General features: G+C 67.8%; 197 protein-coding genes, 3 tRNA genes and 1 pseudogene (2 of these 201 running past the window's edge). 100 read left to right on the top strand and 101 right to left on the bottom strand.

The annotated features are described in order from the left end of the window. Positions 1-368 carry the final stretch of a small ribosomal subunit Rsm22 family protein gene (locus MNI96_RS10815; RefSeq protein WP_249692923.1) on the top strand. 451 nt of this gene lie to the left of the window's left edge, so only the last 368 of its 819 coding nucleotides appear in the window; the start codon falls outside the window, past its left edge; the stop codon is at positions 366-368. Positions 369-370: 2 nt separating this feature from the next. On the opposite strand, the gene MNI96_RS10810 is transcribed toward MNI96_RS10815, so the two are convergent. Both MNI96_RS10810 and pcaF read right to left on the bottom strand, forming a co-directional pair. Continuing rightward, positions 371-661, bottom strand: coding sequence for a PilZ domain-containing protein (locus MNI96_RS10810; RefSeq protein WP_249692922.1), 291 nt, complete (start codon positions 659-661; stop codon positions 371-373). Positions 662-831: 170 nt separating this feature from the next. After that, positions 832-2,037: a 3-oxoadipyl-CoA thiolase gene (pcaF, locus tag MNI96_RS10805; protein ID WP_249692920.1), complete on the bottom strand. Its 1,206-nt coding sequence runs from the start codon at positions 2,035-2,037 to the stop codon at positions 832-834. Between the two features lie 385 nt (positions 2,038-2,422). Here pcaF and MNI96_RS10800 point away from each other — a divergent pair, with 385 nt between their 5' ends. From MNI96_RS10800 to MNI96_RS10780, 5 genes are read left to right on the top strand one after another with little or no spacing between them, the layout of a single operon-like run. After that, positions 2,423-2,680, top strand: coding sequence for an acyl carrier protein (locus tag MNI96_RS10800; protein WP_283776423.1), 258 nt, complete (start codon positions 2,423-2,425; stop codon positions 2,678-2,680). Then, positions 2,680-3,861, top strand: a complete 1,182-nt coding sequence (locus MNI96_RS10795) for an acyl-CoA dehydrogenase family protein (protein WP_249692918.1) — start codon at positions 2,680-2,682, stop codon at positions 3,859-3,861. The genes MNI96_RS10800 and MNI96_RS10795 overlap by 1 nt, the downstream gene beginning before the upstream one ends. Before the next feature lie 13 nt (positions 3,862-3,874). Next, complete coding sequence (locus tag MNI96_RS10790) at positions 3,875-4,786, top strand: amino acid--[acyl-carrier-protein] ligase (RefSeq protein ID WP_249692916.1); 912 nt, start codon at positions 3,875-3,877, stop codon at positions 4,784-4,786. A 2-nt stretch (positions 4,787-4,788) separates the two neighbouring features. After that, a complete protein-coding gene (locus MNI96_RS10785) occupies positions 4,789-5,784 on the top strand; it encodes a DUF1839 family protein (protein WP_249692914.1) in 996 nt (331 codons plus the stop codon). 40 nt (positions 5,785-5,824) lie between these two features. Then, positions 5,825-8,305, top strand: a complete 2,481-nt coding sequence (locus tag MNI96_RS10780) for a glycosyl hydrolase 2 galactose-binding domain-containing protein (RefSeq protein WP_249692912.1) — start codon at positions 5,825-5,827, stop codon at positions 8,303-8,305. On the opposite strand, the gene MNI96_RS10775 is transcribed toward MNI96_RS10780, so the two are convergent. The 4 genes from MNI96_RS10775 to MNI96_RS10760 are packed head-to-tail and all read right to left on the bottom strand — an operon-like array spanning position 8,290 to position 13,727. Continuing rightward, positions 8,290-10,074 carry an alpha/beta hydrolase gene (locus MNI96_RS10775; RefSeq protein WP_249692910.1) on the bottom strand — a complete coding sequence of 595 codons (1,785 nt, stop codon included), beginning with the start codon at positions 10,072-10,074 and terminating at the stop codon, positions 8,290-8,292. The two genes, MNI96_RS10780 and MNI96_RS10775, sit on opposite strands and share 16 nt — an antisense overlap. Beyond that, positions 10,071-11,123: a glycoside hydrolase family 5 protein gene (locus MNI96_RS10770; protein WP_249692908.1), complete on the bottom strand. Its 1,053-nt coding sequence runs from the start codon at positions 11,121-11,123 to the stop codon at positions 10,071-10,073. The genes MNI96_RS10775 and MNI96_RS10770 overlap by 4 nt, the downstream gene beginning before the upstream one ends. After that, positions 11,110-12,498: a lipopolysaccharide biosynthesis protein gene (locus MNI96_RS10765; protein WP_249692907.1), complete on the bottom strand. Its 1,389-nt coding sequence runs from the start codon at positions 12,496-12,498 to the stop codon at positions 11,110-11,112. The genes MNI96_RS10770 and MNI96_RS10765 overlap by 14 nt, the downstream gene beginning before the upstream one ends. After that, positions 12,495-13,727, bottom strand: a complete 1,233-nt coding sequence (locus MNI96_RS10760) for a glycosyltransferase (RefSeq protein WP_249692906.1) — start codon at positions 13,725-13,727, stop codon at positions 12,495-12,497. The genes MNI96_RS10765 and MNI96_RS10760 overlap by 4 nt, the downstream gene beginning before the upstream one ends. Positions 13,728-14,041: 314 nt before the next feature. Between MNI96_RS10760 and MNI96_RS10755 the strand changes: the two genes are divergently transcribed. Next, on the top strand, positions 14,042-15,151 hold the full coding sequence (locus MNI96_RS10755; protein ID WP_249692905.1) for a polysaccharide deacetylase family protein: 1,110 nt from the start codon (positions 14,042-14,044) through the stop codon (positions 15,149-15,151). Beyond that, positions 15,148-16,293 (top strand): glycosyltransferase family 4 protein, encoded by a 1,146-nt coding sequence (locus tag MNI96_RS10750; RefSeq protein WP_249692904.1) that lies wholly within the window; start codon positions 15,148-15,150, stop codon positions 16,291-16,293. The genes MNI96_RS10755 and MNI96_RS10750 overlap by 4 nt, the downstream gene beginning before the upstream one ends. Here MNI96_RS10750 and MNI96_RS10745 read toward each other — a convergent pair. Further along, complete coding sequence (locus MNI96_RS10745) at positions 16,260-17,549, bottom strand: UDP-phosphate alpha N-acetylglucosaminyltransferase (protein ID WP_249692903.1); 1,290 nt, start codon at positions 17,547-17,549, stop codon at positions 16,260-16,262. The genes MNI96_RS10750 and MNI96_RS10745 overlap by 34 nt on opposite strands. Next, positions 17,530-19,542, bottom strand: coding sequence for a GumC family protein (locus MNI96_RS10740; protein WP_249692902.1), 2,013 nt, complete (start codon positions 19,540-19,542; stop codon positions 17,530-17,532). The genes MNI96_RS10745 and MNI96_RS10740 overlap by 20 nt, the downstream gene beginning before the upstream one ends. Positions 19,543-19,794: 252 nt before the next feature. Between MNI96_RS10740 and MNI96_RS10735 the strand changes: the two genes are divergently transcribed. Beyond that, a complete protein-coding gene (locus MNI96_RS10735; RefSeq protein ID WP_249692901.1) occupies positions 19,795-20,568 on the top strand; it encodes a WecB/TagA/CpsF family glycosyltransferase in 774 nt (257 codons plus the stop codon). A 4-nt stretch (positions 20,569-20,572) separates the two neighbouring features. Here the strand turns inward: MNI96_RS10735 and MNI96_RS10730 are convergent, their stop codons facing one another. Next, complete coding sequence (locus tag MNI96_RS10730) at positions 20,573-21,319, bottom strand: cobalt-precorrin-6A reductase (protein WP_249692900.1); 747 nt, start codon at positions 21,317-21,319, stop codon at positions 20,573-20,575. Beyond that, positions 21,316-22,422: a cobalt-precorrin-5B (C(1))-methyltransferase gene (locus tag MNI96_RS10725; protein WP_249692899.1), complete on the bottom strand. Its 1,107-nt coding sequence runs from the start codon at positions 22,420-22,422 to the stop codon at positions 21,316-21,318. Before MNI96_RS10725 ends, MNI96_RS10730 begins: the two co-directional genes overlap by 4 nt. 102 nt (positions 22,423-22,524) lie before the next feature. Here MNI96_RS10725 and cobA point away from each other — a divergent pair, with 102 nt between their 5' ends. Both cobA and MNI96_RS10715 read left to right on the top strand, forming a co-directional pair. Then, entirely contained in the window at positions 22,525-23,463 is a 939-nt protein-coding gene (gene cobA, locus MNI96_RS10720) for a uroporphyrinogen-III C-methyltransferase (RefSeq protein WP_249692897.1), read from the top strand. A gap of 1 nt (position 23,464) precedes the next feature. Beyond that, positions 23,465-24,778, top strand: coding sequence for a cobyrinic acid a,c-diamide synthase CobB (locus tag MNI96_RS10715; RefSeq protein WP_249692895.1), 1,314 nt, complete (start codon positions 23,465-23,467; stop codon positions 24,776-24,778). A gap of 21 nt (positions 24,779-24,799) precedes the next feature. Here the strand turns inward: MNI96_RS10715 and MNI96_RS10710 are convergent, their stop codons facing one another. The 7 genes from MNI96_RS10710 to MNI96_RS10680 all read right to left on the bottom strand — a co-directional run bounded on the left by MNI96_RS10710 (position 24,800) and on the right by MNI96_RS10680 (position 31,843). After that, positions 24,800-25,426, bottom strand: coding sequence for a class I SAM-dependent DNA methyltransferase (locus MNI96_RS10710; RefSeq protein ID WP_249692893.1), 627 nt, complete (start codon positions 25,424-25,426; stop codon positions 24,800-24,802). Positions 25,427-25,510: 84 nt separating this feature from the next. Beyond that, positions 25,511-26,296: a precorrin-4 C(11)-methyltransferase gene (cobM, locus tag MNI96_RS10705; protein ID WP_249692892.1), complete on the bottom strand. Its 786-nt coding sequence runs from the start codon at positions 26,294-26,296 to the stop codon at positions 25,511-25,513. Then, positions 26,293-28,113, bottom strand: coding sequence for a precorrin-3B C(17)-methyltransferase (gene cobJ / locus MNI96_RS10700; RefSeq protein WP_249692891.1), 1,821 nt, complete (start codon positions 28,111-28,113; stop codon positions 26,293-26,295). Before cobJ ends, cobM begins: the two co-directional genes overlap by 4 nt. Next, positions 28,083-28,811 carry a precorrin-2 C(20)-methyltransferase gene (gene cobI, locus MNI96_RS10695; RefSeq protein ID WP_249692890.1) on the bottom strand — a complete coding sequence of 243 codons (729 nt, stop codon included), beginning with the start codon at positions 28,809-28,811 and terminating at the stop codon, positions 28,083-28,085. The genes cobJ and cobI overlap by 31 nt, the downstream gene beginning before the upstream one ends. After that, positions 28,808-30,034 carry a precorrin-6y C5,15-methyltransferase (decarboxylating) subunit CbiE gene (gene cbiE, locus MNI96_RS10690; RefSeq protein WP_249692889.1) on the bottom strand — a complete coding sequence of 409 codons (1,227 nt, stop codon included), beginning with the start codon at positions 30,032-30,034 and terminating at the stop codon, positions 28,808-28,810. The genes cobI and cbiE overlap by 4 nt, the downstream gene beginning before the upstream one ends. After that, the gene (locus MNI96_RS10685; protein ID WP_249692888.1) at positions 30,031-30,693 is read right to left on the bottom strand and encodes a precorrin-8X methylmutase; all 663 of its coding nucleotides are present in this window, start codon (positions 30,691-30,693) and stop codon (positions 30,031-30,033) included. The genes cbiE and MNI96_RS10685 overlap by 4 nt, the downstream gene beginning before the upstream one ends. A 1-nt stretch (position 30,694) precedes the next feature. Then, positions 30,695-31,843, bottom strand: coding sequence for a sirohydrochlorin chelatase (locus MNI96_RS10680; protein ID WP_249692887.1), 1,149 nt, complete (start codon positions 31,841-31,843; stop codon positions 30,695-30,697). A 444-nt stretch (positions 31,844-32,287) separates the two neighbouring features. On the opposite strand from MNI96_RS10680, the gene MNI96_RS10675 reads away from it, so the two are divergent. Both MNI96_RS10675 and MNI96_RS10670 read left to right on the top strand, forming a co-directional pair. Then, positions 32,288-32,812 (top strand): cupin domain-containing protein, encoded by a 525-nt coding sequence (locus MNI96_RS10675; protein ID WP_249692886.1) that lies wholly within the window; start codon positions 32,288-32,290, stop codon positions 32,810-32,812. A gap of 87 nt (positions 32,813-32,899) precedes the next feature. Beyond that, positions 32,900-33,424, top strand: coding sequence for a glycine cleavage system transcriptional repressor (locus tag MNI96_RS10670; protein WP_249692885.1), 525 nt, complete (start codon positions 32,900-32,902; stop codon positions 33,422-33,424). Positions 33,425-33,440: 16 nt separating this feature from the next. Here the strand turns inward: MNI96_RS10670 and MNI96_RS10665 are convergent, their stop codons facing one another. The 11 genes from MNI96_RS10665 to MNI96_RS10615 all read right to left on the bottom strand — a co-directional run bounded on the left by MNI96_RS10665 (position 33,441) and on the right by MNI96_RS10615 (position 46,830). Next, on the bottom strand, positions 33,441-34,583 hold the full coding sequence (locus MNI96_RS10665) for a DUF1513 domain-containing protein (protein ID WP_249692883.1): 1,143 nt from the start codon (positions 34,581-34,583) through the stop codon (positions 33,441-33,443). Beyond that, positions 34,564-35,715, bottom strand: coding sequence for an imelysin family protein (locus MNI96_RS10660; RefSeq protein ID WP_249692881.1), 1,152 nt, complete (start codon positions 35,713-35,715; stop codon positions 34,564-34,566). Before MNI96_RS10660 ends, MNI96_RS10665 begins: the two co-directional genes overlap by 20 nt. 40 nt (positions 35,716-35,755) lie before the next feature. Continuing rightward, positions 35,756-37,258 carry a di-heme oxidoreductase family protein gene (locus MNI96_RS10655; protein WP_249692879.1) on the bottom strand — a complete coding sequence of 501 codons (1,503 nt, stop codon included), beginning with the start codon at positions 37,256-37,258 and terminating at the stop codon, positions 35,756-35,758. A 106-nt stretch (positions 37,259-37,364) separates the two neighbouring features. Continuing rightward, a complete protein-coding gene (locus MNI96_RS10650; protein ID WP_249692877.1) occupies positions 37,365-38,636 on the bottom strand; it encodes an imelysin family protein in 1,272 nt (423 codons plus the stop codon). A 51-nt stretch (positions 38,637-38,687) separates the two neighbouring features. Further along, positions 38,688-39,200 carry a hypothetical protein gene (locus tag MNI96_RS10645; RefSeq protein WP_249692875.1) on the bottom strand — a complete coding sequence of 171 codons (513 nt, stop codon included), beginning with the start codon at positions 39,198-39,200 and terminating at the stop codon, positions 38,688-38,690. Positions 39,201-39,424: 224 nt separating this feature from the next. Then, positions 39,425-41,512, bottom strand: coding sequence for a putative bifunctional diguanylate cyclase/phosphodiesterase (locus MNI96_RS10640; protein WP_249692873.1), 2,088 nt, complete (start codon positions 41,510-41,512; stop codon positions 39,425-39,427). A gap of 153 nt (positions 41,513-41,665) precedes the next feature. Continuing rightward, entirely contained in the window at positions 41,666-42,142 is a 477-nt protein-coding gene (locus MNI96_RS10635) for a MarR family winged helix-turn-helix transcriptional regulator (RefSeq protein WP_249692871.1), read from the bottom strand. A 2-nt stretch (positions 42,143-42,144) separates the two neighbouring features. Continuing rightward, positions 42,145-43,413 (bottom strand): flavin-dependent oxidoreductase, encoded by a 1,269-nt coding sequence (locus MNI96_RS10630; RefSeq protein WP_249692869.1) that lies wholly within the window; start codon positions 43,411-43,413, stop codon positions 42,145-42,147. A 63-nt stretch (positions 43,414-43,476) separates the two neighbouring features. Further along, a complete protein-coding gene (locus MNI96_RS10625; RefSeq protein ID WP_249692867.1) occupies positions 43,477-44,511 on the bottom strand; it encodes a TRAP transporter substrate-binding protein in 1,035 nt (344 codons plus the stop codon). Positions 44,512-44,710: 199 nt separating this feature from the next. Then, positions 44,711-45,457: a histidine utilization transcriptional repressor HutC gene (gene hutC, locus MNI96_RS10620; protein ID WP_249692865.1), complete on the bottom strand. Its 747-nt coding sequence runs from the start codon at positions 45,455-45,457 to the stop codon at positions 44,711-44,713. Further along, entirely contained in the window at positions 45,457-46,830 is a 1,374-nt protein-coding gene (locus MNI96_RS10615; protein WP_249692863.1) for a formimidoylglutamate deiminase, read from the bottom strand. Before MNI96_RS10615 ends, hutC begins: the two co-directional genes overlap by 1 nt. Positions 46,831-46,942: 112 nt before the next feature. On the opposite strand from MNI96_RS10615, the gene hutI reads away from it, so the two are divergent. The 7 genes from hutI to MNI96_RS10580 all read left to right on the top strand — a co-directional run bounded on the left by hutI (position 46,943) and on the right by MNI96_RS10580 (position 55,608). After that, positions 46,943-48,178, top strand: coding sequence for an imidazolonepropionase (hutI, locus tag MNI96_RS10610; RefSeq protein ID WP_249692861.1), 1,236 nt, complete (start codon positions 46,943-46,945; stop codon positions 48,176-48,178). Beyond that, the gene (gene hutH / locus MNI96_RS10605; protein ID WP_249692859.1) at positions 48,175-49,722 is read left to right on the top strand and encodes a histidine ammonia-lyase; all 1,548 of its coding nucleotides are present in this window, start codon (positions 48,175-48,177) and stop codon (positions 49,720-49,722) included. Before hutI ends, hutH begins: the two co-directional genes overlap by 4 nt. Next, complete coding sequence (gene hutG, locus MNI96_RS10600; RefSeq protein WP_249692857.1) at positions 49,719-50,537, top strand: N-formylglutamate deformylase; 819 nt, start codon at positions 49,719-49,721, stop codon at positions 50,535-50,537. The genes hutH and hutG overlap by 4 nt, the downstream gene beginning before the upstream one ends. Then, positions 50,534-52,207, top strand: coding sequence for a urocanate hydratase (gene hutU, locus MNI96_RS10595; protein ID WP_097175863.1), 1,674 nt, complete (start codon positions 50,534-50,536; stop codon positions 52,205-52,207). Before hutG ends, hutU begins: the two co-directional genes overlap by 4 nt. A gap of 82 nt (positions 52,208-52,289) precedes the next feature. Further along, positions 52,290-53,387 (top strand): TRAP transporter substrate-binding protein, encoded by a 1,098-nt coding sequence (locus tag MNI96_RS10590; RefSeq protein WP_249692855.1) that lies wholly within the window; start codon positions 52,290-52,292, stop codon positions 53,385-53,387. Between the two features lie 131 nt (positions 53,388-53,518). Next, a complete protein-coding gene (locus MNI96_RS10585) occupies positions 53,519-54,058 on the top strand; it encodes a TRAP transporter small permease subunit (RefSeq protein WP_249692853.1) in 540 nt (179 codons plus the stop codon). Further along, a complete protein-coding gene (locus tag MNI96_RS10580; protein ID WP_502960323.1) occupies positions 54,058-55,608 on the top strand; it encodes a TRAP transporter large permease in 1,551 nt (516 codons plus the stop codon). Before MNI96_RS10585 ends, MNI96_RS10580 begins: the two co-directional genes overlap by 1 nt. A gap of 19 nt (positions 55,609-55,627) precedes the next feature. Here MNI96_RS10580 and MNI96_RS10575 read toward each other — a convergent pair whose 3' ends face one another. Continuing rightward, positions 55,628-56,119 (bottom strand): ureidoglycolate lyase, encoded by a 492-nt coding sequence (locus MNI96_RS10575; RefSeq protein WP_249692851.1) that lies wholly within the window; start codon positions 56,117-56,119, stop codon positions 55,628-55,630. Positions 56,120-56,460: 341 nt separating this feature from the next. Here MNI96_RS10575 and MNI96_RS22080 point away from each other — a divergent pair. The 6 genes and pseudogenes from MNI96_RS22080 to MNI96_RS10550 form a co-directional block, all read left to right on the top strand. After that, positions 56,461-56,853 (top strand): annotated as a pseudogene (locus MNI96_RS22080) (inverse autotransporter beta domain-containing protein); the annotation flags it as partial. A 1,466-nt stretch (positions 56,854-58,319) separates the two neighbouring features. Next, complete coding sequence (locus MNI96_RS10570) at positions 58,320-69,881, top strand: hypothetical protein (RefSeq protein ID WP_249692849.1); 11,562 nt, start codon at positions 58,320-58,322, stop codon at positions 69,879-69,881. 326 nt (positions 69,882-70,207) lie between these two features. Then, on the top strand, positions 70,208-70,708 hold the full coding sequence (locus MNI96_RS10565) for a phage tail protein (protein ID WP_249692847.1): 501 nt from the start codon (positions 70,208-70,210) through the stop codon (positions 70,706-70,708). Positions 70,709-70,743: 35 nt separating this feature from the next. Next, positions 70,744-71,271, top strand: coding sequence for a phage tail protein (locus MNI96_RS10560; protein ID WP_249692844.1), 528 nt, complete (start codon positions 70,744-70,746; stop codon positions 71,269-71,271). 10 nt (positions 71,272-71,281) lie between these two features. After that, complete coding sequence (locus tag MNI96_RS10555) at positions 71,282-71,812, top strand: phage tail protein (protein WP_249692842.1); 531 nt, start codon at positions 71,282-71,284, stop codon at positions 71,810-71,812. Positions 71,813-71,846: 34 nt separating this feature from the next. Then, a complete protein-coding gene (locus MNI96_RS10550) occupies positions 71,847-72,422 on the top strand; it encodes a GNAT family N-acetyltransferase (protein WP_249692840.1) in 576 nt (191 codons plus the stop codon). Between the two features lie 79 nt (positions 72,423-72,501). On the opposite strand, the gene MNI96_RS10545 is transcribed toward MNI96_RS10550, so the two are convergent. Beyond that, positions 72,502-72,825, bottom strand: coding sequence for a DUF6916 family protein (locus tag MNI96_RS10545; RefSeq protein WP_249692838.1), 324 nt, complete (start codon positions 72,823-72,825; stop codon positions 72,502-72,504). Continuing rightward, positions 72,822-73,235 carry a hypothetical protein gene (locus MNI96_RS10540; RefSeq protein WP_249692836.1) on the bottom strand — a complete coding sequence of 138 codons (414 nt, stop codon included), beginning with the start codon at positions 73,233-73,235 and terminating at the stop codon, positions 72,822-72,824. The genes MNI96_RS10545 and MNI96_RS10540 overlap by 4 nt, the downstream gene beginning before the upstream one ends. 177 nt (positions 73,236-73,412) lie before the next feature. Between MNI96_RS10540 and MNI96_RS10535 the strand changes: the two genes are divergently transcribed. Beyond that, the gene (locus MNI96_RS10535; RefSeq protein ID WP_249692834.1) at positions 73,413-74,183 is read left to right on the top strand and encodes a SapC family protein; all 771 of its coding nucleotides are present in this window, start codon (positions 73,413-73,415) and stop codon (positions 74,181-74,183) included. 83 nt (positions 74,184-74,266) lie between these two features. Here MNI96_RS10535 and MNI96_RS10530 read toward each other — a convergent pair whose 3' ends face one another. Next, positions 74,267-74,743, bottom strand: coding sequence for an invasion associated locus B family protein (locus tag MNI96_RS10530; RefSeq protein WP_249692832.1), 477 nt, complete (start codon positions 74,741-74,743; stop codon positions 74,267-74,269). A 432-nt stretch (positions 74,744-75,175) separates the two neighbouring features. On the opposite strand from MNI96_RS10530, the gene amt reads away from it, so the two are divergent. The 6 genes from amt to MNI96_RS10500 all read left to right on the top strand — a co-directional run bounded on the left by amt (position 75,176) and on the right by MNI96_RS10500 (position 85,245). After that, positions 75,176-78,448: an ammonium transporter gene (gene amt / locus MNI96_RS10525; RefSeq protein WP_249692830.1), complete on the top strand. Its 3,273-nt coding sequence runs from the start codon at positions 75,176-75,178 to the stop codon at positions 78,446-78,448. Positions 78,449-78,555: 107 nt separating this feature from the next. Next, positions 78,556-79,164: a TetR/AcrR family transcriptional regulator gene (locus tag MNI96_RS10520; protein WP_249692828.1), complete on the top strand. Its 609-nt coding sequence runs from the start codon at positions 78,556-78,558 to the stop codon at positions 79,162-79,164. Next, complete coding sequence (locus tag MNI96_RS10515; RefSeq protein ID WP_249692826.1) at positions 79,161-80,327, top strand: efflux RND transporter periplasmic adaptor subunit; 1,167 nt, start codon at positions 79,161-79,163, stop codon at positions 80,325-80,327. Before MNI96_RS10520 ends, MNI96_RS10515 begins: the two co-directional genes overlap by 4 nt. 124 nt (positions 80,328-80,451) lie before the next feature. Further along, positions 80,452-83,637, top strand: a complete 3,186-nt coding sequence (locus MNI96_RS10510) for a multidrug efflux RND transporter permease subunit (protein WP_249692825.1) — start codon at positions 80,452-80,454, stop codon at positions 83,635-83,637. Positions 83,638-84,153: 516 nt separating this feature from the next. Beyond that, positions 84,154-84,786, top strand: a complete 633-nt coding sequence (locus MNI96_RS10505; RefSeq protein ID WP_158194746.1) for a LysE family translocator — start codon at positions 84,154-84,156, stop codon at positions 84,784-84,786. A gap of 243 nt (positions 84,787-85,029) precedes the next feature. Further along, on the top strand, positions 85,030-85,245 hold the full coding sequence (locus MNI96_RS10500) for a hypothetical protein (RefSeq protein ID WP_249692822.1): 216 nt from the start codon (positions 85,030-85,032) through the stop codon (positions 85,243-85,245). Between the two features lie 43 nt (positions 85,246-85,288). Here MNI96_RS10500 and MNI96_RS10495 read toward each other — a convergent pair whose 3' ends face one another. Genes MNI96_RS10495 through MNI96_RS10485 form a run of 3 tightly spaced genes read right to left on the bottom strand, consistent with a single transcriptional unit; the run spans position 85,289 to position 88,100 of the window. Continuing rightward, positions 85,289-85,897, bottom strand: a complete 609-nt coding sequence (locus MNI96_RS10495; RefSeq protein ID WP_249692820.1) for a TetR/AcrR family transcriptional regulator — start codon at positions 85,895-85,897, stop codon at positions 85,289-85,291. Next, positions 85,894-86,922, bottom strand: a complete 1,029-nt coding sequence (locus tag MNI96_RS10490; protein ID WP_249693037.1) for a zinc-dependent alcohol dehydrogenase family protein — start codon at positions 86,920-86,922, stop codon at positions 85,894-85,896. Before MNI96_RS10490 ends, MNI96_RS10495 begins: the two co-directional genes overlap by 4 nt. 5 nt (positions 86,923-86,927) lie before the next feature. Beyond that, the gene (locus tag MNI96_RS10485) at positions 86,928-88,100 is read right to left on the bottom strand and encodes an acyl-CoA dehydrogenase family protein (protein WP_249692819.1); all 1,173 of its coding nucleotides are present in this window, start codon (positions 88,098-88,100) and stop codon (positions 86,928-86,930) included. A 192-nt stretch (positions 88,101-88,292) separates the two neighbouring features. Here MNI96_RS10485 and MNI96_RS10480 point away from each other — a divergent pair, with 192 nt between their 5' ends. Continuing rightward, positions 88,293-89,828 (top strand): acyl-CoA carboxylase subunit beta, encoded by a 1,536-nt coding sequence (locus MNI96_RS10480; protein WP_249693036.1) that lies wholly within the window; start codon positions 88,293-88,295, stop codon positions 89,826-89,828. A gap of 5 nt (positions 89,829-89,833) precedes the next feature. Further along, positions 89,834-91,831: an ATP-binding protein gene (locus tag MNI96_RS10475; protein WP_249692817.1), complete on the top strand. Its 1,998-nt coding sequence runs from the start codon at positions 89,834-89,836 to the stop codon at positions 91,829-91,831. A gap of 3 nt (positions 91,832-91,834) precedes the next feature. Here the strand turns inward: MNI96_RS10475 and soxR are convergent, their stop codons facing one another. Then, the gene (gene soxR / locus MNI96_RS10470; protein WP_249692815.1) at positions 91,835-92,323 is read right to left on the bottom strand and encodes a redox-sensitive transcriptional activator SoxR; all 489 of its coding nucleotides are present in this window, start codon (positions 92,321-92,323) and stop codon (positions 91,835-91,837) included. Positions 92,324-92,433: 110 nt separating this feature from the next. Between soxR and MNI96_RS10465 the strand changes: the two genes are divergently transcribed. The 4 genes from MNI96_RS10465 (at position 92,434) to MNI96_RS10450 (ending at position 95,522) form a co-directional block, all read left to right on the top strand. After that, a complete protein-coding gene (locus tag MNI96_RS10465) occupies positions 92,434-92,811 on the top strand; it encodes a putative quinol monooxygenase (protein ID WP_249692813.1) in 378 nt (125 codons plus the stop codon). 29 nt (positions 92,812-92,840) lie between these two features. After that, a complete protein-coding gene (locus MNI96_RS10460) occupies positions 92,841-93,425 on the top strand; it encodes an NADPH-dependent FMN reductase (RefSeq protein WP_249692811.1) in 585 nt (194 codons plus the stop codon). A gap of 104 nt (positions 93,426-93,529) precedes the next feature. Continuing rightward, positions 93,530-94,189, top strand: a complete 660-nt coding sequence (locus tag MNI96_RS10455) for a hypothetical protein (RefSeq protein WP_249692807.1) — start codon at positions 93,530-93,532, stop codon at positions 94,187-94,189. Between the two features lie 232 nt (positions 94,190-94,421). Further along, on the top strand, positions 94,422-95,522 hold the full coding sequence (locus tag MNI96_RS10450; protein WP_249692805.1) for an NADH:flavin oxidoreductase/NADH oxidase: 1,101 nt from the start codon (positions 94,422-94,424) through the stop codon (positions 95,520-95,522). A gap of 34 nt (positions 95,523-95,556) precedes the next feature. Here MNI96_RS10450 and MNI96_RS10445 read toward each other — a convergent pair whose 3' ends face one another. Continuing rightward, the gene (locus tag MNI96_RS10445; RefSeq protein ID WP_249692803.1) at positions 95,557-97,941 is read right to left on the bottom strand and encodes a bifunctional diguanylate cyclase/phosphodiesterase; all 2,385 of its coding nucleotides are present in this window, start codon (positions 97,939-97,941) and stop codon (positions 95,557-95,559) included. A gap of 251 nt (positions 97,942-98,192) precedes the next feature. Beyond that, entirely contained in the window at positions 98,193-98,993 is an 801-nt protein-coding gene (locus MNI96_RS10440) for a helix-turn-helix transcriptional regulator (protein ID WP_249692801.1), read from the bottom strand. Between the two features lie 97 nt (positions 98,994-99,090). Here MNI96_RS10440 and MNI96_RS10435 point away from each other — a divergent pair, with 97 nt between their 5' ends. Beyond that, positions 99,091-100,551, top strand: a complete 1,461-nt coding sequence (locus MNI96_RS10435) for an MFS transporter (RefSeq protein WP_249692799.1) — start codon at positions 99,091-99,093, stop codon at positions 100,549-100,551. Between the two features lie 259 nt (positions 100,552-100,810). Here MNI96_RS10435 and MNI96_RS10430 read toward each other — a convergent pair. Continuing rightward, positions 100,811-100,900: transfer RNA gene (locus MNI96_RS10430), tRNA-Ser, on the bottom strand. A 551-nt stretch (positions 100,901-101,451) separates the two neighbouring features. On the opposite strand from MNI96_RS10430, the gene MNI96_RS10425 reads away from it, so the two are divergent. The 16 genes from MNI96_RS10425 to MNI96_RS10350 all read left to right on the top strand — a co-directional run bounded on the left by MNI96_RS10425 (position 101,452) and on the right by MNI96_RS10350 (position 115,671). After that, complete coding sequence (locus MNI96_RS10425) at positions 101,452-102,072, top strand: 50S ribosomal protein L21 (RefSeq protein WP_249692797.1); 621 nt, start codon at positions 101,452-101,454, stop codon at positions 102,070-102,072. A gap of 46 nt (positions 102,073-102,118) precedes the next feature. After that, positions 102,119-102,388: a 50S ribosomal protein L27 gene (gene rpmA / locus MNI96_RS10420; protein ID WP_249692794.1), complete on the top strand. Its 270-nt coding sequence runs from the start codon at positions 102,119-102,121 to the stop codon at positions 102,386-102,388. Between the two features lie 136 nt (positions 102,389-102,524). Further along, complete coding sequence (locus MNI96_RS10415; protein ID WP_249692792.1) at positions 102,525-103,145, top strand: GNAT family N-acetyltransferase; 621 nt, start codon at positions 102,525-102,527, stop codon at positions 103,143-103,145. Beyond that, positions 103,127-103,732 (top strand): GNAT family N-acetyltransferase, encoded by a 606-nt coding sequence (locus MNI96_RS10410; RefSeq protein ID WP_249692790.1) that lies wholly within the window; start codon positions 103,127-103,129, stop codon positions 103,730-103,732. The genes MNI96_RS10415 and MNI96_RS10410 overlap by 19 nt, the downstream gene beginning before the upstream one ends. Beyond that, positions 103,729-104,289: a GNAT family N-acetyltransferase gene (locus tag MNI96_RS10405; protein ID WP_249692788.1), complete on the top strand. Its 561-nt coding sequence runs from the start codon at positions 103,729-103,731 to the stop codon at positions 104,287-104,289. The genes MNI96_RS10410 and MNI96_RS10405 overlap by 4 nt, the downstream gene beginning before the upstream one ends. A gap of 36 nt (positions 104,290-104,325) precedes the next feature. Continuing rightward, on the top strand, positions 104,326-105,369 hold the full coding sequence (obgE, locus tag MNI96_RS10400) for a GTPase ObgE (RefSeq protein WP_249692786.1): 1,044 nt from the start codon (positions 104,326-104,328) through the stop codon (positions 105,367-105,369). 178 nt (positions 105,370-105,547) lie between these two features. Continuing rightward, on the top strand, positions 105,548-106,753 hold the full coding sequence (proB, locus tag MNI96_RS10395; protein ID WP_249692784.1) for a glutamate 5-kinase: 1,206 nt from the start codon (positions 105,548-105,550) through the stop codon (positions 106,751-106,753). Then, positions 106,746-108,026, top strand: coding sequence for a glutamate-5-semialdehyde dehydrogenase (locus MNI96_RS10390; protein WP_249692782.1), 1,281 nt, complete (start codon positions 106,746-106,748; stop codon positions 108,024-108,026). Before proB ends, MNI96_RS10390 begins: the two co-directional genes overlap by 8 nt. Next, positions 108,027-108,635 (top strand): nicotinate-nucleotide adenylyltransferase, encoded by a 609-nt coding sequence (locus tag MNI96_RS10385; RefSeq protein WP_249692780.1) that lies wholly within the window; start codon positions 108,027-108,029, stop codon positions 108,633-108,635. A 239-nt stretch (positions 108,636-108,874) separates the two neighbouring features. After that, positions 108,875-109,288, top strand: a complete 414-nt coding sequence (rsfS, locus tag MNI96_RS10380) for a ribosome silencing factor (protein ID WP_249692779.1) — start codon at positions 108,875-108,877, stop codon at positions 109,286-109,288. A 155-nt stretch (positions 109,289-109,443) separates the two neighbouring features. Next, entirely contained in the window at positions 109,444-109,929 is a 486-nt protein-coding gene (gene rlmH / locus MNI96_RS10375; RefSeq protein ID WP_249692770.1) for a 23S rRNA (pseudouridine(1915)-N(3))-methyltransferase RlmH, read from the top strand. Between the two features lie 246 nt (positions 109,930-110,175). After that, positions 110,176-111,558, top strand: a complete 1,383-nt coding sequence (locus tag MNI96_RS10370) for a murein hydrolase activator EnvC family protein (protein WP_249692768.1) — start codon at positions 110,176-110,178, stop codon at positions 111,556-111,558. Then, positions 111,555-112,889, top strand: coding sequence for a S41 family peptidase (locus MNI96_RS10365; protein ID WP_249692766.1), 1,335 nt, complete (start codon positions 111,555-111,557; stop codon positions 112,887-112,889). Before MNI96_RS10370 ends, MNI96_RS10365 begins: the two co-directional genes overlap by 4 nt. 71 nt (positions 112,890-112,960) lie before the next feature. After that, positions 112,961-114,145, top strand: a complete 1,185-nt coding sequence (locus MNI96_RS10360; protein ID WP_249692764.1) for a divergent polysaccharide deacetylase family protein — start codon at positions 112,961-112,963, stop codon at positions 114,143-114,145. Positions 114,146-114,201: 56 nt separating this feature from the next. After that, positions 114,202-114,702 carry an RNA pyrophosphohydrolase gene (locus tag MNI96_RS10355; RefSeq protein ID WP_349629152.1) on the top strand — a complete coding sequence of 167 codons (501 nt, stop codon included), beginning with the start codon at positions 114,202-114,204 and terminating at the stop codon, positions 114,700-114,702. A 204-nt stretch (positions 114,703-114,906) separates the two neighbouring features. Then, positions 114,907-115,671 carry an SDR family NAD(P)-dependent oxidoreductase gene (locus tag MNI96_RS10350; RefSeq protein ID WP_249692763.1) on the top strand — a complete coding sequence of 255 codons (765 nt, stop codon included), beginning with the start codon at positions 114,907-114,909 and terminating at the stop codon, positions 115,669-115,671. Between the two features lie 17 nt (positions 115,672-115,688). On the opposite strand, the gene queG is transcribed toward MNI96_RS10350, so the two are convergent. Both queG and MNI96_RS10340 read right to left on the bottom strand, forming a co-directional pair. Next, positions 115,689-116,870, bottom strand: a complete 1,182-nt coding sequence (gene queG / locus MNI96_RS10345; protein WP_283776439.1) for a tRNA epoxyqueuosine(34) reductase QueG — start codon at positions 116,868-116,870, stop codon at positions 115,689-115,691. After that, on the bottom strand, positions 116,867-117,559 hold the full coding sequence (locus MNI96_RS10340) for a glutathione S-transferase family protein (protein WP_249692761.1): 693 nt from the start codon (positions 117,557-117,559) through the stop codon (positions 116,867-116,869). Before MNI96_RS10340 ends, queG begins: the two co-directional genes overlap by 4 nt. Positions 117,560-117,692: 133 nt before the next feature. Here MNI96_RS10340 and MNI96_RS10335 point away from each other — a divergent pair, with 133 nt between their 5' ends. Then, positions 117,693-118,499: an undecaprenyl-diphosphate phosphatase gene (locus MNI96_RS10335; RefSeq protein ID WP_249692760.1), complete on the top strand. Its 807-nt coding sequence runs from the start codon at positions 117,693-117,695 to the stop codon at positions 118,497-118,499. On the opposite strand, the gene MNI96_RS10330 is transcribed toward MNI96_RS10335, so the two are convergent. Beyond that, a complete protein-coding gene (locus MNI96_RS10330) occupies positions 118,482-119,516 on the bottom strand; it encodes a helix-turn-helix transcriptional regulator (protein ID WP_249692752.1) in 1,035 nt (344 codons plus the stop codon). The genes MNI96_RS10335 and MNI96_RS10330 overlap by 18 nt on opposite strands. 165 nt (positions 119,517-119,681) lie before the next feature. On the opposite strand from MNI96_RS10330, the gene MNI96_RS10325 reads away from it, so the two are divergent. Then, on the top strand, positions 119,682-120,086 hold the full coding sequence (locus tag MNI96_RS10325; protein WP_249692750.1) for a DUF1127 domain-containing protein: 405 nt from the start codon (positions 119,682-119,684) through the stop codon (positions 120,084-120,086). Positions 120,087-120,167: 81 nt separating this feature from the next. Here MNI96_RS10325 and MNI96_RS10320 read toward each other — a convergent pair whose 3' ends face one another. Then, positions 120,168-121,172, bottom strand: coding sequence for a complex I NDUFA9 subunit family protein (locus tag MNI96_RS10320; RefSeq protein ID WP_249692748.1), 1,005 nt, complete (start codon positions 121,170-121,172; stop codon positions 120,168-120,170). Positions 121,173-121,485: 313 nt separating this feature from the next. On the opposite strand from MNI96_RS10320, the gene MNI96_RS10315 reads away from it, so the two are divergent. The 9 genes from MNI96_RS10315 to ptsN all read left to right on the top strand — a co-directional run bounded on the left by MNI96_RS10315 (position 121,486) and on the right by ptsN (position 129,096). Further along, positions 121,486-121,572, top strand: a tRNA-Leu gene (locus tag MNI96_RS10315). Positions 121,573-121,800: 228 nt separating this feature from the next. Continuing rightward, on the top strand, positions 121,801-122,487 hold the full coding sequence (aqpZ, locus tag MNI96_RS10310) for an aquaporin Z (RefSeq protein WP_249692747.1): 687 nt from the start codon (positions 121,801-121,803) through the stop codon (positions 122,485-122,487). A gap of 155 nt (positions 122,488-122,642) precedes the next feature. After that, a complete protein-coding gene (locus tag MNI96_RS10305; RefSeq protein ID WP_249692745.1) occupies positions 122,643-123,278 on the top strand; it encodes a ribonuclease D in 636 nt (211 codons plus the stop codon). Positions 123,279-123,436: 158 nt separating this feature from the next. Next, entirely contained in the window at positions 123,437-124,147 is a 711-nt protein-coding gene (gene lptC, locus MNI96_RS10300) for an LPS export ABC transporter periplasmic protein LptC (RefSeq protein WP_249692744.1), read from the top strand. Beyond that, positions 124,144-124,725 (top strand): lipopolysaccharide transport periplasmic protein LptA, encoded by a 582-nt coding sequence (gene lptA / locus MNI96_RS10295; RefSeq protein ID WP_249692742.1) that lies wholly within the window; start codon positions 124,144-124,146, stop codon positions 124,723-124,725. The genes lptC and lptA overlap by 4 nt, the downstream gene beginning before the upstream one ends. Before the next feature lie 189 nt (positions 124,726-124,914). Further along, positions 124,915-125,703, top strand: coding sequence for an LPS export ABC transporter ATP-binding protein (lptB, locus tag MNI96_RS10290; RefSeq protein WP_502960329.1), 789 nt, complete (start codon positions 124,915-124,917; stop codon positions 125,701-125,703). Between the two features lie 224 nt (positions 125,704-125,927). Then, the gene (gene rpoN / locus MNI96_RS10285; protein ID WP_249692740.1) at positions 125,928-127,511 is read left to right on the top strand and encodes an RNA polymerase factor sigma-54; all 1,584 of its coding nucleotides are present in this window, start codon (positions 125,928-125,930) and stop codon (positions 127,509-127,511) included. A 450-nt stretch (positions 127,512-127,961) separates the two neighbouring features. Beyond that, positions 127,962-128,540 (top strand): ribosome hibernation-promoting factor, HPF/YfiA family, encoded by a 579-nt coding sequence (gene hpf, locus MNI96_RS10280; protein WP_249692737.1) that lies wholly within the window; start codon positions 127,962-127,964, stop codon positions 128,538-128,540. Positions 128,541-128,631: 91 nt separating this feature from the next. Further along, positions 128,632-129,096, top strand: a complete 465-nt coding sequence (ptsN, locus tag MNI96_RS10275) for a PTS IIA-like nitrogen regulatory protein PtsN (RefSeq protein WP_067223557.1) — start codon at positions 128,632-128,634, stop codon at positions 129,094-129,096. A 120-nt stretch (positions 129,097-129,216) separates the two neighbouring features. On the opposite strand, the gene MNI96_RS10270 is transcribed toward ptsN, so the two are convergent. Both MNI96_RS10270 and MNI96_RS10265 read right to left on the bottom strand, forming a co-directional pair. Continuing rightward, complete coding sequence (locus tag MNI96_RS10270) at positions 129,217-129,474, bottom strand: BQ00720 family protein (protein WP_249692735.1); 258 nt, start codon at positions 129,472-129,474, stop codon at positions 129,217-129,219. Between the two features lie 76 nt (positions 129,475-129,550). Further along, positions 129,551-129,979 (bottom strand): Hsp20 family protein, encoded by a 429-nt coding sequence (locus MNI96_RS10265; RefSeq protein ID WP_067223553.1) that lies wholly within the window; start codon positions 129,977-129,979, stop codon positions 129,551-129,553. 466 nt (positions 129,980-130,445) lie between these two features. Here MNI96_RS10265 and MNI96_RS10260 point away from each other — a divergent pair, with 466 nt between their 5' ends. Both MNI96_RS10260 and MNI96_RS10255 read left to right on the top strand, forming a co-directional pair. Continuing rightward, complete coding sequence (locus tag MNI96_RS10260; RefSeq protein WP_249692734.1) at positions 130,446-131,027, top strand: hypothetical protein; 582 nt, start codon at positions 130,446-130,448, stop codon at positions 131,025-131,027. Positions 131,028-131,043: 16 nt separating this feature from the next. Further along, the gene (locus MNI96_RS10255) at positions 131,044-132,729 is read left to right on the top strand and encodes a methyl-accepting chemotaxis protein (RefSeq protein WP_249692733.1); all 1,686 of its coding nucleotides are present in this window, start codon (positions 131,044-131,046) and stop codon (positions 132,727-132,729) included. Between the two features lie 115 nt (positions 132,730-132,844). Here the strand turns inward: MNI96_RS10255 and MNI96_RS10250 are convergent, their stop codons facing one another. The 5 genes from MNI96_RS10250 to MNI96_RS10225 form a co-directional block, all read right to left on the bottom strand. Then, positions 132,845-133,282 (bottom strand): VOC family protein, encoded by a 438-nt coding sequence (locus MNI96_RS10250; RefSeq protein WP_249692732.1) that lies wholly within the window; start codon positions 133,280-133,282, stop codon positions 132,845-132,847. Between the two features lie 19 nt (positions 133,283-133,301). After that, positions 133,302-134,078, bottom strand: coding sequence for an SDR family NAD(P)-dependent oxidoreductase (locus tag MNI96_RS10245; protein WP_249692731.1), 777 nt, complete (start codon positions 134,076-134,078; stop codon positions 133,302-133,304). 1 nt (position 134,079) lies between these two features. After that, complete coding sequence (locus MNI96_RS10240) at positions 134,080-135,357, bottom strand: dihydrolipoamide acetyltransferase family protein (protein WP_249692730.1); 1,278 nt, start codon at positions 135,355-135,357, stop codon at positions 134,080-134,082. A gap of 3 nt (positions 135,358-135,360) precedes the next feature. Then, positions 135,361-137,439: an alpha-ketoacid dehydrogenase subunit alpha/beta gene (locus tag MNI96_RS21860; RefSeq protein ID WP_349629150.1), complete on the bottom strand. Its 2,079-nt coding sequence runs from the start codon at positions 137,437-137,439 to the stop codon at positions 135,361-135,363. A gap of 212 nt (positions 137,440-137,651) precedes the next feature. Next, on the bottom strand, positions 137,652-138,581 hold the full coding sequence (locus tag MNI96_RS10225; RefSeq protein WP_249692729.1) for a LysR family transcriptional regulator: 930 nt from the start codon (positions 138,579-138,581) through the stop codon (positions 137,652-137,654). 288 nt (positions 138,582-138,869) lie between these two features. Between MNI96_RS10225 and MNI96_RS10220 the strand changes: the two genes are divergently transcribed. Genes MNI96_RS10220 through MNI96_RS10195 form a run of 6 tightly spaced genes read left to right on the top strand, consistent with a single transcriptional unit; the run spans position 138,870 to position 144,166 of the window. Beyond that, entirely contained in the window at positions 138,870-140,075 is a 1,206-nt protein-coding gene (locus tag MNI96_RS10220) for an ABC transporter substrate-binding protein (RefSeq protein ID WP_249692728.1), read from the top strand. An 11-nt stretch (positions 140,076-140,086) separates the two neighbouring features. Further along, a complete protein-coding gene (locus MNI96_RS10215; RefSeq protein ID WP_067223537.1) occupies positions 140,087-140,851 on the top strand; it encodes an ABC transporter ATP-binding protein in 765 nt (254 codons plus the stop codon). Then, positions 140,851-141,564, top strand: a complete 714-nt coding sequence (locus MNI96_RS10210; protein ID WP_249692727.1) for an ABC transporter ATP-binding protein — start codon at positions 140,851-140,853, stop codon at positions 141,562-141,564. Before MNI96_RS10215 ends, MNI96_RS10210 begins: the two co-directional genes overlap by 1 nt. Before the next feature lie 2 nt (positions 141,565-141,566). Beyond that, complete coding sequence (locus MNI96_RS10205) at positions 141,567-142,451, top strand: branched-chain amino acid ABC transporter permease (protein WP_249692725.1); 885 nt, start codon at positions 141,567-141,569, stop codon at positions 142,449-142,451. Between the two features lie 9 nt (positions 142,452-142,460). Next, a complete protein-coding gene (locus tag MNI96_RS10200; RefSeq protein WP_249692723.1) occupies positions 142,461-143,432 on the top strand; it encodes a branched-chain amino acid ABC transporter permease in 972 nt (323 codons plus the stop codon). Beyond that, a complete protein-coding gene (locus MNI96_RS10195; RefSeq protein WP_249692721.1) occupies positions 143,429-144,166 on the top strand; it encodes an SDR family NAD(P)-dependent oxidoreductase in 738 nt (245 codons plus the stop codon). The genes MNI96_RS10200 and MNI96_RS10195 overlap by 4 nt, the downstream gene beginning before the upstream one ends. A gap of 98 nt (positions 144,167-144,264) precedes the next feature. Here the strand turns inward: MNI96_RS10195 and prpB are convergent, their stop codons facing one another. Then, positions 144,265-145,170 (bottom strand): methylisocitrate lyase, encoded by a 906-nt coding sequence (prpB, locus tag MNI96_RS10190; protein ID WP_249692719.1) that lies wholly within the window; start codon positions 145,168-145,170, stop codon positions 144,265-144,267. Between the two features lie 168 nt (positions 145,171-145,338). Here prpB and MNI96_RS10185 point away from each other — a divergent pair, with 168 nt between their 5' ends. Next, a complete protein-coding gene (locus MNI96_RS10185) occupies positions 145,339-146,334 on the top strand; it encodes an aminotransferase class IV (RefSeq protein ID WP_249692717.1) in 996 nt (331 codons plus the stop codon). Between the two features lie 175 nt (positions 146,335-146,509). On the opposite strand, the gene MNI96_RS10180 is transcribed toward MNI96_RS10185, so the two are convergent. Both MNI96_RS10180 and MNI96_RS10175 read right to left on the bottom strand, forming a co-directional pair. Beyond that, positions 146,510-146,585: transfer RNA gene (locus MNI96_RS10180), tRNA-Ala, on the bottom strand. Positions 146,586-146,782: 197 nt separating this feature from the next. Beyond that, positions 146,783-147,178 (bottom strand): TIGR02300 family protein, encoded by a 396-nt coding sequence (locus tag MNI96_RS10175; RefSeq protein ID WP_249692715.1) that lies wholly within the window; start codon positions 147,176-147,178, stop codon positions 146,783-146,785. A gap of 241 nt (positions 147,179-147,419) precedes the next feature. Between MNI96_RS10175 and aroA the strand changes: the two genes are divergently transcribed. From aroA to rpsA, 3 genes are all read left to right on the top strand, one after another. After that, entirely contained in the window at positions 147,420-148,775 is a 1,356-nt protein-coding gene (aroA, locus tag MNI96_RS10170) for a 3-phosphoshikimate 1-carboxyvinyltransferase (protein WP_249692714.1), read from the top strand. After that, positions 148,772-149,398 carry a (d)CMP kinase gene (gene cmk, locus MNI96_RS10165; protein ID WP_249692712.1) on the top strand — a complete coding sequence of 209 codons (627 nt, stop codon included), beginning with the start codon at positions 148,772-148,774 and terminating at the stop codon, positions 149,396-149,398. Before aroA ends, cmk begins: the two co-directional genes overlap by 4 nt. A gap of 356 nt (positions 149,399-149,754) precedes the next feature. After that, positions 149,755-151,464 (top strand): 30S ribosomal protein S1, encoded by a 1,710-nt coding sequence (rpsA, locus tag MNI96_RS10160; protein ID WP_249692710.1) that lies wholly within the window; start codon positions 149,755-149,757, stop codon positions 151,462-151,464. A 116-nt stretch (positions 151,465-151,580) separates the two neighbouring features. Here rpsA and MNI96_RS10155 read toward each other — a convergent pair whose 3' ends face one another. Then, positions 151,581-151,967 carry a DUF488 domain-containing protein gene (locus tag MNI96_RS10155; protein WP_249692709.1) on the bottom strand — a complete coding sequence of 129 codons (387 nt, stop codon included), beginning with the start codon at positions 151,965-151,967 and terminating at the stop codon, positions 151,581-151,583. A 94-nt stretch (positions 151,968-152,061) separates the two neighbouring features. Continuing rightward, positions 152,062-152,868: a 3-methyl-2-oxobutanoate hydroxymethyltransferase gene (gene panB, locus MNI96_RS10150; RefSeq protein ID WP_249692708.1), complete on the bottom strand. Its 807-nt coding sequence runs from the start codon at positions 152,866-152,868 to the stop codon at positions 152,062-152,064. 200 nt (positions 152,869-153,068) lie between these two features. Here panB and sppA point away from each other — a divergent pair, with 200 nt between their 5' ends. The 3 genes from sppA (at position 153,069) to MNI96_RS10135 (ending at position 154,838) form a co-directional block, all read left to right on the top strand. Beyond that, positions 153,069-154,076 carry a signal peptide peptidase SppA gene (gene sppA, locus MNI96_RS10145; RefSeq protein ID WP_249692707.1) on the top strand — a complete coding sequence of 336 codons (1,008 nt, stop codon included), beginning with the start codon at positions 153,069-153,071 and terminating at the stop codon, positions 154,074-154,076. Further along, positions 154,073-154,381 (top strand): integration host factor subunit beta, encoded by a 309-nt coding sequence (locus MNI96_RS10140; protein ID WP_249692706.1) that lies wholly within the window; start codon positions 154,073-154,075, stop codon positions 154,379-154,381. Before sppA ends, MNI96_RS10140 begins: the two co-directional genes overlap by 4 nt. 103 nt (positions 154,382-154,484) lie before the next feature. Further along, on the top strand, positions 154,485-154,838 hold the full coding sequence (locus tag MNI96_RS10135; RefSeq protein WP_249692705.1) for a LapA family protein: 354 nt from the start codon (positions 154,485-154,487) through the stop codon (positions 154,836-154,838). 46 nt (positions 154,839-154,884) lie between these two features. Here the strand turns inward: MNI96_RS10135 and MNI96_RS10130 are convergent, their stop codons facing one another. Further along, on the bottom strand, positions 154,885-155,505 hold the full coding sequence (locus tag MNI96_RS10130) for a trimeric intracellular cation channel family protein (RefSeq protein ID WP_249692704.1): 621 nt from the start codon (positions 155,503-155,505) through the stop codon (positions 154,885-154,887). Positions 155,506-155,651: 146 nt separating this feature from the next. Between MNI96_RS10130 and MNI96_RS10125 the strand changes: the two genes are divergently transcribed. Beyond that, positions 155,652-156,074 carry a MarR family winged helix-turn-helix transcriptional regulator gene (locus tag MNI96_RS10125; protein WP_249692703.1) on the top strand — a complete coding sequence of 141 codons (423 nt, stop codon included), beginning with the start codon at positions 155,652-155,654 and terminating at the stop codon, positions 156,072-156,074. Positions 156,075-156,147: 73 nt separating this feature from the next. Beyond that, positions 156,148-157,416 (top strand): beta-ketoacyl-ACP synthase II, encoded by a 1,269-nt coding sequence (gene fabF, locus MNI96_RS10120; protein WP_249692701.1) that lies wholly within the window; start codon positions 156,148-156,150, stop codon positions 157,414-157,416. A gap of 102 nt (positions 157,417-157,518) precedes the next feature. Here the strand turns inward: fabF and grpE are convergent, their stop codons facing one another. From grpE to MNI96_RS10050, 14 genes are all read right to left on the bottom strand, one after another. Next, positions 157,519-158,151, bottom strand: coding sequence for a nucleotide exchange factor GrpE (gene grpE / locus MNI96_RS10115; protein WP_249692696.1), 633 nt, complete (start codon positions 158,149-158,151; stop codon positions 157,519-157,521). Between the two features lie 223 nt (positions 158,152-158,374). Beyond that, positions 158,375-158,695: a thioredoxin gene (gene trxA / locus MNI96_RS10110; protein WP_249692693.1), complete on the bottom strand. Its 321-nt coding sequence runs from the start codon at positions 158,693-158,695 to the stop codon at positions 158,375-158,377. A 119-nt stretch (positions 158,696-158,814) separates the two neighbouring features. After that, the gene (gene addA, locus MNI96_RS10105) at positions 158,815-162,318 is read right to left on the bottom strand and encodes a double-strand break repair helicase AddA (RefSeq protein ID WP_249692692.1); all 3,504 of its coding nucleotides are present in this window, start codon (positions 162,316-162,318) and stop codon (positions 158,815-158,817) included. Beyond that, a complete protein-coding gene (addB, locus tag MNI96_RS10100; protein ID WP_249692691.1) occupies positions 162,315-165,461 on the bottom strand; it encodes a double-strand break repair protein AddB in 3,147 nt (1,048 codons plus the stop codon). The genes addA and addB overlap by 4 nt, the downstream gene beginning before the upstream one ends. Positions 165,462-165,485: 24 nt before the next feature. Next, positions 165,486-166,208: a nucleotidyltransferase family protein gene (locus tag MNI96_RS10095; RefSeq protein ID WP_349629149.1), complete on the bottom strand. Its 723-nt coding sequence runs from the start codon at positions 166,206-166,208 to the stop codon at positions 165,486-165,488. 113 nt (positions 166,209-166,321) lie between these two features. After that, on the bottom strand, positions 166,322-167,884 hold the full coding sequence (tsaE, locus tag MNI96_RS10090) for a tRNA (adenosine(37)-N6)-threonylcarbamoyltransferase complex ATPase subunit type 1 TsaE (protein WP_249692690.1): 1,563 nt from the start codon (positions 167,882-167,884) through the stop codon (positions 166,322-166,324). A gap of 12 nt (positions 167,885-167,896) precedes the next feature. Beyond that, positions 167,897-170,368, bottom strand: coding sequence for a sensor histidine kinase (locus MNI96_RS10085; protein WP_249692689.1), 2,472 nt, complete (start codon positions 170,366-170,368; stop codon positions 167,897-167,899). A gap of 367 nt (positions 170,369-170,735) precedes the next feature. Further along, positions 170,736-172,133 (bottom strand): adenosylhomocysteinase, encoded by a 1,398-nt coding sequence (gene ahcY / locus MNI96_RS10080; protein ID WP_249692688.1) that lies wholly within the window; start codon positions 172,131-172,133, stop codon positions 170,736-170,738. Between the two features lie 773 nt (positions 172,134-172,906). Next, positions 172,907-173,200 (bottom strand): HPr family phosphocarrier protein, encoded by a 294-nt coding sequence (locus tag MNI96_RS10075; RefSeq protein WP_502960322.1) that lies wholly within the window; start codon positions 173,198-173,200, stop codon positions 172,907-172,909. A 24-nt stretch (positions 173,201-173,224) separates the two neighbouring features. Continuing rightward, on the bottom strand, positions 173,225-173,629 hold the full coding sequence (locus MNI96_RS10070) for a PTS sugar transporter subunit IIA (protein ID WP_249692686.1): 405 nt from the start codon (positions 173,627-173,629) through the stop codon (positions 173,225-173,227). A gap of 307 nt (positions 173,630-173,936) precedes the next feature. After that, positions 173,937-174,398 carry an HPr kinase/phosphorylase gene (locus MNI96_RS10065; protein ID WP_249692683.1) on the bottom strand — a complete coding sequence of 154 codons (462 nt, stop codon included), beginning with the start codon at positions 174,396-174,398 and terminating at the stop codon, positions 173,937-173,939. Continuing rightward, positions 174,395-176,236, bottom strand: a complete 1,842-nt coding sequence (locus tag MNI96_RS10060; protein WP_249692682.1) for a sensor histidine kinase — start codon at positions 176,234-176,236, stop codon at positions 174,395-174,397. Before MNI96_RS10060 ends, MNI96_RS10065 begins: the two co-directional genes overlap by 4 nt. Before the next feature lie 92 nt (positions 176,237-176,328). Further along, a complete protein-coding gene (locus MNI96_RS10055) occupies positions 176,329-177,027 on the bottom strand; it encodes a response regulator transcription factor (RefSeq protein ID WP_249692681.1) in 699 nt (232 codons plus the stop codon). Positions 177,028-177,135: 108 nt separating this feature from the next. Then, positions 177,136-178,539 (bottom strand): MATE family efflux transporter, encoded by a 1,404-nt coding sequence (locus MNI96_RS10050; RefSeq protein ID WP_249692680.1) that lies wholly within the window; start codon positions 178,537-178,539, stop codon positions 177,136-177,138. A gap of 569 nt (positions 178,540-179,108) precedes the next feature. Here MNI96_RS10050 and MNI96_RS10045 point away from each other — a divergent pair. The 8 genes from MNI96_RS10045 to MNI96_RS10010 all read left to right on the top strand — a co-directional run bounded on the left by MNI96_RS10045 (position 179,109) and on the right by MNI96_RS10010 (position 187,671). Continuing rightward, positions 179,109-180,722 carry a phosphoenolpyruvate carboxykinase gene (locus tag MNI96_RS10045; RefSeq protein WP_502960321.1) on the top strand — a complete coding sequence of 538 codons (1,614 nt, stop codon included), beginning with the start codon at positions 179,109-179,111 and terminating at the stop codon, positions 180,720-180,722. Between the two features lie 515 nt (positions 180,723-181,237). Next, positions 181,238-181,582 (top strand): XdhC family protein, encoded by a 345-nt coding sequence (locus MNI96_RS10040; RefSeq protein WP_249692675.1) that lies wholly within the window; start codon positions 181,238-181,240, stop codon positions 181,580-181,582. Between the two features lie 84 nt (positions 181,583-181,666). Continuing rightward, positions 181,667-182,380 carry an XdhC family protein gene (locus tag MNI96_RS10035; protein ID WP_249692674.1) on the top strand — a complete coding sequence of 238 codons (714 nt, stop codon included), beginning with the start codon at positions 181,667-181,669 and terminating at the stop codon, positions 182,378-182,380. After that, a complete protein-coding gene (locus MNI96_RS10030) occupies positions 182,377-184,062 on the top strand; it encodes an NTP transferase domain-containing protein (RefSeq protein ID WP_249692672.1) in 1,686 nt (561 codons plus the stop codon). The genes MNI96_RS10035 and MNI96_RS10030 overlap by 4 nt, the downstream gene beginning before the upstream one ends. Positions 184,063-184,178: 116 nt before the next feature. Next, positions 184,179-184,841, top strand: coding sequence for a L,D-transpeptidase (locus MNI96_RS10025; protein WP_249692671.1), 663 nt, complete (start codon positions 184,179-184,181; stop codon positions 184,839-184,841). After that, a complete protein-coding gene (locus MNI96_RS10020) occupies positions 184,838-185,371 on the top strand; it encodes an OmpA family protein (protein WP_249692670.1) in 534 nt (177 codons plus the stop codon). Before MNI96_RS10025 ends, MNI96_RS10020 begins: the two co-directional genes overlap by 4 nt. A gap of 248 nt (positions 185,372-185,619) precedes the next feature. Then, complete coding sequence (locus MNI96_RS10015; protein WP_067223435.1) at positions 185,620-185,832, top strand: hypothetical protein; 213 nt, start codon at positions 185,620-185,622, stop codon at positions 185,830-185,832. Positions 185,833-186,129: 297 nt separating this feature from the next. Then, on the top strand, positions 186,130-187,671 hold the full coding sequence (locus MNI96_RS10010; RefSeq protein ID WP_249692669.1) for a cryptochrome/photolyase family protein: 1,542 nt from the start codon (positions 186,130-186,132) through the stop codon (positions 187,669-187,671). 107 nt (positions 187,672-187,778) lie between these two features. Here MNI96_RS10010 and rpsL read toward each other — a convergent pair whose 3' ends face one another. The 9 genes from rpsL to mutM form a co-directional block, all read right to left on the bottom strand. Further along, positions 187,779-188,150 (bottom strand): 30S ribosomal protein S12, encoded by a 372-nt coding sequence (rpsL, locus tag MNI96_RS10005; protein WP_067223430.1) that lies wholly within the window; start codon positions 188,148-188,150, stop codon positions 187,779-187,781. A 115-nt stretch (positions 188,151-188,265) separates the two neighbouring features. Then, entirely contained in the window at positions 188,266-190,719 is a 2,454-nt protein-coding gene (gyrB, locus tag MNI96_RS10000) for a DNA topoisomerase (ATP-hydrolyzing) subunit B (RefSeq protein ID WP_249692667.1), read from the bottom strand. Positions 190,720-190,933: 214 nt separating this feature from the next. Continuing rightward, on the bottom strand, positions 190,934-191,551 hold the full coding sequence (locus tag MNI96_RS09995) for a LysE family translocator (protein ID WP_249692666.1): 618 nt from the start codon (positions 191,549-191,551) through the stop codon (positions 190,934-190,936). 62 nt (positions 191,552-191,613) lie between these two features. Continuing rightward, positions 191,614-192,753 carry a DNA replication/repair protein RecF gene (gene recF, locus MNI96_RS09990; protein WP_249692658.1) on the bottom strand — a complete coding sequence of 380 codons (1,140 nt, stop codon included), beginning with the start codon at positions 192,751-192,753 and terminating at the stop codon, positions 191,614-191,616. 88 nt (positions 192,754-192,841) lie between these two features. Continuing rightward, positions 192,842-193,960 carry a DNA polymerase III subunit beta gene (gene dnaN, locus MNI96_RS09985; protein ID WP_249692656.1) on the bottom strand — a complete coding sequence of 373 codons (1,119 nt, stop codon included), beginning with the start codon at positions 193,958-193,960 and terminating at the stop codon, positions 192,842-192,844. A 178-nt stretch (positions 193,961-194,138) separates the two neighbouring features. Then, positions 194,139-195,617 carry a chromosomal replication initiator protein DnaA gene (gene dnaA, locus MNI96_RS09980; protein WP_249692653.1) on the bottom strand — a complete coding sequence of 493 codons (1,479 nt, stop codon included), beginning with the start codon at positions 195,615-195,617 and terminating at the stop codon, positions 194,139-194,141. A gap of 1,162 nt (positions 195,618-196,779) precedes the next feature. Continuing rightward, on the bottom strand, positions 196,780-197,046 hold the full coding sequence (gene rpsT / locus MNI96_RS09975) for a 30S ribosomal protein S20 (RefSeq protein WP_067223418.1): 267 nt from the start codon (positions 197,044-197,046) through the stop codon (positions 196,780-196,782). Between the two features lie 195 nt (positions 197,047-197,241). Then, the gene (locus MNI96_RS09970; RefSeq protein ID WP_249692651.1) at positions 197,242-198,015 is read right to left on the bottom strand and encodes an enoyl-CoA hydratase; all 774 of its coding nucleotides are present in this window, start codon (positions 198,013-198,015) and stop codon (positions 197,242-197,244) included. Positions 198,016-198,154: 139 nt separating this feature from the next. After that, on the bottom strand, positions 198,155-199,060 hold the full coding sequence (mutM, locus tag MNI96_RS09965) for a bifunctional DNA-formamidopyrimidine glycosylase/DNA-(apurinic or apyrimidinic site) lyase (protein WP_249692649.1): 906 nt from the start codon (positions 199,058-199,060) through the stop codon (positions 198,155-198,157). Positions 199,061-199,328: 268 nt separating this feature from the next. Between mutM and ubiE the strand changes: the two genes are divergently transcribed. Together ubiE and ubiB are read left to right on the top strand one after the other, a co-directional pair. Then, positions 199,329-200,078: a bifunctional demethylmenaquinone methyltransferase/2-methoxy-6-polyprenyl-1,4-benzoquinol methylase UbiE gene (gene ubiE, locus MNI96_RS09960; RefSeq protein ID WP_249693028.1), complete on the top strand. Its 750-nt coding sequence runs from the start codon at positions 199,329-199,331 to the stop codon at positions 200,076-200,078. Positions 200,079-200,085: 7 nt separating this feature from the next. Beyond that, positions 200,086-201,654, top strand: a complete 1,569-nt coding sequence (ubiB, locus tag MNI96_RS09955) for a 2-polyprenylphenol 6-hydroxylase (protein WP_249692646.1) — start codon at positions 200,086-200,088, stop codon at positions 201,652-201,654. Positions 201,655-201,677: 23 nt separating this feature from the next. On the opposite strand, the gene MNI96_RS09950 is transcribed toward ubiB, so the two are convergent. From MNI96_RS09950 to MNI96_RS09920, 7 genes are all read right to left on the bottom strand, one after another. Further along, the gene (locus tag MNI96_RS09950) at positions 201,678-202,280 is read right to left on the bottom strand and encodes an alpha-ketoglutarate-dependent dioxygenase AlkB family protein (protein ID WP_249692644.1); all 603 of its coding nucleotides are present in this window, start codon (positions 202,278-202,280) and stop codon (positions 201,678-201,680) included. A 202-nt stretch (positions 202,281-202,482) separates the two neighbouring features. Then, positions 202,483-202,890 (bottom strand): F0F1 ATP synthase subunit epsilon, encoded by a 408-nt coding sequence (locus MNI96_RS09945; protein ID WP_249692641.1) that lies wholly within the window; start codon positions 202,888-202,890, stop codon positions 202,483-202,485. A gap of 24 nt (positions 202,891-202,914) precedes the next feature. After that, positions 202,915-204,354, bottom strand: a complete 1,440-nt coding sequence (gene atpD, locus MNI96_RS09940) for a F0F1 ATP synthase subunit beta (RefSeq protein WP_067223405.1) — start codon at positions 204,352-204,354, stop codon at positions 202,915-202,917. A 24-nt stretch (positions 204,355-204,378) separates the two neighbouring features. Then, positions 204,379-205,257 carry a F0F1 ATP synthase subunit gamma gene (locus MNI96_RS09935; RefSeq protein WP_249692639.1) on the bottom strand — a complete coding sequence of 293 codons (879 nt, stop codon included), beginning with the start codon at positions 205,255-205,257 and terminating at the stop codon, positions 204,379-204,381. Between the two features lie 33 nt (positions 205,258-205,290). Further along, positions 205,291-206,820, bottom strand: a complete 1,530-nt coding sequence (gene atpA, locus MNI96_RS09930; RefSeq protein ID WP_158194637.1) for a F0F1 ATP synthase subunit alpha — start codon at positions 206,818-206,820, stop codon at positions 205,291-205,293. Beyond that, positions 206,820-207,380 (bottom strand): F0F1 ATP synthase subunit delta, encoded by a 561-nt coding sequence (locus MNI96_RS09925; RefSeq protein ID WP_249692637.1) that lies wholly within the window; start codon positions 207,378-207,380, stop codon positions 206,820-206,822. The genes atpA and MNI96_RS09925 overlap by 1 nt, the downstream gene beginning before the upstream one ends. A gap of 257 nt (positions 207,381-207,637) precedes the next feature. Continuing rightward, on the bottom strand, positions 207,638-209,863 hold the full coding sequence (locus MNI96_RS09920) for a primosomal protein N' (protein ID WP_249692635.1): 2,226 nt from the start codon (positions 209,861-209,863) through the stop codon (positions 207,638-207,640). Positions 209,864-210,052: 189 nt separating this feature from the next. Here MNI96_RS09920 and fsa point away from each other — a divergent pair, with 189 nt between their 5' ends. The 4 genes from fsa to MNI96_RS09900 all read left to right on the top strand — a co-directional run bounded on the left by fsa (position 210,053) and on the right by MNI96_RS09900 (position 212,611). Further along, positions 210,053-210,706: a fructose-6-phosphate aldolase gene (fsa, locus tag MNI96_RS09915; protein WP_249692633.1), complete on the top strand. Its 654-nt coding sequence runs from the start codon at positions 210,053-210,055 to the stop codon at positions 210,704-210,706. Between the two features lie 76 nt (positions 210,707-210,782). Then, the gene (locus MNI96_RS09910) at positions 210,783-211,742 is read left to right on the top strand and encodes a tyrosine recombinase XerC (RefSeq protein ID WP_249692631.1); all 960 of its coding nucleotides are present in this window, start codon (positions 210,783-210,785) and stop codon (positions 211,740-211,742) included. Between the two features lie 85 nt (positions 211,743-211,827). Then, complete coding sequence (locus MNI96_RS09905; protein ID WP_249692629.1) at positions 211,828-212,241, top strand: hypothetical protein; 414 nt, start codon at positions 211,828-211,830, stop codon at positions 212,239-212,241. A gap of 160 nt (positions 212,242-212,401) precedes the next feature. Then, the gene (locus MNI96_RS09900; protein ID WP_249692627.1) at positions 212,402-212,611 is read left to right on the top strand and encodes a hypothetical protein; all 210 of its coding nucleotides are present in this window, start codon (positions 212,402-212,404) and stop codon (positions 212,609-212,611) included. A gap of 122 nt (positions 212,612-212,733) precedes the next feature. Here MNI96_RS09900 and lpdA read toward each other — a convergent pair whose 3' ends face one another. The 12 genes from lpdA to MNI96_RS09840 form a co-directional block, all read right to left on the bottom strand. Then, on the bottom strand, positions 212,734-214,143 hold the full coding sequence (gene lpdA, locus MNI96_RS09895; RefSeq protein WP_249692625.1) for a dihydrolipoyl dehydrogenase: 1,410 nt from the start codon (positions 214,141-214,143) through the stop codon (positions 212,734-212,736). 54 nt (positions 214,144-214,197) lie between these two features. Further along, positions 214,198-214,968: an SDR family oxidoreductase gene (locus MNI96_RS09890; protein WP_249692622.1), complete on the bottom strand. Its 771-nt coding sequence runs from the start codon at positions 214,966-214,968 to the stop codon at positions 214,198-214,200. A gap of 34 nt (positions 214,969-215,002) precedes the next feature. Beyond that, a complete protein-coding gene (locus MNI96_RS09885; RefSeq protein ID WP_249692613.1) occupies positions 215,003-215,614 on the bottom strand; it encodes a LysE family translocator in 612 nt (203 codons plus the stop codon). A gap of 11 nt (positions 215,615-215,625) precedes the next feature. Then, positions 215,626-216,192 carry an HXXEE domain-containing protein gene (locus tag MNI96_RS09880; RefSeq protein ID WP_249692611.1) on the bottom strand — a complete coding sequence of 189 codons (567 nt, stop codon included), beginning with the start codon at positions 216,190-216,192 and terminating at the stop codon, positions 215,626-215,628. A gap of 147 nt (positions 216,193-216,339) precedes the next feature. Continuing rightward, a complete protein-coding gene (gene odhB / locus MNI96_RS09875; RefSeq protein ID WP_249692609.1) occupies positions 216,340-217,869 on the bottom strand; it encodes a 2-oxoglutarate dehydrogenase complex dihydrolipoyllysine-residue succinyltransferase in 1,530 nt (509 codons plus the stop codon). 137 nt (positions 217,870-218,006) lie between these two features. Next, positions 218,007-220,991 (bottom strand): 2-oxoglutarate dehydrogenase E1 component, encoded by a 2,985-nt coding sequence (locus MNI96_RS09870; RefSeq protein WP_249692607.1) that lies wholly within the window; start codon positions 220,989-220,991, stop codon positions 218,007-218,009. Between the two features lie 204 nt (positions 220,992-221,195). Further along, positions 221,196-222,104: a succinate--CoA ligase subunit alpha gene (gene sucD, locus MNI96_RS09865; RefSeq protein WP_249692605.1), complete on the bottom strand. Its 909-nt coding sequence runs from the start codon at positions 222,102-222,104 to the stop codon at positions 221,196-221,198. Beyond that, positions 222,104-223,303 (bottom strand): ADP-forming succinate--CoA ligase subunit beta, encoded by a 1,200-nt coding sequence (gene sucC, locus MNI96_RS09860; protein ID WP_249692603.1) that lies wholly within the window; start codon positions 223,301-223,303, stop codon positions 222,104-222,106. The genes sucD and sucC overlap by 1 nt, the downstream gene beginning before the upstream one ends. 77 nt (positions 223,304-223,380) lie before the next feature. Next, on the bottom strand, positions 223,381-224,343 hold the full coding sequence (mdh, locus tag MNI96_RS09855) for a malate dehydrogenase (RefSeq protein ID WP_249692601.1): 963 nt from the start codon (positions 224,341-224,343) through the stop codon (positions 223,381-223,383). 143 nt (positions 224,344-224,486) lie between these two features. Beyond that, on the bottom strand, positions 224,487-225,653 hold the full coding sequence (zapE, locus tag MNI96_RS09850; RefSeq protein WP_502960320.1) for a cell division protein ZapE: 1,167 nt from the start codon (positions 225,651-225,653) through the stop codon (positions 224,487-224,489). A 138-nt stretch (positions 225,654-225,791) separates the two neighbouring features. Continuing rightward, positions 225,792-226,193: a carboxymuconolactone decarboxylase family protein gene (locus MNI96_RS09845; RefSeq protein ID WP_249692597.1), complete on the bottom strand. Its 402-nt coding sequence runs from the start codon at positions 226,191-226,193 to the stop codon at positions 225,792-225,794. A 49-nt stretch (positions 226,194-226,242) separates the two neighbouring features. Then, on the bottom strand, positions 226,243-226,815 hold the full coding sequence (locus MNI96_RS09840; protein WP_249692595.1) for an AprI/Inh family metalloprotease inhibitor: 573 nt from the start codon (positions 226,813-226,815) through the stop codon (positions 226,243-226,245). Positions 226,816-227,163: 348 nt separating this feature from the next. On the opposite strand from MNI96_RS09840, the gene MNI96_RS09835 reads away from it, so the two are divergent. Then, on the top strand, positions 227,164-227,736 hold the full coding sequence (locus MNI96_RS09835; protein ID WP_249692593.1) for a GNAT family N-acetyltransferase: 573 nt from the start codon (positions 227,164-227,166) through the stop codon (positions 227,734-227,736). 16 nt (positions 227,737-227,752) lie between these two features. Here the strand turns inward: MNI96_RS09835 and MNI96_RS09830 are convergent, their stop codons facing one another. Together MNI96_RS09830 and MNI96_RS09825 are read right to left on the bottom strand one after the other, a co-directional pair. Further along, positions 227,753-228,202 carry an arsenate-mycothiol transferase ArsC gene (locus tag MNI96_RS09830; RefSeq protein ID WP_158194619.1) on the bottom strand — a complete coding sequence of 150 codons (450 nt, stop codon included), beginning with the start codon at positions 228,200-228,202 and terminating at the stop codon, positions 227,753-227,755. 230 nt (positions 228,203-228,432) lie between these two features. Continuing rightward, complete coding sequence (locus MNI96_RS09825) at positions 228,433-228,774, bottom strand: carboxymuconolactone decarboxylase family protein (RefSeq protein WP_249692590.1); 342 nt, start codon at positions 228,772-228,774, stop codon at positions 228,433-228,435. 153 nt (positions 228,775-228,927) lie between these two features. Between MNI96_RS09825 and MNI96_RS09820 the strand changes: the two genes are divergently transcribed. Further along, the gene (locus MNI96_RS09820; protein WP_249692588.1) at positions 228,928-229,305 is read left to right on the top strand and encodes an MAPEG family protein; all 378 of its coding nucleotides are present in this window, start codon (positions 228,928-228,930) and stop codon (positions 229,303-229,305) included. A 73-nt stretch (positions 229,306-229,378) separates the two neighbouring features. Here MNI96_RS09820 and MNI96_RS09815 read toward each other — a convergent pair whose 3' ends face one another. Further along, on the bottom strand, positions 229,379-229,855 hold the 3' portion of the coding sequence (locus tag MNI96_RS09815) for a succinate dehydrogenase iron-sulfur subunit (protein ID WP_158194617.1). The gene runs 306 nt beyond the window's last position; only the last 477 of its 783 coding nucleotides appear in the window; its start codon lies off the right edge, out of view; its stop codon occupies positions 229,379-229,381.

The following is a 229,855-nucleotide window of genomic DNA, read 5'->3' as shown; positions in this document are numbered from 1 at the left end:
ACGGGCGGCAGTCGCTGGAGCCTGCGCATCCGTTCGACGAGACGGTGCGCGCGGGGATGCTGGCGCATCAGGGCAGCGACAAGGGCTTCGGCCCGGCGCTGGGGCCGAAGGCGCATGCCCATGCGGCAGCGGCCTTCCGCAAGGCGGGCCTGCATGTCGAGGAGGGGGCAGCCGACTGGGAAGCCCTGCCCGGCGAGAGCGCGTTCCAGACGATGCTGGTGGAGGGCTGGGCGCAGGCGGCACGCGAAACCGGCGCGGATGCGGCGGACGTGGAGGCGTGGCTTTCGCTGCGGCTGGAGCAGATCCGCTCAGGCGAGCTGGTGACCCGGGTCGGCCATTTCGACCTTGCCGCCCTGCCCTCGACCTAGGATCAGGTCAGGTTCTTCAGCCAGGTCAGGGGCTCGGAAAACTCCACCCCCATGAGGTTGTCTTCCTGCCAGATAACCTTGACCGGGGTGCGGATGTTCTCGGGAAGGAAGACGAGGTCGACAGCCTCGCTGCGGGTCAGCGGCGTTTCCAGCTTCAGCCGGGCGCCATGGGCGGAAAGATTGACGATCCGGCAGTCGATGCCGAAACCGCCCTTGCCCGCCAGAACGAGCCGCCCCTGCTTGAGAGTCCTGACCCGGCTGCTGCGCCGGGCCTCGTCCTCGCCCTCTGCCATATCGATCTCCACATTCCGGTTGCGGCAAGAGAGCCGCAGTCTGCCCCAGTTCCGGAACCACGCTTCGGTTGTCGGCCCCCGGACCACCGAACGTCAAGAGATCGCAGGAAATTTTTCCCCTGCCATTCCGCTTCTGACATTGCGCCCCTGCACGGAGCGGCGAGGCGGCGTCAGGCGCGCTCGATGGCGCAGGCGATGCCCTGGCCGACGCCGATGCACATGGTGGCAAGCGCGCGGGCCTTGCCGCGCTCGGCCAGCTCCAATGCGGCCGTGCCGACGATGCGCGCGCCCGACATGCCGAGCGGATGTCCGAGCGCGATGGCCCCGCCATTCGGATTGACGTGGGCAGCATCGTCCGCCAGTCCCAGCTCGCGCATCACCGCCAGCCCCTGGGCCGCGAAGGCCTCGTTCAACTCGACGACGTCGAAATCCGCAATGGACAGGCCGAGCAGCGCCATCAGCTTGCGCGTCGCCGGCACCGGGCCGATGCCCATGACGCGCGGCGGCACGCCCGCCGTCGCACCGCCGAGGATGCGGGCGATCGGCGTCAGGCCGTAGGCCTTCACCGCCTCTTCGGAGGCGATCAGCAGCGCGGCGGCGCCGTCATTGACGCCCGACGCGTTGCCGGCGGTCACCGATCCGCCCTGGCGGAACGGCGTCGGCAGCTTGGCGAGCTTTTCGGCCGTGGTGCCGGCACGCGGGTGCTCGTCGCGCTCGACGACGACGGGATCGCCCTTGCGCTGCGGGATGGTGACCGGGACGATTTCGCGGGCGAGACGGCCGTTTTCCTGGGCCGCAACGGCGCGGTCCTGCGAGCGGGCGGCGAAGGCATCCTGGTCGGCACGCGCGATGCTGTAGTCCTCGGCGACGTTTTCCGCCGTCTCCGGCATGGAATCGATGCCGTATTGCGCCTTCATCACGGGATTGACGAAGCGCCAGCCGATGGTGGTGTCGTGGATTTCCGCATGGCGGGAAAAGGCGCTGTCGGCCTTGGGCAGGACGAAGGGCGCACGGGACATGCTCTCGACGCCGCCGGCGATCATCAGATCCGCCTCGCCGGTGCGGATGGCACGGGCGGCCATGATCACCGCATCCATGCCCGAGCCGCACAGGCGGTTGACCGTGGTGCCGGGCACCTCGACCGGCAGGCCGGCAAGAAGCGCTGCCATGCGCGCGACATTGCGGTTGTCCTCGCCCGCCTGGTTGGCGCAGCCGTAGACGACATCGTCGACGCGCGCCCAGTCGACGCCGCCATTGCGCTCGACCAGGGCGCGGATCGGCACGGCACCGAGATCGTCCGCCCGCACCGAAGACAACGCGCCGCCGAAGCGGCCGATCGGCGTGCGGACATAGTCGACGATATAGGCATTGCGCATCAAAGACCTCCCTGGTCCGCCCGGACCGTTATTGCCGGCGTCTTTTTCCCCGCCCCGCAGGCGGGCGTCAACGCCCCTCGTCGGCATATAATAATTGATCGACCGGACGGTCAATTAAAACAGCAGATGCAGGACGAGAGCCCTGCGCAGACACGATCGCCCCGGAGCCGGGCCGGACACGCGGCTGCGTGCGCCGGCCAGCGTCCATTCCGGCAGCCCGAATACGATCCTTCCGGGTAAAAATTCCGCATTAACCTTAAGAAATTTAGGGAACTCGTCTGTATTCACATTTAGATATTTTCAATGAGGACGTGCGACAACACGGGCAACGCCGGAACTCCGGACAAAACATTTCATCTTGCGCGAAATCTACAGGAGCATGACAATGCCGATCATCGAAGACGTGCGACAGATCATCGCCAGCCACGGCAAGCTTCCGGTGGATGTCGCCACGCTGGCCGACGACGCGGATCTTTATGCCGCGGGCCTGTCGTCCTTCGCATCCGTGCAGCTGATGCTGGCGCTGGAAGAGCGGTTCGACATCGAGTTCCCCGAGACCATGCTCAACCGCAAGACCTTCTCCAGTATCGGCGCGATCTCCTCGGCGGTGGCCGAACTCGCACCGGACGAGCAGGTGGCGTGATGACCGTGCTCGGCTCCGCAAAGGCCATGACGCTGTGCGAGCGCATGCGGCGGGTGGCAGCGATCGCCGCCACCCATGCGGATGCGGTCGACACCGCGGCGCGCTTCCCGCGCGAGGCGGTCGATGCGATGCGGCACGAACGGCTGCTGGGATGCCAGATCCCGGTGGAGCTGGGCGGCGACGGCGCGTCGGTCGCGGAGATTTCCGAGCTTTGCGCCATTCTCGGGCAGGCCTGCGCCGCGGCCGCGATGGTCTTCGCCATGCACCAGATCAAGGTCTCGAGCCTGGTCAGCCACGGCGAGGAGGACGACTGGCACCGCGGCTTCATGGTCCGCGTCGCGGCCGAACAGCTGCTGCTCGCCTCGGCAACGACGGAAGGGGGCATCGGCGGCAACCTGCGCAACTCGATCTGCGCGATCGAGGTGGACGGCGACACCTGCCGGCTGCAGAAGGACGCCACCGTCATCTCCTACGGCACCGAGGCCGACGCCATTCTGATCACCTCGCGCGCGCACCCGCAAGCCGCCTCCAGCGACCAGGTGATGACCGTCTTCCTGAAGGACCAGTACACGCTCGAGCGCACCCATGTGTGGGACACGCTGGGCATGCGCGGCACCTGCTCCGACGGCTTCCTGTTCAAGGGCGAGGCGCCGGCGAAGCAGATCCTGCCCCGACCCTTCGCCGAGATCGCCGCGCAATCGATGCTCGCCCATTCGCACATCCTGTGGAGCGCGGTGTGGTACGGCATCGCCGCCGATGCCTTCGCCAAGGCGCAGGCCTTCGTGCGCGCCGCCGCCCGCCGCAGCCCCGACCAGGCGCCGCCCGGCGCGCTGCGCGTCGCCGAGGCCTCGGCCCTGCTGCAGGGCGTCAAGGCCAGCATCGTGGCGGCCATCGAGAAATACGACGCGGCGCGGCTCGACGAGGACAAGCTCTCGGCCATGAGCTTTGCCGTGGCAATGAACAACCTGAAGATCGCCAGTTCGCAGACGATCCTGTCGATCATCAATCACTGCATGCTGATCTGCGGCATCCTCGCCTACAAGAACGGCACGCCCTACAGCCTCGGCCGGCACCTGCGCGATGCGCATTCGGCCCAGCTGATGATCTCCAACGACCGCATTCTCGGCAACACGTCGACCATGCTGCTCGTGCACAAGCAGGACACCAGCCTTTACGGCTGATCGGGAGGGACCCATGGACATGCAGAGCTCGCTGCTCGACCGGCTGCTCGACGCCGGCCTGCTGATCGATACCGGCATCGACGGCCTCTATGGCCGCAGCGGCGCCTTCGAGGACGTGATCGCGCGCTTCGAGAAGCTGATCGACGCCCATGCGCCGGCAGACGCGCGCCCGGAGGTGATCCGCTTCCCGCCGGGCATGAACCGCAAGCATTTCGAAGGCTCCGGCTACATGAAGAGCTTCCCGCAGCTGGCCGGCACGGTGCACAGCTTCTGCGGCTGCGAGCTCGACCACATGAACCTGTTGCAGTGCATCGCCGAGGGCGGCGACTGGACGGAAGGACAGAAGGCCACCGACGTGGTGCTGACGCCGGCCGCCTGCTACCCGCTCTATCCGGTGGTGGCCAAGCGCGGACCGTTGCCGGCCGGCGGCGGGCTGTTCGACCTGCAGTCCTACTGCTTCCGCCACGAGCCCTCGAAGGACCCGGCCCGCATGCAGCTGTTCCGCATGCGCGAGTTCGTGCGCATGGGCACGCCGGACCAGGTGATGGAATTCCGCGAGGACTGGATGGAGCGCGGGCAGAAGCTGATCTCCGCCGTCGGCCTCGATGTCGAGCTGGACACGGCGAACGATCCGTTCTTCGGCCGCGCCGGCAAGATGATGGGCAACAGCCAGCGCGAGCAGAAGCTGAAGTTCGAGTTGCTGATCCCGGTGACCTCGTCGGCCAACAAGACCGCCTGCCTCAGCTTCAACTACCACCAGGACCATTTCGGCACGACCTGGGGCCTCACGACCGCCGACGGCGCGACCGCGCACACGGCCTGCGTCGGCTTCGGCCTGGAGCGGATCACGCTTGCGCTCTTCGCCCGCCATGGGCTGGAGACGGCCGACTGGCCGGCGGACGTGCGCAAGGCGCTGTGGGGCTGACCATGCCCGCATTCGACAGGCTCGCCGCCCTTCGGGCCGACGGCTACCGGCCGCATCCCCTGCATGACGCGGGGCGGATGTGGCCGGAGACCAACTGCTATGTCGATCTGTGGATCGAGGTGCTGCATGCGCTCGGCCTGCCGGTGGAGGCGATGCTCGGCTTCACCGTGACGCAGGATTTCGAGGGCGACCAGTTCACCTTCTTCAAGGTGCCGCTGGAGGATCTCGAGGCACTCTACGGCATCCGTGCGACGGAACTGGCCGTCTACGAGCCGGTCGAGCGGCATGTGGCGACGCAGATCGCCCGCGGCCGGCTCTGCCTCGTCGAGGTGGACAGCTATTTCCTGCCCGACACGCAGGGCGTCAGCTACCGCATCGAGCACGGCAAGACGACGGTGGCGATCACCGCGCTGGACGAAGGCGCCAAGCGTCTGCGCTACTTCCACAATGCCGGCTTCTTCGAACTGGAAGGCGAGGACTTCGACGGCGTGTTCCAGCGCGGCGAACACGCCCAGCCCCTCCCCTTCCTGCCCTATACCGAATTCGCGAAATTCCCCGAGGCTGCACCGGCCGGCGATCCGCGCGAGACCGCCTGGAAGCTGCTTGCCGGGCATCTGGCCCGGCGGCCGAAGGACAATCCCTTTGCCGTCTATGCATCGGGCTTCGCGGCCGAGATCGAGGCCCTGTCGGAGCGTCCCTTCGAGGCCTTCCACAAATACGCGTTCAACACGCTGCGCCAGGCGGGCGCCAATTTCGAGCTGGCGGCGAGCCATCTCGACTGGCTTGCCGAGGACGGCAGCCTTGCGGCGGAGGCCGGCGCGGCACGAGCCATCTCCGAATGCTGCAAGACGCTGCAGTTCCAGCTGGCAAGGGCGCTGGCGCGAAAACGCTTTTCCGGGCTCGACGAGGCCTTGACCCCGGCGGCAGCGGCCTGGGACACGCTGATGACGGGGCTGGAAGAGAAACTTCCCTCCCGCCTGCGCACGCTCGCCGCGTGACGCTGCGGCCGCGCGGGACTGCCCAGTACCGGGGAGCCAGATGATCGACCTTGCCACCCTGCCCGAGGCCGGGAACCGTCTCGCCAACGCCGACTGGCAGCTCTGCGTGACGCCGGAGGGTGCCTGGACGACGCCCGCCGAGATGGACGCGGGCGCCGCCGAGTGGGTTCCGGCCACGGTGCCGGGAACGGCTGCGGCCGCGCTGGAGGCGGCAGGTCGGTTTTCGCGCGAGACGCCGATGCCGCTGCACGACAAGGACGTCTGGTATCGTTGCAGCGTCGCTCCGACCAAGCCCGGGACGCATGTCTTGCGCTGCGACGGACTGGCGACGGTCTGCGAGGCCTGGATCGACGGCGCGCCGCTGCTGTCCTCCGACAGCATGTATCAGCCGCTTCAGGTCGAGTGCGATCTCGAGGGCCCCGCAGAGCTGATGTTCTGTTTTCGCGCGCTCACGCCGCATTTCGCCCGCAAGGGTCCGCGCGCACGCTGGCGCACACGCCTTGTCGACGAGCCGGGACTTCGCATGGTGCGCAGTACCCTGCTCGGCCACATACCGGGCTGGTGCCCGAGCGTGCATGCGGTCGGCCCCTGGCGAGGGATGACGCTCGCCGCGTGCTCCGATGTGCTGCTGCACGATGTGTCGATCCGCTCCGCCTTGCGCGAGGACGGCACCGGGCAGCTCGCCGTTTCGCTGCGGCCCGGCGACGGGTTTGCGGGCCCCGCGCGCATTGCCTGTGCCGGCGTGGAGGCGCCGCTGGAACAGCAAGCGGACGGCAAGCTTGCCGCCACGCTCGACCTCCCCGATATCGAATCCTGGTGGCCGCACACGCACGGAACGCCGCGCCTGCATGAGGTCCGGCTCGTCGGCGAAGGGCGCGAGCTGCTGCTGGCACGCACCGGCTTCCGTCGGATCGAGGTGGACCGGGGGCCGGACGGCAACGGTTTTGGCCTCCTCGTCAACGGCGTGCCGGTGTTCTGCCGCGGTGCGGTGTGGACCAGCGCCGATATCTCCGCCCTGCCCGGCACCCGCGACGCCTATCGTCCCTGGCTGGAACTGGCGCGCGATGCGCATATGAACATGCTGCGCATCGGCGGAACGATGGCGCCGGAAAGCCCCGCCTTCTTCGAGCTGTGCGACGCGCTCGGCATTCTCGTGTGGCAGGACCTGCCCTTCGCCAATTTCGACTATCCGGCGAGCGATCCGGAATTCGCGGCGAAAGTCGCCCGCGAAACATCGGACCTGCTCGGCAGGACAAGTGCCTCCCCGTCGCTGGCCGTCGTGTGCGGCGGCAGCGAGATGCACCAGCAGGGCGCGATGATGGGCCTGCCCGAGGAGCGCTGGCGCGGGGCGCTGACCGAGGAGATCCTGCCCGGCGCAGCGGCAAGCGCACGGCCCGACGTGCCCTATGTGCCGAACTCGCCGAGCGGCGGCGCCATGCCGTTCTCGCCCAATGCAGGGATTGCCCATTACTACGGCGTCGGCGCCTATCGCCGGCCGCTGGAAGATGCCAGGCGGGCGCATGTGCGCTTTGCCGGCGAATGCCTCGCCTTTTCCAACGTGCCGGAGCCGGGGGCCGTCTCGGAGCTCGCGCCCTGCCACCATCCGGACTGGAAGCGCGGCGTGCCGCGCGACCGGGATGTCGGCTGGGACTTCGAGGACGTGCGCGATCACTATGTGCGCGAGCTCTACGGCATCGATCTGCTCGACCTGCGCTACGGCGATCCGGCTTCCTATCTGGACCACGGCCGGGCGGCCGTCGCCGAGGTGATGGAGACGAGTTTCGCCGAATGGCGGCGCAAGGGATCGGGCTGCGGCGGCGCGCTGGTGTGGACCTTCCAGGACCTGATGCCGGGGGCCGGCTGGGGCGTCGTCGCCCATGACGGCACGCCGAAATCCGCCTGGCACGGGTTGCGCCGGGCGTTTGCGCCGCTGCGGCTCACCGTGACCGACGAGGGCACCAACGGGCTCGACATCCACCTGCAGAACGACACACCCGTCGCGCGGGCGATGCGGATCGAGATCGCATGCCTGCGCGAGGGGCATATGCCGGTGGCAAGCGGCTCGGAGGTGGTGGAGATGCCTGCGCATGGCAGCCTCACCCTGCCGGCGACCCGGCTGATCGGCGCCTTCTTCGACACGACTTTCGCCTTCCGCTTCGGCCCGCCCTCGCACGACTGCGTGCATGTGCAGGTGCTCGATCCCGACACCGAAGCGGTGCTGGACGAGGCCTTCCACTTCCCGCTCGGGCGCAAGGCGTCGGCGCGCGGGGCGAAGATCTCCGCCGAGGCGTTCGCGACAGCGGATGGCGGCTGGTGCCTGAGGCTTTCGAGCGACAGGATCGCGCAGAGCGTGTCGATCCGCGACGAGGCGTTCCTGGCGCTCGACAACTGGTTCCACCTGGCGCCGGGGCATGTGAAGATGGTGGCGCTGCGCCGGCGACCGGGTACGCCGGGCGATGCAAGGCCGCAGGGGCAGGTTCTGCCGCTCGGCGGCCAGCCGGTGCCCTACGCGGCGGGCTGAGCGCCCGCGGCTTCGCTCGTGGCCTCGGCCAGGGCCGCGCCGATCACCTGCTCGCGCAGCGCCAGACGCGCCGCGTCCGGCGTGAGATTGTGGTCCGCATCCGGGATCATCGCGACTTCGATATTCGGATAGGCGGCTAGGCGCTTCCAGCCTTCGCCGAAGAACGTGTCGAGCTGCGCAAGCCCCGGATCGCCCTCGCTGAAGACGAGGACGATGGCAACGCCGCGCAGCGCCAGCGCCGCCAGATTGGCATGCACCTGACGATAGAGCCGCGAGAAGGGCGCAAGGCCGAACAACCAGGGCGCCAGGCGCCGCTCGCCCTGCCGCCAGGCCCGCACCGCAAGGCTGCGCAGGATGCCGAGCGGGTCGGACTTTCCAGCCAGCACCCGCTTCCACTTCTCGGCGCTGAACAGCTTGCGGCCGTACTCGCTCGCCGAGCTGTGGCCGAAGCGGAGCACCTCGGCGACATCGTCGCGCGGATCCCACAGGAAGCGCTGGAGATTGACCGCGACGACATGAGCGATGCGCGTGTCCGTCAAGGCGCCGTTGAGCGCCAGATAGGCGCCGCCGCAATTGCCAGCTACCACGACGCGGTCGCCGCCGCCCATCGCCTCGCACAGATCGATGGCCGCCGACAGCTGCGCCGGCAGGCCTGCGTGATAGTGGACCACCGCCGGCCCGTCGGGGAGCGGGCGGCTGTCGCCGATATCGGCGATGTCGAAACGGAAGGAGGCGATGCCGGACGCCGCGAGCGAACGGGCGAGCTCCACCCCGCCGCGCGCCCAGCCGGCACGCGGGTTGCCGCCGGCATTGAGCAGCATCACCGGCAGGGCCTGCGGATCGGACCGGGCGGGCGCGCACCAGACGCCGACCATCGCCTCCTGCGGGCCGAAGAGGCACAACGTCTCCGTGAAGGACGGGCCGGCAAGCCTGGCGGCAGGCGGCGTTGCCGCGCCATTGCCGGCGGGAGCGGCATCGGCCTGCGGCAGCAGGCGCTGCACCCAGGACAGGACACGGGCGAAATCCGCCTCCGGCACGAGCGAGCCGGTCGGATCGGTCATCAGTTCGTCGTAGCCGGACATGATGCCGGCCTCGCTGCCGGTTTCCGCGGCAAGCATCTCGCACAGGGCCCCTTCCGCGGCGCGGCCCTCGCGCGCCAGCGCCAGGACCGGGCAGGCGGGCATGTCGTCTGGCGCGGTCAGGTCGAGCGCGCGCAGCTCGTCCGCCAACGCCTGCGACATGGGCAGGCCGGCGATGCGCAGCGCCTCGCCGGGGCCGGGCGCGGGAGCCGAACCGGTGACCTCGCCGATCATCACCGCGCGGGCCTGCAACTCGCGCAGCCACACGCGACCCTTGGCCGGGGGCGCCAGAAGAACGAGGCCGGCCACGGTTTGCGGATGGGAGACGGCATGGCGCAGGCACAGGGCAGCGCCAAGGCCGAGACCGACCAGCACGAGACGGGTGGCGCGGGTGCCGCTCAGCAGCGTCTCACAGGCAGCGGCGAGCGCGGCGTCGAACGGGGCGAGCCCACCGATATCGGCACCGGCGGCGAGCGCATCGCCGGAACCCGGCTGGTCGTAGCGCAGAACCGGGCAACCCAGCGCCGACAGGCGGTCGGACAGGACCCGCAGGGCGCGGCGGGCGCATTGCGCCTCGTAGCCCCAGGGTTCGCAGATCACCACGCCGACATCGCCGCCGGCCATGTCCAGCAGGCCGGTCGTCCCGGCGAAGGCCACCGGAATGCGCGGGGCGAGGGCAAGACCTGTCATCGGCGGCGCAGCGACTCGCACGAGCGCTCCTCCGGTGTCTTGCGCGCGATGAACGGCTCGATCGCCACCATCTGCGGCCGGTCGAGACCGTCTTCCAGCGGCTGGACCGAAAGCGGGTAGTCGCCCCACCAGTCGCCGGCGGCCCAGATGGTCCAGCCGGTCCAGATGTCGGGGCGCGAGTTCAGCAGGCTGACGACACGGGCAAGGCCGCGGTAGCAATCCGGGCGGGCATGGCCGCCGAACTCGCCGAGGAAGGCGCGGTTGCCGGTTTCCTCCATCCAGGCGGTGACGCGCTCCAGCCCGGCAATCGCCTCGTCCACCTTGTTGCAGGCGGCCTTGGTGCCGGAATAGTCGTCGTCGAGATACTGGTGGATGTCGAAGCCGTAGTGGTTCATCGGGTCGATGACGCCGCGCATCACCTCAGCGTTCGAGCCGCCCTCCTGATCCGCGTACCAGTGGACGGCGGCGGTCCAGATCGTCCCGGGCACGAGGATGAAATTGTCCGCCCCGGCCTTGCGCACCTCGGCGATGGCCGCGTTCGCCGCCGGCAGCCATTGCTGCGCCGTGACGAAGGCCGGCTCGTTCATGATCAGGTAGATGATGTCGTCGCGGCCGGCAAAGAGCGGCGCGAGCCGGCGCCAGAAGTCGGCGAAGGCCTCGACGGGCACATCCTCGCTGCCGATGTTCTTCTGGTAGTACATGGCGAAATTGCTGGGATCGAGCACCACCGTCATGCCGAGGCCGGTGGCGGTGGCGACCGTCTCCTGCAAGCGCTTCAGCTCGACCTCGTCGAACTCGGCGAACTGCTTTTTCTGCAGGCGCTCCCAGCGGAACGGCAGGCGGATGACGTTCATGCCCTTGGAGTGCAGATAGCGCAGGGTCTCGGCCGAGGGATAGATGTAGTGGCGCCCGAACTCGCCGGGCAGGACCTCGCCGAACTCGGCTCCGGCCGCATTTGCTCCGCGCAGGCACTCGGCGGCGGCCGCAGGAAGCGAGCCAAGCAGCAGCGAGACGAGAACGCTGCCGGCAATGGTTCTACGGACGACCATTGTCGCCTGCCTCCAGTGCCCGGTTCCGGACCTTTCCGGCCGCGGCCTGCCTCTCGCGCCACCTCAGCATCAGGAAGGATGTGGCCGCATTGTCGACCTGCCAGTGGCGCAGGACCCAGCGCCGCGAGATCAGGTGCAGGGTCACCAGCTCGAGCACCCCGGCCATGGCAACGCCCTCCGGTCCGAACTGGCTGGCCAGCACGAAGAGCATGCCGAGATAGACCGCAAAGACCACGCTACGCGCCTTGAGCAGATAGGCCTCGCCGCCGCCGATCATCATCAGCCAGGTGCCGGGTCCGAAGAAGGCATGGGCTATCGCCCCGATGGACAGCAGAACCAGGACCGGGAAATGCTCCACGAAGGCCGGATTGAAGAGATGCAGCACGAAGGGGCCGACCACGAACAGCACGACGCCGCCGATGGCGGCCAGGACGAAACTGCCGGCCGACAGCATCGAGACCAGCTTCTGCGCGCCGGCATGGTCCCGTTCCTGGAAGCGGGCCGAGATCAGCGGCACGCCGACCGTGTCAATCGCCAGCACGGGCAGAATCAGCAGGGAGGCGATGCGGGTGGCGACGAAATAGAAGGCCGCCACATCGAGACCGATGGCAATGCCGATCAGGATCGTCTCGAAATAGAGCGCGGCGGAGGAAAAAAAGCCGTTGGCCGAGAAGGTCAGCGTCTCGCGCCGCCATTCGCGCGAGGGAACCTCGGCCCGGGCGCCGGATGCGCGCAGGAAGCCGAGCCCCTCATGGGCGACGAAACGGACGAACTGGTAGCCGACCATCAGCGCGAGCAGGCCTGTGACGATCTCGATGGCAGCCGAGCCCGTATGCAGCAGGCCCGCCCAGGCAAGGCCGGCCAGAGCCAGGCAAGACAGCAGGCGCCAGAGATTTTCGCGCGGCACAAGAGCCAGCACGATGCGCGCATGGACGATGAAATAGCTCTGCATGTACTCGCTGAGCGTGAAGATCGCGCCGAACAGCAAGGCGATGGGCAAGTGGTCGTACGGGTAGGGAAGCCGGTCGGAAAACAGCCAGATGACGAAAGCGGCCAGCAGCTGGCCGCCGCAGCCGATGCCGAGCCACAGCGCATTGTAGTAGAGGAGCGACTGGTTGGTTTCCCCGCGCGCGTGGCTGGCCAATCGAAAGTGCTTCATCAGCAGCACCTGCTGGCCGAAGACCGCAATCAACCCGAGCGAAGAACCGACCGAGAAGAGGAAGATGTAGAGGCCGTACTCGTCCGTATCGAGCACATGGCTCGCCACGAACAGCAGGGCGAAGCTCAGCACCGTGCTGCTGCCTCGGCTGACGAGGGACCAGAAGATCTTCCGAAAGCCCTTGCCGGCGGCGATCGCGCGGATCCGCTCGATCATGAGGCCACCTGCTCCCGCACATCGCCGGCGCGCGCTGCCGCGTGTTCCACTGCTGTCTCCAGAAACTGGGTATAGGCGGCCGCCACACGCGGCCGGTAATAGGGCTCCGCCGAGGCGAGCGCCGCCTGCGACAAACGTTCGAAAAGCGCACCGTCGCCGGCGATCCGCTCGATCAGCGCGGCAAGCGATGCCGCATCGCCGGCCGGGAACAGGAAGCCGTTATGGTCCGGAATGACGGTTTCGGCAATGCCGCCGAGATCGGAACCGAGCACCGGCACGCCATGGGCGAAGGCCTCAATGGCCACGCGGCCGAACGCCTCGCGGCCGATGGAGGGAAAGACCAAGAGGTCGATCTGCGGGAAGAAGGTTGCCGGATCGGCCCAACCGACGAAGCGGGTCCTGTCCGCCGGGAAACCTTTCGTCAGTGCCGCAGCATCGCTGCCGTCTGGCGAAGTGCCGGCGACAACATAGTCCACGGGACGAGAGGCGACAGCCAAGGCGGCCGCCTGCGCCAGAACCTGCAACCCCTTGAAAGGGGTATGGACGCTGAGGAAGCCGACGCGCAGCGGCCTGTCTTGCGGAAAGCGCCGCGCAGTCGCACCGGGCACCGGATCGATCGCACCGGGAATGCGCCGGGTCGCCGCATTGGGGAAATAGCCGGCCGACAGATGCCGCGCGACGACCTCCCGGCTTTCGCCGCAGACCGCGTCGACATAGCGGGTGAAATGCCGCTTGCCGAGCGAGGTGAGCCAGCAGCCGGCGCACTGGCCATCGCAATTGCTCCCGTCGGCCTTCTGCATGACGCCGCGCCAGCACAGCAGGAAGGCGCTGCGCAGCGTGTGGGCGACCGGCACCCCCAGCGAACGGGCGGCCGCCCAGGACGCCACGTTGATGTTCTCGATGCTGTCGGTCAGCAGGACGTCGGGACGGAAGTCGGCGACCTCGCGGCGCATCGCCGCGAAGGCACGCGGATTGCCGTTTTCCAGCAGATGCCAGGCGATCTTCTTCCAGGTCGGGCGCGGCCGGCGGTAGTTCCAGTAGACGCTGGGCGAGCGAATGCGCCGGACTTCGAACCCGTCGGCCTGCTCCAGGGCTTCCTCGTCCGCGACATTGACGACGCGCAGCACATGTCCCTCGCCCGCAAGCATGCGGGCCAGCATCAGGGCTGAAATGGGCCCCCCGCCGTCCATGAAGGGAGGAAAGGCGGCGCAAGCCATCAAGATTCGCATCGGCCTGGGCGTTTCCGTGGGTCTGGTGCCTGCGGGTTCCAACTCACCACCTGACTAGCCGAAACATGTTAATCGGCCGTGTTCGCAGCGATTTCCGGCGCATCTGGGAGAAGCTTCCGGTCAATGGCGTTAACCGGAGCTTGCCGCAATAGGAAAGGCCTGGATCGGCGCCGGTCTTCAATTTTGCTTTACCATGGCAATCGAAACGCGGCACAGGCCGACCGCCTGCAACCCGGCGTTCACGGTCTGCCGCTAGCTTCGAGCAGACGGGACACGAAAACGGAAGACTTCCTGCATGACAGGATGGCCATAAGATGACGGCAAGAACCCACAGCCTGCTGCAAGCCGTACCGACCGTTACGCCGCAGCTGACGACCGGCGAGCGCACGCGCCGGCGGATCAAGACGTTCGGGCTGCGGATGTTGGCGAAGAGCCGCCTCACCCGCCTGATCGGCTATCGTTACGGCGGCTCCGGCATCATCCTGATGTTCCACCACTTCACCCGGAACACCCGCGCGCATCTCGACCAGGGATGCCTGATCGACGATTTCGGCCGCATCCTGGCCGGACTGAAGCAGCGCGGCCGGCAGGTGGTGACGCTCGACGAGGCAACGCGCCGCATCGCCCAGAACGATCCGCGCCCCTTCGCCGTGCTGACCTTCGACGACGGCTATCGCTCCAATATCGACCTCGCCCTGCCGCTCCTTGAGAAATACGCCGCGCCGGCAACGATCTACGTCCCGACCGAGATGATGACCCGCACCATCAATGCCTGGTGGCTGGGCCTGACCGAACTCTTCCGTTCGCGCGAGCGGATCGAGATCGAGCCGATGGGACAGCGCTTCACCTGCCCGGATACCGACAGCAAGATCGCCGGACTGCGGCGGGCCGTCGCCTGGGTCTGGGAGGACTTCCACCGGGCCGAGATGCTCTCGCCGACATTCACGGCGCACGGCATCTGCGTTGCCGACATCGTGGCTCGCTACACGCTGGACGATGCCGGCGTGAAAGCCGCCGACCGGCACCCCCTGATCGAGATCGGCGCCCATACCACGACGCACCGCGCCCTCGCCCTGCTGGACGAAGACCAGCTGCGTGCCGACATCGCCGACAACAAGGCCTATCTGGAAGCATTGCTGGGCCGCGAGGTGCCGCATTTCGCCTACCCTTACGGGCCGCCCTCGCTGTCGGGCGAGCGCGAGCCGAGGGTCGTGCGCGAGGCGGGTTTCCGCACCGCGGTGACCACCACGCCGGGCTGCCTGTTCCCGGCCCATGCCGACCACATGTTCACCCTGCCGCGGCAGAATGCCGAGTTCACGGCGGATTCCGCCTCCTACACCGAATGCGGCATCGACGGACTGTTCCGGGCGCTTGCCACCCGCGGCGGCAATCCGCTGGCCGGGGTGACGGCCCCCGCCGCATGATCCCGCAGGATGGCCAATTGCACCTGGTGCATGTGGTGCGCCAATACAGGCCGAGCGTCGGCGGGCTTGAGGACTTCGTCGCAAGTCTCGCCGCCCGGCAGAAAGACCGCTTCGCCAGCGTCAAGATCGTCACCTGCGACCGCGTCTTTCGCGGCGGCACGGGCGGGCGCCTGCCCGCGCGGGAGATCATCGACGGCATCGAGGTGATCCGCCTGCCCTGGCACGGCTCGACGCGCTATCCCGTCACACCGGGGGTCTTCAAGGCGATTGCCGGCGCAGGGCTCGTGCATGTCCATGCCATCGACTTCTTCTTCGACGCGCTCGCGCTTGCCGCCCCGTTTCACCGCAGGCCGCTCGTTGCCACCACCCATGGCGGATTCTTCCACTCCGGCACGGCAGGCGGGCTGAAGACCGTCTGGTTCAACACCCTGACGCGGCTTTCGGCGACCGCCTATCGCGGCATCGCCTGCTGCAGCCAGAGCGACTACGAGCGCTTCGCCGCCATCGCCCCCAGCAAGGTGCGCTTGATCGAGAACGGCGTCGATCTCTCCAAGCTCGGCGATGCAGGCGCGAAAAATCCGGCGAAGGGCATTGTCAGCATCGGCCGGCTGTCGCACAACAAGCGCATCGACCGGGTGCTCGACGCCTTCGCGGTCCTCGCCCGGCGCGATTCGGACTGGACGCTCGACATCGTCGGCACGCCGTTCGACTGGAGCGGCAAGGACGTGGAGGCGATGATCGGCGAACGCGGGCTCGCTGGCCGGGCGCGGCTGCATGTCGGCCTGGACGATGCAGCGATGCGCGAGATCGTCGGTCGCGCCAGCCTGTTTGCCAGCGCCTCCGTCTATGAGGGGTTCGGCATCGCCCTGATCGAGGCGATGAGCGCAGGTCTCGTGCCGGTCGTGGAGCCGAATGCCGCCTTTTCCGCCTTTGCGCGCAAGCACAGCGAGATCGCGCTGGCGGACTTCGGCGAAGCGGAGCAGGCTGCCGACGCGCTGGCCCGTGCCCACGATCGCCTGGCGCTCGATCCGCAAGGCGCGCGCGCGGCGGCGATTGCGGTGGCGCAGAGCTATTCCTGGGAGAGTACGGTCGAGCGCTACGCGGAATTCTACCGCGAGGCGCTCGGGCCTTCGCCGCGCTGACGGCCAGCTGCAAAGCCGCGCCACACGTCGACGGCACCGGCGCAGAACCACAGAAGCCCGGCGGTCTTGATCGAATAGAACGAGGCCGAGACCACCATCAGCAGGCAGATATAGGTCACGAGCGGGGCGCGGAAGCGCCAGGCATCGGGCGAGCGCACCGGCGCGAAGATGTAGAGCGACCACAGGCCGGCAATGCCGATGAGACCGAGCTGGTGGAGCGAATAGGCATAGCCGTTGTCCTCCAGGAAGCCGCCATAGCTGGAAATGCCGAACACACCCTGGATGTCGAGCTTGAGCAGCAGCCAGGACGCGTGCAGCCAGCGCCCCCCCAGATCGTCCTCCCAGCGCAGCGCATCGGTCGACATGCCGTAGACGGCCATGGCCAGCGTGATGAAGGCCGGCACCAGCACCCAGATCAGCCGAGGCACGAGGCGGTAGACCAGGATCACGGCGATCAGGGCAAAGCAGACCATCATGCCGAAACGCGCATCGCCGAGGACAATGACGACGCAGGCCGCCGCCAGAAGCAGCCAGCGATGGGTCATGTCCTTTCGGAAGACCGCCCACAGCACCAGGAAGGCGCCGTAATTGCCCATCGCCACCGGCTCGAGAAAGACCGACGACACCCGGTGGGTGCCGAGGAACGGCAGCAGGTTGCGGCCCTGCATGCGGGTGCCGCTGATGAACAGCGAGGAATCCTCGACGAGGTTGTCGCCGACCTCCAGCGTGCCGCGGGAGATGTAGTATTTCAGCACGTTGACGTTCGCGACGAACAGGTCGAGCAGGAAGTATTCGAAGAAGCCGATCGCGACGACGATGCCTGCCGACAGCACCACAATGCGATCGACGCTCTCGATATCCCGGACCCGCCGTCCGAGGAAATAGAACGCGATGGGGATCAGTCCGTCGCGGATCGCCTTCAGGTCGAGCTCGGGCCGCAGCGCCAGGATCAGCGCCATATAGGCGAGATAAACGGCCAGCAGCGCATAGAGCCCGGCGCGCCGGTCGGCAGCCAGGATCATGGCACCGGCGATCAGCACGAGCTCCGCCAGCATCACGATATTCTGCGAGACACCCATCACGCGGGTGTTCAGGAACGCCAGGAAGAAGTTGAAGACGATGGTGCCGATGACCAGCAGTCCGGCGGCCCGGATCCACAGGTCGTAGGTGTCCGGCCGGCGGACGGCGGTCGGACGCGCAGCAGGCAGCCTGCTCCAGACGGGCGCGCCCGACGTTTCAGGCCGCCAGCGCGACATTGCCGATCATCCGCTCTTCCCAGGGCTTGAGCAGGGCGAGCGTGCGGTCGAGATCGGACCGGGCCGTGTCGCCGACCCGGGTGACCAGCAGGATCGCATCGCTATAGTCGAGAAGCATCGGGAGATGGGGGTTGGACAGCGCCGACCCGCCGTCGATGATCAGGAACTCGTCCCCCGTCGTGTCGAACGCATCGACGCCCGCCCGGCTGGCACGCCCGTCCAGCCGTTCGACGGTGAAACGCGCGGCCGGCGTCGACGCCGATGCCGCGGTCTCGGCCTGGCGGCGACGGTCGGACAGGCGCGAGCGCCCTCCCGCCTCGGCAACGGCGGTCCCGCTGGCCGGGGCTGCCAGGCGCGCCGTTCCGTCGCCGGGGCGGGCAAGCAGCACGTCCTCGCCCATGTCGTAGAGGCTGGCCGCGATCGCACGGGACAGCGGCGCGATATCGGTCCCGCTGCCCGTTGCGAGCACGAGCACGTGGGCGGGGCGCTCGTTTTCGAACGCATGGCGCAGCGCGAAGGCGATGCGGGTGACCGCAAGCTGGCGTTCGGCCGCGCTGTCGTCGGAGCGTTTGCGCAGGCCGCGACGGCTACCGGGCACCGTCAAGCTGGCGATGAGGGGCACGCCGGTAATGTCCACCAGCTCGCGCTCGGAGCCCAGCTTGCCGTTGAGGATCTCCCAGCCGACAGCGGATCCTGCCGCCATGATGGTGCCGAAGACGCCGGCCGCCAGCAGGACGATCAGGCCGGAGGGGCCCATCGAGCGAAGCGGCGCCACCGCCGGCGAAATGATGCGGGAATTGCTGGTGTCGATGCTGCTCTGCTCGTCGAGTTCCTTTGCCCGGCTCAGGAAGGTCCGGTAGACGGAAGCGAGCGAATCCGCCTCGCTTTCGAGTTGGCGCAGCTGGATCTCTGCCCGGCTCTGGTCGACGCTGGTGGAGGTCACGCCCTGCAGCTGGGTTTCCAGCGCAGCGACATTGGCCTCCGCGCGCTGCAGGTCGGCATTGGCGGAGCGACGCACGCGGCTGAGCTCGTCGTCGATCATCTGGCGGGTGTTGGTCAGCTGGGAGCGCAGCTCGCGCAGCTGCGGATGATTGGTGCCGAGCGTCGTCGCCGCCTGTGCTTCCCGCTCGGCGATGCGGGCGTACTGGACGCGCAGGGAACCGAGGGTCGTTGTCTGCAGCCTGACGGGCAGGGACCCGCTCTCGATGGCATCGGCGGTGAGGCCTGCGAGCAGATCGGCGTTGGCGCGCGCGCCCTCCAGCTCGACCCGCGCCTGGGTCAGCTGGGAGTTCAGCTCCTGCAGCCGCTGGCCCACGACAAGCCCGCGTTCGCTGGTGCGGATCAGACCGTTCTCGGCACGGAAGGCCTCGACCTTCGCCTCGGCCTCCTCGACGCGCTTGCGCATGCCGTCCGCCTGGGCCTGCAGCTCGACGGAGGCGCGCAAGGTGGACTCGGTGCGCCGCGTGCGCTGTTCGTCGAGATAGATGCGGGCGGCCTCGTTGGCGATCTCGGCCGCCCGGAAGCGGTCCGGGTGCTGCATGAAGATGTTGAAGACGAAGGAGTTCTCGATCCGCATCACCTGCAGGCGTTCGCGCAGGTTGCTGATCGCCGCGGCGCGCCGGTCCTGTGCCGACGGCTCCTTGCCGCCGCCCAGCAGCTTCGACAGCAGCCCGCCGGATTTCGGCAGGATCGCCGGATCGTTCTCCAGATCGAGCTTGTCGACGACCTCGTTGAGCGCCGAATTGGAGAGAATCACATAGGTCTGGCTGTCGATGGCGAGGCGCTGGACGCTGTCGCCGCCTTGGCGCGACACGATTTCGTTGCCGACGATCTGGAGAGCCTGCGGCTCGATCAGCATTTCGACTACTGCGCGGTAGTTCGGGGTGCGCACGGTCAGATAGACGAGAGCGAGGGCCATGAAGAGCAAAGGCAGGATGATCAGCCAGATCATGCGCTTCTTCAGAATGCCGGGGATCTGGTAGATGTCGATCATGCTCGGGAAGCCATCGCTGTTCTCACGCGCCGGGAGCCCGGCTCACCGCCACGCCATAGGGCCGGCACACTCGCCAGTCTCTTCCGTCATGGTTAACATTTCCCCAAAGGGCCGCTGCAAACGGCGAACCCGACCTTGCGGTTAACCGGGTGTTCATGCTCGCCGGAAACTTGCGGAGTATCGTTAGGCTGCTGTTGATCGGTACACCCCAAACCTGTGACAGTGCCCGGCACAGGCAACGGACGGAAGCGGATGACGCGCAAGATCGCCACGACAGACCAGGAGAGCGTGCAGATCGGCCCGGTCGCCATCGCGCGCCTCGGCCGCGAGGCGGCCATCCGCCGTCTGCTCGCCGTGCCGGGGTCCGGCAACCGCCTTGCCGTCGCCTTCGCCAATGCCCACGGCCTGCTGCTGGCGATGGACGACCCGGCCTTCGCACAGGCGCTCTCCCGCTTCCTCGTGCTGAACGACGGGATCGGCGCGGAGATCGGCGCGCGGCTGCTCTCCGGCACGGGCTTTGAGGACAATCTCAACGGTACCGACTTCGTGCCTGCGCTGCTGGACGCCGCGCCTGTGGGCACGCGCGTCTATCTTTTCGGTGCCAGGCCCGAAGTGGCGGAGAGAGCCGCCGGCATGTTCGCGGCCCGCCATCCCGCAATCGCCGTCTGCGGCTGGCGCAGCGGCTATTTCGACGAGGCTGAACTCCCGCAGATCGTTGCCGACATCAACGCCGCCCGCCCCGACATCCTGCTCGTGGCGATGGGCAACCCGCGGCAGGAACTCCTCATCGATCGGCTTTGGGCCGATCTCGACGTGCCGCTGGCCCTCGGCGTCGGCGCACTGTTCGACTTCACCGCCGGCGAGGTGACGCGGGCGCCTTCCTTCTTTCGGCGCAACGGGCTGGAATGGGTCTACCGGCTGGGACAGGAGCCCAAGCGGCTCGGCCAGCGCTATACGACCGGCATCCTCCGCTATCTGTGGAAGATCCTGTACCTGAAGCTGTCGGGAAAGTCCGCCCGCGCCTGAGCGGTCAAAGCCGCGCTTCCAGCCAGGCGAGCGCAGCCGGGACGTCCGCAACCACCTCGCCGCCGATAAGCTCCGGCCGGCGCACCATGATGACCGGCAGACCGAGACGGCGGGCGGCGAGCAGCTTCGCCTCACCCCAAGGACCGCCGCTGTTCTTCGTGACCACATGGGTGGCGCCGTGCTGCTCCAGCAAGGCCGCTTCCGCATCGACGTCCCTGGAGGGCCGCGCGAGCACCAGGCGGCCGGGCGGCAGCAGGGTCCCCGGCTCCGGCGGGTCGATCATCCGCGTCAAACAGTCGAGATCGCGGCGATGCGAAAAGCGGGAGATTTCCTTGCGTCCGACCGCGAGGAAAGGACGTGCGCCCTGCGGCAGCCCGGCGGCCGCCTCATCGAGATCCGCGACCTCCTGCCAGTCATCGCCCGGTGCGGCCTGCCAGGCCGGACGCTCCAACCGCACCAGGGGAATGCCGGCAGCCCGCGAGGCGACGACGGCATTGGCGGAAATGCGCGCGGCGAAGGGATGGGTGGCATCGACCAGGGCGGCGATGCCTTCGCCCCGCAGCCACGTGTCCAGCCCTTGCGACCCGCCAAAGCCGCCGATGCGCACGCGAACCGGATAGACCTCGGGACGTTCGACGGCGCCGGCAAGCGATGCGGTGACGTGGAAGCGCGGATCGCCCGCGAGCCGGCCGGCAAGGGCACGCGCCTCGCCGGTGCCGGCGAGCAGCAGGACGGGGAACGGCGCGCTCACGCGGGGCTTTCCGAATCGAACGGACGGTGCGCAACGACGGCGCCGGCCCGGTCGACCACCAGCACCTCGACATCGACCGGCGCATCGCGCAGCACGGCGCGGGCGGCGGCATGGGCGCCGCGCGCCACCTCGGCGGCGACATCGATGCCGGCGGCTTCGGCGCGGTCGAGCACCTCCTTGGCGGTGTTGGCGCCCCTCGCCGCCTCGACGATCTCCGTCGGGGCGCCGGAGCGCTCCAGCAGCAGGGCAAGCGCTGCGAAATCCACCTGGCTGCGCGCCGAATGCAGGTCGAGCGCGCCCTGCGCCAACTTGACGAACTTGGCAAAGCCGCCGGCCAGCGTCAGCTTCGGCACCGGATGCGCACGCAGATACTTGAGCAGGCCGCCGGCGAAATCGCCCATGTCGAGATACGCCATATCGGGAAGATCGTGACGCAGCTTCACCGCATCCTCCGAGGTCGAGCCGGTGGCGCCGACCACATGCGGCAGACCGGCGGCGCGCGCCACATCGACGCCGCGATGGATCGAGGCGATCCACGCCGCGCAGGAAAACGGGCGGACGATGCCCGTGGTGCCGAGCACCGACAATCCGCCGAGGATGCCGAGACGCGGGTTCATGGTGCGCTGCGCCAGCGCTTCGCCGCCGGGGATCGAAATCTCCACCTCGACATCGCCGCTCGCGCCGAAGCGCGCCGCCACCTCGGCAATGGCGCCGCGGATCATCTCGCGCGGCACCGGGTTGATCGCCGGTTCGCCCGGCGGGATCGGCAGGCCTGCGCGCGTCACAGTGCCGACGCCCTCGCCGGCGCGGAACAGAACCCCGGACCCGGCCGGCGCGAGGCGCACGCTGGCGATCACCGTCGCGCCATGGGTCACGTCGGGGTCGTCGCCCGCATCCTTGACGATCCCGGCGCGGGCGAAGCCCTCGCCCAGTTCCTCCAGCGCGAGCGCGAAGGCGGGCCGCTCGCCCTTCGGCAGGGTCACCTCGACCGGATCGGGAAACGTGCCCGTCAGCAAGGCCTGATAGGCCGCCTTGGCTGCGGCGGTCGCACAGGTGCCGGTGGTCCAGCCCCGGCGAAGCGCGGATGTTTCCTTGCGGTTCATGCGCCGGACTATAGGGGCGGGCACGGCAAGGTCGCAATTGCTATGGAAGCCGACGCCAACCGACCTTGGCGCGGCGGACGGAGCGGCGTAGAAACTATCAGGATGTCAAACACGAAACACCCAGATCAGCCAGCCGCACCGGCGGCCTCCGGTTCCTGCGCGACCGTCGGCGAGGCGCTCGACGGGCTGGCCCAGCGCGGCTTTCCGCTGCCGGACTTCTCACCCGGCTGGGTATGGCTGGCCGGCGCGGGACCGGGCGACCCGGGTCTTCTGACACTGCACGTCCTCAACGGCCTCGCACAGGCCGACGTCATCGTGCATGACGCTCTGGTCGATGCCTCGATCCTCGGCCTCGCGCGGCCGGACGCGATCATCGACTATGCCGGCAAGCGCGGCGGCAAGCCCAGCCCGAAGCAGCGCGACATCTCGCTGAAGCTGGTGGACTATGCAAGGGACGGCAAGCGGGTGCTGCGGCTGAAGGGCGGCGACCCGTTCGTCTTCGGTCGCGGCGGCGAGGAAGCGCTGACACTGGTCTCGCACGGCGTGCCGTTCCGCATCATTCCCGGCGTGACGGCCGGTATCGGCGGCCTTGCCTATGCCGGCATTCCCGCGACCCACCGCGACACCAACCAGGCCGTCACCTTCCTGACCGGCCACGACCAGACCGGTCTGACGCCGTCGGCCATCGACTGGAACGCGGTGGCGCGCGGCTCTCCCGTCATCGTCATGTATATGGCGATGAAGCATCTCGACCTGATCGTCTCCAAGCTGCTGGCCGGCGGACGCCGGAGCGAGGAGCCCGTCGCCATCGTTTGCAATGCCTCCCTGCCCGACCAGAAGGTGCTGGAGACGACGCTGGCGCGCGCTTCCGCAGATGCGGAGGCCGCCGGGCTGGAACCGCCGGCCATCGTCGTCGTGGGCGAAGTGGTGCGGCTGCGCGCCGGGCTCGACTGGCTCGGCGCACTAGCCGGGCGGGAGCTCGACCCGGATCCGCTGGACCTGCGCAAGGCGACCACCGCACAGCCGGCGAACGGCGGCTGACATGAACGCCAAATCCGGGGCAGCGAGCGGCCTCGTCATTGCCGCACCAGCGTCGGGCAGCGGCAAGACCACCCTGACGCTCGCCCTGCTTGCCGCCTTCCGCAAGTCAGGGACCCGCGTCGCCAGCGCCAAGACCGGGCCGGACTACATCGATCCGGCCTTCCATACGGCAGCAAGCGGCACGGATTGCGTCAATCTCGATCCCTTCGCCATGCGCGGCGCGGTTATCGACAGGCTGGCCTCGGCTCAGGCTGAGGGCGCCGATCTGCTGCTGGTCGAAGGCGTCATGGGCCTTTTCGACGGTGCCGCCGACGGCAGCGGCTCGACCGCAGACCTCGCCGCACGGCTGGGGCTGCCGGTCGTTCTGGTGGTGGATGCGGGAAAGCAGTCGCAGTCGGTTGCCGCGCTGGTGCAAGGCTTTCGCGACCACCGCGCGGATGTGAATGTCGCCGGCGTGATCCTCAACCGGGTCGGCAGTCCGCGCCATGAGGAGATGCTGCGCGCTGCGCTTGCCGGCATCGGCATGCCTGTGCTGGGTGCGGTGCCGCGCGATGCCGGGCTCGACCTGCCCGAGCGCCATCTCGGACTGGTGCAGGCAGGCGAACACGGCGATCTCGCAGGTTTCCTGGAGCATGCGGCCGCGCGCGCCGCCGGGAGCTGCGACCTGGATGCACTCCGCGCACTGGCATCTCCGCTGGCGCCCAGTGGATCGACCGCGACCGCGACGCTGCCGCCGCCCGGCCAGCGCGTCGCCATCGCCCGCGATACCGCCTTCGCCTTTGCCTATCCGCATCTGCTGTCGGGCTGGCAGGCGCAGGGGGCCGAGCTGTCGTTCTTCTCGCCTCTCGCCGACGAGGCGCCGGATGCGGAGAGCGATGCGATCTACCTGCCCGGCGGCTATCCGGAGCTGCATGCCGGGCGAATCGCGGCGGCAGGCCGGTTCCGGCAGGGTATGCAGGCGGCGGCGACGCGCGGCGCGCTGATCTACGGCGAATGCGGCGGCTACATGGTGCTCGGCGAGCATCTGACGGACGGCGAGGGCACGCGGCACGCGATGCTCGGGCTGCTGCCGCTGGAAACGAGCTTTGCGACCCGCAGGCGACATCTCGGCTACCGACGGCTCAAGGCCCTTCCCGGTGCGCCGTGGCAGGGCGAGCTGACGGGCCACGAATTCCACTACGCGACCATTATGCGCGAGGGGCAGGCGGAGCGATTGTTCCAGGCGGAAGACGCGCTCGGAACGCCGGCAGGCGAGGTCGGACTGCGCGTCGGCCGCGTGTCGGGCTCATTTATCCACCTGATCGACCGGGTGTGACCCCGGCCGACCAGGCAAGGATCAGGCGGCCTCGAGCAGGCAGAGCTTGCAGCGATAGCCTTCCTTTTCGTGATAAGCCGTGTCGCGGATGGCGCGGATGCGGGCGATGCCCCTGTCCTCCATCGTCTTGAGATGCGCCGGATAGCCGTCGCTTTCCCAGACCTTCTCGTGCACGGTCACGACAAGCGGCGCGCCGGGACGCGCCACACGCGCGAGCTCGTCGATGGCCTGCGGGCCAACATGGCCGCTGGTGAAGACGCCGACGCTGACGATGCCGTCATAGGAATTGTCGGGCAGATCCAGCGGACGGGTCAGGTCCGCCTCGGCAAGCCGGCGGTAGACGCCCTTCTCCGAAGCCTGCTCCAGCATGCCGGGGCTGAGATCGACGCCGTCGATCTCAGCCTTCGTACGCCGGCTCAGTTCCAGGCCGACAAGGCCTGTGCCGCACCCGGCATCGAGCACGGCTCCGGCGCTGTCCCCGATCTCGCGCGCCAGCGCCTCGGCGGCGAGCGCCGGGGCGACATAGCCCATGCCGCCGACCGTGTCGTCGTCGTAGCTTTGCGCCCAGTCGGCATAGAGATCGCGGATACGCTCCCTGTCGCCATCCAGGGCGTAGGCACGTTGCAAGAGCGGGTTGTCCGTCTCCATGGCGGGTCTCTCCTTTGGCTGTTGGGATGGCCCAAGCCTAAGGAGAGGCGCCGCGAGATGCAAATGACGGCCCGGTGTGCTGCTTCAGACCCCGGTTTTGGCGGCTTTCTTCTTTTTCGGCCGCAGCACATGGACATGGTCGGCATGGTAGAGCGCGCTGTCGCGGAAATCCTGCTGCGGCTGCAGCGCCCGGCCGACGAAGATGAGCGCCGTGCGGGTGATCTTGGCCTCGCGCACCTTCTCGCGAATGTCGGTCAGCGTGCCGTGGATGAAGCTCTGGTCCGGCCAGCCGACCCGGTAGGCGACGACGACCGGGCAGTCGGCGCCGTAGAGCGGGACGAGCTGGCGCTCGATCTCGCGCAGGTTCCGGATGGAGAGGTGGATCGCCAGCGTCGCGCCGCTCCTGCCGAGCGTCTCCAGGTCCTCGCCCTTCGGCATGTCGGAGGACTTCATCGTCGTGCGGGTGAGAATCACCGTCTGGGCGATCTCCGGCACGGTCAGCTCCTGGCCGAGGGCGGCGGCTGCAGCGGCAAAGGCCGGCACGCCGGGCGTCACGTCGAAGGGAATGTCCTTCTCCTTCAGCCGGCGGATCTGCTCGGCAATCGCGCCGTAGAGGGAAGGATCGCCGGAATGGACGCGCGCCACATCCTCGCCGCGCGCATGCGCCGCCTCGATCTCGGCCATGATCTCGTCGAGGGTCATCGGCGCGGTGTCGATGACGCGCGCGCCGTCGGGCGCGGCGGCGACAATCGCCTCGGGCACCAGCGAGCCGGCGTAAAGACAGACGGGACAAGCCTCGATCAGCTTCAGCCCGCGGACGGTGATGAGGTCGGGATCGCCGGGCCCGGCGCCGATGAAATGGACGGTCACAGCTTTTCCTCGATGCGCTTGGCGTAGCCGCGGGGGGTGTAGACGAAGGGCCGGCCCGAGCCGGTCATGACGGCACGCGACGCGGACGAGCCGACCAGCACGGTGGTCAGCATGTCGACATCGTCGACGCGGAGCTCACCGAGCGTCGTCACGGTCAGCGTCTCGCCCTCGCGGCCGAGATTGTAGCCGAGCACCACCGGTGTATCGGCCGGCCGGCCCTCAAGCAGGATCTCGCGGGCGGCCGCCAGCTGGGTGCGGCGGCGCTTCGACACGGGATTGTAGAAGGCGACGACGAAATCGCCGGCGGCGGCGGCCCTGAGCCGCTGCTCGATCGCCTCCCACGGGGTCAGAAGGTCCGACAGGGAGATCGTGCAGAAATCGTGGCCGAGCACCGCGCCGATGCGTGCGGATGCCGCTTGCAATGCCGAGATGCCGGGAGCGTTGACCACCTCGACACGCTTTGCCGCATCCGAAACGCCGCCTGCGGCGGTGTCACGGTGCAGAAGCTCGTAGACCAGCGCGCCCATGGCGTAGATGCCGGCATCGCCGGAGGAGACCAGCGCCACCGAACGCCCCTCGCCGGCGCGCTCCAGCGCGAAGCGGACGCGCTCCTCCTCCGCGCCGAGCGGGAAGGCGTGGCGCTGCTTGCCCTGGATCAGCGGTGCGACGATGTCGAGATAGAGCGAATAGCCGACGGCCTCGTCCGCATCGGCAAGCAGGCGCGAGGCTTCCGGCGTGCGCCAGTCGTCGCGGCCCGGGCCGATGCCGATCACCGAGAGACGGCCGCGCGGGCGCCCCCCTTCGGCCGGGTCGACCGGTGCGGGCGCAAGGGCGACGGCGACGGTGGCATTGGCGGTCTTGCGCTTTTCGACCAGCAGCGAGCCGTTCGCCCCGGTGGCGGCGAGCGCCGCACCCTCGGAAACGCCGTGGCAACCGACCTCGGCGAAGACGACGTCCGAGGGATTGGCAAGGCGCGGCGTCTCCTGCTCCAGCCGGGCGGCGGGAAAGACGCGCAGCGGCACGCCGAGCTGGCCGGCGAGCGCGTTGACCGCGGCCTCATCCGCCTTGAGATCAAGGGTCGCGACAAGCGCAACCGCTCCTTCGGCAAGGCCGGCGCCGGCAAGCGTCTCGCGCACCAGTGCCGAGAGCTCCTCCGCCGGGCAGCCGCGCGCGCAGCCGACGCCGACGACGAGGCGGCGCGGGTGATAGACGAGCCGGTCGGCGCCTGGCGCGACGGCCTCGACGCTGGCGACGATTTCCATCTTCGCCTTGTCTGCGAGCGGCAGGCGCGAGCGGCTGATCCAGGGGGCATCGCCCTTGAGGCTGGCGGGCTCTCCGGCCAGGAGGCGCGCCATGATGCCCTTGGCGTCCTGCGGATTGGCGAGCCACCAGCCCTTGGGCGGCGAATCGAGCGCAACGCCCAGCGCCGTGTCGCCCTGCGTCGTCACCGCGGCATGACCGTTCAGCGCATCCGCCACCTGGCGGGCGAGCGAATTGGCCCCGCGATGGCCGCCGAGCAGCGGCACGACGCTGGCCCCGTCCTCCGAAACGGCGAGAACCGGCGGCTCCGACCGCTTGTCCTCAATCACGGCCGCGAGCGCGCGGATCAGGATACCGGAGGCGCAGACGCCGACGATGGGCGTGCCGGCCTGATAGAGCGCGCGGATATGGTTCAGCGTCTCGGCGAAGGACACGTCGAGGCCGGGCACCCGGTGGGCGAGCCCGTGCAGCGTGGCACCCGGCAAGGCGGCCGCGATGCGGCGCGCGACAGGCTCCGCCGCCGGCGTCAGGACGAGGATTGCGGCGGTAGCATCCACGCTTCGTCTCCCTTGTAGATCAGGATCATCGAGAAATAGGGGGCGGCGGCTTCCGTCACATCGACGAGAGGCATTGCCTTTTCTGCCCGAAGCGTCGCCCGCTCCACATAGCCTGCATGATCGATAAGGCCCAGCCCCTCGATCAATCGGCGCAGGCGCGGCAGGTGGCGCCCGACCTTCATGATGGCGATGGCGCCCGCCGCCTCGATCCGCGCGGCGATTTCCGCATCCGGCAAAGGACCGGGAATGACGGTCAGGACATCGTTGCGCGCGGTCAGCGGCCGGGCAAGGCGAGCGGCGCAGGCGGTGAGCGAGGTCACGCCCGGCACGATCTCGCAGGGAAAGCGCCCCGACAGCCGCTCGAACAGATACATGAAGGAGCCGTAGAAGAACGGGTCGCCCTCGCAAAGGGTGACCACATCCGTGCCGGACGCAAGGACTGCGCCGATCTCCTCGGCCGCGCGCGTATAGACGGCTTGCGCCGGGAAGCGCTCGACGCGCATCGGCACGACAATCGGGATTTCTCGGGCGGACGGCGGAATGATCGCCGCCGCGATGGAGCGGGCAAAGCTCTCGCCGTCGTCGGGCGCCGGATAGGCGACGACCTGCGCGCCCGAGATCAGCCGGTGCGCCTTCACCGTCATCAGGTCCGGGTCGCCGGGGCCGAGGCCGACGCCGTAAAGGGTTCCAGCAGTCATGGGGCGATCAGGCTCCACTGGGTCACCGGCATCAGCGGACGCCACCCGGTCATGCCACCGACGGCACCGGCCCGCGATACCGCGATGCGCACCAGCTCGCCGCCATGGCGGGCATGGGCGGCAAGAAGGATCGCCTCGCTTTCCAGCGTCACCGCATTGGCGACCAGCCGACCGCCGGGCCGCAGCGCGGCGAGCGCCGTCTCCAGCGTGCCGGGTGCGGTCAGGCCGCCGCCGAGAAAGATCGCGTCGGGCGGTGGCAAGCCTTCAAGGCCATCTGGCGCCGCGTCGGGGCGAAGGTCGAGATGCGGCACGCCGAGGGCCGCCGCGTTCGCCCGCGCCGTGGCGCGGCGGGTGTCGTCCGGCTCCAGCGCGATGGCGCGGCTGCGGGGCGCGGCGCGCAGCCACTCGATGGCGACAGCGCCCGAGCCCGCTCCGATATCCCACAATAGGGCACCGGGCATGGGCATCAGACGCGCGAGCGTGACCGAGCGCACCTCGCGCTTGGTGATCTTGCCGTCATGGCGGAAGGCATCGTCCGGCAGGCCGGGAAGGCGCGGACGCAGTGGCGTGTCGCGCACCGCGACCGCCTCGACAGCCACGACGTTGAGAGCGGCAACCTCGCCGCGCCAGCCTTCGGCGCTGCCCGACAGGATCCGCTCGGCCGGGCCGCCGAGATGCTCCAGCACGGTCAGCCGGCTTGCGCCATAGCCCTCGTCGACCAGAAGGTCGGCGATCTCTTCCGCCGCACGGGCACCGGACGTGAGGCAGAGAACCCTGGCGCCGGGATGAAGAACGGCGCGCAACAGATCGAGCGGGCGGCCATGCAGCGACAGGGTCTCCACCTCCTGCAGCGGCCAGCCGAGCCGTGCGGCGGCGAGCGACAGGGACGAAGGAGCCGGCAGGACAAGCATTTCGTCGTGCGGCACGGAGCGCGCGAGCGTGGAGCCGATGCCGAACCACATGGGATCTCCGCTCGCCAGCACCGCGACGGGTTCGCCGCGCGCGGCAAGCAGCGCTTCCAACCCCTTGTGGAACGGGCTCGGCCAGGTCTCGACCTTGATCCCGAGCGGGGCGACGAGGTCGCCGTGACGGGCGCCGCCGAAGACGCGCCTTGCATCGGCCAGCGCCTGCCGGGCAATCGGGGACAGCCCGTCGACGCCATCCTCGCCGATGCCGATCACGGTGAGCCAGGGGGCGGGTCGTGTCTTGTCGTCAGGGCTCATGCCGGGTCCTCTTCCGGCACTCCAGCGGCCAGCGCGTTGATCGCGGCGGCAGCGATGGCCGAGCCGCCGCGCCGGCCGCGCAGCACCAGACAGGGGATATCCAGCGGGCTCTCCAGCAGCGCCTCCTTCGATTCCGCCGCGCCGACGAAACCGACCGGAAAGCCGAGGATCGCGGCCGGGCGCGGAAAGCCCTCGCCGATCCGCTCCAGCAGATGAAACAGCGCGGTCGGGGCATTGCCGACGACGACGACGGCACCTTCCAACCGGTCGCGCCACAGATCGACGGCCGCGGCCGAACGGGTGGTGCCGAGGCGGCGGGCAAGGCCGGGCACCGGCGGCTCGTTCAGCGTGCAGACGAGGTCGTTGCAGGCCGGCAGACGGCTGCGGATGACGCCTTCGCAGACCATGCGCACATCGGCGAAGACCGGCGCACCGGCGGCAAGGGCGCTGCCGACCGCCGCCGCGACATCGCCGCGCCAGGCCAGGTCCGCCAGCACCTCGGGCATGCCGCAGGCATGAACGATGCGGATCGCCACCGGATGCAGCGCCTCGGGCAGGGCGGAAAGATCCGCCTCCTCGCGCACGATGGCAAAGGAGCGGCGATAGATCTGCGCGGGATCGCGCTCGTAATCGTAGCGCCCGCCGTTCACGTTCCACACCTCATGTGGACCGTTTCTTCATCGACTTCGGCCCCAGCGGGTGGTCGGCATGGGGATAGGGCGGATGGTGATGATCGTGCCCATGATCATGGCTGTGGCCGTGGTGATGGTGCCCGTGGCCATGATCGTGGTCATGAGCATGATGATGGTGACCGTGCGAGTGGCCATGGTCGTGGTGGTGATGGTGCCCCGACGCCTGTTCCTCGCAGGCTCCGGTGCACACATCCTCGCAGAGCTTGCACTCGGCGTCCGCGCCCAGCCCCTCGACATGGTGGTGGTGGCTTTCTTGCGGCCGCCCGACATCCGCCTCGAAGCCCAGCACCTGCTCCCGGTACTTGCACATCTGGCAGTTCATCAGGTTGGCGCCCTGCAGGATCTCGGTGACCCGGTCCGCCATAGTGTCGATCACCTGGGGATGGTCGTTGAGATAACCGGCCTTGACGAACTCGATGTCCGGATGGCGCTCCGCAACCTCGTCCGTGTTGTTGTAGATGCGGCTGACGAGGACGCCGGAGAACAGGAAATACGGGAAGACGACGATGCGGCGATAGCCGAGCCTGGCCGCGTGTTCGAGACCAGGCTCGACCAGCGGGAAGGTGACGCCGGAATAGCACGTTTCGGCCCAGCCGAAGCCGAAGCCTTCCCACAGCATGCGAGTGATCTTGGCAACATTGGAATTTGCGTCGGGATCGGACGCACCGCGCCCCACGACCATCAGCAGGGTCTCGTGCAGCGGCACGTCGCTGCCGGCCTTTTCCAGCGCCTCGCGGATGCGCTCGCCGGCAGCCCGGATCATCCTGGTGTCGACGGCAAGCTCGCGCCCATAGGTGATCGTCAGGCCCTCGTGCTGTGCCTGATAGGTATTGAGCACGGAGGGAATGTCGTTCTTGGCATGGCCGGCCGCAAACAGCATGCCCGGCACGGCGAGGATGCGGGTGCAGCCCTGCTCACGCAGTCGGTCGAGACCATCCTTGATCACCGGATTGGCGAACTCGAGATAGCCGTATTCCACCGGCCAGCCGGGAAAGCGGGTCTTCAGCCGGTCGGCAAGCTGCGCGAACTCGCGCACCGCTCCGCGGTTGCGGCTGCCGTGGCCGCAGATCATCAGGCCCAGCTTTTCGCCCGTCTCAGTCATAACGTCGGCCATCATGCCCCTCCCCGGTCGCGCCGGACGGGACGCTCGGCCAAAACGGCGGCGAAGACAAATTCTGGTTTCATCTCAAAAACTCCCTCTTGGCCACGCGCCCGCGTGAGAAGCCGGACGGGTCCGACGCAGCGCCGCCGGGAGGGAATGAAAGCGGCCGGATACAGGACAGGGTCCCCGCACGACCAGCCGTCGCACCGGACCGAATACCGCTCGGACAGCTCCGGACTGGACCCCCGATTTGGGTCGGTCGCCACCGGACTCGCTTTCAGTCCCTGCAGGGACGCCGTCATTGGCCGGGCACGCTAGTGGAGCCTTGCGCCCCCCGCAAGGGCCAATTGCGGCAGTTGCTGTCGGCAACGCGGCGGGCAAAACGCGCCTGTTCCGGAAACCGGTTCTTCACCGCTTGGTGGTAAAGCAGAGCAAACACAAGAAGGGAGATGACCGAGCATGACCGACACCGCGTCCGCCAGCGCGCTTGGAGCTGCCATGGCCGTGGCCGACCGCACGCCGGCCGGCCTGACGCTCGCGCGTCTTGAGGGGCTCGAACTCCTGCCCGCGCCGATCAATCCGGACTGGGTTCTGGAGGGAGATCCACAGGCACGCGCGGTGCAGCTGGCCAGCGGGCAGGACCGCAATGCCAACATGTCGGTCTGGGACTGCACGGACGGTCGCTTCAACTGGTATTTCGGCTGCGATGAGGCGGTCTACATCCTAGAAGGGTCGGTCACGGTCATCGGGCCGGACGGCGAGGTGCGCAAGCTCACGGCCGGCGACACCGCCTATTTCCCGGCCTTCACCTGGTTCGAGTGGCAGGTCCACGGTTATGTGCGCAAAGTGGCGTTCTGCCACGACGTCGTGCCGCCGCTGGCGCGCCTGCCGCTGCGGATCTATGCCCGCCTGTCGCGAATCAAGGCCCGGCTCTACACGGCCGCCTTCGGCGTTCCCCCGGAGAAACGACGCCGCGCCTCCTGAGCGCAGACGAACGCGAGGACTCGTTCCGGTTTCCATGGCCTGTGCTATGGTCTAGCCTGCCGGAAAATATCCGGGAGGCTCATGTCCATGTCCATGATTTCGCTGGTCCTGACGGCAATCGCCGACGATCGCCCGGGCCTCGTCGAGCGGCTGTCCGACGTGATCGCCGCCCACGAGGGCAACTGGATCGAAAGCTCCATGTCGCGGCTTGCCGGCACCTTTGCCGGTCTCGTCCGGGTCGAGGTGCCGCAGGAGCGTGTCGAAGCGCTGGAGGCCGCGCTGTCGCGGCTGTCGGCCGACGGCATCGCCACCACGCTGAAGCGCAGCGAGACGAGCCACGAGACCCACGGGCAAGCCGCCCGCATGACCGTGATCTGCCAGGACCACCCGGGAATCGTGCATGCTGTGGCCGCCGTGCTGGCGGCCAAGGGCGTCAGCATCACCGAACTGGAGACGGAGGTTTCCGCCGGCTCGATGAGCGGCGAACGGATGTTCCGCGCGCAAGTGGACGTCGTCCTGCCGGTGGACCTTTCCGCCGGCGATCTTTCGACCTCACTCGAGACCCTGGCCGGCGACCTGATGGCCGAGATCGACTTCAGCGACACGGTCTGAATAGACCGCGCATCGCTCAGGCGGGGTCGATCGCCACCATGTGATTGTCCCAGGAAATGCCGGCGCCGGATGCCAGCAACATCGGCGCCCCCCTCCGGTCGCCGCTTTCGCTGAGGGAGCCCTGCCCGTCCGAGATCAAGAAACCGCTCTCGTCGAGCGGTGCGACGCCGCAGGCGTCGGCCCGCTGCTGGCTGGACAGGAAAGTCCCATCCAGGGCAGAAAAATAGAGGATGCGGCCGGCGCGCGGGCAGGACGCAGCGACCACCTCGCCGTCGCGGCTCGTGGTGACGGACCCGACATAGTTGGCCAGCCGCCCGCGCAGCTCGTCCGGTACATCGTGCAGGCGCAGGCGCCCATCGACGGTATCCAGCGATGCCATCAGCGGCGGCGTCTCCTCAAGGCTGCCCTCGTACTGGCCGCCGATCCACACCTTTCCGCCGCCGGTGACCGCCATGTGGCGGAGCGACAGCTTGTGCAGGCCGGGAGGCAGGTCCGCGACGCCGCGCACCGTGCCGGTGTCGCGGTCGATCACGGTCACGTTCGGCTGCATCGTGTCGATGTTGAGCTTCTCGCGCCCCTTGTCCGGATGCGTCTCGATGCCGCCATTGGCAACAACGATGCTGCGCCCGTCGGGCAGCGGCAGGATGTCGTGCGGGCCGATGCCGCCGGACCAGAACTCGCCGACACGCTGCGGCCGCTCGCCGCTGAGATCATAGACGCCGATCACCCCGCGGTTGGCGACGTAGTCGTTCTCCGTCGCATAGGCGAGCCGACCATCGGGCGAGAAGGCGCCGTGCCCGTAGAAGTGCCGACCGGGCACTGCCTCGAATACGACCGGAGGACGGGCGCCGGCTGTATCGAAGCTGACGGCAAAGGTGCCGGGGCGACGGGCGAAGGCGAGACAACGCCCGCTGAGAGGACAGACCGCAACGTCGTGGCCACGGCCGGGGAGCGGGATCACCTGACGGTCGATGCCATCGAGCCCGGTCACCACGATGCTGTGGCTGCCGTCCGGCTCACGCCGGGCGGCGGCAAAGAGCGGATCGTCTGACAGGCTGGCTGCGCTCGCCCGCATCCCGTCCAGGGCGAGTGCCAGCGCCGCCAGGGCAGCGCCGCCTCCGACAAGCAGAGATCGCCGGTCAATCGCCGTCCAGAGCATTGAAGCCTCCGCGGAAATCGAGATAACCGGCAAGCTCTCCGCCCAGCGTCATGCGCAGTCCCGTGAGCACCGTGAGAACATAGCCTAGCCGGCCGCTTGCCTGCTGGTCGGCGAGCGCGGCCTGCAGATCGGCGGGAACCGCCCCCAGCGCCCTCAGCGCGTTGCCGCGTTCGAAGGCCAGCGTATCGCCGATCCATGCTCCATCTTCGGAGCCCTGGGCAAAACCGGCCGCCAGAAAGGCCTGCGACAGCCCGTCGATCGCGCCGGCCAGATAGCCGGTACCGTTGTGCGAGCGGGAGAAGGGCACACGCGCGGCCCGGGAGGCCGCCGGCCCTTCGCCGACCAGCGGCACCAGCATCTGGTCGCGGATCAGTTCGAGCGAGGTCATCAGCGCGTTGAACACGAAGCCCGCCGCTTCCTTGTGGGTCCTGGCAAGACCGTTCTCCGGTCCGGGAGCCAACAGCAGCTCGGTCTGGCCGGTCGGCGCGGCAAAGGCGTCCCGGATCTCCGTGGCGGTCTCGCCGAGACGGGAGGCCAGGGCCGCCGCATAGGCGCAGCGATAGGCGCCCTCCTCGCCGGCGTCCGCGAGCAGGACCTTGCCGTCCTTGTCGAAAGCCGCCCATTCGAGCGCCGTCAGTCCCTGCAAGGCAACGCTCTTGTCGCGCAGCCGGGCCGCATCCAGCGCCGTCTCGTCGCGGTCGGCGATCAGGCGTGTCACCTGCCGGCGAACCACGCCGCGCCCGTCCGGAATGAAGGCGACGCGCTCCAGCCGGTTCTCGTCGGCAAGCGCGCCGGCGCGCAACACGGAAAGGCGCGCGACCGCCTCGACGGCGTCGGAAAAGGCGGCCGAGAACGGCTCGTCCGATCCGCCGGTGCAGGCCGTCTCGATGCCCGAGTCAAGCGCCGGGACCACCTCCACGAGCGCATCGCTGGCTGGCAACGCAAACCCGGAGACGATGGCCGGCCAAAAACGGGAATAGTCCACCTCGGCAGCCGCCGGCTTCGATATCGCCACACTTCCTGCCGCAACGATGAGACCGGTCAGCGCCATCGATGCGGCAAAGTGCGCCAGCCGGCCGGCTGGCGCACGTGCGTCGCTCCCCTGCCGCGCTTCGCGTTGTGCATCCGTCATGGTCGTGCTCCCGTTCTCGGTCTTTTCGCTTTGCCGTTCGTCAGAGCGACTTGAGGAAACGCAGCAGCGCCTCGCGGTCCGCGCGGTCGAGGGCCGCATAACCGTCACGCGCCGCCTGACCTTCGCCGCCGTGCCAGAGGATCGCTTCCTCCAGCGTGCGGGCGCGCCCGTCATGCAGGTAGCTTTCCTGCCCCGACACGAGCTCAGTCAGTCCGATACCCCATAGCGGGGCGGTGCGCCATTCCCGTCCGGAGGCATTCGCCAGCGGCCGATTGTCTGCAAGCCCTTCTCCCATGTCGTGCAGCAACATGTCGGAGTAGGGCCAGATCAGCTGAAAGCGATGCGCCTCCAGCTCCGCCTTGCGCGAGGTGACATATTTCGGGCGATGGCAGCTGGCACAACCCAGCGCATGAAACTGCGCCTTGCCGGCAAGAACCTGTGGATCGTCGACATCGCGGCGGCGCGGCACTGCGAGGTTGCGCGAGTAGAAGTCGACCAGTTCCAGTACCGGATCCGGCCCTTCGGTCGGCCCCAGATTGTCCTGTTCGCCGGTCGGCATGGCGAGGCATTCGGTCTGTGCCGGCATGCAGTCGCCATGGGGATGCGGCTCGTCCGGCGTCGAGATGCCGATGTCGCCGGCGAATGCGCCGGCCGACTGCGCGCGCACCGTCGGCGCCTCGCCCTTCCAGCCGAAACGGCCCAGCACCTTGCCGCCGGTCGCAGGGTCCGGCAACCAGCTCGGACGGCCGGAAATACCGTCCCCGTCGCTGTCGTCCGGGTCGGCGCCTGCAAGGATATCGCCCGGATGGATCGCCTCCAAAAGGCCAAGGCCGATCATCTGCGGAGCGACGCGCGGGGAGGCGAGCACATCCGGAGACATGGGGCCGTAACCGAGATCGGTCATCCGATAGTCCGGCACCCGCAGGCTGACGACCGTGCCGTCGCCCAGCGTCACAGGGGTCTCGCTGTAGCGAACCTCCAGTCGGCCCTCGGATTTCAGACCAGGCACCGCATAGGTCTGGAACTGGGTGCCGTAGGTTGGCTCCGGGCGCAGTATCTTGCCGGCTTCAGGTTCGCCAGGCACCGAAAGGCGCAGGAACAAGGCGACCGGCTCCTCGCCTTCGCGCGGCGGGTGGCCGCGCCCGTCCTTCAGATGGCAGCCCTGGCAGGAGCGGGCATTGAACAGGGGACCGAGCCCGTCGGACGCATTGGTGGAGGATGGTGAGGACACCCACAGCTTGCGGAACAGGCCGTTGCCGAGCGCGAAGCGCTGCTGGTCCTCGAATGAGATGTTGGCGGAGGGGAAAGAGAACGCGTTGACGTTGATGCGCTTGATGTAGGTCGCAGCTCCGCCGGGCATCGCCTCGAAGGCCTCGGCAGCAGAGAAATCGGCCGGGTCGGCGATGACCCTTGCGACTCTTGCGCGGTCGCGCGGGCTGAGGTCGTCCCGATGAGGAAGTGCAGCTTCGCCAGCAGCGGCGGGCAAGGAAAGGCTCGCAGCCACACACAGGCTGGCGGCGGCATTCAGATAGGCTGACGGCATGGAACATTCGCATTGCCTGAGTGCCCGGCGCCCCGGCCGCCGGCACATGGGTGGAAGCCGCGGCGGACCCGTGTCCCCCGCCGCGGCTGGTTCTTCTGCCTCGCGCTTACTGGAAGACTGCGCCCGGATTGTCGAGGCTGTCGGAGCCCTCGAAGGCAATCTCGTCGAGGCCGAGCGTCGCGACGGCGCGCTCGATGGACCGGGTCTGATCGATGAGCGAATCCACGGCGGCCTGCACCACCGCATTGCCCTCCTCGTTGCCCTCGCCGATCATCTGATCGTAGGCCTCGACCGTCTCGGCACGCTTGCGCAGCGCCTCGAAGGCCGCCAGCGTCGCGTCGACCTTGGCCGTGACTTCCTCGGCAACGGCCGCATCCTTGGCAGCGACCAGATCGCGCAGCGAGGCGCCTTCGACCGACTTGCCGGCAAAGCCCTCATAGCGGCCGAACCACACGTTGCGGATGCCCATCACGTCGTCGTAGTGCGACATGTGAGTGTTGTCGGAGAAGCAGTCGTGCTCTTCCTCCGGATCGTGCAGCATGAGGCCGAGCTTCATGCGCTCGCCTGCCAGCTCGCCGTAGGACAACGAGCCCATGCCGGTCAGGATCGTGGCAAGACCACCGGCCTCGCCCTTCTCCGCGAGCTCGGCGCGGGCGGCCCCGCCGTCTTTCCAGGCATCGGCCATTTCCTTGAGATCGGACAGCAGCAGTTCGGTCGCAGCCTTCAGATAGGCGGCGCGACGCTCGCAATTGCCGCCGGTGCAGTTGGCCGTGTCGAAGTCGGTCGCCGGACGGTTGCCCGCGCCCTTGTCCGTGCCGTTCAGGTCCTGTCCCCAGAGCAAAAACTCGACCGCATGGTAGCCGGTCGCCACATTGGCCTCGATCTCGCCGGCTTCCTGCAGCTCTTCCGACAGAAGCGCCGGAGTGATCTCGGTCGCGTCGATCTCGCGGCCGCCCGCGGTGATCTTCGGGTTGGCGATGACATTGGCGGTGTAGAAGGCGTTCTCCGGATTGTCGCTGCCGTAACCGGCGTCGACATAGTCGATGAGACCCTCGTCCAGCGGCCAGGCGTTCACCTTGCCTTCCCAGTCGTCGACGATCGCATTGCCGAAACGATAGACCTCGGTCTGCTGGTAAGGCCGGCGAGCGGCAAGCCACGCCTTGCGGGCGGCGGCCAGCGTCTCGTCGGACGGCTTGGCGATCAGCGCATCGACGGCTGCGGACAGGTCCTCGGCAGTTGCCACGGATTCGGCATAGGCGGCCTCAGCAATGTCACCATAGGTGTCGAGTACGGCGGCGGCGTCCGCCGCCCGTGCCAGGCCAGCCGGCAGCAGGGCAATGCCTGCAAGCATCGTCGCCAGCCACAGGGTTTTCTTCATCTTAGGCGATCCTTCCATTCGAGTTATTTGCGAGCCGACATGCGGCAGAGGTCAGTGCCGCGTCTCGGTTGCCCCGTGCGTTGCCAACGGCACGGGCCCGCGGCAGGCAAGGCAGGCGGGATCCGGCAGGACCAGATCTAGGCGGCGGAGCGTGTCGGCAAAATTCGCTGCCGCCTCCAGGGTGAAAGGCAATCCGCCGGAGATCACCAGCTCCTCGGCGATGTTCGCAGCTGCCTCCCGGTCGCCGCGCTGCCAGGACGCCACCAACGCGACTGCAAGGCATTCGTGGGCGCAGCGATGCGGGCAGTCGTAAGGGAGAAGGGACAGGCCGCACTTGGCCCAGCCGTTGAGCGCCCGGGCGAAACAGGACAATCCGGTGACCGCATGGCGCGCCCGGTTGATGCCCAGCCGCCCCGCATAGAGCGTCCAGGCCATTTCCCAACATTCGATGCTGCCTGTCCGATATCCGGCGAGCCAGCGCCGCAGCCCCTCGACAACAAGCGTCTCGACCTCGTCGCCGGGCGCAGAAGCGGGCGAACGATGGTCTTGCAATCCTCCAGTCACGTCAGCCTCCAATCACCGGGGGTAAAGGCCCCGACATCAAAGGGCCTGGCTGGCCGGGCACGGCTGAACTAACGCTATTATGAGTTTTGCAGTCAAGATAATATTCCAATAAAATCAATATATTAGAAGAGTTCTAAACTAAATCGAGCCGCAGTCTAGCGAGGGCCTGAGCGGATTCTTGCTTGTAAAACAGGAATGTTCGTCCCGCAGAAGAGCGCGCGTACTCAGCCGTTTGCAACCCGAGGCAAACTGGCAGGAGCGACGCGGCGGGCCGCCCCCAGAAGGCCCGGAGCGGGCGGGGCGAGCATCAGGCGCTGCAGATCGCCGGCCGGAACGGGGCGCGAATAGAGAAAGCCCTGGATCGCGCGGCAGCCGGCAGCACGCAGGAACGCAAGCTGCTCGTCCGTCTCCACGCCCTCGGCAAGCACCGGCGTGCCGAGCGACTGGCCCAGCATGAGCACCGAATGCACGATGGCGCGCGCTTCGTCGGATACCGCAAGATCGGAGGTGAAACCGCGGTCCAGCTTGATCCGGTTGAAGGGATAGATCCGCAGGCTGGCGAGAGCCGAATAGCCCGTGCCGAAATCGTCGAGGGCAACCGAGACGCCAAGCGCCTGGATCTCCCGCAGCATCTGCAGGCTGAGATCGAGATCCGCCATGAACGAGGATTCGGTAACCTCGATCTCCAGCCGGGCCGGATCGAGCCCTGTCTCGCGCAGGACCTCGCCGATTCGCTCCGGCAGGCCGCGTTGGCGCAGTTGGATGGCGGAGAGATTGACCGCCACCTTCACCGGCCTGGCCCAGGTCACGGCCTGGCGGCAGGACTGTTCCAGCACCCAGTCGCCAATCGGGATGATCTGCCCGTTTTCCTCAGCGATCGGGATGAACACCGCCGGCGACACCGAGCCGTATTCGGGATGCGTCCAGCGCACCAGGGCCTCGGCACCGGAAAACGCACCGGTCTCCAGATCCATCTGCGGCTGGAAGAAGAGGGAGAACTCGCCCCGCTCGACCGCGCCGCGCAGGGCCACCGAGAGCTCGCGGCGGCGACGTTCGGCCTGGTCCATAACGCTGTCGCAAAAACAGGTGCGCTCGATGGTGTCGATCTTGGCGCGCGCGAGCGCAAGCCCGGCATTGGCCAGCAGATCGGAGGCGGACAGTCCATTGTCGGGATAGATCGCAACGCCCATGCCGGAGGCGCAGGGCAGCACCATGCCGGATGCCTTCAGCGGACGGCGGAACAGGGCGTCCAACCGCTCCAGGAACCCATCGACCTTTTCGGACACAGACAGACGGCGCATCACCGCAAATTCGTCACCGCCGATGCGCATAGCGACTTCACCATCCTTCAGCCCGTTCTGGATGCGGGCGCCGAGTGCCGCCAACAGGGCATCGCCGGCCGTATGGCCGCGCAGGTCGTTGATCGCACGGAAATCGTCGAGATTGACCAGCACCAGGCACAGGCGGCTGTCGTTGCTGTCGGCCCACACGCATTCCTCGTCGAGGCGGCGGGAGAACAGCGACCTGTTGCCCAGACCGGTCAGCGGATCGAAATCGGAAATGCGCTGCAGGTCGGCATCGGCCGTGGTGCGGGTCTTCAGGTCCAGCAGGGCCGTGACGACACCCATGCCGATCACCATGGATCCGACGCCGGCAACCGCAAGGGCAAGCGCCCAAAACTGGTCGACGTTCGGCGCGAAAACCGGGCGCAGCGGCGTCACGCTCATCGCCGTCATGCCGGTGAAATGCAGGAGCACGATGCCAAGGACCAACGCCGTCGTGGCGCCATGCCGACACCAGCGGGTGGTCGGGCGCATGAAGCGGTTGAGTGCCAACGCCCCGAACACGAGGCTCGCGATCACCGAGGCGACCACATAGTCCGGGTTCCAGTTGATGATGCCTTCGACCCGGTATCCGGCCATGCCGAGGTAGTGCATAGAGGCGACCGATGCCCCGATGACGATGCCGCCGGCCTCGGGCGCGAAGCGGAACAGCCCGCTGCACGCCAGAGCGAAACCGAGCGCCGAACCGACAATGGCGAGAAACAGCGAGAGGATCGTCAGCGTCGCGTTGAAGTAGACCTCCGCCTGCGTTTCATAGGCGAGCATCGCGATGAAATGCGTGCACCAGATCGAGGAGCCGGTGGCCATGCCATTGAGAAAGAGCCAACCCGCACGCGTCCAGCCTTCGGTGTCGCGGGCGCGCTGAAACAGGCGAAAGCTGATCCACGCACCGACCACGCACATGCCAGCCGCCAGCGCGACCAGCGCCGGATTGTGATCTATCGTGATGCAGGCGATGACATCGAGCACGAACGGCCCACCATGAAGGACGTGTCGGCCATCCTCCGGCGGATCGCACGCACAATGGAACTGATCCAGACACGAGGCCCCTGCGGCGCCCATACCTGCAACCAGTTGCATTATCCTTGAAAGACCTTAACGGATCCCTATCCGGGTTTTCCCTTACCCGGAAAACCGTCCGGTAATCCGGCGCAAAAATCCTCGCAGGGCCTCCGCTTCGGCGTCATCCAGATCGCCAAGCAGACGCCTCTCCGCCTCGGCGATCCGCGGTCGTACCGCGCGGAACCGCTCCCGCCCTTCGCGGGTCAGGCGGTACGCGACGCGGCGACCGTCACCTGCAACGCGAACCTGTTCCAGCATCCGGGCCGTGACGAGCGGCTTGAGTGCCGTCGTCAGCACCGAAGGTGCGCTGGACATGGCGGCCGCGACATCGCGATGGGTGATGCCCGGATTGCGGTCGACCAGTTCCAGGACCATGAACTGGAGCGGCGTCAAGGCTTCGCCGGCAAAGACATCGCCGAAGACCTGATGACCGCGTAGGAAGGCATGGCGCAGGAGGTGGCCGACCAACTCGTTGAGAAGGCCGTAGTCGAGGGACGCGACCGACGGGTCTTCGCCCGGGCCTGCGCGCGCGCTCATGGTCACGCAGCCGGGACGATCGGCGGGCGTTGGTTCAAGGCCTCCACGTCGAAGCCGGCGATCCGCTTGTAACCGGCCGCCGTTTCCAGCAGCTCTTCGCGCGAAAGCACGTCCTCGATCCGCCCGAACCCGTCCGGGGCTCGCTCCTCGACCACATCGAGCACCTTGTCGGGGCCGTCGGCGCGGTTGGCGAGCACGATGCGCGCCGTGGCCGGACGCCGCTCCTCCTCATAGGCGGCAAGCGCTGCAGGCACCGCGCCATGACGCAGGATCTCGCGGGTCAGCACGCGGGCGTCGAGAATCGCCTGGCTCGCCCCGTTCGAGCCGATGGGATACATCGGATGCGCGGCATCGCCCATCAGCGTCATCGGCCCATGGGTCCAGCGCGGCAGCGGGTCCCGGTCGACCATCGGATATTCGAAGATGTGCTCGGCATTGCGGATGAGCGCGGGGATGTCGAGCCAGTCGAACCGCCAGGTGTCGAACCGCGGCAGGAAGTCGTCCGGATTGCCCGGCCGGTTCCAGTCCTCGCGCCGCCAGATGTGATCCGCCGGCATCCTGAGATCGGCGATCCAGTTGATCACCGCACCGGGCCTGCCGTCGTCGAGCGTGATGTCCTCGATCGGATAGCAGACGAACTTCCGCGGTTTGCAGCCGGTCATCGCCATCGAGCGACGGGTGAGAAAATGCGAGGCGCGGGTGACGCCGCGCCACATGACGATGCCGCCCCATACGGGCAGGCCCTCGTCCGGATAAAGCCCCGCACGGGCTGTCGAGTGAATGCCGTCGGCAGCGATGTAGACGGCGCCCCTGGCGCTGCCCGCCTGCGCGCCGGTCTCCCGGTCGACGAGATCGATCTCGACACCGCCCTCGCTCTCGCGCCATGCGGCAACGGAAACGCCGCAGGTCACCGCGTCGGGGCCCAGCCGCTCGCGCACCGCGTCGAGCAGCATCATCTGCAGACGGCCGCGATGGATGGAAAATTGCGGCCAGTCGTAGCCGGCGGAACGTCCGCGCGGCTCCGACCAGATCGGCTGGCCGTGGCTGGAAAAATAGGCCACTTCCTGCGTCCTGAGCCCGATGGCATCGAGCCGGTCGAGCAGGCCGAGCTCGTCGAGTTCGCGCACCGCATGCGGCTGAAGGTTGATGCCGACGCCGAGCGGGCGGATCTCCCGCACCGCCTCGAAGACACGGACGGGCACGCCGATCCGATGCAGGCTGAGGGCGAGCGTCAGGCCGGCGATGCCAGCGCCGGCAACGAGAACGGTCATGGTGGAAATCCTTGCGCCGAAAAAAAGCCCCGCCGGCCGCGAACGGCCGGCGGGGACAGCCGGTTACTCGCCAGCGTATTGGGTGATCAGCGCACGGGCGTCCTCGACCATTGCAGCGCCGTCATAGCCCTTGCCCGAGACTTCCTCGACCCAGGCAGCGACGACCGGCTCGGCCGCAGCCTTCCAGCGATCGACCTCTTCCGGCGGCAGCTTGCGCATCGTGTTGCCGGCCTTCTCGGCAGCGGCAATGCCCGGCAGGTCGCCCTCGTCCATGACACGGCCGACCCACTTGGACACTTCGCGGCCGCTGTTGGCGTCGATGATCGCCTTCAGGTCCGCCGGCAGGCTGTCATACTTCGCCTTGTTCATGGCGAAGACGAAGGTCGCGGTGTAGAGCCCGCGCGAGCCCTCGAAATCGGTATGGCTGTTGACGAGTTCGGCGACCTTCAGCGGCGTGGTGACTTCCCACGGCACGACGGTGCCGTCGATCACGCCCTTGGACAGCGCTTCGGGCATGGCCGGAACCGGCATGCCGACCGGGGTCGCGCCGAGCGCGCCGAGCAGCGCGTTGGTCTGGCGGGTCGGACCGCGCAGCTTGAGACCGTTCATGTCCTCCAGCTTGGTCACGCCCTCGCCCTTGACATGCAGCAGGCCGGGGCCGTGCACATGCACCGCGATCGGATGAACGTCCTTGAATTCGTCCTTCAGATACTTCTCGTAGAAGTCCCAGAACGCCTGACTGGTCGGCTCGGCCTTGCCGGCCATGAAGGGCAGCTCGAAAGCCTCGGTGCCCGGGAAGCGGCCCGGCGTGTAGCCCGGCAGGGTCCAGACGATGTCGACGACGCCGTCGCGCGCCTGATCGTAGAGCGAAGGCGGCGTGCCACCGAGTTGCATCGCCGGGAAGACCTCGACCTTGATACGGCCGTTGGACTCGGCCATCACCTTCTCGGCCCAGGGCGTGATGAAATTCTTCGGAACCGGCGCCGGAGCCGGCAGGAAATGGTGCACGCGCAGGGTCACGTCCTGCGCCAGCGCCGGAGAAATGCCGGCACAGGCCAGCGCCGTCGCGGCAACGGCGAGCGTTTTCAGTCGAAGCATTCGGTATCCTCCCAGTTTACCTCGCACGGCCCCGGCGCATCGCGCCGACCGTCGTCTGCCCTGCCGGCTGCCGCCGGTCCGGGCCAAGCCCATGCGGACGCGACCACCCCGGCTCCTCCCGGCGGACCGCATCCAGATCGTTTATTATGTAAACGATTATGCCCGTCAACGGGCCGCCGATCAATCGCCGATACGCCTCTCAGAAGCGCGAGACCATCCGGTAGGACTGGGGATGCAGCATGCGCACATGGGTGATCGGCTGGTCGATCAGCCAGGTGGTGCGCTCGAACAAGAAGACCGGCGCGCCGGGTTCGATGGCCAGTAACGTCGCTTCCTCGCGGCTGGCTGCGGCGGCGCTGAGGCCGATCTCCATTTCCGAAAAAGGAGCGAACTTCACCAGCCACTCGTTCGGGCTCATGCGTTCGAACGGCTCGTCGGCGATCTCCGGAACGGCGGCGATGTGGATCCAGCGGTCCTCGTATTGCCACGGCCGGTTGTCGGCGAAATGCAGGCAGCGCACATGCAGCATCGGCGTGCCGGCGGCCAGGTCGAGCCGGGCCCGTATTCCCTCCGGCGCCTCCAGCCGCTCGCGGCTGAGGATCGAGAAGCGATATTGGGCGCCGCGCGCCTCGACCTCGCTGCGCACCACCGGGATCTCCAGCCGCGCCTCGCGCAAGGGATGTTCGGCGATGCGGGTGCCGGCGCGGCGCTTGCGCTCCACCAAGCCTATCTCGGCAAGCTCCCTAAGCGCCCGGTTGACGGTGACGCGGGCGCAGCCGAATTCGCGCGCCAGATCCTCCTCGCCCGGGATCAGCTCGCCGGGCAGCCAGACCCGCTCGCTGATGCGCTTGAGGATTTCCGCCTTGATCGCCCGAAAGGAATTCGGCACCCGGATGCCGGCCGGCACCGGATCGCCGTCCTTAGCAGGCACGACGGGTGGTGACATCACATGCTCCGCTTCAGGGTCTGCATCGCGTTGCGGTAGCCGGCCTCGATCCGCGCGCGGTCGACATGGCTGCCGTCACGCACCATATGGCGCCCGGCTGCCCACACGTCACGCACCAACCTATCGTCGCCGGCGAAAATCCATGCATCGAGCAGCGTGTCGCCGGCGAGCCCTTCAAGATGCAGCGAGGCTGCGTCGAGGGCGACAAGATCGGCCCATGCCCCCGTGCGGATCGCACCGCTGTCGCGACCGAGCGCCCGCGCTCCGCCTTTCAGCGCCTCGTCGTAGAGCCGGCGACCGCAAGAGCGCTCGCTCGTCGCCAACACCGCGCGGTGCCGGTCGCGCAGGCGCTGGGAATATTCCAGCGTGCGCAACTCTTCCGACAGCGCGATGCGGATGTTGGAATCCGAGCCGATGCCCAGCGTCCCGCCTTCGGCCAGATAGCGCGCGCCGTCGAAGATGCCGTCGCCGAGGCTCGATTCGGTGATCGGGCACAGACCCGCGACCGCGCCGCTCGTCGCAATCGCCTTGCGCTCGCCATCGGTCAGATGGGTGCAATGGATCAGGCACCAGCGCTCGTCGACCGCGTGCGTGTCGAACAACCATTCGACCGGGCGACGGCCAAGGGCGGCCAGCACCTCCTCCACCTCGCCGGTCTGCTCGGCAATGTGCATGTGCAGGGGATCGGCGGGGCGCAAACCTGCGACCTTCGCAAGGTCCTCCGCCGGCACCGCGCGCAGCGAATGCGGCGCGATGCCGAGCCGCGCGTCGGCGGAAAGCGCCTTCACCGCATCCTCCACCCCCTCGACGATCCGCGCAAAGCCGTCGAGATCGGAGCCGAAGCGTCGCTGGCCGCCGGCCAGCGGACGGCGGTCGAGCCCGCCGGTCGTGTAATAGACCGGCAGCAGCGTCAAGCCGATGCCGGAGGTCTGCGAGGCGGCCGCGATGCGGCGGGACAGCTCCGCCCGGTCATCATAGGGCGTGCCGTCCGCCTGGTTGTGCACGTAGTGGAACTCGGCGGAGGCGGCATAGCCGGCCTCCAGCATTTCCATCTGTACGAAGGCGGCCACGGCCTCCACCGTCTCCGGCGTGAAGGCGCCGAGGAAGCGGTACATGATCTCGCGCCAGGTCCAGAACGTGTCGTGCTCGGCGGTGCCGCGGAATTCGCTCAGGCCCGCCATCGCCCGCTGGAAAGCGTGGCTGTGCAGGTTGGCCGGTGCCGGCAGCAGGATTCCGACCGCGCGTTCCGCTGCAGCCTCAGATCGTCCAACGCCTTGCAATACCTCGCCGATCCGCCCGTCCGCAGCGATGTCCACCACCACGTCGCGCGTCCACCCCGTGGCCAGCAAGGCCGTCTCCGCAAAGATCCGCATTCCGTCCGCCTCATTTTTGCGATTGACAATTATGTACATACATATCGTAATTAAACAAACACATATTGCGGCCCGCCGGAAGAGCTTTCGACCGGCATCCCTGGGAGGGGTCATGCCAGAAACTGCGCCCGGATCCGCCGCCGGCGAGGTCCTGACCGCCCTGCGTCTTGCGACCATGGTCGCGGGCACCGTCCCCTATGGCCTCGTCGAGAACGGCGCTGTCGCAATCGGTTCCGACGGCCGCATCGCCTGGTGCGGCAGCGCCGCCGATCTGCCCGCAAAATTTGCGTCCTGGTCGTCCCGGTCCTTGGACGGGCGCCTCGTCACTCCCGGCCTCGTCGACTGTCACACCCATATCGTCCATGGCGGCAACCGGGCCCGCGAGTTCGAGCTTCGCCTCGAGGGCGCAAGCTACGAGGAGATCGCCCGCGCCGGCGGCGGCATCGTCTCCACCGTCGCGGCGACGCGTGCAGCGAGCGAGAACGATCTCGTCGCTTCCGCCCTGCCCCGGCTCGACACGCTGATCGGCGAAGGCGTCACCACCATCGAGATCAAGTCGGGCTACGGCCTGACGATTGCCGACGAGATGCGCATGCTCGCAGCCGCCCGGCGCCTGGGGCGGGAACGCGGCGTGCGCGTCGTCACGTCCTGGCTCGCCGCCCATGCGGTGCCGGCCGAATACAAGGGCCGCTCGCAGGCCTATCTCGACGAGGTTGCGCTGCCGGGCCTCAAGGCGGCGCATGCGGCGGGTCTTGTCGACGCCGTCGACGGCTTCTGCGAAGGCATCGCCTTTTCCCCGGCAGAGATGGCGCAGGTCTTCGACCGCGCAAAAGCGCTCGGCCTCCCGATCAAACTGCATGCCGAACAGCTGTCCGATCTGGGCGGAGCCAAGCTCGCCGCACAATACGGCGCCCTGTCGGCTGATCACCTCGAATATCTCGGGCAGGACGGCGTCGATGCGATGGCGACCTCCGGCACCGTCGCCGTGCTGCTGCCCGGCGCCTTCTTCACGCTGCGGGAGACGCAGGCGCCTCCCGTCGCCGCCTTGCGCGCAGCCGGCGTGCCGATCGCCCTTGCCACCGACTGCAATCCCGGGTCCTCGCCGCTGACCTCGCTGCTGCTTGCCATGAACATGGGCGCGACCCTATTCCGCCTCACGCCGGAAGAGTGCCTTGCCGGTACGACCCGCGAGGCGGCACGGGCGCTCGGCCTTGCTGGCGAGATCGGCACCGTCGAGGCCGGCAAGCGTGCCGACCTTGCCGTTTGGGATGTCGCGGAGCCGGCCGAGCTGACCTACCGCATCGGCTTCAACCCGCTGCACGAACGCATTTTCGGAGGCGCACAATGAGCGTCATGACCCTCACGCCGGGCAGCGTCACGCTCGCCCAGCTCGAACGCATCTATCGCGAAGACCTCGCCGCCCGCATCGACCGTGCCGCGCAGCCTGCCATCGAGCGCGCGGCCGAGCGGGTCGCTGCGGCCGCCATGGGCGAGGAAGCCGTCTACGGCGTCAACACCGGCTTCGGCAAGCTCGCCAGCGTCAAGATCGCGAGCAGCGATACGGCGACGCTCCAGCGCAACCTGATCCTCTCCCACTGCTGCGGCGTCGGCGAGTTGCTGGACGGCGCGACCACACGGCTGATGATGGTGCTGAAGCTGCTGTCGCTCGGACGCGGCGCCTCGGGTGTGCGCTTCCAGGTGCTGAAGCTCATCGAGGACTGCCTCGCCGGCGGCATCACCCCTTGCGTTCCCTCGCAAGGGTCGGTCGGCGCCTCCGGCGACCTTGCCCCGCTCGCTCACATGACCGCCGTGCTGATCGGCGAAGGCGAGGCGGAGTATCAGGGCACGCGCATGCCCGGCCGCGCCGCGCTGGACAAGGCGGGGCTCACGCCGGTCGTGCTCGGCCCGAAGGAAGGTCTCGGCCTCATCAACGGCACCCAGTTCTCCACCGCCTGCGCGCTCACGGGCCTGTTCGCAGCCTGGCGGCTGGCGGAAGCGACGCTGCTCACCGCGAGCCTGTCCACCGACGCGATCATGGGCTCGACCGCCCCGCTGCTGCCGGAAATCCACGCGCTTCGCGGCCATCGCGGCCAGATCGAGGTCGCGAGCGCCATGCGCGCCCTGATGGAAGGCTCGCAGATCCGCGAGAGCCACCGCACCGGCGACAGCCGCGTGCAGGACCCCTATTGCATCCGCTGCCAGCCGCAGGTCGCCGGCGCTTGCGTCGACCTTCTGCGCATGGCCGGCCGCACGCTGGAGATCGAGGCGAATGCGGCGACCGACAACCCGCTGGTGCTGATCGACGAGGGGCGCATCGTCTCCGGCGGCAACTTCCACGCCGAGCCGGTCGCCTTCGCCGCCGACCAGATCGCGCTGGCGATTGCCGAACTCGGCGCCATCGCCCAGCGCCGGGTGGCGCTGATGGTCGATCCGACGCTGTCCTTCGACCTGCCGCCCTTCCTTGCCCGCGATCCCGGCCTCAACTCCGGCATGATGATCGCCGAGGTAACGACGGCAGCCTTGATGAGCGAGAACAAGCACCTCGCACATCCCTGCTCCATCGATTCCACCCCGACCAGCGCCAACCAGGAAGACCATGTCTCGATGGCCGCCCATGGCGCACGGCGGCTGGAGCGGATGAACGCCAATCTCGCCGTCATCCTCGGCGTCGAGATGCTATGCGCGGCCGAAGGCATCGAGCACCGTGCCCCGCTCGCCACCAGCGCGCCGCTGGCCGCCGCCGTCGCCCGGCTGCGCCAGTATGTGCCCCCGCTGGAGGCCGACCGCTACATGGCGCCCGACCTTCAGGTCGCAGCCCACCTCGTCGCCAGCCGCGAGGTCGTCGCGGCGGCGAGCGAAACGGCCCTGCTGTCGCTGGGAGAGGCCGCATGACGCCCGTCGAGATCCGCAAAGGTACGAGCCCGATCGTCCTCGGCCTGCCCCACACGGGCACTCATGTGCCGGAGGAGATCTCAGCAAGGCTCAATGCACGCGGGCTGGAGCTCGCCGACACGGACTGGCACATCCACCTGCTCTATGACGGCCTGCTGGACGATGCCACCACGGTCCGCGCGACCTTCCATCGATACGTGGTCGACGCCAACCGGGACCCTGCCGGCGCGAGCCTTTATCCGGGCCAGAACACCACCGGCCTCGTGCCGGAGACGGATTTCGACGGCGTTCCGATCTGGAAGGACGGCGAGGCCCCGACCGAAGCCGACTTGGCTGCCCGGCGCGAGGCCTTCCACGCGCCCTATCACGCAGCGCTTGCGGCCGAGATCCAGCGGGTGAAGGCGATCCACGGCGTCGCCATCCTTTACGACTGCCACTCGATCCGCTCGCACATCCCCTTCCTGTTCGAGGGCACGCTGCCGGACTTCAACATCGGCACGAATGGCGGTGCAACCTGCCACCCCCTGATCGAGCAGGCCGCCGTCGAGGTCTGTGGCGGGGCGCAGGGCTATTCCAGCGTCCTCAACGGCCGTTTCAAGGGCGGCTGGACCACCCGCCACTACGGCCGGCCTGCGGACAATGTCCACGCCATCCAGATGGAGCTCGCCCAGTCGACCCATCTGGCAAGCGAAAGCGCACCCTTCGCCTATGACGAGGCGAAGGCGAGCGCCCTTCGCATCCATCTCAAGACCCTTCTCACCCGTCTGGAACGCCTCGCGCTCGACGGGTCGCTTGTCTCTGGAGGAAACACATGACCAACCCGCGCCACAACACCCGCACCGTGCGGGCGGCCACCGGCACCGAGATCACCGCGAAGTCCTGGCTGACCGAAGCTCCCTTGCGGATGCTCATGAACAATCTCGATCCCGACGTCGCGGAAAAGCCGAACGAGCTCGTCGTCTATGGCGGCATCGGCCGGGCGGCGCGCACCTGGGACGATTTCGACCGTATCGTCGCCACCCTCCGCGACCTCGAGGAAAACGAGACGCTGGTCGTCCAGTCGGGCAAGCCGGTCGGCGTCTTCCGCACCCACAAGGACGCGCCGCGGGTGCTGATCGCCAATTCAAACCTCGTCCCGCACTGGGCCAACTGGGACCACTTCAACAAGCTCGATAAGGCCGGGCTGATGATGTACGGCCAGATGACCGCCGGCTCGTGGATCTATATCGGCAGCCAGGGCATCGTGCAGGGCACCTACGAGACCTTCGTCGAGGCCGGCCGCCAGCACTATGGCGGGTCGCTCAAGGGCAAGTGGATCCTCACCGGCGGCCTCGGCGGCATGGGCGGCGCCCAGCCGCTCGCCGCGGTGATGGCCGGCGCCTGCTGCCTTGCGGTGGAGTGCAATCCGGAATCCATCGATTTCCGCCTGCGCACCCGCTATGTCGACGAGAAGGCGGAAACGCTGGACGAGGCGCTGGAGATGATCGAGCGCTGGACGAAGGCGGGCGAAGCCAAGTCCGTCGGCCTGCTCGGCAATGCGGCGGAGATCTTCCCCGAACTGGTGCGGCGCGGGGTGAAGCCGGACATCGTCACCGACCAGACCTCGGCCCACGATCCGATCAACGGCTACCTGCCGAAGGGCTGGACCATGGCCGAATGGGCGGCCAAGCGCGAGAGCGATCCGAAGGCGGTGGAGAAGGCCGCGCGCGCCTCCATGCGCGAGCATGTCGCTGCCATGGTCGACTTCTGGAACATGGGCGTTCCGACGCTCGACTACGGCAACAACATCCGCCAGGTCGCGCTGGAGGAAGGGCTGGAAAACGCCTTCGCCTTCCCCGGTTTCGTGCCCGCCTATATCCGCCCGCTGTTCTGCCGCGGCGTCGGCCCGTTCCGCTGGGCCGCCCTGTCGGGCGATCCGGAAGACATCTACAAGACCGACGCCAAGGTGCGCGAACTGCTGCCCGACAACACGCATCTGCACCGCTGGCTCGACATGGCGCGCGAGCGCATCTCGTTCCAGGGACTGCCGGCGCGCATCTGCTGGGTGGGCCTGGGCGACCGCCACCGGCTGGGCCTGGCCTTCAACGAGATGGTGCGCAACGGCGAGCTCAAGGCGCCGATCGTCATCGGCCGCGACCATCTCGATTCCGGCTCCGTCGCCTCGCCCAACCGCGAGACGGAGGCCATGCAGGACGGCTCGGACGCCGTGTCGGACTGGCCGCTGCTCAACGCGCTGCTGAATTGCGCAAGCGGGGCGACCTGGGTCAGCCTGCACCATGGCGGCGGCGTCGGCATGGGCTTCTCGCAGCATTCGGGCATGGTGATCTGCTGCGACGGCAGCGAAGATGCCGACCGCCGCATCGAACGGGTGCTGTGGAACGATCCGGCGACCGGCGTGATGCGCCACGCGGATGCCGGCTACGACATCGCGCTCGACTGCGCCAGGGAACACGGCCTGCGCCTGCCCGCCATCCTCGGGAACTGAGGAACGGGTCCGCGGGACGTTCAAAGGGCCGGAAAGGCCTCATGATGCTGTGAAGGAAAACCAACCAGAGGACTGTGCTGCCATGAAGAGACGTGATTTCCTCAAGACCGCCGGTGTCGGCGCCGTCGCCACCGCCGCCACCGGAGCCCTCGCGGCCCCGGCCATCGCCCAGGACGTGAAGCGCTGGAAGATGGTCACCGCCTGGCCGAAGAACCTGCCGGGACCGGGCGTTGCCGCGCAGATGCTCGCCGACCGCATCACCGCCCTGTCGGGCGGCCGCATCGAGGTGCAGCTCTATGCCGCCGGCGAGTTGGTGCCGGGCAATGGCGTATTCGACGCCGTAGCGGAAGGCACCGCCGAGCTTTATCACGCGGTTCCGGCCTACTGGGGTTCCAAGTCCAAGGGCATCCTGCTGTTCGGCTCGCAGCCGTTCGGCCTGCGAGCGGACGAGCAGTTCGGCTGGCTCGCCCATGGCGGCGGCCAGGCGCTCTACGACGAGATCTACGGCCGCTTCGGTCTGAAGCCGTTCCTGTGCGGCAACTCCGGTCCACAGTGGGCCGGCTGGTTCCGCAACGAGATCAACTCCGTTGACGACCTCAAGGGCCTGCGCTTCCGCACCACCGGCCTCGCCTCGGAAATGTGCGCCAAGCTCGGCATGGCCGTGCAGGCGATGGGCGGGCGCGACATGTTCCAGGCGCTGCAGTCGGGCGCGCTCGATGCGGGCGAGTTCATCGGTCCCTGGTCCGATTCCGCCCTCGGCTTCCAGCAGGTCGCCAAGAACTACTACTGGCCGGGCGTCGGCGAGCCGTCCTCGGCCGAGGAATGCGCGGTCAACAAGGCCGCCTATGACGCGCTGCCGGAAGACCTGCAGCAGGCCGTCGCGCTGGCTTGCGAGTCGCTCTACAACCCGGTCTGGACCGAGTACACGACCAAGCATGCGATGGCCCTTCAGCAGCTCGTCGCCGAACAGGGCGTGCAGGTGAAGAAGCTGCCCGACGACGTCATCGTCGCCATGGGCAATGCTGCTGGCGAGGTGATCGGCGAGCTGCGCGAGAACGACGACGAGCTGGTGCGCCGGATCGTCGAGAGCTTCCTCGCCTATCGCGCCTCGGTCGCCGACTACATGGTCTACGCCGACAACGGGCAGATGAACGCCCGCGCGATGGACTACAAGTACTGAGCGGGCCTCGGTAAAACCTGCTAGGGTCCGGGCAGCGGTTCCGGACCCCGGCACCCGCTGTCCCAAAGGTCGCGGGCCGGTCATCGGCTCGCGATCCCCTCCCTGATCGCCCGCACGAGAGGACAAGGCCCGTGCTTGCCCGCCTTGCAGACAGGCTCGACCTGATCAACCGCTCCGTCGGCGCCCTGGTGCGCTGGCTCGCGCTCTTCATGGTGTTGCTGCAGTTCGGCGTGGTGGTGCTGCGCTACGTCTACGGCATCAGCTTCATTTTCCTGAACGAGGGCGTGCTCTACATGCATGCCGCCCTGTTCATGCTCGGCGCGGGCTACACGCTGCTCGTCGACGGCCACGTGCGCGTCGACATCTTCTACGCGAAACTCGGGACGCGCGGCCGCGCAGCCATCGACGCCCTGGGCGCCGTGATCTTCCTGCTGCCCTCGCTGGCGATCCTCCTGTGGTGGTCCTGGCCGTCGGTCCGCAATTCCTGGTCCGTCATGGAAGGCGCCATCTCGGTCGGCGGCATTCCGGCCTCCTTCCTGCTCAAGTCGCTGGTGCCCGCCTTCTGCGTGCTGCTGGCCGTTCAAGGTATCGCCTGCCTGCTGCGTGACATCTCGCGCCTTCTGGCGCCGCAGGATGCCACCGCCGCTTCCGACAATGGGACCCGCGCCTGATGCTGCCGCTCGACCTCCTGATGTTCGCCGCGCTGATCATTGCGATCCTCATCGGCTATCCGGTGTCCTTCATCCTCGCGGGCATCGCAACGCTCTTTGCCATTCTCGGCCATTTCACCGGCCAGTTCGACATGAGCCTGCTCGGCGCGCTCGGCCAACGCGTCTTCGGCGTGATGACCAACGACGTGCTGATCGCCATCCCACTCTTCGTCTTCATGGGCGTGGTGCTGGAAAAAAGCCGCATCGCCGAGGACCTGCTGGAGACCGCCGGCCGGCTGTTCGGCACTTTGCGCGGCGGCCTCGGCATCTCCGTCGTGCTGGTCGGCGCCTTGCTTGCCGCCTCCACCGGCATTGTCGGCGCCACCGTCGTGGCGATGGGCCTCATTGCGCTGCCGACCATGCTGCGCAACGGCTACGACGCGCGGCTGGCATCCGGCATCGTCTGCACCTCCGGCACGCTCGGCCAGATCATTCCGCCCTCCACCCTGCTGATCATTCTCTCCGACGTTATGTCGAACGCCTATCAGCAGGCGCAGTTCCGGCAGGGCAAGTTCACCATCGAGACCATCTCGGTCGGCCAGGTGTTCGCAGCAGCCCTGCTGCCGGGCCTGATGCTGGTCGCGATCTACATCGTCTACCTGCTCGTCAAGGCCTGGTTGTCGCCGGCCTCCGCCCCGGCCATGCAGCATGAGGGCGAGCGCCCCTCGGCGCGGGAGATTTCCGGGGCCATCCTGCCGCCGGTGCTGCTCATCATCGCCGTGCTCGGCTCGATCCTCGGCGGCATCGCGACGCCGGGCGAGGCCGCGGCCGTCGGCGCCATCGGTGCGCTGCTGATGGCCTCCGCCCGCTTCGGCAACGGCAACCGCAAGCTGGTGGTCGCCGGCGCGGCGAGCCTCGCCCTGCTCGCAGTGCTGATCTCGGTCCATCCCGTTCGCCTGCAACGCAGCGACGTCGGCCCGCTCGACTGGGCGGCCGGCGCTCTCGCAACGCTGCTTGTCATCGTCTCGGCCGCCGCGATCCTGCAGGCGCTTGCTCGCACCTTCCGCGCCGACGTGCTGAAGCCGGTGATGAATTCGACCCTGTCCGTGACGACGATGATCTTCGCCACCATCATCACCGCCAGCATCTTCTCTCTCGTCTTCCGCGGGCTCGGCGGCGATCACCGGATCGAGGAATTCCTGACCAACATGCCCGGCGGCCCGGACGCTGCCCTGCTCTTCGTCATGGCGCTGGTCTTCCTGCTCGGCTTCTTCCTCGATTTCGTCGAGATCTCGGTGATCCTGCTGCCGCTGGTGGCGCCGGTGCTGATCCTGATGGGCCACGACCCGGTCTGGCTGTCGATCCTGATCGCGATCAACCTGCAGACCTCGTTCCTGACCCCGCCCTTCGGATTCTCGCTCTTCTACCTGCGCGGTGCGGCTCCTCCGGAAGTGACGACCGGGCAGATCTACCAGGGCGTCATTCCCTTCATCGCGTTGCAGATCGCCGGCATCGGCCTGGTCTGGCTGTTGCCGCAGATCGCGACCACCCTCCCCGGCCTGATCTTCTGATCGCGAGACCCTTGCAGGTTCAGACCGGCGCGATCACCACGCTCTCACCCTCGGGGAAGAACACTTCCTCGAGGTTGACGCCCGGCCCGCTGCGGTCGACGACCAGAAAGTCCTGCATGGGCTGAAGCACCAGCAGCGGGTGATGCCAGACGCCGCGGGCGATCTGGACACCCTGGTCGCCGCGCGCGAGAAAGCAGCGGCAATCGCCGGGGCGCGCCTGGCTTGCGACAACCACCAGCCACGCATGCTGCTGCATCGGAACGAAAGCCTGGCTGCCGAGCGGATGGCGCTCCAGCATCCGTATCGCGATGGGGCTGGGCCACGGCGTGCCCCGAAAGATCGAGAGGATCGGCTTGCCCTCGGGGCCGGGGTCGGCCTCGGCGAGTGCATGGAACCTGCGGGTGCGCCCCTCGTTGATGAGGTGGCTCGCCTCATGGCGGGCTTCGACCACATCGCCGAAGGGAGCAAAGGCCTCCCGGGTCAGCGGTTCAGGCATCAGCACGTGGCTCAAGCTCTTCTCCTGGCAAATTCGGCGAGACGCGACGATTTGGGCTCTGCGCACCCTTGGTAGCAAAGTCCAGGCGATAACGCAGCCGTAACGGCGATGACTGCAAGTGTCACATCGGGGCAACAGGCCTTAACGATTCCTTACAAGACCGCCTCTTTCATGCACGTGGCGATTGCAAGCGGCAGCAGCTTGGTGAAAGTACGTGTCAGCACGCTACCACTTTTGCGCGTGCCGAATTTGTTTGCATATCTTCATGCACACCTTGGGAGGGTGTCATTTCATACCGTTTCCCCCATGGCCGCTTCCGCGCGGTTTCCGGTCGCGAGTTGCTGTCCACGTCCTGCGTGGCGGCTCTCATCGCAGGTACCGGCTCCGCCGCTGCCCAGGATGCAACCTCACAGGTCGAGCGCTACTGGGGAGCATGGGGTGAACTTGGCGCCCAGGCGGGAACGGAAGCCGCTGCCTTCCTCGAAGGGTTCATGCCCGTCGGACAGGACGGCGACAGCTTGGTCTTCCTCGACCTGCGCCTCGACTACGGCGAGAACGCGCGCGGCTCCATGTCGGTCGGTTTCGGCGCGCGCGAGCTGGTGTCCGACAACCTGGTGATCGGCGCCAACGCCTTCGTCGATGTCGTTCGCACCGAAAACAATGAATACCATCTCGGCGCCACCGTCGGTCTCGAGGCCTTCACCTCCATCTTCGATCTGCGCCTGAACGCCCATATCCCGCTGGGCGGCAAAAAGGTGCTCGACAGCCGGACCGTGACCACCGGCGTCAACGTCGTCAACAACCAGCTGGTGGAGCAGCGTGCCCAGATCGAGCGGACCGAAGGCCTCCTCTACGGCTTGACCGGCGAGCTCGGCGCCCTCTTCGATTCCCCCTTCTCCGACAACCAGAAACTGCGCACCTATGTCGGCGGCTATGTCTACGACCGCGGCGGCTACAAGATGGAGACCGGCGCCCGTCTCGGCCTGGAATACCAGATCAACGACGCTCTCGGCCTGTCCGGCTCGCGCCTGACGCTGGGAGCCGAACTCGTCTACGACAAGGACGACGAGCTCGACGCGATCGCGTCCGCGCGCTTCCGCATGCCGCTCTATGCCGGCCAGACCGCGGACGGCGACGAGACCCGCTCGCGTCTGTCGCCGATCCGCGAGCGCATGGCAGAAGGCATTCGCCGCGACAAGGGCATCCGCTCCGCCACGCGGGCCCGCTCGTCTGCGCTGGCCAACATTCCGGTCGTCAACCCGACCACCGGCCGGGTCTATGGCGGCATCTACTACGCCAACCGGACCGGCGGCGGCGGCGGCAGCTTCATCGATCCGACGAGCCTTTCAGCAGCCATCACCAGCGCCGGCACCGACGGCATCGTCGTCGTGCTGGGCGACGACGGCACGGTCACCACGACCGGCGTCACCATGCAGTCCGGCCAGGTCCTGGTCGGCGGCGGCGAGAACATCGCCGTGCGCCTGTCCAGTGGGCTGACCACCAACTTCCTGACATCGGGCACCGCCGGCACCATCGATGGCGACCCGGGCGTCACCACCGTGACCCTGGCCGACGACGTCCTCATCCGCGGGCTCACCCTGCAGGGCGGCGCCACAGTGATCGGCGGCAACAACGTCTCGAACGTGACGCTGTCGAACCTGTCGATCCAGAACGCCACAGACGGCGTCAGCATCACCGGTGCGACCAACGCCTCGCTGAGCAATCTCACCTTCAGCGGCATCACCGGCACGTCGATCTTCCTGAACAACGAAGCCGCAACGCTGTCGGGCATCACCATCGACGGCGGCACCAACGGCATCTCGATCGCCAACAACACCGGCACCACGAATCTCTCGACGATCAACATCTCCAACGTAACCGGGGATGCCCTGTCCTTTGCCAATAATGGCGGGATCATCAATGTCGCGAACCTGACGGCCGCCAACACCGGCGACGACGGCGTCGTCATCGCCGGCGGCGGCACGTTCAACTTCACCGGCACAACCACGATCGACGGTCTCGGCGCGGGCGCATCCAGCGACGGCTTCGATCTTTCCGGCACGACCGGCGCCACCATTACTACGGGCAATGTCGACGTTACCGGCCTTGGCGGCGGCNCACGACCGGCGCCACCATTACTACGGGCAATGTCGACGTTACCGGCCTTGGCGGCGGCACCGGCCTCAACCTTGCCGGCGGCGATGCCACGCTCACCATGGCGAGCCTGGACGTCACCGGCACCGATGTCGCCGGTTCGCGCGGCATCGACATTTCCGGCACCCAGAACGGCCGGACGGTCACCATCACCAATGGCGGCAACATTTCCGGCGTCGATACCGGCATCGTGCTCGGCACCAACGGTGCGGCAGGTGCAGCGGCGGACGCGATCTTCACGTTCGGCGGCGGCACGATCGCCGGCAACGTGTTCGCGCTGGACGGTATCGGCGTCCTGTCGGGCACCGGCAGCTACGGTTTCGGCACCACGGCCTTCACCGGAGCCTTCAACTTTGACATCAGCAGCACGCAGAACTTCTACGTGTCCGCGAGCGGCACGGGCGACGGCTCCTCGACCGGCAATGCCGCCTCGATCGCGACCGCGATCGCGCAGGCGGGCAGCCTCGGCGCCGTCAACTTCATCCTGATCAACGACGGCTCGGCCATCGACACATCGGGCCTCACCTTCACGCTCGCCAACGGCCAGAGCATCGACACGTTCGGCAATGGGCGCACCTTCACCGAGGCCGGCTACCTCATTCCGCTGAACATCACCGGCGACAACTTGCCGACCGGCGGCGTCACCATCACCGATCCGACGGGCCTGGGCGCGGCGACGCTGACCAACTCGTCCGGCGGTGTCGCGACCCTGTCGCTCGCCAACGGCAACGCGGTGCGCAACATCACGGTCGGCAACTCCGCCGGCAACGCCATTTCCGGCTCCGGCATCGCCGGCGTCACCATCAGCGGCGTCAACTCGACCGCCGGCATTTCGCTCGCAAACACGTCCGGCTCCGTCATCCTGACCGATGTCTCGGTGAACAACGGCAGCGGCACCGGCCTCTCCCTGGCGGGCAACACCGGCACGGTCACGGGCACCAATGTCGACATTGCCGGCGTGAACTCGCTCGCGGTGTCCGGCGGCAATGCCGCCATTACCTTCGACGCCGACAGCTCGGTCGCCAATACCGGCGGGACAGCGGTGGAGATCACCGGTCGTATCGGCGGCAGCTTCAGCCATTTCGGCTCGATCTCCTCGAACGGCGGCACCGCGTCCGGCATCACCATTGCCGGCGCCACGGCGGCGAGCAACGTCACCTTCGGCGGCCTGGTCTCACTCGGCGCCACCACCGCACTCGGCGGCGGCAGCGGCCTGAGCCTCGACAACAACGGCCAGTCCTCGGCCATCGCCTTCACCGGCGGGCTCGACATCATCACAGCCGGCTTCGATGCGCTGTCGGCAACCGGCGGCGGCTCCTTGCAGGTCACCGGCGGATCGCTCTCGGCAACCGGCGGAAGCGCGGCCGCGATCGGCGGCATCGCCACCGACGCGACATTCTCCAGCGTCGCCAGCAGCGGGGCGACCGGCGATGCGCTGGCACTGGCGCTCGGTGCGGGCAGCAGCTTCACCGTCACCGGCACCACCACACTGTCCGGAATGGGCGGCGACGGCATCGACCTGTCCGGATCGACCGGCGGCAGCTTCAGTTTCGGCGACGTCGACATCACCGGTCTCGACGCAGGTACCGGCCTCAACCTTGCCGGCGGCGATGCGACGCTCACCATGTCGAGCCTCGACGTCACCGGCACCGGTACCGCCGGTTCGCGCGGCATCGACATTTCCGGCACGCAGAACGGCAGGACGGTCACCATCACCAATGGCGGCACCATCTCCGATGTCGCTACCGGTATCGTGCTCGGCACCAATGGCGCGGCAGGTGCGGCTCCCAGCGCCAACTTCACCTTCGGCGGCGGCAGCATCTCGGGCAGCAACTATGCCCTCGATGGCATCGGCGTGAATGCGGGCGACGGCACCTACGCCTTCGGGTCGACCGCCTTCACCGGCGGCTTCAACTTCGCCGTCAGCCTCTCGAACAACTACTATGTCGCGGCGACGGCAACCGGCACCGGCGACGGCTCTTCGACCGACAACCGCGCCTCGATCGCCACCGCCATCGCGATGGCCTCGACGCTCGGCACGGTCAATTTCGTGCTGATCAACGACGGTTCGGCCATCGATACATCGGGCCTGACCTTCACGCTGGACGACGGCCAGACCATCGACACGTTCGGCGGCGGCCGGACTTTTGCCGAATCCGGCTTCATCATCCCGCTGAACATCACCGGCACCAACCTGCCGGCCGGCGGCATCACCGTCACCGACCCGACGGGACTGGGCGCGGCAACGCTGACCAATTCCGGCGGCGGCGGCGCAACGCTTGCGCTCGCCAACGGCAATGCCATCCGCAACATCATCGTCGGCAGCTCGGCCGGCAATGCCGTGTCCGGTTCCGGCATTGCCGGCGTTACCATCAGCGGCGTCACCTCGACCGCCGGCATCGACCTGACCAGCGCCTCCGGCGCGATCACGCTCACGAACCTGGCGATTTCCAACACGAACGGCGCGGCCCTGTATCTGGAGAACACGTCCGGCACCGTTACCGGAACCGATGTCGACATCGACGGACTAAGTTCCCTGTATATCTTCGGCGGAAACGCCGCGATCAGCTTCGACGCCGACAGTTCGATCAACAATACTGCCGGCGTCGCGGTTCAGCTCCAGAATCGCGCGGGCGGCAACTTCAGCTATTCGGGTGACATCACTTCAATTGGCCCTTCCGCTTACGGTATCTCGATCACGGGCGCGACAGCCGCCAATGACGTGACCTTTGGTGGCCAAGTAACCCTCGGCACCAGTGCGATGTTGACCGTCGGCTCCGACCTCAACATCAACAACAATGGGACAAACTCGACCATCGCCTTCACAGGCGGGCTTGATATCGTGTCCTCTCTTTTCACCGGCATTCGAGCGCAGAACGGCGGCACTCTGCGAATTGACGGCGGGTCGATATCGATCACCGACGCGGCGGCGATCGATATCGCGAACATGGCCGTCGACATCACGCTGGACGAGGTGAATGCCACCAACTCCAACATGTCCTCGGTGGTTCTGCAGAATCTCGACGGATCGTTTGCCGTCAACGGCGGCACGCTCTCCACCGTCGCCAGCGGATCGAGCTTCAACAGCTTCGACGTCATCCAGAACGATGGCACCGCAACCCGCTCGCTGTCGCTTGCTATCGACAATCTGACCATCATCCACGAAGCGTCCGGCGCGACAGTAACCCCCAGCGAGCACGGTCTTGTCGTCACCACCAGCGGCGACGACAGCGCCGTCGTCTCGATTTCCAACTCGACGTTCCAGACAGAAGACAGCGGCGTCCGCCTGATCGGCAACAACGGCCTGATCACCGTCACCGACTTCGCCGACAACACGCTTCTGGGCTCCGCGACGGCCTTCGACCCGAACCTGTTCGCCAACGGCATGATGTTCCAGGGCGTCACGTTCGATGCCGACCTGTCCACCGCAGGCCTGCAGGCCGTCAACGGCGGGACCTTTACCGCCGGCGCGCCGGGCCTTGCCGTCAATCACGGTCTTTTCTTCGACAGCACGGCCAGCGCGAATGTCGGTCGGATCGACTTCACCAACTACAACATCAACGCGGTGAACCAGGCGCTGTCGCTGGGGTCGGGCAATCCCGGCCTGACCGTCGGAATCGCCGATGGCGAGGTCACGGCCGGCCTGATCCGCCTCGGCACAGGCTTCGGCGTCGCAAACGGCGACATCACCTTGTCGAGCCTGACGCTGTCCAGCCAGTTGTCCGCAAACCAGTTCGCCGGCTCGTTCACGGTCACCGGCACCACCACGATCAACGCTCCGGAAGCCTTCATCGACTTCGGCGGAACCTATTCCCGTACCTCAACCACCGGCATCTCGGTGATGGCCTCCTCAGGCGCCTTCAACTTCAACACCCTGACCGTGGCATCGGCACCGGGAGCAACTACCACCACCGGCGGCTCCACGGTCGGCATCAACCTTGCCGACAATAGCGGCGCGTTCACCGTCACGGGCACGACGACTATCTCCGACACGGTAGAGGATGCGATCCGCATCACCGACACGAGCGGAGCGATCTCTTTCGGCCGGACGGTGATCAACAACCCCCACGCCACGCCGATCGTGGCGGGTACGCCCGTCCCGTCGATCGAGGCACGCAGCGCCGCCATCGACATTTCCGGCACGATCACCGGCGATATCTCGTTTTCCGAACTCGAGATCGCGCTGAATTCTGCCGATTCCACCGGCATCGAGATGACCGGCGCCACGTTGAACGCGTCCGTGACAGCCGGTGATTTCGACGTCACCGGCAATTCCTCCGCGGGCACGATTGCGGTCGATCTGCGCGGAGCGCTCGGTGGCGGCACGGTGCAACTCGGCGATGCGGTGGCTGGAGGTGCCGATGCCAGCATCGCCGGCGTCGAGACCGGCATTTTCGTCAATAGCAGCACCGATCTCGATTTCACCTATGGCGACGGCGAGGATGCGTCCGACACCGGCTCGACGATTTCGGCCACCGTCGCCATCGACGCGACCAGCGCGCCGGTCGCCGGCACCTACAATTTCCGGGACGTTGCGTTCGCGACCAGCCCGGGCAACGGATTCAGCGTCGGCCGGATCTACTTCGTGGATGCCGACGGTGCGGTCGGCGGCGGCGACGGCTCCGGTTCAGACGCCTCCAACCCGATGACCCTGGCAGCGGCCGAAGCGGCCATCGCCGCGGGCGACATCATCGTCCTGATCAATAACGGGGACGTGATCACCACGGCCGCCACCAATGCCAACGACACGCTGAACCTGCTCGACGACGTGCAGTTGCTCAGCTTCGGCGACGGCGCCGGCGGCAGCCAGACCGTCGCGGTCAACATCACCGCGCCTCCGACCTTCCTGCTGTCTGCGGCCGGCATCGTCATCAACGATCCGACGGGGAACGGAGCGGCGACGCTGACCACCTCCGCCGGCAACGACGTGATCACGCTGGGCGCCAGCGGCAACCGCATCTCCGGCCTGACGCTGGAAGGCAACGGCACCGCCGGACGCGGCATCAACGACAACGGTGCCGGCGCCACCGGAACCGTAATCGAGACATCCACGATCCGCAACTTCGCCACGCGCGGCATCGAGATCACGCCGTCGACCAACACGACGATCAATGGCGTCACCTTCTCCGGCAATGCCGGCGACGTCCTGCTGAACGCCTCCAACTCCACCCTGCGCAACATCACCTCGACGGGTTCGGGCGCAAACGGCTCGATCACGCTCACCAACGTGACCGGCACGACGACGCTGGAAAACATCTCGATCAGCAGCGCCGCGCGCGGCATCAGCTTCAACAATGCCGCCGGCACCGTCACGGCAACGAATGTCGACATCGCGGGTGGCAACACGCTGGCGATCGACGGCGGCAACGCGGTCTACAATTTCGACGCGACCAGCTCGATCAACAACACGAGCGGTACGGCAGTCAGCCTGCAGAGCCTCGCCGGCGGCAGCCTCACCCATGCCGGCAGCGTCGCCTCGAACGGCGCCGGCGCCAGCGGCATCGCGTCCTCCAACGCAACGGGCGCGCATTCGGTCTCCTTCACCGGCGCGGTCGATCTCGGCACGACCACGGCGATGGGCGGCTCCGGCCTTTTCGTCGACAACAGCGGCCAGGCGGGCACCTTCAGCTTCGCCGACCTCGACATCGTCACCGACGGCGGCTTCGGCGTGGTCTTCCAGAGCGGCGGAACGCTCGGCATCACCGCCGGCACGATCGCCGCCAACGCCGCCCAGGGCATCAACCTTTCCAACACGGCGATCGCCGCCGGCGGCCTCAACCTGACCTCGCTGTCCAACACCAATGTCGCGGGCGCGGCCGGCATCGGATTGAACAACCTCACCGGCGGCGCCTTCACCGTCTCCGGCACGACCACGGTCTCCGGCACCACCGGTTCGGCCGTGTCGCTCGCCAATGTCGCGGCGAATGTCAGTTTCGGCACGGTCAACATCTCCGTCACCAGCGGCGACGGGCTGCTGCTCAACGGCAATTCCGGCACGCTGACCACCGGCGACATGACCATCGCCATGGGCGGGGGCACCGGCAACGGCATCCGCGCCACCAACGCCAACGGCGCGATGACGTTCGGCAATGTCGACATCACCGGCCTTGGCGCGGGCACCGGCGTCAACCTGTCGGGCGGCACGTTCGACGGCGCGATCACCTTCGCCACGCTCGACATCGCCGGCACCAGCCAGACCGGCTCGACCGGCATCGACCTGACCGGCTACGACAACACGCAGAACGTGGTGACGACCGGCTCCGGCACGATCCAGGGTGTCCAGATCGGCGTCGACCTCACCAATGCCGACATCGCCAATGGCGTGCGCTTCCAGTATGGCGACGGGTCCGCTCCGGTCGCCAGCACCATCGACACGTCCGGCATCGCCGGCAATTTCGCCATCGTCACCACCGGCGCGACCGGAACCGGCGAGTACGATTTCGAGGATGTGGGCTTTGCCACCAGCAACGTGTCGAACCTGCAGGGCGTCAGCTATTTCGTCGTCGACACGGCCGGAACATCGGGTGCGGGCACGTTCGACGATCCGGGCACGGCCGCCCAGGCGGAGGCCTCCGGCGCCAGCGTCATCGTGCTGATCGACAGCACCGTCGACGCCGTCCAGGACACGATCGACCTCGTCGCGCAGGGCGACGGCACTCTCAACCTGGCGGCGGGCCAGGCGCTGCTCGGCATGGCCGATGGCGACACGATCGACGCTTCGACACTCGGCATTTCGGCCGGCGGCGCGCCCGCCAGTGTGCAGCTCACCGGCTTCTCCTCGAGCAGCATCATCACCGCGACAAGCGGCGTCACCACGATCGACGACGAGGTGCCGATCCTGACCACCTCGGGCGCCAATGACACCGTGGTGCTCGCCGGCACGGCCACGATCCAGAACGTCGCGATCACCAATACCGGCACCGGCAACGGCGTTTCGGCGAGCTTCGGCGCGGCCTCCAACGCCATCATCCGCTCCAGCACCATCGGCGGCGGCACCGGCGCCTACGGCATCGACCTCGGCACCACGTCGGGCGCCTCGACGGCGGCCTTCTCCGACCTGACGCTGACCAGCGGCCTGCGTCTCAATGGCTCGGGCGGCGGCTCGCTGACGGCGATGGCCACCGGCACCAACACGATCACCAGTTCCCAGACAGCGGCACTGACCCTCGACACCATCGCGGCCGGTGTCGGCGGCCTCGCCTTCGACCAGATCACCTCCACCGGCGACACGGCCGGCATGGCGCTCGACACGATCTCGGGCGCCGGCGGCGTCACCATCCAGAACGCAACGTTCAATCGGTCCGGCACCACCACGACCCACGTCGTCGCCCTGACCGATCTCACCATGACCGGCGCGCTGACGATCGCAAATCTCGATGTGGATTCCACCAACACGCAGAGCATCGCCGGCGTGCGGACGACAGGCACCAGTACCTCGACGATCAATATCGGCACCGGCGCGAACGGCGTGACCATCGACGACACCCAGTTCGGCCTGCTGTTCAACGGATCGCACGGTACGGTGAATGTCGGCACGGCGGGCACGGGCGTGCAGATCTCCAGCCGCGGCGCGGCGATCTCGTTCAACAACAACAGCACCGGCACGTTCCAGGTCGGCCATGCGGGAGCGACATCCACGATTGCCGTCAATGCGGGCAGTTCACAGGCCTACGGCATCGGATACCAGACCTCCGATGCCACGGTCACGGTCACGAACATCGACATCAACGGCATCGGCACGAACACGCTCTCCAACGGCATCCAACTCGTCGACAATGATGCACTCGGCTCGTTCACGCTGGCCGGTACCAACACGATCGATGCGACCGGCGGCAACGGCGTGTTGATCCAGGACGCCAATGCCTCGATCTCCGGGCTCACGCTCGGCGCCTCCGCGACCGGCGCGGGGGACGACATCACCGGCGACGGCATCCGCATCAACCAGACCGGCGCAATCTCGAACACCGTGACGCTGTCCGACATCGTGATGGGCACAGGTGGCAATGGCGATACCGGAGATATCGCCGGCGCCGGCATTCGCATTGCCTCGGGCGGCACCGGCGTCCTGACCCTCAACCTCACCGGCACCAACGTCATCCGCTCGACCGGCCAGGCGCTCGATGTCGACGAACTCGGAGCTGGAACCGCCAACAACCTGCTGCTCTCCATCGACAACACGACCTTCGAGAGCACGGCCGCCGGCGTACCCAGCGTCGAAATCACCGGCCAGAACGTCTCGACCACCGAAAGCTCGATCGGCATCCGCTCCTTCTCGGGCAACACGGTGATCGGCAACGGCACCGGCGGCGGCATCCTGTTTTCCGCCGTCGACTTCGACAGCAACGGCGCGGGAGCCGCGGTCGCGGGCGGCACGCTCAATGTCGGCCAGGGCACGGGCAACCGTGTGCAGGGCGACGGCCTGTCCCTGATCGACACGACCGGCGAACTCGGCTTCACCACGCTGAACATCTTCAACAACAACGGCACCGGCCTCGAGGTCGACACCAAGACCAATGGCAACAACACCGTCTTCACGCTGAACGGCGGCGGCTCGGGCACGGTCGACACGACGGGCGGCGCGGCCCTCTTCCTCGATCCGCTGACGATGAACCTCACCTTCGGCACGGTCAGCTCGACCGGCTCCGGCGGCTCCGGCGTCTTCGTCGACGGCGGCAACGCGACGGCGGCGGGCAACAACGCGCTGACCATCGGCACGCTGAACGTCACCGGCTCGGCCGGTTCCGGCCTGAGGATCACCAATTCGACCGGCACGTTCAACATCGGCGCCACCACGATCAACAATGCCGGATCGGCCGGCGGCGGCGTCGACATCGACCTCGGCGCGGGCAATACGGCAACGGTCAACTTCACCGGCGCCCTCGACATTGACACCAATGCGGCGACCGGCTTCGACGCCAATGGATCCGCCGGCACGCTGCTGACCGTGAATGTCGCAAGTGCCGGAACGCAGTCGATCGACACGGCGACCGGCCGCGGCATCATCATGAACACGGTCGAGGTCGGCACGGGCGACGTCTTCTTCGACGGCGTCGCCGCCTCCGGCCTGTCCAACGGCAACTTCATCGATCTGCAGAACGTCTCCGGCGGCACCTTCCGTGTCGCGAACACGAGCGTTTCCGACGTCAATGGGGCCGCTGTCCGAATCGCCAACTCCTCGGCTGACTTTATTTTCAACGGCCTCACCCTCGGTGACATCAGCACGCCGGGCTCGATGACCTACGGCATCGATCTCGACGGCAACTCGGGTTCGTTCACCACGACAAACTCAAGCATCATCTACTACGCCCAGGACGCCGGTATCCGGATCACCAACGCCCAGTCGACATTCGTGGCCGATTTCCAGGCGCAGATGGAGGTCTCCAACCGCGACGACGCCACCTACACGGCAGGGGGCGACGGCCTTCTCCTGCAGAACAACAACGCGGCCTCGCAAACCACATTCACGTCTTTCGTCCATACCGACTTCCAGCGGAACACCGGACCGGGCACCGTCACCGCCAGCGGCCAGGGCATCGATGCCGACTCCGGCGGCATCCTCACCATCCTCGGCGGCGGCATAAGCACCAACAACGCGCTCGGCGCCGGTGTCGCTTCGATCGACATCCGCAACACCACGACAAACGTCACGCTCAACTCTGTGTCCGTAGACAACGACGATTTGGGCGAGAGCGGCGGCGGTATTTATCTCGAAAACAACACCGGCAGCTTCACGCTCGAGAGCGCAACCCTTTTCGCGACGAGCGGTTCGACCGCCCTCTATGCCAACAACGCCGGCACCGTGACGCTCGGCAACGTTTCCGCCATCAGCATCTCGTCCTTCGGCGGCGGCAACGCGCTCGACATCCGCAACACGGTGATGGACATAACGCTCGGCACCATCAACGCCCCCGGCAGCACGGGCACGCCGTTCAGGCTCAGCGACGGCGCATCGGGTTCGCTGACGACCGGCAACCTCAACCTGTCCAACACGGGCGGCACGGGTCCGACGGTCCTCATCTCGGATCTGGCCGCAGGGACATCCGTTACGTTCGGCGGCAGCGCCACCATCAACAGCGGTGTCAACACTGCCGTGTCGCTCGCCAACAACGCGGGTTCGACAATCAACTTCACCAATGGCGGCCTCGACATCAACACGACGTCGGGAACCGGCTTCCAGGCCACCGGCGGCGGCACCGTGACGGTCACGGGCACCGGCAACACCGTGGATACCGGGACGGGTACCGCCGTCCGGTTCGAGGACACCAGTTTCGGCGCGGCCGGAGTGACCTTCGAGTCGATCAATACGAACGGCGCCGTGAACGGCATCGTGCTGGACAACACGGGTCTCACCGGTGGCTTCGCGGTCACCGGGTCGGGCTCGACGCTGGGCAGCGGCGGCACGATCCAGAACTCCACCGGCAGCGGCATTGTGCTGAGCGACACCTACAACGTGGCGCTCACCAACCTCGATATTACCACGACCGGAATCCATGGCATCGACGGCAGCAACATCGGAAATCTCGATCTGACGCGCGTGCGGATCACCGGTGCCGGCAACGCAGTGAACGAAAACGGTATCAATATCCAGAACCTGTTCGGCACCTCGGCTAGCGGGCGGGACAGCCGCTTCGACAGCGTCACGATCACCGGCGCGGCGGATGTCGGCATCGAGATCGTCAACAGCACGGCAACGACCTCGGGCGACACGTCCAACCCGGACCTTCTGACCATCGTGAATTCGACGATCTCCAACTCGGGCGTCATCGGCCTGCTCGCCCAAACGAGTGACGCGGCGAGCAACCTGCGCATCGACATGTCCGGTTCGACGCTGACCAACAACCCCTCGCGCGGCGTCGCTGCAAACGCCAACAACGGCAGTCTGCAGCTCAACCTGACCGGCGGCAATCAGCTTGTCCCGGGCGGAGGCGGCACGCAGTTCGTCGGTGTGGCGGGCACGGCGACCGGTAGCGGCCAGTTGTTCTTCAACATCGCCGGCAATACTATCACCCAGGCCGGCACGGCCGGCACGGGCCCGGCGATCATCGCGCTCAACGCCAACGACACCGGCAGCCTGCAGGGCACGATCAGCGGCAACACGCTGACCACGACAACAGCAGTTGGAACGCCGATCGATGGCATCGTCGTCACCAACTCCGGCAGCGGCAACAATGCGGTTATCATCCAGAACAACGACATCACTATCAATGACGGTTTCGGCATCTTCGCCAGCGGCCGTGACAGCGGAACCGGCCGCCTTGATGTCTCGATTCTGGACAACACGATCAACGTGAACGGCACCGATGTCGCCAACACCGGTATCGACCTGCGCAACCAGGGTACGGTCGGCCAGACGGTTTGCTTCCAGGTTCAGAACAACACGATCTCGACCGCGCCGTTTGGCAATGGTGACATCGTCATCGAGAACTCGACGTCCGGCACGTTCCTGATCCAGGGTCTCGGCGGCACCTTCAACGAGCCGTCCGACTTCGATCCGGACACGCAGACGGTCGAGATCTTCCTGTCCAGCCAGCAGACATCGGTGACGACGGGCACCTTCATCAATCCGTTCTCGGCATCCACCACATTCGGTTCGGCTGTCTGCGACACACCGACCGCTCCGTAAGGGTCTGCCGTATCACCGCCGCTCCGAAAGGGGCGGCGGGTTGCTTTCTCGGGCCGCTCGCCACGCGCCGACAGCCTCGGGTTTCCCGCCGCGGCACCTATCCTCCCACGCTTTACGGGACACAATCCACGAGAGGTATTTCTTGATCAAAGGTTGTATAATTCGCGATTAGGTTAATATTTTTCGCAATATAGTCGTGCTCTTTACGCTTGATATCGACTGGAAATTGTCACAGGATCCCGGCGCAATCATTTTGGCCGGGGGTTTTCAAGACTAGCCATTCCCGGTCACGGCTCGCGACACCCGAAAGCGCCTGGGAGGGCGGAATGTCAGAACCGTTTCTTGCGGAAATCAAGATCATGAGTTTCAACTTCCCGCCGAAGGGATGGGCCTTCTGCAACGGTCAGCTTCTGCCGATCAACCAGAACCAGGCTCTGTTCTCCCTGCTCGGGACGACCTATGGCGGCAACGGGACAACCAATTTTGCTCTCCCCGATCTTCGCGGCAGGGTGCCGGTGCATGTGGGAAGCGGTTTCACCCTGGGTCAGCACGCCGGCGAGGCGAGCCATACGCTGACGACGCCCGAGATGCCCGAGCACAACCACCTGCCCATGGCTTCGGGAACGGCGGTCGATACGAACACTCCGACCAGCAATTATCTCGGCAACAATCTCGGTCTGCTGTACGGGCCGCTTGCCAATTCGGGCACCATGTCGCCAAGCAGCCTCTCGAATGTCGGGGGCAGCCAAGCGCACCAGAACATGCAGCCGTTCCTCACGTTGAACTTCTGCATTGCGCTGCAGGGGATCTTCCCGTCGCCCAATTGAGCTGCACCTTTTCCTAAAAAGCGAGGGAGGCCCTCATGTCCACGCCCTATATCGGCGAAATCCGCATGTTCGCCGGCAATTTCGCGCCGGTCGGCTGGGAGTTCTGCAATGGCCAGTTGCTGTCCATCGCCGAGCACGACACGCTCTTCAATCTGATCGGCACCACCTATGGCGGCGACGGGCAGAACACGTTCGCCCTGCCCGATCTGCGCGGCCGTCTGCCGCTGCATTTCGGACAGGGGCCCGGCCAGCCGACCTATATACTGGCGGAATCCGGAGGTTCCGAAGAGGTCACCTTGACCCAGCAGCAGATTCCGAGCCACTCGCACACGTTGATCGCCAACAAGGCAACGGGCACGGAAGCGTCCCCACTGAACCACGTGCTGGCCTCGACGGCCGCTGGAGATCCCTACTTCTCCTCTGAGACCCTGCCGCCCTTGACCGAACTGGGCCCGAACGCGGTCCAGGTTGCCGGCGGCAGTCAGCCGCACAACAACATGGCGCCGTATCTCGCCGTCAGCTTCATCATCTCGCTCTACGGCATCTATCCTTCGCCGACCTGAGAGGCTCACAATGTCAGATCCTTTCGTTGCGGAAATCCGTATATTCGCTGGCAATTTCGCCCCCAAGGGCTGGGCGTTCTGCGATGGGCAGCTCCTGCCGATCTCGCAGAACACTGCCTTGTTTTCACTGCTGGGCACCACCTATGGCGGCGACGGCAAGTCGACCTTCGCCCTTCCCGATCTTCAGGGCCGCTCGCCCATGCAGCACGGCCAGGGGCCCGGCTTGACCTTCCGACAGCTCGGCGAGATGAGCGGGACCGAGACCGTGACGCTGCTGCAGTCCGAGATGCCGCAGCATACGCACCGGGTTCAGGCCGTGGCGCGCAGCCAGTTCACCGTCGGCAACACCAACTCGGTCGAAGGCAACCTGCTGGCCTCTCCGCGCACCGGCAACCAGTACACGGCCACGTTGACAGGCGCGATGATGGCGCCCCAGTCGGTGGGAATGACCGGCGGCAGTCAACCGCACAACAACATGCAGCCCTATCTGACGCTGACGTTCATCATCGCTCTGCAGGGCATCTTCCCGCCGCGTCCATGAGAATGCGCGCGGCACCGCTGCCGGACTGCAGGCCATGACCGAGCAGAGCCGGGACCCGGACGGCTTCGACCGCCCGGATCCTTCCATTGCGCGGGACGAGACGCTCCCCACCTTGCCTCGTGCCGAAGCGCTGGGGCTTGTTTTCCGCCGGATGCGGCCGGAGGCGGACCTGCCGTTTCTGTTTCGCCTTTACGCGTCCACGCGAGAGGAGGAACTCGCGCCCGTTCCCTGGAGCGCGGAGCAGAAGACGAGCTTCCTGGCGCAGCAGTTCCAGGCGCAGCACAGCCACTATATGCAGCATTTTCCGCAGGCGGAGTGGCTGGTCATCGAGTTTGACAGCCAGCCCGTCGGCCGGCTCTATCTCGACACGCGGGAAACCGAGCTGCGCATCATCGACATCGCTCTCATGCCGGCGCAGCGCGGCCGGGGATCGGGACGTGCGATCCTGGAAGACGTCCTGGCTCTGGCCGAGCGCGGTGGGCGAGGCGTCGGCATCCATGTAGAGCAGTTCAATCCGGCGATGCGCCTCTACCAGCGCCTCGGCTTCGTCAAAGCCGGCGAGACCGGCGTCTATCACCTGATGCGCTGGGATCCACCCGGCCCGCAATGATGCCGGCGGGCACGACAAAGCGTGCGATCACCGGAAAATGGGTGCCTGCGCGCGGCGCCGGCTCCCGCCCATATACGGTTCAGGTGAAGACGGCCTCGTAAAGGCATCCGTTCGCATCGCGGCCGACCGGCACGAGAAACAGCTCCAGCTCGACCCGGTTCGCGGCACCGGCCGCCCCGATCTCCAGCCGGTAGGTTCCCTGCTCGATGAACGGGGTCTGCGGACCACGCAAGACGACCGCGAAAGCGCCTCCGTCCCGTACGCTCGCACCGCTACCCATTTGCCGGATCTCGTCGATCGACAGCGCCAGCGACCCGTTGGCGGCCACCAGCAGCACCGGCTCGTCCCGCACCTTCTCGAAATCCGCCTGCGTCACCTTCGCAAGATCCGTCACGCCGCTCATGCTTCTCCCTCGTGTTTGTCGGTCACGCTCGCGCGCGGCTGACGGCGCAGCCGGGGTACGGGGAAGCGGCCAAAGCCGAGATCGATCACCCGTGCCCCCGGTGTGCGGACCGGCCCTTCGGCCGGCTGCGCCAGCACGCCGCCATTGCGGATTGCAGCCAGCGTCGCCTCGACCAGCGGCGCAAGCCCGCCCTGGTTCAGCGCGCCGAGCATCATAAGCGTATTGGCTGCGGCACCGTCGAAGTTCCAGCCGCAGTCGATGAACCGGCAGCCCTCCAGCACCGGCAGCGGCCCGCCCCGATACAGCATCCGGCACTCGCGGAAGACGCAGGCCCGATAGACGCTCCCGTCGAGACGAATGTCCTCGCCGCTGAAGCTGATGCCCGTATAGCTCTCGCCATCTGCCGCCATGCGTACTCCGTCCGGCTCCGGTCTCGCGTTCTGGATGTACAAGCCACCTTTTCCCAACCTTATTGAAGGCAGGATGGTCTAGGCAACCAGCCGTTGGACTTGTACAAGAAATTCGCCGCCCGATCGTTTTGATGGCGGTTGCCATTCGCCACAATGCATAATCGAGGACGGACCAGCATGACCAGCACTCAGGCCGACACGGACACCCCGCGCCCGGCGCCGGGCGGCCCGTCCACTCTGCCGCTGTTCTACAGCAGACCGGAAGCGTTGCGCGCCGATCGCCACGGCGAACTCGGCATCGACCTTGCTCCGGACTATCGCTTCGCCGCCAAGACCCATGCGGTGCCGCTCAACGCCATCGAGTTCGGCATCGCCGCGCGCCATTATCCGATCGTCTTTGCCGCCGGCACCAATCCGCCGGCCGCCGTTGCGGTGCTGGGCCTGCGGCAGGACCGCAACCTCTTCGTCGATGCGGACGGGGCTTGGGCGGCCGACACCTACGTCCCCTCTTATGTGCGCCGCTACCCGTTCATCCTGGCGCGCAACGACGAGGCGAGCGAGTTCGCGCTGTGTGTCGACCGGGCAAGCGACAAGGTGCGCGCCGAGGGCGAGACGCGCTTCTTCGAGGGCATGGAGCCGACCGACGCCGTGCGCAAGGCGCTCGACTTTTGCGCCGCATTCCAGCGGGAAACCCGCGAGAGCGAAGCCTTGATGCGCAAGATCGCCGAGCACGACCTGTTCGCGCCGAATGCGGGGCGCTTCACCCTGCCGGACGGCGAGGTGCTCAACGTCAACGACTTCAGCATCATCGACGAGGCGCGTGTGAACGGTCTCTCCGACGAGGCCTTCCTCGACCTGCGCAAGGCCGGCGCCCTGCCCGTGATCTATGCGCATCTGTGGTCGATGCGGAACTGGGCCGATCTGGTTCGCCGCACGGCGGATGGCTGAGACGCGAGACGTTTCCCGCGACCAGACGAAAAGGGCAGGTCCTCGCAGACCTGCCCTTTTGATTTTTCGGGTTTGCCAGCCGATCAGCCGCCGAGCTGGCCGTAGGCGGAAGTAAAGCCGATCAGCGTTACCGGGATCGCCAGGTCCTGTTGCTGCGCGGTCTTGAAGGCGACGATGAGGCGCTGGCCCTTCTTCAACGAGGCGAGCAGTTCGTCGCTGATCGCCGCGCCGGCATAGGCGCCATTGGCATCGCTGGTCTGGATCGCCATCGCCACCGGCTCACCCTCATCGACGCGGATCTGGGTGCCGGCCGGGAGGAAAACGCCATGCGGCAATGCCAGTACCAATGCATGGTTCGGCGCGCCCTCGCGCGGCTCGACCACCACGGTCAGCAGCCGCTGGCCGCCTTCCTGCATGACGATGTTCTGCAGCGCGCGGCAACGCTTGGGGGCCTTGTCGGTCGCTTCCGAGCATTGCACGATCCAGTTGGGCGCTGCAGCGCCGTCCGCCGGCTTGGGTGCCGCGTCCTGTGCCGCAGCCGCGCCCAGGCTCGCGGTCACGAACAAGCCGGCAAACACGGCAAGGCGGGATGCGGAAAGAGCATGTCGAATATCAAGGCGCATGTGCGGATTTTCCATCAACTGGAGCGGCCCGCTGAACGGGCGATTGCAATCTGTGCGCGATCCTAAAGCATCGCGAGCGAATGTGAAGCCCGTCCGGCGGCTTCCAGCGCCCCCTTCCCCGTTCGCGCCGGACCACTCGACGTGCCGAAACTGCCGTAAAGGCAAATTTATCGCTGCAATGCAACATGAATATCTCGCCCTCAGAACCGAAAAACCTACAACGAAAAACTGCAATCAGAACGCTCGTTGCGGGCATGCAACACCTCAATCAGTTTTTAACTGCTGGTTCCTAAGCTCTGGCAAATAAAGGGCGGACGGGGACCTGGCAGGGATATGGCGGCACAAGATTCATCGGTTCGGCACCTGGCAATGATCGGCTTTGCCGCCTCGGTCGTGCTTGCCGCAACGGCAGGCTCCGCCTCTGCCGAGGATGTATCGGCCCTCGCTTCGCTGCACCGCACCCTGGACTTCGTCTGGGTTCTGCTCGCCGCCGGACTCGTTCTGCTCATGCAGGTCGGCTTCCTGCTCATGGAAGCGGGCATGGTGCGATCGAAGAACTCCATCAACGTCGCGCAGAAGAACCTTCTCGATTTCACCTTTTCGGTGCTGGTGTTCGCCGGGATCGGCTTCATGTTCGCCTTCGGTGCCGGCTCCGGCTTTGGGATCGGCTACGATCCGGCGTTTTTCATGCTCGGCGGGCTGGATTCCTGGGGCCTAGCCTTCTTCGTCTTCCAGGTGATGTTCTGCGGCACGGCGGCGACCATCGTCTCCGGCGCGGTCGCCGAGCGCATGCCGCTTGCCGCCTATGTAGCCTGCTCCGTCTTCATCGCCGGCCTGGTCTATCCGGTCTTCGTGCACTGGGCCTGGGGCAATGCGCTCGGTCAGAATGCCGGCGCCTTCCTGGCGAATGCCGGCTTCGTCGACTTCGCCGGTTCCACCGTGGTGCACGGCACCGGCGCATGGATCGCGCTTGCCGCCTGCCTGGTCATCGGCCCGCGCATCGGCCGCTTCGATGCAGACGGACGCCCCTTGCGCTTCCAGGGCCACAGCCCGGTCTTGGCGACGGCCGGCGCCCTGCTGCTCTTCGTCGGGTGGATCGGCTTCAATGGCGGCTCGACCCTGAAGGCCTCGCCTGATATCGCCCATGTAATCGCCAACACCGTGCTAGCCGCCGCCGCCGGCACCTGCGGCGGCTATGTCGTCGCCTGGGCACGCGAGGGGGTGCTGCTGCCCGAAAAGGCGTTTTCAGGCATGCTCGGCGGGCTGGTGGCCGTCACCGCCGGATGCATGGTGCTCGAGACGCCGGGCGCCCTGGCTATCGGCCTTGCCGGCGGCCTTGCCGCCGTCGTCGGCATTTCGGTTCTGGAACGGCAGTTGCGCATCGACGACGCGGTCGGCGCCATCGGCGTGCACGGCATCGCCGGCGTGGTCGGCACGCTGGGGCTTGCGCTGCTGGCGCCGGTGGAGAACCTGCCGGCGGGCGGGCGGCTCGCGCAGTTCGCTGTCCAGGCGGGCGGTGCGGCCCTCAATTTCGCCTTCGCCTTCGGGCTCGGCCTTGCCTTCTTCCTCGCCTTGAAGCGCGTCATCGCCCTGCGTGTCGACCGTGACGGCGAGATCCGCGGGTTGAACGAAGCCGAACACGGCACCCGTCTGGGCATCGGCCATGTGGAAGACGCCGTCGGGCGGCTCGTGGAAGGGCATGCCGATCTCAGCCTGCGTCTGCCGGTGGAGCCCGGCGACGAGGCTGAACGCATGACCCGGCTGTTCAACCGGCTGATGGACTCGATCCAGAACGAGGAACTTGCCCGAGGCCGCAAGGCGGAGCAGCGGCGGGCAGAGGAAGAGGCAGAGCGGCTGACCGCACTCGCCAATGCCACGTTCGAGGCCATCGTCATCTCCGTGCAGGGGCGCATCATCGACGGCAATCACGCGCTGGAGCAACTGACGGGCCGCCCGCTCGAAGCGCTCAAGGGCACGGGTATGCTGGGCCATATCGCCGAGGAAGACCGCGAGCGGGTCCACCAGCAGCTGTCGCAAAAGGAGAGCGGGCCTTACGAGTTGCATATCATCCATGCCGACGGCAGTCGCATCCCGGTGGAGGTGCGCGCCCGCGAGGTGTTGTATCGCGGCGAGCGAACCCGGGTGTCGGCGATGGTCGACCTGCGCGACCGCAAGAAGGCCGAGCAGCATATCCGCCACCTGGCCGAGCACGACCCGCTGACCGACCTGCCGAACCGCACGGTGTTCTCGAACCGGCTGGCCGCGGTGCTCGCCGATGCCCGGCGGCGTGGCGGCTCCGCTGCCGTGCTGATGATCGACCTCGACCGGTTCAAGGAAATCAACGACGTCCACGGCCACCTGGCCGGCGACCAGGTGATCCGCGCGACCGCCGACCGGCTGCGCGCGCTCGTCCCGGCGAGCGACACGATCTCCCGGCTGGGCGGGGATGAGTTCGCCATCATCCAGCACCAGATCGCCTTCGCCAATCAGGCGGCCGACCTCGCGCACCGGCTGGTGCATGCCCTGTCGCAGCCCATCGACTGCGGCAACGGCTTGACGCTGCGCAGCGGCGCCAGCATCGGCATCGCCGTCAGCCCGCTGCATGGCGAGGATACGGAGATCATCGTATCGCGCGCCGACACGGCGCTCTACAAGGCCAAGAATCTGGGGCGGAATACCTACTGTTTGTTCGAGGAAGGCATGGATGCCGCGCTGCGCAAGCGACGACTGCTGGAGGCCGATCTGGTGCAGGCGATCGAGCAGGAAGAGTTCGAACTCTACCTGCAACCGCGGCTGGACCTGCGCAGCAGCGGCATCGGCAGCTATGAGGCATTGATCCGCTGGCATCACCCGGAAAAGGGGATGATCAGCCCGAGCGACTTCATTCCGGTGGCCGAGCAGTCGGGGAGGATAATCGCCATCGGCGAATGGGTCCTGCGCCGTGCCTGCGCCATCGTCCAGGCGCATCGCGAAATCCCGCGCATAAGTGTCAATGTCAGCCCGCTGCAGTTCCGCGACAAGCATTTCATCGAGACCGTGCGCGACGTGCTGGAGACGACGGGGCTTGCCGCCGGGCGGCTGGAGTTGGAAGTCACCGAGAACGTGCTGATCGACGACGACCGGCGAGCGCTGCAGATCCTCACCGCGCTCAAGTCGCTCGGCGTGCGCATCGCACTGGACGACTTCGGCACCGGCTACTCTTCGCTCGGCTACCTGTCGCGCTTCCCCTTCGACGTGATCAAGATCGACCGTTCCTTCATCCGCGCCATGCGCAAGACGCCGAGCGCGCGATCCATCGTCGAGACCATCGTCCGGCTCGGCGATGCCCTCGGCATGAGCGTGGTGGCCGAAGGCGTGGAGGAGGCGGACGAGTTGCGGGTGCTGGCCGAAGAAGGCTGCAACGAGGTGCAGGGCTACCTGATCGGTCGGCCGGCCCCCCTGCCCGAACTGCAGACTCGGCTCGATCCCTCGACCGTCGCCCTGCTGGTTGCCATGCGCTGCGCCGCACCAGAGGACAACGATGCCGAACGCACCGCCGTGCCCGCCCTGCGCAGCACGGCCGGGAGAATGCGCGACACCCTGACCTCGCGCGCGCCGCATCCCTCGCGGCGCCGGTCCGTGCAGGTCCGCGGCGGGGATTGACGCCCCCCCAGGCGGCCGTTTCAAAACTTCGTGTTGCGCTGCAAAAAAACCTGTTGCATCCGACCGCGGAGGATATATATCCATCCGGTTGGAAAAACGGGAACGGCATGGGACGCAAGCGGACAATCAAGCGCGACACGGTACTGGACGCGGCCGAGCAGGTTGTGATGCGGGATGGTGCTGCGCGCCTGACGCTGGATGCGGTGGCCTGCGAGGCCGGCATCAGCAAGGCCAGCGTCCTTTACGACTACAAGACCAAGCAGGCCCTGATCAAAGCCGTCGTCGAGCGGCGGCTGGCCGCGCATGCGACCTGCGAGCAGGAGGTCGCAGCAAGCTTTTCGGGCGACCCGAACGCGGCGATCCGCACCCGCATAGAAGTTGCCTCGCACCTGCTTACCGAGGAGGATCGGGCGGTGGCGCTCGGCCTGCTCGCCTCGCTCGCACAGGACGCCGACCTGCGCGAGCCGATCGCCCGCACCTATGGCCAGCGGATCGCCCAGGTCACCGAGACCTCGCGCAATCCGCGTGGCGCACTTCTCGCCTTTCTCGCCACCGAGGGGCTGATGTCGCTCGAATGGCTCGGACTGCACGACTGGGCGCCGGAAGAACGCGCCCGGATCATTGCCGAAATCGGCTGGCTCGTTGACCAGGTGCCCGCACCGGCATCCGCGCCCGCCTCCGCACTTTCCTCTTCCCCCGAGAGGTCGACCCGATGAAATTCAGACTGACTTCCGTGATCCTCGCCGCCGCGCTGCTTGCCGGCTGCAATGAGGTCGCCAGCAAGAACGAGGCGGGCGGCGCACCCGCCATGCCGCCGACCGGCGTGAGCTTCGTCGAACTCAAGGCCGAGACGCTGCCGATCACCAACGAGCTGCCGGGCCGCATCGCACCGACGCGGATCGCCGAGGTGCGCCCGCGCGTCTCGGGCATTCTGGTCGAGCGAGTGTTCGAGCAGGGCAGCATCGTCCAGGAAGGCGACGTGCTCTACCGCATCGATCCCGAGCCGTTCCGCGTCCAGGTGGCAAGCGCCCGCGCGACGCTGCAGCGCGCCCAGGCGGTGCAGCTGCAGGCGCGCCAGGAGGCGGACCGGCAGAAGGAGCTGCACGAACGCCGGGTGACCAGCGTGCAGGCGCGCGACAATGCCATCGCCTCGCTCGCCCAGGCCGACGCCGATGTCGCGATCGCCCAGGCAGGCCTCGACGCGGCCGAGTTGAATCTGCATTTCTCGGAAGTGCGCGCGCCGATCACGGGGCGCATCGGACGGGCATTGCTGACCGAGGGCGCGCTGGTGGATTCCTCCAGCGGCGTGCTGGCGACGATCCAGCAGCTCGATCCGGTCTACGCGGATTTCACTCAGTCCGCCAATCAGTTGCTGAGCCTGCGCCGCTCGCTGCAGGTCGGCTCGCTGACCGGTCCGCGCGCCGGCGAGGCGGCCGTTCAGCTCAAGCTGGATGATGGACAAGCGTATCCGCACAAGGGGCGGCTGCTGTTTTCCGAGGCGGCGGTCGACGCCACGACCGGGCAAATCACGCTGCGCGGGGAGTTCCCGAACCCGGACGGCGACCTCTTGCCGGGGATGTATGTCCGCGTGCTGATCGAGCAGGGCATCGAGAACAACGCCCTCGCCGTGCCGCAGCAGGCGGTGCAGCGCAATGCCGGCGGCCAGGCGCAGGTCTATGTGGTCGGCGCCGAGGACAAGGCGGAGCTGCGCTCCGTCGAGACCGGTCGCATCGTCGGCACCCGCTGGGTGATCACCAAGGGCCTTTCCGCCGGCGACAAGGTGATCGTCGAGGGCTTCCAGAAGCTGCGTCCCGGCGCACCGGTCGCGGCGACCCCCTGGGAAGGCGCAAGCAAGACGGCCGAAGTCGCGGCCAACTAACCTGTCGGGACGGGCACGCCCTGCCGCAAGGGCCGCGCCCGCCCCGTCCTGACTCAACGGCCCGCCCACGGCCGCCGGCGCCCTCCCGCGCCGCCTGCGGGCCGGTCTCACAGGATCCGATCTGATGCCGTCCTTTTTCATCAACCGGCCGGTCTTCGCATGGGTCATCGCCATCTTCATCACGCTTGCCGGCGTGATCGCGATCCCCTTCATGCCGGTTGCCCAGTATCCCAACGTCGCCCCGCCGCAGATCTCCATCTCGACCAACTATCCGGGCGTGGCGCCCGAGGACGCCTATCTCAGCGTCACCCGCCCGATCGAGGAAGAGCTGAACGGCGTCGAGGGGCTGATCTATTTCGAATCCACCTCCGAAACGTCGGGCCGGATCTCGATCACCGCGACGTTCCAGCCCGGCACCGACGTGTCGCAGGCCTCGGTCGACGTGCAGAATGCAGTGCGCCGCGTCGAACCGCGACTGCCCGGCATCGTCTCCCAGCAGGGCATCCGCGTCGAGCAGGCCGGCGCGGGCTTCCTGATGGTGGTGTCGGTCACCTCGACCGACGGCTCCTACAACGTGGTCGATCTCGGCGACTATCTCAGCCGCAACGTGCTCGGCGAGATCCGCCGCATCGACGGCGTCGGCAGCGCTCAGCTCTTCGCGACCCAGCGGTCCATGCGCGTCTGGCTGGACCCGGACAAGATGCTGGGCCTCAACCTGTCGTCCAGCGACGTCATCAATGCGATTCGGGCACAGAACGCCCAGGTCGCGGCCGGCCGCATCGGCGCGCTGCCCAACCCGATCACCCAGCAGATCTCGGCCAGCGTGCTGGTCAAGGGACAGCTGTCGTCCCTCGACGAGTTCGGCCAGGTTGTGCTGCGGGCCAATCCGGACGGCTCCACGGTCCGTCTCTCCGATGTCGCGCGCCTCGAGATCGGCGGCGAGGACTACAACTTCTCCACACGCCTGAACGGCCAGCCGAGCGCGGCCATCGGCGTGCAGCTCGCCTCGACCGGCAACGCCATGGCGACGTCGGAGGCGGTGCGCGCCAAGATGGAGGAACTGGCCCAGTTCTTCCCGCAAGGCATCGCCTACGAGATCCCCTACGACACCTCGCCCTTCGTCGAGGCGTCGATCGAGAAGGTGATCCATACGCTGCTGGAGGCCGTCGCCCTCGTCTTCGTGGTGATGTTCCTGTTCCTGCAAAGTTTCCGCTACACCGTCATCCCGACGCTGGTGGTGCCGGTGGCGCTGCTGGGCACCTGCGCCGTCATGCTGGCGGCCGGCTTCTCGATCAACGTGCTGACCATGTTCGCCATGGTGCTAGCCATCGGCATTCTCGTCGATGACGCCATCGTCGTGGTCGAGAACGTCGAGCGCATCATGGCCGAGGAAGGCCTGTCGCCGCGGGCGGCGACGCGCAAGGCGATGTCGCAGATTTCCGGCGCCATCATCGGCATCACCCTGGTGCTGACGGCGGTGTTCGTGCCGATGGCGTTCTTTCCCGGTGCGGTCGGCGTCATCTACCAGCAGTTCAGCCTGACCATGGTCGTGTCGATCCTGTTCTCCGGCTTCCTGGCGCTGTCCTTCACGCCGGCGCTGTGCGCCAGCATGCTGAAGCCGATCCCGCAAGGCCACCACGAGAAGACGGGCTTCTTCGGCTGGTTCAACCGCGGTTTCGCCCGCACGACCAACGGCTACAGCTCGGTCGCCGGCTGGATGTCGCGCCGCGCGGGGCGGATGATGATCATCTATCTGGCCTTGCTGGTCGGCCTCGGCTGGGGCTTCATGCGCCTGCCGTCCTCGTTCCTGCCGAACGAGGACCAGGGTTACCTCCTGGTCAACGTCCAGGCCCCGCCTGAGGCGAGCGCCAACCGCACGCTGGAGGTCATCGAGCAGGTCGAGGCGATCTTCGGCAAGGAAAGCGCCGTCTCGCGTATCGTCGGCATTCTCGGCTTCAGCTTCTCCGGCACCGGACAGAATGCCGGCCTTGCCTTCGTAACGCTGAAGGACTGGTCCGAACGCGGACCCGAGGACGCGGCCGGCGCCATTGCGGGCCGCGCCAACGGCCAGCTCTTCGGCATCAAGGACGCGATTTCCTTCGCCCTGTCGCCGCCGGCGATCCAGGGCCTCGGCACCTCGAACGGCTTCAGCTTCCGCCTGCAGGACCGCGGCGGACGCGGCACCGAGGCGCTGGGCGCCGCGCGCGACCAGCTGATGGGGGCGGCCTCTCAGAGCCCGATCCTGACCGGCCTGCGCATCGACGGCCTTCCGGACGCGGCCCAGGTCGACCTCGTCATCGACCGCGAGAAGGCCAATGCGTTCGGCGTCGCCTTCGCCGACATCAACGCGACCATCTCTGCCAATCTCGGCTCGACCTATGTCAACGACTTCCCGAACTCGGGACGCATGCAGCGCGTGACGGTGCAGGCCGACCAGGACGCCCGCATGCAGACCAGCGACCTGCTGCGCCTGAACGTCCGCAACAACAACGGCGGAATGGTGCCGCTTTCGGCCTTCGCCAGCGTGGAATGGCGCAAGGGGCCCTCGCAGATCGTCGGCTATAACGGCTACCCGTCGATCCGCATCTCCGGCGAGGCGGCGCCCGGCTACTCGTCGGGCGATGCCATTGCCGAGATGGAGCGGCTTGCCGGCGAGCTGCCGGCCGGCTTCGGCTACGAGTGGACGGGCCAGTCGCTGCAGGAGATCCAGTCGGGATCGCAGGCACCGTTCCTGATCGGCCTCAGCATCCTGTTCGTGTTCCTGCTGCTGGCCGCGCTCTACGAGAGCTGGTCGATCCCGTTCGCGGTGATGCTCGTCGTGCCGCTGGGCGTGATCGGCTCGGTGGCCGCGGTGACGCTGCGCGGCATGCCGAACGACGTCTACTTCACCGTCGGCCTGATCGCCATCGTCGGCCTGTCGGCGAAAAACGCCATTCTGATCATCGAGTTCGCCAAGGACCTGATGGCAGAGGGGCGCTCGCTGATCGACGCCACCATCGAGGCGGCGCATCTGCGCTTCCGGCCGATCCTGATGACGTCGCTAGCCTTCACCCTGGGCGTGACGCCGCTGGCCATCGCCTCCGGTGCCAGCGCCGGCAGCCAGAACGCCATCGGCACCGGCGTGATGGGCGGCATGATCTCCGGTACGATCCTGGCGATCTTCTTCGTGCCGGTGTTCTTCGTCTTCGTGATGCGGATGTTCCGCCGCATTCCGATCGACGGCCACCTGCCGAAGCACGAGGGCGACGACCATCCCGCGCCGGCGGCCGGGGACAAGTCCCCTGCCGCAGACCGGGCGCCGGCCGAATAACAGCCGGGCAGATCGACGCCGCGCGCTGCGGGGACAACCCGCAGCGCGCGGCGCAGCCAACGCCACCCCGGCGGCAGTCCTCGAGACCTGCGCCCACCGGCCCGGCCACGGGGACAAGTGCGACGAAGCCGGCTTGACGCCTCCGCGCAAGATTTCTCAAGAAACCGCCGCTTTTACGTACCGCTTTCGGGGACAGATCGGTCGCCTTCCCGGCAGGAACCTGCACGCAAGGGCCGCGGATCGGCTTGTTCCGGTGCTTTTCGCACAGGTGCGGACACCAGCGGAGCGCCCTCGGCAATGGCGCGCACGGGGATAAGGCCGTGCGGGAAAATTGAGACGGATTTTGCAAAATTCCGTCTCGAAATCGGCCGAACCCGTCTCAATCGTCGCAAAATCGCCAAGCCGCGCGCAGCCCCTTTCCAACGGCGCGGCGCGTGTTAGAGTCCGCCGCTCGGCTGCGCATCCTTTTCGCGCCCGGCGCACGTTATTCCCCGCCCGCCCTTGTGGAGTGCCGGCATGAGCTTCGATCTGTGGTTGGTCTACCTGCTGGCCTCGCTCGCCCTGTCGCTGACGCCGGGGCCGAACGGTCTTCTCTGCCTCAATCACGGGGTCCGTTACGGGCTCGGCCGCACGGTGTTCACCGCGCTCGGCTGCATCACCGGCATGACGCTGCTGATCGGCGCCTCGCTCGCCGGCCTCGGCGCCCTGATGCTGACCTCCGAGATGCTGTTCAGCGTCGTGAAGTGGGTGGGCGCGGCCTATCTGGTGTGGCTGGGCATCCGGCTGTGGCGGGCGCCGGCCTTCACCGCCGGCATCCAGGCGGCGAGCGAGGGCGGGCCGGCGGCGCGTCCGATCAGCCGCCGGCGTGCCTTCACGCAAGGCCTTCTGGTGGCGCTGTCGAACCCGAAGGCGCTGATCTTCTTTTCGACCTTCCTGCCGCAGTTCATGCAGCCGGGCACCTCGCTCTGGCTGCAGTTCGCGATCTTCGCGGGAACCTACGCGGCGGTGGAATTCGCCTACGAGGTGGTGCTGGCGGGGGCGGCCGGACGGCTGGCGCCCTGGCTGACACGCTGGGGACAAGTGTTCAACCGGGTGACCGGCGGTGCCTTCATCGGCGTCGGCGCGATGGTCGCCGCCTCGCAACGCTGAGCGGGCAGATCGCACAAAGCCGCGTTTCCAATAGCTTTGCCACCGATAGCCTTACCTGTTCCAAGGAAACGGTTCTTTAAAAGCCTTTTAACTCACACCACCTACCCTCGCCTAATTAAGGTCATCTCGCGAGGGAAGATTATGTATAAAATAAAACTGATTTCATGTGCAATTTTGGGAATCACCTTTCCATCATCCCAGTCTTACGCCTTCAATTTCGGATTCGTAAGAGTTCCAGACTGGATGGATTCTTACATGGTAACATTTGTTGCCATCACTCTAATTTGCTATCTGGGGCTCATGGCAACTAAGCCCAAAGGAGTTCCTACTAACCAGCTTTCAAGGGTCAAGGTCTCACCTCTCGCAAATTTCTTCCGCATCATGATGCTTGCTGCGTGGCTTCTCTTTGTGTCGATGTTGTTAATCGGCATGGGCCTGCGTCGCTACGCAGAAGCTTAGGGTCAGGACCCATTAATATGGCCGCAATGGTCGTCTGAAAACCTCACGCCCTCGTTTCGGGCGGCAGCAGCCGCTCGAGCGCGGCAACGTAGCCGGCGACGCTGTCGCGGGCGGGGTCGAACCATTCCAGCGACCAGTTGAGCGCGCCGATCAGGGCGTGGCGCAGGTAGCGGACACGCAGGCCGTCGGCCTGCGGCCCCAGATAATCGCGGATGATCGCGCTCCAGACCTTGTCGTAGTTGCGGCGCGTGGCCAGCAGCTCCTGCTGCACCGCCTCCGGCACGAAGGGGTAGCAGCGGATATGGGCCGAGGCGAAGTCGCTCGCCGACAGCAGCGTCTCCAGATGAACGGTAAGCGCAATGACGATCCGTTCGCGCGGGCCGGCATCGGGCCGCCGCGCCAGCGCCTCGTCGACTGCATCGCAGACAAGCTGCACGCCGAGCCGCATGACCTCGATGGCCAGCTCGTCCTTGGAGGCGAAATGGTAGTAGAGGCTGCCGGCCTTCATGCCGACCTCGGCCGCCAGATCGCGCAGCGAAGTGTCGGCATAGCCGCGCTCGCGCATCATCCGGGCGGCGGCCGCCATGATGACCTGCCGGGCCTCGAGCGCCTTCTTCGTCTTCTTCTGCGGCTTGGGACGGGAGGCGGTCAACGGGGCGGGTCCTGCGAGAGCGAGACGCATATGTTTCCGAAGTGCTCGCCCTTTTCAAGGGTGCGAAAAGCCTCGTGCGCCTGCTCGAAGGGAAAGACCCGGTCGACCACCGGACGGATGCCGCCCGCCGCCAGCGCGCCCATCAGCGCCTGGAACGCCTGGCGCGAGCCGCAGGACACCGAATGCAAGGTGATGCGCCGGGTCAGGACCAGCGGCAGGAAGAGCTCGGCCATCGAGCCGGTGACATTGCCGATCAGTAGAATCGTGCCGCCGGTGCGCACCGCCTTGACCGACTCGTTGAGCGTTGCCGCCCCGCCGAGCTCCAGCACCCGCTCGCAGCCGCGCCCGTCCGTCGCCGCGCGCACGGCGCGGGCCCAGTCGGGCGTTGCATTGCGGTCGATGACGAGATCGGCGCCGAGCGCGGCAAGGCGCGCCGCCTTGATCGGCGAGGAGGTGGTGACGATGGTGCGGGCGCCGGCGCGGCGGGCGAGCGCCAGCGCCATCAGCGCGACGCCGCCGGTGCCCTGGATCAGCACGCTTTCGCCGGGGCGCAGCGGCCAGGGCTCGGACAGGGCGCTCCAGGCCGTGACGCCGGCGCAAGGGAGCGTCGCCGCCTCGGCATTGGAAAGACCCTCGGCAACCCGGACAAGGCCGCTCTCGGGAAAGACGCAATGGGAGGCGAGCACGCCCTGGAGCGGCCCGCCGAGACGGCCGGCCTCCAGATCGTCGGGCGGCGCGCCGCCCTGCCAGTGCTGATAGAAGGCCGGTGCCACCCGGTCGCCGACGGCAAGGTCGCGCGCACCCGGCCCGGTCTCGACGACGATGCCGACGCCGTCCGACAGGGGGACCAGCGGCGGACGCACGGCGCGGCCATGGCCGCCGGCCACCACCACGAGGTCGCGGTAGTTGAGCGAGGCGGTGCGCATCTCCAGCAGCACCTCGCCCAGCCCGGGCATCGGCGTTTCCCGCTCCCGCAGCACCAGGTTGTCGAGGCCGAAGCCGGTTTCCAGCACGAAGGCGCGCATCAAGGTCACATGCGCTTGGCGACTTCTTCGAGCATCACCTCGGTCGCCCCGCCGCCGATCGCCTGGACGCGGGCATCGCGCGACATGCGCTCGATGGTGCTCTCGCGCATGAAGCCCATGCCGCCGTGGAACTGGACGCAGGCATACATGACCTCGTTGACCAGCTCGCCGCACAGCGCCTTGATCATCGAGACCTCGCGCACCAACTGCTCGCCGCGCGCAACACGGACAGCGGTGGCATAGATCATCTGCCGCGCCGCCTCGACGCGCGACGACAGCATGGCGAGGCGCTGGCGGATCGCCTGCTTCTCCCAGAGCGGGGCGCCGAAGGCCTTGCGGTCGCGGACATAGGCGACCGTCAGCTCGATGGCCGCCTGGGCTTCGCCCATCGCCATGGCGCCGAGCACCAGGCGCTCGTTCTGGAAGTTCTTCATGATCTCGTAGAAGCCGCGCCCCTCCTCGCCGAGGACGTTCTCGGCCGGCACGCGGACATCGACGAAGGAGAGCTCGGCGGTGTCGGAGCTGCGCCAGCCGTGCTTGTCGAGGGCGCGCGAGACGGTGAAGCCTTCCATGCCCTTCTCAATGATGAACATGGTCACCGCCTTGCTGGCCGGCCCATCGCCGCCGGTCTTGGCGGCGATGCAGTAGACATCGGCCAGCACACCGTTGGTGATGAAGGTCTTGGTGCCGTTGAGCACGTAATGGTCGCCCTCGCGGCGGGCGGTGGTGCGGATGCCCTTGACGTCGGAGCCGGCGTCCGGCTCGGTGACGCCGACGGCGGTGATGATCTCGCCGCTGACGATGCCGGGCATGTATTTCGCCTTCTGGGCGTCGTTGCCGGCATTGAAGAGATGGACCGAGGCCATGTCCGTGTGGACCAGCGCGGTGATGGCAACGCCGGCATAGGTCGAGCGGCCGAGCTCTTCCGACAGGACGACGGTGGCGCGCTCGTCCATGGCGCTGCCGCCATAGGCTTCCGGATAGCGGATGCCGAAGAAGCCGAGCGCGCCCATCTTGCGCAGCAGCTCGCGCGGCGTGGCGCCGTCCGCCTCCCACTGGTCGGCATGGGGCTTGATCTCTTCCTCGACGAAGCGGCGCACCTGATCGCGCAGCATCTTGTGCTCCTCCTCGAAGAAGACGTCGCTGGCGCTCGTCACATCGAAACCGGAAGCTGTCATTCGATCCCTCCCCTCACGATTGCCTGGCCGTGGTGGGCGGCGACCGCGCTCGCTCCCGTCCAGTTGACATATTTTCTAACGGCCGTTAGGTAGATTGTCAATTGCCCGACCGGAGCCGGAGACAGACGGGAAGCCGGCCGGGCCCCGAACCGGGCGAGGCGATGCGAACGGGAGGAGCAGCTCGTGGCAGGCATGGACGACCTGGTGGCCGCACTGAGACAGGTGCAGGCGGCGGCAGCGCAAGGCGGCGGCGAGAAATTCCGCGCCCGCCACGCGGAGCGCGGCAAGATCTTCGTGCGCGAGCGCATCGAGCTGGCGCTCGACCCCGGCACCGCCTTCCTGGAACTGTCGCCGCTGGCCGCGCACGGGCTCTATGGCGGCGAGGTGCCGGGAGCGGGCATCGTCACCGGCATCGGCCTGATCCACGACCGGCCCTGCATGCTGATCGCCAACGATGCCACGGTGAAGGGCGGCTCGTTCTTCGCCGAGACGGTGCGCAAGCACTCGCGCGCCCAGGAAGTGGCGGAGGAGCACGGCCTTCCCTGCATCTACCTCGTCGATTGCGGCGGCGCCTTCCTGCCCGAACAGGACCGGGTGTTTCCCGACAAGGACCATTTCGGCGGGGCGTTCTGGCGGCAGTGCCAGATGTCGGCGGCCGGCCTGCCGCAGATCTCCGTCGTCTTCGGCGGCTGCACCGCGGGCGGGGCCTATATCCCGGCGCTCAGCGACCAGGTGATCATGGTGCGCGGCACGGGCCGCATCCATCTCGGCGGCCCGCCCATCGTCAAGGCGGCGATCAACGAGATCGTCGACGGCGAGACGCTGGGCGGCGCGGACATGCACACCACCGTCTCCGGCGTCAGCGACCACGTCGCGCCCGACGAGGAAAGCGCCATGCGCATGCTGCGCGAGATCGTCGCCAATCTGGGAGAGGGCCGCAAGGTGACGCCGCCGCCGCGCCAGAGCCTGGCGCCGCTCGTTGCCGCCGGACGGCCGTCCGAGCACGCACCGGTGGACCTGAAGCGCCCGGCTGACATGCGCGCGCTGATCCGCTCGATGGTCGACGGATCGCAGCTCGCCGAGTTCAAGCCCGACTACGGCGCGACGCTGATCGCCGGCTTTGCCCATATCCATGGCTATCCGGTCGGGATCCTGGCCAATGACGGGGCGCTGTTTTCCGAAAGCGCGCTGAAGGGTGCGCATTTCATCGAGCTGTGCGACCAACGCCAGATCCCGCTGCTGTTCCTGCAGAACATCACCGGCTTCATGGTCGGCACCGAGGCGGAGCGCGGCGGCATCGCCAAGCATTCGGCGAAGCTCGTCTATGCCGTCTCCAATGCGCGCGTGCCGAAATATACGGTGATCGTCGGCGGCTCGTACGGCGCCGGCAACTACGGCATGTGCGGGCGCGGCTTCCGCCCGCGCTTCCTGTTCTCCTGGCCCAATGCCCGCATCGCGACGATGAGCCCGGATGTCGCCGCGACCGTGGTGACCGAGCTGCGCCGGGCCAGCCTGAAATCGCAGGCGAACGAAGCGGAGATCGCCGAGCTCGACCGGCGCACCCGCGCCCAGTTCGAGGAACAGAGCGATCCCTACTATGCCACCGCGCGGCTGTGGGACGACGGCTTGATCGAGCCCGACCAGACCCGCGACGTGCTGGGCCTGTGCCTGGCGCTGGGCGCGGGCGGCGACAAGGACACCGGCCCGCGGCCGGTCTACCGGATGTGAGGCGCATGATGTTCGACAGCCTGCTGATTGCCAATCGCGGCGAGATCGCCTGCCGCATCATCCGCACCGCGCGGCGCATGGGGCTCGCCACCATCGCCGTTCATTCCGATGCCGACCGCGACGCATTGCATGTAAGGATGGCCGACCGGGCCATCGCCATCGGCGGGGCGGCAGCGAGCGACAGCTACCTGCGCCTCGACCGGATCATCGCCGCCGCCAAGGCGAGCGGGGCCGGCGCGATCCACCCCGGCTACGGCTTCCTGTCCGAGCGGCCGGAACTGGCGCGGGCCTGCGAGGAAAACGGCATCGCCTTCGTCGGGCCGAACGCCCGGGCGATCGCGGCGATGGGCGCCAAGATCGAGGCGAAGCGCCTGGCCGAAGAAGCCGGCGTGCCCTGCATTCCCGGCTATAGCGGCGAAGACCAGTCGACAGACAACCTTGCGCGGGCGGCGCGCGAGATCGGCCTGCCGGTGATGGTCAAGGCCTCGGCCGGCGGCGGGGGCAAGGGCATGCGCGCCGTCCACGACGAGGCGGGGCTGGAGGCTGCCATCGATGCGGCCCGCACGGAGGCCGAGCGGGCCTTCGGCGACGGGCGGCTGCTCATCGAGAAGCTGGTGCGCAATCCGCGCCATGTGGAAGTGCAGCTGATCGGCGACAGGCACGGCACCTTGCTGCACCTGTTCGAGCGCGATTGCTCGGTGCAGCGCAACCACCAGAAGCTGATCGAGGAGGCGCCGGCGCCGGGGCTGCTGCCCGAGACCCGCGAGCGGCTGTTCGAGGCAGCGCTGCGGCTTGGCCGGGCCATCGGCTACGACAGCGCCGGCACGGTCGAGTTCGTGATGGATGCGGCAACGCAGCAGGTCCACTTCCTGGAGATGAACACGCGGCTGCAGGTGGAGCATACGGTGACCGAGGAGATCACCGGGCTCGACCTCGTGGAGCTGCAGCTGCGCGCGGCCGCCGGCGAGAAGCTGGCCCTTTCGCAGGACGATGTGACCTGCACCGGCCATGCGATCCAGGCGCGGCTGACGGCGGAGGACGCCAGCGCCGGCTTTCGCCCGGACACGGGCAAGGTGCTGCTGTGGTCGCCGCCGGCGGAACTGCGCTGCGATGCCGGCATCGAGCCGGGGGCGGAAATCGGCGCGGCGTACGATTCCATGATCGCCAAGCTGATCGCCCACGGGCCCGACCGGGACGCGGCACGGCGCAAGCTGCTCTCCGGCCTCGACCGGCTGGAGGTGGCGGGACTGGCCACCACGCGGCTGTTCCTGCGCGACGCGCTGGCCTCGCCGTACTTCGCCAGCGGCAGGGTCACCACCGACTTCATCGCCCGCAACTGGCCAGAAGGCTGGAAAGATGGGTGGAAGGCGCCGAAGGCGGACGGCCTCGCCCTTGCGGCCGCGGCGCTTGCGAGCCGGCCGCGCGCCGCAGCAACGCCCTGGCAGGCGCTGTCCGGGTTTCGCCTGCTCGCGCAGGCCGGCTGCCCGGCGCGGGTGACCTATGTGGATGCGGCCGCGCCCGAGAGCCGCGTCGTGCTGGAGGCGCGCGAGGCGGGCGGCTGGCGGGCCCTGGCCGCGGACGGCGAGGCGCAGGAGATCGCCGCGCAGTGGACCGCGCCGGACCGGGTGCGCATCACCCGCGATGGCGTGGCGGAGAGCTTTGCCGCCGCCATCGACGGCGGCCGGGTCTGGCTGTGCGGACCGGGCACGGAGATCGCCTGCGCGGTGCTGCCGCTCGGCGATCTCGGCCAGGACAGGGCGGCAGGCGACGGTGCGTCGCCGGAGCGGATTGCCGCGCCGATGCCGGGCCTCGTCGTGGAGATCCGCGTTGCGGCCGGCGACAGGGTCGCCAAGGGCGAGACGCTGGTGGTGATGGAATCGATGAAGCTGCTGATGGAGCTGAAGGCGGCGGCCGACGGCACGGTGGCCGAGATCGCGGCTGCCGAACGCGACACGGTGGAGGCCGGCCGCCTCCTGGTGCGGCTGGAGCCCGTCGAGGGCTGAGGCCTAGGGGAGAAGCTGCTTGATGTCGCGCGCGCCGACCCAGTAGCGCGGACCGGGGCCGAGCGCCCCGGCGCGGTCTCCGGGATTTGCGAGGCTGCACTGGGCGAGCGACAGGCAACCGCAGCTGATGCACTGGGCAAGGCCGCGTTTGAGCCGCTGCAACTCGTCGATGCGCTCGTCCACGCGGCGGGACCAGACCTGCGACAGCTGCTCCCAGTCGGCACCGGTCGGAATGTGGTCGCTCGGCAGCTTGTCGAGCTCCCGCTTCACCTCCTCCAGCGTGAAGCCGAGGCGCTGGGCGAAGACGATGAAGGCGATGCGCCGCAGCACCGACCGCTCGAACCGGCGATGGCCGGAGGCCGCGCGCTCGGCCGCGATCAGCCCGCGCTCCTCGTAATAGCGCAGAGCGGAGGCGGCAACGCCGCTGCGCCGCGCCACCTGCTGGATGGTGAGGACGGGATCCGGCTTGGCTCGGTGGGGCGGGCTGGGCATGACAGTGCGCCTTTGCGGCGGGCGGACAAAAATCGTCCGCCCGGCTGTTGACTTAAAGTGCACTTGAACTTTTATCACGGTGTCCGGATATGACAACCGGAGCACGAGACATGACCGCAAGATCCCTCCCGGCCGACACCGGCCGGTCCCGCCTCCACCCCGGCGAGGCACCCTCCCCCTATACGATGGTCAACATCTTCACCCCCACGGACGGCACCGCCGACCGGCTGCTCGACATGCAGATGCAGGAAATCACCCGCCTGAGCGAGGCGGCCGGCGAGGCCGGCTGGCTCGGCAACGAGGTCTACTGGGCCTCCGACAGCAGCTGCCTCGTCATCGTCACCCGCTTCACCGACGCGGCGGCGGCGGCCAACTGGCGCGCGACGCCGGACTTCGCCGCGCATCTGGAGCGGATCGCGCCGCTGGTCGCCCGGGTCCACTCGATCCCGGTCGAGCTGATCGCAACCCATAGCCCCCAGGGCGGCTGATCCGGTCGGACCGGGAAAGGACGTAACCCATGAGCAAACTCAAGCTCGGCCTCCTCATCGGCAGCACCCGCAAGGGACGCTTCGCCGACCTGCCCGCAAACTGGATCGGCACCCAGGCGGAGAAAACCGGCGCCTTCGACGTCGAGGTCATCGACCTTGCCGATTTCTCCCTGCCCTTTTTCGGCGACCCGGCGGCGAGCCCGGCGCAGACGCAGGCGGCAGACGCCTTCGCGGCGAAGGTGGCGGCGTGCGATGCCTATGTCTTCACCGTCGCGGAATACAATCACAGCCTGACGGGCGTGCTGAAGAACGCGCTCGACCATGCCTCCTGGACGCGCCGGCCGGCCGGCAGCGTCGCCTATGGCGGCGTCGGCGGTGCGCGGGCGGTGATGCACCTGCGCCAGATCGCGGTGGAGCTGGAAATGGTCTCGGTGAAGGCCGCCGTCCACATCTCCTATGGCGACTATCTGGCGCTGCGCGAAGGCCGGACCGGGTTCGAGGCGCTGCCGCATCTGGGCACGGCGGCGGAGCGGATGCTGGGCCAGCTCGCCTGGTGGGGCCGCGTGCTGCGCAGCGCCCGCCAGGAGGAACGCAGCGTCGAGGCGGTCGCCTGAGGGGGGCCATGCCGGATCGTGCCCGCCCCTGAAACGGGGCTGGCATTTGCCGCGGAACACGGCGATATGATTCCCTGCCGGATCTCCGGCAGGGAGAGAGCCCGATGACCATGTTCCGCCGGATTGCCCAGAAGACCGTTCAGAAGATCGCCGCAGCGCTCGTGGGCGCGGCGCCGTTGTTCCTCAGCCCGCAGGCCCCTGCGCAAGAGGGGGCACAACCGGGCGAGATCCGCCCGCAGGACGTGCTCGATGCCGCCGTCGGCGACTGGAACAAGGACGGGCGGCAGGATCTTGCGCTGCTCGCCGTGACGAACGGCGACGACATGCAGGTCGGCCTTTACGTCTACCTGCGCGAGGAGGAGACCGACGGCAACCTGCTGACGCTGGCGCTCGCTGTTCCGGACAAGATCTGGGGCGGGCGCGGCGGCGAGGGCGCCGCCTATGGGCAGGAGCCCTCGATCAAGGCGCTGGCCAACGGCTCCATCGCCATCACCACGCAGAATTTCGCCATCGGCCGGGACCGCTGGGAGCACACGATCTCGCTCGCCCATCGCGAGGGGCGGTTCGTGGTCGCCGGCCTCACCTTCAACTCCTACGACACGCTGCAGGAGAAGGAACCGCTGAGTTGCGACCTCAACCTCCTGACCGGACGCGGAGTGGTCAACGAGCGCAAGACCTCCTTCGCGCCCATCGCCCTGCAGTTGCAGGACTGGGAGACGCAGGACGGCGAGGATCCCGGCATCCGGATCTGCCGCGGGCGCTAAAACGCAACCGCTGCCCACTGGACAAGCGGGGGGCGGACGTCATCTACTCGGCCGGAAAACCAAACGCGAAACCAAACGCGAAACCGATCCGCCGGCCCATCCCCTCTCCCTCCCCCATGGTCTTGCCCTTTCGAGGCGACGCGCGCCCGCATCCCCCGCGATGCCGCACGGCGCGGCGGGGGTGCTGCGGGGCGACGGCCCGTGCGGTCCGGATCGCCAGGAAGGACATTCGATGACCGATCTCTTTTCGCCCCTCTCCTTGCGCGGGCTGACCCTGCCCAACCGCTTCGTCGTCTCGCCGATGTGCCAGTATTCGGCGCGCGGCGGCCTTGTCGGCGACTACCATCTCGTGCATCTCGGCCGCTTCGCGCTGGGCGGCTTCGGCACGGTGATCGTCGAGGCGACGGCGGTGACGGCCGACGGGCGCATCACCTACGGCTGCCCGGGCTTGTGGGACGATGACCAGATCGCCGGCATGGCGCGGATCGCCGCGCTGCTGCGCGCGCAAGGGGCGGTCGCCGGCATCCAGCTGGCCCATGCCGGCCGCAAGGCCTCGTCGATCCCGCCCTGGCTGATGGGCACCAGCGAGCGCGAGGCCGACGCCGAGCACTGGGAGCCGGTGGCGCCCTCCGCCCTGCCCCATTCCGAGGACGCGCCGATGCCGCGCGCACTGAGCGAGGCGGACCTCGAAGCGGAGGTGGCGGCCTGGGCCGCGGCGACGAGGCGGGCCGTCGAGGCCGGCTTCCAGCTGATCGAGATCCACGCCGCGCACGGCTACCTGCTGAACCAGTTCCTGTCGCCGCTGTCCAACCGGCGCGAGGACGCCTATGGCGGCAGCGCCGAGAACCGCATGCGCTTCCCGCTGCAGGTGGTGGAGGCGGTCCGCGCGGCGATGCCGGAGGACATGCCGCTGTTCCTGCGCCTGTCGGCCGTCGATGGGCTGGAGGGCGGCCGCACCATCGAGGACAGCGTCGCCTTCGCCCGCCAGGTGCGCGAGCGCGGCGTCGACGTCATCGACGTGTCGGCCGGCGGCTTCACCGGCTCGCGCTTCGAGATCGGGCCGGGCATGTACCTGCCCTGGGCGACGCAGATCCGCGAGGATACCGGCCTGCCGGTGATGGCGGTGGGACTGATGGGCGAGGCGGAGCTGGCGGCGGCGGCGCTCGCGGAAGGACGCGCCGACCTCGTCGGTCTCGGCCGGGCGGCGCTGGACGATCCGAACTGGCCGCTGCATGCGGCGCGCCGGCTCGGCACGGAAACGCGGGCGCTGTGGCCGAAGCAGGCGGGCTATGCCATCGAGCGCTGGCCGGGCCGCAGCGCAGCGAGGGGCTGATGACACGCTGAAAGGCAACGACCGGCCGGCGGCGTCAGTCGCCGGTGCGGGATCCTCGGATACGCGCCAGTGCCGCGGCCTCGCTCGTCGGCACGGCACCGGTCTCGCCGGTGCTTTCGGCGGGATATCCGACGAGATAGCCCTGGATCTGGGTGCAGCCCTCCTGCGCCAGGAAATCGCGCTGGGCCCGGGTCTCCACACCCTCCGCGAGGATCGGGATGTCGAGGCTTTCGCCCAAGGCCAGCACGGCGCGGATCATCGCCGAGGCCTGCGGCCCGCGGTCGAGATCCTCCATGAAGGACTTGTCGAGCTTGATCTTGTCGAAGGGGAACGAGCGCAGGGTCGACAGGGACGAATAGCCGATGCCGAAATCGTCCATCGAGATCGACACGCCCATCGCCTTGATCCTTCGCAGGATGTGCAAGGTGCGCTCCGCATCCTGGATCAAGGAGGTCTCGGTGATCTCCACCTCCAGGCGCTGGGGCGGCAGGCCGGTCTCCATCAGGATACCATGGATGATGTCGGGCATGTCGATGCTGCCGACCTGCAGCGCCGAGACGTTGACCGCAACCTTGAGCGGATTGTCCCAGGAGGCGGCCTCGCGGCAGGCGGTGCGCAGCACCCACTCGCCGATGGGCAGGATCAGGCCGGTGTCCTCGGCGATGGGGATGAACTCCATCGGCTGAACCACGCCGCGCTCCGGATGACGCCAGCGCAGCAAGGCCTCGTAGCCGGTCACCGCGTTGTCGCGGATCGAGACCTGCGGCTGGAAGACGAGGAAGAACTCGTCTTCCGCCAGTGCGGTGCGCAGCTGCAGCGCCACGGCGCGACGCTCGCGCACGCGCTCGTCCATTTCCTCCTCGTAGAAGCAGATCGCCTCGCCGTGCGAGCCCTTGGCCCGGTACATGGCAAGGTCGGCATTGTTCATGAGGGTCGCCGGGCTCGCCGCATCGTCGGGGAAGATCGAGATGCCGATGGAGGCGCCGCAGATCAGATCCGCATGGTCGTAAGGCACGGTGGCGAAGAGCTCGCGCTCCAGCCGCGAGGCGATGCCGAGCGCCTGCTCGCGGTCCTGCACCAGGGCGGTGGCGACGAACTCGTCGCCGCCGAGCCGGGCGACGAAGGCCTCCTTGCCGACCGCCGTGCGCATGCGCTCCGACAGCACCCGCAGCACATGGTCGCCGGCCGCATGGCCGTGCACGTCGTTGACCTCCTTGAAGCGGTCGAGGTCGATGGCGAAGAGCGCGATGCGGGAACTGGCCGGGCGCGTCTCGATCTGGCCGTCGAGATGCTCCAGGAAGGAGGAGCGGTTCGGCAGGCCGGTCAGATTGTCGAAGCTGGCGAGATAGGTGATCTTCTCCTCCTGCGCCAGGCGCTGGCGCAGGTCGCGTACCGAGTAGAAGCGCGTGGCGACGATCTCGTCGCGGTCGTAGCGGTCGTCGCGGGCCGCGACCTCCACGGGCAGGCCTGCGCCGGACGCGGTGATCAGCGTCGCGCGCACCAGCTGGTCGACGGCGGAAGGCCCGCGCGGGACGAGCTCGGCGAAGGTGCGCCCGACCACCGCCTCGCGCTCCAGGCCGCTGAGCTGGACGAAGGCCTCGTTGCAATCGACGATGCGCCCGGCGGTCTCGATGACGATGCCGTCGACCGAGCTTTCCAGGATGTGCTTGGCGCGGGTCCTGGCACGAAGGGTCGCCTGGCGGTCGAGCAGCTGGCTGGCAATGCCGGTGCCGAGCACCAGCAGGCCGACGCCGGCAACCGCCACCGCCAGCGCGCCATAGGCATCCTCGCTGGTGGCGCCGCCCGGCACCGGCACGGCCGGCACGATGCCGACCGCCGCCATGCCGGTGAAATGCAGCGCGACGATGGAGGCCGTCAGCAACGCGGTGCCCAGCAGTTCGCGCGTCTGCGGGTCGGCGTGCTCGCGGGCGACGGCGAAAAAGGCGGCCGCGCCCAGAGCCAGCGACAGCACGAGCGAGACCGCCACATAGGTCGTGTCCCAGACGATCGCGCCGTCGATGCTGAAGGCGGCCATGCCCGTGTAGTGCATGACGGCGACGCCGGCTCCGAACAGGCCGCCGCCGAGCACCGGCGCGAAGCGGCCGCGGCCGGAGGCGACCACCAGGGCGAGCGAGGCGGAGACGACCGCGATCAGCAGCGACACGCCGGTGAGCGTGGGATCGTAGGAGACGGGTACGCCCGGCCGGTAGGCGAGCATGGCGACGAAATGGGTGCACCAGATCGTGGAGCCGGCCGCCACGGAGCCGAGAAAGACCCAGAAGGGCCGGGCCTCGCGCTCGGCCGCGCGGATGCGCACGAACAGGCGCACCGAGATCCATGCGCCGAGAACACAGATGACCGCAGCCAGGGCAACCAGCCGGAGATCGTGCTCCGTGAAGAGGCAAATGAAAAAGCGCAAGGGAAAATCCTCGAAAGATGACTACAAGGATCGGTTGAAACAGCTACGCCTTTCTTAACTCCACTCGCCCAACGACATGCCCATACCGTCGTTCACAGATCAAACTGGCCCGTATTACGGCACTTTCCGCGGAGTCGGGCAAGTCCATACGGGCCGGGCGCAGCAGCAGCGAGCATATCGTTGCCCGCCCCGGCACACGCGGAGATGGCAGCGGTGGGAGCACGGGCCGTCTGCGCAGCGCGATCCATTCGTCAGCCAGCGGCAGATTCCAGCTTCTGTGCATAGACAACGAGACGCAGATGCTGTCCGCCGTCGATGGTGAGCGACGTGTGCTCGAAATCGACGGGCGTGCCGTCCACTTTGATCGTGCGGGTGCCCGTGCAGGGCGCATGGACGTCCTGGCTCTGCCACCAGTTCTTGAACTCGGGCGAGACCCGTTCCAGTTCTTCGACCAGGGCGCGGGCATCGGCGTCCTGGCGCGCGGCAGCAAAGTCGCGGCGGAAGCTCGCGACCATTGCCGGTGCCTGCTCCTCCCAGCCGACGAAGGCTTCCCGCAAACCGGCATCCGCGAACAAGGCCCAAAGCAGATTGCGACGACCGGGATCGAACCTGCCGAACCCGAACAGGCGGTCGGCAGGCCCGTTGCAGGCCAGCACGTCCCAGCGCAGGTTGATGATGTAGGCGGCGTGGGGCGCAAGGTCTTCCACCAACCGGGCGGCGAGCGACGGCACGATGCAGAACGTCTTGCCGGGTTCCGCCGGCGGACGCTCGTGCGCGAGCATGAACAGATGCCGACGTTCGGCCGCATCGAGCTTGAGCACGCGGGCGAGATTGTCGAGGAAACCGGCGGACACCCCGATCTCGCGGCCCTGCTCAAGCCACGTATACCAAGTCAGCCCGACGCCCGCGAGCGCCGCGACTTCCTCGCGGCGCAAGCCCGGCGTGCGCCGACGCTTCGCGCTCGGCAGGCCGACATCTTCCGGCAACAGCCGCTCGCGGCGGGCACGCAGGAATTCGGCAAGCTCGGGTCGGGTGCGTTCGAGGGTGCGCATCGGTTAGCCCATTACGAAAAGCAACAGCATAAGAAGTTAAATTGTAAAAGGATAATGATCGTGGAATCGCTGGCGCGTCAACACAAGAGGACGCCAGATGCATTCCGACGCCTGCACAGCCGATACCCTTTCCCCCACGTCTGCCGATCCGGCCCGCCGCCCGCCCTGGCTCGGCCTGTCCATCCTGCTGCTCGCCGGCTTCGTGACGATCTTCGACCTTTTCGTGGTCAATGTCGCGATCCCGTCCATGCAGGCCGAACTCGGAGCGAGCCTGTCGCAGATCGGGTTCATCGTCGCGGGCTACGAACTGGCCTTCGGCGTCCTGCTGGTCGCGGGCGGACGGCTCGGCGACCTTTTTGGACGGCGGCGGCTGTTCATCATCGGCATGGCCGGCTTTACGGCGGCCTCTCTTCTTTGCGGCATTGCCTCGACGGTGGAAATCCTGATCGGCGCACGCGTGTTGCAGGGGCTGGCTGCGGCCCTGCTCTTCCCGCAGGTCTATGCCTCGATCCGCGTGAACTTCTCCGGCGACGACAGCCGCCGCGCCTTCGGCTTCCTCGGCATGACGCTCGGCCTTGCCGCCATTGCGGGACAAATCATCGGCGGCTTTCTCGTCGAGGCCGATATCTTCGATCTTGGATGGCGCACGATCTTCCTCATCAACGTGCCCGTCGGCGTGTTTGCAATCCTGATGGCGCGGTTCATCCCGGAAACGCGCTCACCCGAGCGCCCCGCGCTCGACTGGCCGGGCGTCGCACTGGTCAGCCTCGGGCTGACGGCGCTTCTCGTGCCGCTGGTCGAGGCCCCATCCCGTGGCTGGCAGCTTTGGAGCTTCCTGTCGCTCGTCGGGGCCGCACTCCTGCTCGCCGCCTTCTATCGCCACCAGGAACGTCGCCGCAAAACCGGGCAGCAGCCTTTGGTGGACATGGCGCTCATGCGACAACCGCGCTTCGCCCAAGGCGGACTGCTGGTGCTCCTGATCTATTCGACGGCCTCCTCCTTCTTCCTCTGCTTCGCGCTTCTGGCGCAGACGGGTTTCGGCCTCAGTCCGTTCCAGGCCGGCAGCGTCTTCGTGCCGTGCTCCATCGCCTTCGTGATCCTTTCCTTGAGCGCACCGCGCCTTGTGGCGCGCTTCGGCACCCCGGCCATAGCAACGGGCGCGGTGGTCTATGCCGTCTCCTTCACCGTGCTGATCGGGCAGGTCTGGGTCGCCGGCGCCGATCTCGTGGTCGCGCATCTCGTTCCGGCGCTCATCGTCGTCGGCGGAGCGCAGGCGATGATCATGACGCCGCTGCTCAACCTCGTGCTCGGCTTCGTGGAGGAACGGCAGGCGGGCATGGCCTCCGGCGTCGTCTCCACGCTGCAGCAGGTTGGCGCAGCGCTCGGTGTTGCGGTGGTCGGAATCTTGTTCGGAGCAGCGCTCGGGGCGCACTCGGAAGGGCAAGCCGCACGCTATGCCTCGGCCTTCGTCGCGGGCATGAGCTACAACGCCGCTGCCGCCGCCATGGCCGCACTCCTGCTGGCACGACTGGCAGCCCGCGAAGGCCGCATGCCCTGACTGCGGCGGACCGGGCTCCGTCCGAAACCGGGAGAGCGCTTGCTTGCGGGCGAGCGAGCTCACCCGGTTTCGGGCGCTGACAAACCTGCAAGGACGGAAGTCGGCGGAAAGCGACGCAGACGCAGTGCCGGAGCGGAACTGAATGGCGGGGTTCGGGTAGACGTTCGGAACCCGCAGCCAAGAGCGCACGTGCGCGACCGGCCGGTTATTTCGCCCTCGCGGGCCGTGAGCGAAGCGAACTGGCGCGAGATCAAGGAAGTGGCGGAGAGAGAGGGATTCGAACCCTCGGAACGCTTGCGCGCTCAACGGTTTTCGAGACCGCCCCGTTCAACCACTCCGGCACCTCTCCGCTATATGAGATGTCGTGGTCTCAAAGTGCGACGGTACATAGCGAAGTGCGCGGGGTCGCACAAGGGGCGTCTTGCAACTTTTCCCCGGTCCAGCAAAGTGGCGGGGCAGGACGGGGCGATGCGGCACGAAAGCGCCGGCGCGAGCGCACGAAGGGCGCCAAGGTGGCATGCGTGTCACAAAAGCGCCGGCGCGCGCGGCAAAGCGCACAAAACCGCCCTTGCAAGCGTTGACTTTGCATCGCCGATCCGTATAGTCGCGCTGCTTCGCAAAGGGTCCGAAAAGGCCCATCCGTTGCCCGAGGCTCTCCGCCGTTCCCCGCAACCCACAGCCAACGCCCTTGAAACGGGGCCTGACTGCGGCTTTTCCGGCGACCGGCAGACCATTCCGCCAGGCTTTCAAGGGCCCCGCCCGACGAGCCGGCAGGACGGTTCCAAGAGAGGCAATGTCCTCGTCAAGTTCCCGCAAGGGACGCCGAAGGGCAGGAGGCGAAGCCCGGCAGACCAAAGACGGCCTGCCGGCGAGCAAAACGAAAAGAAGGACGTGCGAGACATGTTCGCAGTGATCAAGACGGGCGGCAAGCAGTACCGCGTCGCCCAGGACGACCTGCTCAAGGTCGAGAAGATCTCGGCCGAAGCGGGCGAGACCGTGACTTTCGCTGAGGTGCTGATGGTGGGCGGCGAGACCGACACCATGATCGGCTCTCCGCTGGTCGAGGGTGCGAGCGTCGTCGGCGAGGTCGTCGACCAGGGCCGCCACCGCAAGATCATCATCTTCAAGAAGCGCCGTCGGCAGAACTCGCGTCGCCGCAACGGCCACCGCCAGAGCTTCACGCTGGTCAAGATCACCGACATCCTGACCGGTGGCGCCAAGCCGGCGACCAAGAAGAAGGCCGCTGCCCCGAAGGCGGAGAAGGCCGAGGACGCAGGCACCGAGGCCGAGCTCCCGGTCCTGTTCACCGCACCGGATGCGCCCGCCGACGATCTGAAGAAGATCTCCGGTGTCGGCCCCGTGCTGGAGAAGAAGCTGAACGCGATGGGCATCACGACCTACGCCCAGGTCGCCGCCTTCACCGCGGAAGACATCGCCCGCGTCGACGAGGCCCTTTCCTTCAAGGGCCGCATCGAGCGCGACAACTGGGTCCAGCAGGCTTCGGAGCTGGCCGGCAAGTGATTGCCGCCGCTCAGGTCTGATCTAAGGTTCGACGAGGAGTTTCGTCATGGCACACAAAAAGGCAGGTGGCTCGTCCCGTAACGGCCGCGATTCCGCGGGCCGACGTCTGGGCATCAAGAAGTTCGGCGGCGAGGCAGTCGTCCCGGGCAATATTATCGCGCGCCAGCGCGGCACGAAGTGGCATCCGGGTACGGGTGTCGGCATGGGCAAGGATCATACGATCTTCGCTACCGTCGAGGGCACGGTGACGTTCCAGGCCAAGGCCAACAAACGCACGTATATCAACGTGACGCCACTCGTAGACGCAGCAGAGTAACGCCGACGTGTTTGGTTCGAACCGCCGGCGTCCCATCGACCCGGCGGTTTGAACAAAACCGGCATGATCGCGACGGATCAGGGGAGATGGGCCGCCATCTCCCCTTTTTCTTTTCGTCGCAATGCCGGAGGACACCATGGTTGCGGATCTCGAAGAGGGCTTGGAAGAAGATGGTCTGGCCGCGGTTGTCGGCCCGCAGGAAACCGAGCGGCTGAGGCTGGACGCGCTGCGTCACGACGACCTCGCCGACATCGTGTTTCTCGCCAACAACCGCCGCATCGCCACGATGGTGGCCTCGATGCCCCATCCCTTCACGGTCGTCGACGGGCGAAATCTCATCGCCCTTTCGGCGAACCCGACGGCAACGCGGGCGAAGTACGCCATCCGCCTGAAGTCGACGGGCCGCGTCATCGGCGCCATCGGCTACGGCGCGCTGGACGAGGGCGAGCCGCTGCATCTGGGCTACTGGGTCGGCGAGCCGTTCTGGGGCCAGGGCTATGCCACCGAGGCGGCGCAGTCGGTCGTCGACCACGTCTTCGCGGTGCAGGGCGCCGACCGGCTGAGCGCGGCGGCCCGCGTCACCAACCCCGCCTCGCGGCGGGTGCTGGTGAAGTGCGGCTTCCAGTTCGTCGAGCAGGGGATGATCCATTCCCGCGGCGCCGGCGGCGCGGTCTCGGTCGACCGCTTCGCCATCGACCGCAGCACCTGGCGCGCCCTCAAGCAGTGGGGGCGGATGACATGCCTGAGCTCCGCCTGAACGAGCGCATCGCCACCCGGCGGCTGGTGCTGCGACCGCTGGAGACGGCGGACGCGGAGGCCATCGACAGGCTGTGCAGCCGCGACCACGACTTGGTGCGCTGGCTGACCGGCATGCCCTGGCCGCCGAAGGACGGGGCGGCGGCGGAGTTCGTCGCCGCCGCGATCGACGCCGACCCGCTGCGCGGCGAGGCGGCCTTCTCCGTCACGCTCGGCGGCGTCCTGATCGGCCTCGTCGCCGTCAAGGCGCCGGGGGATCTGGCAGATCATCCGGACTGCCCCTCGCTCGGCTACTGGATCGGCCGGCCGTTCCAGGGCTTCGGCTATGCCGGCGAGGCCGCAGCGGCCGCGCTCGGCTGGGGCTTTGCCGCCCATGACTGCAAGGCGATGGCGGCGCGCGCCTTCGCCGACAATGCCGCCTCGCTCAAGGTGCTGCACCGCCTCGGCTTTCGCGAGACGGGGCGGATGATGCGGGCATCCCTAGCGCTGGGGCGCGAGGTGGAAAACATGGTGCTGCGGCTGGAACGCGAGGACTGGAACGGCACCGCGGACGGCGCCGGCGCGCGGATGGAGGCGGCGGCGGTATGAGCGCGCTCGCCCATCCCGTGCTGAGGAGCGCGCGGCTGACCCTGCGCGCGCCCGTGCCTGCCGATCTCGACCGGCTTGCAAAGCTGGCGAACGATGCCGATATCGCCCGGATGCTGGAGCGCATGCCGCATCCCTATTCGCGCGCGGACGGCGAAACGTGGCTTGCCGGCATCGGCCGGGATCCGGCGAAACTCGAATTCGCCATCGACGACGGCAGCGGGTTCATCGGAGGCCTGTCGCTGCGCGGATTGGACGAAACGCCGGTGATCGGCTATTGGCTTGGCCGGCCCTATTGGGGGCACGGCTACATGAGCGAGGCTGCCGGCACCGCGCTTGCCTGGATTTTCGGGGCAAGAGACGCGGGGGCCGTGGAAGCCCGCGCGATGACAGAGAATACCGCCTCGCGGAACGTGCTGACAAAGCTCGGCTTCCGCGATATCGGCGAGACGGACTGCGCGAGCCTGGCCTGCGGGACAAGCCGGCCGGCGCGCCGCTACCGGCTCGACCGCACGACATACGAGAACCGGAACCGGGGACATGCCCCGGGCAAGGCCTGACGACCGGCCCGACGGGCCAGCAGAAAGACGCGACGCATGAAATTCCTCGACCAGGCCAAGATCTATGTCCGTTCCGGCGACGGCGGCGCGGGTGCCGTGTCGTTCCGGCGGGAGAAGTATATCGAGTTCGGCGGCCCCGACGGGGGCGATGGCGGGCGCGGCGGCGATGTCTTCGTCGAATGCGTCGACGGGCTGAACACGCTGATCGACTTCCGCTTCGCCCAGCATTTCAAGGCCAAGACCGGCATGCACGGCATGGGCCGCAACCGCACCGGCGCCAAGGGCGACGACGTGGTGCTGCGGGTGCCGGTGGGCACGGAGATCCTGGAAGAGGACAACGAGACGGTGCTGGCCGACATGACCCGCGTCGGCGAACGGCTGCTGCTGCTCAAGGGCGGCAATGGCGGCTTCGGCAACGCGCATTTCAAGTCGTCCACCAATCAGGCGCCGCGCCATGCCAATCCCGGCCTGGAGGGCGAGGAGAAGTGGATCTGGCTGCGGCTGAAGCTGATCGCCGATGCCGGCCTCGTCGGCATGCCGAATGCCGGCAAGTCGACCTTCCTGGCCGCCGTCTCGGCGGCCCGGCCGAAGATCGCCGACTATCCCTTCACCACGCTGCATCCCAATCTCGGCGTGGTCGAGATCGACGGCAACGGCTTCGTGCTGGCCGACATTCCCGGCCTGATCGAGGGCGCGCACGAGGGCATCGGCCTCGGCGACCGGTTCCTCGGCCATGTGGAGCGCACCCGTGCGCTGCTGCATCTGGTCGACGGCACCCAGGAAGACCCGGGCGAGGCCTACCGCGTGGTGCGCGGGGAGCTCGCCGCCTATGGCGCCGGGCTCGACGAGAAGCCGGAAGTGGTGGCACTGTCGAAGGTCGACGCGCTGGACGAGGAGACCCGCGCGGAGCGGGCCGCGATCCTGGAGGAAGCCTGCGGACAGAAGCCGCTGCTCTTGTCCTCGGCGAGCGGCGAGAATGTCGACCGGGCGCTTCGGATGATCCGCCGCGCCATCGACCGCGACCGCGAGGAAGAGGCGAACTCGGTGCCGCAGATGCCGAGCGAGCCCTGGCGCCCCTGAAGGCGCCGAAGACAGGAACCAGGCCCGGACAGATCCGGGCCGCAACGGAGGGGCCGTGATGGGCCGACCATGACCGGGAGCGTATGAGCGGGCGCGCGAGGGCGCCCCGCCCCACCCTCCCCTGTCTTCCGCGCGCGCCTGCAACGGGCCGCGCACCTGACCTGACGGACCACACCCGATGTCCACCCCCCTCTCCGATTCGCTCATCCAAAGCGAGGCCGACACCGCAACACGTACCGGCCGCCTGTCCACCCACCGCCGCCTCGTCGTCAAGATCGGCTCGGCCCTGCTCGTCGAGGACGGCAGGCTCAAGCGCGACTGGCTCGACGCGATGGCCGACGACCTCGCCATGCTGGCGCGGGCCGGCACGGAGCTGATCGTCGTCTCCTCCGGCGCCATCGCGCTGGGGCGCGGCGTCCTCAAGCTGCCGCGCGGGCCGCTCAAGCTCGAGCAGGCGCAGGCCGCCGCCTCGGTCGGCCAGGTGGCGCTGGCCCAGGCCTATGCCGAAGCGCTCGGCGCGCGCGGGCTGACCGCCGGGCAGGTGCTGCTGACGCTCGGCGACACCGAGGAGCGGCGGCGCTACCTCAACGCCCGCGAGACGCTGGGCACCCTGCTGAAGCTCGGCGCCGTGCCCATCGTCAACGAGAACGACACGGTCGCCACCTCCGAGATCCGCTACGGCGACAACGACCGGCTGGCGGCGCGCGTCGCCACCATGGCCAGCGCCGACTGCCTGGTGCTCTTGTCGGATGTGGACGGGCTCTATACCGCACCGCCCGCCAGCAATCCGGACGCGGTGTTCCTGCCCGAGGTCGCGGCGATCACCGGCGAGATCGAGCAGATGGCGGGGGCCGCCGGCTCCGAACTGTCGCGCGGCGGCATGCGCACCAAGATCGACGCGGCAAAGATCGCCACCTCCGCCGGCACGACCATGGCGATCGCCAGCGGCAAGCGGATGAACCCGCTGGCGCATCTGGAAGCGGGGGGCCGGGCGACGTGGTTTCTCGCAAGGTCGACGCCGGCGAGTGCCCGCAAGGCGTGGATCGGCGGCCATCTGGAGCCGCGCGGCGCGCTGCATCTGGATGCGGGTGCCATCCGCGCCGTGCAGTCGGGCCGCAGTCTGCTGCCGGCCGGCATCCGCCGGGTGGAAGGCGACTTCAACCGCGGCGACGCGGTGCGGCTGGTGGCCCCGGACGGGCGCGACATCGGCCGCGGGCTGGTCGCCTACGACCACCCGGAAGCGGGGCTGATCCTCGGCCGCAACAGCCGGGAGATCGAGGCGATCCTCGGCTATGCGGGCCGGGCGGAGATGGTGCACCGGGACGATCTCGTGCTAAGCGGGCAGACCGGAGAGACGGCGACGGGAGGCGGCAGCGATGCTTGAACGAGTGGCGAAGACCGATATCGCGGGGCTGATGCGGCAGATGGGCCGCGACGCCCGCGCGGCCTCGCGCCGGCTGGCGACGGCCGATGCGGCAACGAAGAACGCTGCCCTCGCGGCGATGGCCGAAGAGGTGCGCGCGTCAACCGCCGAGATCCTTGCGGCGAATGCGCAGGACATCGCCGCGATGACGGAAGGCGGCCAGACCGCCGCCTATCTCGACCGCGGCACGCTGACGCAAGAGCGCGTCGAGGCGATTGCCGCCGGCATCGAGGCCGTTGCGGCGCTGGACGATCCGGTGGGCGCGGTGATCGCCGCCTGGGACCGGCCGAACGGGCTGCATATCGAGCGCGTGCGCACGCCGCTCGGCGTCATCGGCGTGATCTACGAGAGCCGACCCAACGTGACGGCGGATGCCGGCGCGCTGTGCCTGAAGGCCGGCAACGCTGTGATCCTGCGCGGCGGCTCCGACACGATCCGCTCCAACCTCGCCATCCATGCCGCGCTGGCGCGCGGGCTCGCCCGTGCCGGCCTGCCGGAAGCGGCGATCCAGGTGGTGCCGGTGACCGACCGGGCCGCCGTCGGCGAGATGCTGGCCGGCCTGGAGGGCACGCTCGACGTGATCGTGCCGCGCGGCGGCAAGAGCCTCGTCGCCCGCGTGCAGCAGGAGGCGCGCGTGCCGGTCTTCGCCCATCTGGAAGGGCTCTGCCACATCTTCATCGACCGCAGCGCCGATCCCGAGATGGCGCTGAAGGTGGCGATCAACGCCAAGATGCGCCGCACCGGCATCTGCGGGGCGATGGAAACGCTGCTGATAGACCGGGCGGCGGCGGACACGCTGCTGGTGCCGATCTGCAATGCGCTGATCGAGGCGGGCTGCGAGATCCGGGGCGATGCGGACGTGTGCGCCGCCGTGCCGCAGGCGCGCGCCGCCACCGAGGACGACTGGCGCACCGAGTATCTCGACGCGATCCTGTCGGTGCGCGTGGTCGACGGGCTGGAGGCGGCGATCGAGCATATCGAGACCTACGGCTCGCACCACACCGACGGCATCATCGCCGAGGACCCGCAGGCGGTCGCCCGCTTCTTCGCCGAGGTGGATTCGGCGATCCTCACGCACAATGCCTCGACCCAGTTCGCCGACGGCGGCGAGTTCGGCATGGGCGCGGAGATCGGCATCGCCACCGGGCGCATGCATGCGCGCGGACCGGTGGGCGTCGAGCAGCTGACGAGCTTCAAGTACCGGGTCCACGGCACCGGGCAGGTGCGCCCCTGAATGGACCCTCGGCTCGCCATTCCGCATGCCGAGCCGGGCAATCGCATCGGCCTGTTCGGCGGCTCGTTCAATCCGCCGCATTCCGGCCACCGGCTGGTCGCCGACATCGCGCTGGCCCGGCTCGGGCTCGACCGGCTGTGGTGGCTGGTGACGCCCGGCAATCCGCTGAAGGACCACGCGGAACTGGCGCCGCTGGCCCGGCGGCTGGGTGCGGTGGAGGCGATCGCCCGGCATCCGCGGATGACGGTGACCGCGCTGGAGACGCAGCTCGGCACCGCCTACAGCGCGCGCACGCTGGCCCGGCTGACGCAGCTGCGGCCGCGGCTCAAATTCGTCTGGGTGATGGGGGCGGACAATCTCGCCGGCTTCCACCGCTGGCAGGACTGGCGCGGCATCTTCGCCCGCGTGCCCATCGCCGTGGTCGACCGGCCGGGCGCGACGCTGCCCGCGCTCGCCTCGCCGGCGGCGCAAAGCTTTGCCGGCTCTCGCCTCGACGAGGCGGACGCGCGGCTGTTGCCGGGCCTGGCGCCGCCGGCCTGGACCTTCCTGACCGGACCGCGCGATGCCTCCTCCTCCACCCGGATCCGCGCGCTGGCGCAGGACCGGTGAAAGGATCCGTTCGGCAACTTGCCGGCGATGTCTTGAAAACGCCACCAACGAAGGCCACTCTTTTACTTGCGCCGGAAGAGTCGCGCCGTACCGCGTTTCGGCGTACAAGGCCGGATAACGGACGGTCTGCCGAAGGCAGGACGTCCCTATCCATCGGGCCGCAGCCCCAGGGAATGCACCGCGAGGTGCACTCAAGGCATGCGGCCGGACGAACCGGATGAAAGGCAATCCGTCTGAGTATGACCTTCGAAACCGAGGCGTCGGCTTCCACCGCCCCTCGTCCCGCAGCAGCCGGCACGCAGCAGCGTGCGGGCCTGCTCGATAGCGTCCTCGCCTCGCTGGCCGATTCCAAGGCCGAGGACATCGTCACCATCGACATCACCGGCAAGTCGCCGATGGCCGATCAGGTCGTCGTCGCCTCGGGCCGTTCGCACAGGCATGTCGGCGCCATCGCCGATCACCTGCTGCGCGACCTGAAGGATGCCGGCCACGGCAATGCCCAGATCGAGGGCGTGCCCCAGTGCGACTGGGTGCTCATCGATGCGGGCGACGTGATCGTCCATGTGTTCCGCCCAGAGGTCCGCGCCTTCTACAATATCGAGAAGCTGTGGTCCGTGGACGACGTGAGCGCGCCGGTGCACTACGCCGGCTGACGCCGGCCGGACGTGACGGAACGGGACAGACAAGACCGGATCCCGCCGGGCCGCGAGCCGGCGGGACAGAGGTTTTGCGCCGCCTGCAACACTGCCACGCCGATCCGAACGCGGCCCTCAAAACCGATCCGAACGCGGAAAGTCCCGGCTCGCCCATGCGCCTCCACATCGCCTGCATCGGACGCATGAAGGCCGGCCCCGAGCGCGAGCTGATGGGCCGCTACGCCTCGCGCATCGACAAGGCCGGACGGGGCGTCTCGCTCGGCCCGCTGTCGGTGACGGAGCTGCCCGAATCACGCAGCCCCCGCGCCCAGGACCGCAAGGCGGAAGAGGCGCGCGCGCTGCTGGCCGCCCTGCCCGCGGGCGCGGCGATCCTCTGTCTCGACGAGACGGGACGCGACATGACGAGCGAGGCCTTCGCCGCCGAGCTGGAGAAGATCCGCGATGCGGGAACCGCGGACCTGGCGGTGGCCATCGGCGGCCCGGACGGCCACGGCGAGCCGCTGCTGGAAGCCGCGCGGATGAAGCTCGCCTTCGGCCGGATGACCTGGCCGCACCAGATCGTGCGCGCGCTCGCGGCCGAACAGCTCTACCGGGCCGTGACCATCCTTTCGGGCCATCCCTACCATCGAGGTGGGTGAACGGGAGCAGGCGTGACGCAGCGGACTGCCCGTATTCCGCCCTATTTCTCGTCTAGGCCTTCTTTCCGCAGGCAGGAGCGAGGGTTTACCATTCGTTAGGGTTGACGTTTCTTTAACGTCCCTGGGGCAAGCTGGTCATCCTTAGTCAGCCCGTCCCGGGCTCCCCGTGTCCGACGAGACCGCCTCGGCAAGGCCGCCAGCGGTTCGCAGGGCGAGCGGTGAACGCACGACCAACTGCCGAGAGCCATGCGGACAGGTCATCTGCTGCTGATCCTTCCTCTCGCCGTCGCGCTTGCGACAGGCGTGTTGCCGCAAGGGCCCGGACGGGGCCTGGCAAGCGAGGAACAGATCGAGACGGCGCAGGAGCCGTCCGCCGCTGCCGGCCCGTCGACCGGCCCGGCCTCCGAACCGGAGAGCCTGGCCGACCGCAAGGCCCGCCGCGAGGAAGAACTGTCGACGCTGACCCGCGACCTGTCGCTGTCGGCCGACCGGCAGGCAGCGCTGGCGCGGGAAATCCGTGCCATCGAGCGCGACCGGGAAGCGCTCAATGCCGATCTTTTGCGCACCGCGCAAAGGGTCACCCGGCTCGAGGAGCAACTGGCGTCGACGGAATCCCGTCTGCGCCGCCTGGGAGAGAACGAGGACGCAGTGCGCGCATCCCTGGTCAAACGACAGGACGTGCTGGCCGAGGTGCTCTCGGCCCTGCAGCGCATCGGCCGGCATCCGCCGCCACCGCTTGCGGTGCGCCCGCGCGATGCGCTCGGCGCCGTACGCAGTGCCCTGCTGCTCAACGCGGTGATGCCGGAGCTGCATGTGGAAGCGCAGGCGCTGGCGAGCGACCTCGCCTCGCTGCGCCAGCTCAAGGTGTCGAGCGCGGCCGAGCGCGACCGGCTGGTCGCCGACGGGCAGCGCCTTGCCGAGGAGCGCACCCGCGTGGAACTGCTGGTCGCCTCGAAGAAGCGCGACCGCGAGAGAAGCGAGGCGGAACTGGCGCAGGAGCGCGACCGCTCCCGCCAGCTCGCCGAGGAAGCGGGCACTCTCAAGGAATTGATCGCGACGCTGGAGCGGGACATCACCAGCGCGCGGAATGCGGCGGAAGCCGCCCGCAAGGCCGACGAGGCCAGACGCAACGCACCGCCCTCGTCCGATCCGTTCGGCGATCCGGGACGGCTGGCGCCGGCCATCGCCTTTGCCCAGGCGAAGGGCCGCATCGGCGCGCCCGTGGCCGGAACGGTGCTGAGGGATTTCGGGGCGCAGGACGGTTTCGGCGGCACCACGCAGGGCCGCTCCATCGCCACCCGTACCAATGCCCAGGTGGTGGCCCCGGTGGACGGATGGGTGGTCTATGCCGGACCGTTCCGTTCCTACGGCCAGGTCTTGATCCTGAACGCCGGCGATGGATATCATATCCTGCTTGCCGGCATGGACCGGACGAATGTCGAGCAGGGGCAGTTCGTGCTGGCAGGGGAGCCCGTCGCGACGATGGGGGAGACGCGCGTGGCAAGCGCGGCGACTCTCGATCTCGCGGCACCGCAACCCGTGCTCTATGTTGAATTTAGGAAAGACGGCGTTTCGATCGATCCCACACCTTGGTGGGTTCGGCCCGAAGAAGAAAAGGCTCGCGGATGATTCGGAAAGCTTCCCTGTTGCTGGTCGGTGCGCTCATCGGTGGCGCGACAATCACCGCCCTCTCGCAGATGCCCGTGCGTGTCAGCGGCGTGGCGAATGCCGCCGCCTCCGACACCTACCGGCAGCTCAACCTCTTCGGCGACGTGTTCGAGCGGGTCCGCTCCGACTATGTCGAGGTTCCCGACGATGCGGCACTGATCGAGTCGGCCATCAACGGCATGCTGAGCTCGCTCGACCCGCATTCGAGCTACCTGTCGCCCAAGCACTTCCGCGACATGCAGGTGCAGACGCGCGGCGAGTTCGGCGGCCTCGGCATCGAGGTCACCATGGAGGACGGCCTGGTCAAGGTCGTCACCCCGATCGACGACACGCCCGCCTTCAAGGCCGGCGTGATGGCCGGCGACCTGATCACCCATCTCGACGGCGAGCAGATCCAGGGCCTGACCCTGTCGGAAGCCGTCGACAAGATGCGCGGGCCGATCAACACGGGCATCGAGCTGACCTTGCGCCGCGAGAACGTGGCCGAGCCGATCAAGCTGACGATCACCCGCGACATCATCCGCATCAAGTCGGTGCGCTTCCGCGAGGAAGGCGATGTCGGCTATCTGCGCGTGACCCAGTTCAACGAGCAGACCTATGACGGCCTGAAGGACGGCATGGACGAGGTCGCCAAGCAGATCGGCTCCGACAAGCTGAAGGGCTTCGTGCTCGACCTGCGCAACAATCCCGGCGGCCTGCTCGACCAGGCGATCGCCGTCTCCGACGCCTTCCTGCAGCGCGGCGAGATCGTCTCGACCCGCGGCCGCAACGCCGACGAGACCCAGCGCTACAACGCCCGCTCGGGCGACCTGGCCAACGGCAAGCCGGTGATCGTGCTGATCAACGGCGGCTCGGCCTCGGCCTCGGAGATCGTCGCCGGCGCCCTGCAGGACCACCGCCGCGCCACCGTGCTCGGCACCCGGTCCTTCGGCAAGGGCTCGGTGCAGACCATCGTCCCGCTCGGCGCCAACGGCGCGATCCGGTTGACGACGGCGCGCTACTACACCCCGTCGGGCGTCTCGATCCAGGCCAAGGGCATCACCCCGGACATCGAGGTGCTGCAGGAACTGCCCGAGGAACTGCGGGCCAACGGCGCCGAGACCAAGGGCGAGGCGGGCCTGCGCGGCCACCTGCAGGGCGACGGCGAGGAGCAGTCCGGCAGCCAGGCCTATGTGCCGCCGGATCCCAAGGACGATGCCCAGCTGAAGCTGGCGCTCGACCTGCTCAACGGCGTCCAGGTGAACAGCGCCTTCCCGCCGGTCGGCGACCAGAAGGCCGCCGTTCCGAACTGACCAACGACCGGCTGCGGGCGCCCTGGGGAGGGGAGCCCGCAGCCGCCCGTCTTGAAAGCGGATGAGGCACCATGGCGGGAAACGACCTCTCGACTCCCCTCGGGCTGAGCAAGAAGAAATATCTCAACCTGCCGCTCGGGCTGATCGGCGCCGGCATGATCACCCTGCTGGGCCTGACCGCGCTGGTGTGGATCGGCATCGTCGACGATCCGCTCGGCGGCGAGCCCACCGCCTCGATCCCCCTGGAGCGCTCCCTCGACGGCCTGACCGCCCGCGATTTCGGCGTGGTGGAAATCCGCCCGACCCTGCCGGAGCAGGGCGAGCCGGGATCGCAGGCCGATGGCGGCCGCGACGAGACGCTGGGCCCGCGCTTCGAGCCCAAGCCGATGGGCGAGCAGGACCTTGCAGCGCAGCCCGAAGACGACATGCCGTCGCTGGCAAGCGGCCAGGGACTGTCCGAGCGCCCCGATGCGAGGGTGAGCGAAAGCGGGCCGCACGGTCGGCTTCCAATCGTCTCGGACAACGGATTGCGGCCGCTCGACATCTATGCCCGCCCGGTCGGCCAGTCCTTCGCCTCCGTCCCCAAGATCGCGATCATCGTCGGCGGCCTCGGCCTGTCGCAGACCAGCACCCAGGCGGCGATCGACCGGCTGCCCCCCGACATCACCCTCGCCTTCGCCCCCTACGGCTCCAGCATCGACCGGTGGATGCAGCAGGCCCGCCGCTCCGGCCACGAATTGCTGCTGCAGCTGCCGATGGAGCCGTTCGACTATCCCGACAACGATCCGGGCCCGCACACGCTCCTGGTCAGCAACACGCCGGTCGAACTGCGCGACCGCCTGTCGTGGCTGCTCAGCCGAATCACCAATTATGTCGGGGTGATGAACTATATGGGCGCCCGCTTCACCGCCTCGGAAAGTTCGCTGCAGCAACTGCTCGGCGAGGTCACCCGGCGCGGCCTGATGTATGTGGACGACGGCTCGTCCTCGCGCAGCATCGCAACGGCGACGGCGAGCGGACTGCGCACCCCGTTCTCCCATGCGGATCTCGTCATCGACGACGTGCCGCGGCCCAAGGACATCACCGCCCGGCTGCTGCAGCTGGAAGGCACGGCGCGGGCGCGCGGCATCGCCGTCGGCGTTGCCAGCGCGCTTCCCGTGACCATCGAGGAACTGGCGAAGTGGTCGCGCGACCTGGAAGAGCGCGGGCTGCAGCTCATTCCGATCAGCGCCTCCATCGACCGCGCCGGCCAGTAGCGGCCGCCGCCGCCACCTGGCCTTTCCGACCAACTTGCCTCAAGGAGACCTGCCGCGTGCTCAGCCCCGCCGCCCTGCCCGACTATCGCCCCTGCGTGGGCGTGATGCTGCTCAATGCCGACGGCCTGGTGTGGACCGGCAAGCGCGCGCCCGAGGGCGGGGTCGATCCCGACTATTGCTGGCAGATGCCGCAGGGCGGCATCGATGCCGGCGAGGACCCGCTGCCGGCTGCCCGCCGCGAGCTCTACGAGGAGACGGCGATCCGCTCGATCACGCTGATCGCCGAGGCGCCGTCCTGGTTCTCCTACGACTATCCGGCCGACATCGTGCCGATGCGCCACAAGGCGCGCTACAAGGGGCAGACGCAGAAGTGGTTCGCCTTCCGCTTCGAGGGCGACGAGAGCGAGATCGACATCCTGACGCCGCCCGACGGCCACAAGCCGGAATTCTGCGAGTGGCGCTGGCGGCGGGCGGAGGAACTGCCCGGGCTCGTCATCCCGTTCAAACGCGCCGTCTACGAGGGCGTAGTGCAGGCTTTTTCCGCTTTCACGCGATAACACTGCGGGCCCGAGGCCCGGTCCGCAGGCCAATGCGTGCCCGCGCTCACCCAATCGGCCATGGCGCCCGGCGCCCCCGCCTGCCATGATCGCGCACCCGCGCCTGCGGGCCGCGCCCTGCGGCCCCGCGCGACCCTGCCGGACCGGCGCCTCCTTCCCGGGAGGCATGCCCTGCTCCGGCGCAACACGCTCACGGGGGACATCATGACACTTTCAGCGGACCTGTCCGGCAAACGGATGCTGATCACCGGCGCCTCGAGCGGGCTCGGCTCGCATTTCGCGCGGGTTGCGGCGCGGGCCGGCGCCTCCATCGTGGTGGCGGCGCGGCGCCAGGACCGGCTCGAGGCGCTGGTGGAGGAACTGCTCGGGCTCGGCGCACCAAAGGCGGCGGCGCTGGCGCTCGATGTCGGCGACGGGGCGGCGATCCATGCCTGCCTTGCCGGTGCCGTGACCAGGCTGGGCGGGCTCGACATTCTCGTCAACAATGCCGGCATCGCCCGGGCCGGGCTCGCCGTCGACCAGACGGCCGAGGATTTCGATGCGGTGATGTCGGTGAACCTGCGCGGCGTCTGGCTGATGGCGATCTCCGCCGCCCGCCACTGGCGCGAGACGGGAACGCCCGGCAACATCGTCAACATCGCCTCGATCCTGGGCGAGCGGGTGAGCATGGGCACCGCCTGCTATGCGGTCTCCAAGGCCGGCGTCGTGCAGATGACGCGGGCGCTGGCGCTGGAATTCGCGCGGCTGAACGTACGCGTCAACGCGCTGGAGCCGGGCTATTTCGAGACCGAGATCAACCAGGGCTATTTCGACACGGATGCCGGCAAGGCGATGATCCGCCAGGTGCCGATGCGGCGCATCGGCCATTACGAGGACCTCGACGGGCCGTTCCTGCTGCTGGCGAGCGATGCCTCGCGCTTCATGACCGGCGCGGCGATCCCGGTCGACGGCGGGCACATGCTGGCCTGACCTCGGTCCGTCTGACCTCAGTCCGGCCCGGCCGGATCATCCTCGGCGGCGGCGAGGGCCGCCTGCCACTCCCCGCGCACCTCCTCGTCCGCTTCGTGTTCCAGCGCGGCCGCGGCAAGGACGGCAAAGGTCGCGCGCGGCAGCAGGCGCGAGGCCGCCCAGACGGCCGCGCCGCGCACCAGCGGGCTGGCGTCGGCGAGCAGCGGCGTCACCCTTGCGCCAAGCGCCTGTGAGCCGGAATTGCCGGCGGCGACCAGCACGTTGCGCAGGAAGCGGTCGCGGCCGATGCGCTTGATCGGCGAGCCGGAAAAGAGCGCGCGGAACGCCGCATCGTCCAGCTGCAGCAGGTCGGCGAGCGCGGGCGCGCGCAGCTCGTCGCGGGCGATCAGCCGTGCCTCGTGCGCCTCGACCGCGAACTTGTTCCAGGGACAGGCGGCAAGGCAGTCGTCGCAGCCGTAGATGCGGTTGCCCATGGCAGCGCGGAAGGCGCGCGGGATCGGCCCCTTGTTCTCGATGGTGAGATAGGAGATGCAGCGGCGCGCATCGAGCCGGTAGGGCGCGGGAAAGGCGTCCGTCGGGCAGACCGAAAGGCACGCCCGACAGGAGCCGCAATGGTCGACCTCCGCCTCGTCGACTGGCAGCTCCAGATCGGTGAAGATCTCGGCGAGGAAGAACCAGGAGCCGAGACGGCGCGAGACGAGATTGGTGTGCTTGCCCTGCCAGCCGAGGCCCGCCTGCTGGGCGAGCGGCTTTTCCATCACCGGGGCGGTGTCGACGAAGACCTTCACCTCGCCCTCGCCCAGCCCCATGCGCCGGGCCTGGGCCAAAAGATGCTGCGCCAGCTCCTTGAGCCGGCCCTTGACGATGTCGTGATAGTCGCGGTTGCGTGCATAGACGGAGATGGTCGCCCGATCGCGCGCGCCGAGCGTCGCCAGCGGATCGCCGTCCGGCGCGTAGGAGAGCGCCAGGCTGATCACCCGGCGCGCGGCGGGCCACAGGGCCTGGGGCGCTGCACGGCGCTCCGCCGTCTCGGCCATCCACTCCATCGAGCCGTGATGGCCCGCAGCAATGAACCCAGCGAGATTTTCGGATGTCCGGGGCGGGGCATCGGCGAGGGCGACGCGCATGTCGTCGAAGCCCAGCGCCCGCGCCTTGTCGGCAAGCGAAGCCTTCAGCCGGGCCGCCTGTTGCGGGCTCAGAAGTCCAGGTCGGCGTAGACCGACGCCGGCGGCATGCCCAGCATCTTTTCCGCCAGCAGCGGACGGAAGCTCGGACGCGACTTCATCCGGGCGTACCACGCCTTGACGTTTTCCTCCTCCGCCCATGGCACCTCACCCAGGTAATCGGCGCAAGACAACTCCGCCGCCACGGCGAAATCGGCGAAGGTCAGCCGCTCGCCCGCCAGCCAGTTGCGCGAGGCGGCAAGATAGCCGAAATAGCGCAGATGGTGGCCGATATTGGAGCGTGCGGCGCGCAGGACGGCAGAATCCGGCGATCCTCCGCCCTGCGAGGACGGCATGTCCTGCTTGTAGATCCGCTCGCGCACGAAAGGGCCGACGACCTCGTTGTCGAGCTTGTTCACAGCCCAGTCGACCAGCCGCCGGGTCTCGGCCCGCGCGTCCGGGTGGTCGGGCATCAGCCGGCGGTCGCCGACCGCATAGCCGCGCGTCTCGTCGAGATATTCCATGATGGCGAAGGCGCCGCACACGGGCGGTCCGTCGTTTTCCCGCAGCACCGGCAAGGATCCGGCCGGATTGAGCATCAGGAACTCGCGACGGCGCTCCCAGGGGCGCTCGGTGACGAACTCCACCTTTGCGCCATATTCGGCCAGCACAAGCTGCACGAAACGCGACTGGGGCGAGAACGGATGGCGATACAACGTCAGCATAAGAGGATCGTAACCGGTTACGGTTAATCAAACGGTGCAGAGCGGGCGGCACCGTTGCCAGGGGCCCCGTATACGCCGCACCACGCCGTCGTACAACGCGGCAATTCCCGCAAGGAACCGGAGAGTCCAGCCCATGCAATCGGAGACGCTCGTCGGAGCGCTGATCCTCGGCCTCGTCGAGGGCCTGACCGAGTTCATTCCCGTATCCTCGACGGGGCATATCCTGCTGCTCGGACATTTCATCGGATTCGAGAGCACCGGCAAGACCTTCGAGGTGCTGATCCAGCTCGGCGCCATCCTCGCCATCCTCTCCGTCTATTTCCACCGCCTGTGGACCATCGCGATGGCGCTGCCGCACGAGACGCAGGCGCGCCGCTTCGTCGCAGGCATCCTGCTCGCCTTCCTGCCGGCGGCGGTGATCGGCGTGTTCGCCCACGGCTTCATCAAGACGGTTCTGTTCGAATCGCCGGCGCTGATCTGCACGACGCTGGTGCTGGGCGGCATCGCGCTGCTGGCCGTCGACCGGATGAAGCGGGCGCCACGCTACGACGACGTGATGCACTATCCGCTGTGGCTGTGCCTGGCCATCGGCTTCTTCCAGACGCTGGCCATGGTGCCGGGCGTTTCCCGCTCCGGCTCGACCATCGCCGGGGCCCTGCTGCTGGGCACCGACAAGCGCTCGGCGGCCGAGTTCTCGTTCTTCCTGGCGATGCCGACCATGGCCGGCGCCTTCGCCTACGACCTTTTCAAGAACCGCAACATCCTGTCGGTCGACGACGTGACCATCATCGCGGTCGGCTTCATCGCCGCCTTCGTCACCGCCGTCTTCGTGGTGCGCGGCCTGCTCGACTTCGTCAGCCGGCACGGTTTTGCGCCCTTCGCCTGGTGGCGCATCGCCGTCGGCCTGGCCGGGTTCGCCGGCCTATATCTCTTCGGCTGAGGCCGCGGCCGCCATCGCCGCCAGTTCGTGCGCCAGCCGGCGGCGCAATCCGTCCGGGGAGAGCAATCGCGCCCCCGGACCCAGCCAGCGCACCAGCGGCAGGATTACTTCGGCCTCCGTGCTGGGGATGCGCACCTCCAGCAGGCCTTGCGCCGCGCTTTGCGCGGCCTCCTCGTCCTGCACCCCGAAGATCGCGTGACGGTAATACCAGTCGCGCTGCAGGCGCGCCGCCTGTTCGGGCGTGACGAGAAGGCGGCTGACCCGCCCCTCGCCCTCCCAGCGGCGCATGGCGCGCGACAGCCAGGCGCGGCCGATCTGGCTCTGCACGGAGAGCGCGGCGCGCGGGCGGAAGGCGAAGCCGGACACCTCGATCGCCTGCACCCGGTCGGCGCGGATCAGCCGCTCCGAGCCCAGATCGACATCATGGCCGAACAGGTACCAGCGATCGCGGTCGAACAGGATGCCGTGCGGCTCCATGTCGTAGTCGGCGCTGCGGCCGCGATAGGGGTTCTCGTGGGTCAGGCGCACGCGCTTTGAGACGAGAAGCCCCTGCATGAAGCGGTCGACGGCAAGCTGCGTATCGCCCTCGCCGGTGCCGTCCGGCTCGGGATGGAAGATGTCGGCGGGCGGACACTCGATGCCGACGATGCGCTCGCCTTGCGCGAAGAGCTCGCGCGCCGCGCGCGGCAGGGAGGCCAGCAGCTTCGCCTCGGCCGCATCCAGTTCCGACAGGAGCGGCGTCGCGCGCAGACCCCGCACCAGGGCCAGTGCCACCAGGAGCGCTGCCGTCTCGCCGCGGGTGAGCGCCACCGGCGGCTGCAGGTAGTCGCGCGCCAGCCGGTAGCCGCCCTCGGCCCCGCGTTCGGCCTCCACCGGAATGCCCAGCGCCAGCAGCCGGTCGACATCGCGATAGATGGTGCGCACGGAGACGCCGAACCGCTCCGCCAGTTCGACCGCGCTGCGCTGTCCGCCGGTCAGCAGCAGCAGGATGCCGAGCGCCCGTTCGATGGCGTTCATCGCTCTCTTCTCCGGAAAAAATCACCTGCCCCAACACTGCCCGAACATACCTGACGCGCTGGTGTCAGGTATGGACTGCCATCCTGCTTCGCATCGCCGCTTTCCACAACGCAGCGCCCTCGACGGGCGCCGCGGAAACGCGGCCAGGCAACAGGAGAGCCAGCCATGACCGACATGCGCGTGAACAGGACGGGAGCGACCAAAACGGGGGTTATCAAGACGGGGGCCATCAAGACCGCTTCGGTCGAGAGCCGCCCCGCCCGCAAGGCAACGCCGAGGAGCGGGCACAGGGCGGCAGACCCGTACGACTTTCCCACGCCCCCGCGTTTTTTGCCGGCACTCTTGCTGGTACGGATGGCCCGGGTCCTCGCCGCCCGCTGGCAGCGCTGGCGCTCGGCGCGGCGCACCCAGGCAGCGCTGGAGCGGCTGGACGAGGCGGGGTTGCGCGATATCGGCCTGTCGCGCGGCTATTTCGGCTACGAGCCGGATGACGGGCTGAGCCGCCGCGAGCGGCTGCGAATCCGCCGCCTCGGCTCGGACTTCGGCCTGTGGCGACACGGGCTCGACTGATGCAGGGTCCGGCAAAAACGCGACGAGCCGGAGCGGCGGTCTGCCGCTCCGGCTCGTGGACGTTTTGCGTAATGAGAGCGATCAGACTTCCGGGCCGGCCGTCATGCGGTTGGCGTCGTACTGGCCGTGCTCGCGGTAGCGCTCCAGATAGGTCGGCAGGATCGCGGCAAGGGTCCGCGGCTCGATGCCCAGCGCCTTGAGCGTGCGCCCGTCCGCTTCGGCCTGCGCCGAGACCACGTTGTCGACCTTCAGCATCTCGACCTGGTCGACCGTCAGCAGGGGCTTGGGCAGCATCTGCAGGAACCGCGCCTGGATGCGGGCAAGGCCGAAGGGCAGCGGCACCAGCACCCGGTTGCGGCGAATCACCTTGAGCATGGTCTCCAGGCATTCGCGGAACGAAAGCACTTCCGGCCCTCCAAGCTCGTAGACGGTGCCCGGCGCCAGCTCGCCGTCGACGGCGCGCGCCACCATCTCGGCGACGTCGCCGACGAAGACCGGCTGGAACTTCGTCACGCCGCCGCCGACCAGGGGCAGCACCGGCGACAGGCGCGCCATGGAGGCGAAGCGATTGAAGAAATCGTCCTCCGGACCGAAGACGATGGAAGGACGCAGGATCACCGCCTGCGGCACCGTTTCCAGCACCGCCTGCTCGCCGGCCGCCTTGGACCGGCCATAGGCGGCGGGCGATGCGGCATCGGCGCCGATGGCCGACAGGTGCACCACGCGGTCGATGCCGGCGGCGCGCGCCGCCTCGGCGACCGCGCGCGGGCCGAAGGACTGCACCGCGTCGAAGGTCTGGGCGCCGGCCTCATAGAGAATGCCGACGAGATTGACCACCGCGTCGGCGCCGACCACCGCCCGGTCGACCGACCAGCGATGGCGCAGGTTGGCCTGCACCGGCATGATCTGGCCGACGGCGCCGAGCGGCTGCACATGTTCGGCAAGATCGGGACGGCGCACCGCCACGCGGACGCGATAGCCGCGCCGGGCCAGCGCCCGGACCACATGGCGGCCGATGAAGCCGGACCCGCCGAACACGGTGACGAGCTTGCCGTTCAGGGCCTTCGAACCGGATGCCGCGGACATGACGTCGCTCCCTCTGTGACCATCTGTGTATCGGCGGGCGCAAGCCCCCGATGTCGGTTGGATGCCTTGCCCGTGCAGCGTCTACGCTGGCCGTCGCACCACCGGATTGCGAATCTTTCGAGACGGGTCCGCATCCTGCCGGCGACGCACCGATTCGCGGCGCCGTACGGCAAGAGGTTTGCGAAAAACCCGCCTGCCCGGTCTCAATAGCCCTTGCACCGGCATCTGTGAAGGCCGGTTTTGCACATACGCAGACGGTTTCGAAAACCCCCGTTGACAAGCCGGCAAGCGTTCCTTACAAGCCCGCCTCACAGCCCAGGTGGCGGAATTGGTAGACGCACTAGCTTCAGGTGCTAGCGCTCGAAAGGGCGTGGAGGTTCGAGTCCTCTCCTGGGCACCAAATTCGTCTCGGACATGCCAATAGGTCCGAGGCACACGAAAAAGGTCCGGTTCGCCGGGCCTTTTTTCGTTTCGGCGGGCCTTGCCCCGGCGGAAGAGGTGGCCGCGGCACCCGCGCGCGCCTGCCGCATACGTTGGACGCAGCCGCACTTGCAATTTCCAGTTGACTTGCCGCCTACCCGGTGTCCCCTTGCATGATCGATTGACTGCCCATGGGGGTAAAAACGTAATGCAAAAGAAACTCTTGGCGGAAGCCATCGGAACGTTCTGGCTTGTCTTCGGCGGTTGCGGCAGTGCCGTTCTTGCCGCCGGTTTTCCCGAACTCGGCATCGGCTTCGCCGGTGTGGCGCTGGCCTTCGGCCTGACCGTGCTGACCATGGCCTATGCGGTCGGAGGCATCTCCGGCGGCCATTTCAATCCCGCCGTCTCGGTCGGGCTGGTGGTGGCGGGGCGGTTCCCGGCAACCAGCCTCCTTCCCTATATCCTCGCCCAGCTTGCCGGCGCAGTGGCGGCGGCGGCGATCCTCTATGTCATTGCCTCCGGCAAGGCGGGAGCGGACCTCGGAGGCTTCGCGGCCAACGGCTACGGCGCGCATTCGCCCGGCGGCTATTCCATGGTTTCGGGCCTCCTGATCGAGATCGTGCTGACGGCGGGCTTCCTCATCGTCATCCTCGGCTCGACCCATGGCCGGGTGCCGGCGGGCTTCGCCCCCATCGCCATCGGCCTGGCGCTGACCCTCATCCACCTGATCTCCATCCCGGTCACCAACACCTCGGTCAATCCGGCCCGCTCCACCAGCCAGGCGCTGTTCGCCGGCGGCTGGGCGCTCGGGCAGCTCTGGCTGTTCTGGGTGGCCCCGGTCGTGGGCGCCGTCCTCGGCGGCCTGATCTGGAAGGGGATGGGCGAACGCGACTGACGCGGCGGCTCCAAGCCGATCGTCCCAAGGAGGCGCGGCATGCCGCGTCTCCTTCCCTTGCCTCGCATACGATGGACGCGGCCGGAAAACGCCGATATCAAGGGCGTCACTTTCGACAAGGTACTGACACGCATCCCGCCCGGAGGCACCCTTTCATGACCATCCGCCTGCATCGCGGCGACCTGCCCGACCTCGCTTCGCCCGAAATGGCCGCCTACCGGACGGCCGGGGCCGTGGCGATCGACACCGAGACGCTCGGCCTCAAGCCGCATCGCGACCGGCTCTGCGTGGTGCAGCTCTCTCCCGGCGACGGCAGCGCCGACGTGGTGCAGATCGCGCGCGGCCAGACCAGCGCGCCGAATCTCGCAAGGCTGCTCGGCGATCCGGCCAAGACCAAGCTGTTCCACTTCGCCCGTTTCGACGTCGCCGTGCTGTCGCACGGGCTCGGCATCGACTGCGCGCCGGTCTGGTGCACCAAGATCGCCTCGCGGCTGGTGCGCACCTATACCGACCGGCACGGGCTCAAGGACCTCGCCCGCGAGCTGATCGGCGTGGAGATTTCCAAGCAACAGCAGAGCTCGGACTGGGCCGCGGAGACCCTGACGGAGGCGCAGCTCGCCTATGTCGCCTCCGACGTGCTCTACCTGCATGCGCTGAAGGACAAGCTGGCCGAGCGGCTGGAGCGCGAGGGGCGCACGCAGATCGCCGAGGCCTGCTTCCGGTTCCTGCCGACCCGCGCCGCGCTCGATCTTGCCGGCTGGGACGACACGGACATCTTCGCCCATAGCTGAGGCCCGCGCCTCGCGAGAGGCAAGACGACCGGGAGCCCTGCCGTTTCGGCAGGAGGAAGACAGCGCTCTTGCGCATGCCTATATAGGGGCAGGACGAAAGCGCGAGGCGCGCGCATTTGGCGCGCGCGTGCCGACAGGACCCAACGGACGGACACGGCTTGGACCAGGAGGCCTACAGACTGCAGCCCGCCTTCGACGGGCAGGATTTCGGCGGGCCCGAGGATGCGGGCGCGTACGATCCCGTGCGCGAGGCCGCCCGCCGCGAGGCCGCCCGCAAGGCGTCGCGGCGGCACAGCCGCCGGGTGCGCGGCCTGCGCCTGCTGGTGCCCGGGCTCGGCGCCCTGATGCTGCTCGCCATCGTCGCGATGATCGGCGTCAGCAACTATCTCTCGGGCCTCGGCTTCGGCACGGTGACGATCACCGCCGACGGGCTGGTGATGGACAGTCCGGAGTTGTCGGGCCACGACGGCGACCGCTCCTACAAGGTGTCCGCGAGCCGCGCGATCCAGCGCATCAGCGATCCGCGCATCATCGACCTGGAACGGATCGTCGCCGACCTTCGCCTTTCGGCGGACCAGCAGGTCCGCATTGTCGCCGTACGCGGCACGTACAACAGTTCCGAGGAAACCCTGAAGCTCGCCGACGGCGTCGATGTCACCACCAATGGCGGTGAGACGGCGCGCTTCGGCACGCTCGACGCCAACCTGAAGACGGGACATCTGCGCAGCGAGGAAAAGACGCTGCTCACCTCCTCTTTCGGCTCGCTGACCGCCGGACGGATGCGTTTCGACCAGGACGCGGGTACACTGACCTTCACCGACGGCATCTCCATGACGGTGATGCCGCCGAATGCGGAGAAAGCTCCATGATCCCATCGCGGCACGCCCTGCCCGCCCTTTCCGCCCGACTTGCCGTCGCCGCCGGCGCCGCCCTGCTCGGCCTCGCGCTCGCCGCCGGTACGGCCGGGGCGCAGACCTTTTCCGACGCCTTCGCCGGCTTCGGCTCCAACGAACGCGAACCGATCCAGATCGAGGCGCGCGAGCTGCAGGTGCAGGATAAGAGCCAGAGCGCGGTGTTCAGCGGCGACGTGGTCGTCACCCAGGGCGATGCGGTCCTGAAGACCCAGCGCCTGGTCGTGCATTACGACGGCTCGGCCGCCGGCGGCGTCAACCAGCGGATCTCCAGGCTGGAGGCGAGCGGACGCGTCTACATCTCCTCCAAGGACCAGACCGCGACCGGCGAGCGCGCCACCTTCGACATGACCCAGCAGTTGATGGTGATGACCGGCGGCGAGGTGGTGCTGTCGCAGGGGCCGAACGTGGTGGTCGGCAACAAGCTGACGGTCAACCTGAAGACCGGCAAGGCCGACCTGGACGCGAAGAACACCGGCCGGGTGAAGGTGCTGATCCAGCCGAACTCGGTGCGCCAGGGCACGCCGCAGAACTGAGGCCGGGGCGGCACGCCGTCCGTTCGCGCGGGGCAAGCCCCCCGCGCCGGCCCGGCGCTGGCCCCGCACCCGGATTGAACGGCCGCCGCCTTTCATGCAAATAGGCAGCAGCACGACGAGAACGACGAGGCGGTCCGCAAGGGTCCGCGCCCCCCGCAGATCTGGACCGATCCCTTGAAAATCCTCTCCATCTTCCGCCAGGGCACGCAGGACCGGACCGACGAGGCCGCACAGCCCTACGATCCGGCGAGCGAGGACGGGCTGCTCGTCGTCGACGGCATCGGCAAGAGCTACAAGCGGCGCCAGGTGGTCCGCCATGTCAGTCTGATGGTCCAGCGCGGCGAGGCGGTCGGCCTGCTCGGCCCCAACGGCGCGGGCAAGACCACCTGCTTCTACATGATCACCGGGCTGATCCAGCCCGACCACGGCACCATCCGCCTCGACGGCTTCGACATCACCCGCCTGCCGATGTACCGGCGCGCAAGGCTCGGCATCGGCTACCTGCCGCAGGAGGCCTCGATTTTCCGGGGCCTGTCGGTGGAGGACAATATCCGCGCCGTGCTGGAGGTGGTGGAGCCGGACCGCAAGCAGCGCCAGCACGACCTGGAATCGCTGCTGGAGGAATTCGGCGTCACGCATCTGCGCGACTCGCCCGCCATCGCCCTGTCGGGCGGCGAGCGGCGCCGCGTGGAGATCGCCCGGGCGCTGGCCAGCCGCCCGACCTTCATGCTGCTCGACGAGCCCTTCGCCGGCATCGACCCGATCGCCGTCGGCGACATCCAGCAGCTGGTGCGCCACCTCACCCATCGCGGTATCGGCGTCCTGATCACCGATCACAACGTGCGCGAAACCCTCGGCCTCATCGACCGGGCCTATATCATCGCCGCCGGCGAGGTGCTGACCGAGGGCTCCCCCTTCGAGATCGTCGCCAACCCGGACGTGCGCCGGCTCTATCTCGGCGAGCAGTTTACGCTTTGATGCGAAAACGCCCTTAGGCTACAAAGCAAGAAGCGGACCAATCGCGCCGGGGGCAGGTGCGGCGCGTTCCCGCATGCGCAGCAGGCACCGCGCGGGCGGCGAGGCAGGTCCGGGGAGCCGGCGGGCGACGGGGCATGTCCGCGGGCCGCATCCGTGCAGGCGCGTGCCTGCAACGGCCGCAGATCCCTTGCATCGAAACGCCCCGCAGCAGTCCGGGAGCCTTCATGGCGCTGTCGCCGAAGCTCGAGATCCGCCAGGGCCAGACCCTGATCATGACGCCGCAGCTGATGCAGGCGATCAAGCTGCTGCAGATGTCGTCGCTCGACCTGACGAGCTATGTCGAGGCGGAAATGGAGCGCAACCCGCTGCTGGAGCGCGCCGACGGCGAGGGCGGCTCCAACGAGGGCGACGGCGGCGGCGAGAGCGAGGGAGCGGGCGAGCGGGAAGCGGCCGAGGCCCCCTCTTCCGGCAACGAGGGCGGCAGCGAGGGCGACGGCGATGTCTGGCTGAGTTCAGAGCTGTCCGACAGTTCGCGCGACATCGCCCAGCGCCTCGACACCGATCTCGGCAACATCTATCCCGACGATCCCGGCACCGGCCGGGCGGAGACGGGCGCGGGCGAGGCGCAGCAGCGCGACCCCTGGCAGACCGGCCTGACGACGCGCACCGGCGCGGGCGGCGCCTCGGAGGACTACAATCTGGAGGCCTTCGTCGCCTCCGACGTGTCGCTGCAGCAGCATCTCGGCGACCAGATGGTGCTGGCCGTCGCCGATCCGGTGGACCGTCTCGTCGCCCAGGTGCTGATCGACAATCTCGATGATGCCGGCTATCTGCGCCTCGACCTCGACGACACGGCCGAGCGGATGGGCATCGAGCGCGCGCGCCTCGACAGCATCCTCGCCGTGCTGCAGACGCTGGAGCCGACCGGCGTCTTCGCCCGCTCGCTCGCCGAATGCCTGGCGTTGCAGCTGATCGAGAAGAACCGCTTCGATCCGGCGATGGAAAAGCTGATCGAGAATATCGACCTGCTGGCGCGCCACGACTATCCGGCGCTGCGCCAGGCCTGCGGCGTCGACGACGAGGACCTCAAGGAGATGATCGCCGAGTTGAAGGCGCTCGACCCCAAGCCGGGCAGCTCCTTCGGCGAAACCCTGATCCAGCCCGTGGTGCCGGACGTGATCGTGCGCCGGGCGCGCGACGGCGGCTGGTCGGTGGAGCTGAACACCGACACGCTGCCCAAGGTGCTGGTCAACCAGACCTACTACGCCCATATCAGCCGCCAGGCGCGCGACGAGGCGGAGAAGACCTTCCTCACCGAATGCCTGCAGACCGCCAACTGGCTGGCCAAGAGCCTCGACCAGCGGGCCCGCACGATCCTCAAGGTGGCGAGCGAGATCGTCCGCCAGCAGGACGCCTTCCTGGTGCATGGCGTGCAGCACCTGCGGCCGCTGAACCTGCGGACCATCGCCGAGGCGATCTCTATGCACGAGTCCACCGTCAGCCGCGTCACCTCGAACAAGTACATGGCGACGCCGCGCGGCATCTTCGAGCTGAAATACTTCTTTTCCGCCGCCATCGCCTCTGCCGGCGGGGGCGATGCCCATTCCGCCGAGGCGGTACGCCACCGCATCAAGGTGCTGATCGATGCGGAAAGCCCGGACGACATCCTCTCCGACGACACGCTCGTCAAAATGTTGAAGGACGAGGGGATCGACATTGCCCGCCGAACGGTTGCAAAATACCGGGAGTCCCTGCGCATCGCCTCTTCCGTCCAGAGACGACGGGAGAAGAGGGCAAGCCGGGGCTGAAACCAGCGCGCACGCCGCAGACGCGGCGCCGGGCCGGGGCGGCAGGGAAAGGCAGGGTGGCAATGAAACCCTTGTTTCTTCAGGCACTTGGCGAGGCCGTCGGCCTTCGCGCCGACCGCTGCCGCCGCACCGCCGGCCGGACTCCATTTGACTTAACGCAGCCGCACGCTTATAGACCCGCGCTCATGCGTGCCGGAAACGGCACGTATGGTCGTATCGCGCGCAAGGACGGCGTCTTGGACGCGATCCGGGCGCGAGAGGCGGCCGGCAGACGAACCGCTTCAAGGCGTCGTGCTGCAGGCAAGACCCCGAACCGGGATGCAATAGGTCGGGTTGCGGATATCAATTCGGAGCCCGGTTTGTCACAGTGGGGTCGCCCATGATGAAACTGGCGGGAATCACGCCATATTCAGGCATGGGTCGGTACGACCAGAACAAGAAGAGGTTCTCATGACACTGCGGATATCGGGAAAGAACGTCGATGTCGGCGATGCTTTGCGGACGCATATCGAGGATCGCGTCGCTGAAGCCATCTCGAAATATTTCGACGGCGGCTATACCGGCCACGTGACGGTCGGGCGCGAAGGATCCGGTTTCCGCTCCGAATGCCTCCTCCACCTCGACACCGGCATCGACCTGCAGGTGTCGGGCGACAGCCCGGATCCGCGCCAGAGCTTCGATGCCGCCGCCGAGCGGATCGAGAAGCGGCTGCGCCGCTACAAGCGCAAGCTCAAGGATCATCACGCCAATGGCGCCGCCAACGGGCGCGAGGTGTTCGAGGCGACCTCCTATGTCCTTGCTTCCATGGAGGAGGACGAGGAGGTCCCGGCAGACTTCACCCCGCTGGTGGTCGCAGAGACAACCGCCAAGGTGAAGACCATGACCGTCGGGATGGCGGTCATGCAGCTCGATCTCGCGGAATCACCCGTGGTGGTGTTCCGCAATGCCGGCAGCGGGACGGTGAACGTCGTCTACCGCCGCCCCGACGGCAATTACGGGTGGATCGACCCGGACAACGCAGCCCGATAGACCATCGATGCAATCCGGCCCGCCGCATTCCCTCAGCGGGATGCGGCGGCGCGCCGGTTGCCTTTCCGTTTCTCGAACCAAGAGTCGCCTTATGGATCTCAACGATCTCATCACATCGAAAGCGATCGTTCCGAGCCTGAAAGCGAACAGCAAGAAGCAAGCGCTCCAGGAACTCGCCGCCAAGGCCGCAGCCGTCACCGGCCTGCCCGAACGGGATGTGTTCGACACGCTGTTGCAGCGCGAACGCCTCGGCTCGACCGGGGTGGGCAACGGCATCGCCATTCCGCATGGCAAGCTGGTTCGTCTGGACAAGCTTGTCGGCCTGTTTGCCCGTCTGGAGCGTCCCATCGATTTCGATGCGCTGGACGACCAGCCGGTCGACCTGGTGTTCGTCCTGCTCGCGCCGGAAGGCGCCGGTGCCGATCATCTCAAGGCGCTCGCCCGCATCGCCCGGCGCATGCGCGATCCGGGAACGGTCGCCAAGCTGCGCGCCACCAGCGACGCCGACGCGCTCTATTCCATCCTGACGCAGCCGGTCGCCTCCAACGCGGCCTGAGGCCGGGAAAGGCGCCTGTCGCCCGGATATGAAAAGGCCCCGGTTCCTTGGCGGAACCGGGGCCTTTCGCGTCATGGGATCGGAAGACCGGCCCGCGGCACGCGGGGGCCGTTCGGCGCGTCAGTGCAGCGCCACGGTGTGGAGCTGATGCTCGGCCGCATTGGCCAGCGCCGTCTCGCGGCTGTCGGACAGCATGATCGGCGTTCCGTCGGCGTTGAGCAGAACCCAAAGGTTCAACCCCGGGCGCATGCGCGGCGCCTGCGGAAACAGCGTCGTCAGATCGTCCGAGGTCATCGGCTTCACATAGGCGATCTGCCCGGTACCGAGCGCCTGGAATTCGCCGGGCTTCATGGTGAAAGTCTGTTCGTCACACGTCATGGCATCGCTCCTTTCGCGTGGCCGGCAGGTCGCCGCACCACCGCTCCGGTCCGTGCGCCCAAGGTCGAATACGGGGTCAGTCCCGCGCGTCGATCTCGATGCGGCGCACGATACGCTCGGGTTCCGGGCGGATGAGATCGATGGAAAGCAGGCCGTCCTTCAGTTCCGCACCGAGGATCTCGATCCCTTCCGCCAGAACGAAGGCTCTTTGAAACTGCCGGGCCGCGATGCCGCGATGCAGGAACTGCCGCGTCTTGTCGTCTTCCTGGCGTCCGCGGATCACGAGCTGGCTCTCCTCGACGCTGACGTCGAGCTGGTCGCGGGTGAAGCCGGCAACCGCCAGGGTGATGCGGATGATCTCGCCGCGCGTCTCGGTCTTGGGCAGCCGCTCGATATTGTACGGCGGATAGCCGTCGTTCGAGCCCTTGCTGACCCTGTCGAGCATCCGTTCCAGATCCTCGAAGCCGAGAAGCAGGGGAGAGGAAAACGCAGACATGCGCGTCATATGCTTCAAGCCCTATTTCAAAGCGGCCCAGTTCCGAACGATCCGTCCGCCGGCTGACCGGCGCGACCGAAACGTCCAACACGCCGGACCCTGACGGCATCCGGCCGGAACACACCTGGTTCCGTCTCGTCATATATGGCGAGACCGGCCGGCGAGTTCAAGAAAGCGCTTCGGCAGGCCGATCGCAGGTCCTCGCGTCCCCGCGCAAAGCGGCAGGACGAGGTTCCTTCCCACCGCTGCGTCGCGCCCCTGAGCGAACTGGTAACTGTGTCAGCGTCACATCTTACGAATCATTGCAACTTGCAAATTGCACATTTCTTCGGCAGCAACTCAACAAACTATTGTTTCAATTATACAAAAATAATAATGTTCCACCTAAAGGTTCCCTTAACCCGCGAAGGGGAAGCCTCACCTGATCCTATTGTGGACAGGAGCCTTCAAAATGCGACGTCTTGCGGGAATATGCGTGTTGTCGTCCCTCGCCTTGAGCGGACAAGCGGCGGCCGAGCCGCCGGCACCCGACATCAAGGCGCTCGTCGACGATGCCTTCATCGCCCAGACCCGGGAATGGCTTGCCAATCCGATCGTGCCGCTGTCGATCAACGCGCAGAACGAATTGCGCGGCAATCTCAGCCAGGCGGAGATCGACGCGCTGGACCAGCAATGGGTCGCCGAGCGCAAGAGCGACGACAAGCCGCTGATTTCGGCCACTCTGTCAGCGCCCCTGTCGATCTACCTGCTGCGGGTCCAGGCCCAGACGCTGGGGCTCTATACCGAAATCTTCGTGATGGATGCGCATGGCCTCAATGTCGGCCAGAGTTCGATCACCGGCGACTATTGGCAGGGCGACGAGGCGAAGTTCCAGAAGACCTTCCCCAATGGCCCCGACGCCGTATTCATCGACGAGCCGGAATGGGACGCCGACCGCCGGATCTGGCGCGCCCAGCTCAACCTGACGATCGCGGACGATACCGCGAAGCCGATCGGAGCCGTCACCGTCGAGATCAACCTTACCGAGCTCGCGCGTCGCGCGGCTCCGGCCAGCTAAGTTCGGGACGGATATCATGTTCGCCAAGCTTTCGGTTTCCACCAAGGGCGCAATCGCCTTCTCGTGTCTGGCGCTGATCGGCGCAGTCGGCGGCGCCATCACCTGGTCCAAGACCATTTCCGCCGCCGACGCGGTCACCCAGGCCGAGCGGGTGACGGCGATCTCGCGCGATGCCGACGAGCTGAAGCAGGCCGTTCTGGAACAGGCCCTGTGGGTCAAGAACTTCCTGTTGACCGGCAACCGCGACTGGGTCGGCCAGGTCGAGAGCCAGACCACGGCCATTTCCGTACGGATCGACGGACTGAAGTCCAGCCTGGCCTCTCTCGACGGCACGCTTGCCGGCCAGGCCGACACGATCCGCACCGCCTGGAGCGGCTGGCACACCGATTTCGCCAGCGAGCAGATCCGCCTGATGCGCGTGCCGGAGACGGTCGATCTCGCCCGTGCCATGGAACTGACGCCGACCGGAGCGCGCTTGCTCAACACGACGTTCGACGGCGTGACCGAGCTCCAGGCCACCTTGCAGACGCGCGAAAACGCCCTGCTCGCCGAACAGCGGGCCGAGCTCGCCTCCGCCCAGATGATCGCGCTCGGCAGCGGCATTCTCATCACGCTCTTTGCCGCCATTCTCGGCTACCTGAACTTCGCCATCGTCTCGCGGCCGCTCGCAAGGCTTGCCGACGTGGTGCGCAAGCTCGCCGACGGCGACACGAACGAGGAGATCGACCTCGGCAACCGCGCCGACGAGATCGGCCGTATGGGCAATGCGCTCGGCGTGTTCCGCGCCAACCTGATCCGCACCCGCGAGCTGGAAGCCGAGACCGAGCAGGCGCGCCTCGACGCGGCCGAGCGCCGGCGCATCGAGATGGAGCGCGTGGCCGCAAGCTTCGAGGAGACGGTGATGACCATCACCCGCGAGATGATCGGCGGGCTGGAGACGCTGAACGGCACGGCCGGCGCGCTGGCCGACATCGCCGAGGGCACCACGCGCCAGGCGCTGTCGGTCTCCTCCGCCTCGCAGCAGGCGACCGAGAACGTCAACACCGTCGCCAGCGCCACCGAGGAGCTGTCCGCCTCCATCGCCGAGATCAACGAACAGGTGCATGCCTCGTCCAAGGTGGTGACGGAAGCCTCCACCGAGGTCGAGCGCTCGAACCAGGCGGTCAGCAAGCTGCAGCAGGTGGTGGCGCGGATCGGCGACGTGACGAAGCTGATCACCGACATTGCCGAGCAGACCAACCTGCTGGCGCTCAACGCCACCATCGAGGCGGCACGCGCCGGCGAGGCGGGACGCGGTTTCGCGGTCGTCGCCTCCGAGGTCAAGGCGCTGGCCGAGCAGACCGCCAAGGCGACCGAGGAGATCGACGCGCAGATCTCCGAAATGCGCCACGCGGCCGACGATTCCATCGTCGCCACCGGCTCCGTCGCCGAGATGGTCCAGACCATCCGCCAGCGCACCTCGGCGATGGCGGCCGCAACGGAGCAGCAGAACGCGGCGACCAACGAAATCGCCCGCAACGTCGCCGAGGCGGCCAAGGGCACGCGCAGCGTCAGCGGCTCGATTGTCGAGGTCAGCGAGCAGGCGAACCAGACCGGCGCGCTCAGCAACGAGATGCGCGAGTCGATCAGCGACCTGCACGACCGCTCCACCCGGATGCAGGCGGCGATGAACGAGTTCCTCTCGACCATCCGCGCGGCCTGACCGGACGCACCGATAAAACACAGAACGCCCGCGAGGAGGTTCCTCGCGGGCGTTCGTGCATCCTGCAACCGGCCGGGCACCGGACGCAGGACAATGCAGATCGACAATGGCGTGGCTACCGCTCGATCAGTTCCAGCACGACACCGTCGCCCGGATTGCGCAGATAGGCGATGCGCTTGCCCTTGTTCGGGCCGGCGCTGACCACCACCACATCGCCGAGAAGGTCCAGCGACCACTCGGCGCAGCGCTTCAGCATCTCGTCCATGTCGTCGACATCGAAGCCGAGATGCAGCGAGCCGAGATCGCACGGACGCGGGCGGAAATCGCCGCGCTCCTGCGGCGCTGCGTAGCACAGCAGCTCCACCGTCGCGGTGCCGTTGCGCATATAGGCGATCTCGACCTCGCAGCCGGCGACGCCGATCACCCGCGAGATGGTGTCCGGGTCGCGCGGCGCGCGTGAGATCGTCTCGAAGCCGAAAAGGTCGCGGAACATCGCCTCGGAACGGTCGAGATCGGCGACCGTGATGCCGGTGTGGTTTTGCGTGACGGACATGAATCCTCCCATATGTCGTTCAGTGGGCGAGATAGCCGCCGTCGACGGGCAGCACATGGCCGGTGACCATGGCCGCCGCCGGGGCGCACAGATAAAGCACGGCCGCGGCCGCGTCACGCAGGGCGGCGAAACGGCCGAGCGGCATGGACGCGAGCAGCGGTTCGGAAACGCCCGGCTGGTCGAGGAACGCGCGGTTGAAGTCGGTGCGGATCCAGGTCGGCGCAACCGCATTGACGCGGATGCCGAGCGGCCCCCACTCCATCGCCAGGCCGCGGGTCAGGTTGACCATCGCACCCTTGGACGCGTGGTAGGAGGCGATGGGATAGAAGCCCCCGCCCGACAGCGCCATGATCGAGGCGATGTTGACGATGGCGCCTCCCCCCTTCGCCACCATGCCGGGCTGGACGAGGCGGCTCAGCTCGAACGCCGCATCCAGGTTGACCGCCATGGCCTGGCGCCACAGGTCGGGCCTCAGCTCGGTCGCCGGCACGCGCTGCACCAGGGCGGCATTGTTGACCAGGATATCCGGTGCACCGGCCCAATCCGAGACGTCCTCGACCACAGCCGAAAGCCGTCCCGGCTCGGCGATGTCGGCGGTGACGGCAAGGCAGCGGGCGCCGCCGGCCTGAAGGTCGGCGACGGCTTCGCCCAGTGCCTCGCCGTCCCGGTCGACGAGCGCCACCGCGGCGCCCGCCTCGGCGAGCAGCCGGGCGCTTTCCAGCCCGATGCCGCGCGCCCCGCCGGTGATCAGCGCGACACGGTCGCCGAGGTCGAACAGCTCCTTCAGCATCGCCATCTCACGAGGCCAGCAGAAGCGGGTTTTCGATGATGGTCTTGAGCTGCCGCAAGAGCTGCGCGCCGACCGCCCCGTCGATGGCGCGGTGGTCGACCGACAGGGTCAGCCGCAGGCGCTGCACCTCGACCGCCTGGCCGTCGCGCAGCGCCAACTCCGTCTCGGTGGTGCCGACCGCAAGGTTCATGCTCTGCGGCGGGTTGATGATCGCCGAGAAGGCGCTGACGCCGTACATGCCGAGATTGGACAGACCGGCAAGACCGCCGGAATAGTCCTCCGGCATCAGCCGGCCGGCGCGGGCCCGGGCGATGGCATCGCGCGCGGCCTGCGACAGGGCGCCGGGCGACAGCCGGGCAGCGTCGCGCAGGATCGGCGTGATCAGTCCGCCGTCGAGCGCAACGGCCAGGCCGATGTCGACGCTGGCGTGACGCACCAGGCCCGCCTCGCTCCAGGTCACCATGGCATCGGGCGTGCGGGCGATGGCCAGCGCATAGGCCTTCATCACCAGGTCGTTGACCGTCAGCTTCGCGTCCGAACCGGAGGCCGCCAGCGCAGCGTTGAGGTCCTTCCTCAGCGCCAGCAGGGCATCGGCCTCGCAGCGGACCTCCAGATAGAAGTGCGGGACGGTCTGCTTGGCCTCGACCAGCCGCTGGGCGATGGTCCGCCGCATCGCCGTGTGCGGCTCCACTTCGCCGGCCGGGGCTGCCTGCGGCGCGGGTGCGGCAGCAGGCGCGACAGGTGCAGGAGCAGGGGGCGATGCCGGTACGGGGGCCGGCCGCTCGGCCGCCTCGCGGATGTCGGCGGCGAGGATCCTGCCCTTGGGGCCGGTGCCGCGCAGGCCGTCTGTCTCCACGCCCATCTCGCGCGCCAGACGGCGGGCCAGCGGCGAGATCCGCCGGGGCGGCGCGTCCGGATCGACGGCCGGTGCGCAAACCGCGACCGGTGCCGGAGCGGGAACGGACTCCGCAACGGCTGCAGGCGCAGGGGCAGGGGCAGCAACAGGCGCGGGCGCAGGGGCTGGTTCCACTGCCGGCTCGGCCGCGCCGCTCGCCAGGATGCCGATCGGGGTCTCGACCGGCACGTCGGCGGTGCCGCCCGGCACCAGGATCGTCTCCAGCACGCCATCGGCCGGGGCCTCGATGTCCATCGCCGCCTTGTCGGTCTCCAGCTCGGCGAGAATATCGCCCTGCCGCACCCGGGTGCCGGGTTCGACATGCCAGCGCACCAGCTTGCCCGACGTCATCGACGGCGAGATGGCCGGCATCAGGATGTTGACGCTCATGGCTCAGGCCCCCGCCAGATCGCGGCGGCACATGCGGCGCACCGTTTCGGCGATGCCGGCGGCGCTCGGCATCACCTCGCGCTCCAGCCGGTCGTTATAGGGCATCGGCACTTCGGCCGAGCCCATGCGCTCGACCGGCGCGTCGAGCCAGTCGAAGGCCTCCTCGGTGATCTGGGCGGCGATTTCCGCGCCGAGGCCGCCGGTGCGCCAGGCCTCGTGCACGACGAGGCAGCGGCTGGTCTTCTTCACCGAGCGAACGAAGCAGTCCATGTCGAGCGGCCGCAGGCTGCGCGGGTCGATGACCTCGACGCTGATGCCCTCGCGGGCCAGGGTCTCGGCCGCCGTCAGGGCGCGCTCGACCATCGCCAGCGTCGCGATCACGGTGACGTCCGTGCCCTCGCGCTTGATGTCGGCCTTGCCGATCTCGATCTCGTAAGGCGCTTCCGGCACAGGCGCCGCGCCGCCGAGATAAAGCAGCTTGTGCTCCAGGAAGACGACCGGGTTGTCGTCGCGGATCGCCGCCATCAGGAGGCCCTTGGCATCATAGGGCGTGGACGGCGCCAGCACGGTGAGGCCGGGAATGTGGGCGAACCAGGCTTCCAGCGACTGCGAGTGCTGGGCCGCAAGACGGATGCCGCCGCCCTGGGGACCGCGGAACACCACCGGCACCGAGGCCTTGCCGCCGAGCATGAAGCGCAGCTTGGCGGCCTGGTTGACGATGGGGTCCATCATGAAGGTGACGAAGTCGAAGATCTGGATCTCGGCGATGGGCCGGCGGCCGGACAGCGCCGCGCCGACGGCCGCGCCCGAAATGACGCCTTCCGAAATCGGCGTGTTCATGATGCGGTCGGGGCCGAACTTGTCGAACAGGCCGCGGGTGACGCCGAAGGTGCCGCCGACCGGGCCGACGTCCTCGCCCATCAGGAACACGGTGTCGTCGCCCTCGATGGACTGAGAGATCGCTTCGCGCACCGCCTCGGTATAGGTGATCGCGCGCGAACCCGGCGCGGGCGGTGCCGGCGGGGTGCGGCGCGGCGCCAGAACCTTGTCGAACAGCATCGGCAGTTCGGGCTCGGGCAGGGTCCCGGCCTTTGTGATCGCCGTTTCGATCTCCTCGGACGCCTCCGCCTCGAGCGCGGCGAATTCCTGCGCATCGACGTCCCAGTCCTCGGCGAGGCGCCGGGCGATCCGGGTCAGCGGGTCTTCGTCCAGCCACTTGCGGATCTCGTCGTCGGTCCGGTAGCCGAGCAGGTTGCCGCGCACCGAGTGGTCGCCGTGGCGATAGGTCAGGCCCTCGATCAGCGTCGGCCCCTCGCCCGCCCGCGCCCGGGCCAGCGCCTCGGAGACGGCCGCATAGACCTCGACCGGGTCGTTGCCGTCGATCCGCTCGCCGGGAATGCCGTAGGCCGCGGCGCGCCCCGCCACCGAGCCGCCGGCCGTCGCCTGCTCGAACGGCGTCGACATGCCGTAGAGATTGTTCTCGCAGAAGAAGACGATGGGCAGCTTCCACAGGGCCGCCAGGTTGAGCGCTTCGTGGAAGATGCCCTCGTTCGAGCCGCCGTCGCCGAAGAAGGCGATGCCCGCATCGTCCGAGCCGCGCTGCTTGGCGGCGAGCGCCGCACCGACGCCGAGCCCCATCGAGGCACCGACGATGCCGTTGGCGCCGAGGATGTTCAGCTCCACGTCGGCGACATGCATCGAACCGCCGATGCCGCCGCAGATGCCGCCGAGCTTGCCGCACAGCTCCGCCATCATGCCGTCGATGTCGGCGCCCTTGGCGATGCAGTGGCCGTGGCCGCGGTGATGGGTGGTGATGAAGTCGCTGCGGCGCAGCGGCAGGCAGGCACCGGCGGCAATCGCCTCTTGTCCGGCCGAGGAATGCGCCGTGCCCTTGATGACGCCGGCCTTGAACAGTTCCTCGGTACGCGTCTCGAAGCGGCGGATCCGCAGCATCGTGCGGGCGAGCGCCAGCATGTCGTCGCGGGTCGGCTCGGGGACGTTGCGGTTGAGGCGCTTGGGCGTGTTCCTGCCGACAGGCAGGGTCAGGCTGCCGCCGGCAGCCGAACGGGCGTTTCTTGCCACGGATGTTTCCTCCCGGGAGTAGCAGGCCGGCACCCGCGGGATGCGGCCATTTCCGGGGAAAGCAAGCATGTTCGCGCGCGCAGGACAAAATCAATGCGCATATGTCTGAAATAACCTGATGTTATGTCTGTGAGTTCAAGATCAGTTTAATCTATGCCGAATGGCGGCGGACGCGGGGTCAGGCCTCAGGAATCCTCGCGTCTGGCGCGCATTCAGTCCTCGGGCGGCAACTCGGCGGTAATCCAGACGCCGTCCGCCGCCAGCTGCCGGGCATGGCCGAGCAGCAGCTCGGTGAACACCCTCATGGCGGCGGTGCGCGGCCGGTCGCGCGAGGTCGCGATGACCCAGGGCCAGGTGACGCCGGCGACGGGCGCGATGGAGATCTCGCCCCGCGTATAGGCCTGGTGGCAGGCGCTGTAGGGCAGGATGCTGTGCAGGCCGCCGCGCGAGACCAGATCGACGATGATCGAGTTGGTCTCCACGATCACCGGCGGATTGCGCAAGGTGGCGGACGGCGGCAGCAGGTCCTCCACCACCCGCCGCAACCCGTTGGGCGAGGGCGTCAGCACCAGGTCGAGACCGACCAGCGAGGCGCTGGGAACGGGCGTATCCATGCGCAGGCCCGCCGTCGGCGAGGCGAGCAGGACCAGCCCTTCGGAGCACAGCGCCTGTCGGTTGAGCCCGCGCGAGGCGCCGTGGTCGGAATAGATCGCCAGGTCGACATGGCGGGTGACCAGCTCCTCCCGGACATTGATCGACACGCCCTCGTGGATCTCGAGGTTGACCTGGGGATAGAGGCGGTGGAACTCGGCCACCACGTCGGCGATCAGCAGCCCGCGCAGGGAATAGGCGGAGGAAATGCGCAAGGAACCGGCCGGCATGGTCTCGGCCGCGATGATGTCCTCCTTGATCAGCTCGACATTCTGCATCAGGGCGCGCACATGATCGGCCAGCCGCTGGCCGGCCGGGGTCAGCGCCACGCCGCGCGGCCGGCGGTCGACCAGCCGGGTGCCGAGTTCCTCCTCCAGCAGCTGCACCTGGCGGCTGAGGGCGGGCTGCGAGACATTCGCCCGCTCCGCCGCATGGGTGATGTTCAGCGTGTTCACCACATGCATGAAATACTCGAGTTGCCGGATTTTCATCGCTTTTCCTCCCCCGCGCGCCGCCGGGCTGAAATGTCTTTTAATTATGGTTTGCATGTCAATTATCTATTTTACACATGCCTTGCACCTGCCTAGCGTTCGTCGGGCAACGGCACGGGTCGCATCCGCGGCTCCCCGCCCAAGCCAAAGCGCAAGTTTCGGGAGCATCTGCGCACCCTCTCGCGACACAGGACGGCACCCCGCTCAAGGCGGCAGGAAGACGAGGACTTCCCGCCGGACCCGTGGATGCGCCTGCATGCTCGCGAGCCTGAAACGGGAGGAAACACGATGAATAAGGTTTATGGCCGCATGCTCGCCCTGATGGCGAGCACCGTGCTGACGATGCCTGCCCTCGCGGACGAGGACCAGGTGAAGATCGCCCTGATGACCGATCTGGCCGGCGCGACCGCCGACTACGGCGGGCCGGGTGCCGTCGAGGCCGTCAAGATGGCGATCGAGGACTTCGGCGGCACGCTGAACGGCAAGCCGATCCATGTCGACTTCATCGACCACCAGAACAAGCCGGACATCGCCGTCACCAAGGCCCGCGAGGCCTTCGACAGCGGCACCGACATGGTGATCAACCTGTCGAATTCGGCCGCCGCTCTCGGCGTGATGGAAATCGGCCTGGCCAAGGACAAGGTGGTGATCGTCACCGGTGCGGGCTCCGACCGCATCACCGGCGATGCCTGCTCGCCCAACACCGTCCATTTCGCGTTCAACTCCTACTCGCTCGCCAACTCGCCGGTGAAGGCGCTGGCCGCGAACGGCGTGAACGACTGGTACCTGATCGTCTCCGACTTCGCCTATGGCCTGTCGGTCGAGGCGGCCGTGTCCGACGCCATCAAGAACGCCGGCGGCACGCTCACCGGCAGCGTCAAGCACCCCGCCTTCATGGCCAGCGACTTCTCGTCCTACGCCCTGCAGGCGATCTCGTCGGGCGCCAAGGCGATCGGCCTGTCGAACTCCTCGTCCGACACCACCAACAGCATCCGCGCGCTGAAGGAATTCGGCCTCGGCGACGACCAGCAGATGGTGGCCTTCACCTTGCTGATCAACGAGATCCACGGCCTCGGCCTCGACCAGGCGTCCGGCCTGCTCTTCGCCGACGGCTTCTACTGGGATCGCACCGATCAGACGCGCGAGTGGTCCAAGCGCTTCTTCGAGCGCGTCGGCAAGATGCCGAACATGGTCAATGCCGGCGACTATTCCGGCACGCTGCACTATCTGCGCGCGGTCGAGGCGGCCGGAACCACCGACGCCAAGACGGTTCTCGCCAAGATGCGCGAGATGCCGATCAACGACATGTTCGCCGAGAACGGCAAGATCCGCGAAGACGGCATGATGGTGCACGACATGTATCTGGTGCAGGTCAAGACGCCGGAAGAGTCGCAGTACGACTGGGACTACCTGAAGGTGCTCGAGACCATTCCGGCGGAGGAAGCCTTCCTGCCGCTCGACCAGAGCAAGTGCTCGCTGGTCAACAAGGGCTGAGCATACAGTCCATGACCCATATCCTGGAAACGGTTGGACTCTGCAAGGAGTTCCGCGGGTTCCGGGCGGTCGACGACGTCTCCCTGCGGGTCCGGGAGGGCGATATCCACGCCCTCATCGGGCCCAACGGGGCCGGCAAGACGACCGTCTTCAACCTGCTGACGAAGTTCCTGTCGCCCAGCGCGGGCAGGATCGTGTTCGATGGCCGGGACATCACCCGCGAGAAACCCGCCGCCCTCGCCCGCCAGGGCATGGTGCGCAGTTTCCAGATCTCGGCCACCTTCCCCCACCTGACGGTGCTGGAAAACGTGCGCGTGGCGCTGCAGCGGCGCCACGCGCCGACCTATGCGTTCTGGCTGCCGGGGAGCGTGCTGTCGCGCCTCGACGCCAGGGCGATGGACCTGCTGGAGCAGGTCGACATGCAGGACTTCGCCCAGACCAAGGCGGCCGACCTTCCCTACGGGCGCAAGCGCTCGGTGGAGATCGCCACGACGCTGGCGATGGAGCCGCGGCTGATGCTGCTCGACGAGCCGACCCAGGGCATGGGCCACGAAGACGTGGAGCGTGTCACCCAGCTCATCAAGCGGGTCTCGGCGGGACGCACGATCCTGATGGTGGAGCACAACATGAAGGTCGTCGCCGGCATCTGCGACCGCATCTCGGTCCTGCAACGCGGCGCCCTGCTCGCCGAAGGGACCTATGCCGAGGTCTCCGCCGACCCGCGGGTCCTGGAGGCCTATATGGGCAGCGAGACCGAGCTGGAGGGGGCGCACTGATGGGCGAGACCGTCCTGTCCCTGACGGGAGTGAACGGCTGGTACGGCGAAAGCCACGTGCTGCACGGCGTCGACCTCGACGTCCGCCGCGGCGAGGTGGTCAGCCTGATCGGCCGCAACGGCGCCGGCCGCACGACGATCCTGCGCGCCATCATGGGCCTGCTCGACCGGCGCGAGGGCCGGCTGGAGATCCGCGGCCATAACATGAGCACGACGCCGGCCTACCGCATCGCCAAGGCCGGGCTCGGCTACTGTCCGGAGGAACGCGGCATCTTCGCCTCGCTGAGCTGCGAAGAGAACCTGCTGCTGCCTCCGGTGACCCGGACCGACGGCGGCATGGCCATGTCGCTCGACGAGATCTACGCGATGTTCCCCAATCTCAAGGAACGCGCGCACAGCCCCGGCACCCGCCTGTCCGGCGGCGAGCAGCAGATGCTGGCGATCGCCCGCATCCTGCGCACCGGCGCGGACATCCTGCTGCTGGACGAGATATCCGAGGGCCTCGCCCCGGTGATCGTGCAGACGCTCTCGAGGGTGATCCAGGATCTCAAGGCCCGCGGCTTCACCATCGTCATGGTCGAGCAGAACTTCCGCTTCGCGGCACCGCTCGCCGACCGCTTCTTCATCATCGAGCACGGCCGTGTGGTCGAGGAGATCGCGCAAGCCGATCTCGCCGCCCGCGCCGACGACATCCGCACGTATCTGGGAGTGTGACCATGACCGAGATCTTCGGCGTTCCCGCCCCCGTGCTCTACGGCCAGCTGCTGCTGGGCCTCGTCAACGGCAGCTTCTATGCGCTGCTGTCGCTCGGCCTGTCGCTGATCTTCGGCCTGCTGAACATCGTCAACTTCGCCCATGGCACGATGTACATGCTGGGCGCGTTTCTCGCCTATCTGCTGCTGGAGCCGCTCGGACTCGGCTACTGGTGGGCCATTCTTCTGGTGCCGTTGCTGGCGGCCGGTCTCGGCATCGTCATCGAGCGGACGATCCTCAAGCGCATCTACAAGCTCGACCACATCTACGGCCTGCTCGTCACCTTCGGCCTGACCATGGTGATCGAGGGCTTCGTGCGGGTGTATTTCGGCGTGTCGGGCCTGCGCTACGCGGTGCCGCCGTCGCTGCAGGGCATGGTCGATCTCGGCTTCATGCGGCTGCCGATCTACCGCATCTGGGTGATCGTCGCGGCCCTCGGCCTGTGCCTCGTCACCTGGCTGGTGATCGAGCGGACCCGCCTCGGCGCCACCTTGCGCGCCGGCACGGAGAACCCGAGCCTGGTGCAGGCCTTCGGCGTCAACGTGCCGCTGCTGGTCACGCTGGTGTTCGGCTGGGGCGTCGGACTTGCCGCCTTCGCCGGCGTGCTCGCCGCGCCCCTGATGCAGCTCACCCCGCAGATCGGCCACTCCATCATCATCACCGTCTTCGGCGTGGTGGTGATCGGCGGCATGGGCTCGATCCTCGGCTCCATCGTCACCGGTCTCGGCCTCGGCCTGATCGAGGGGCTGGCGAAGGTCTATTACCCGGAGGCCTCGTCCACCGCGATCTTCGTCCTGATGATCCTGGTCCTGCTGGTTCGCCCGCACGGCCTGTTCGGAAAGCAGTGAGGACAGGCCATGCTCAACACCCGCACCCTCATGATCGTGCTGGCCGTCGCGGCGCTCGCCGTCGCCCCGGCCCTCATCTACCCGATGCTGATCGTGAAGCTCCTGTGCTTCGCCATCTTCGCCTCGGCCTTCAACCTGATGCTCGGCTATACGGGGCTGCTGTCCTTCGGTCATGCGATGTTCTTCGGCTCGGCCGGCTATGCGCTCGGCCTGACGATGAAGCATCTCGGCTGGCCTCCGGAACTCGGCATCCTCGCCGGCGTCGCAGTAGCGGCCCTGATCGGCTTCCTCGCCGGATCGGTGGCGATCCGCCGCCAGGGCATCTACTTCGCCATGATCACGCTGGCGATCTCGCAGCTGATCTACTTCGTCGCCATGCAGATGGAGTGGACGGGGCGCGACGACGGCTTCCACGGCATCCCGCGCGGCACGCTGTTCGGCGTCATCGACCTGCAGGACGACATGGCTCTGTACGGCCTGGTCGCCGCCTGCTTCCTGCTGGCGCTGTTCGCGATCCACCGCATCGTCACCTCGCCCTTCGGCCAGGTGCTGACCGCGATCCGCGAGAACGAACCGCGCGCCATCTCGCTCGGCTACGACGTCGACCGCTACAAGGTGCTGGCCTTCACCCTGTCGGGGGCGCTGTCCGGCCTTGCCGGCGCGCTGAAGGCGCTGGCGCTGTCCTACGAGTCGCTCAACGACCTGCACTGGGCGCTGAGCGGCGAGGTGGTGATGATGTGCATCCTCGGCGGCCTCGGCACGCTGGGCGGGCCGGTGGCCGGCGCCTTCTTCGTGATCCTTCTGCAGAACTTCCTCGCCGACAAGGTGGGCGAATGGCTGTCGGTGATCATCGGCGTCGTGTTCCTCACCTGCATCCTCGCCTTCCGCAAGGGCTTCGTCGGCGAGATCGGCGCCTGGATCGAGAAGATGCGCGCCCGCAAGGAATCCGCCGCCGAAGCCGGACGGGAGGGCAACCGATGAAGGGGCGTTCCGCAATCGTCACGGGCGCGGCCCGCGGGCTCGGCCAGGCCATCGCCCGCAAGCTGCTGGAGGAAGGGGCGCGCGTGGCGATCTGGGACCAGGACGGCGAGGCGGCACAGGACTGCGCCGAGCAGCTTTCCGATATCGGCCCGGCCCATTCCTGCGCCGTCGACATCACCTCTCCGGAGGAGGTGGCGACCGCGCTGACCGCCACCCGCAAGATGCTCGGCGAGATCTCGATCCTCGTGTGCAACGCGGCCATTCCCGGCCCCAACGTGCCGGCGGCGGAACTGGCCGCCACCGACTGGGCACGGGTGATGGAGGTCAACGTCACCGGCACGCTGCTGTGCTGCCAGGCGGTGATCCCGGACATGGTGGCGCGCGGCTACGGCCGCATCGTCACCATCGGCTCGGTCGCCGGCAAGGAACCGGGCCCGCGCATCGCCGCCTATGCGGCGAGCAAGGCGGCGGTGATCTCGCTGACCAAGACGCTGGGGCGTGAACTCGCCACCACCGGCGTCACGGTCAACTGCGTTGCGCCCGGCGCCATCCGCACCCGCATCTTCGACGGCTGGCCGGAAAGCTACGTCCAGGAGCTTCTCGCCAAGATCCCGATGAACCGCTTCGGCACGCCGGAGGAGCTGGCGGAGATCGTCGCCTTCGTCGCCTCCCGCAAGGCCTCCTTCTCCACCGGCGCGGTGTTCGACATGTCGGGGGGGCGGGCCGACTACTGAGCCCGCTTCCGCTCGGGCCCGCGGCAAGGCCTCATCGCACGCGGCGCGCCGGAGCAATCAGCCTGGCTGCTTCCCTGCGTCTGCCGTTTCCGGCAAGCTCACTTCGGCAGCACCGTTGCGACGATGGACGCATCGAGCGCCTCGTACTGGTCAAGGCCGATGGTCCGGTAGAGCTCGGCCCGGGTCTGCATCTCGGCGAGCATCGCCTGCGTCGAGCCGTCGCGCGCCAGCGCCGCGTAGAGCTTCTCCTGCGCCTTGTTGGCGACGCGCAGCGAGGACACCGGCCAGATCACCATCCGGTAGCCCATGTCCTCGAACTCGCTCGCCGTGAAGAAAGGCGTGCGGCCGAATTCGGTCATGTTGGCGAGCAGCGGCACGCCGGGCATGCGCGCCGCGAACTCGCGGAACATCTCGGCCGTGGTCAGCGCCTCGGGGAAGATCGCATCGGCGCCGGCCTCCATGTAGAGCCTGGCCCGTGCCACCGCACCGTCGAGGCCCTCGCTTGCGGCCGCATCCGTGCGCGCGACGATGTAGAGATGGCGCCGTGCCGTTGCGGCCGCCGCGACCTTCGCCGCCATGTCTCTCGCATCGGCGAGCTTCTTGTCGTTGAGATGCCCGCACTTCTTCGGCAGCAGCTGGTCCTCCAGATGCACGGCCCCGGCGCCGGCATCTTCGAACGTGCGCACCATGTGCATGACGTTGAGCGCCTCGCCATAGCCGGTATCGCCGTCGACGAGCAGAGGAAGCCCGGCCGCGCGCACGATCTGGCGGATGAAGACGGCGACCTCGTCCACCGTGATGATGCCGAGATCGGGGATGCCCATCGAGGCGGTCATCGCCGCGCCGGACAGATACAGCCCCTTGAAGCCGGCGGCCTTTGCCTGCAGCGCCGCCATGCCGTTATGCGCGCCCGGCAACCGGGCGATGCCGCCCTGCTCCACCAGCGCGCGGAAACGCTCGCCGGCGCTTTCGAGCGGCAATTCGGCAGCAGTCAGGTATGTCATGGTATCGCTCCGTTTTCCGGCCGGCATGGTGGCACGGCTCGCAGGCCGGTGCAGCCGGGCATTTCAGAAATCCCAAGCGAACTGGAGAAAGGCGCCGCGGCCTGCCATCTTCTGGAGGGAGCCCCGCCACACGCGACGAAGACGCAGATCGAAGGGAAGGAAACCGACATGAGCTTGCAGGACACGAGGCCGTCGCTGAACTGGCCCGAACCGACGGAAAGCGCCGCCCCGTGCGCGCCGCTTCCCGGCTTCGAAAAGGGCTCTGCCTTCATCGACGGGCGCATCGTTCCCATCGAGGAGGCGCGGATCCCCCTGCTCGACTGGGGCTTCCTGCGCTCCGATGCGTTCCAGGAGACCGTTTCGGCCTGGAACGGCCGGGTGTTCCGCATCGAGGATCACCTTGCCCGCTTCAGCCGGTCGGGCGAGCGCCTGCGCATGCCGATCCGCTACGAGCCCGCGCAGATCCGCGAGATCATCCACGCGCTGGTGCGGGTGTGCGGCTACGACAAGGCCTATGTGCAGATCATCAACACGCGCGGGCGCCCGCCCATCGGCAGCCGCGACCTGCGGCTGTGCGAAAGCCGCTTCCAGGCGTTCTGCATGCCCTACATGTGGCTGAAGCCGCCGGAGCTGCAGTCGCTGGGCATGAGCCTGCACATTTCCTCGCGCCTGCGCGTTCCCCCCGCCTCCGCCGACCCGATGGTGAAGCACTATCACTGGCTCGATTTCGAGATGGGCCTGCTCGACGCCTATGACGCGGGATGCGAGACCGTCGTCCTGGTCGATGGCGACGGCAATGTGGTGGAAGGCCCCGGTTTCAACATCTTCGCGGCCGTCGACGGCACGCTCGTCACCCCGGCCCGCAACATGCTGGACGGCATGACCCGTCGCACCGTGCTGGAACTGGCCCGCAAGCTCGGCCTTCCCGTCGAGGAGGCACCATTGTCGCCCGAGATGGTGCGCGGCGCCTCGGAAGTGTTCCTGACGACGACCGCCGGCGGCGTCGTTCCGGTCACGTCGGTGGACGGCAAGGCGGTCGCCAATGGGGCGCCGGGCAGCTTCACCACGCGGCTGCACGCCGCCTACTGGACGCTGCGCGAGGAGGGCACGATGGGCGATCCCATCGACTATTCCGCCGCCACGCCGCAGGAGTGGCTCGGCTGAACAGCGGTCCGGGCGCGTGCCGTGACGCGCCCCCCGACGCCGGCGGCTGCCGGACGAATTCCGCGGGATCCGGTCGGGTTCCGCGAGTTCCGGCTACGCAAACGGCGCAAGCAGGCGAACGGGCGCCTGCTCTCATCCGGTGTTTTTATGGGATTTTCAGATCGAAGGGGAAGACTGGTGGAGCCAAGGGGAGTCGAACCCCTGACCTCTTGAATGCCATTCAAGCGCTCTCCCAACTGAGCTATGGCCCCGTCTTCCAGTGTCTTGTCCGAAGCCCTTGGCCGGAAACCTCCGGGACCCTCCTGCTTCGGACCGTCCGGCGACGCTTGGGTTCGCCTTGCCGGTGCGGGCGGAAAATACGTCTTCCGCCCCTCAAGTCAAGCGGAATAATCCGCTTTCCCGAACAGGCCCTGAGGAAAACTTTCAGGGCCTGTGGACAACGCCGATGTCAGCGGTCGGTGTCCTCGTCGTCGCGCTCGAGCACGATGCCCGGCACGTCGTCGTCTTCCTCGTCCTCGTCGTCGATGAAGACGTCGTCGGCATCGTCGTCGGCGATGTCCTCGTCCACCTCGTCATCGTCGATGGCGACGGCGGTATCGCCCTCGGTCTCCGCGTCGGCTTCCTCGAGGCTTACCAGCTCGGCGCCCTCGTCTTCCAGCTCGACGTCGTCCTCGTCCTCCTCGACCACGGCCGCAGCCTTGGCAGCGGTCTTCGCCCGCATCGCCTGGGCCACGATGAACACCGTGCCGCACTTGGGGCAGGTGATCGGATCGCGATTGAGGTCGTAATATTTCGTGCCGCAACCGCCGCACAGCCGCTTGGTGCCAAGATCGGGTTTTGCCACGTTTCCAACCCTTGTCTGCAGATAATCGGGCGTTCGCTTAAAGGCTACCCGGCTTCCTGTCAAAGCCTAATCCGCCCTGCTTCGTCAAACGCTTTATGGACCCGCCCCGTCGCGGTCTCCGGCATGTTGGTGTGACTGCGTCCGAAGGGGCCGTCACGGGGCAACACCCACGGTGACGTATCGGTTCCAGCATGATACGAGGTGCAACGCAACAGTCGGCTTCAAGCTTTCGGAATCCAGCATGTCCCACTCCACCGCCGCAAGGCCGCTGACGGCCCGCTCCGGCGCCGCGCTCAAGGGCCGGGTCACCGTGCCCGGCGACAAGTCCATCTCCCACCGGGCCCTGATGCTGGGCGCACTGGCCATCGGCCGGACAACGGTTTCGGGCCTGCTGGAATCGGAGGACGTGCTCAACACCGCCGCCGCCATGCGCGCCTTCGGTGCCCGCATCCAGCGCGATGCATCGGGCCTGTGGAGCGTCGACGGCGCCGGGCTCGGCAGCCTCATCGAGCCGGAAACGGTGATCGACTACGGCAATGCCGGCACCGGCGTGCGCCTTGCCATGGGCATCGCCGGCACCCATCCCATCGCCGCCACGTTCACGGGCGACGCCTCGCTGGTGAAGCGGCCGATGGGCCGCGTGCTGGAGCCGCTCAGGATGATGGGAACGCGGGTGATCTCGCGCTCCGGCGACCGGCTGCCGCTGTCGGTGCACGGCCCCGGCACCCCGGCGCCGATCAGCTATCGGGTGCCCGTGCCGTCCGCGCAGGTGAAGTCGGCGGTGCTGCTGGCCGGCCTCAATGCGCCGGGCCAGACCACGGTGATCGAACCGATTCCCACCCGCGACCACACCGAGCGCATGCTCGCCGGCTTCGGCGCGACCATCCAGGTCGACCGCGACGACAATGGCGGGCGGGTGATCACCGTCACCGGCCAGGGCGAGCTGCAGCCGCAGGACGTCACCGTGCCGGCCGATCCCTCCTCGGCCGCCTTCCCCATCGTCGCGGGCCTGATCGTGCCGGGCTCGGACGTGACGGTCGCCGACGTACTGCTCAACGAGCACCGCACCGGCCTCCTGACCACGCTGCAGGAGATGGGGGCGGATCTGGAGATCGCCAATGTCCGCGAGACCGGCGGCGAGCGGCTGGGCGATGTGCGCGTGCGCCATTCGCGGCTGAAGGGCGTCGAGGTGCCGGCGAGCCGCGCGCCCTCGATGATCGACGAATATCCGGTGCTGGCCGTCGCCGCCGCCTTCGCGGAAGGCACCACGACCATGCTCGGGGTGGAAGAGCTCAAGGTGAAGGAATCGGACCGCCTTGCGGCGGTCGCTGCGGGCCTGCGCGCCAACGGCATCGACTGCGAGGAAGGCGAGAGCACCTTGCGGGTGCACGGGCGCAAGGGCCCGGTCGGCGGCGGCACCGTCGCCACCCATCTCGACCACCGCATCGCCATGACCTTCCTGGTGCTCGGCCTTGCCGCCGACCGGCCCGTCACGGTCGACGACGGCGCCGTGATCGCCACCAGCTTCCCGAGTTTCGAGGCGCTGTTCGCGGAGCTCGGCGGCGACATCCGCGAGACGGGAGAGCAGGCCGCATGATCATCGCCATCGACGGGCCTGCGGCCTCGGGCAAGGGCACCCTGGCGCGCCGGCTGGCCGACCATTACGGGCTGCGCCATCTCGACACCGGCCTCACCTATCGCGCGGTCGCGGCCGCGCTGCTGGCCCGCGGTCTGCCGCTCGGCGACGAGGCGGTGGCGGTGGCGACGGCGCGCAATCTCGATCTCTCCCGCCTCGACCGCGACGTGCTGTCGGCGCACGAGATCGGCGAGGCGGCCTCGCGCATCGCGGTGCTGCCGGGCCTGCGCGAGGAGCTCGTGCGCTTGCAGCGGCGCTTTGCGCAGGAGCCGCCGGGCGCCGTGCTGGACGGGCGCGACATCGGCACCGTGGTGTGCCCGGATGCGGACGTGAAGCTCTATGTGGTGGCGAGCGCTGCCGAGCGCGCGCGCCGGCGCACCCAGGAACTCCTGTCCAAGGGGCAGGAGGCCGACTATGCGCGGGTGCTGGCGGATCTGGAGCGCCGCGACCAGCGCGATGCCGGCCGCAGCGTCGCGCCGCTGAAACCGGCGGACGATGCGGACTTGCTCGATACGTCGGAAATGGATATAGAAACCGCGTTCAAGGCGGCTGTGGATATCGTCGATAGCGTGCACGCAAGGTAGCGGTCACGGGATCGGCGCTTTTTCGCTTCCTGCCCCGAGCCGGATTGCCTGCCGTTGCGCGCAGGTTTCCGCGCCCATCGGCCTCATGGTCCGGCTCGTCCGCGACCGGCCGGGCGAAGACTGGCGGATCGCGGACATGTTGTTCTCCTTTCGGTGAAGAACGGCCACGCATTTCCCGCAAGACATGACTGAGCGTGCGGTTTCACCTTCCGCCTCGCCGGCCTGCGCGGTCCCGTTGCCACATGGCGGGGACGGCGCGGAAGCAGCACCCGAAACGGGCGCTGCCGGACGGGGGAACCGCCTGGAACAACACAAACCCGCCGGCGACGAGCCAGACTTGGCTGCCAGGAGTTTCGATGAGCAGTTTGAACCCTACCCGCGATGAATTTGCCGCCCTTCTCGAGGAAAGCTTCGAGCAGCAGGAGCTGTACGAAGGTTCCGTCGTCACCGGCACCGTGATCGCCATCGAGAAGGATCTCGCGGTGATCGACGTCGGCCTGAAGGTCGAAGGCCGCATCGCGCTGAAGGAATTCGGCGTCAAGGGACGTGACGGCGAAGATGCCGGCGTCTCGGTCGGCGACAAGGTCGAGGTCTATCTGGAGCGCGTCGAGAACGCGCTCGGCGAGGCCGTCCTGTCGCGCGACAAGGCTCGCCGCGAAGAGAGCTGGGTCCGTCTCGAGGTCGCCTTCGAGGCGAACGAGAAGGTCACGGGTCAGATCTTCAACCAGGTCAAGGGCGGCTTCACCGTCGACCTCGACGGCGCCGTGGCCTTCCTGCCGCGGTCGCAGGTGGACATCCGTCCGGTGCGCGACGTCGCCCCGTTGATGCACACCCCGCAGCCGTTCCAGATCCTGAAGATGGACAAGCGTCGCGGTAACATCGTCGTGTCGCGCCGTGTCGTCCTCGAGGAGACCCGTGCCGAGCAGCGCTCGGAGCTGGTCCAGAGCCTCGAGGAAGGCCAGGTCATGGAAGGCGTGGTCAAGAACATCACCGACTACGGTGCGTTCGTCGACCTCGGCGGCATCGATGGCCTGCTGCACGTCACCGACATTGCGTGGCGCCGCATCAACCACCCGAGCGAGGTCCTGTCGATCGGTCAGACCGTCAAGGTCCAGATCATCCGCGTCAACCAGGACACGCACCGCATCTCGCTGGGCATGAAGCAGCTCGAGGCCGATCCGTGGGACGGCATCGAGGCCAAGTACCCGGTCGATGCCAAGTTCACGGGCCGCGTGACCAACATCACCGACTACGGTGCGTTCGTCGAGCTGGAGCCGGGCATCGAAGGCCTGATTCACGTGTCCGAGATGTCCTGGACCAAGAAGAACGTCCATCCGGGCAAGATCGTCTCCACCTCGCAGGAGGTTGAGGTGATGATCCTGGAGGTCGATCCGGTCAAGCGTCGCATCTCGCTCGGTCTCAAGCAGACCCTGCAGAACCCGTGGGAGGCCTTCGCCGAGAAGTTCCCGACCGGTACCGAGGTCGAGGGCGAGGTCAAGAACAAGACCGAGTTCGGCCTGTTCATCGGTCTCGACGGCGACGTCGACGGCATGGTCCACCTCTCCGACCTCGACTGGAACCGTCCGGGCGAGCAGGTCATCGAAGAGTACAAGAAGGGCGACATGGTTCGCGCCGTCGTGCTCGACGTCGACATGGAGAAGGAGCGTATCTCGCTCGGCATCAAGCAGCTCGGCGGCGATCCGTTCGACACTGCTGCGGCCGGCGAGCTGCGCAAGGGTGCGATCATCACCTGCGAAGTGGTCGAAGTGAAGGACGGCGGCCTCGAGGCCAAGATCGTCGACACCGACCTCACCACCTTCGTGCGTCGCGCCGACCTGTCCCGCGACCGCGCCGAGCAGCGCCCCGAGCGTTTCTCGGTCGGCGAGAAGTTCGACGCCCGCGTCACCCAGTTCGACAAGAAGACCCGCCGCGTGTCGGTCTCCATCAAGGCGCTGGAAATCGCCGAGGAGAAGGAAGCCGTCGCGCAGTACGGTTCGTCGGACTCGGGCGCTTCGCTCGGCGACATTCTCGGCGCGGCCCTCAAGGCCCGCGAGACCGACGACTGATCGCAACACGCGACCTTACGAAAAAACAGAACCCCGGCCGCAAGGCCGGGGTTCTTTCGTTTCGGGGGGCCGAAAGGCCGGGCTGCTTTCGTCTCAGGCCGGATTGGCAGCACGCGTCAGGCGATGTCGGCACCGCGCTCGGCCAGCAGTTCCCGCAGGACCGAGCGATGGCAGCGGGCCTCGTCCTCGCAGTAGCAGCCGAGCGAGAAGGCGCCCGAATGCGACAGCACCGCCAGCGTGTCGAGCAGGTGCGCGGGGCCGGGCGCGGCCATCTCCTTGCGGAAGGCCTTGACGAAGGCCGCCCAGTCCGCGTCCGACTCTGCCGCCCGCGCGCTCGCCACCAGCTCCGCGCTCGGCGAAAGCTCCGGCAGCCAGGTGTCGTACCAGTCGCCCGAGGCATAGTCCTCCTTGCGCACCCCGCGCGGCGGCCGGCGCACCGTGCCGAGCCGGGGCCCTTCGCCCTCGCTGCGTGGTGTTCCGAGCCGCACGATCCGAACGCTCATCTTTCGCTCCCTTGCCGTGACCTGCGCGAGGATGACACGTCCGGCCCCGCCCCCGGAAGGTCGAAAAGACGCTTTCCGGCGGCTCCGGAGGAGATCAGCCGTAGCAGTGCTCGGGCGCGGGATAGGCGCCGGAGCGCACCTCCTCGCCGAAGGCGCGCAGCGCCTCAGTGATGCTGCCGCGCCCGGCAAGGTAGTCCTTCACGAAGCGCGCCTTGCGCCCCTCGCCCAGCCCCAGCATGTCGTGCAGGACCAGCACCTGCGCATCGGTCGAGGGCCCTGCGCCGATGCCGACCACCGGCGCCTTTGCCGCCTCGCTCACCGCCCGCCCGAGCGCGTCGGGCACGCATTCCAGCAGCAGCAGGCGGGCGCCGGCCTCCTCCAGCACGCGGGCCTCCTCGCGGATACGCGCGGCGGCCGCCTCGTCGCGGCCCTGCAGGCGGAAGCCGCCCAGCATGTCGGCCGTTTGCGGCGTCAGGCCAAGATGGGCGCAGACCGGCATGCCGCGCTCGGTGAGATGGCGGACCGTCTCGGCGACCCAGGCACCGCCCTCGATCTTCACCGCATTGGCGCCGGCCTGCATCAGACGGGCGGCATTGGCGGCGGCCTGACCCGGCGTGTTGGCCGCGCCGAACGGCATGTCGGCGAGGATCAGCGGACGGAGCTCGCCCGCCTCCACGCCGCGGCGGACGCAGGCCGTGTGATAGGCCATGTCGTCCATGGTCACCGGAACGGTCGACCCGCGTCCCTGCACCACCATGCCGAGACTGTCGCCGACGAGCAGGGTCTCGATGCCGGCGCCGGCGGCGGCCAGGGCAAAACCGGCGTCATAGGCGGTGACCATCGCGAAACGGCGGCCGTCCGCCTTGCGCGCGTCCAGCGTATTAAGGGTGATTTGCGCCATGGTTCGTAAGCTCCTCCCCGACCTGCTATCCTGCACCGCAACAAAACGTGGCGAGCGTCTGAGTGCCAGAGGACGCGGCGTCCGGCAAGCATGCCGCTGCGCGCCTGCGGGCCGTTTCTTCCAGTTCGGGCTTTTCAACCGGAGCTCGGCCATGTAGCGATAGGCCTCCCTGCAAGCGGGAAGAGCGAAAGGTTTGGCCCATGGCCCTTGATGCGGATGCGCTGGTCGACCGGCGGCGACTGCGCCGGAAAGTGGTGTTCTGGAGGGCATTTGCCTTCCTGCTCGCGATTGCGGCGATCGGCGGAATGCTCGCCTGGAGCGGCGCCTTCGGCTCGCTCGACCGGCGCGGAGCCCACATCGCACGGCTTCCGGTCGGCGGACTGATCGTCGACGACCGGGACAGGGTCAAGCTGATCGAGGAGCTCGCCGAGAACGAGCGGGTGAAGGCGGTGATCGTCGACCTGAACTCGCCCGGCGGCACCACCGTCGGCGGCGAGACGCTCTACATGGCGCTGCGCGAACTGGCGGAGAAAAAGCCCGTGGTCGCGCAGGTCGGCACGCTCGCCGCCTCGGCCGGCTACATGACCGCCATCGCCTCCGACCATATCGTCGCGCGGCACACCTCGATCACCGGCTCCATCGGCGTCTACATCCAGTACGGCAATTTCGGCGGCCTGCTCGACACGCTGGGCGTCAAGTTCGACGTGGTGCGCTCCGGCCCGCTCAAGGCGGAGCCGAACTTCCATTCCGATACGCCTCCGGCCGTGCGCGACAATCTTCAGGCCCTGATCAACGACAGCTACGAATGGTTCGTCGCCCGGGTGGCCGAGCGCCGCGGGCTGGACACGGACGCCGTGCGCGCGGTCGCGCAGGGCGGCGTCTATTCCGGCGAGGCGGCGCGCGATCTCGGGCTGATCGACGATCTCGGCGGCGAGGAAGCCAGCCTGAAATGGCTGGAAACGGAACGCGGCATCGCCGCCGACCTGCCGGTCGTCACCTGGCGGGTCGCGCGCGAGAGGGAGGGCGGACTGCCCTTCGTCGGCCGCATGGCGCACTGGTTCGGCTCCGGGGTCGCCAGCGGTGCCCTCGAGGCGGTGGCAGGTGCCGGCGCCATCATCCCGGAAGGGCTTGCGCTTGACGGTCTTGTGTCCGTTTGGCACGCTCGCAACGCGGCGGAAAGTCTCGACCGAACAGGGGGACGCGAATGATCAAGTCGGAACTGGTGCAACGGATCGCCGAACAGAATCCGCATCTTTACCAGCGGGACGTGGAGAACATCGTCAACGCGATCCTCGACGAGATCACCGATGCCCTGCGCACCGGCAACCGGGTCGAGCTTCGGGGCTTCGGCGCCTTTTCGGTGAAGAACCGGCCGGCCCGCACCGGACGCAATCCGCGGACGGGGCAAAAGGTCGACGTGGAGGAGAAGTTCGTTCCCTTCTTCAAGACCGGCAAGGAGATGCGCGAGCGTCTCAACGACGGGGACGGTTCGGAAGACCCCGACGACGATTGAGCGGCCCTGAGCGGAGCCGGGGCCGAAGGCGGCCCGACTGCGGGCCGGGCTCCGGGACCGCATGCGACCGGCCGCGCGGGAGATCGCGTACAGGAGACAGGAATTGACGCGCTTTCTGAAGAACCTCGTGCTGGTGCCGATCGCCGTCGTGCTGATCGCACTGGCGGTCGCCAACCGGCATGTCGTGACGCTGTCGCTCGACCCGTTCAACCGGGCCGACCCGGCGCTCAGCGTCAACGCGCCGCTGTTCTGGATCCTGTTCGCAGCCGTCGCCTTCGGCGTCTTCATCGGCGGCGTCGCCTCCTGGGCAGCCCAGGGCAAGTGGCGCAAGGAAGCCCGCGTCAAGCGGCGCGAGGCCGACCGCTGGCACTCGGAAGCCGACAGGCTGAAGGCCGTGCAGCAGCAGGGGCAGCAACAGGGCGGCGGCAAGGCGCTCGCCTCGCGTAGCGCCGCCTGATCGTCCGTCCATCCGACGTTTCGGCGATGATGCTGGCCCGTGTCGTTCAGGATTCGTCCCGCGGCGGCGTGTAGCCGGGCAGATGCCAGCCCTTGAGGATCGCCCCGCCGCGCAGGAAAAACGCGACCGCCACACCGGCAATCGCCGCCGGCCAGGCTTCGGCTCCGAAGGAAAACAGGCCGACATAGACGCCCGCGCCGACAAAGGCCGGGGTGAGATAGAGCTCCGGCTTGAGCAGCGCCGAAGGCTGCCCGGCGATGGTGTCGCGGATGATGCCGCCGAAGGTCGCGGTCGCCACCCCCATCAGCACGGCCACCGTCGGCGGGTGGCCGAGCGACAGCGTCTTCGCCGCCCCCATCACCGAATAGGCCGCAAGGCCCATGGCATCGACCCAGCGCAGCGGCTTGCTCAGCCGCTCCACGGGCGGAATGACGAACCACATCAGCGCGCCGATGGCGATGCAGACGACGATATAGATCTCGTTCTCGACCCAGAAGACCGGCGCATCGAGCAGCAGGTCGCGCAGCGTGCCGCCGCCGACGCCGGTGAACGCGGCGAAGAAGACGAAGGCGAGGCAATCGAGCCGCAGCCGCGAGGCGACGATGGCCCCTGTCACCGCGAAGACGGCAACGCCGAGAAAATCGAGGATCTGGAGCATGGTCGCCATGCGGCGATGCTAGGCCGTAATCCCGCGCGTCCGCAACGGACGAAGTGGCGCGCGCGCCCGCTGTCCCCGTATTGCGACGAGCCGATCGATTGGCCGGGCGCACGCCAATGTCTTGACTTCGCAAGGCGCAGCTTTCCAATGACGGCATGACCCTGCCCAAAGCCCTTGCCGACTGCCTGATCATGAACACCGTGGCGACCTCGCGGGCGCTGCTCAAGCGCTGGGACGCCAGGCTCAAGCCGCACGGCGTCACGGTCCAGCAGTTCTTTCTTCTGTCGGCGATCCGCTACCTGCCCGGGCAGCCGGTCATGGCGCTTGCCGAGCGTATCGCCCTCGACCGGACCAGCCTCACGCGCAATCTCGACCTCCTTGTGAAGAAGGGATTGATCCGGCGCGTTGCCGGACTGCCCGGAAATCAGCGCGTCTGCGAGCTGACGCCGGAAGGAGACGCCGTTCTCGGCCCGCTTCTGGAGGCCTGGCCTGAGGCCTATGCCTCGGTGATGAAGGACATCACGGAGGAGGAAGCGGCAATCTATCTCCGCGTCGCCCGGCGGCTGGCGGCGCAGTGACGGGCCATCGGGCCTGTTGTGCTCGCTCCATTATGTGTATATGCACAGTCCAGACCTTACCGAGGAGGCTTGCATGTCCGTTCCGATTGTCGTCACGGGTTTGGGCGCCGTGTCCCCGCTGGGCGCCGGCATCGAGGCGAACTGGCGCCGGCTGATCGCGGGACAAAGCGGCATCGTCGCCAATACCCGCTTCGACACGACCGGCTGGAAATGCGGCATCGCCGGGCTGGTGCCCTCCATAGCGGAGGACGCCGAAGGATTCGACCCCGAGCGCTGCATGGATGCCCGCGACCGGCGCCGGAACGACCTGTTCATCCAATACGCCATGGCCGCGGCCGTCGAGGCGCTGGACCAGGCCGGCTGGCACCCGGAGGATCCCGAGCAGCGGGCGCGCACGGCGACGCTGATCGGCACCGGCGTCGGCGGCGTCCCGGCGATCACCGCAGCGAGCGAACTGGTCCGCGCGGAAGGACCTCGGCGGCTGTCTCCCTTCGTCGTTCCCTCCTTCCTTCCCAATCTTGCGGCGGGCCAGGTGTCGATTCGCTTCGGCTTCAACGGGCCGGCCGGCTCTCCCACCACGGCCTGCGCCGCCTCGGCCCAGGCCATCGGCGATGCCATGCGCCTGATCCGCTCGGGCGAGGCCGATATCGCGCTGTGCGGCGGTGCGGAAGGCTGCGTCGATCCGGTCGCCATCGGCGGCTTCACCGCGGCCAAGGCGCTGTCCTTCGGCTACAACGACGACCCGCAGCGCGCCTCCCGCCCGTTCGATGCGGATCACGACGGCTTCGTCCTGTCCGAAGGCGCGGCGATGCTGGTCATCGAGCGGCTCGACCATGCCGAGCGCCGCGGCGCCCGGCCCCTGGCGGTCCTGTCGGGCTACGGCACCACCACGGACGCCCACCATGTCACGGCCGGCTGGCCGGACGGGCGCGAGGCGGCGCGGGCGATGGAGATCGCCATCGCGATGGCCGGGATCGAGGCCGCGGATATCGGCTATGTCAACGCCCATGCCACCTCGACGCCCGTCGGCGATGCGGCGGAACTGGCGGCGCTGGAACGCGTCCTCGGCGCGGCGCGCGGCCGGGTGCCGATCAGTTCCACCAAGTCGGCGACCGGTCACATGCTGGGGGCGGCCGGGGCCATCGAGGCGGTGTTCTCGGTTCTGGCCATCCGTGACGGGACCTTGCCGCCCAGCCTGAACATCGCCCGCCCGATGGCGGAGGCCGAAGGCTTCGACCTGATCTCGCAAGGCGCCCGCCCGGCACCGGTCGACCATGTCCTGTCCAACGCTTTCGGCTTCGGCGGGGTGAATGCCGCGCTGGTCTTCAGCCGCTTCGACTGACGCCGGCTGCCGATGCCGGCGCACAGCAAAAAAGGCGCGCTCTGGGGCGCGCCTTTCTCGTAAAGCGTGACCGGATCTCGTCCGAGGCCCGGAAAGACGTCCTCAGGCGGTGCGGTCGACCGTGGAGCCGGGCTCGGCCGCCGGGATCTCGCCCTCCGGCTTGCGCTCCTTCGGCCCGCCCTTCGACACGCCGACGAGAGCCGGGCGCAGCACGCGATCGCCGATCACGTAGCCGGCCTGCATCACCTGCACGACGGTGTTGTTCGGCACTTCGGTGTTCGGCACTTCGAACATCGCCTGGTGGAAATTCGGGTCGAACTTCTCGCCGGCCGGGTCGATGCGGCGCACGCCGTGCTTCTCGAGCTGGTTGAGCATCTCGCGCTCGGTCATCTCGACGCCCTCGATCAGCGCGCGCATGCTCTCGTTGGCCGCATCGCGCGCCTCGGCGGAGATCGCCTCCAGCGCCCGGCGCAGGTTGTCGCCGACGCCCAGCATGTCGCGCGCGAAGCTGGCCGCCGCATACTGCTTGCTGTCGCGGATTTCCTTCTCGGTGCGCCGGCGCAGGTTCTCCATCTCCGCCATGGTGCGGAGCATGCGGTCCTTCAGCTCGGCGTTCTCCGCCAGCAGCGCCTCGGTCGGATCGAGCGCGGCCTGCGCCTCGCCGCCGTTCTCGGCCTCGTGACCGGAAACGGCATCCTCGGGGTTGATATTGGTCTTGTCGTTGCTGTCGTTCATGGTCTTCCCGGCAATGCTCGGCGTCTTCAGAAAGGGTCTGGTCCGACCGGCGGACCCGTCCGTCCCCTTGCAAGGGCGGCCCGGGATTTCGCCGATGCGCGCATCTGCCGGCCGGCCTGTCGTCCACCCGGCATCGCACGCAAGACGCACCGGTCCGGCAAGCCTTGAGAGGCAAGCCGGACCGGCGTGATTCGGTTCAGGGTTCGCCCGAGACCGGACTGCGTCAGATCGCGGTCTGGATCCAGGCGGCCAGCTTGTTCTTGGGTGCCGCGCCGATCTGCGTGGAGACCGGCTGGCCGTCCTTGAACAGGATGAGCGTGGGGATGGAACGCACCCCGTACTTCATCGCCATGTTCTGGTTCTCGTCGATGTTGAGCTTGGCGATCTTCACCTGCCCGCCCATCTCTTCGGAGATTTCCTCCAGAGCCGGTGCGATCATCTTGCACGGACCGCACCACTCGGCCCAGAAGTCCACCACGACGGTGCCGGACGCCTTCAGGACGTCGGTTTCGAAGCTCTCATCGGTCACGACTGAAGTGGCCATTCGATGCCCTTTCCAAAAGCTCGCGGATGCGACGCATCCTTTCGTTGCCCCGAACGTAGGAAGGCGACCCGCCCGCGTCAAGCAAGCGTTGGGTCGCACCCGTGTGTCGCGCGGCGGTCTCAGGCGGGCGCGAGCGCCGCCACCGCCGCGTCCATCGTCTCGCCCGGCAGTTCGACCAGCTTCGGCCCGGCCGTATAGACCAGCGCGGCCCGCACGGCCCGGCCCGGCCAGATATCGGCGAGCAGCCGGCGATAGACCGCAAGCTGCACCACATAGGCCTCGCCGATCTCCTGCGGCCCCTCCGGCACCCGGCGGTCGGTCTTGAAGTCGAGGATCCACACCGCGTCCTCGTCGACGCGCAGCCGGTCGATCTGGCCCGACACCTCGTAGGCCGAGCCGTCGGCAAGGCGCAGCGTGCCGGCCAGCGGCACCTCGGCGCGCGCTTCGGCCGAGAAGACGGCGACGAAGCCCGGATGCTCCAGCACGCCGAGCGCCTCGCTCAAGAGCTGCTCCGCCCGTGTCGCGAAGACCGGGCTCAGGGCATGGGCGAGATAGCGCGCGCCGGCAGCGCGGCGCTCGGCCTGCGGCAGTTCGGGCAGCAGCTGCAGCAGCCGGTGCAGATGGCGCCCGCGCTCCAGAGCGAAGTCGGGCGCGGCCCGCACTTCGGCCAGCCGGTCGGCCGCCGGCACCGGTTCGGTCCCCTCCTTCGCCTCCATCTCGTCGAAGGCCTCGGACGGGCGCAGGCGGCGCGGGCGCTCGATTGCCGCCACCGGCGCGAACAGCCAGGCGGGGGCGGGCGCGCCCACCTCCTCGGCCGCCTCGTCCCCGGTCCGGGCAAGGCGTGGCGCCGGCGCCGTCGTGCCGGGGCGCTGCCAGATGCGGCAGGGACCCCCGTCTCCCGCCTCGCCGTCGCGGGCGCCCGGATCCAGCGCCCGTGCCACCATCGCGTGCCAGCACTCGTCCGACTGGCCGCGCGCCGGCATCCAGCCGCAGACGATCAGCCGGTCGCGGGCGCGCGTCATCGCCACATAGAGCAGGCGGCGATACTCGTCGGCCGCCGCCTGGCGCAGGGCATCCAGCCGCTCGCCGTGCCAGGGGCTGCGCTCGGCCTTGACCGGGTTCCACACAAGGCCCGTGACCTCGCCGAGATTGCCCGGCATCGCCCGCTCGATGAAGACCGGGTCGTGATGGGCGCTGACCGGCGCCGCGCCGCCGTCGACCAGCACGACGAGCGGGGCTTCCAGCCCCTTCGCCCCGTGCACGGTCATGATCCGCACCACGCCGCGCGCGGCGTTGAGCTCGCGCTTCACTTCCGTCGGCGCAGCCGCGAACCAGGCGAGGAAGCCCTCCAGCCCCGGCACGCCGGTCTGCTCGAAGGCCAGCGTCACCGCCAGGAACTCGTCGAGCACATCGTCGACTTCCGAGCCGAGGCGCGCGCGGAAGGCGCGGCGTCCCCCGTCGGCACCCAGAAGCCGCGAGAAGAACTCGAAGGGCGGCATGAAGTCGGCGCGCGCGCGCCAGGTCTCGATCCGCTCGCGCGCCCGCTCGAATGCCGGATCGCCCTCCGCCTGCCGGCGCAGCGACTGCCACAGCGTGCCGGAGCGCAAGGAAGCCCCGTCCGGCCGGGCGAGGCGGAACAGCGCGTCGTCGTCGAGGCCGATCAGCGGGCTCTTCAGCAGGCAGGCGAGCGACAGGTCGTCCTCGGGCAGCAGCAGGAAGCGGCCGAGCGCCAGCAGGTCCTCTACCGCGATATGCTGGTTGAGCACCAGCCGGTCGCTGCCGGCCACCGGCACGCCCTCGCGCTTCAGGGCCCGCGTCAGCGCATCGACGAAGGGCCCGCGCTTGCGCACCAGCACCAGGACGTCGCCGGGCGCCGCCTCGCCGCTCTTCCACCAGCTGCGCACCGAGCGCGCCAGCCGGTCGGCCAGCCGCAGCATCGGGCTGCCCGCGCCGATGCGGTCGACGGGCGCTGTCCAGTCGTCCGGCACCTCCTGCTCCACCGGTTCCTCCGGCGGCCAGATCTCCACCATGCCGGGGTCGTTGCGCCGCACCGCCTCATGGGAGGGCGCCCCCGCTTCCTGCGACAGGCCCGCATGCATGTCGGCTGCCGCGAACACGGTATCGACAGCGGAGAGCACATCGGGCCGCGAGCGGAAAGAAAGCGTCAGCTCGACCCGCGAGAAGTCCACCGCGGCCTCGTTGGCGCGCCGCTCGAAGTAGCGGCGCATGTCGGCGAAATAGGCCGGCACCGCGCCCTGGAACGAATAGATCGACTGCTTCTCGTCGCCGACGGCAAACAGCGTGCGGATGCGCTCGTTCGCCGAGGCGCCGGCGAAGAACTCCTCGGCCAGCGCCTGCACCACCCGCCACTGGTGCGGGCTGGTGTCCTGCGCCTCGTCGACGAGGATGTGGTCGAGGCCCTGGTCGAGCTTGTACTGCACCCACAAGGCCGCGTCCGCGCGCGACAGCAGGGTCGCCGTGCGCACGATCAGGTCCTCGAAGTCCATCAGCCCGCGCCGGGTCTTCTCGCGCTCGTAGATATCGAGCATGGCATCGGCGAGCCGCAGCGCTGCCTCCGTGCCCGCCAGCGCATAGGCGATCCGCCGCCGCTCGAGCAGGCCCAAGAGCCGATCCTGCTCGGCATAAAGCCGCTCGACCACCTGCGGGAAAGTCTCTTCCACCTTCTTGGTCGCCAGCGCCTTGGTCGGCGCCAGGTCCTTGTTGAGGAAGACCCGGTGCCAGACCTCCCACCACTCGTCCGGCCTGTTGCTGTCGGCGAGCCGGGCCGCCATGCGCAGCCGTTCGGCCCGCTCGTTGTCGCGCGCGCCCCCGCTCGCCAGCGCCTCGGCATAGGCCAGCGCCTCCTGCGGCGAGATCGAGACCTCCTCGCGCAGGGCCGCATCGAGACGGGCGAGCGTCTCGCCTTCCGCCAAACCGAAGGCATCGCTGAGCTGGACCAGCGCCGCATCCAGCGAGCCGGCATCCTGCAGCCAGCGGCGCAGCGTGTCGCGGCGGGCGATCAGGTCGGCAAGCGCCGCCTCCACCGTCTTGTCGGGCAGTTCGGAGACCAGATGCACCAGCGCCCGGCCCAGCGGGGCCTCGGGATCCTGCTCGGCCAGCGCCAGCACCCGCGAGCGCGCACCGGCGAGCAGGTCCGCCGCCTGCCGGTCGTCCAGCACCTGGAAATGGCCGGCGACATTCGCCTCCAGCGGAAACTGGTGCAGGATCGCCTCGCAGAAGGCGTGGATCGTCTGGATCTTCAGCCCGCCCGGCGTTTCCAGCGCCACGGCGAAGAGGTGGCGCGCCCGCGCCAGTCCGCGCGCGTCCGGCCGCCGCCCCTCGATCGCTTCCAGCTGGCGTGCCAGCGCCTCGTCGGTCAGCGCGATCCACGAGCCCAGCGTCTCGAAGACGCGGGTCGCCATTTCGGAGGCCGCCGCCTTGGTGAAGGTCAGGCAGAGGATGCGCGAGGGCGCGGTGCCGGCGAGCAGCAGGCGGATCACCCGACGCGCCAGCACGAAGGTCTTGCCCGAGCCGGCATTGGCGCTGACCCAGGCCGAGCGGCGCGGATCGGCGGCCAGCGCCTGCTTCTGGCGCGTCGCCAGCGGGATCTCGAAGGTGCTCATTCCTCCTCGCCTCCGCTCAGCGCCCATTCGCGCACCCGCGCCAGATGGTCGTAAGGGCCGGACATCTCCGCCTCCTTGCGCACCCTGGCGCGCGACAGATAGCCCTTTTGCGGGTTTTCATAGCCGGCAAAGAGTTTGACCGTGCGGGCCAGCGCCTCGTCGGCGAGTTCGTCGACGCTGGTATTCTTCGGCGTCCGATCCTGCCATTCCAGCGGCGTTCGCCCACCGGTCAGGCGCATATAGGCGAGCGTCGCGACGGGCGCCGCCCGGTCGACCTCGCCGAAGGCGCCGCGGCCGATCATCGCCGCTTCCAGCGGCAGCTGCGGGGCCAGCAGCGCGGCGACCTCCTTGTCGCTCGGCGCCTGTCCGGTCTTGTAGTCGATCACCGCGAGGCTGCCGTCGGCCATCTGGTCGATGCGGTCGGCCCGTGCCGACAGGGTGACGCGCCCGCCGGGGGCAAGATCGAGCTCCAGCGCGCCGGGGATCTCCAGATGGCGACCGGCGATCAGATCGGCGCGCGCCGCCTCGTGGCGGACGAAGGCGGCGGCGATCCGCTCGAAGCGCAGCCACCACACGGCGCGGATCGCCGGGAAGGCATCGAGCGGGGCGAACCGCGCCCGGCCGATGGCGATGAGATGCGCCAGCGCCGCCTCGTCGAACGGGCCGCTCCAGCTCTTCAGGAAGTCGGCGAGGCAATCGTGGATCAGCGTGCCCTTTTCCGCCGCGCCCGGATCGCCGCCGATCGGCTCGACCGGGTCCAGCACCAGCACCTTGCGGGCATAAAGCGCATAAGGGTCGCGGATCAGCAGCTCCACCTCGGTCACCGAGATCCGCCGCGGGCGGGCGGCAACGGGCGGCGCCGGTTCCGGCCTTGCAACGGGCGCAGCCCCCGTCTCGACCCGGTCGAGATGGGCGGCCAGCGCCAGCAGGGCCTGCCCCCGCGCCTGCATTGCGGCGGTGACGCCTTCGCCCAGCAGCGTCGTCAGCCGCAGCAGCCAGCGCGAGGCGACCGCCGGCGCGCCGCCCGAGCGCTCGGCCCGCGACAGGATCACCCGGCCCGCGCCGAGCGCCTGCGAGAAATCGTGGGCGGCCGCGCCGATGCGCCGCTCCGGTGGATCTAGGCCGAGCCCGCTCTTCATCGGCCGGTTGAGCCAGGGGTCGTTACGCGTCGCCTGCGGCCAGTTGCCCTCGTTCAGCGCGCCGAGCACCAGGATGTCGAAATCCTGCAGCCGCGCCTCCATCGGACCGAAGATCGCGATGCGCGGATCGCCCGGCAGGCGGCGGCGGACATTGATGCCGGACACCAGCGCGATGAACATGTCCGGCCAGTCGGCGGGCGGCGCTTGCAGGCCGGAGGGACCTGCGGCGATCATCTCGGCAAAGGCGGCGGCCAGCCCCTCGCCGGCCTCGCCGGCATAGAGCTCGTCGGAGCGTCCCTCCTCGTCCCGCGCCAGGTTCAGCAGCACCGCCTCATGATCGGCGACGAGCTGCACCACATCCACCGGCTCGCGGGTCTCCGCATGCCGCTCCAGCGGCGCCAGCGCCTGCGCCAACCTGTCGACGAGGTCGGCGACATCGTCCCAATCGTCCTCGTGGAGCTTCTGCCAGCGCGGCAGGCGCGGCGGGGTCTCGCCTTCGGTCGCAAGGCGCCGCGCGGCGGCGACCGCCTCGCGCAGGCCCTGCGTCCCGGCCCTGGCGCGCGGTCCACGCAGCACGGCGCGCTCCAGCGCGCGGGCGGCGGCGCGCACCTTGTTAGACGGCAAACCAAGCCGCGTCAGCGGGTGTTTCAGCAGCGCCAGCAGCGCCACCGGCTCCAGACCGTCCAGCGCCAGCCGGGCGGAAAGGCGAGCCAGCACGCCGGGCGCGGTCTGGTCGAGCGGGCGCCCCGCACTGTCGTCCGATTGCAGGCCCCAGCGCGACAGCTCGACGGCGACACGGCGGGCGAGCGTCCTGTCCGGCGTCACCAGTGCCGCTGTCTTGCCCTCCTCGATAGCCGCGCGCAGAGCGGTGGCCACAGTCAGCGCCTCCTCCGCCTCGTTGCGCGCGACCATCATCGCCACATCGGCGAAAGCGTCAGCCCTTGCCTCCTGCGGGATCTCGCCAACGATCCTTGGCCAGACATCCGTCGTCTCGGCCGGGCGCAGGGCCTCCGCGACCAGCCTGTCGCGGAGCCGCAGGGTCTCACTCGCGCCTATCGCCAGCGGCATCACCTCGTCGCGCGAGATCTTCAGCGCGCCGGCGAGCCGGGCCATGCCGTATTGCGGATGGCTGGGGCTCCCCGAAACGCCCTCGCCGCCAAGGATCGCCTGCCAGCTGCGCTCGTCCATCCCGGCATCGAAGCCCGGCAGCACCACCGCGCCGCGCTCCAGCCCGGCGATCACCGCCAGCAGCTCGGCAATGGCGGGAATGGAGCCGGTGGCGCCGGCCGCGATCACCGGGCCGCGCGGCGGGCTCTTGCGCAGCCGCTCCGCCTCGCGCCGCAGCAGCGCGGCGCGCCGCGCCTTCGGGTCGCTCGCCTCGCGGCTTGCCAGATAGGCCGGCCAGTGCTCCATGGCGATCTTCAGGAAGTCCAGCGTGATCTGCCAGTAGCGGGCATGGTCCTCCGGCACGAGGCCGGCAAGGCCCGTCCAGGGGATCTCCTCCGTCGCCATCTCGTCCATCAGCGCCAGCAGGTCGCCGGCCAGCCACGCGGCATCGGCGGCAGACGCCGGCGAGCGCAGCACCGCACCGGCCGGCAGGCCCAGCACCTCGCGGCGCAGCGCGCCCTCCCAGGCCTGCACCAGGCGGGTCATGGCGAAGCGCCGCTCCATCTCCGGCAGGGCCGGCGGCAGGCCTTCCGCCCAGGCCTCGACCTGCAGCAGCTGCAGGTCCTCCTCGACATCGCCGAGCGGGCGGATCGAGGGCAGCAGCACGGGCGCCCCGCCCAGCTTTTCGCGGATCAGCGGCGCGATGGAGCGGGCGGCACGGCGGGTCGGCAGGTAGAGCGTGAGATCGGCCAGCGCCAGCGGATCGGCGGCCGGGTCGAAGCCCGGCACCAGCCGCCCGTCGAACAGGGCATCGACCAGCGTCCGCAGGAAAGGCGCGGATGGCGGGATCGTATGGACACGCGGCTTTGCCCCGCCCGTCTTGGCCTTGCCCGTCATCGGTCTCCGCCTCCCCTTCCGCCCTCAGGCGGCGCTGTCGCGGATGGCGCGCTCGGCCGCATCGATGGCCTCGGGCGTGCCGACATGCAGCCAGATCCCTTCCATCAGCACCCCGAACAGGGTGCCGCGCTCGATCGCCGCGTCGAACAGGCGGTTGAGCGAGAAGGCCCCGGCAGGCGCGCCGTCGAACAGCCGCGGATGCAGGATCGCGCCGCCGACATAGGCGAAGGGCGAGACCTCGCGCTCCGCCCGCCGCGCAAGGCGCCCGTCCCCATCCATCACGAAATCGCCCTTGCCGTCATAGCCGACGGCGGTGACGAGGCCGGAGAGCAGCAGCAGGGCGTCCATCTTCTGCGGGTCGAAGGTTCTCGCCAGATGCTCCAGATTGGGCCGCACGCCCTCGATCCAGGTGCTGTCGGAATTGAGCAGATAGAACGGCTCCTCGCCCAGCAGCGGCAGCGCCTTGACGATGCCGCCGCCGGTTTCCAGCAGCTCCGCGCGTTCGTCCGAGATCAGCACCCTGGGCGGCGCCGGCCAGCGCAGGGCATGCACCTCCACCAGATCGGCGAGATAATGCACGTTGACGACGACGGTCTCGACGCCGGCGACCACCAGCTTGTCGAAGGCCCGGTCGAGCAGCGCCCGCCCGGCGACGGAGACCAGCGGCTTCGGCGTCGTCGCGGTGATCGGGCGCATGCGCTTGCCCATGCCGGCCGACAGCACGATGGCCGTCTTCGGTCCCCGCACGCCCGCCTGTTCCCTCGCCCCCGCTTGCGTTTCCGTTCCTGCCTGCAAGTCCGCCTCTTTCCGTTGATTGGCCGTTGGATTGGATGCCTGCCCCGCGTTGGGGCCCGCGCCGTTTATCCGGTCTCGCCGAGGCGGCCGTCGAACCAGCCGGCCAGGTCGGCCAGCTCCGGATGGCGCAGGCAGCGGGCCAGATACTCGCGCACGCGCGGCAGATGCACAAGGTAGCCGGGCTTTCGATCCCGCACGGCGAGCCGGGTGAAGATGCCGAGGATCTTGGTCGCCCGCTGCGCGCCCATGATGGCGTAGTCGCGGCGGAACGCGGCCGCGTCGAAGCCGGGCGAGACCGCGTGCCGCCGGGCGATGTAGTGCTCGACCAGCTGCCGCTCCAGCTCCTGCGGCACATCCACGCGCGCATCCATCGCCAGCGAGGCAAGGTCGTAGGCGGCCGGACCGATCATCGCGTCCTGGGTGTCGACCAGGGCGATGCGATCATCGCCGCTCTCGCCCTCGCGCCAGATCAGGTTCGGCGAATGGTAGTCGCGCAGCACCCAGTTGCGATCCTGCGCGGCGCGCTCGAACAGCGGCCGCCACCACCCGGCGAAGGTCTCCGCCAGTCCGTCCGGCACCTCCCCGCCCATGCGCGGCAGATACCAGTGGAGGAACAGTTCGGCCTCGACCAGCATCGCTCGCGGGTCGAAGCGCGACAGCCGGTAGCTGCCGCCGCCGCAAGCATCCGGGATCGGCAGGTCCGCCTGCGGCGGGGCGCCGTGCAGCCGCGCCAGCACGCCGGCCGCTGCCAGGTAGCGCTCGGCCACCGGCCGGCCGGCCTCCAGCACCTTGCCGCGCCCGAGGTCCTCCTGCAGCACCAGCCCCCCGGCGATATCGGCGCCATAGGTGCGCGGCGCGCAGATCTCGCGCGCGCGCAGGGCCTCGGTGACGGCGACCACCGCATCCACCCCGTCGGCCAGATGCACCAGCTGGCGATAGGTCAGCCCGTCGCGCAGCACCGGCTGCTGCTGCGGCGGCGGGGTGGAATCGATCAGGATCGCATCCGCGCCCGATGCGCGCACGGTCTCGAACCGGCGGGCCGAAGCATCGCCCTGGAAGCGGCGACGGAGCGCACCGGCAAGTGCCGTTCCCTCGATCAACCGGCGGATCGCCAGCGTACGCTCAAGGCGGGTGCGCCAGTCCTCGTCCGGCGGCAGCAGGGCGATCTTGCGCGCCTGCGGCGTGTCGCCGGCGGCGATGCGCAGGACGAGGCGGTTTTCCGGCAGCCGCGAGGCACCGCGTTCCGGCCATTCGATCAGCGCCGCGCCGGTCTCCAGGATCTCGTCGAGGCCGAGCTCGTCGAGCTCCTCCTCGTCCTCCAGCCGGTAGAGGTCGAAATGGGCGACCGGCAGCGGCTCGAGGGGATAGGACTGGACGAGGGTGAAGGTCGGGCTCGGCACCTCGAGCTCGGGATCGTCGGCGAGCGCGCGCAGCAGGGCCCGTGCGAAGGTCGACTTGCCGGCGCCCAGGTCCCCTACGAGGCAGAGGCAGTCGCCGGGCCGGAGCATCACGGCGATGTCCTCGGCGAGGCGGACGGTCGCCGCCTCATCGGGACAGGCGAGGGAAATCGCGCCGGCAAAGGGCTCCGCATCATCGCGGAACGGCGATGCAGGACGGGTGTCGCTCATGGGAGGTGCCGATCACTCGGCGGCGTGCCGGAGGGCGTCGGGTGCGAAGGGAAATCGGCAGACGACATATGTGCCGACCCCCTCTTCCGACTCGATGGAGACCGTGCCGCCGTGCAGCTCGACGAAGCTCTTGACGATGGACAGGCCGAGCCCGGCGCCGCGGCGGCGCTGGCCGGCATCGCGCCCGACGAAGCGGGCGAAGACCTGGTCGAGCATGTCCTCGGGGATGCCGCAGCCGTGGTCGCGCACGTGGAACTCGATGGCATCCGAGGTGCGCAGGCAGCCGACGTCGATGGTGCCGCCGACATCGGAGAAGCGCAGCGCGTTGGAGATCAGGTTGAACAGCACCTGGCGCAGGCGCCGCTCGTCGGCCTGGATCACGCCGACATCGTCGGCGACGGTCAGCTTCAGCGCGATGCCGCTGTCGGAGAGCCGGTCCTTCAGCCCTTCCACCGCCGCCTGCACGGTCCTCGCCACGTCCACGGAGGAAATGTCGAGCTCCATGATGCCGGCATCGATGGTGGCGAGGTCGAGAATGTCGTTGATGATCGCCAGCAGCGCCGAGGAGGAGGAGAGGATGTAGTCGACATACTCCCCCTGCTTGTCGGTCAGCGGCCCGAATTTCGGGTCGGACAGCAGCTGGGCGAAGCCGATGATGTTGGTCAGCGGCGAGCGCAGCTCGTAGGACACGTGCTGGATGAAGGCGTTCTTCAGCTGGTCGGCCTGTTCCAGCGCCTCGTTCTTGTCGAGCAGCGCGCGCTCGACATTCACCGAATCCGTCACGTTGACGAAGGTGACCAGCGTGCCGCCGTCGGGCAGCGGCACGGTGGCGTAGTCGATCGCCTCGCCGCTTTCGCGCTCCAGCCGCCCGGACACCGGCTCGCGGTTGTCGGCCAAGCTGGTCACCGCCGTCACCAGCTGGCGCCAGATCGCCGTCTCTTCCGGCTCCAGCATCTCCATGTCGACGACGCGGGTGATGTGCGGGCTGTCGCCGAGCCGGTCGTCGGACAGGTCCCACATGTTCTCGAACGCCGGGTTCCACAGGCGCAGCCGCCCGTCGGAGCCGAACACCGCCACCGCCTCGGACAGATTGTCCAGCGTCTCGCCCTGGACGCGGATCAGCGAGTTGTAGCGGCTCTCCAGGTCCAGCCGCTCGGTGACGTTCTCGTAGATATAGGTGACGCCGCCCTGCGGGTGCGGGTTGGCGATGACGCGCAACGTCCGCCCGTCCGGCAGGTGCCACCAGAATTCGCGCGCATCCAGCGAGGTGTAGGTTTCCAGCAGCTTGTTGCGCCAGCCGCGATAGTCGGCCTGCTCGGGCAGCTTGCGCGCGGCGCGCAGGGCATCCAGCAGGGCCGCATCCGTCGGATTGCTTTCCAGGAAGCTCGCGTCGAGGTCCCACAGGGAGCGGAAGGCGGCGTTGTAGAACTGCAGCCGCCGGTCGGCGCCGAAGATCGCGACGGCGGTCGCCAGCTGGTCGAGCGTGCGGGCGTGGAAATCGATGGTGCGGCCGAGCTCCTGGCGCACGTTTTCCAGCTCGCTGACATCGATGGCGATGCCGCCGGAACCGGACTCCACGGAGATCTGGGTGACGTCGAAGATGCGCCGGGCGCCGGCCGCCACTGCCGGCAGGCGGGCGCGCGACTGGCCGGCCTCGTCGCGGCCGCGCTCCATCTGGCCGCGGCCCTTGGCATCCAGGAACTCGACCCCGGCCTCGATCGCCGCCTTGCCGCTGTCGGTTTCCACCGCCCGCGCATAGGCCGCGTTGACCCAGACCAGCGCGCCGCTCTCGTCGCGCAGCCAGGCGGGCGAAGGCACGCCGTCGAGCAGCGCGCGCAGGGTCTGCAGCTCGCGGGTCATGGCGCTGTTGCGCTCGGCGGTGAGGGCCTGCGACTTGCGCTCGCCGGTGAGGTCGCGCAGGCGCAGCACCGGCGCGCTGGCGGTCACCCGGCCGCAGATCTCGACCATGCCGCCGGTGCGGGTCGGCAGCGTCATGCGGAAGGCCTCGCCGTGCTGGCGCAGCCGGTCGACCGCCTGCTCCAGCGCGCCCGCCGCGCGCGCCTCCAGCCAGGTGCCGAAGGCCAGCAACCGGGCGGGCGAGCGCGGCACGCCCGAGCTTTCCTCCAGCATGCCGGCGACGAAGGGCTCGTCCTCGCCGGGCTGCCACATGACGATGCGCTGGTCGTCGGAGGCGACGAGGCTCTCCAGCCGGTCGAGCCGCGCGGCCAGCCGGGCGCTGGTCTCGGTCGCGGTGTTCAGCGTGCCGGAGCTGGCGCGCATGTTGCGGATGAGGGTGACGGCGGCGGTCACCGCGAAGGTCACGGCGCCGCCGACGGCGGCGATCCAGACGACCTTTTCGGGCGTGAAGGATCCGGAAAACAGCGGGTGGGTGGCTCCGGCGACATCGCTGGCGAGGCACAGGCCGGTGGAGGCGGCCCAGGCCAGTGGCGCGGTCGACAGGCCCAGCCGAGCCTTACGACTCATTCTCCGCCATGCGGCGCGCCCGCGCCCATGTTCCCAGCCGTCCGCCGGCATCCGCTCGTTCCCCTGTCGCCCTGTCGAAGCACCCGCACCGGGGCACCCCGCATCAGGCTGCCGCATCGGGCCCGCCCGCAATGTGCGGACCTCAAGGCAGTTCTGCCTCACGACCCGCCTGATTCGCAAAGACCATAACGCAAACGCGAATCGCGAAGAAGTGTCGGTTACCGAAAAGTAAACGGGGGCCGTGTCATCCACAGCCCCCGTTCGGCAATCGTTCCAGGGATCGTCCGCAGATCGTTCCGGCGCCGGTTCCGCCGCGCGCCCGGCAGGACCCGTGCCTGCCGGATGCGCCGGGACCCGGCGGGAGCGATCAGTAGCGGTAGTGTTCCGGCTTGTACGGACCGGTGGTCTTCACGCCGATATAGTCGGCCTGCGCCGTCGACAGCTCGGTCAGTTCGACGCCGAGCTTGGCCAGGTGCAGGCGGGCGACGCGCTCGTCGAGATGCTTCGGCAGGACATAGACGTCCTTGTCGTAGGCGTCCGGACGGGTCCACAGCTCGATCTGCGCCAGCACCTGGTTGGTGAAGCTGGCCGACATCACGAAGCTCGGGTGGCCGGTGGCGTTGCCGAGGTTCAGCAGCCGGCCTTCCGACAGGAGGATCATGCGCTTCCCGTCCGGGAATTCGATCATGTCGACCTGCGGCTTGATGTTGGTCCACTTGTAGTTGCGCAGCGCCTCGACCTGGATCTCGTTGTCGAAGTGGCCGATATTGCCGACGATCGCCATGTCCTTCAGCGACCGCATGTGGTCGAGGGTCACCACGTCCTTGTTGCCGGTGGTGGTGATCACGATGTCGGCGGTCGGGGCGGCCTTCTCCAGGGTGACGACCTCGAAGCCGTCCATGGCGGCCTGCAGGGCGCAGATCGGGTCGATCTCGGTCACCTTGACGCGGGCGCCGGCGCCGCGAAGGCTGGCGGCCGAGCCCTTGCCGACGTCGCCGTAGCCGCAGACGACGGCGGTCTTGCCGGCCATCATCACGTCGGTGCCGCGACGGATGCCGTCGACGAGGCTCTCCTTGCAGCCGTACTTGTTGTCGAACTTCGACTTGGTGACGCTGTCGTTGACGTTGATCGCCGGGAACGGCAGCAGGCCCTTGGCCTTCAGCTGATACAGGCGGTTGACGCCCGTCGTCGTCTCCTCGGAGACGCCGCGGATCGCGTCGCGCTGCTTGGTGAACCAGCCCGGGCTCGCCGCCATGCGCTTGCGGATCTGGGCGAAGAGGATCTTCTCCTCCTCCGAACCCGGGTTGGAGAGCACGTCCTCGCCGGCCTCGGCGCGGGCGCCGAGCAGGATGTACATGGTGGCGTCGCCGCCATCATCGAGGATCATGTTGGCCGTGCCTTCCGGGAAGAAGAAGATGCGGTCGCAATAGTCCCAGTACTCTTCCAGCGTCTCGCCCTTCTCGGCGAAGACCGGGATGCCGGCGGCGGCGATGGCGGCGGCGGCATGGTCCTGGGTCGAGAAGATGTTGCAGGACGCCCAACGGACCTCGGCGCCGAGCGCGACCAGCGTCTCGATCAGCACGGCGGTCTGGATGGTCATGTGCAGCGAGCCGGCGATGCGGGCGCCCTTGAGCGGCTTCTTCTCGCCGAACTCTTCGCGGCAGGCCATCAGGCCCGGCATCTCGGTCTCGGCGATGTCGATCTCCTTGCGGCCGTAGTCGGCCAGGGAGATGTCCTTGACGTAGTAATCGGTTGCGGTGGTCATGCGTATCGTCCGCTCGCTTTTCGTTTGGAACAGCACTCGCCCGCCCGGAACGGGTCCGGGACAGGAATTTTCCGACATTTCCCGACGGGCGGCCGGCCCTTCCGGCATCGCCCTCGACAGGGTCGCCTCTACGGTGTCGCCTCTACGGTCGTGTCTGGCGCCGGGTCGGCCCTTGCGGCCCGCATCCGGCGCGGAAAACGGCTTGCGCCGGATGCAGGCACCCGGCGAATGCCCGGTTTATAGGCCGGAAACCGATACAAAGCAATAAGGATATAAAGATTTCTTTATGTCCCATTCATTCGACCTGCCGGTACTTCGGGGCTCCACCTTCTCCCGGCGTCGTTCCGGGCAAGACGACCTGAGAGGGAAGAGCAGCGTCGGCAGGTGGAGGCGAGGCAGCGACACTTTCTCTGGGTGTCGTCCCGGTTTCGGCGCAGCCGAAGACCGGGAACCAGTAACCCCGAACGGTTCGAGCGAGTCCCCAGCGCTGCCACCGAAACGCCGGTGGCCGCTACCTGCGCGCGCCCTCTGCCCCGGCGGATACTGGACGCCTGCCTGCGCAGGCGTGACAGCCGAGAATGGGGGGAGCGTCTTCCGCCTCAATCTCGCCGAGGTCGCCAATGGATCCCGGGTCGCGCTTCGCTTGCCCGGGACGACGACTTGAGAGGGAGGAAAGGCCGCTGCCACAACTACGGCCGTCACCCCGGACGAGCATCGCGAGATCCGGGGCCCATTGGTTGCCAGAGCGGCAGCGAAGATGCGCGGCCGAAGCCTCAGTCGGTCTCGCCGAAGCCGCTTTCCACCAGTTCCGCGATGGCGGCCAGCGCGCTTTCCGCTTCCGCGCCGGTGGCGGAGACGCGGATCGAGCAGCCGGGGCTGGCCGCCAGCATCATCAGGCCCATGATGGAGTTGCCGCCGACCGACTGGCCGTCCTTCATCACCACGATCTCGGCGTCGAAGGTCTCGACCAGCTTCACCAGCTTGGCCGAGGCCCGGGCATGCAGTCCGCGACGGTTGACGATCTTCAGGTCGCGGGTGAGCCCCGACGCTTGCATCCGGTCCATCATCCCTTCCCCGTCACACTTGGCCCCTCATCCCTGGCCCGACAGCACCTGGCTGGCGACGGAGATGTATTTCTGGCCGGCCTTGCGGGCCTCGTCCACCGCCTCGGCGATGGCGCTTTCGCCGCGCACGCTGGCCAGCTTGATCAGCATGGGCAGGTTGACGCCGGCGATCACCTCGATGCTGGTGCCGTCCATCACCGAAATGGCGAGGTTCGACGGGGTCCCGCCGAACATGTCCGTCAGCAGCACCACGCCCGAGCCGTCGTTGACGCTCTCGACCGCCGCCAGGATGTCCTGCCGGCGCTGCTCCATGTCGTCGTCCGGGCCGATGCAGATCGTCTCGACCCGCTCCTGCGGGCCGACGACATGCTCCAGCGCCGACTTGAATTCTTCCGCCAATCGTCCGTGCGTAACAAGTACGAGACCGATCATGCCCTGTCCGTCGTTTGTCCGTCCGTCCGGTCCGCCTTCGGCGGCCGGCATGGCGCATGCCGCAACGGGCGCTTCCGGATATCAGCCGGCCCGACGACCGGTGGAGATACCTTAGCCCCTTGCGGTCTTGCACCGCTGCGGCCCGAGGGCCGCACGCGACGGAACGCTCCCCGCCCCCGGTCGTTCGATGCCGGGCGCCCAATGTCGGCAAGGTGACGCTGCAGCGCAAGAAAAATCGGACCCGCCCCCGGCTTTTTCGCAAGGCCGCCTGCGACATCCGGCAGCAGGCGCGGTGCACCGACGCCGATCAGGCCCCGCCGGACGCCCTGTCCGCCAGGACCGCCAGCACGTCCAGCGCCGTGGCGTCCTCGCGCCCGCACGGCACGGCAAGGCGCGCAAGCTCGACCCCGCACAGCTCAACCCGCATGGCGCCGGGCTCGGGCATCCGCTCCAGCTCGCTGTCCGGCACCAGGTCGACCACCAGCCGCACCACCGCGCGCGGCTCGACCGCAACCCGTGCGATCCCCTCGCCGCGGCGCTCCCACAGTCCGGAAAGCTGCGGCGGGCAGCTTGCGACCAGCCGGCCCGAGCGGGCGGCAAGCGCCACCCGGTCGTCGGCCACCGCCAGCGCCAGCAGGCCGCGCAGGCGCGCCTCGCTGAGGATCCGCTCGCCGAGGCGCGACTTGCCTGCGCCCGAGCGGCCGCGGATCAGGATGCCGGCGCTGCCGACCAGGATGCAGGAGGCATGGACCGTTTCGCCGCCGCTCATCCCCGGCTCTCGGCCGGCAGGCGAACGGTGAAGCGGGCGCCCTCGATGCGGGTCTCGCCGGTCTTGGCGTCCGTCGTCTCGCGGTTGGCGACCGAGATGGTGCCGCGATGGGCCTCGACGATCTGGCGCGAGATCGACAGGCCGAGGCCGGAATTGTTGCCGAAGCCTTCGGATTCCGGCCGGTCGGTGTAGAAGCGCTCGAAGATGCGCTCGCGCAGCTCGGGGCGGACGCCCGGCCCGTCGTCGTCCACAATGATCTCGACCATGTCGGCGGTGCGGTTCGCCGTCACCCGCACCGTGCCGCCGGGGGGCGAGAAGGAGCGGGCATTGTCGATCAGGTTGTTGACCACCTGGCCGAGGCGGCTGTCGTGGCCGAGCACCCGGTAGGGATGGTCGCGGCGCGAGGAATTGATGTGCACCTCGACGCGCGCCTCGCCCGCCGCCGCCCGCTCGTTGGCCAGATCGCACACGCCCAGCAGCAGCGTCGAGATGTCGATGGGCTCGGCATCGGCGCGGGCGAGTTCCGCATCCAGCCGCGAGGCGTCGGAAATGTCGGTGATCAGCCGGTCCAGCCGGCGCACGTCGTGCTGGATCACCTCCATCAGCCGCTCGCGCGCCTGCGGCTGCTTGGCCAGCGGCAGCGTCTCGACCGCGCTGCGCAGCGAGGTCAGCGGGTTCTTCAGCTCGTGCGCCACGTCCGCGGCGAAGGTCTCGATCGCGTCCATGCGGTTGTAGAGCGCGTTGGTCATGTCGCGCAGGGCGCTCGCCAGATGGCCGATCTCGTCGCGCCGCTCGGAGAATTGCGGGATCTCCTCGCGCGACTTGATGCCCCGGCGCACCCGCTCGGCCGCCGCCGCCAGCCGCCGCACCGGGCCGGCGATGGTGCCGGCCAGCAGGATCGACAGCACCATGGTCACCGTCGCGGCGACCAGGAACACGCGCACGATGCCGATGCGCTCGGCCCGCACGATGGCGTCGATGTCGCCGCCTTGCGTCGACAGCAGCAGCGAACCCAGCACGGCGCGGAAGCGCTGCACCGGCACCGCCACCGAGACGATCAGCTCGCCGCGCGAGGACACGCGCACGACGCTGGCGGGCGAGCCGGCGAGCGCCGCCTCCACTTCCGGATAGGCGCGCCCGTTGCCCGCGCCGATCTCCTCGTAGAGCGGCAGGTCGCCGCGGCGGAACCACAGTTTCACATCGGCCCAGATCTGGTCCCACAGGCCGGGCTCCTCGGCGGTCGGCGGCGGCAAGTCGAAGCGCAGGATCTGGCCGCGCGCATAAAGATGCCGGGAATCGAGGATCAGGATGCCTTCGGGATCGTAGATCCGCGCCCTCGTGCGGGTCGGCGAGATCAGCCGGCGCAGCACCGGGGCGACGCGCTCCGGGTTGATCGGAAAGTCGGTCAGCCGCGAGCCGTCGGTCGGCGAGACGCTTTCCCCCGCCTGCAGCTGCAGCAGCTGCTCGGGATCGACCATCAGCCCGTCCGTCTCCACCGTCGCCGAGGCGGCGATGGCGCCGGCGATGATCTCGCCCTGGGTCAAAAGGCTCTGGACGCGGGCGTCGATCAGCCCGGCGCGGAACTGGTTGAGATAGAGAATGCCGCCGACCAGCGCGCACAGCCCGGCAAGGTTCAGCACCAGGATGCGGCGGGTCAGCGAGGAGGTGAGATAGGGCGAGATCGAACCGGCGATGCGCGACAGGATGCGCCGGCGGAACCGGCGTTGGCCGGACGGTCCGCGGGCAGCCGCCGGCGCGCCCCCGGCCTCGGCCGGAGGAGACGTCCGCCGGTCGGCCTCGCGTTCGGGCCGCCCGCTCGTGTCCACCTCAATCGCCATCCATCTTTCCCGGCCGGAGTTTCCGACCACGCCTTGCCGGCCGGCCGCTCCCGCCTGGATCGCGCATGGACCGGGCGGGCGCGGCGCTGCCGTCAGCCCTCGCGGAAGCGGTAGCCGACGCCGTACAGCGTCTCGATCATGTCGAAGCTGTCGTCGACCAGCTTGAACTTCTTCCGCAGCCGCTTGATATGGCTATCGATGGTGCGGTCGTCCACATAGACCTGATCGTCATAGGCCGCATCCATCAGGGCGTTGCGGCTCTTGACGACGCCCGGGCGATGGGCGAGCGCGTAGAGGATCAGGAATTCGGTGACCGTCAGCGTCACCGGCTGGCCCTTCCACATGGAGGTGTGGCGCTCCTGGTCCATGATCAGGTCGCCGCGCTCCAGCAGCTTGTCGCTTTCCTGCTTGCTCGTCGAGGGATCGCGGGGCTGCACGCGGCGCAGCACCGCCTTGACGCGCTCCACCAGCAGGCGCTGGGAGAACGGTTTGCGGATGAAGTCGTCGGCGCCCATCTTGAGACCGAACAGCTCGTCGATCTCGTCGTCCTTGCTGGTCAGGAAAATGACCGGCAGGTCCGACTTCTGGCGCAGCCGGCGCAGCAGCTCCATGCCGTCCATCCGCGGCATCTTGATATCGAAGATGGCAAGATCCGGCGGATCGGTGATCAGCCGGTCGAGGGCCGAGGAGCCATCCGTATAGGTATGGACCCTGTATCCTTCGCTCTCCAGTGCAATGGAGACCGAGGTCAGGATGTTGCGGTCGTCGTCTACGAGTGCGATCGTCGGCATGGTCGAAAGCCCTGAACCCGTTCTTCTTGTTCGCTCGTCTTGGTTTATCAGCCTTGCGGGTGCAAATGCGCATAAATTATGGCGATGGCCGGAGCCGGTCGCCAGCCGCTACAGCGGAACCACCGGCGACAGGCGCCGCATCGCGCTTTGACGCGCGAAGCGCCAGGACAGGCCGGCGAAGGAGACGAGGATGCCGGCGATCAGTCCGCCGATCAGCCCGCCCGCGCCGACCGCCAGCACGATGGCCATCAGATAGGCGACCGGAATGGCGATCAGCCAGAACGCCCCGATCTGCCACAGGGTCGGCCACCACACGTCGCCGAGGCCGCGCAGGGCGCCGATGGTCACCGCCATCGCCGCGTCGATGGACAGCATGAAGCCGGCGACGAACAGCGCCTGCGCCGCCGCCTCGACCGTGCGCGGGTCGGAGGTCACGGCCCGCGCCGCGGTTTCCGGCGAGACCAGAAACAGCAGCGCCACGGGCAGCGGCCACACCGCGCCGAGCGCGATGCCCGTCCAGCCGGCCCGCCCGACATTGACCATGTCGCCCTCGCCGAAGGCCCGGCCCACCCGGATCGCCGTCGCCCCGCCGGTGCCGATGGCCATCATGAAGGTCAGCGTCACGAGGCTCATCGTCGTCTGGTAGGCGGCGAGCTGCGCCGTGCCGAGCCAGCCGGCCATCATCACCACGGTCGCGAAGGCGGCGCTTTCCACACCCTGGGCAAGGCCCATCGGCAGGCCGAGCCGGCGCAGCAGGCGCGCGTCCGGATCCGCCCACAGGCCGAGCGCGGCCGCCCCTGCCGTGCGGCGCGGCAGGATGCGGAACGTGTCGTCGCGCCGGGCCTGCAGCGCCAGGATGGTCAGGATGGCCAGACCGGCCAGCGTGCGGGCGATGGTGCTCGCCAGCATGATGCCTTCCGCCCCGCCGGCCTCCACCAGGCCGCCCCAGCCGTAGCCGAACACGGCGTTCAGCGGCACGTTGACGAGATTGGCGGCGAGCATGATCGCCATGCCGGTCTTCGGCCGGCCCGTCGCCTCCATGAACAGGTTGCAGGCGACGAAGAGCAGGATGCCCGGCATGCCGAAGCCGAAGGCGTGCGACACGCGGGCAGCGCCTGCGGCAAGGTCCGGATCCTGCCCGATCGCCAGGAAGAACGGCTCGGCCAGCAGCGACAGGAACAGACAGATGAGGCCGAGCGCCAGCGCATGGGCGAGCGAGGCGCGCAGCACCGCGCCGGCGCGCGGGGCATCGCCCGCGCCCAGCGCCTGCGAGGCCAGTACGGCGGTCGCCTGCAGCGCGCCGACGGCGACCATCATCAAGGTCAGCTGCGGCGCCACCCCGAGGCCGAAATAGGCAAGGTCGGCGGCGCTCGCCCGCCCCACCATCACCGTGTCGACGGTGAACATGATCACCAGCGCCGCGCGCGAGACGATGATCGGCAGCGCCAGCGCCACGGTGGCGCGAAAATGATGTCCCGCGGAAGCGGGACCGGAACTGCGAAGTGTCGACATCTCGGCCTGACGGATGAAGGAAACGGGGCGGGCGGCGGACGCGGGCAGCGCATCGCACCGGGCAATGGAGCCCGACCATAGCCGAAACCGGCAGGCCGGTCAGCCGCAGCGAATCCGGCAGCCCCGTTCCGTGCCGCGGGCCGGTTCGGAACCGGTTTTCGCGGAGGCTTCGTGCTGTTCCGAACGGATGATCCACGAATGAACTGATATGAAACGAGTATTCCACGAGACGGCGCGCCGGAACACGTATTATTTTTCGTTAAAAAATAATTATAACTGCAGAAACGGTGAATTAAATCGATTTAGCCTTAGGGTTGCCACCTTCGTTGCGCTTGTTGATTTGGGGGCCATCCACTAGGTTCGCTCTGCCAAAAGCGAAAAAGACAGCAGGGCCGGACCCGACAAGGGGGTCGACGGCCGTTCCGTGCGCCGGCACCAGGGCCGCCGGCAGTTCACACGCTACCGGACTCATATTGCGAAATCGCGACAGGACGCACATCGCGGCAGCCGGCAGTCTCAGCGGTCCAGCAAGGACCGGCGAACCAACACGATACAGGGATCTCGGAAACATGGCGGATCAGGGCGTAGAGCTTTCTTCGAAAGACGCGGGCATGTGCGGCTTGAAGGAGCTCGGCGGACTTCATCGCAACCTCACGGCACCGGCGCTCTACGAGCATGCGCTGCGCCGCGAGGAGGCCGTCGTCGCCGATGGTGGCGCGCTCGTTGCCGACACCGGCATCCACACGGGCCGCTCGCCGAAGGACAAGTTCATCGTCGTCGACGACACCACCCGCGACACCGTGTGGTGGGACAATTCCAATTCCATGAGCCCCGAGCAGTTCGCCCTGCTTCATGCCGACATGGTCGCCCATGCCAAGGGCATGTCGCTCTACGCGCAGGACCTGCATGGCGGCGCCGATCCGGCCCACCGCATCAAGGTGCGCGTCTTCACCGAATACGCCTGGCACTCCCTGTTCATCCGCAACCTGCTGATCCGTCCCGAGCCGTCCGAACTGGTCGATTTCGCGCCCGAGATGACGATCATCGACCTGCCGAGCTTCCGCGCCGATCCCGCGCGCCACGGCTGCCGCACCGAGACGGTGATCGCCTGCGACTTCACCAACCGCATCGTCCTGATCGGCGGCACCTCCTATGCCGGCGAGATGAAGAAGTCCGTCTTCTCGATGCTGAACTTCCTGCTGCCGGCCAGCCGGGTGATGCCGATGCACTGCTCGGCCAATGTCGGCGATACGGGCGACACGGCCGTGTTCTTCGGCCTGTCCGGCACCGGCAAGACCACCCTGTCGGCCGATCCGACCCGCACGCTGGTCGGCGACGACGAGCACGGCTGGGGCCCCGACGGCATCTTCAACTTCGAGGGCGGCTGCTACGCCAAGACGATCAAGCTGTCGGCCGAGGCGGAGCCGGAGATCTACGCCACGACCCAGCGCTTCGGCACCGTGCTGGAGAACGTCGTGCTCGATCCGCAGACCCGCGTTCCCGATTTCGACGACGGCTCGAAGACCGAGAACACCCGCTGCGCCTATCCGATCGACTTCATCTCCAATGCCAGCCCGACGGGTCGCGCGCCGCACCCCAAGAACATCATCATGCTGACGGCCGATGCCTTCGGCGTGCTGCCTCCCATCGCGCGTCTCACCCCGGCCCAGGCGATGTATCACTTCCTGTCCGGCTACACGGCGAAGGTCGCCGGCACCGAGAAGGGCGTGACGGAGCCGCAGGCGACGTTCTCCACCTGCTTCGGCGCGCCGTTCATGTCGCGCCATCCGTCCGAGTACGGCAACCTGCTGCGCTCGCTGATCGCCGCCCATGAGGTCGACTGCTGGCTGGTCAATACCGGCTGGACCGGCGGGGCCTACGGCACCGGCAACCGCATGCCGATCCGCGCCACCCGCACGCTGCTCGCCGCCGCGCTCGACGGCTCGCTGCGCGATGTCGCCTGCCGCACGGACGCGAATTTCGGCTTCGCCGTTCCGGTCGAGGTTCCGGGCGTCGACCCGAAGATCCTCGATCCGCGCTCGACCTGGGCCGACAAGGACGCCTACGACGCGCAGGCCGCCAAGCTGGTGGACATGTTCGTCACCAACTTCGCCAAGTTCGAAAGCCATGTGGACGGCGCCATTCTCGCCGCCGCCCCGTCCTTCCGCGCCGCGGCCGAATAACGCCGCAGCGGACTGCAGACACGTCGGAGGGCGCCGCAGACTGCGGCGCCCTTTTTCGTTGGGGGGCCCTTTTTCGTTGCAGCGCTGTGTGCGGGGAGCGACAGGCTCCCGTCATTCCGGTCCAGCGCAGCGCAGAACCGGGAACCATTGGCATCCTCGGCAGCTGTGGGACGGAAGCGCTTCGCCGCCTCCACGGCTGTCATACCTGCGAAGGCAGGTATCCAGTATCCGCCGGGGCGGGTGGGTATGCGACGGCAGCAGCCCCCGGCCTTCCGGTGGCGCGCGACGGCAAGGGTCGCGACCGCCGTGGTTACTGGTTCCCGGTCTTCGGCTTTGCCGAAACCGGGACGACAGCCGAGCGAGAGGGGCGCATCGGCGGGTCGTTTCCGCCGCTCCTCCCGCCCAACCTGCCGCCCTTCCTCTCTTCCGCTCCCCTTCCGACCAAAGGCCAGCGACGGGACGCCTGTGCAGGGCGCCGGGGTGAGCCTATATTCGGGGCAACGAAGGAGACGGACATGCAACAGGATGCAATCCGGACGGAGATCGATCCGCTGGTTCTGGCCGAAAGCTGGAGCCGCGACGGGCGCCGTGTCGCCCTTGCCACCGTGGTCGAGACCTGGGGCTCGGCGCCGCGCCCGGTCGGCGCGCATCTCGTCATCGATGCGGAGGGAAACTTCGAGGGCTCGGTGTCGGGCGGCTGCGTCGAGGGCGCGGTCGTCGCCGAAGCCGCCGAGGTGATCGAGACCGGCAAGCCGGCCATGCTGGAATTCGGCGTCGCCGACGAGACCGCCTGGCGCGTCGGCCTGTCCTGCGGCGGGCGCATCCGCGTCTATGTGGAGCCGGTGGCCCGCTCCGCCTGATCCTGCGCGGCCGGGCCGGCCCGCGCCCTTCGCCCGCCTCACGCCGCCGCCTGCCGGCGCTGCCCCTTTTCAGGACCGCTTCCCATGGACCTTCAGCTCCTCGCCCGCTTCAACGCCGCCCGCAGCGGCCGCAAGCCCGCGATCCTCGTCACCGAGATCGGCAGCGGCGCCCAGCGCCTCGTCGCCCCAGGCGACATCGCGGACGCCGATCCGCTGGCGGCGGAGCTGCGCGCAAGGCTCAGGTCCGGCAAGTCCGGGCTGGTGGAGCTTGCAGGCGGCGGCCAGGCCTTCCTCACCGTCAGCGTGCCGCCGCCGCGCATCGTGCTGATCGGCGCCGTCCATATCAGCCAGGCCTTGGTGCCGATGGCGCAGATCGCCGGCTTCGACGTGACCGTCGTCGATCCGCGCACCGCCTTTGCGACGCCCGAGCGGTTTCCGGACGGCACGCTGCTCGCCGAATGGCCGGCCGACGTGCTGGAACAGCTGGCGCTCGATCCCTACACCGCGCTCGCCGCGCTCACCCACGACCCGAAGATCGACGACGTGCCGCTTGCCGCCGCGCTGTCGGTCGGGTGCTTCTATGTCGGCGCGCTCGGCAGCCGCAAGACCCACGGCAAGCGCCGCGAGCGGCTGCTGGAGGCCGGCGTGACGCCGGACGCCTTCGACAGCATCGACGCGCCGATCGGCGCCGATATCGGCGCCGCCTCGCCGGCCGAGATCGCGGTTGCCGTGCTCGCCAACATCATCGCCGCCCTGCGCAAGAGCCCCGAACTTAAGGGAGAGGGAGGCCGGCCGTGAAGTTCGGCCCGCTCGCCACGAAAGACGCGGAAGGCGCCCTGCTCGCCCATACGCTGCGGCTTGCCGACGGCGCGCTGAAGAAGGGTCACCGGCTCACCGCCGGCGACATCGCGAGGATCGTGGAGGCCGGGATCGAGCAGGTCGTTGCCGCCCGGCTCGGCCCGGACGATTGCCACGAGGACGAGGCGGCGAGCCGCATCGCGCAGGCCGCCTCCGGCGGCGGCATGACCTTGGAGCCGCCCTTCACCGGCCGGGTCAACTTCCATGCCGACGCCGACGGCCTTCTGGTGGTCGACAAGGACGCCATCGACCGGACCAACCGCATCGATCCGGCGATCACGCTGGCGACCCTTCCCGCCTTCGCCCGCATCACCCGCGGCCGCATGGTGGCCACCGCCAAGATCATTCCCTTCGCCGCGCCGCGCGCCGATGTGGAGGCCGCCTGCGAGGCGGTGCGCGGGGCCGTGCGCGTCGCCCCGTTCCGCGCCCGCCCCGTCGGGCTGGTCGCGACGCAGCTTGCGCATCTCAAGCCCGCCACCCTCGACAAGACCCGGCGGATCACCGAAAGCCGCCTTGCCGTCTACGGATCGCAGCTCATCCGCGAGCTTCGCGTCGCCCACGAGACGGGCGAGACGGCGAGGGCCATCGCCGCGCTGATCGCGGACGGGGCGGAGCTGGTTCTGGTCTTCGGCGCCTCGGCCATCGTCGACCGGGACGACGTCATCCCGTCCGCCATCCGTCAGGCCGGCGGCGCGGTCACCCATTTCGGCATGCCGGTCGATCCGGGCAACCTGCTGCTCGTCGGCGAGGTCGGCGGGGTGCCGGTCCTCGGCGCGCCGGGCTGCGCCCGCAGCCCCAAGGAAAACGGCTTCGACTGGGTGCTCGACCGGCTGATGGCGGACTTGCCCGTCACTCCCCACGAGATCACCGGCATGGGCGTCGGGGGCCTGTTGATGGAGATCGGCACGCGGCCGCAGCCGCGCGAGGCAGCGCGCGAAACCGCGCGCGAGGCGGTGCAGGCCGCGCCGCAGGCGGCTTCGCGCCAGCGGCGGATCGAGGGCATCCTGCTCGCCGCCGGCCAGTCGCGGCGGGCGGGCGGCGTCAACAAGCTGCTGGCCCGGATCGGCGGCGAGCCCCTGGTGCGCATCGCGGCCAAAGCCGCGCTCGCCAGCGGGCTGTCCCGCCTCACCGTGGTGACCGGCCACATGGCAAAGGAGGTCGCTGCCGCACTTGCCGGGCTCGACGTCGTGCTGGTGCACAATCCGGACTATGCGGACGGCATGGCCGGATCGATCCGCACCGGCGTCAAGGCGCTCGGGGCGGACGCGGATGCCGCGATGATCCTGCTCGCCGACATGCCCGGCATCACGGCGGCCGTTGTCGATCGGCTCATCGAGGCCTACCGGCCGGACGAGGGCATCACCCTGGTGCTCGCCACCACCCACGGCAAGCGCGGCAATCCGGTCCTGTGGGACCGCAGCCATTTCGACGCGCTGGCGCGGCTGGAGGGCGACACGGGCGCCCGTCACCTGATCGGGCAGAACGCCTCGGCCATGCGGGAGGTGGAGATCGGCGAGGCCGCGCGCCTCGATCTCGACACGCGCGAGGCGCTGTCGGCGGCCGGGGCGGACTTCGGCGAGGCCCCGTCGCCATCGCCGTCGCCGCCACCGTCATCGAACTGAAAAACTTCGAAGGATTGACGTTTTCTCCTCGATGGACAGTAATAGGGCCGTTCCGCGCTCGCAGATACTGCCGGGCGCGGGGCGGGAGCGGCTGCCCGTCAAGAGGAGGAGACGGCATGACGGCATCCATGACACGACGCGCGCTGCTGATCGGCGCCGGCGCGATGGCGGCGAACATCTCGCTGCCCATGCCTGCATTCGCGTCCTCGAAATGGTTCGACGGGGCCGCCGCCGACAACGGCTTCCAGTATCGGCGCACCAATTTCTCGGTGATCAAGCCGCATTGGCGCCGACAGATGGTCAAGTATTTCTCGCAAGAATCGCCGGGCACGGTGGTCGTCGATACGCGCAACCACTTCCTCTACTGGATCTGGGAGAACAACACCGCCCTGCGTTACGGCGTCGGCGTCGGGCGCGAAGGCTTCCAGTGGTTCGGCCGCGCGCAGGTTCGCCGCAAGGCGCTGTGGCCGCGCTGGGTGCCGCCTCCGGAGATGCGCAAGCGCCAGCCCGACCTGCCGCCGATGGTCGAGGGCGGCGCGCCGAACAACCCGCTCGGTCCGCGCGCGCTCTACCTGCACCACGACAGCGGCGCCGACACCGGCTACCGGCTGCACGGCACGCTGGAGCCCTGGAGTATCGGCAGCGACGTCTCGTCGGGCTGCATCCGCATGTTCCCCGAAGACATCATCGACCTCTACCAGCGCTGCCCTGTCGGAACCCGCGTGTCGGTTCTGGAGCATCTGGGCGCCGGCAAACCGCAGGATCAGGAGCGCACGTGACCGCCTTTTCGACGCCCGCAACCGGCCGCACCTCGCGGCCGCGCCTCCCGCTTTCGCCTCTGCTTCTGGCCGCGCTTCTCGCCGGCTGCAACACGGTCGAGAATGTCGCCTCGCCGGACGTCACCAACGCGCCGGTGATCGGCTTCGCCAACATGGAGCCGGGCAGCGAAGAAGCCTTCATGCTCAATGTCGGCCGGCGGACCTATTTCACGCCCGACTCGGCGGAGATCGACGAGACCGCCCGCATGACGCTCGACAAGCAGGCCGAGTGGCTGATGTCCCACCGGACCTGGTACGCCAAGATCCAGGGCTTTGCGGACGATCCGGGCAGCGCCGGCGACAACACGGCGCTTTCGACGCGCCGGGCGAACGCGGTCATGGCCTATCTGGTCGGCAAGGGCGTCGCGCCGAACCGGCTGTGGGCCAAAGGCTACGGAACGGAGCGCAAGGTGCGCGACTGCGCCCAAGAAGAGTGCAAGGCGCAGAACCGCCGGGTGATCACCAACCTTCGCGAAGAACGCGAGCGTTGAAGCAAGACTGCAACCGCTCGGCGTCAGCCACATCGCTGCACTGCAATATAGGCATGGCTCCCATGCCGGAGATGCGTTTGGCCTTTTACAACGTGACACCTATATTACGGTCATCGGATCGACGCCGGGCCTTGGCCCGGCTTTTTTGACGCGCAGCCGCTGGCAGGCGCTCCTGACACCGATGCCGCGGCAAGCCCCGCGGATCGCGCTTCGGAGTGCAAGGCGTCACCAGACTGAAGGACAGGACGATGACCGAACTCCGTTTGCCGCGTGCCGGCCAGTGCAAGTGGGCCGAAGGCACCGGCGGCAACTACACCTTCCCGTGCCGCAACCGCGTCGAGGCGGGGATTTCCTACTGCAGCGAGCATCACGCGCTGGTGTATATCTCCGCCGAGGAGCGTCGCCGCAACCGCGAGAACACTCCGGTCGCCTTCAAGGCGCAGCGCCGCATCGCCGCCTGATACCGACGCCGGCACTTGTCCCCGCTTCGCGCGGAGCGAGATTGCGCGAGCCGTCGCAAAATCAGCGAAAATTGAGACGGGATTTTGCAAAATCCGTCTCGAAATTCGCAAAGCCAGTTTGATGAAGACGCCCGGCGGGATACCGACCGGGCGTCTTTCGTTTGTCCCCGCGGGCGGGATGGGGGACGCGGCAGACTGTTCCCGTCCCGCCCTTGCGCGCGCCGGGCCGAGATCCGCACAAAGCCGGGCTGCGTAACCGAAAAGACCATCTTTTCGTCCAGCGCATCCCCGCAAGGCATGACCAGACCTGTCCTCATTCCGGTCCTCGGCGACCAGCTCTCCTTCGGCCTCTCGGCGCTCCGGGACGTCGACAAGAGCGATGCACGACTGCTGATGATGGAGGTCGCCGAGGAGACGACCTACGTCCCGCATCACCGCAAGAAGATCGCCTTCATCCTGGCCGCCATGCGCCATCACGCCGCCGCCCTGCGCCGGGCCGGCTGGCAGGTCGACTATGTCGAGCTCGACGATCCGGACAACACCGGCAGCTTTGCGGGCGAGATCGGCCGGGCGGTGGCGCGGCACGATGCCTTGCGCATCCGGGTGACGGAGCCGGGCGAGTGGCGGGTGATGGAGATCCTGCGCGGGCTAGAGAGCGCGCATAACCTGCCGGTCGACATCCTGCCCGACAGCCGTTTCCTCTGCAGTGCCAAGGAGTTCGGCGCCTGGGCGGAGGGCCGCAAGCAGCTGCGGATGGAGTATTTCTACCGCCTGATGCGGCGCAAGACCGGACTGCTGATGCAAGGCGACGAGCCCGTCGGCGGCAGGTGGAACTTCGACGCCGAGAACCGCAAGCCGGCGGACACCGACCTCTTCATGCCGCGCCCGCTGGCCTTCGAGCCGGACGAGACGACGCGGGCGGTGCTGGACCTGGTCGAGGCGCAGTTTCCGGACGGGTTCGGCAGGCTCACCCCGTTCCGCTTCGCCGTCACCACCGAGGACGCCGAGGCGGCGCTGGACCGCTTCATCGACGAGGCCCTGCCCCGTTTCGGCGACTACCAGGACGCCATGCTGACCGGGGAAAAGTACCTCTACCACTCGGTCCTGTCGCCCTACCTCAATGCCGGCCTGCTCGACCCCTTGCAGGTCTGCCGCAAGGCGGAGCAAGCGTTTGTGGACGGTGCCGTGCCGCTCAACTCGGCCGAGGGCTTCATCCGCCAGATCATCGGCTGGCGGGAATATGTGCGCGGCATCTACTGGCTGAAGATGCCGGACTATGCCGGCGCCAACCATCTCGGCGCGAGCCGGCCCCTGCCGGAGTTCTACTGGAGCGCAGAGACCAGGATGGCCTGCCTGCGCGAGGTCGTCGGCCAGACCCGGGACGAGGCCTACGCGCATCACATCCAGCGGCTGATGGTGACCGGCAATTTCGCGCTGATCGCCGGCATCGACCCGCACCAGGTGCACGAGTGGTATCTCGCGGTCTATGCGGACGCATTCGAATGGGTGGAACTGCCGAACACGGTCGGCATGAGCCAGTTCGCCGATGGCGGGCTGCTCGCCTCCAAGCCCTATGCGGCGAGCGGCAACTACATCAACAAGATGTCGGACCACTGCCGCAACTGCCGGTACGACGTGAAGGACCGCACCGGCGAAAATGCCTGTCCCTTCAATGCCTTGTACTGGGATTTCCTGATCCGCAACCGGGAGAAGCTCGGCGCCAACCCGCGCCTTGCCCAGCCCTATCGGACCTGGGACCGCATGTCGGCAGAGACCCGCAAGGACTACCTCGCCGCCGCCGCGCGCAGCCTGAAGCGGCTCGAGGCCGGCACGCTCTAGGCGCTCGCCTCGCAAGCCCCTCGCCCAAAAACATCAAGGCCTCCCGGACGGGTGTCCGGAAGGCCTCGACAAGACAATTCCCTGCCGGGCGGGACCCGGCTGGAAGCTTACTTCGGACGCTTGGAGCCGTAGAGCGAACGGCGCTTCTTACGGTCCTTGACGCCCTGGGTGTCGAGCACGCCGCGGATCACGCGGTAGCGCACGCCCGGAAGGTCGTTCGGGCCGCCGCCGCGCACCAGCACCACGGAGTGCTCCTGCAGGTTGTGGCCCTCGCCCGGAATGTAGGCGGTGACTTCATTGCCGTTGGTCATGCGAACACGCGCGACCTTACGAAGAGCCGAGTTCGGCTTGCGCGGCGTCGTGGTGTAGACGCGGGTGCAAACCGCGCGCTTCTGCGGGTTACCGCCCAGCGCGGGGGTCTTGGACTTCTTGACGGTCGGCTTACGGTTCAGGCGAACCAACTGGTTGATTGTCGGCATAGGTTGCTTGCAGCTTGTTTTTGAGGAATGTCTTGGCCGCCTCGTATAGGGGGGGCGGCCCGCTTTGTCAAAGGAAGAATCCCGCTTCCCGGCGTTTTCCGCCGGCCGGAGAGCGTCAGACGTCCAGGTTGGCGACCGCGAGGGCGTTCTCCTGGATGAAGGCGCGCCGCGGGTCGACGTCGTCGCCCATCAGCTTGGTGAAGATGTCGTCGGCGGCATCCGCCTCGCGCACCTTCACCTGCAGTAGGGAGCGTACGTTCGGATCGAGCGTGGTTTCCCACAGCTGCTCGGCATTCATCTCGCCGAGACCTTTGTAGCGCTGCATGGCGATGCCCTTGCGCCCTTGTGCGAACACCGCGTCGAGGAGGGCCCGCGGCCCGCGAATGGCCGTGTCGCTGCCCTTGCGGGCCAGCGTCGCGGCCTTGACGTAGACCTCCTGCAGGGTCTGGGTGCGGGCGTCCAGCTTGCGGGCGTCGGCCGAACCGAGCAGCGCCGCGTCGATGGTCGCCACCTCCTTCACGCCGCGCACGGTACGCTCGAAGACGAGGTCGCCATTGTCGAGCACCTTGCCTTCCCAGCCGCGCTCGAACTCGTCGGCCAGGATGTCCAGCCGGCGGGCGATATAGGCTGCCGCCTCCGCCGCGCGCACCGGATCGTCATGCACGTCCGGGTTCAGCGCGCCGGCAATCGCCGCCTGTTCGACGACGTCGCGGTCGTAGCGCGAATGCAGGCCGTCGAGAATGCCGGCAACCGCCCGCGCCTTCTCGACCACATCGCGCAGGTCGTGGCCGCTGCGCACCTCGCCGCTGGCAAGGGTCAGGGTGCAGTCTTCCAGGCCCGTATCGATCAGGTAGTTCTCCAGCGCTTCCTGGTCCTTCAGGTACTGCTCGGAGTTGCCTCGCTTGACCTTGTAGAGCGGCGGCTGGGCGATATAGACGTGGCCCTGCTCGATCAGGTCCGGCATCTGCCGGAAGAAGAAGGTCAGAAGCAGGGTGCGGATGTGAGCGCCGTCGACGTCGGCGTCCGTCATGATGATGATCTTGTGGTAGCGCAGCTTGGCGAGGTTGAACTCCTCCTTGCCGATGCCGGTGCCGAGCGCGGTGATCAGCGTGCCGATCTCGTTCGACGACAGCATCTTGTCGAAGCGCGCGCGCTCCACGTTGAGAATCTTGCCGCGCAGCGGCAGGATCGCCTGGTTCTCGCGGCTGCGGCCCTGCTTCGCGGAACCGCCGGCCGAGTCGCCCTCCACCAGGAAAAGCTCGGCCTTGGCCGGGTCGCGTTCCTGGCAGTCGGCGAGCTTGCCGGGCAGCGAGGCGACATCCAGCGCGCCCTTGCGCCGGGTGAGCTCACGCGCCTTGCGCGCCGCCTCGCGCGCCGAGGCCGCCTCGACGATCTTGGACACGAGCACGCGCGCGGGCGCCGGGTTCTCCTCCAGCCACTCGGCCAGCGCGCCGTTGATGGCGTTCTCGACGACCGGGCGAACCTCGGAGGAGACCAGCTTGTCCTTGGTCTGGGACGAGAATTTCGGATCCGGCACCTTGACCGAGAGCACGCAGGTCAGCCCTTCGCGGCAGTCGTCGCCGGTGAGCGAGACCTTCTCCTTCTTGAGGAGGCCCGACTGGTCCGCATAGCCGGTCATCTGCCGGGTCAGCGCGCCGCGGAAGCCGGCCAGATGGGTGCCGCCGTCGCGCTGCGGGATGTTGTTGGTGAAGCACAGAACCTGCTCGTGGTAGCTGTCGTTCCACCACATGGCCGCCTCGACCGTGATGCCGTCCTTCTCGGTTCGCAAGACGATCGGCGCCTCGATGAGCGGGTGCTTGGCCCTGTCGAGATAGCGCACGAAGGCCTCCAGGCCGCCCTCGTAAAACAGCTCGACCGCCTTCTCCTCGACGCCGCGGCGGTCGGTCAGGAGAATGCGCACGCCGGAGTTCAGGAAAGCCAACTCGCGCAGGCGGTGCTCCAGCGTGCCGAAGTCGAACTCGATGCGGGTGAAGGTCTCGGGCGAGGGCATGAAGGTCACCTCGGTGCCCTTGCGCCCTTCCGCCGGGCCGACGACGGCCAGCGGGGCTTCGGCCTCGCCGTTGCGGAAGCGCATGCGGTGTTCGTTGCCGCTGCGCCAGATGCGCAGGTCGAGCCAGGTCGACAGGGCGTTCACCACCGAGACGCCGACGCCGTGCAGGCCGCCCGACACCTTGTAGGAATTCTGGTCGAACTTACCGCCGGCATGCAGCTGGGTCATGATGACCTCGGCGGCGGAAACCCCTTCCTCGGAGTGCACGTCGGTAGGGATGCCGCGGCCGTTGTCGGTCACGGTGACCGAGCCGTCGGCGTTCAGCGTCACGGTGACGCGGTCGGCGTGGCCGGCCAGGGCCTCGTCGATGGCGTTGTCGACCACCTCGTACACCATGTGGTGGAGGCCGGAGCCGTCGTCGGTGTCGCCGATATACATGCCCGGGCGCTTGCGCACCGCATCGAGGCCCTTGAGGACCTTGATCGAGTCGGCGCCGTAATCATCTGCGCCGGTGGTGGCTTGCGGTTCGCTCTCGCTGCCCGTCGGAGTGTCGCTCATTCGAATCAAACGCTCGCTGGATCTTGTGTGTCGTTCAGTTATACGGGCTTGCAACAGGGGTTCAACCGGCTGTCACCAAGCTTTCCGGCCGGTTTCGGCCCCTTGCGCACCGTCCCGACACGGGAGGCGCCGCCCTGTTTCGGGGCATGCCGGATGCGCGTTGGTTTTCCCGTTTCAAGTCAATGCGTTACCGGCGCATTCCGATCTCTGCCGATCACCGCGTCGCAACCGCGACCGCGGCCCCCGCCATGACCGAGCCCGCGACCCTGTTGAGAAGTCGCACGGCCCTTGGGCTGGCGAGCATCTTCCGCGCCCGCTCGGCAAGCAGGCAATAGCCGCCCAGAACCACTGCCAGCACCGCAAAGGTGATCAGCGACAGCTCGGCATAGCCGAGCACGGTCACCGTCTCCAGCGCGATGATGTTGGGCAGGAGCGCCAGATAGAAGACCATCACCTTGGGGTTTCCCATGGTGACGGCCAGCCCGCCCATGGCCAGGGCGAAGGGGCTCTCCTTGCGCACGGGGCCGAGCGCTGCCAGGCCGCCATCGGCCGGTGCGGTCCACATCTTGTAGGCCAGATAGGCGAGATAGAGCGCGCCGGCATATTTCAGCACCAGGAACACCGTGCCGAAGGTCTTGGCCAGCACGGCAAGGCCGGCGACCGCAAAGCCCAGCCAGATCACGTCGCCGAGGGCGATGCCGAAGCAGAAGGCGAAGGCCCCCTCGCGCCCGCGCGCCAGCACGCGCGCAACGATGGCGGCGATGCCGGGTCCGGGAATGACGGCCGCGACGAACAGGGCCGCAGCGAAGACGAGCAGCGCGGAAACATCCATGGAAAGCGTGATCCTGCAAGGGGCCGAAGGGGCGCCGGCCAAGGGCGCCCGCACGCGGCGGGTCAGTCCTTCATATAGGACGAAATGGTCGATTGTGCGACCTTCAGTATCTGGCTGCCTTCGGGAAGATCGACGAAAAGCTGGCTGTCCGTGCCGGTCATCAGCACCTGCAGCCCCAGCTCCGAGAGACGCGAGAACAGCGCCCTGCGTCGGCCCGGATCGAGATGGGCGGCGACCTCGTCCAGCAGCAGCACCGGCGTCATGCCGGCGGTCTGCGAGGTCACTTCGGCATGGGCGAGGACGAGGCCGATCAGCAGCGCCTTCTGCTCGCCCGTAGACGCGAGCGCCGCCGGCATGTCCTTGGCCAGATGGCGCACCGCCAGATCGCTGCGATGCGGCCCGTAAAGGGTCCGCCCGGCGGCGCGGTCGCGCATGCGGGTCGCGGCGAGCTGCTCGCGGTAGCGATCTTCGATGTCGTAGGCCGCCACGCCCTCGCAGTCGCGTTCGAACTCGCCGGCAAGCTCCACCCCGGCGAGCGGAAAGGGAAGGCCGAGGTCGCCCTGCTGGCGGATCCGAGCCTGCAACAGGGCGACGGTCTCGCGCCGGGCGAAGCCGACCGCGACGGCAAGCGGGGCGAGCTGCGCCTCCACCGCGTCGAGAAAGGCGGCAGAGCCGCCCTCTTCCAGCAGGCGGTTGCGGGACCGCAGGGTCTTTTCCAGATCGGCGACGCGGCGGCCATGGCCGGGGTCGATCGCCAGCACCAGGCGGTCGAGGAAGCGGCGGCGGTCGCCGGCCGGGCCGGTAAACAGCCCGTCCATCGCCGGCAGCAGCCAGAGCACGCGCAGATAGTCGAGCAACTGTTCGGACGAGCGGGCATCCGTGCCGTCGATGCGCACGCGCCGGCCGGTCTCGCCCGGCGCATGGCCGACGCCGATGCGGGTCTCCCCGGCCACGCCCTCGACACGGGCGGCAACGCTCCAGCCGGCGGGAGCCCCCTGCCGGCGGATGTCGTCGAGCTGGGCCCGGCGCAACCCGCGCCCTGCGGTCAGCAGCGAGACCGCCTCCAGCAGGTTGGTCTTGCCGGAGCCGTTGTCGCCGACCAACGCCACAAGACGGGCGCCGAATGCGACGCTCGCCTGCTCGTAGTTCCTGAAATCGGTGAGTGTCAGGCTGCCGATGGCAACCTGGACCGGCTCGCCCATCCGGCCTCCATTACGGCTCGCTTGCCTGCGCTTCGCCTGCCGGCCCCGTCGCGGCGCGCCGCGCCTGCGGGCAAAAGCCCGGCTACTGCTAGACGCGCATCGGCATCAGGACATAGAGCGCATCTTCCACGCCCTTGTCCTGGATCAGCGTCGGCGCGCCGGCATCGGCCAGGCGGAAGCAGGCGGTGTCGCCGCGCAGCTGGCCGGTGATCTCCAGCAGGTAGCGGGAGTTGAAGCCGATCTCCAGCGGATCGCTGTCGTAATCGATGGCCAGCTCCTCGGTCGCCGACCCGCTGTCCGGGTTGACCACCGTCAGGATCATGCGGCCTTCGGAGATCGCCAGCTTCACGGCGCGGCCGCGCTCGGAGGAGATGGTGGACACACGGTCGACGGCGGCCTTGAACTCGTCGCGCTCGACCAGCATTTCCTTGTCGTTGTTCTGCGGAATTACCCGGCCGTAGTCCGGGAAGGTGCCGTCGATCAGCTTCGAGGTCAGGATCACATCGCCGGTCATGATGCGGATCTTGGTCTCGGAGATCTCGATGGCGGCTTCCGCGTCCGGCGCTTCCAGCAGCTTCTGGATCTCGCCGACCGTCTTGCGCGGCACGATGATGCCCGGCATGCCCACGCTGCCGTTCGGCGCCGGGATCTCGGCGCGCGCCAGCCGGTGGCCGTCGGTCGCCACCGCGCGCAGCCGGTCGCCGCCGTCGCTTGCCACCGAATGCATGTAGATGCCGTTCAGGTAGTAGCGGGTCTCCTCGGTGGAGATCGCGAACTGGGTGGCGTCGATCAGCGAACGCAGGTCGCGCGAAGCCAGCGTGAAGCGATGGGTGAACTCGCCGGCGGTGATATCCGGGAAGTCGGTCTCGGGCAGCATCTGCAGCGCGAAGCGCGAGCGGCCGGCCCGGATCTCCAGCGTCGCATTGTCCGAGGAGGTCTCCAGCGCCACCTGCGCGCCCTCGGGCAGCTTGCGAACGATGTCGTAGATCATGTGCGCCGGCACGGTGGTCGCGCCGGGCTGTTCGACCAGCGCCGCGACCTTTTCCGAGATTTCCAGATCGAGGTCGGTCGCCTTCAGCAGCAGCTGGCCGCCGTCGGCGCGCAGCAACACGTTCGACAGGATCGGGATGGTGTTTCGGCGCTCGACGACACGATGAACATGGGTCAGGGACTTCAGAAGATCGGTCCGCTCGAGGGTCACTTTCATGGTATCGTCCATTGTCGAAAATCGTGGGAACCGCGACGGTCAAATGGGCGAAGACACTGCCCTTTTGCGCTGCGAAAAGCAAGTGCCGGCGATCCTTGGCCAAAGCCTTGCGGAAACCGCAAGCGGGCGGCCTTCCCCGCCAAGGGGATGCCACCCGCGATGCCTGCCGGATAAGGGATCAGGCGTCCAGCATCCGCTTCAGGAGGTCGAGCTCCTGCGCGAGCGTGGTGTCGGATCGCGCGAGGTCCTCGATCTTGCGAACCGCGTGGAGCACGGTTGTGTGGTCGCGGTTGCCGAAGCGGCGGCCGATCTCGGGCAGCGAGCGCGGGGTCAGGGCCTTGGCCAGATACATGGCGATCTGCCGGGGACGCACGATGGTGCGGGTGCGGCGGGCCGACAGGAGATCGGCCTTGGACACGTTGTAGTGCTTGGAGACGATGCGCTGGATGTCCTCGATCTTGACCCGCCGCGGCTCGGTATTGCGCACCAGGTCGCGCAAGGTCGCCTCGGCCATCTCCTGCGTCACCGGCTGGTTGGTGAGCTGGTTGTGGGCGATCAGGCGGTTGAGCGCGCCCTCGAGGTCGCGGCCCGAATTGCCGACATGGCGAGCGACGTAGTCGAGCACGGCCTCCGGCACGGCGAAGGTGGCATGCGAACGGCGCACGCAATCGATGCGGTTGGTCAAAATGGCGCGGCGCAGGCCGAAATCGGGCTCGGAAATCGCCACGACGAGGCCACCGGCCAGACGCGAGCGCATGCGGTCGTCGAGCGTCTCGAGGTCTGCCGGCGGACGATCGGCAGCGACCACCACTTGGCGGGCACCGTCGATCAGCGCGTTGAGCGTGTGGCAGAATTCCTGCTGGACCTGCTTGCCGTGCAGGAACTGCATGTCGTCGATCAGCAGCAGGTCGATGGTGCGCAGCGTGTCCTTGAAGGCAAGGGCGGACTGGGCCTTCAGCGCCGCGACGAAGCGGTACATGAAATGCTCGGCCGTGAGGTAGAGCACGCGGCGGCCCGAGGCCTGCGCCGCCGAGGCGACGGCCTGCATCAGATGCGTCTTTCCGAGACCGACCGGGGCATGGATGTAGAGCGGGTTGAAGGTCACTGCCGCAGCGGTCGCGACCTGACGCGCGGCGGCCAGCGCCAACGCGTTGGACTCCCCCTCCACGAAGGAGTCGAATGTGTATTTCGGGTCGAGAGAAGCCCCCTCCAGACCGTCGGAGCCCTCGCGCGGGGTCGCAGCCGCAGGCCGCGCCACGCCGGACGAGACTGTCTCGGCCCTGGCCGAGGGGGAGTTTTCGACGAGCTTGATCTGCTGGGCAGACCGCGGGGCCGCCGGTACGGGACGCGCCACGCCGCCGACGACGGGGCGGGCACGCACCGCGCCGCGCACGGTCAACTCGATGCGATGCACGTCGTCGCACTCATGCTTCCAAAGACCCATCAGGCGCTCGCGGTAGTGGGACTGGATCCACTGCTTGAGGAACCGGGTCGGCACCGAAAGTCGCACGGTGCCGTCGGAGTGGTCCTCCAGATCGACACGCGCAAACCAGCTGGTGAAGACGTCTTCGCCAAGCTCGGCCCGCAGGCGCTTTTTGACGCGCGTCCAATGATCCATTCCTGCGGTCTCGGATGCCGGCAGTTCCTGCAAGTTCATCGTGATCGCCTCCAAATGGTCAACGAGATGCTCCGCCGCCGCAGAACCCGTTGCACCTGTTGTGTTTTCGCCGTTTCGGCGCGGTCTTGTCGCGGGCCATCATCGGCCCGACAGGTGTCGCAAGAGCGACAGGTATCCTCACCGGATGAGCGCTGCCCGCCCGGCTTGAAATCTCTTCTTCCCCTTGGGGCTTCCCGTTGCCTCAACCTCCTGCAAGTCGCGCGGGCGATTGATCGGCCCGGATACGGGCGGGTCGCTAGATGCGATGTGGCCGTTCGGCGCTTACGCGCTCGACGGCCCGCAGGGATGGATCAGGGCGTGACGCCGTTCGATGGCAGCCACGCCGGAGCGGCACAGAAAGTAGATTGTGCAGTCATCGTCAAGCCCCTCTTTCCAGTCTTCGACTTCCCTGGGTGCAACCGTCGCAGGCAGACCACACTGGGTGCTCACGGCAGGCGCCGGCCTCTTGCCGTTTCCGCAAACGGCACCGCACAAGACGCAGAAATCCCGGCCTGCCGAAGGACACGGCAAGTCAAAAACATCCAGCTCTTGCAGGGAGAGATAGTCTTTCCGACCTACGACTTCAGATACGCCAGCCGCCGATCCGGTACACTACTGAAATGCCGCCAGGAGAACGCGCGACTACCATTCAATGTATATTTTTCGCACAAATATAACATTGCTCTCCTGGAGGCCTCTGTCTTCTTAGTTTTGCGATTTTGCCCGGGCGAGCGCCCGATAACCAAGACCATACACAGCCCCCACAAGGGCTGCAACAGACTCGCCAGCCATTTCGATAGCGCAGTGCGCGGGGGGTCAGCGATGCCTGAGGGGAGAGGCGGCGGATGTCATTTGGAATGCGTTTTGACTCAATGCGTTTTCGACGCAAAAGCCCCGCCTGACCCCATTTTGCTGTGCACTAAAAAAAAAATCTCAGCCTCAATCTTGACAGGCCGGAAACGGCGAGAGCCGACCGGGGCATTCCTCAACATGATCTTAACATATTGATTAACAAATAGTTTTCCTGCCAAGCCGGAAGCCTTCGGAAGCCTCCGAATCGGCTGTCTTGTTTAGGCGGTTAGCGGCTCTGTACCGCGATGCCGGCAAAAGAAAAACCCGACCAAAAGGCCGGGTTCGAAGTCTTTAGCGATGATCGCAACGCTCAGGCGCCCAGCACCTTGATGCGGGAGCTCAGGCGGGAGATCTTCCGCGACGCCGTGTTGCGGTGGTAGACACCCTTGGTGACCGCCCGCATGAGCTCGGGCTGGGCCGCCTTGAGGGCGTCCGTCGCTGCCGCCTTGTCGCCGGAGGCGATCGCCTCCTCAACCTTGCGCAGCTGAGTGCGCACCCGGCTGCGGCGGGCCTTGTTGATGGCCGTGCGACGCTCGATCTTGCGCGCCGCCTTCTTGGCCGAAGGGGTGTTGGCCATGTTCTGTCCTGATGCGTTACGTGAACAATCCGACTCGTTCAAACCAAGGCGTCAAAGCCACCTGTGTCAAACGAAAGCGGCGGCGGAACGGGCCGCCACCGGTCGACCGCGTTATAGGCGGCCACCTGCCCGTCGTCAACGCGAAAGTCACGAAAACTCGCAAAACTCACGTGCTGGCGACCGACAAGGGCCTCTTTACGTGTTCTTAAACTGCGGCGCGCGCTTTTCGACGAAGGCATTCATGCCTTCCGTCTGGTCGTCGGTGGCGAACATCGAGTGGAACACCCGGCGCTCGAAGCGCACGCCCTCGGCAAGAGTCGTCTCGTAGGCGCGATTGACGCTTTCCTTGGTCATCATGGCGATGGGCAGGGAGAAGTCGGCAATCTTCTCGGCCACGCGCAGCGCCTCCTCGAGCAGTTCGTCGAGCGGCACCACCCGGCTGACAAGGCCGGAACGCTCCGCCTCGGCCGCATCCATCATCCGACCGGTCAGGCACATTTCCATGGCCTTCGACTTGCCGACGAAGCGTGTCAGGCGCTGGGTGCCGCCGGCGCCGGGCATCACGCCGAGCGTGATCTCGGGCTGGCCGAACTTGGCATTGTCGGCCGCCAGGATGAAGTCGCACATCATCGCCAACTCGCAGCCGCCGCCGAGCGCATAGCCCGCCACCGCAGCGACGATCGGCTTGCGGAAGCGCGAGACCTGGTCCCAGGAGGTGATGAAGTCGGTCTTGTAGGCCTCGACGAAGGAGAGCGAGGACATCTCCTTGATGTCGGCGCCGGCCGCAAAGGCCGTTTCCGATCCGGTGAGGACGACACAGCCGATCTTGTCGTCGCTCTCGAACAGCGCCAGGGCGGCGTTGAGCTCGGCGATCAGTTCGGAGTTGAGGGCGTTCAGCGCCTTCGGACGGTTCAAAGTGACGAGGGCGACCCGCCCGCGCTTCTCGACCCGAATATTCTCGTATCCCATGGGACCTCCCGGAATGGGACGGCGCGTCGTCAGCCAGCGCCGCCTTCGCGGCTCAAGGGGTATCCGAAGGCCCCCGTCGCCGCAACCTTGCAGTTTCCGGCGAGACGAGCCCCGACCAGGCCCGGCCGCCATTCCTTCTCTACCGCTGACAGCGGGGGCAATGGAAAGTCGAACGACCCGACTGCACGATACGCTCGACCGTGCCGCCGCATGTGGGGCGCGGGCATGGTTCGCCCTCGCGCCCGTAAACGGCGAAGGAATGCTGGAAATAGCCGAGTTCGCCATCGGCCTGGCGATGGTCTCGCAAGGTGGAACCACCGGCGACGATGGCCTCGGCGATGACCTCACGAATGGCCTCGACGAGACGCTTCGCCCCGGCCGTCGGCGCACCCGCTGCCGTGGCGAGCGTGCCGGCGCTGCGCAGCGGGCTGAGCTTTGCCCGGTGCAGCGCCTCGCAGACATAAATGTTGCCGAGGCCGGCAATGGCGCGCTGGTCGAGCAGCAACGCCTTGAGCGGCGTTGCCCGGCCGGCCGCAACCTTTGCCAGATGATCGGCGTCCAGAGCATTACCGGTCGGCTCGGGGCCGAGCGCCGCGAACCAGGGATGGCGCTCGATCTCAGCGCGGGCGACAAGGCTCATGAAGCCGAACCTTCGCGGGTCGTTGTAGACGATGCGCAGCCGCTGGGTCCCGCCATGCTCGAGATGGAAGATGACGTGGTCATGCGCCCGGTCGACCGAGCGCGGATAGTGGAACGCCTCGGCCGCGACCGGCTGCGCGCACGCCTCCCCCACCTCTTCGATGCGGAAGGAGCCGGACATGCCCAGGTGCATGACGAGAACGGTGCCGTCCTCCAGATCGCCCAGAAGATATTTGGCCCGCCGGCCGAGCGCGATCATCCGCCGCCCGCCGAGCCGGTCGCAAAAGTCGGCCGGCAAGGGGAACCGCAGGTCGCCCCGGTTGAGCGTGACCTTGCGGATCATCGCGCCGTCGAAGACGGGGGAAAGGCCGCGGCGGACCGTCTCGACTTCGGGCAATTCCGGCATGGATCTCTCCGCAATGGGCAGCGCGCGCGACGCACAGGGTCGCGCTCTCCTGCATAAAGAAGACGGCGACACCGTCAATGCTCCAGCGGCAGCGCCTCTGCAAGCATGCGCAACCGCCTGCACATGCGGCGGATGGCGGCAGCAAGCAGCCGTGACCTCTTGGCCAAAATGCTGTAAGCCAAGCCTCGATCAGCACAAACACAGGCGCATGGAGAGCCTCATGGCGGCCAGCATGGACAGCGACCGGGGACGGACGAGCGGCCCGGAAATGGCGACGAGCTTCGGCTTTCGCAAGGTCGCCAGCGGCGAGAAGCAGCCCCTCGTCAACGAGGTGTTCCATCAGGTCGCGGATCGCTACGACCTCATGAACGACCTGATGTCGGGCGGCCTGCACCGGCTGTGGAAGGATGCGATGGTGTCGTCGCTGGCGCCACCCAGAGCCGAACGGCGCGCCTTCCGCGTGCTCGACGTGGCAGGCGGCACGGGCGACATCGCGACGCGCATCGTCGAGCGCGGCGGCAAGGCGACCAACGCCGTGGTCTGCGACATCAACGGCTCGATGCTGGAGGTCGGCAAGGCGCGCGCCGCCAAGGCGGGGCTCGGCGGCCGGCTGAGCTTCGTGGAGGGCAATGCCGAGGACCTGCCCTTCCCCGACCGCTCGTTCGACGCCTATACGATCGCCTTCGGCATCCGCAATGTGCCGCGCATCGACAAGGCCTTGAGCGAGGCACGGCGCGTGCTCAAGCGCGGCGGGCGCCTCCTGTGCCTCGAATTCAGCCAGGTGGACGTCGCCGGCCTGGACAAGATCTACGATCTCTTCTCCTTCAATGCGATCCCGGTCATGGGGCGGATGGTGACCGGCGACGGCGAGCCCTACCGCTACCTGGTGGAGTCGATCCGCAAGTTCCCGAACCAGGAGCGCTTCGCCGACATGATCCGCGAGGCCGGGTTCTCCCGCGTCAGCTATCGGAACTATTCGGGCGGCATCGCCTGCCTGCATTCCGGCTGGGCGATCTGAGGCATCCATGCCGATAGCATCCCTCTTCCGGCTGGCGCGCGCCGGTTTCGTCATGGCGCGCGAGGGCGTCTTCGGCGTCGTCGAGCTGCCCGACCTGCCGCCGGCCCAGCGGCTCGCCTTGCGTGCGATCCGCCTGCTGGAGCGGCGCGCGGTGCGCGACAAGGCGGCCGACAAGCGCCTGTCCGACGCGCTGACCCGGCTCGGCCCCTCCTATGTGAAACTCGGCCAGTTCCTGGCGACCCGGCCCGACGTCGTCGGCCGCGAGATCGCCACCGACCTCACCGCGCTGCAGGACCGGATCCCCTCCTTCGGGATGGAAGAGGCGAAGCGGGTGATCGAGAGCCATTTCGGCCGGCCGGTCGAGCAGCTGTTCGCCAGTTTCGGCGAGCCGGTGGCGGCCGCCTCGATCGCGCAGGTGCATCCGGCGGAGATCGAGGAGGCCGACGGCACGCGCCGCAAGGTGGCGGTGAAGGTGCTGCGGCCCGGCGTTGCCGAGCGGTTCCGCCGCGACCTCAAGAGCTACTACCTGATGGCCCGGCTGATGGAGCGGTTCCACCCGCCCTCGCGCCGGCTGCGCCCCGTCGCGGTGGTCGACACGCTGGCCCGCTCGGTCGAGCTGGAGATGGATTTCCGCCTGGAGGCGGCCGCTCTGTCCGAGATGGCGGAGAACACCCGCGACGACCCCGGCTTCCGCGTGCCGGAGGTCAACTGGACGCGCACGGCCAAGGCCGTGCTTACCATGGAGTGGATCTCCGGGCGCAAGCTGTCCGATGTCGCCGGCATCGAGGCGGACGGCCACGATCTGCCGGCCATCGGCGCGCTGGTGATCCAGTCCTTCCTGCGCCATGCGGTGCGGGACGGCTTCTTCCATGCCGACATGCACCAGGGCAACCTCTTCCTCGACGAGGACGGCAACCTGGTCGCCGTCGACTTCGGCATCACCGGCCGGCTCGGCAAGGCGGAGCGGCGGTTTCTCGCAGAAATCCTGTTCGGCTTCATCACCCGCGACTATCGGCGGGTGGCGGAGGTGCATTTCGAAGCCGGTTACGTTCCATCGGACCAGGATGTCGACGTGTTCGCCCAGGCGATCCGCGCCATCGGCGAGCCGATCCACGGGCACGATGCTTCGGAGATCTCCATGGCCCGGCTGCTGACGCAGCTGCTGGAGGTGACCGAGTTGTTCAACATGCGCACCCAGACCCAGCTGATCATGCTGCAGAAGAACATGGTCGTGGTCGAGGGTGTCGCCCGGACGCTCGACCCGCATCTCGACATGTGGCGGACCGCCGAACCGGTGGTGCGCAGCTGGATCGAGCGCAATCTCGGCCCGGCGGGGCGCCTGCAGGATGCCGCCGGCGGCCTTGCCGCCCTCGGCAGGCTTGCCGCCGACCTGCCGATTCTCGCCGAGCGCGCCGGCCGGCTGTCCGGCGAACTGGAGACGATGGCAGAAAAGGGCCTGCGATTCGACACGGCAACCGCGGAGGCCATCGGCCGCGCGGAGGCCCGGCACACCCGCTCGGGCCGTATCGCGCTCTGGGTCATCGCCGCGCTGCTCGCCGTCGCCGTCTTCACCTGACCTCAAGCTCGCCGGGCGCAAGCTCAGCCTGGCGTTACCCGCCTCAGGGTCAGGTTGATGCGCCCGTCGTCGCGTACAAGCGTCGAGGTGCCGGACAACAGCCGGTCGATCCCGTGATGAGCGAGGCGCGCCTCGCCGCCCAGCACCAGTACATCGCCGGAGGCAAGACGAAAGGAGCGGGTCGGATCCTTCCGGCTCCTGCCGCCGAGACGGAAGAGCGCGGTCGCCCCCAGCGAGACGGACACCACCGGCACCTCGAACGTCGCCTCGTCCTTGTCCTGATGCAGGCCCATGCGCGCCTTCGGTCCATAGAAGTTCACGAGACACGCCTCCGGCAGCGGTGCATCCGGGGCGAGTTCGCGCCAGAGATCCAGCAGCGCCTGCGGCATTGCCGGCCAGGGCTGCCCCGTCACCGGGTGCAGCGGCTGATAGCGATAGCCGGCCCTGTCCGAGACCCAGCCGAGGGGGCCGCAATTGGTCATGCGCACCGAGAACGGCGTACCGGTGCGCGGCATGACCGGCGTGAAGAGGGGCGCGGCCGCGACGACCGCGCGGATCTCGCCGAGCAGCGCCTGCTGCGCCTCGCGGTCGAGCCACCCCGGCAACAGGCGGAGCCCCGCCGGCATCGCAGCCGCCGCAGACCTGGATTCGGTTTCCTGTGACTGATCGTCCTGCATGCCCGAAGTCTCGCCGCTGTTGGCCCGTTATGTCCACCCGGAAGCGGACACGTCGATCGCCCTGTGAACCGCAAACGCAAAAGGGCGCCCGGAAGCGCCCTTTTTCAATCTTCGCGATGATGCCGGCCGAAGCCGGGTTCGGACGCGGGCTTCACGCCGCCTTGAGGGCGGCCTGGACCTCGCGCAGGTGAGAAAGCGTTGCCGCCGCCCGTGCGCGTGCCTCGTCGTCGGACGCGTCCGAAAGGTCTTCTTCCGCATTCTTGATCTGGCCGGCGATGTCTTCCGCCCTGAGATCGTTCAGCGACGTCGCGTGCTCGGCCAGCACCGTCAGGCCCTTCGGTCCCGCTTCGGCAAAGCCGCCGCGGACGAAGTAGACCTGATCCGCACCGGCCTCACGCGACACGCGCAGAAGGCCCGGACGCAGGGTCGACATCATCGGGGCATGTCCGGCCATGACGCCGAACTCGCCCTCGGAGCCCGGCACCACCACCATCGTGACTTCTTCCGAGAGAAGAAGCCGCTCCGGGGAAACGAGCTCGAACTGGAATGCTCCCGCCATGTCGTTCCTCGATCCTTCCCGTGCTTAGGCCGCTTCGGCGGCCAGGCGCTGCGCCTTCTCGACCGCCTCGTCGATCGAGCCGACCATGTAGAAGGCGGCCTCGGGCAGGTGGTCGTAGTCGCCGTTCACCAGGCCCTGGAAGCCCTTGATGGTGTCCTCGAGCGCGACGAGCTTGCCCGGCGAACCGGTGAAGATCTCGGCGACGAAGAACGGCTGCGACAGGAAGCGCTCGATCTTGCGGGCGCGCGCCACGGTGAGCTTGTCCTCTTCCGAGAGCTCGTCCATGCCGAGAATGGCGATGATATCCTGGAGCGCCTTGTAGCGCTGCAGGGTCGCCTGCACGGCACGAGCCGTCTCGTAATGCTCGTCGCCGATGATGCGCGGATCAAGGATACGCGAGGTCGAGTCGAGCGGATCCACTGCCGGGTAGATGCCCTTCTCGGCGATAGAGCGGTTGAGCACCGTCGTCGCGTCGAGGTGGGCGAAGGTCGAGGCCGGCGCCGGGTCGGTAAGGTCGTCGGCCGGCACGTACACGGCCTGCACCGAGGTGATCGACCCCTTGGTCGTGGTGGTGATGCGTTCCTGCATCGCACCCATGTCGGTGCCGAGCGTCGGCTGGTAGCCCACGGCCGAAGGAATACGGCCGAGAAGCGCCGACACTTCCGAACCCGCCTGCGTGAAGCGGAAGATGTTGTCGACGAAGAACAGCACGTCCTGGCCTTCGTCGCGGAAATGCTCGGCGACGGTCAGGCCGGTCAGCGCCACGCGGGCACGGGCTCCGGGGGGCTCGTTCATCTGGCCGTAAACCAGCGCGCACTTGGAACCCTCGGTCGAACCGCCGTGCTCCTTGGGATCGCGGTTCACGTTGGACTCGATCATCTCCCAGTAGAGATCGTTGCCCTCACGGGTACGCTCACCGACGCCGGCGAAGACGGAGTAGCCGCCGTGCGCCTTGGCGATGTTGTTGATCAGCTCCATGATCAGCACGGTCTTGCCGACGCCGGCGCCGCCGAACAGGCCGATCTTGCCGCCCTTGGCGTAAGGCGCCAGCAGGTCCACGACCTTGATGCCCGTCACGAGGATCTCGGCCTCGGTGGACTGCTCGGTGAAGCTCGGGGCTTCCTGGTGGATGCCGCGCTTCGTCTCGTGAACGATCGGGCCAGCCTCGTCGACCGGCTCGCCGATGACGTTCATGATGCGGCCGAGCGTGCCGGCACCGACGGGAACCGAGATCGGCTCGTCCGTGTCGACCACCTTCTGGCCGCGAACGAGACCCTCGGTCGCATCCATGGCGATGGTGCGAACGGTGTTCTCGCCGAGGTGCTGGGCAACCTCGAGAACCAGGCGGTTGCCGTTGTTATCGGTTTCAAGGGCGTTCAGAATCGCCGGCAGGTGATCGTCGAACTGAACGTCGACGACGGCGCCGATGACCTGAGTGATCCGCCCGACTGCTTTGTCAGCCATTTTGCTATCCTCGTCTCGATCCGGTCAGAGCGCCTCGGCGCCCGAAATGATTTCGATCAGCTCCTTGGTGATCTGAGCCTGCCGCTGACGGTTGTAGTTGAGCGTCAGCTTGTTGATCATGTCACCGGCGTTGCGCGTGGCGTTGTCCATCGCGGACATGCGCGCACCTTGCTCGGACGCCGCATTTTCCAGAAGCCCGCGGAAGATCTGCACCGAAATGTTGCGCGGCAGCAGATCCGCCAGGATCTCGCCCTCGTCCGGCTCGTACTCGTAGACCGCGTCGGTCTGAGCGACCTTCGCCGCCTCGCCGAAGGTCGCCGGAATGAGCTGCTGGGCGGTCGGGATCTGGCTGATCACCGACTGGAACCGCGCATAGAACAGGGTGCAGACGTCGAACTCGCCCGCGTCGAACATCTCGCGGACCAGAGTGCCGATCTCCTCGGCATTCTCGAACCCGACGCGCTTGACATGCCGCAGCTCGATCGTCTTGACGACGTGCGAGCCGAGATCACGCTTCAGGGAGTCGAAGCCCTTCTTGCCGACGCAGACGATCTTGACCGTCTTGCCCTGCGCGAGCAGCGACTTCGCACGCTCGCGCGCCAGCTTGGCGATCGACGAGTTGAAGCCGCCGCACAGGCCGCGCTCCGCGGTCGCGACCAGCAGGAGGTGCACGTCATCCTTGCCGGTGCCGGCGAGGAGGCGCGGAGCATCGTCCCGGCCCTCGAAGGCACTGGCGAGGTTGGCGAGGACGGCCTCCATGCGTTCCGCATAGGGCCGCGCGGCCTCGGCCGCCTCCTGGGCGCGGCGCAGCTTCGCCGCGGCCACCATCTGCATGGCCTTGGTGATCTTCTGCGTCGCCTTAACGGAGGCGATCCGGTTTCGTAAGTCCTTCAGGCTCGGCATGGCCGCCCCTTGTCCTGGATGCCGTCAGTCGCGTCAGGCGAAGTTCTTGGCGAAAGCCTCGATGGCCGCCTTGAGGCGAGCCTCAAGGTCAGCGTCGAGCGCCTTCTTCTCCCAGATGCCGTCCAGGAGATCCGCATGTTCGCCGCGCAGATTCAGAAGCAGGCCCTCTTCAAAGTCCCTGACCTTGTTGACCGGCAGCTTGTCCAGGTAGCCGTTGACGCCGGCATAGATGACGGCGACCTGCTCCTGGGTCTTCAGCGGCTGGAACTGGCCCTGCTTGAGAAGCTCGGTCAGGCGCGCACCACGGTTCAGCAGGCGCTGGGTGGTGGCATCGAGATCCGAACCGAACTGGGCGAAAGCCGCCATCTCGCGATACTGGGCGAGCTCGCCCTTGATCTTGCCGGCAACCTGCTTCATCGCCTTGATCTGGGCCGAGGAGCCCACGCGCGACACCGACAGACCGACGTTCACCGCCGGGCGGATGCCCTGGAAGAACAGATCCGTCTCGAGGAAGATCTGGCCGTCGGTGATCGAGATCACGTTGGTCGGAATGAAGGCCGACACGTCGTTGCCCTGGGTCTCGATGACCGGAAGGGCAGTGAGCGAACCGGAGCCGTTGGCCTCGTTGAGCTTGGCCGAACGCTCAAGCAGGCGAGAGTGGAGATAGAACACGTCGCCCGGGAAGGCTTCACGTCCCGGCGGACGACGGAGCAGCAGGGACATCTGGCGATAGGCCACGGCCTGCTTGGTCAGATCGTCGTAACCGATAACCGCGTGCATCCCGTTGTCGCGGAAGAACTCGCCGATGGCGGTGCCGGAGAACGGCGCCAGGAACTGCAGCGGCGCCGGATCGGAAGCCGTTGCGGCAACGATCACCGAGTACTCGAGAGCGCCCGATTCCTCGAGCTGCTTGACGAACTGGGCAACGGTCGAACGCTTCTGGCCGACGGCGACATAGATGCAATAGAGCTTCTCGCCCTCATTGTCCGTCGCGTGCATCGGCTTCTGGTTCAGGAACGTGTCCAGAATGATCGCCGTCTTGCCGGTCTGACGGTCGCCGATGACCAGCTCGCGCTGGCCGCGACCGACCGGGATCAGGGCGTCGATGGCCTTCAGGCCCGTCGACATCGGCTCGTGGACGCCCTTGCGCGGCAGGATGCCCGGCGCCTTGACGTCGACGCGGCGCATCTCGGAACCCTCGATCGGGCCCTTGCCGTCGAGCGGGTTGCCGAGCGGGTCGACGACGCGGCCGAGCAGGCCCTTGCCGACCGGGATCTCGACGATGGCGCCGGTCCGCTTGACCGTGTCGCCTTCCTTGATGTCACGGTCGGAGCCGAAGAGCACGACGCCGACATTGTCGGTCTCGAGGTTCAGCGCCATGCCCCGGATACCGCCGGGGAACTCGACCATCTCGCCCGCCTGGACCTTGTCGAGGCCATAGACGCGCGCGATACCGTCACCTACCGAAAGAACCTGACCGACTTCGGTAACTTCGGCTTCCTGGCCGAAGTTCTTGATCTGGTCCTTGAGGATGGCGGAGATTTCCGCTGCCCGAATATCCATCAGCCGACCTCTTTCATCGCGAACTTGAGGGAGTTGAGTTTTGTCTTGAGCGAAGTGTCGATCATCCGGCTGCCGACCTTGACCACCAGGCCACCGATCAGAGAAGGATCGACCTTCGACGAAATCACCACCTTCTTGCCGGTCGTCGCATTGAGCGCGTCGGCGAGGGCGGAGAGCTGCGCATCCGACAGCGGCGCCGCGGAGACGACATCGGCCGGCACTTCGCCGCGGCGACGGGCAAGATCCGCGCGGAACGCGGCGATCATGCCCGGAACGGCAAAGAGACGCCGATTCTTTGCGGCGAGCTTCAGGAAGTTGGCGGCCAGCCCCGTAACGCCGGCCTTGTTCAGAACCGCCGTCAGGGCCTTGAGCTGTTCATCGGCGGAAAACACCGGGCTTTCCACGAGGCGGCGCAGGTCTGCGCTGTCCTGGAGCAGCTTGTCGAACGCTTCCAGCGCCTTCTCGACGTCCGCCACGGAGCCCTGCTCCTCTGACAAGTCGAGCAGTGCCGTTGCGTAACGGTGCGCCACACCTGAAATGAGAGATACGTTGTCGGTCACAGGGTCCGTGCTCTCTTAGGCAGGTTTGAGCCGATGCGCCCAGCTGGGCTGATCGCAAGGCTTTGGAAAATCTGAACTTTCTTCGGCACCGGAGTGCGCTTGGTCGCATGTGCCCCGGAAAGCCGCGCTTCGATTAGCACAGGCTTCAAGGCGGGGCAACATCGCCACGGGGTCCAAATGCCGCAATTCGGCCCGAAAAAGGTCGAAGCGGGCCTGATCGGCCCGCAAATGTCTCCTTGCGGCGGTCTTCACCCTGCTCAGAAGAAGCTCTGGGGATCGATATCCACCTGCAGGCGAACGCCGCCCGTGGGCTTGGGCAGGCGTGCGATCCAGGACCGCATGAGCGCCTGAAGGTCGACATTGCGCGGCGCCATCGCCAGCAGACGGAATCGGTAGCGGCCGCGCACCAGCGCCAGCGCTGCCTCCGCCGGACCGAGAACCGTGAGGCCGGGGCTCGCTGGCGACAGCCGCGCCACCTGCCGGGCGTAGTCCTGCGCCCTCGCCCTGTCGGGCGCCGAGACGATCAGCGCCGCGAGGCGGCCGAACGGCGGCAGGCCGGCGGCCTTGCGTGCGGCGATCTCCGCCTCGTAGAACGCGGTGCTGTCGCCCGAGGCAAGCGCCCGGATGACCGGATGCTCGGGCGCGTAGGTCTGCAGCAGGCCGCGCCCGCCGCCGCCGATACGCCCGGCGCGGCCCGTCACCTGCGCCAGAAGCTGGAAGGTCCGCTCCGCCGCGCGCGGGTCGCCGTTGGCAAGGCCGAGATCGGCATCGACCACCCCGACGAGACGCATGAGCGGGAAGTTGTGCCCCTTGGCGACGAGTTGGGTGCCGACGACGATGTCGGCGCCGCCTTCCTCGATGATCCGCATTTCCCGGCGCAGGCGGTCGGGGCCGCCTTGCAGGTCCGACGACAGGACCAGCACCCGCGACTGGGGAAAGAGGTCGGCGGCCTCTTCCGCGATCCGCTCGACGCCGGGGCCGCAGGCGACCAGCGACTGGGTGTCGCCGCAGGCCGGGCAATGGTCGGGGCTCGGCTCCTCATGGCCGCAATGGTGGCAGGACAACCGGCCGCGGAAGCGATGCTCGACCAGCCATGTGGAGCAGTTGGGGCACTGGAAGCGATGGCCGCAGGAGCGGCACAGGGTCAGCGGCGCATAGCCGCGGCGGTTCAAGAACAGCAACGCCTGTCCGCCCCCTGCGAGCGTCTCGCCGATCGCGTGACGCAGCGTCGGCGCCAGCCACTGTCCGCGCTCCGGACCGTCCCGGCGCATATCGATAATGGAAATCTCAGGCATCGGCGCGCCGGTGGCACGCTCGGGCAGTTCCAGCCGGACATAGCGGCCCTGGTCGACATTGACCCGGCTTTCCACCGACGGGGTCGCCGAAGCGAGGACGACGGGAAAGCGCGAGATGTGACCGCGTACGACCGCCATGTCGCGGGCGTTGTAGGGCACCCGGTCGTCCTGCTTGTAGGCGCCGTCATGCTCCTCGTCGACGACGACGAGGCCGAGCTCTCGGAACGGCAGGAACAGCGCCGAACGGGCGCCCACCACCACACGCACATCGCCGCTGGCGACCCCGCGCCAGACCCGCGCACGCTGGCGGGTCGCGATCTCCGAGTGCCACTCGGCCGGCAGCACAGCGAACCGGCGCTCGAACCGCTGGAGGAAAGCGCTGGTGAGGGCGATTTCGGGGATGAGGACCAGCGCCTGGCGCCCTTGGCGCAGCGCCTCCGCCACCGCCTCGAAATAGACCTCCGTCTTGCCCGATCCGGTCACGCCGTCGATCAGGAAGGTGCGGAACCCCTGCCCCACGGCACCGACCAGCTCCGTCGCGGCGCGCGCCTGCGCCGGGGTCAACTGCGGCGGCGACCAGTCGGGATCGGGCCGCGGCGGCGGCGGGACGGCCGGCAGCTCGACGCTTTCCAGCGTGCCATGGGCGAGCAGTCCGTCGACCACGGAGGAACTGACGCCGGCCGCATGAGCAAGACCGCTGCGGGTGAAGCCGGTGCCGTCCTGCAGGACCTCCAGCACCCGCTGGCGCGCCGGGGTCATGCGTTCGGGCCGCGTACCTGAGGACGACAGGCGGACACCGGCGAGCGGCGGCTCGCTCTCCAGAGCCTCTTCAGAGCGCAGGACCATGCGCAACACCATTCCGGGCGCGGCAAGCGTCCAGTTCGCCACCCAGTCGACCAGCGTGCGCAGTTCCTCGTCGAGCGGCGGAGCGTCCCCGTAGACATGCAGGATGTTCTTGAGGCGGGACGGAGCGACAGTGCCGGCAGCTTGGCCGCCTTCCGGCTCCAGCGACCACACGGCCCCCACCACCTCGCGCGGGCCGAGCGGCACGCGGACGATGGATCCGGGCTGCACGCTCATCCCGGCGGGCACGCGGTAGCTGTAGGCCGTACCGATGGCGACCGGCAGCAGAACCCTGGCGACCGTCGCCGGCTGCACCTCGCCGCTATTGCCAAACAGATCGCTCACCCGCGTCCTCGTTCCTGCTCGTTCTCCGCCCGCCCAGCGGAACGTTTGCCCCGCAATCCGGCCTGCTTCGGGCGAATCGGGACTGTCGTCGCGCGCCATCCTAGGGTATGCAGTCAGGCCCGGGCGAGGCAGATGCCCCGCCGACCCGAAACTCCGCAAAAGCCCGTCCCGTAAGGAGCCAGAGCCGCCATGAAGTTCTTCGTCGACACCGCAGACACCGGGGAGATCCGGGATCTCGCCGCGACCGGCCTGCTCGATGGCGTCACCACCAATCCGTCGCTGATCCTCAAGTCCGGACGCCCGATGAAGGACGTCATTGCAGAGATTTGCGACATCGTCGAGGGCCCCGTCTCCGCCGAGGTCACCGCGACCGAGGCCGATGCGATGATCGCAGAGGGCCGCGCGCTGGCGGAGATCGCCGACAACATCGCCGTGAAGCTGCCGCTGACGCTCGACGGCCTGAAGGCCTGCCGCACCCTGACCGATGCCGGCCACATGGTGAACGTCACCCTGTGCTTTTCGTCCAACCAGGCGCTGCTCGCCGCCAAGGCCGGCGCGACCTTCATCTCGCCGTTCATCGGTCGGCTGGACGACATCAACATCGACGGCATGGACCTCATTCGCGAGATGCGGATCATCTACGACAATTACGGCTTCGAGACCGAGATACTGGCGGCCTCGATCCGCACCGCCAACCATGTGCGCGAATGCGCGCTGGTCGGCGCGGATGTCGCGACCGTGCCGCCGTCCGTGCTCAAGAGCCTGGTCAAGCATCCGCTGACCGACAAAGGTCTCGAGCAGTTCCTGGCCGACTGGGCCAAGACCGGGCAGAGCATCCTGTAATCCAATCCCGAGCGGGGCGACCGGGAGACCGGCTGCTCCGCTCGATCAGCCCGCAGGCATGCTAGACTGGCGGCCCATGAGCGCCCCTGATTCCCTGCTGGTGTCGGCACGAGCCGACGTGAACGCCGCCGTCGGAGACTGGCTCGACCATCTCGGTTCGGAGCGGCGCCTTGCCGACCGGACGCTGGTCGCCTATGAGCGCGACGTCCGCCAGTTCCTGCGCTTCCTCACAAACCACCTTGCCGAACCGCCGGGACTGGACGCCCTGAAGGAATTGCGTCCGGCCGATTTTCGCGGCTTTCTCGCCTCGCGCCGGCAGACGGGCGCGGAAAGCCGCACGCTGGCGCGCGGCCTTGCCGGCATCCGCTCGTTCCTGCGCTATCTGGAAACGCGCGGCGAGGTGAATGCCGCCGCGAGCGTCGCGATCCGCCCCCCACGACAGAAGCGCTCGCTGCCCAAGCCCGTATCGGCCGGCGATGCGATGACGCTCGTTGATGCGGATGCGGCGGACGATGCCGAGCCTTGGGTTGCGGCGCGCAATGCCGCCGTGCTGACCCTGCTCTACGGCTGCGGGCTCCGCATCTCCGAGGCTTTGTCGCTGACCGGCCGAACGGCACCGCGCCGCGGCACGCGGAGCCTGCGGGTCGTCGGCAAGGGCGGGCGCGAGCGCGTCGTGCCTGTGCTGCCGATCGTCTGCGATGCCGTGGAAGATTACCTGCGCCTGTGTCCCTACGTGCCGCAGCCGGAAGGCCCGCTGTTTCTCGGCGTGCGCGGTGGGCCGCTGGCTGCGCGAATCGTGCAGCTGGCGATGGCGAAGCTCCGCCGTGCGCTCGGCCTGCCCGAGAGCGCAACGCCCCACGCGCTGCGCCACTCCTTCGCAACGCATCTGCTTGCGGGCGGCGGCGACTTGAGAACCATCCAGGAACTGCTCGGCCACGCAAGCCTGTCGACCACGCAGATCTACACGGAAGTCGATGCGTCGCGGCTGCTGGACGCCTACGACCGCGCCCATCCGCGCAGCCGCAAGCCCGCGTGAGACCGTCACCGCAAGCCCACGAGCCGCGACGCATTGCAGCATCGAATTTCCTTGCAGCAGCATCCACCGTGGACAAGAATCCGACATGTGGAGCCTTCTGATTCCCTTCGTCGTCATCCTGACGGTGATTCTCACCGCTCCTATTGCTGTCGCGGCCGAAAATCGCTGCCGCATTCCCGAGGCCGGGCGCTGGTACAATCCGCGCGCAGCAATGAAACAAGTCCGCATCATTGAGATCGAAAGCCATTGCAGCGGCGGACGCATCGTCTCCCGGATGCGTGTTTTCACGCGCTGTGCGCCGCGGGACTGCAAGTGGGGCTGGACCGATGCCATCCGGCTGACGAACGGACGATTGCTAGCCCGGTTTCCAGGCCTTTTCGGCGCCCGCGAAGTGGAGATCCTCCCGATGAACCACCGCATCGAGGCGCTGGTGAAGATCCAGTCGCACACGCCCGGCGTGCAGGACGGTTTTCACGCAGCGATTCTCGAGCGGGATTAACATCCCGCAGTTTCAACGCTGCGGAACTGGTCGCATTGCGGGTTCCGCACTAGGTTTTCCGTAGCGTCTCCCTCGCGGCAGCCGGCATCAGCCGTACAAAGCCCGCCGGAAGGAGACCGAGGTGTGTCGTCCCGACATGCCGCCAGCAAGGGAGAGTAGAATGCGCATTCTCGCAGGACTGACGGGTGTTGCCGCCCTCATCGCCTTCTCCACCACGCCGGCCATGGCCGAGTGCAACTGGTCCAAGGTGTCGCAGAAGACGACGCCGACGACGACCGCCGAGGCTCCGCAGAGCTCCACAGCGACCGACGAGAGGCTGGTGGTGGCGGACAACACGGCCACGCAGACGGCACCACAGACCGCGGAGTAATCACCCGGGTGACGGCGCCGGTCGCCGCTTTCCGAGATCACGCAAAAGGCCCGCACCGGCAACCGATGCGGGCCTTTTTCATCCTGCGCTCCGGCGCGCGACCGCGCCAGGCCAGGCACCCGTCAGGCGTGGATCGGCTTGGCGAAGGCCGCCATCGCAGCTTCCTTGACGGCCTCGCTCATGGTCGGGTGCGCATGGCAGGTGCGCGCCAGATCCTCGGCCGAGCCGCCGAACTCCATTAGAACGGCAGCCTCGTGAATCATCTCGCCGGCGCCGTGTCCGATGATGTGAACGCCGAGGACCTTGTCCGTCTCCGCATCGGCGAGAACCTTGACAAAGCCTTCCGTGTGGTTGGTCGCCTTGGCGCGGCCATTGGCGATGAAGGCGAACTTGCCGACCTTGTAGGACACGCCCTCGGCCTTCAGCGCCTCTTCGCTCTTGCCGACCTCGGCAACCTCGGGGCTGGTATAGACCACACCCGGAATGACGCCGTAGTTCACATGGCCGGCCTGGCCCGCGAGTATTTCGGCAAGGGCAACGCCTTCATCCTCGGCCTTGTGGGCCAACATTGGGCCGGCGATCACGTCGCCGATGGCATAGATGCCCGGCACGTTGGTCTGGTAGTGGCCGTCGGTTTTGACCCGGCCGCGTTCGTCGAGCGCAACGCCGACCTCGTCGAGGCCGAGGCCCGAGGTGTAGGGTCGGCGGCCGATGGCCACGAGCACCACATCGGCCTCGAGCGTCTTGGCAGCCGCCTCGCCGCCGCCGGCCGGCTCGACCGTGACGACGAGCTGCTTGCCCGTCTTCTCCACGGCCGTGACCCTGGAGGACAGGTGGAACTCCACGCCCTGCTTCTTCAGGATGCGCTGGAAATTGCGGGAAATGTCCGCATCCATCGGCCCGAGGATCTTGTCCATGAACTCGACGACCGTGACCTCGGAGCCAAGACGGCGCCAGACGGAGCCGAGTTCCAGGCCGATCACGCCGGCGCCGACGACAACCAGCTTGCCCGGGACCTTGTCCAGCTCCAGCGCACCCGTGGAGGAGACGATCTGCTTCTCGTCGATCTCGACGCCGGGCAGCGGGGCCACGTCGGAGCCGGTGGCGATGACGATGGACTTCGCCTCGATCTCCTGCTTCGAGCCGTCCTCGGCGGTCACCTCGACGCGGCCGGCCGCAAGGATGCGGCCCGTTCCGTGGAACGGCGTCACCTTGTTCTTCTTGAACAGGAATTCGATGCCACTGACATTGCCGTCGATGGTCTTCTGCTTGTGGCCCATCATCGCCTTGAGATCGAGCTTCGGCTTGCCGATCTTGATGCCGAAGTCCTCGAAATGCTCGGCCGCCTCCTCGAACAGCTCGGAGGTGTGCAGCATCGCCTTGGAGGGGATGCAGCCGATGTTCAGGCAGGTGCCGCCATGGGTGGCGCGCTTCTCGACAACGGCCACCTTGAGGCCGAGCTGGGCCGCCTTGATGGCGCAGACATAGCCGCCGGGACCGGTGCCGATGACGACGAGATCAAACTGTGACATAGCATTCGCCTCTTGTTTCATTCGTTCGGGCGGACGTGCCGCCATGTTCCAGTGTCAGGGCAGGATCGAGCGCCCGCCGGACACGTCGAGAATTGCGCCGGTCGTGTAGCTGGCGGCGTCGGACAAGAGCCAGGCAATCGCCTCGGCACATTCCTCGGCCCGCCCGGAGCGCAGCATCGGCAGTTCGGCCGCCACGCGCCGCGCTCGGTCGGGGTCGCCTCCCGACGCATGAATCTCCGTATCGATGATACCGGGACGTATGGCGTTGACCCGCACGCCCTCGGCCGCGACTTCCTTGGCGAGACCGACGGTGAACGTGTCGACTGCCCCCTTGGCCGCGGCATAGTCGATATATTGCGCCGGCGAGCCGATCTTGGCCGAGGCCGACGACACGTTGACGATGGCCCCGCCCTGGCCGCCATGGGCCGTCGACATCCGCCGCACGGCCTCGCGGGCGCACAGAATCGTGCCGAGCACGTTGATGTCGAAGATGCGCCGCAGCCGCGCGAAAGACATGTCCGTCAGCCGTGCGGCGACGTCGACCACTCCGGCATTGTTCACAAGGCCGGTCAGCCGGCCGATCCGATCGGCCTCGGCAAAGGTTCGCAGGCAATCGTCTTCGCTCGCGACATCCGCCTGCAGCGCCACCGCACGGCCGCCCCCGGCCTCGATCTGCGAGACGACCTCCCCTGCCCGCTCCGGGCTCGACACGTAGGTCACAAGAACCGTGGTGCCCGGCTGCGCGAGTCGCAACGCCGCCGCCGCGCCGATGCCGCGGCTGCCGCCTGTCACGATTACGACGTTTTCGATCCGGGGTTCGGTCATGGGCATCTCCGTTGAGGGCGACTGCGGCACGGGGTCAGCGATCGGCGAGGGCGAGCCTGGCGCCGAAGCCCGCGAAGGCGAGCGCGACCGTCCGGCTCATCCAGGTCATGACCTGCCGGCTACGCAGGATGCGGGCGCCGAGCGCGGCGGCAAAGACGCCGTAGCCGATGAACACGACCAGTGTCAGCGCCATGAACACGCCGCCCATGGACAGGATCTGCAGGGACACGGCTCCCTCGCCCGGCACGATGAACTGCGGCAGGAAGGCAAGGAAGAACAGCGACAGTTTCGGGTTCAGCACGTTGATCAGGAACCCGGTCCGGGCCACCGCGACGAGATCGGCGGTCGCCGACTGCCGGTCGAAGGCCAGCGGCCCGGCCTCGCGGAAGGCCTGCCAGGCCAGATAGAAGAGATAGGCGGCGCCGGCATATTTCAGCACCTGAAAGGCCAGAGCGCTCGCATGCAGCAGCGCGGCAAGGCCGAAGGTTGCCGCAATCAGCGCCGGCAGAATGCCGAGCGTGCAGCCGAAAGCGGCAACGATGCCGGGAATCCGCCCGCGTGCCAGGCCGGTCGCCACCGTGTAGACCACACCGGTTCCGGGAACGAGAACGACGACGACAGCGGTGAGCAGGAAGTCCAGCCCCATGGAAATCTCCCTCAACTGGCTGCGAGGCGCCGCCGGACAGTGGCGACGATGGCGCCATGCAGCGCGAGAACGACGACAAGGGACACGGCGTGCTGGACAACTCCCGCAGTCGCAGCGATCTGCACGAAGGCCCATATCCCGAGCGGCAGGAAAAGCAGGACCGCGGTCCACAGGCCGGGATTGCTCCTGCGCAGAGCCACTCCCTGGACGACATGCAGCATGGCGTTGACGAGCAGCAGGTAGACGCCGATGAGCCCCCAGCCGCTGGCGATGCCCCGCATGAGCCAGATCGTCAGCACCATCACGCCCCACACACCGGCGACGTTGACGATGAAGACGGTCGGCACGCTCAGCACCTCGCGGCCCTTGCCGACCACCTCGTTGACGAAGGCGCGAAACCGGTCGCCGTCATGCTCTTCGAACTGGTGCAGCATGTAGACGGGAAGTGCCAGAAACACGAGGCGTTCGCCCAGTGTCCAGCCGGCCGTCAGCAAGGGAGCAAGGGCCAGCAGCACCATGCCGGACAGCACGCCGCCATAGACCCAGTTCTCCTGCAACCGCCGGATCGTCCCGCTCATCCTCCGCCTCCGCTGGACCTCGCCGCGCCCCTGTCCCGGCTTCGGGACGCAAAGGGCCGGCTCGCCGATACGCCGCCTGCGGCCGGTGCCGCGACGGCGGAGAAACCGGTGCCGGGCAGACATCCGCCCGGCACCGCATTCCTGTTATCAGAGGTCGAGGACGAGGCGCTGAATGTCCTCGAGGCTCTCCTTGACGCGGACGAGGAAGGTCACTGCTTCCTTGCCGTCGACGATCCGGTGATCGTAGGACAGGGCCAGATACATCATCGGCCGCGCCACGATCTGACCGTTCACGACCATCGGCCGCTCCTGGATCTTGTGCATGCCGAGAATGCCCGACTGCGGGGCATTGAGGATCGGCGAGGACATCAGCGAGCCATAGACGCCGCCATTGGAGATGGTGAAGGTACCGCCCTGCATCTCGTCCATGCCAAGCTTGCCGTCACGCGCCTTGCGGCCGAGTTCGGCGATCTTCTTCTCGATCTCGGCGATCGACATCTGGTCGGCATCGCGCACGACCGGAACCACCAGACCCTTGTCGGTGCCGACGGCGACGCCGACATGGCAGTAGTTCTTGTAGATGATGTCGGTGCCGTCGATCTCGGCATTGACCGCCGGGATCTCCTTCAGCGCATGGCAGACCGCCTTGGTGAAGAAGCCCATGAAGCCCAGCTTCACGCCGTGCTTCTTCTCGAACAGGTCCTTATAGCTGGAGCGCAGCTCCATCACCGGCCCCATGTCCACCTCGTTGTAGGTGGTCAGCATGGCGGCGGTGTTCTGCGCATCCTTCAGACGGCGGGCGATGGTCTGGCGCAGCTTCGTCATGCGCACCCGCTCCTCGCGAGCCGCATCCTCGGCAACCGAGGGCGCACGCGCGGCAGCCGGGGCTGCAGAGGCGGAGGACTGCTGCGTCATGCCGGTGGCGACGGCGGCGATGACATCGCCCTTCAGCACCTGGCCGCGCTTGCCGGAACCGGCAACCTGGTCGGCGGCAATGCCCTTCTCCGCCATCATCTTGGCAGCGGAGGGCGCCGGCGGCATGTCGGTGCCGGCCGAAGCGGCCGGGGCCTGCGCCTCGGCAGCAGGCGCCTTCGCCGGGGCCGCAGCCCCCGCACCGACGGCGATCTTCAGCAGCAACTGGCCGGGGGTGACGGTGTCGCCGGTCTTGGCGGAAATCTCCACCACGGTGCCGGACACCGGTGCCGGGATCTCCTGGGCGGCTTTGTCGGTCTCCAACTCGACGAGCACGTCGTCGGCCTTGACCTGGTCGCCGACCTTGACGAACCACTCGCCGACATCCGCTTCCGTGACGCTCTCGCCGGCCGACGGCACCACCACGTCGACGGTCTCGGCCGAAGCGGAGGCGGCGGCAGGAGCGGACTTGGCACTCTCCGCCTTCGGTGCGGAGGCCTTGGCGGGCGAGGCAGCCGCCGCACCGGCGCCTTCGGAAATCTGTCCCAGCAGGGCGCCGACCTCGACGGTGTCGCCTTCCTTGACCAGGATGTCGGTCAGCGTGCCGGAGGCCGGGGCCGGAACCTCGACGGTCACCTTGTCCGTCTCCAGCTCGACGATAGGCTCGTCCGCGTTCACCTTGTCGCCGGGCTTCTTGAACCACTGGGCGATGGTCGCCTCGGTCACGGATTCTCCGAGGGTGGGCACTCGAATTTCGGTCGCCATGATCAAAATCTCTTTCATCCGGTGGCTGCACGGAGCCGCCTTCGGTTCCCCGCGCTAGCGATGGAGTCTTGCGTTTCCGGCACGCGAGGAGCCGGGAATAGGCCGGCTCCCGGACCCTCGTCCGGGAGCCGCAAGGGCTAGTCGGCGAAGGCCTCGTCGAGGAAGGCCTGCAGCTGCGCCATGTGCTTGGACATCAGGCCGGTGGCCGTTGCAGCGGACGCTGCACGGCCGACATAGCGCGGCCGCGGATGCTTGGCGTCGATCTGGCTCAGCACCCACTCGAGGTAGGACTGCACGAAGAACCAGGAGCCCATGTTCTTCGGCTCTTCCTGGCACCAGACGAAATCCGCATCCTTGAACCGCGACAGTTCGGAGACGAGCGCCTTGGTCGGGAACGGATAGAGCTGTTCCACACGCAGGAGATAGACGTCGTCGATCCCGCGCTTCTCGCGCTCCTCGAACAGGTCGTAATAGACCTTGCCCGAACACAGGACCACGCGGCGGATCTTGTCGTCCGGCTTCAGCTTGATGTCGCTGTAGCCCTCCAGCTGCGCATCGTCCCACAGAAGCCGGTGGAACGCCGAGCCGTCCGAGAACTCGTCGAGGCGACTGACTACGCGCTTGTGGCGCAGCAGCGACTTCGGCGTCATCAGGATCAGCGGCTTGCGGAAGTCGCGCTTCAGCTGCCGGCGCAGGATGTGGAAATAGTTCGCCGGCGTCGTGCAGTTGGCGACCTGCATGTTGTCTTCCGCGCACATCTGCAGGAAGCGCTCCAGGCGGGCGGAGGAGTGCTCCGGCCCCTGGCCCTCGTAGCCGTGCGGCAGCAGGCAGACGAGGCCCGACATGCGAAGCCACTTGCGCTCGCCGGAGGACAGAAACTGGTCGAAGACCACCTGCGCGCCGTTGGCGAAGTCGCCGAACTGGGCTTCCCAAAGCGTCAGGGCGTTCGGCTCGGTCAGCGTATAGCCGTATTCGAAGCCGAGCACGGCCTCTTCCGAGAGCATCGAGTTGATGACCTCGTAGCGAGCCTGATCCTTACGCAGGTTGTTGAGCGGGATGTAGCGCTGCTCGTCTTCCTGATCGTAGAGCACCGAGTGGCGCTGCGAGAACGTGCCACGCTCGCAGTCCTGGCCCGACAAGCGGACGGCATGGCCTTCCAACAGCAGCGTGCCGAAGGCAAGCGCCTCTGCCGTTGCCCAGTCGATCCCCTCGCCGGTCTCGAACATCTTCTCGCGGTTGTCGAGGAAGCGGCGGATCGTGCGGTGGACGTTGAAGCCGTCCGGCACGCCCGTCAGGGCCTTGCCGACAAGCTTCAGGTCGTCCATCGGCACTGCGGTCTGGCCGCGGCGGGGATCGTCGAGATCCTGCGCCTGCTTCAGGCCCGACCACTTGCCGTCCAGCCAGTCGGCCTTGTTCGGCTTGTAGGCCTGCCCCGCCTCGAACTCCTGGTCGAGACGGGCACGCATCTCGGTGCGCATCCCCTCGAGCTCGTCGGCGGTGATGACGCCTTCCTTGATCAGCTTCTCGGCATAGATCTGCAGCGTCGTCGGATGGCTGCGGATCTTGCGATACATGATCGGCTGGGTGAACGCCGGCTCGTCGGACTCGTTATGGCCGAAGCGGCGGTAGCAGATCATGTCGATCACCACCGGCTTGCCGAAGAGCTGACGGAACTCCGTCGCCACCTTCGCCGCATAGACCACCGCTTCCGGATCGTCGCCGTTCACGTGGAAGATCGGCGACTCGATCATCTTCGCCACATCGGACGGGTACGGCGAGGAGCGCGAGAAGCGCGGGTTCGTCGTGAAGCCGATCTGGTTGTTGATGATGAAGTGGATCGAGCCGCCGGTCCGGTGGCCGCGCAGCGCGGACAGGCCGAAGCACTCGGCGACCACGCCCTGGCCGGCAAAGGCGGCATCGCCGTGCAGCAGCAGCGGCAGGACCTTGGACCGGTCGACTTCGGTCGTCTCGACCCAGCGGCCGTTTACGGCCGACAGCTGGTCCTGCTTGGCGCGCGCCTTGCCGAGCACCACCGGATCGACGATCTCCAGGTGCGAGGGGTTGGCGGTCAGCGACAGGTGGACCTTGTTGCCGTCGAACTCGCGGTCGGAGGAGGCGCCGAGGTGATACTTGACGTCGCCGGAGCCTTCCACGTCGTCGGGGGTGAACGACCCGCCCTTGAACTCATGGAAGATCGCGCGCAGCGGCTTGCCCATGACTTGGGACAGCACGTTGAGGCGGCCACGATGGGCCATGCCGAAGACGATCTCCTGCACGCCGAGCGCGCCGCCGCGCTTGATGATCTGCTCCAGCGCGGGCAGCAGGGCCTCGCCGCCGTCGAGACCGAAGCGCTTTGTGCCGGTATACTTGACGTCGAGGAACTTCTCGAAGCCCTCGGCCTCGATCAGCTTGTTGAGGATCGCCTTCTTCCCCTTGGGCGTGAACTCGATCTCCTTGTCCGGCCCCTCGATGCGCTCCTGGATCCACGCCTTCTCCGCCGGATTGGAGATGTGCATGAACTCGACGCCGAGCGTCGAGCAATAGGTGCGCTTGAGGATCTCGAGCATTTCGCGAAGCGTCGCGAACTCGAGGCCCAGCATGTAGTCGATGAAGATCTTGCGGTCCCAGTCGGCCTCGGTGAACCCGTAGGAGGAGGGATGCAGTTCCTCGTGATCCACCTGTTCCTTCAGGTTCAGCGGATCGAGGTCGGCGTGCAGGTGACCGCGCATGCGATAGGCGCGGATCATCATCAGCGCGCGCACGGAATCGCGCGTCTGCTGCTGGACGTCGGCATCGGTCAGGGTCGTGCCCTTCTCCTCCGCCTTTGCCTTCAGCTTGTTGCCGATCGCCTTCTCCACCGGCGCCCAGTTGCCGTCGAAGGCATTGACCAGATCGCCGTTCGCCGCAAGCGGCCAGTCGGCACGCTTCCAGGAGGCACCGCGCGCCTCCTTGAGCACGTCGGCCTTTTCGTCAGCCAGGTTGGAGAAGAAGTCGCGCCACGTCTCGTCGAGAGAGCCAGGGTTTTCCTTGTATCGCGCGTAGAGATCTTCGATATACGCTGCGTTGCCGCCGTAGAGAAACGACGTCATCGCGAAGGCATTGTTCGCGTCCTGCCGAGCCATCACTATAGCGAGGTTGCCCCCGCCCGCCTCTTGAGGGGAGCCCTTTCACGCAGCGCCCCGTTAAACGGATGTGGGATGAAGCAGCGCGATGCGTGTCCCGCGCCGCTCCTGTTCAAAGCGGTACACGGGAAACTTCCTTGAGGGAAGCTCCCGTGCCCCATATGTGGCTGCGAACTCGGTAAAAAACCGGTAATCGCGGAAAATTCAGCCCTTGAGAACCTCGAGCAGGGTCTCGCCGAGCTTGGCCGGCGACGGGGAAACGCGGATGCCCGCCTCTTCCATCGCCGCGATCTTGTCCTCGGCTCCGCCCTTGCCGCCGGAGATGACGGCGCCGGCATGGCCCATGGTGCGACCCGGAGGCGCCGTACGGCCCGCGATGAAGCCGGCCATCGGCTTGCTGCGGCCCTTCTTGGCCTCGTCCTTGAGGAACTGGGCAGCCTCTTCCTCGGCCGAACCGCCGATCTCGCCGATCATGATGATCGACTTGGTCGCCTCGTCGGCAAGGAACATCTCCAGGACGTCGATGAACTCGGTGCCCTTGACCGGATCGCCGCCGATGCCGACGGCCGTGGTCTGGCCGAGGCCGGCGTTCGAGGTCTGGAACACCGCCTCATAGGTGAGCGTGCCGGAGCGCGAGACGACGCCGACAGAGCCCTTCTTGAAGATGGAGCCTGGCATGATGCCGATCTTGCACTCTTCCGGCGTCAGGACGCCCGGGCAGTTCGGGCCGAGCAGGCGCGACTTGGACTTCTCCAGCCGGGCCTTGACCTTGACCATGTCGGCGACCGGGATGCCTTCGGTGATGCAGACGATAAGCGGCACTTCCGCCTCGATCGCCTCGATGATCGCGGCACCGGCACCTGCCGGCGGAACGTAGATCACCGACGCATCGGCGCCGGTCGCTTCCCGGGCTTCGCCGACGCCGGCGAAGATCGGCAGCGAGGCGGCCGCATCAACCCCCGAAGTCCAGCTTTCGCCACCCTTCTTGGGGTGCACGCCGGCGACCATCTTGGTGCCGTAATAGGCCAGGGCCTGCTCCGTGTGGAACGTACCGGTCTTGCCGGTCAGGCCCTGGACGATGACCTTGGTGTCTTTGTTGACGAGAATGGACATCACGCGGCCTCCTTCACGGCCTTGACGATCTTCTGCGCGGCGTCGTCGAGATCATCGGCGGCGATCACGTTGAGACCGCTTTCGGAAATGATCTTCTTGCCGAGTTCGACATTGGTGCCCTCGAGGCGAACGACGAGCGGCACCTGGAGGCCGACTTCCTTCACCGCCGCCAGCACGCCTTCCGCGATCACGTCGCAGCGCATGATGCCGCCGAAGATGTTGACCAGGATGCCCTTCACGTTCGGATCGGAGGTGATGATCTTGAACGCGGCCGTGACCTTCTCCTTGGAGGCGCCACCGCCGACATCAAGGAAGTTCGCCGGCTCGGCGCCGTAGAGCTTGATGATATCCATGGTCGCCATGGCAAGGCCCGCGCCGTTGACCATGCAGCCGATGTCGCCGTCGAGGGCCACATAGGCGAGGTCGTGCTTGGAGGCCTCGATTTCCTTCTCGTCCTCCTCGGTGATGTCGCGAAGCTCGACGATCTCCGGGTGGCGGAACAGGGCGTTGCCGTCGAAGGAGACCTTGGCGTCGAGTACCCGCAGGCGACCGTCCTTCATGACGATCAGCGGGTTGACCTCGAGCAGGCTCATGTCCTTCTCGACGAAGGCCTTGTGCAGGATCGGGAACAGCTTCATGCCGTCCTCGCGCGCCGCACCGGTCAGCTCCAGCGCATCGCAGAGCTTGGCCGCATCGGCCGCGGTCACGCCCGTGTCCGGGTCGATCGGGAGCGTGTGGATCTTCTCCGGCGTCTCCTCGGCGACGGCCTCGATGTCCATGCCGCCCTCGGTCGAGACGACGAAGGCCGGACGGCCGACGGTGCGGTCGACGAGAATGGAGAGATAGAGCTCGCGCTCGATGTCGGCACCGTCCTCGATATAGAGGCGGTTGACGACCTTGCCGGCCGCGCCGGTCTGCTTGGTCACCAGCGTGTTGCCGAGCATTTCGGCCGCGTGCGACTTCACCTCGTCCAGCGAGAAGGCGAGACGAACGCCGCCCTTTGCGTCGGGGCCGAGTTCCTTGAACTTGCCCTTGCCGCGACCGCCGGCATGGATCTGGGACTTCACGACCCAGAGCGGGCCGGGAAGCTGCTTGGCGGCGGCCTCGGCCTCGTCGGCCGAGAAGATGGCCACGCCCTTGGCGACCGGCGCGCCGTAGGCCTTGAGAACCTCTTTGGCCTGGTATTCGTGGATGTTCATGTGTCTATCCCCGGATGGTTTTGACAGAGCTCGCCCGATGCGAGACGGGAGGCCAGCGGCCTCCCGTGAAACTGTCCTCAGGCAAGCGCCGGCTGGATCTTCTTGCAGGCCTCGACCAGGCCGTCGACAGACGCGACGGACTTGTCGAAGTTGGCCTGTTCCTCGCCCTCGAGAGAGATCTCGATGATGCGCTCGACACCGTCGGCGCCGATCACGACCGGAACGCCCACATAGGTGTCGTTGAGGCCGTACTGGCCGGTCAGATGCGCGGCGCAGGGCAGCACGCGCTTCTTGTCCTTGAGGTAGCTCTCGGCCATGGCGATGGCCGAGGAGGCCGGAGCGTAGAAGGCCGAGCCGGTCTTCAGCAGGCCGACGATCTCGGCGCCGCCGTCACGGGTGCGCTGGACGATCTCCTCGAGACGCTCGGCGGTGCACCAGCCCATCTTGACGAGGTCCGGAAGCGGGATGCCGGCGACGGTCGAGTAGCGGGTCAGCGGCACCATCGTGTCGCCGTGGCCGCCCAGCACGAAGGCGGTCACGTCCTCGACGGAGACGTTGAACTCCTCGGCAAGGAAGTAGCGGAAGCGGGCGGAGTCCAGCACGCCGGCCATGCCGACGACCTTGTTCGCCGGAAGGCCGGAGAACTTCTGCAGGGCCCAGACCATCGCGTCGAGCGGGTTGGTGATGCAGATGACGAAAGCGTCCGGCGCATGCGCCTTGATACCCGCGCCCACCTGCTCCATCACCTTCAGGTTGATCTCGAGCAGGTCGTCGCGGCTCATGCCGGGCTTGCGCGGGACGCCGGCGGTGACGATGACGACGTCGGCACCGGCGATCGCCTCGTAGGAGTTGGCGCCCGAGAGCTTGGCATCGAAGCCGTCAACCGGGGAGGATTCGGCAAGGTCGAGCGCCTTGCCCTGGGGGGTACCTTCGGCGATGTCGAAGAGGACGATGTCGCCGAGTTCCTTCAGGCCGGCGAGGTGGGCGAGCGTGCCGCCAATCTGTCCCGAGCCGATCAGAGCGATCTTGTTCCGAGCCATATCCTGTTGCTTCCCTTTACGTAAAATGGAGCATTGGCCGTTCTCAACGGTCGCGCATGGCACTAAACCCTTTGGCGCGAGGGTGCAAGCTAATCGAAGGAATAGAGGCGCGCGGACGGGGCTGGATGCGGCACCGGTTTTCCTCAGGCCGGATCGCTCAGCCAGGCCTGCGACCGCATCTCGACAAGGCGCGAGACCGTGCGCTGGAACTCGAAGGATTCCGTCCCCGATGTGGCAATGTAGAGGCCGTCCGGCTCGGCCTCGGCGGATACGATCAGCTTGTTGCGGTTGTTGTAGAGCGTATCCACCAGATTGATGAAACGCTTGGCCGCATTGCGCTGGGGCAGGTCCATCACCGGCACGCCTTCGACGATGAAGGTGTGATAGGAGAGAGCCAGGCGCTGATAGTCCGCCGCACCCAGCGGCTTCTCGCACAGTTCCGCAAACGTGAAGCGGGCGACGCCGGCGGCCGTGCGCGAGACCGGAATCTTGCGCCCCTTCATCTCCAGCACCTCTTCATGCGCGGGCAGACCGTGGGTGAGCTTGCGCCAGAGGTCGTCGACCGCACGGTCCGCTTCGGGCCCGAGCGGCGACAGATAGAGCGGGGCGCCGGCGAGCTTCTCCAGGCGGTAATCCGTGCGCGCATCGAGGCAGACCACATCGACCCGGGTCTTGAGCAACTCCACGAAACCGAGGAAATGGCCGCGGTTCAGTCCGTCGCGATAGAGATCGTCGGGCGCGACGTTCGACGTGGCCACCACGACGACGCCCAGTTCGAACAGGCGCGTGAACAGCCGGCCTAGGATCATCGCATCGGCAATGTCTGTGACGGCGAACTCGTCGAAGCACAGGAGACGGGTGTCGGCGGCAAGGTCCGCCGCAACCGGCGGGATCGGATCGTCTCCGGCGATGCTGCCGTCGCGGATCGCGGCGCGCACCGCATGCACCCGCTCGTGCACATCGGCCATGAACTCGTGGAAATGTACCCGACGCTTCTTCTTCATCACCGCGATGTCGAAGAACAGGTCCATCAGCATGGTCTTGCCGCGGCCCACCTTGCCCCAGACGTATAGCCCCTTGACCGGGTCCCTGGCAGCGCCGCGCTTGCCGAAGAGCCAGCCGAGCGCGCTCTTCTTGGAGGCGGGGCCGGTCTCGGCGAGAATCGTGTTGAGACGGTCGAGCAGGGCCGCGACCTCGGTCTGGGCCGGATCCCTCTCGATTTCTCCGGCCTCGACCAGCGCGTCGTAGCGTCCGGTGACCGTATGCGCGATCGGGATCGTCCGTTCTGCCGGGTGCGTCGCAGCCATCATCAAGCCCTTGAAAGAACCGGGTTCCCGGGGCCGGGTCCCGGAAAATGCAACCGTTGCCCGCAGGTTGCCTCCGCCTCGCTGGATAGCCCGAGCATGCGGACAAGAGCAAGCGCCGAGGACCCCGCTTGCCGAGCAGGCCTACTTTTTCGGGAGAAAGGCCTCGTCGACCGGCACTTGCAGGCCGGTCGCCAGACGGTTGGTCTCGCTGGCCATGCCGACGACAGCCAGAAGCTCGCCGAGTTGCGCCTCGCTCATGCCCTTGGCACGGGCTGCTGTCGTATGCGAGCGAATGCAATATTCGCAGCCATTGGCGATCGATACCGCCACGTAGAGCATTTCCTTGACCAGAGGATCGAGGGCGCCCGGCGCCATCACGTCCTTCAGGCTGGCCCAAGTCCGCTCCAGCAGCGCCGGATCATTGGCAAGGACACGCCAGAAATTATTGATGAAATCCGTGTTCCGGGTGGCGCGGATATCCGCGATCACCGCGGCGGCGCGGGGAGAAAGTTCACTGTCTTCCAGGATCGGCCACACCGACATCGCCTCGCCCCCTTCTGCTCGCCGACCTAAGCCCACAGGTGTCAGGCCCTTACCGATAGACCTGGATCGGCGCACCGGAGGTCGTGCGGCCTGCGAAGTTCTCGGCACCGGTCGCATAAAGTTCGGCCACGGTCGCGCCGCTGGCATCCTTCAGTAGCACCTGCTTGCCCTGCAGGTCCCAGGCCGAGATGGTCTGCATCTGCGGCGAGGCACAGCCGCGGGAGTTGGCGCGATAGCCGCCGCTCCACGTGGTCAGCGTCATGAAGAGCTTGCAGTTGTCGGCGCCCGACGCAATGGACCAGCCGCCGAGCATGTCGCTGCGGCCGATCTCGCGCGCACCGGCGGGCGGGCCGCTCGGGGCCGTACCGGCGGAGGGGTCGACCGCAGCGACATCCGTTTGCGTCCCATCGAGCGGGGCGCTCTGAATCGGCTGGCCGTCCGGACCGAGCGTCGGCGACACCGGCTGCAGCGGCTCGAGGGACTGACTCGCGACGGGCGCGGTTGGGGTGGCCGGAAGCGGAGCGCTCCGGCTTCCGTATCCCAGGCGCTGACAGCCAGCGAGTGCCACGGTCAGACTGAGCGCAACGATCAGAGGCGCGCCATACCGGGAGGAACGGGTCATGATGTGTCTGTCCTTGCTCGTTCTATGCTTTGGACGGTCGGTTCTCAGATGCGCGATGCGACAGGCGGTTCGCGCAGCCGCGCCCTGCCTGGACATCCCAACTCCTGTCGCGGACGCGACGATCCCTCGGCGCAACCGAATATCGCAGGTCCGCCCGATTCTTGTCGGTTTTGGTGACCAAATGGTTGACGCGCCTTCAATGGGCGGGCAATTGGTCCAAATCATGGCCCGACCGAGCAGGATGGGCCGCGATCACCGCGGTCACGAATTCGCCTCGAACCCTCTCTATAAAAATCGCAAGGTCTGGGGAGACCCGAGGAGCGGTGCTGTCCTCATCAGGAGCATCGCATGTCGTCTCAAACCGAAAAGCCGGCAACCGGCTATTACAGAAAGCTGACCTATAACGATATCGCGCAGTTTCGCGATCATCTCCTCCGTCTCGATCCGACCGCCCGCCGGGCCCGCTTCGCCATGCCGGCAAGCGACGCCTTCCTGCGGTGTTATGCCGATACCAGCTTCACCCTGGGCACGGTCATCCACGGCTACTTCGCGGGCGGGCTGCTACGCGCGGTAGCGGAACTGCGCCCCTTCGAGGACGGCGTCAATGCCGAGGCTGCCTTCTCCGTCGAGCAGAACTGCCAGCAGGCCGGCATCGGTACGCGGTTGATGGAGCTGACGCTGATCGCAGCGCGCAACCGCGGCTGCAAGCACATCTACATGAACTGCCTTGCCACCAACCGGGCCATGCAGCAACTCGCCCGCAAGTTCACGGCAGACCTGACCTTCGAGATGGGCGACATCGTCGGCCGGATCGAGCCGCGCAGCTTTTCCGCATTCAGCCTCGTGCGCGAAGGGCTTGCCGACATGTTCGGATTGATCAGCGCGTTGACGGACGGCCCGCGCAGGCCGCTGGGAGGCTAGGCCGCCTTCGGCACTCTCACGCGATGCGGCGCAGGGCGACCGGCCGAAAGAGCCCCTCCTCAAGGGCAAGGTTGATGCGCCGCCGCAGCTCGTGAAAGGCATCGCGCAGCGCATCGCGGCCGACCAGCCGCGAGGTATGCGGGCCGACATGCCAGTCGAGCAGCCGGGCATGGGTCGGCCAGACCCGGCGCGTCGCGCCCAGCGCCGCCGCACTGAGGCCGACGACGACATCGGGAATCGGCGCGTGGGGCAGCACGAAGAGCTGCCAGCTTTTCGGCTGCAGGCCCTCGCTCGCCAGCCCGTGCGCAGCCAGAACACGCTCCACGCCCTCGGCTAGGCGCGGAGCCGGAGACAGGCCTGCGGAAAATGCCCGAATGCTGCGTCCGTCATCTGCGTTGAGATAGGCCTCGGCCATCGGACCGAGTCTGGCGTTGTCGTCGCACAGGAACAGGACATTCACAGTCATCGTCACTCCTTGCTGCACGCAAGCCCCACCCGCAACCGCAGATGGGAATTGCGCGCACCGGTTTCCACCGCCGGACCTGCGACTCGACGGTGAAAGCGAATCGCGTTTCTGCCCCCGCGCAGGTGATACGGAAGATCGGAAACGCGAATATGACGGGCAGGGAGACAGTACAGGGCGAAATCACGGCAATCGGAAGGCGTACATCCTCCCTTCGCGCAACCCCCAGCAAGTTACGCAAGGGCGTCGAATGCCGCCAGCGCCTCGGCCCCGTAGATCATCGAGGGCCCGCCGCCCATATAGACGGCAACGCCGATCGCCTCGATCACTTCCTCGCGGGTCGCGCCATATTTGGCGGCCGCCTTGGCGTGATACGCAAGACACCCGTCGCAGCGCGCTGCAATGCCGATCGCCAGCGCAATCAGCTCCTTGGTCTTGGAATCGAGCGCTCCCGGTCCGATGGCCGCTTTTGCGATCCCATGGAAACCCTTTGCAACGCCCGGCATACCGCTGCGCAGGTCGCCCATCCGGCGATCCGTCTGTTCGAGAAAGGCACTCCAGTCGCTCACGGCCATGGTTCGAGATCCCATGCTGGTTTCAGTGCGACAAAACTAGCGGAGTCCGAATTCCGCCTCCTTGCGCTGGATCAACCGTTCGGTGCTTCCCGCTTGACCCTCCGGCGGCATCCGGTCACCTCTTGCAAAAGCTCAAAAACCGGAACGCCGTCCATGCCCTTCGCCATCTGGTGCATTCTTGCTGCCGCCGTGCTGCCGATCCTTTCCGCCTTTCCAGGCAAGTTGTCGAAGGACTTCGACAATGCCCGCCCCCGGGATCCGGACTACTGGAAGGATGGGTTCCGCGCTCGCGCCGCCGCGGCACAGGCGAACGGCTTCGAGGCCCTGCCATTGTTCGCCGCCGCGGTCATCGTCGGGCTTTGGCAGGGCGGGAATGCCGAGTGGATCGACCGGCTGGCCGGCCTGTTCATCGGTGCGCGGCTGATCTTCATCTTCTGCTACTGGACCGACAGGGCAACGCCCCGCTCGCTCGCCTGGGCTGTCGGCTTCCTCTCCAGCATCGCGATCTTCACCAGTCCGGTCTGGAGCTGAGACATGCAAAAAGGCCGCCCGGATCGCTCCGGACGGCCTTTCGAAAAGCAGTGAAATCTGACAGGCGAGCGCGTCAGACGCGGCGCTCGACCATCATCTTCTTGATCTCGGCGATCGCCTTGGCCGGATTCAGCCCCTTCGGACAGGCCTGGCTGCAGTTCATGATCGTGTGGCAGCGATAGAGGCGGAACGGATCCTCGAGGTTGTCGAGGCGCTCGCCGGTCGCCTCGTCGCGGCTGTCGATCAGCCAGCGATAGGCCTGCAGCAGCACAGCCGGGCCGAGATAGCGGTCGCCGTTCCACCAGTAGCTCGGGCACGAGGTCGAGCAGCAGGCGCACAGGATGCACTCGTAGAGGCCGTCGAGCTTGGCGCGGTCCTCGTGGCTCTGGCGCCACTCCTTCTCCGGCGCCGGCGTCGTCGTCTGCAGCCAGGGCTCGATGGAGCGGTGCTGGGCGTAGAAGCGCGTCAGGTCCGGCACGAGATCCTTCACCACCGGCATGTGCGGCAGCGGATAGATCTTCACCGGGCCGTCGCCGATCTCCTCCATGCC

Origin of the sequence: Stappia sp. WLB 29 (assembly GCF_023507705.1) — a bacterium.
Lineage (GTDB): Bacteria > Pseudomonadota > Alphaproteobacteria > Rhizobiales > Stappiaceae > Stappia.
The sequence above is the reverse complement of the archived record's forward strand: the minus strand, read 5'-3'. Positions and strand labels throughout refer to the sequence as shown.

What these genes read in the sequence shown, in the direction of transcription:
- MNI96_RS10810 (WP_249692922.1), bottom strand. Translation starts at nt 661, where the DNA reads ATGGCAGAGGGCGAGGACGAGGCCCGGCGCAGCAGCCGGGTCAGGACT.
- pcaF (WP_249692920.1), bottom strand. Translation starts at nt 2,037, where the DNA reads ATGCGCAATGCCTATATCGTCGACTATGTCCGCACGCCGATCGGCCGC.
- MNI96_RS10800 (WP_283776423.1), top strand. Translation starts at nt 2,423, where the DNA reads ATGCCGATCATCGAAGACGTGCGACAGATCATCGCCAGCCACGGCAAG.
- MNI96_RS10795 (WP_249692918.1), top strand. Translation starts at nt 2,680, where the DNA reads ATGACCGTGCTCGGCTCCGCAAAGGCCATGACGCTGTGCGAGCGCATG.
- MNI96_RS10790 (WP_249692916.1), top strand. Translation starts at nt 3,875, where the DNA reads ATGGACATGCAGAGCTCGCTGCTCGACCGGCTGCTCGACGCCGGCCTG.
- MNI96_RS10785 (WP_249692914.1), top strand. Translation starts at nt 4,789, where the DNA reads ATGCCCGCATTCGACAGGCTCGCCGCCCTTCGGGCCGACGGCTACCGG.
- MNI96_RS10780 (WP_249692912.1), top strand. Translation starts at nt 5,825, where the DNA reads ATGATCGACCTTGCCACCCTGCCCGAGGCCGGGAACCGTCTCGCCAAC.
- MNI96_RS10775 (WP_249692910.1), bottom strand. Translation starts at nt 10,074, where the DNA reads ATGACAGGTCTTGCCCTCGCCCCGCGCATTCCGGTGGCCTTCGCCGGG.
- MNI96_RS10770 (WP_249692908.1), bottom strand. Translation starts at nt 11,123, where the DNA reads ATGGTCGTCCGTAGAACCATTGCCGGCAGCGTTCTCGTCTCGCTGCTG.
- MNI96_RS10765 (WP_249692907.1), bottom strand. Translation starts at nt 12,498, where the DNA reads ATGATCGAGCGGATCCGCGCGATCGCCGCCGGCAAGGGCTTTCGGAAG.
- MNI96_RS10760 (WP_249692906.1), bottom strand. Translation starts at nt 13,727, where the DNA reads ATGCGAATCTTGATGGCTTGCGCCGCCTTTCCTCCCTTCATGGACGGC.
- MNI96_RS10755 (WP_249692905.1), top strand. Translation starts at nt 14,042, where the DNA reads ATGACGGCAAGAACCCACAGCCTGCTGCAAGCCGTACCGACCGTTACG.
- MNI96_RS10750 (WP_249692904.1), top strand. Translation starts at nt 15,148, where the DNA reads ATGATCCCGCAGGATGGCCAATTGCACCTGGTGCATGTGGTGCGCCAA.
- MNI96_RS10745 (WP_249692903.1), bottom strand. Translation starts at nt 17,549, where the DNA reads ATGTCGCGCTGGCGGCCTGAAACGTCGGGCGCGCCCGTCTGGAGCAGG.
- MNI96_RS10740 (WP_249692902.1), bottom strand. Translation starts at nt 19,542, where the DNA reads ATGATCGACATCTACCAGATCCCCGGCATTCTGAAGAAGCGCATGATC.
- MNI96_RS10735 (WP_249692901.1), top strand. Translation starts at nt 19,795, where the DNA reads ATGACGCGCAAGATCGCCACGACAGACCAGGAGAGCGTGCAGATCGGC.
- MNI96_RS10725 (WP_249692899.1), bottom strand. Translation starts at nt 22,422, where the DNA reads ATGAACCGCAAGGAAACATCCGCGCTTCGCCGGGGCTGGACCACCGGC.
- cobA (WP_249692897.1), top strand. Translation starts at nt 22,525, where the DNA reads ATGTCAAACACGAAACACCCAGATCAGCCAGCCGCACCGGCGGCCTCC.
- MNI96_RS10715 (WP_249692895.1), top strand. Translation starts at nt 23,465, where the DNA reads ATGAACGCCAAATCCGGGGCAGCGAGCGGCCTCGTCATTGCCGCACCA.
- MNI96_RS10710 (WP_249692893.1), bottom strand. Translation starts at nt 25,426, where the DNA reads ATGGAGACGGACAACCCGCTCTTGCAACGTGCCTACGCCCTGGATGGC.
- cobI (WP_249692890.1), bottom strand. Translation starts at nt 28,811, where the DNA reads ATGACTGCTGGAACCCTTTACGGCGTCGGCCTCGGCCCCGGCGACCCG.
- cbiE (WP_249692889.1), bottom strand. Translation starts at nt 30,034, where the DNA reads ATGAGCCCTGACGACAAGACACGACCCGCCCCCTGGCTCACCGTGATC.
- MNI96_RS10680 (WP_249692887.1), bottom strand. Translation starts at nt 31,843, where the DNA reads ATGATGGCCGACGTTATGACTGAGACGGGCGAAAAGCTGGGCCTGATG.
- MNI96_RS10675 (WP_249692886.1), top strand. Translation starts at nt 32,288, where the DNA reads ATGACCGACACCGCGTCCGCCAGCGCGCTTGGAGCTGCCATGGCCGTG.
- MNI96_RS10670 (WP_249692885.1), top strand. Translation starts at nt 32,900, where the DNA reads ATGTCCATGATTTCGCTGGTCCTGACGGCAATCGCCGACGATCGCCCG.
- MNI96_RS10665 (WP_249692883.1), bottom strand. Translation starts at nt 34,583, where the DNA reads ATGCTCTGGACGGCGATTGACCGGCGATCTCTGCTTGTCGGAGGCGGC.
- MNI96_RS10660 (WP_249692881.1), bottom strand. Translation starts at nt 35,715, where the DNA reads ATGACGGATGCACAACGCGAAGCGCGGCAGGGGAGCGACGCACGTGCG.
- MNI96_RS10655 (WP_249692879.1), bottom strand. Translation starts at nt 37,258, where the DNA reads ATGCCGTCAGCCTATCTGAATGCCGCCGCCAGCCTGTGTGTGGCTGCG.
- MNI96_RS10650 (WP_249692877.1), bottom strand. Translation starts at nt 38,636, where the DNA reads ATGAAGAAAACCCTGTGGCTGGCGACGATGCTTGCAGGCATTGCCCTG.
- MNI96_RS10635 (WP_249692871.1), bottom strand. Translation starts at nt 42,142, where the DNA reads ATGAGCGCGCGCGCAGGCCCGGGCGAAGACCCGTCGGTCGCGTCCCTC.
- MNI96_RS10630 (WP_249692869.1), bottom strand. Translation starts at nt 43,413, where the DNA reads ATGACCGTTCTCGTTGCCGGCGCTGGCATCGCCGGCCTGACGCTCGCC.
- MNI96_RS10625 (WP_249692867.1), bottom strand. Translation starts at nt 44,511, where the DNA reads ATGCTTCGACTGAAAACGCTCGCCGTTGCCGCGACGGCGCTGGCCTGT.
- hutC (WP_249692865.1), bottom strand. Translation starts at nt 45,457, where the DNA reads ATGTCACCACCCGTCGTGCCTGCTAAGGACGGCGATCCGGTGCCGGCC.
- MNI96_RS10615 (WP_249692863.1), bottom strand. Translation starts at nt 46,830, where the DNA reads ATGCGGATCTTTGCGGAGACGGCCTTGCTGGCCACGGGGTGGACGCGC.
- hutI (WP_249692861.1), top strand. Translation starts at nt 46,943, where the DNA reads ATGCCAGAAACTGCGCCCGGATCCGCCGCCGGCGAGGTCCTGACCGCC.
- hutH (WP_249692859.1), top strand. Translation starts at nt 48,175, where the DNA reads ATGAGCGTCATGACCCTCACGCCGGGCAGCGTCACGCTCGCCCAGCTC.
- hutG (WP_249692857.1), top strand. Translation starts at nt 49,719, where the DNA reads ATGACGCCCGTCGAGATCCGCAAAGGTACGAGCCCGATCGTCCTCGGC.
- hutU (WP_097175863.1), top strand. Translation starts at nt 50,534, where the DNA reads ATGACCAACCCGCGCCACAACACCCGCACCGTGCGGGCGGCCACCGGC.
- MNI96_RS10590 (WP_249692855.1), top strand. Translation starts at nt 52,290, where the DNA reads ATGAAGAGACGTGATTTCCTCAAGACCGCCGGTGTCGGCGCCGTCGCC.
- MNI96_RS10580 (WP_502960323.1), top strand. Translation starts at nt 54,058, where the DNA reads ATGCTGCCGCTCGACCTCCTGATGTTCGCCGCGCTGATCATTGCGATC.
- MNI96_RS10570 (WP_249692849.1), top strand. Translation starts at nt 58,320, where the DNA reads ATGGCGAGCCTGGACGTCACCGGCACCGATGTCGCCGGTTCGCGCGGC.
- MNI96_RS10565 (WP_249692847.1), top strand. Translation starts at nt 70,208, where the DNA reads ATGTCAGAACCGTTTCTTGCGGAAATCAAGATCATGAGTTTCAACTTC.
- MNI96_RS10560 (WP_249692844.1), top strand. Translation starts at nt 70,744, where the DNA reads ATGTCCACGCCCTATATCGGCGAAATCCGCATGTTCGCCGGCAATTTC.
- MNI96_RS10555 (WP_249692842.1), top strand. Translation starts at nt 71,282, where the DNA reads ATGTCAGATCCTTTCGTTGCGGAAATCCGTATATTCGCTGGCAATTTC.
- MNI96_RS10550 (WP_249692840.1), top strand. Translation starts at nt 71,847, where the DNA reads ATGACCGAGCAGAGCCGGGACCCGGACGGCTTCGACCGCCCGGATCCT.
- MNI96_RS10545 (WP_249692838.1), bottom strand. Translation starts at nt 72,825, where the DNA reads ATGAGCGGCGTGACGGATCTTGCGAAGGTGACGCAGGCGGATTTCGAG.
- MNI96_RS10540 (WP_249692836.1), bottom strand. Translation starts at nt 73,235, where the DNA reads ATGGCGGCAGATGGCGAGAGCTATACGGGCATCAGCTTCAGCGGCGAG.
- MNI96_RS10535 (WP_249692834.1), top strand. Translation starts at nt 73,413, where the DNA reads ATGACCAGCACTCAGGCCGACACGGACACCCCGCGCCCGGCGCCGGGC.
- amt (WP_249692830.1), top strand. Translation starts at nt 75,176, where the DNA reads ATGATCGGCTTTGCCGCCTCGGTCGTGCTTGCCGCAACGGCAGGCTCC.
- MNI96_RS10520 (WP_249692828.1), top strand. Translation starts at nt 78,556, where the DNA reads ATGGGACGCAAGCGGACAATCAAGCGCGACACGGTACTGGACGCGGCC.
- MNI96_RS10515 (WP_249692826.1), top strand. Translation starts at nt 79,161, where the DNA reads ATGAAATTCAGACTGACTTCCGTGATCCTCGCCGCCGCGCTGCTTGCC.
- MNI96_RS10510 (WP_249692825.1), top strand. Translation starts at nt 80,452, where the DNA reads ATGCCGTCCTTTTTCATCAACCGGCCGGTCTTCGCATGGGTCATCGCC.
- MNI96_RS10505 (WP_158194746.1), top strand. Translation starts at nt 84,154, where the DNA reads ATGAGCTTCGATCTGTGGTTGGTCTACCTGCTGGCCTCGCTCGCCCTG.
- MNI96_RS10500 (WP_249692822.1), top strand. Translation starts at nt 85,030, where the DNA reads ATGGATTCTTACATGGTAACATTTGTTGCCATCACTCTAATTTGCTAT.
- MNI96_RS10490 (WP_249693037.1), bottom strand. Translation starts at nt 86,922, where the DNA reads ATGCGCGCCTTCGTGCTGGAAACCGGCTTCGGCCTCGACAACCTGGTG.
- MNI96_RS10485 (WP_249692819.1), bottom strand. Translation starts at nt 88,100, where the DNA reads ATGACAGCTTCCGGTTTCGATGTGACGAGCGCCAGCGACGTCTTCTTC.
- MNI96_RS10480 (WP_249693036.1), top strand. Translation starts at nt 88,293, where the DNA reads ATGGACGACCTGGTGGCCGCACTGAGACAGGTGCAGGCGGCGGCAGCG.
- MNI96_RS10475 (WP_249692817.1), top strand. Translation starts at nt 89,834, where the DNA reads ATGATGTTCGACAGCCTGCTGATTGCCAATCGCGGCGAGATCGCCTGC.
- soxR (WP_249692815.1), bottom strand. Translation starts at nt 92,323, where the DNA reads ATGCCCAGCCCGCCCCACCGAGCCAAGCCGGATCCCGTCCTCACCATC.
- MNI96_RS10465 (WP_249692813.1), top strand. Translation starts at nt 92,434, where the DNA reads ATGACCGCAAGATCCCTCCCGGCCGACACCGGCCGGTCCCGCCTCCAC.
- MNI96_RS10460 (WP_249692811.1), top strand. Translation starts at nt 92,841, where the DNA reads ATGAGCAAACTCAAGCTCGGCCTCCTCATCGGCAGCACCCGCAAGGGA.
- MNI96_RS10455 (WP_249692807.1), top strand. Translation starts at nt 93,530, where the DNA reads ATGACCATGTTCCGCCGGATTGCCCAGAAGACCGTTCAGAAGATCGCC.
- MNI96_RS10450 (WP_249692805.1), top strand. Translation starts at nt 94,422, where the DNA reads ATGACCGATCTCTTTTCGCCCCTCTCCTTGCGCGGGCTGACCCTGCCC.
- MNI96_RS10440 (WP_249692801.1), bottom strand. Translation starts at nt 98,993, where the DNA reads ATGCGCACCCTCGAACGCACCCGACCCGAGCTTGCCGAATTCCTGCGT.
- MNI96_RS10435 (WP_249692799.1), top strand. Translation starts at nt 99,091, where the DNA reads ATGCATTCCGACGCCTGCACAGCCGATACCCTTTCCCCCACGTCTGCC.
- MNI96_RS10425 (WP_249692797.1), top strand. Translation starts at nt 101,452, where the DNA reads ATGTTCGCAGTGATCAAGACGGGCGGCAAGCAGTACCGCGTCGCCCAG.
- rpmA (WP_249692794.1), top strand. Translation starts at nt 102,119, where the DNA reads ATGGCACACAAAAAGGCAGGTGGCTCGTCCCGTAACGGCCGCGATTCC.
- MNI96_RS10415 (WP_249692792.1), top strand. Translation starts at nt 102,525, where the DNA reads ATGGTTGCGGATCTCGAAGAGGGCTTGGAAGAAGATGGTCTGGCCGCG.
- MNI96_RS10410 (WP_249692790.1), top strand. Translation starts at nt 103,127, where the DNA reads ATGCCTGAGCTCCGCCTGAACGAGCGCATCGCCACCCGGCGGCTGGTG.
- MNI96_RS10405 (WP_249692788.1), top strand. Translation starts at nt 103,729, where the DNA reads ATGAGCGCGCTCGCCCATCCCGTGCTGAGGAGCGCGCGGCTGACCCTG.
- obgE (WP_249692786.1), top strand. Translation starts at nt 104,326, where the DNA reads ATGAAATTCCTCGACCAGGCCAAGATCTATGTCCGTTCCGGCGACGGC.
- proB (WP_249692784.1), top strand. Translation starts at nt 105,548, where the DNA reads ATGTCCACCCCCCTCTCCGATTCGCTCATCCAAAGCGAGGCCGACACC.
- MNI96_RS10390 (WP_249692782.1), top strand. Translation starts at nt 106,746, where the DNA reads ATGCTTGAACGAGTGGCGAAGACCGATATCGCGGGGCTGATGCGGCAG.
- MNI96_RS10385 (WP_249692780.1), top strand. Translation starts at nt 108,027, where the DNA reads ATGGACCCTCGGCTCGCCATTCCGCATGCCGAGCCGGGCAATCGCATC.
- rsfS (WP_249692779.1), top strand. Translation starts at nt 108,875, where the DNA reads ATGACCTTCGAAACCGAGGCGTCGGCTTCCACCGCCCCTCGTCCCGCA.
- rlmH (WP_249692770.1), top strand. Translation starts at nt 109,444, where the DNA reads ATGCGCCTCCACATCGCCTGCATCGGACGCATGAAGGCCGGCCCCGAG.
- MNI96_RS10370 (WP_249692768.1), top strand. Translation starts at nt 110,176, where the DNA reads ATGCGGACAGGTCATCTGCTGCTGATCCTTCCTCTCGCCGTCGCGCTT.
- MNI96_RS10365 (WP_249692766.1), top strand. Translation starts at nt 111,555, where the DNA reads ATGATTCGGAAAGCTTCCCTGTTGCTGGTCGGTGCGCTCATCGGTGGC.
- MNI96_RS10360 (WP_249692764.1), top strand. Translation starts at nt 112,961, where the DNA reads ATGGCGGGAAACGACCTCTCGACTCCCCTCGGGCTGAGCAAGAAGAAA.
- MNI96_RS10350 (WP_249692763.1), top strand. Translation starts at nt 114,907, where the DNA reads ATGACACTTTCAGCGGACCTGTCCGGCAAACGGATGCTGATCACCGGC.
- MNI96_RS10340 (WP_249692761.1), bottom strand. Translation starts at nt 117,559, where the DNA reads ATGCTGACGTTGTATCGCCATCCGTTCTCGCCCCAGTCGCGTTTCGTG.
- MNI96_RS10335 (WP_249692760.1), top strand. Translation starts at nt 117,693, where the DNA reads ATGCAATCGGAGACGCTCGTCGGAGCGCTGATCCTCGGCCTCGTCGAG.
- MNI96_RS10330 (WP_249692752.1), bottom strand. Translation starts at nt 119,516, where the DNA reads ATGAACGCCATCGAACGGGCGCTCGGCATCCTGCTGCTGCTGACCGGC.
- MNI96_RS10325 (WP_249692750.1), top strand. Translation starts at nt 119,682, where the DNA reads ATGACCGACATGCGCGTGAACAGGACGGGAGCGACCAAAACGGGGGTT.
- MNI96_RS10320 (WP_249692748.1), bottom strand. Translation starts at nt 121,172, where the DNA reads ATGTCCGCGGCATCCGGTTCGAAGGCCCTGAACGGCAAGCTCGTCACC.
- aqpZ (WP_249692747.1), top strand. Translation starts at nt 121,801, where the DNA reads ATGCAAAAGAAACTCTTGGCGGAAGCCATCGGAACGTTCTGGCTTGTC.
- MNI96_RS10305 (WP_249692745.1), top strand. Translation starts at nt 122,643, where the DNA reads ATGACCATCCGCCTGCATCGCGGCGACCTGCCCGACCTCGCTTCGCCC.
- lptA (WP_249692742.1), top strand. Translation starts at nt 124,144, where the DNA reads ATGATCCCATCGCGGCACGCCCTGCCCGCCCTTTCCGCCCGACTTGCC.
- rpoN (WP_249692740.1), top strand. Translation starts at nt 125,928, where the DNA reads ATGGCGCTGTCGCCGAAGCTCGAGATCCGCCAGGGCCAGACCCTGATC.
- hpf (WP_249692737.1), top strand. Translation starts at nt 127,962, where the DNA reads ATGACACTGCGGATATCGGGAAAGAACGTCGATGTCGGCGATGCTTTG.
- ptsN (WP_067223557.1), top strand. Translation starts at nt 128,632, where the DNA reads ATGGATCTCAACGATCTCATCACATCGAAAGCGATCGTTCCGAGCCTG.
- MNI96_RS10270 (WP_249692735.1), bottom strand. Translation starts at nt 129,474, where the DNA reads ATGACGTGTGACGAACAGACTTTCACCATGAAGCCCGGCGAATTCCAG.
- MNI96_RS10265 (WP_067223553.1), bottom strand. Translation starts at nt 129,979, where the DNA reads ATGACGCGCATGTCTGCGTTTTCCTCTCCCCTGCTTCTCGGCTTCGAG.
- MNI96_RS10255 (WP_249692733.1), top strand. Translation starts at nt 131,044, where the DNA reads ATGTTCGCCAAGCTTTCGGTTTCCACCAAGGGCGCAATCGCCTTCTCG.
- MNI96_RS10250 (WP_249692732.1), bottom strand. Translation starts at nt 133,282, where the DNA reads ATGTCCGTCACGCAAAACCACACCGGCATCACGGTCGCCGATCTCGAC.
- MNI96_RS10245 (WP_249692731.1), bottom strand. Translation starts at nt 134,078, where the DNA reads ATGGCGATGCTGAAGGAGCTGTTCGACCTCGGCGACCGTGTCGCGCTG.
- MNI96_RS10240 (WP_249692730.1), bottom strand. Translation starts at nt 135,357, where the DNA reads ATGAGCGTCAACATCCTGATGCCGGCCATCTCGCCGTCGATGACGTCG.
- MNI96_RS10225 (WP_249692729.1), bottom strand. Translation starts at nt 138,581, where the DNA reads ATGAAAATCCGGCAACTCGAGTATTTCATGCATGTGGTGAACACGCTG.
- MNI96_RS10220 (WP_249692728.1), top strand. Translation starts at nt 138,870, where the DNA reads ATGAATAAGGTTTATGGCCGCATGCTCGCCCTGATGGCGAGCACCGTG.
- MNI96_RS10215 (WP_067223537.1), top strand. Translation starts at nt 140,087, where the DNA reads ATGACCCATATCCTGGAAACGGTTGGACTCTGCAAGGAGTTCCGCGGG.
- MNI96_RS10210 (WP_249692727.1), top strand. Translation starts at nt 140,851, where the DNA reads ATGGGCGAGACCGTCCTGTCCCTGACGGGAGTGAACGGCTGGTACGGC.
- MNI96_RS10205 (WP_249692725.1), top strand. Translation starts at nt 141,567, where the DNA reads ATGACCGAGATCTTCGGCGTTCCCGCCCCCGTGCTCTACGGCCAGCTG.
- MNI96_RS10200 (WP_249692723.1), top strand. Translation starts at nt 142,461, where the DNA reads ATGCTCAACACCCGCACCCTCATGATCGTGCTGGCCGTCGCGGCGCTC.
- MNI96_RS10195 (WP_249692721.1), top strand. Translation starts at nt 143,429, where the DNA reads ATGAAGGGGCGTTCCGCAATCGTCACGGGCGCGGCCCGCGGGCTCGGC.
- prpB (WP_249692719.1), bottom strand. Translation starts at nt 145,170, where the DNA reads ATGACATACCTGACTGCTGCCGAATTGCCGCTCGAAAGCGCCGGCGAG.
- MNI96_RS10185 (WP_249692717.1), top strand. Translation starts at nt 145,339, where the DNA reads ATGAGCTTGCAGGACACGAGGCCGTCGCTGAACTGGCCCGAACCGACG.
- aroA (WP_249692714.1), top strand. Translation starts at nt 147,420, where the DNA reads ATGTCCCACTCCACCGCCGCAAGGCCGCTGACGGCCCGCTCCGGCGCC.
- cmk (WP_249692712.1), top strand. Translation starts at nt 148,772, where the DNA reads ATGATCATCGCCATCGACGGGCCTGCGGCCTCGGGCAAGGGCACCCTG.
- rpsA (WP_249692710.1), top strand. Translation starts at nt 149,755, where the DNA reads ATGAGCAGTTTGAACCCTACCCGCGATGAATTTGCCGCCCTTCTCGAG.
- MNI96_RS10155 (WP_249692709.1), bottom strand. Translation starts at nt 151,967, where the DNA reads ATGAGCGTTCGGATCGTGCGGCTCGGAACACCACGCAGCGAGGGCGAA.
- panB (WP_249692708.1), bottom strand. Translation starts at nt 152,868, where the DNA reads ATGGCGCAAATCACCCTTAATACGCTGGACGCGCGCAAGGCGGACGGC.
- sppA (WP_249692707.1), top strand. Translation starts at nt 153,069, where the DNA reads ATGGCCCTTGATGCGGATGCGCTGGTCGACCGGCGGCGACTGCGCCGG.
- MNI96_RS10140 (WP_249692706.1), top strand. Translation starts at nt 154,073, where the DNA reads ATGATCAAGTCGGAACTGGTGCAACGGATCGCCGAACAGAATCCGCAT.
- MNI96_RS10130 (WP_249692704.1), bottom strand. Translation starts at nt 155,505, where the DNA reads ATGGCGACCATGCTCCAGATCCTCGATTTTCTCGGCGTTGCCGTCTTC.
- MNI96_RS10125 (WP_249692703.1), top strand. Translation starts at nt 155,652, where the DNA reads ATGACCCTGCCCAAAGCCCTTGCCGACTGCCTGATCATGAACACCGTG.
- fabF (WP_249692701.1), top strand. Translation starts at nt 156,148, where the DNA reads ATGTCCGTTCCGATTGTCGTCACGGGTTTGGGCGCCGTGTCCCCGCTG.
- grpE (WP_249692696.1), bottom strand. Translation starts at nt 158,151, where the DNA reads ATGAACGACAGCAACGACAAGACCAATATCAACCCCGAGGATGCCGTT.
- trxA (WP_249692693.1), bottom strand. Translation starts at nt 158,695, where the DNA reads ATGGCCACTTCAGTCGTGACCGATGAGAGCTTCGAAACCGACGTCCTG.
- addA (WP_249692692.1), bottom strand. Translation starts at nt 162,318, where the DNA reads ATGAGCACCTTCGAGATCCCGCTGGCGACGCGCCAGAAGCAGGCGCTG.
- addB (WP_249692691.1), bottom strand. Translation starts at nt 165,461, where the DNA reads ATGACGGGCAAGGCCAAGACGGGCGGGGCAAAGCCGCGTGTCCATACG.
- tsaE (WP_249692690.1), bottom strand. Translation starts at nt 167,884, where the DNA reads ATGAGCGACACCCGTCCTGCATCGCCGTTCCGCGATGATGCGGAGCCC.
- MNI96_RS10085 (WP_249692689.1), bottom strand. Translation starts at nt 170,368, where the DNA reads ATGAGTCGTAAGGCTCGGCTGGGCCTGTCGACCGCGCCACTGGCCTGG.
- ahcY (WP_249692688.1), bottom strand. Translation starts at nt 172,133, where the DNA reads ATGACCACCGCAACCGATTACTACGTCAAGGACATCTCCCTGGCCGAC.
- MNI96_RS10075 (WP_502960322.1), bottom strand. Translation starts at nt 173,200, where the DNA reads ATGATGGACCGGATGCAAGCGTCGGGGCTCACCCGCGACCTGAAGATC.
- MNI96_RS10070 (WP_249692686.1), bottom strand. Translation starts at nt 173,629, where the DNA reads ATGATCGGTCTCGTACTTGTTACGCACGGACGATTGGCGGAAGAATTC.
- MNI96_RS10065 (WP_249692683.1), bottom strand. Translation starts at nt 174,398, where the DNA reads ATGAGCGGCGGCGAAACGGTCCATGCCTCCTGCATCCTGGTCGGCAGC.
- MNI96_RS10060 (WP_249692682.1), bottom strand. Translation starts at nt 176,236, where the DNA reads ATGGCGATTGAGGTGGACACGAGCGGGCGGCCCGAACGCGAGGCCGAC.
- MNI96_RS10055 (WP_249692681.1), bottom strand. Translation starts at nt 177,027, where the DNA reads ATGCCGACGATCGCACTCGTAGACGACGACCGCAACATCCTGACCTCG.
- MNI96_RS10050 (WP_249692680.1), bottom strand. Translation starts at nt 178,539, where the DNA reads ATGTCGACACTTCGCAGTTCCGGTCCCGCTTCCGCGGGACATCATTTT.
- MNI96_RS10045 (WP_502960321.1), top strand. Translation starts at nt 179,109, where the DNA reads ATGGCGGATCAGGGCGTAGAGCTTTCTTCGAAAGACGCGGGCATGTGC.
- MNI96_RS10040 (WP_249692675.1), top strand. Translation starts at nt 181,238, where the DNA reads ATGCAACAGGATGCAATCCGGACGGAGATCGATCCGCTGGTTCTGGCC.
- MNI96_RS10035 (WP_249692674.1), top strand. Translation starts at nt 181,667, where the DNA reads ATGGACCTTCAGCTCCTCGCCCGCTTCAACGCCGCCCGCAGCGGCCGC.
- MNI96_RS10025 (WP_249692671.1), top strand. Translation starts at nt 184,179, where the DNA reads ATGACGGCATCCATGACACGACGCGCGCTGCTGATCGGCGCCGGCGCG.
- MNI96_RS10015 (WP_067223435.1), top strand. Translation starts at nt 185,620, where the DNA reads ATGACCGAACTCCGTTTGCCGCGTGCCGGCCAGTGCAAGTGGGCCGAA.
- MNI96_RS10010 (WP_249692669.1), top strand. Translation starts at nt 186,130, where the DNA reads ATGACCAGACCTGTCCTCATTCCGGTCCTCGGCGACCAGCTCTCCTTC.
- rpsL (WP_067223430.1), bottom strand. Translation starts at nt 188,150, where the DNA reads ATGCCGACAATCAACCAGTTGGTTCGCCTGAACCGTAAGCCGACCGTC.
- gyrB (WP_249692667.1), bottom strand. Translation starts at nt 190,719, where the DNA reads ATGAGCGACACTCCGACGGGCAGCGAGAGCGAACCGCAAGCCACCACC.
- MNI96_RS09995 (WP_249692666.1), bottom strand. Translation starts at nt 191,551, where the DNA reads ATGGATGTTTCCGCGCTGCTCGTCTTCGCTGCGGCCCTGTTCGTCGCG.
- recF (WP_249692658.1), bottom strand. Translation starts at nt 192,753, where the DNA reads ATGGGCGAGCCGGTCCAGGTTGCCATCGGCAGCCTGACACTCACCGAT.
- dnaN (WP_249692656.1), bottom strand. Translation starts at nt 193,960, where the DNA reads ATGAAAGTGACCCTCGAGCGGACCGATCTTCTGAAGTCCCTGACCCAT.
- dnaA (WP_249692653.1), bottom strand. Translation starts at nt 195,617, where the DNA reads ATGAACTTGCAGGAACTGCCGGCATCCGAGACCGCAGGAATGGATCAT.
- rpsT (WP_067223418.1), bottom strand. Translation starts at nt 197,046, where the DNA reads ATGGCCAACACCCCTTCGGCCAAGAAGGCGGCGCGCAAGATCGAGCGT.
- MNI96_RS09970 (WP_249692651.1), bottom strand. Translation starts at nt 198,015, where the DNA reads ATGGGATACGAGAATATTCGGGTCGAGAAGCGCGGGCGGGTCGCCCTC.
- mutM (WP_249692649.1), bottom strand. Translation starts at nt 199,060, where the DNA reads ATGCCGGAATTGCCCGAAGTCGAGACGGTCCGCCGCGGCCTTTCCCCC.
- ubiE (WP_249693028.1), top strand. Translation starts at nt 199,329, where the DNA reads ATGGCGACGAGCTTCGGCTTTCGCAAGGTCGCCAGCGGCGAGAAGCAG.
- ubiB (WP_249692646.1), top strand. Translation starts at nt 200,086, where the DNA reads ATGCCGATAGCATCCCTCTTCCGGCTGGCGCGCGCCGGTTTCGTCATG.
- MNI96_RS09950 (WP_249692644.1), bottom strand. Translation starts at nt 202,280, where the DNA reads ATGCCGGCGGGGCTCCGCCTGTTGCCGGGGTGGCTCGACCGCGAGGCG.
- MNI96_RS09945 (WP_249692641.1), bottom strand. Translation starts at nt 202,890, where the DNA reads ATGGCGGGAGCATTCCAGTTCGAGCTCGTTTCCCCGGAGCGGCTTCTT.
- atpD (WP_067223405.1), bottom strand. Translation starts at nt 204,354, where the DNA reads ATGGCTGACAAAGCAGTCGGGCGGATCACTCAGGTCATCGGCGCCGTC.
- MNI96_RS09935 (WP_249692639.1), bottom strand. Translation starts at nt 205,257, where the DNA reads ATGCCGAGCCTGAAGGACTTACGAAACCGGATCGCCTCCGTTAAGGCG.
- atpA (WP_158194637.1), bottom strand. Translation starts at nt 206,820, where the DNA reads ATGGATATTCGGGCAGCGGAAATCTCCGCCATCCTCAAGGACCAGATC.
- fsa (WP_249692633.1), top strand. Translation starts at nt 210,053, where the DNA reads ATGAAGTTCTTCGTCGACACCGCAGACACCGGGGAGATCCGGGATCTC.
- MNI96_RS09910 (WP_249692631.1), top strand. Translation starts at nt 210,783, where the DNA reads ATGAGCGCCCCTGATTCCCTGCTGGTGTCGGCACGAGCCGACGTGAAC.
- MNI96_RS09905 (WP_249692629.1), top strand. Translation starts at nt 211,828, where the DNA reads ATGTGGAGCCTTCTGATTCCCTTCGTCGTCATCCTGACGGTGATTCTC.
- MNI96_RS09900 (WP_249692627.1), top strand. Translation starts at nt 212,402, where the DNA reads ATGCGCATTCTCGCAGGACTGACGGGTGTTGCCGCCCTCATCGCCTTC.
- lpdA (WP_249692625.1), bottom strand. Translation starts at nt 214,143, where the DNA reads ATGTCACAGTTTGATCTCGTCGTCATCGGCACCGGTCCCGGCGGCTAT.
- MNI96_RS09890 (WP_249692622.1), bottom strand. Translation starts at nt 214,968, where the DNA reads ATGACCGAACCCCGGATCGAAAACGTCGTAATCGTGACAGGCGGCAGC.
- MNI96_RS09885 (WP_249692613.1), bottom strand. Translation starts at nt 215,614, where the DNA reads ATGGGGCTGGACTTCCTGCTCACCGCTGTCGTCGTCGTTCTCGTTCCC.
- MNI96_RS09880 (WP_249692611.1), bottom strand. Translation starts at nt 216,192, where the DNA reads ATGAGCGGGACGATCCGGCGGTTGCAGGAGAACTGGGTCTATGGCGGC.
- odhB (WP_249692609.1), bottom strand. Translation starts at nt 217,869, where the DNA reads ATGGCGACCGAAATTCGAGTGCCCACCCTCGGAGAATCCGTGACCGAG.
- MNI96_RS09870 (WP_249692607.1), bottom strand. Translation starts at nt 220,991, where the DNA reads ATGGCTCGGCAGGACGCGAACAATGCCTTCGCGATGACGTCGTTTCTC.
- sucD (WP_249692605.1), bottom strand. Translation starts at nt 222,104, where the DNA reads ATGTCCATTCTCGTCAACAAAGACACCAAGGTCATCGTCCAGGGCCTG.
- sucC (WP_249692603.1), bottom strand. Translation starts at nt 223,303, where the DNA reads ATGAACATCCACGAATACCAGGCCAAAGAGGTTCTCAAGGCCTACGGC.
- mdh (WP_249692601.1), bottom strand. Translation starts at nt 224,343, where the DNA reads ATGGCTCGGAACAAGATCGCTCTGATCGGCTCGGGACAGATTGGCGGC.
- zapE (WP_502960320.1), bottom strand. Translation starts at nt 225,653, where the DNA reads ATGATGGCTGCGACGCACCCGGCAGAACGGACGATCCCGATCGCGCAT.
- MNI96_RS09845 (WP_249692597.1), bottom strand. Translation starts at nt 226,193, where the DNA reads ATGTCGGTGTGGCCGATCCTGGAAGACAGTGAACTTTCTCCCCGCGCC.
- MNI96_RS09840 (WP_249692595.1), bottom strand. Translation starts at nt 226,815, where the DNA reads ATGACCCGTTCCTCCCGGTATGGCGCGCCTCTGATCGTTGCGCTCAGT.
- MNI96_RS09835 (WP_249692593.1), top strand. Translation starts at nt 227,164, where the DNA reads ATGTCGTCTCAAACCGAAAAGCCGGCAACCGGCTATTACAGAAAGCTG.
- MNI96_RS09830 (WP_158194619.1), bottom strand. Translation starts at nt 228,202, where the DNA reads ATGACTGTGAATGTCCTGTTCCTGTGCGACGACAACGCCAGACTCGGT.
- MNI96_RS09825 (WP_249692590.1), bottom strand. Translation starts at nt 228,774, where the DNA reads ATGGCCGTGAGCGACTGGAGTGCCTTTCTCGAACAGACGGATCGCCGG.
- MNI96_RS09820 (WP_249692588.1), top strand. Translation starts at nt 228,928, where the DNA reads ATGCCCTTCGCCATCTGGTGCATTCTTGCTGCCGCCGTGCTGCCGATC.